At 63.1% G+C, this 230,686-nt stretch carries 197 protein-coding genes, 3 tRNA genes, 3 pseudogenes and 2 riboswitches (2 of these 205 only partly in view); of the genes and pseudogenes, 132 read left to right on the top strand and 71 right to left on the bottom strand.

Translation table 11 applies throughout. From position 1 onward, the window contains the following. Positions 1-95, bottom strand: partial view of an energy-dependent translational throttle protein EttA gene (gene ettA, locus OU02_RS01300; RefSeq protein WP_033488400.1) — the start only. 1,582 nt of this gene lie to the left of the window's left edge; only the first 95 of its 1,677 coding nucleotides appear in the window; it begins with the start codon at positions 93-95; the stop codon falls past the left edge of the window. Positions 96-444: 349 nt separating this feature from the next. On the opposite strand from ettA, the gene OU02_RS01295 reads away from it, so the two are divergent. Beyond that, a complete protein-coding gene (locus OU02_RS01295) occupies positions 445-972 on the top strand; it encodes a hypothetical protein (RefSeq protein ID WP_152593120.1) in 528 nt (175 codons plus the stop codon). Between the two features lie 65 nt (positions 973-1,037). Here OU02_RS01295 and OU02_RS01290 read toward each other — a convergent pair whose 3' ends face one another. The 4 genes from OU02_RS01290 to OU02_RS01280 all read right to left on the bottom strand — a co-directional run bounded on the left by OU02_RS01290 (position 1,038) and on the right by OU02_RS01280 (position 3,585). Further along, the gene (locus tag OU02_RS01290) at positions 1,038-2,330 is read right to left on the bottom strand and encodes an O-acetylhomoserine aminocarboxypropyltransferase/cysteine synthase family protein (protein ID WP_033488398.1); all 1,293 of its coding nucleotides are present in this window, start codon (positions 2,328-2,330) and stop codon (positions 1,038-1,040) included. A 124-nt stretch (positions 2,331-2,454) separates the two neighbouring features. After that, positions 2,455-3,090, bottom strand: coding sequence for a hypothetical protein (locus tag OU02_RS01285; RefSeq protein ID WP_033488397.1), 636 nt, complete (start codon positions 3,088-3,090; stop codon positions 2,455-2,457). Positions 3,091-3,121: 31 nt separating this feature from the next. Then, positions 3,122-3,262: a hypothetical protein gene (locus OU02_RS08810; protein WP_155270054.1), complete on the bottom strand. Its 141-nt coding sequence runs from the start codon at positions 3,260-3,262 to the stop codon at positions 3,122-3,124. Continuing rightward, the gene (locus OU02_RS01280; RefSeq protein ID WP_033488396.1) at positions 3,259-3,585 is read right to left on the bottom strand and encodes a hypothetical protein; all 327 of its coding nucleotides are present in this window, start codon (positions 3,583-3,585) and stop codon (positions 3,259-3,261) included. Before OU02_RS01280 ends, OU02_RS08810 begins: the two co-directional genes overlap by 4 nt. Before the next feature lie 478 nt (positions 3,586-4,063). Here OU02_RS01280 and OU02_RS01275 point away from each other — a divergent pair, with 478 nt between their 5' ends. The 3 genes from OU02_RS01275 (at position 4,064) to OU02_RS01265 (ending at position 8,223) form a co-directional block, all read left to right on the top strand. Continuing rightward, positions 4,064-4,588 carry an NAD(P)H-dependent oxidoreductase gene (locus tag OU02_RS01275; RefSeq protein ID WP_033488395.1) on the top strand — a complete coding sequence of 175 codons (525 nt, stop codon included), beginning with the start codon at positions 4,064-4,066 and terminating at the stop codon, positions 4,586-4,588. A 198-nt stretch (positions 4,589-4,786) separates the two neighbouring features. Then, the gene (xylA, locus tag OU02_RS01270) at positions 4,787-6,136 is read left to right on the top strand and encodes a xylose isomerase (RefSeq protein WP_033488394.1); all 1,350 of its coding nucleotides are present in this window, start codon (positions 4,787-4,789) and stop codon (positions 6,134-6,136) included. A gap of 404 nt (positions 6,137-6,540) precedes the next feature. Next, the gene (locus OU02_RS01265; protein WP_033488393.1) at positions 6,541-8,223 is read left to right on the top strand and encodes a glycoside hydrolase family 43 protein; all 1,683 of its coding nucleotides are present in this window, start codon (positions 6,541-6,543) and stop codon (positions 8,221-8,223) included. An 8-nt stretch (positions 8,224-8,231) separates the two neighbouring features. Here OU02_RS01265 and OU02_RS08805 read toward each other — a convergent pair whose 3' ends face one another. Together OU02_RS08805 and OU02_RS01260 are read right to left on the bottom strand one after the other, a co-directional pair. Continuing rightward, positions 8,232-8,384 (bottom strand): hypothetical protein, encoded by a 153-nt coding sequence (locus OU02_RS08805; protein ID WP_155270055.1) that lies wholly within the window; start codon positions 8,382-8,384, stop codon positions 8,232-8,234. Continuing rightward, on the bottom strand, positions 8,384-9,400 hold the full coding sequence (locus tag OU02_RS01260) for a LacI family DNA-binding transcriptional regulator (RefSeq protein WP_033488392.1): 1,017 nt from the start codon (positions 9,398-9,400) through the stop codon (positions 8,384-8,386). Before OU02_RS01260 ends, OU02_RS08805 begins: the two co-directional genes overlap by 1 nt. Positions 9,401-9,732: 332 nt before the next feature. Here OU02_RS01260 and OU02_RS01255 point away from each other — a divergent pair, with 332 nt between their 5' ends. The 6 genes from OU02_RS01255 (at position 9,733) to OU02_RS01230 (ending at position 18,180) form a co-directional block, all read left to right on the top strand. After that, positions 9,733-11,010: an extracellular solute-binding protein gene (locus OU02_RS01255; protein WP_033488391.1), complete on the top strand. Its 1,278-nt coding sequence runs from the start codon at positions 9,733-9,735 to the stop codon at positions 11,008-11,010. A 105-nt stretch (positions 11,011-11,115) separates the two neighbouring features. Further along, the gene (locus OU02_RS01250; protein ID WP_033488390.1) at positions 11,116-12,174 is read left to right on the top strand and encodes a carbohydrate ABC transporter permease; all 1,059 of its coding nucleotides are present in this window, start codon (positions 11,116-11,118) and stop codon (positions 12,172-12,174) included. Position 12,175: 1 nt separating this feature from the next. Next, positions 12,176-13,045, top strand: a complete 870-nt coding sequence (locus tag OU02_RS01245) for a carbohydrate ABC transporter permease (protein ID WP_033488389.1) — start codon at positions 12,176-12,178, stop codon at positions 13,043-13,045. A 78-nt stretch (positions 13,046-13,123) separates the two neighbouring features. Then, positions 13,124-14,749 (top strand): glycoside hydrolase family 43 protein, encoded by a 1,626-nt coding sequence (locus OU02_RS01240; protein WP_033488388.1) that lies wholly within the window; start codon positions 13,124-13,126, stop codon positions 14,747-14,749. A gap of 105 nt (positions 14,750-14,854) precedes the next feature. Then, on the top strand, positions 14,855-16,780 hold the full coding sequence (locus tag OU02_RS01235; protein WP_033488387.1) for a sialate O-acetylesterase: 1,926 nt from the start codon (positions 14,855-14,857) through the stop codon (positions 16,778-16,780). After that, positions 16,780-18,180 (top strand): carboxylesterase/lipase family protein, encoded by a 1,401-nt coding sequence (locus tag OU02_RS01230; protein ID WP_033488386.1) that lies wholly within the window; start codon positions 16,780-16,782, stop codon positions 18,178-18,180. Before OU02_RS01235 ends, OU02_RS01230 begins: the two co-directional genes overlap by 1 nt. Positions 18,181-18,192: 12 nt before the next feature. On the opposite strand, the gene OU02_RS01225 is transcribed toward OU02_RS01230, so the two are convergent. Continuing rightward, a complete protein-coding gene (locus tag OU02_RS01225) occupies positions 18,193-19,752 on the bottom strand; it encodes a glycoside hydrolase family 43 protein (RefSeq protein WP_033488385.1) in 1,560 nt (519 codons plus the stop codon). Between the two features lie 99 nt (positions 19,753-19,851). Continuing rightward, positions 19,852-21,381: a xylulokinase gene (locus OU02_RS01220; protein ID WP_026643481.1), complete on the bottom strand. Its 1,530-nt coding sequence runs from the start codon at positions 21,379-21,381 to the stop codon at positions 19,852-19,854. A 192-nt stretch (positions 21,382-21,573) separates the two neighbouring features. On the opposite strand from OU02_RS01220, the gene OU02_RS01215 reads away from it, so the two are divergent. From OU02_RS01215 to OU02_RS01140, 16 genes are all read left to right on the top strand, one after another. After that, positions 21,574-22,794 (top strand): ROK family protein, encoded by a 1,221-nt coding sequence (locus OU02_RS01215; RefSeq protein WP_033488384.1) that lies wholly within the window; start codon positions 21,574-21,576, stop codon positions 22,792-22,794. A gap of 163 nt (positions 22,795-22,957) precedes the next feature. After that, positions 22,958-23,617, top strand: a complete 660-nt coding sequence (locus tag OU02_RS01210) for an ECF transporter S component (RefSeq protein WP_033488383.1) — start codon at positions 22,958-22,960, stop codon at positions 23,615-23,617. Between the two features lie 194 nt (positions 23,618-23,811). Next, the gene (locus OU02_RS01205; RefSeq protein WP_033488382.1) at positions 23,812-24,720 is read left to right on the top strand and encodes a hypothetical protein; all 909 of its coding nucleotides are present in this window, start codon (positions 23,812-23,814) and stop codon (positions 24,718-24,720) included. Between the two features lie 229 nt (positions 24,721-24,949). Further along, entirely contained in the window at positions 24,950-25,162 is a 213-nt protein-coding gene (rpmE, locus tag OU02_RS01200) for a 50S ribosomal protein L31 (RefSeq protein WP_026643476.1), read from the top strand. 337 nt (positions 25,163-25,499) lie between these two features. Continuing rightward, positions 25,500-25,573: transfer RNA gene (locus OU02_RS01195), tRNA-Ile, on the top strand. 202 nt (positions 25,574-25,775) lie between these two features. Beyond that, the gene (prfA, locus tag OU02_RS01190; protein ID WP_033488550.1) at positions 25,776-26,870 is read left to right on the top strand and encodes a peptide chain release factor 1; all 1,095 of its coding nucleotides are present in this window, start codon (positions 25,776-25,778) and stop codon (positions 26,868-26,870) included. A gap of 49 nt (positions 26,871-26,919) precedes the next feature. After that, a complete protein-coding gene (gene prmC / locus OU02_RS01185) occupies positions 26,920-27,909 on the top strand; it encodes a peptide chain release factor N(5)-glutamine methyltransferase (protein ID WP_080720443.1) in 990 nt (329 codons plus the stop codon). A gap of 83 nt (positions 27,910-27,992) precedes the next feature. Next, a complete protein-coding gene (locus tag OU02_RS01180; protein ID WP_033488381.1) occupies positions 27,993-28,652 on the top strand; it encodes an L-threonylcarbamoyladenylate synthase in 660 nt (219 codons plus the stop codon). Next, entirely contained in the window at positions 28,649-29,830 is a 1,182-nt protein-coding gene (locus tag OU02_RS01175; RefSeq protein WP_033488380.1) for an MraY family glycosyltransferase, read from the top strand. Before OU02_RS01180 ends, OU02_RS01175 begins: the two co-directional genes overlap by 4 nt. A gap of 46 nt (positions 29,831-29,876) precedes the next feature. Beyond that, positions 29,877-31,418 carry an IMP dehydrogenase gene (guaB, locus tag OU02_RS01170; protein WP_033488379.1) on the top strand — a complete coding sequence of 514 codons (1,542 nt, stop codon included), beginning with the start codon at positions 29,877-29,879 and terminating at the stop codon, positions 31,416-31,418. Between the two features lie 376 nt (positions 31,419-31,794). Then, positions 31,795-32,442, top strand: coding sequence for an oligoribonuclease (orn, locus tag OU02_RS01165; RefSeq protein ID WP_033488378.1), 648 nt, complete (start codon positions 31,795-31,797; stop codon positions 32,440-32,442). An 18-nt stretch (positions 32,443-32,460) separates the two neighbouring features. After that, positions 32,461-33,303, top strand: a complete 843-nt coding sequence (locus OU02_RS01160) for a Cof-type HAD-IIB family hydrolase (RefSeq protein ID WP_033488377.1) — start codon at positions 32,461-32,463, stop codon at positions 33,301-33,303. 1 nt (position 33,304) lies between these two features. Continuing rightward, positions 33,305-34,711 (top strand): PIF1 family DEAD/DEAH box helicase, encoded by a 1,407-nt coding sequence (locus OU02_RS01155; RefSeq protein WP_033488376.1) that lies wholly within the window; start codon positions 33,305-33,307, stop codon positions 34,709-34,711. A 148-nt stretch (positions 34,712-34,859) separates the two neighbouring features. Next, a complete protein-coding gene (locus tag OU02_RS01150) occupies positions 34,860-35,285 on the top strand; it encodes a hypothetical protein (protein ID WP_033488375.1) in 426 nt (141 codons plus the stop codon). A 58-nt stretch (positions 35,286-35,343) separates the two neighbouring features. Next, the gene (locus tag OU02_RS01145) at positions 35,344-37,131 is read left to right on the top strand and encodes a proline--tRNA ligase (protein WP_033488374.1); all 1,788 of its coding nucleotides are present in this window, start codon (positions 35,344-35,346) and stop codon (positions 37,129-37,131) included. Positions 37,132-37,326: 195 nt separating this feature from the next. Next, on the top strand, positions 37,327-37,926 hold the full coding sequence (locus OU02_RS01140) for a single-stranded DNA-binding protein (RefSeq protein WP_051918168.1): 600 nt from the start codon (positions 37,327-37,329) through the stop codon (positions 37,924-37,926). Positions 37,927-37,941: 15 nt separating this feature from the next. Here the strand turns inward: OU02_RS01140 and OU02_RS01135 are convergent, their stop codons facing one another. After that, positions 37,942-40,047 (bottom strand): M13 family metallopeptidase, encoded by a 2,106-nt coding sequence (locus OU02_RS01135; protein ID WP_051918169.1) that lies wholly within the window; start codon positions 40,045-40,047, stop codon positions 37,942-37,944. 274 nt (positions 40,048-40,321) lie between these two features. Between OU02_RS01135 and OU02_RS01130 the strand changes: the two genes are divergently transcribed. The 3 genes from OU02_RS01130 (at position 40,322) to OU02_RS01120 (ending at position 43,455) form a co-directional block, all read left to right on the top strand. Then, the gene (locus OU02_RS01130) at positions 40,322-40,945 is read left to right on the top strand and encodes an HdeD family acid-resistance protein (protein WP_033488373.1); all 624 of its coding nucleotides are present in this window, start codon (positions 40,322-40,324) and stop codon (positions 40,943-40,945) included. Between the two features lie 166 nt (positions 40,946-41,111). Next, complete coding sequence (gene map / locus OU02_RS01125) at positions 41,112-41,918, top strand: type I methionyl aminopeptidase (RefSeq protein WP_033488372.1); 807 nt, start codon at positions 41,112-41,114, stop codon at positions 41,916-41,918. 238 nt (positions 41,919-42,156) lie between these two features. Next, entirely contained in the window at positions 42,157-43,455 is a 1,299-nt protein-coding gene (locus OU02_RS01120) for a citrate synthase (protein WP_033488371.1), read from the top strand. Between the two features lie 3 nt (positions 43,456-43,458). Here OU02_RS01120 and rlmH read toward each other — a convergent pair whose 3' ends face one another. Continuing rightward, positions 43,459-43,938 carry a 23S rRNA (pseudouridine(1915)-N(3))-methyltransferase RlmH gene (gene rlmH, locus OU02_RS01115; protein WP_033488370.1) on the bottom strand — a complete coding sequence of 160 codons (480 nt, stop codon included), beginning with the start codon at positions 43,936-43,938 and terminating at the stop codon, positions 43,459-43,461. Between the two features lie 109 nt (positions 43,939-44,047). After that, positions 44,048-45,037, bottom strand: coding sequence for a 2,3,4,5-tetrahydropyridine-2,6-dicarboxylate N-succinyltransferase (dapD, locus tag OU02_RS01110; protein ID WP_033488369.1), 990 nt, complete (start codon positions 45,035-45,037; stop codon positions 44,048-44,050). Between the two features lie 155 nt (positions 45,038-45,192). Here dapD and OU02_RS09110 point away from each other — a divergent pair, with 155 nt between their 5' ends. The 6 genes from OU02_RS09110 to smpB all read left to right on the top strand — a co-directional run bounded on the left by OU02_RS09110 (position 45,193) and on the right by smpB (position 50,862). Then, on the top strand, positions 45,193-45,327 hold the full coding sequence (locus OU02_RS09110; RefSeq protein WP_257467249.1) for a hypothetical protein: 135 nt from the start codon (positions 45,193-45,195) through the stop codon (positions 45,325-45,327). Between the two features lie 139 nt (positions 45,328-45,466). Next, the gene (prfB, locus tag OU02_RS01105; RefSeq protein ID WP_033488368.1) at positions 45,467-46,597 is read left to right on the top strand and encodes a peptide chain release factor 2; all 1,131 of its coding nucleotides are present in this window, start codon (positions 45,467-45,469) and stop codon (positions 46,595-46,597) included. 42 nt (positions 46,598-46,639) lie between these two features. Continuing rightward, a complete protein-coding gene (gene ftsE / locus OU02_RS01100) occupies positions 46,640-47,848 on the top strand; it encodes a cell division ATP-binding protein FtsE (protein WP_033488367.1) in 1,209 nt (402 codons plus the stop codon). Next, the gene (gene ftsX / locus OU02_RS01095) at positions 47,845-48,768 is read left to right on the top strand and encodes a permease-like cell division protein FtsX (RefSeq protein ID WP_033488366.1); all 924 of its coding nucleotides are present in this window, start codon (positions 47,845-47,847) and stop codon (positions 48,766-48,768) included. Before ftsE ends, ftsX begins: the two co-directional genes overlap by 4 nt. A 145-nt stretch (positions 48,769-48,913) precedes the next feature. After that, positions 48,914-50,335: a CHAP domain-containing protein gene (locus OU02_RS01090; protein ID WP_080720445.1), complete on the top strand. Its 1,422-nt coding sequence runs from the start codon at positions 48,914-48,916 to the stop codon at positions 50,333-50,335. Between the two features lie 32 nt (positions 50,336-50,367). After that, positions 50,368-50,862 (top strand): SsrA-binding protein SmpB, encoded by a 495-nt coding sequence (gene smpB / locus OU02_RS01085; protein WP_022858541.1) that lies wholly within the window; start codon positions 50,368-50,370, stop codon positions 50,860-50,862. A gap of 86 nt (positions 50,863-50,948) precedes the next feature. Here smpB and OU02_RS01080 read toward each other — a convergent pair whose 3' ends face one another. Beyond that, complete coding sequence (locus OU02_RS01080; RefSeq protein ID WP_033488365.1) at positions 50,949-51,509, bottom strand: GNAT family N-acetyltransferase; 561 nt, start codon at positions 51,507-51,509, stop codon at positions 50,949-50,951. Between the two features lie 228 nt (positions 51,510-51,737). Here OU02_RS01080 and OU02_RS09105 point away from each other — a divergent pair, with 228 nt between their 5' ends. The 4 genes from OU02_RS09105 (at position 51,738) to OU02_RS01065 (ending at position 54,507) form a co-directional block, all read left to right on the top strand. Further along, positions 51,738-51,860, top strand: a complete 123-nt coding sequence (locus OU02_RS09105; RefSeq protein ID WP_274518163.1) for a hypothetical protein — start codon at positions 51,738-51,740, stop codon at positions 51,858-51,860. Positions 51,861-52,054: 194 nt separating this feature from the next. Then, on the top strand, positions 52,055-52,387 hold the full coding sequence (locus tag OU02_RS01075) for a DNA alkylation repair protein (protein WP_033488364.1): 333 nt from the start codon (positions 52,055-52,057) through the stop codon (positions 52,385-52,387). A 352-nt stretch (positions 52,388-52,739) separates the two neighbouring features. Next, a complete protein-coding gene (locus OU02_RS01070; protein WP_033488363.1) occupies positions 52,740-53,927 on the top strand; it encodes a Fic family protein in 1,188 nt (395 codons plus the stop codon). 85 nt (positions 53,928-54,012) lie between these two features. Further along, positions 54,013-54,507: a hypothetical protein gene (locus OU02_RS01065; protein WP_152593119.1), complete on the top strand. Its 495-nt coding sequence runs from the start codon at positions 54,013-54,015 to the stop codon at positions 54,505-54,507. 50 nt (positions 54,508-54,557) lie between these two features. Here OU02_RS01065 and OU02_RS01060 read toward each other — a convergent pair whose 3' ends face one another. Then, a complete protein-coding gene (locus OU02_RS01060) occupies positions 54,558-55,136 on the bottom strand; it encodes a manganese efflux pump MntP (RefSeq protein WP_051918170.1) in 579 nt (192 codons plus the stop codon). 203 nt (positions 55,137-55,339) lie between these two features. On the opposite strand from OU02_RS01060, the gene OU02_RS01055 reads away from it, so the two are divergent. Continuing rightward, entirely contained in the window at positions 55,340-55,666 is a 327-nt protein-coding gene (locus OU02_RS01055; RefSeq protein WP_033488361.1) for a hypothetical protein, read from the top strand. Positions 55,667-55,669: 3 nt separating this feature from the next. Here OU02_RS01055 and OU02_RS01050 read toward each other — a convergent pair whose 3' ends face one another. Further along, entirely contained in the window at positions 55,670-56,203 is a 534-nt protein-coding gene (locus tag OU02_RS01050) for a ClbS/DfsB family four-helix bundle protein (RefSeq protein WP_033488360.1), read from the bottom strand. Between the two features lie 338 nt (positions 56,204-56,541). Beyond that, complete coding sequence (locus OU02_RS01045) at positions 56,542-56,961, bottom strand: hypothetical protein (RefSeq protein WP_238551876.1); 420 nt, start codon at positions 56,959-56,961, stop codon at positions 56,542-56,544. Positions 56,962-57,066: 105 nt separating this feature from the next. On the opposite strand from OU02_RS01045, the gene OU02_RS01040 reads away from it, so the two are divergent. The 5 genes from OU02_RS01040 to OU02_RS01020 all read left to right on the top strand — a co-directional run bounded on the left by OU02_RS01040 (position 57,067) and on the right by OU02_RS01020 (position 62,435). Next, on the top strand, positions 57,067-57,480 hold the full coding sequence (locus tag OU02_RS01040; protein WP_033488359.1) for a (deoxy)nucleoside triphosphate pyrophosphohydrolase: 414 nt from the start codon (positions 57,067-57,069) through the stop codon (positions 57,478-57,480). 87 nt (positions 57,481-57,567) lie between these two features. Further along, positions 57,568-60,648 (top strand): DUF3427 domain-containing protein, encoded by a 3,081-nt coding sequence (locus OU02_RS01035; protein ID WP_238551952.1) that lies wholly within the window; start codon positions 57,568-57,570, stop codon positions 60,646-60,648. A 27-nt stretch (positions 60,649-60,675) separates the two neighbouring features. Then, positions 60,676-61,359, top strand: coding sequence for a pentapeptide repeat-containing protein (locus OU02_RS01030; RefSeq protein ID WP_051918171.1), 684 nt, complete (start codon positions 60,676-60,678; stop codon positions 61,357-61,359). A gap of 54 nt (positions 61,360-61,413) precedes the next feature. After that, entirely contained in the window at positions 61,414-61,926 is a 513-nt protein-coding gene (locus OU02_RS01025) for a Panacea domain-containing protein (protein ID WP_033488357.1), read from the top strand. A gap of 17 nt (positions 61,927-61,943) precedes the next feature. Continuing rightward, positions 61,944-62,435, top strand: a complete 492-nt coding sequence (locus OU02_RS01020; RefSeq protein WP_033488356.1) for a Fic family protein — start codon at positions 61,944-61,946, stop codon at positions 62,433-62,435. A gap of 21 nt (positions 62,436-62,456) precedes the next feature. On the opposite strand, the gene OU02_RS01015 is transcribed toward OU02_RS01020, so the two are convergent. From OU02_RS01015 to OU02_RS08685, 3 genes are all read right to left on the bottom strand, one after another. Next, on the bottom strand, positions 62,457-62,936 hold the full coding sequence (locus OU02_RS01015; protein WP_033488355.1) for a GNAT family N-acetyltransferase: 480 nt from the start codon (positions 62,934-62,936) through the stop codon (positions 62,457-62,459). Positions 62,937-62,982: 46 nt separating this feature from the next. Then, positions 62,983-63,780 carry a DUF1295 domain-containing protein gene (locus OU02_RS01010; RefSeq protein ID WP_033488354.1) on the bottom strand — a complete coding sequence of 266 codons (798 nt, stop codon included), beginning with the start codon at positions 63,778-63,780 and terminating at the stop codon, positions 62,983-62,985. A 242-nt stretch (positions 63,781-64,022) separates the two neighbouring features. Beyond that, positions 64,023-65,006: a hypothetical protein gene (locus OU02_RS08685; RefSeq protein WP_051918172.1), complete on the bottom strand. Its 984-nt coding sequence runs from the start codon at positions 65,004-65,006 to the stop codon at positions 64,023-64,025. 494 nt (positions 65,007-65,500) lie between these two features. On the opposite strand from OU02_RS08685, the gene OU02_RS01000 reads away from it, so the two are divergent. From OU02_RS01000 to OU02_RS00985, 4 genes are all read left to right on the top strand, one after another. Further along, positions 65,501-66,439 carry an ABC transporter substrate-binding protein gene (locus OU02_RS01000; protein WP_033488353.1) on the top strand — a complete coding sequence of 313 codons (939 nt, stop codon included), beginning with the start codon at positions 65,501-65,503 and terminating at the stop codon, positions 66,437-66,439. A 216-nt stretch (positions 66,440-66,655) separates the two neighbouring features. Further along, complete coding sequence (locus OU02_RS00995; RefSeq protein WP_033488352.1) at positions 66,656-67,579, top strand: ABC transporter substrate-binding protein; 924 nt, start codon at positions 66,656-66,658, stop codon at positions 67,577-67,579. 74 nt (positions 67,580-67,653) lie between these two features. Then, on the top strand, positions 67,654-68,640 hold the full coding sequence (locus OU02_RS00990) for an amino acid ABC transporter permease (RefSeq protein WP_033488351.1): 987 nt from the start codon (positions 67,654-67,656) through the stop codon (positions 68,638-68,640). Positions 68,641-68,662: 22 nt separating this feature from the next. Beyond that, the gene (locus OU02_RS00985; RefSeq protein ID WP_051918173.1) at positions 68,663-69,469 is read left to right on the top strand and encodes an amino acid ABC transporter ATP-binding protein; all 807 of its coding nucleotides are present in this window, start codon (positions 68,663-68,665) and stop codon (positions 69,467-69,469) included. A 259-nt stretch (positions 69,470-69,728) separates the two neighbouring features. Here OU02_RS00985 and OU02_RS00980 read toward each other — a convergent pair whose 3' ends face one another. Continuing rightward, positions 69,729-70,454 carry a response regulator transcription factor gene (locus OU02_RS00980; RefSeq protein ID WP_160248838.1) on the bottom strand — a complete coding sequence of 242 codons (726 nt, stop codon included), beginning with the start codon at positions 70,452-70,454 and terminating at the stop codon, positions 69,729-69,731. Between the two features lie 164 nt (positions 70,455-70,618). Here OU02_RS00980 and glmS point away from each other — a divergent pair, with 164 nt between their 5' ends. The 4 genes from glmS to OU02_RS00960 all read left to right on the top strand — a co-directional run bounded on the left by glmS (position 70,619) and on the right by OU02_RS00960 (position 75,272). Further along, the gene (gene glmS, locus OU02_RS00975) at positions 70,619-72,511 is read left to right on the top strand and encodes a glutamine--fructose-6-phosphate transaminase (isomerizing) (RefSeq protein WP_033488540.1); all 1,893 of its coding nucleotides are present in this window, start codon (positions 70,619-70,621) and stop codon (positions 72,509-72,511) included. 88 nt (positions 72,512-72,599) lie between these two features. Then, positions 72,600-73,343 carry a pseudouridine synthase gene (locus OU02_RS00970; RefSeq protein ID WP_033488539.1) on the top strand — a complete coding sequence of 248 codons (744 nt, stop codon included), beginning with the start codon at positions 72,600-72,602 and terminating at the stop codon, positions 73,341-73,343. A 72-nt stretch (positions 73,344-73,415) separates the two neighbouring features. Beyond that, positions 73,416-73,823, top strand: coding sequence for a hypothetical protein (locus tag OU02_RS00965; protein WP_033488349.1), 408 nt, complete (start codon positions 73,416-73,418; stop codon positions 73,821-73,823). 78 nt (positions 73,824-73,901) lie between these two features. Further along, positions 73,902-75,272, top strand: a complete 1,371-nt coding sequence (locus OU02_RS00960; protein ID WP_051918175.1) for an ABC transporter substrate-binding protein — start codon at positions 73,902-73,904, stop codon at positions 75,270-75,272. Here OU02_RS00960 and OU02_RS00955 read toward each other — a convergent pair. Next, positions 75,269-76,027: a type III pantothenate kinase gene (locus tag OU02_RS00955; RefSeq protein WP_033488347.1), complete on the bottom strand. Its 759-nt coding sequence runs from the start codon at positions 76,025-76,027 to the stop codon at positions 75,269-75,271. The two genes, OU02_RS00960 and OU02_RS00955, sit on opposite strands and share 4 nt — an antisense overlap. Before the next feature lie 164 nt (positions 76,028-76,191). Here OU02_RS00955 and OU02_RS00950 point away from each other — a divergent pair, with 164 nt between their 5' ends. The 7 genes from OU02_RS00950 to OU02_RS00920 all read left to right on the top strand — a co-directional run bounded on the left by OU02_RS00950 (position 76,192) and on the right by OU02_RS00920 (position 84,009). Further along, complete coding sequence (locus OU02_RS00950; RefSeq protein ID WP_033488346.1) at positions 76,192-77,856, top strand: ABC transporter substrate-binding protein; 1,665 nt, start codon at positions 76,192-76,194, stop codon at positions 77,854-77,856. A 2-nt stretch (positions 77,857-77,858) separates the two neighbouring features. Further along, positions 77,859-78,809 carry an ABC transporter permease gene (locus tag OU02_RS00945; RefSeq protein WP_033488345.1) on the top strand — a complete coding sequence of 317 codons (951 nt, stop codon included), beginning with the start codon at positions 77,859-77,861 and terminating at the stop codon, positions 78,807-78,809. Between the two features lie 91 nt (positions 78,810-78,900). Further along, positions 78,901-79,725: an ABC transporter permease gene (locus OU02_RS00940; protein ID WP_052110232.1), complete on the top strand. Its 825-nt coding sequence runs from the start codon at positions 78,901-78,903 to the stop codon at positions 79,723-79,725. Then, positions 79,725-80,537, top strand: a complete 813-nt coding sequence (locus OU02_RS00935; protein WP_033488537.1) for an ABC transporter ATP-binding protein — start codon at positions 79,725-79,727, stop codon at positions 80,535-80,537. Before OU02_RS00940 ends, OU02_RS00935 begins: the two co-directional genes overlap by 1 nt. Further along, entirely contained in the window at positions 80,534-81,349 is an 816-nt protein-coding gene (locus OU02_RS00930; protein ID WP_080720448.1) for an ABC transporter ATP-binding protein, read from the top strand. The genes OU02_RS00935 and OU02_RS00930 overlap by 4 nt, the downstream gene beginning before the upstream one ends. A 406-nt stretch (positions 81,350-81,755) precedes the next feature. Then, positions 81,756-82,781: a pyridoxal-phosphate dependent enzyme gene (locus tag OU02_RS00925; protein WP_033488344.1), complete on the top strand. Its 1,026-nt coding sequence runs from the start codon at positions 81,756-81,758 to the stop codon at positions 82,779-82,781. 34 nt (positions 82,782-82,815) lie between these two features. Continuing rightward, positions 82,816-84,009, top strand: coding sequence for a cystathionine gamma-synthase (locus OU02_RS00920; protein WP_033488343.1), 1,194 nt, complete (start codon positions 82,816-82,818; stop codon positions 84,007-84,009). On the opposite strand, the gene OU02_RS00915 is transcribed toward OU02_RS00920, so the two are convergent. From OU02_RS00915 to OU02_RS08015, 3 genes are all read right to left on the bottom strand, one after another. Further along, the gene (locus OU02_RS00915) at positions 84,006-85,433 is read right to left on the bottom strand and encodes a glycoside hydrolase family 30 protein (protein WP_033488342.1); all 1,428 of its coding nucleotides are present in this window, start codon (positions 85,431-85,433) and stop codon (positions 84,006-84,008) included. The two genes, OU02_RS00920 and OU02_RS00915, sit on opposite strands and share 4 nt — an antisense overlap. A gap of 72 nt (positions 85,434-85,505) precedes the next feature. Then, the gene (gene recQ / locus OU02_RS00910; RefSeq protein WP_080720449.1) at positions 85,506-87,485 is read right to left on the bottom strand and encodes a DNA helicase RecQ; all 1,980 of its coding nucleotides are present in this window, start codon (positions 87,483-87,485) and stop codon (positions 85,506-85,508) included. Between the two features lie 64 nt (positions 87,486-87,549). Then, positions 87,550-88,377 (bottom strand): iron-containing alcohol dehydrogenase family protein, encoded by an 828-nt coding sequence (locus tag OU02_RS08015; protein ID WP_238551877.1) that lies wholly within the window; start codon positions 88,375-88,377, stop codon positions 87,550-87,552. A 579-nt stretch (positions 88,378-88,956) separates the two neighbouring features. Between OU02_RS08015 and OU02_RS00900 the strand changes: the two genes are divergently transcribed. The 6 genes from OU02_RS00900 (at position 88,957) to OU02_RS00875 (ending at position 96,839) form a co-directional block, all read left to right on the top strand. Continuing rightward, positions 88,957-89,451 carry an S-ribosylhomocysteine lyase gene (locus tag OU02_RS00900; RefSeq protein ID WP_033488341.1) on the top strand — a complete coding sequence of 165 codons (495 nt, stop codon included), beginning with the start codon at positions 88,957-88,959 and terminating at the stop codon, positions 89,449-89,451. A gap of 91 nt (positions 89,452-89,542) precedes the next feature. Further along, positions 89,543-90,067 carry a GNAT family N-acetyltransferase gene (locus tag OU02_RS00895; RefSeq protein WP_033488340.1) on the top strand — a complete coding sequence of 175 codons (525 nt, stop codon included), beginning with the start codon at positions 89,543-89,545 and terminating at the stop codon, positions 90,065-90,067. Positions 90,068-90,132: 65 nt separating this feature from the next. Beyond that, the gene (alr, locus tag OU02_RS00890) at positions 90,133-91,491 is read left to right on the top strand and encodes an alanine racemase (protein ID WP_033488339.1); all 1,359 of its coding nucleotides are present in this window, start codon (positions 90,133-90,135) and stop codon (positions 91,489-91,491) included. Positions 91,492-92,096: 605 nt separating this feature from the next. After that, on the top strand, positions 92,097-93,368 hold the full coding sequence (locus OU02_RS00885) for a deoxyguanosinetriphosphate triphosphohydrolase (protein WP_033488338.1): 1,272 nt from the start codon (positions 92,097-92,099) through the stop codon (positions 93,366-93,368). A 64-nt stretch (positions 93,369-93,432) separates the two neighbouring features. Then, positions 93,433-95,484: a DNA primase gene (gene dnaG / locus OU02_RS00880; protein ID WP_033488534.1), complete on the top strand. Its 2,052-nt coding sequence runs from the start codon at positions 93,433-93,435 to the stop codon at positions 95,482-95,484. A 161-nt stretch (positions 95,485-95,645) separates the two neighbouring features. Then, positions 95,646-96,839 carry an SLC13 family permease gene (locus OU02_RS00875; protein WP_033488337.1) on the top strand — a complete coding sequence of 398 codons (1,194 nt, stop codon included), beginning with the start codon at positions 95,646-95,648 and terminating at the stop codon, positions 96,837-96,839. 61 nt (positions 96,840-96,900) lie between these two features. On the opposite strand, the gene OU02_RS00870 is transcribed toward OU02_RS00875, so the two are convergent. The 4 genes from OU02_RS00870 to OU02_RS00855 all read right to left on the bottom strand — a co-directional run bounded on the left by OU02_RS00870 (position 96,901) and on the right by OU02_RS00855 (position 99,966). Beyond that, positions 96,901-96,973: transfer RNA gene (locus tag OU02_RS00870), tRNA-Arg, on the bottom strand. A 41-nt stretch (positions 96,974-97,014) separates the two neighbouring features. After that, positions 97,015-97,461, bottom strand: a complete 447-nt coding sequence (locus OU02_RS00865) for a DUF3021 family protein (RefSeq protein ID WP_033488336.1) — start codon at positions 97,459-97,461, stop codon at positions 97,015-97,017. Between the two features lie 30 nt (positions 97,462-97,491). Further along, positions 97,492-97,974, bottom strand: a complete 483-nt coding sequence (locus OU02_RS08215; RefSeq protein WP_051918176.1) for a LytTR family DNA-binding domain-containing protein — start codon at positions 97,972-97,974, stop codon at positions 97,492-97,494. A 141-nt stretch (positions 97,975-98,115) separates the two neighbouring features. After that, the gene (locus OU02_RS00855) at positions 98,116-99,966 is read right to left on the bottom strand and encodes a 1-deoxy-D-xylulose-5-phosphate synthase (protein WP_033488335.1); all 1,851 of its coding nucleotides are present in this window, start codon (positions 99,964-99,966) and stop codon (positions 98,116-98,118) included. 188 nt (positions 99,967-100,154) lie between these two features. Here OU02_RS00855 and OU02_RS00850 point away from each other — a divergent pair, with 188 nt between their 5' ends. The 4 genes and pseudogenes from OU02_RS00850 to OU02_RS08990 all read left to right on the top strand — a co-directional run. Then, a complete protein-coding gene (locus OU02_RS00850) occupies positions 100,155-101,156 on the top strand; it encodes a zinc-binding dehydrogenase (protein WP_033488334.1) in 1,002 nt (333 codons plus the stop codon). A gap of 106 nt (positions 101,157-101,262) precedes the next feature. Then, on the top strand, positions 101,263-101,760 hold the full coding sequence (purE, locus tag OU02_RS00845) for a 5-(carboxyamino)imidazole ribonucleotide mutase (protein WP_022857801.1): 498 nt from the start codon (positions 101,263-101,265) through the stop codon (positions 101,758-101,760). Further along, entirely contained in the window at positions 101,744-102,907 is a 1,164-nt protein-coding gene (gene purK, locus OU02_RS00840) for a 5-(carboxyamino)imidazole ribonucleotide synthase (protein WP_033488333.1), read from the top strand. The genes purE and purK overlap by 17 nt, the downstream gene beginning before the upstream one ends. Before the next feature lie 28 nt (positions 102,908-102,935). Continuing rightward, positions 102,936-103,328, top strand: a pseudogene (locus tag OU02_RS08990) (Fur family transcriptional regulator); the annotation flags it as partial. Between the two features lie 2 nt (positions 103,329-103,330). Here OU02_RS08990 and OU02_RS08010 read toward each other — a convergent pair. Next, entirely contained in the window at positions 103,331-105,994 is a 2,664-nt protein-coding gene (locus OU02_RS08010; RefSeq protein WP_080720450.1) for a bifunctional lysylphosphatidylglycerol flippase/synthetase MprF, read from the bottom strand. Further along, entirely contained in the window at positions 105,991-107,376 is a 1,386-nt protein-coding gene (locus tag OU02_RS00830) for an alpha/beta hydrolase (RefSeq protein ID WP_051918177.1), read from the bottom strand. Before OU02_RS00830 ends, OU02_RS08010 begins: the two co-directional genes overlap by 4 nt. Positions 107,377-107,678: 302 nt before the next feature. Between OU02_RS00830 and OU02_RS00825 the strand changes: the two genes are divergently transcribed. The 3 genes from OU02_RS00825 (at position 107,679) to uriT (ending at position 112,390) form a co-directional block, all read left to right on the top strand. Then, positions 107,679-109,748 carry an LTA synthase family protein gene (locus tag OU02_RS00825; RefSeq protein WP_033488531.1) on the top strand — a complete coding sequence of 690 codons (2,070 nt, stop codon included), beginning with the start codon at positions 107,679-107,681 and terminating at the stop codon, positions 109,746-109,748. 217 nt (positions 109,749-109,965) lie between these two features. Then, complete coding sequence (gene uriH / locus OU02_RS00820) at positions 109,966-110,907, top strand: uridine-preferring nucleoside hydrolase UriH (protein WP_033488332.1); 942 nt, start codon at positions 109,966-109,968, stop codon at positions 110,905-110,907. Between the two features lie 52 nt (positions 110,908-110,959). Then, the gene (gene uriT, locus OU02_RS00815) at positions 110,960-112,390 is read left to right on the top strand and encodes a uridine transporter UriT (protein ID WP_026643400.1); all 1,431 of its coding nucleotides are present in this window, start codon (positions 110,960-110,962) and stop codon (positions 112,388-112,390) included. Positions 112,391-112,482: 92 nt separating this feature from the next. Here the strand turns inward: uriT and purD are convergent, their stop codons facing one another. From purD to purF, 3 genes are all read right to left on the bottom strand, one after another. Beyond that, entirely contained in the window at positions 112,483-113,748 is a 1,266-nt protein-coding gene (gene purD / locus OU02_RS00810; protein WP_033488331.1) for a phosphoribosylamine--glycine ligase, read from the bottom strand. Positions 113,749-113,803: 55 nt separating this feature from the next. Next, the gene (gene purM / locus OU02_RS00805) at positions 113,804-114,838 is read right to left on the bottom strand and encodes a phosphoribosylformylglycinamidine cyclo-ligase (protein WP_033488330.1); all 1,035 of its coding nucleotides are present in this window, start codon (positions 114,836-114,838) and stop codon (positions 113,804-113,806) included. Between the two features lie 108 nt (positions 114,839-114,946). Then, complete coding sequence (gene purF, locus OU02_RS00800) at positions 114,947-116,497, bottom strand: amidophosphoribosyltransferase (RefSeq protein WP_033488329.1); 1,551 nt, start codon at positions 116,495-116,497, stop codon at positions 114,947-114,949. Positions 116,498-116,740: 243 nt separating this feature from the next. Here purF and OU02_RS00795 point away from each other — a divergent pair, with 243 nt between their 5' ends. The 5 genes and pseudogenes from OU02_RS00795 (at position 116,741) to OU02_RS00775 (ending at position 121,673) form a co-directional block, all read left to right on the top strand. Then, positions 116,741-118,282, top strand: a complete 1,542-nt coding sequence (locus OU02_RS00795) for a Y-family DNA polymerase (RefSeq protein WP_033488328.1) — start codon at positions 116,741-116,743, stop codon at positions 118,280-118,282. Further along, a pseudogene (locus tag OU02_RS09235) lies at positions 118,279-118,467 on the top strand (hypothetical protein); the annotation flags it as partial. The gene OU02_RS00795 and the pseudogene OU02_RS09235, both read left to right, overlap by 4 nt. Positions 118,468-118,839: 372 nt before the next feature. Further along, a complete protein-coding gene (locus tag OU02_RS00785; RefSeq protein WP_033488326.1) occupies positions 118,840-119,424 on the top strand; it encodes a DUF6591 domain-containing protein in 585 nt (194 codons plus the stop codon). Positions 119,425-119,515: 91 nt separating this feature from the next. Beyond that, the gene (locus OU02_RS00780) at positions 119,516-120,739 is read left to right on the top strand and encodes a GTP-binding DUF697 domain-containing protein (protein WP_193345766.1); all 1,224 of its coding nucleotides are present in this window, start codon (positions 119,516-119,518) and stop codon (positions 120,737-120,739) included. A 316-nt stretch (positions 120,740-121,055) separates the two neighbouring features. After that, the gene (locus OU02_RS00775; RefSeq protein WP_238551878.1) at positions 121,056-121,673 is read left to right on the top strand and encodes a hypothetical protein; all 618 of its coding nucleotides are present in this window, start codon (positions 121,056-121,058) and stop codon (positions 121,671-121,673) included. A gap of 144 nt (positions 121,674-121,817) precedes the next feature. Here OU02_RS00775 and OU02_RS00770 read toward each other — a convergent pair whose 3' ends face one another. Continuing rightward, positions 121,818-123,059, bottom strand: coding sequence for a hypothetical protein (locus OU02_RS00770; RefSeq protein ID WP_033488324.1), 1,242 nt, complete (start codon positions 123,057-123,059; stop codon positions 121,818-121,820). Positions 123,060-123,244: 185 nt separating this feature from the next. Further along, positions 123,245-123,943, bottom strand: a complete 699-nt coding sequence (locus OU02_RS00765; RefSeq protein WP_238551879.1) for a helix-turn-helix domain-containing protein — start codon at positions 123,941-123,943, stop codon at positions 123,245-123,247. 262 nt (positions 123,944-124,205) lie between these two features. Between OU02_RS00765 and OU02_RS08800 the strand changes: the two genes are divergently transcribed. The 4 genes from OU02_RS08800 (at position 124,206) to OU02_RS00745 (ending at position 128,019) form a co-directional block, all read left to right on the top strand. Continuing rightward, positions 124,206-124,349 carry a hypothetical protein gene (locus tag OU02_RS08800; protein ID WP_155270057.1) on the top strand — a complete coding sequence of 48 codons (144 nt, stop codon included), beginning with the start codon at positions 124,206-124,208 and terminating at the stop codon, positions 124,347-124,349. A gap of 99 nt (positions 124,350-124,448) precedes the next feature. Continuing rightward, positions 124,449-126,005, top strand: coding sequence for a DUF308 domain-containing protein (locus OU02_RS08680; protein ID WP_152593118.1), 1,557 nt, complete (start codon positions 124,449-124,451; stop codon positions 126,003-126,005). 189 nt (positions 126,006-126,194) lie between these two features. Further along, positions 126,195-126,773 (top strand): hypothetical protein, encoded by a 579-nt coding sequence (locus OU02_RS00750; RefSeq protein WP_033488321.1) that lies wholly within the window; start codon positions 126,195-126,197, stop codon positions 126,771-126,773. A gap of 37 nt (positions 126,774-126,810) precedes the next feature. Continuing rightward, positions 126,811-128,019 carry an SPFH domain-containing protein gene (locus OU02_RS00745; RefSeq protein ID WP_033488320.1) on the top strand — a complete coding sequence of 403 codons (1,209 nt, stop codon included), beginning with the start codon at positions 126,811-126,813 and terminating at the stop codon, positions 128,017-128,019. 260 nt (positions 128,020-128,279) lie between these two features. Here the strand turns inward: OU02_RS00745 and OU02_RS00740 are convergent, their stop codons facing one another. From OU02_RS00740 to purT, 3 genes are all read right to left on the bottom strand, one after another. Beyond that, a complete protein-coding gene (locus OU02_RS00740) occupies positions 128,280-132,011 on the bottom strand; it encodes a phosphoribosylformylglycinamidine synthase (RefSeq protein WP_033488319.1) in 3,732 nt (1,243 codons plus the stop codon). 69 nt (positions 132,012-132,080) lie between these two features. Beyond that, entirely contained in the window at positions 132,081-132,833 is a 753-nt protein-coding gene (gene purC, locus OU02_RS00735; protein ID WP_033488318.1) for a phosphoribosylaminoimidazolesuccinocarboxamide synthase, read from the bottom strand. Between the two features lie 102 nt (positions 132,834-132,935). After that, complete coding sequence (purT, locus tag OU02_RS00730) at positions 132,936-134,183, bottom strand: formate-dependent phosphoribosylglycinamide formyltransferase (protein WP_033488528.1); 1,248 nt, start codon at positions 134,181-134,183, stop codon at positions 132,936-132,938. A gap of 91 nt (positions 134,184-134,274) precedes the next feature. Here purT and OU02_RS00725 point away from each other — a divergent pair, with 91 nt between their 5' ends. Continuing rightward, the gene (locus OU02_RS00725) at positions 134,275-135,462 is read left to right on the top strand and encodes a glycosyltransferase (RefSeq protein ID WP_033488317.1); all 1,188 of its coding nucleotides are present in this window, start codon (positions 134,275-134,277) and stop codon (positions 135,460-135,462) included. Between the two features lie 16 nt (positions 135,463-135,478). On the opposite strand, the gene OU02_RS00720 is transcribed toward OU02_RS00725, so the two are convergent. Both OU02_RS00720 and OU02_RS00715 read right to left on the bottom strand, forming a co-directional pair. Further along, a complete protein-coding gene (locus OU02_RS00720) occupies positions 135,479-136,504 on the bottom strand; it encodes a threonine aldolase family protein (RefSeq protein WP_033488316.1) in 1,026 nt (341 codons plus the stop codon). Between the two features lie 199 nt (positions 136,505-136,703). After that, positions 136,704-136,779 (bottom strand) — tRNA-His (locus OU02_RS00715). A gap of 689 nt (positions 136,780-137,468) precedes the next feature. On the opposite strand from OU02_RS00715, the gene rpsL reads away from it, so the two are divergent. The 4 genes from rpsL (at position 137,469) to tuf (ending at position 141,847) form a co-directional block, all read left to right on the top strand. Continuing rightward, a complete protein-coding gene (rpsL, locus tag OU02_RS00710) occupies positions 137,469-137,840 on the top strand; it encodes a 30S ribosomal protein S12 (RefSeq protein ID WP_004269067.1) in 372 nt (123 codons plus the stop codon). 5 nt (positions 137,841-137,845) lie between these two features. Then, positions 137,846-138,316: a 30S ribosomal protein S7 gene (rpsG, locus tag OU02_RS00705; RefSeq protein ID WP_003813834.1), complete on the top strand. Its 471-nt coding sequence runs from the start codon at positions 137,846-137,848 to the stop codon at positions 138,314-138,316. A 33-nt stretch (positions 138,317-138,349) separates the two neighbouring features. Continuing rightward, positions 138,350-140,479: an elongation factor G gene (gene fusA, locus OU02_RS00700; RefSeq protein WP_033488315.1), complete on the top strand. Its 2,130-nt coding sequence runs from the start codon at positions 138,350-138,352 to the stop codon at positions 140,477-140,479. Between the two features lie 168 nt (positions 140,480-140,647). Next, the gene (tuf, locus tag OU02_RS00695; protein WP_022857769.1) at positions 140,648-141,847 is read left to right on the top strand and encodes an elongation factor Tu; all 1,200 of its coding nucleotides are present in this window, start codon (positions 140,648-140,650) and stop codon (positions 141,845-141,847) included. An 89-nt stretch (positions 141,848-141,936) separates the two neighbouring features. On the opposite strand, the gene OU02_RS00690 is transcribed toward tuf, so the two are convergent. The 3 genes from OU02_RS00690 to OU02_RS08980 all read right to left on the bottom strand — a co-directional run bounded on the left by OU02_RS00690 (position 141,937) and on the right by OU02_RS08980 (position 143,351). Then, positions 141,937-142,617, bottom strand: a complete 681-nt coding sequence (locus OU02_RS00690; RefSeq protein WP_033488314.1) for a Pr6Pr family membrane protein — start codon at positions 142,615-142,617, stop codon at positions 141,937-141,939. A gap of 183 nt (positions 142,618-142,800) precedes the next feature. Further along, complete coding sequence (locus tag OU02_RS08985; RefSeq protein ID WP_238551880.1) at positions 142,801-143,061, bottom strand: hypothetical protein; 261 nt, start codon at positions 143,059-143,061, stop codon at positions 142,801-142,803. Continuing rightward, on the bottom strand, positions 143,019-143,351 hold the full coding sequence (locus OU02_RS08980; RefSeq protein ID WP_051918181.1) for a hypothetical protein: 333 nt from the start codon (positions 143,349-143,351) through the stop codon (positions 143,019-143,021). Before OU02_RS08980 ends, OU02_RS08985 begins: the two co-directional genes overlap by 43 nt. Before the next feature lie 267 nt (positions 143,352-143,618). On the opposite strand from OU02_RS08980, the gene efp reads away from it, so the two are divergent. The 6 genes from efp (at position 143,619) to gmk (ending at position 150,856) form a co-directional block, all read left to right on the top strand. After that, a complete protein-coding gene (gene efp, locus OU02_RS00680) occupies positions 143,619-144,182 on the top strand; it encodes an elongation factor P (protein ID WP_022857767.1) in 564 nt (187 codons plus the stop codon). 26 nt (positions 144,183-144,208) lie between these two features. Next, complete coding sequence (nusB, locus tag OU02_RS00675) at positions 144,209-144,637, top strand: transcription antitermination factor NusB (RefSeq protein WP_022857766.1); 429 nt, start codon at positions 144,209-144,211, stop codon at positions 144,635-144,637. An 81-nt stretch (positions 144,638-144,718) separates the two neighbouring features. After that, positions 144,719-145,957 carry a glutamine-hydrolyzing carbamoyl-phosphate synthase small subunit gene (gene carA, locus OU02_RS00670; RefSeq protein WP_026643380.1) on the top strand — a complete coding sequence of 413 codons (1,239 nt, stop codon included), beginning with the start codon at positions 144,719-144,721 and terminating at the stop codon, positions 145,955-145,957. Then, entirely contained in the window at positions 145,944-149,327 is a 3,384-nt protein-coding gene (gene carB / locus OU02_RS00665; RefSeq protein WP_022857764.1) for a carbamoyl-phosphate synthase large subunit, read from the top strand. The genes carA and carB overlap by 14 nt, the downstream gene beginning before the upstream one ends. A 15-nt stretch (positions 149,328-149,342) precedes the next feature. Then, positions 149,343-150,260: an orotidine-5'-phosphate decarboxylase gene (gene pyrF / locus OU02_RS00660; RefSeq protein WP_033488313.1), complete on the top strand. Its 918-nt coding sequence runs from the start codon at positions 149,343-149,345 to the stop codon at positions 150,258-150,260. 32 nt (positions 150,261-150,292) lie between these two features. Further along, positions 150,293-150,856 carry a guanylate kinase gene (gene gmk / locus OU02_RS00655; protein WP_051918262.1) on the top strand — a complete coding sequence of 188 codons (564 nt, stop codon included), beginning with the start codon at positions 150,293-150,295 and terminating at the stop codon, positions 150,854-150,856. A gap of 12 nt (positions 150,857-150,868) precedes the next feature. Here the strand turns inward: gmk and OU02_RS00650 are convergent, their stop codons facing one another. Then, complete coding sequence (locus tag OU02_RS00650; protein ID WP_033488311.1) at positions 150,869-151,819, bottom strand: hypothetical protein; 951 nt, start codon at positions 151,817-151,819, stop codon at positions 150,869-150,871. 430 nt (positions 151,820-152,249) lie between these two features. After that, positions 152,250-154,109, bottom strand: a complete 1,860-nt coding sequence (gene ilvD, locus OU02_RS00645) for a dihydroxy-acid dehydratase (protein WP_026643376.1) — start codon at positions 154,107-154,109, stop codon at positions 152,250-152,252. Between the two features lie 180 nt (positions 154,110-154,289). On the opposite strand from ilvD, the gene rpoZ reads away from it, so the two are divergent. The 5 genes from rpoZ (at position 154,290) to fmt (ending at position 160,591) form a co-directional block, all read left to right on the top strand. Continuing rightward, the gene (gene rpoZ, locus OU02_RS00640; protein WP_022857762.1) at positions 154,290-154,574 is read left to right on the top strand and encodes a DNA-directed RNA polymerase subunit omega; all 285 of its coding nucleotides are present in this window, start codon (positions 154,290-154,292) and stop codon (positions 154,572-154,574) included. Positions 154,575-154,736: 162 nt separating this feature from the next. Then, positions 154,737-155,963, top strand: a complete 1,227-nt coding sequence (gene metK / locus OU02_RS00635; protein ID WP_033488310.1) for a methionine adenosyltransferase — start codon at positions 154,737-154,739, stop codon at positions 155,961-155,963. A gap of 57 nt (positions 155,964-156,020) precedes the next feature. Then, on the top strand, positions 156,021-157,304 hold the full coding sequence (locus tag OU02_RS00630) for a class I SAM-dependent methyltransferase (RefSeq protein ID WP_033488309.1): 1,284 nt from the start codon (positions 156,021-156,023) through the stop codon (positions 157,302-157,304). A 19-nt stretch (positions 157,305-157,323) separates the two neighbouring features. Further along, a complete protein-coding gene (locus tag OU02_RS00625; RefSeq protein ID WP_033488308.1) occupies positions 157,324-159,531 on the top strand; it encodes a primosomal protein N' in 2,208 nt (735 codons plus the stop codon). 91 nt (positions 159,532-159,622) lie between these two features. Beyond that, complete coding sequence (gene fmt, locus OU02_RS00620) at positions 159,623-160,591, top strand: methionyl-tRNA formyltransferase (protein WP_033488307.1); 969 nt, start codon at positions 159,623-159,625, stop codon at positions 160,589-160,591. Positions 160,592-160,612: 21 nt separating this feature from the next. On the opposite strand, the gene serB is transcribed toward fmt, so the two are convergent. Further along, positions 160,613-161,296, bottom strand: coding sequence for a phosphoserine phosphatase SerB (gene serB, locus OU02_RS00615; protein ID WP_033488527.1), 684 nt, complete (start codon positions 161,294-161,296; stop codon positions 160,613-160,615). Positions 161,297-161,333: 37 nt separating this feature from the next. Between serB and OU02_RS00610 the strand changes: the two genes are divergently transcribed. The 6 genes from OU02_RS00610 (at position 161,334) to OU02_RS00585 (ending at position 167,991) form a co-directional block, all read left to right on the top strand. After that, positions 161,334-162,041, top strand: a complete 708-nt coding sequence (locus OU02_RS00610; protein WP_033488306.1) for a DedA family protein — start codon at positions 161,334-161,336, stop codon at positions 162,039-162,041. A gap of 102 nt (positions 162,042-162,143) precedes the next feature. Further along, entirely contained in the window at positions 162,144-163,715 is a 1,572-nt protein-coding gene (gene arc / locus OU02_RS00605; protein ID WP_051918182.1) for a proteasome ATPase, read from the top strand. Next, the gene (gene dop / locus OU02_RS00600; protein WP_033488305.1) at positions 163,712-165,292 is read left to right on the top strand and encodes a depupylase/deamidase Dop; all 1,581 of its coding nucleotides are present in this window, start codon (positions 163,712-163,714) and stop codon (positions 165,290-165,292) included. Before arc ends, dop begins: the two co-directional genes overlap by 4 nt. Positions 165,293-165,443: 151 nt before the next feature. After that, complete coding sequence (locus OU02_RS00595; protein ID WP_051918183.1) at positions 165,444-166,316, top strand: inositol monophosphatase family protein; 873 nt, start codon at positions 165,444-165,446, stop codon at positions 166,314-166,316. A 35-nt stretch (positions 166,317-166,351) separates the two neighbouring features. Beyond that, the gene (locus OU02_RS00590; RefSeq protein ID WP_033488304.1) at positions 166,352-166,537 is read left to right on the top strand and encodes a ubiquitin-like protein Pup; all 186 of its coding nucleotides are present in this window, start codon (positions 166,352-166,354) and stop codon (positions 166,535-166,537) included. Further along, entirely contained in the window at positions 166,537-167,991 is a 1,455-nt protein-coding gene (locus OU02_RS00585) for a proteasome accessory factor PafA2 family protein (RefSeq protein WP_033488303.1), read from the top strand. Before OU02_RS00590 ends, OU02_RS00585 begins: the two co-directional genes overlap by 1 nt. Before the next feature lie 89 nt (positions 167,992-168,080). On the opposite strand, the gene OU02_RS00580 is transcribed toward OU02_RS00585, so the two are convergent. From OU02_RS00580 to OU02_RS00525, 12 genes are all read right to left on the bottom strand, one after another. Beyond that, on the bottom strand, positions 168,081-168,362 hold the full coding sequence (locus OU02_RS00580) for an HU family DNA-binding protein (protein ID WP_022857750.1): 282 nt from the start codon (positions 168,360-168,362) through the stop codon (positions 168,081-168,083). A gap of 159 nt (positions 168,363-168,521) precedes the next feature. Further along, positions 168,522-170,999: a lysylphosphatidylglycerol synthase transmembrane domain-containing protein gene (locus tag OU02_RS00575; protein WP_051918184.1), complete on the bottom strand. Its 2,478-nt coding sequence runs from the start codon at positions 170,997-170,999 to the stop codon at positions 168,522-168,524. A gap of 162 nt (positions 171,000-171,161) precedes the next feature. Next, entirely contained in the window at positions 171,162-172,604 is a 1,443-nt protein-coding gene (purB, locus tag OU02_RS00570; RefSeq protein WP_033488302.1) for an adenylosuccinate lyase, read from the bottom strand. A 70-nt stretch (positions 172,605-172,674) separates the two neighbouring features. After that, entirely contained in the window at positions 172,675-174,168 is a 1,494-nt protein-coding gene (locus OU02_RS00565; protein ID WP_033488301.1) for a PGAP1-like alpha/beta domain-containing protein, read from the bottom strand. Next, positions 174,165-174,530, bottom strand: a complete 366-nt coding sequence (locus OU02_RS08670) for a hypothetical protein (protein WP_026643361.1) — start codon at positions 174,528-174,530, stop codon at positions 174,165-174,167. The genes OU02_RS00565 and OU02_RS08670 overlap by 4 nt, the downstream gene beginning before the upstream one ends. A 170-nt stretch (positions 174,531-174,700) precedes the next feature. Further along, complete coding sequence (locus tag OU02_RS00555) at positions 174,701-175,255, bottom strand: DUF6466 family protein (RefSeq protein WP_051918185.1); 555 nt, start codon at positions 175,253-175,255, stop codon at positions 174,701-174,703. Then, the gene (locus OU02_RS00550; RefSeq protein ID WP_033488300.1) at positions 175,252-176,277 is read right to left on the bottom strand and encodes a vWA domain-containing protein; all 1,026 of its coding nucleotides are present in this window, start codon (positions 176,275-176,277) and stop codon (positions 175,252-175,254) included. The genes OU02_RS00555 and OU02_RS00550 overlap by 4 nt, the downstream gene beginning before the upstream one ends. Beyond that, positions 176,274-177,326: a VWA domain-containing protein gene (locus OU02_RS00545; protein WP_033488299.1), complete on the bottom strand. Its 1,053-nt coding sequence runs from the start codon at positions 177,324-177,326 to the stop codon at positions 176,274-176,276. Before OU02_RS00545 ends, OU02_RS00550 begins: the two co-directional genes overlap by 4 nt. A 1-nt stretch (position 177,327) precedes the next feature. After that, positions 177,328-177,852, bottom strand: a complete 525-nt coding sequence (locus tag OU02_RS00540; RefSeq protein ID WP_051918186.1) for a hypothetical protein — start codon at positions 177,850-177,852, stop codon at positions 177,328-177,330. After that, on the bottom strand, positions 177,849-178,820 hold the full coding sequence (locus OU02_RS00535; RefSeq protein WP_033488298.1) for a DUF58 domain-containing protein: 972 nt from the start codon (positions 178,818-178,820) through the stop codon (positions 177,849-177,851). The genes OU02_RS00540 and OU02_RS00535 overlap by 4 nt, the downstream gene beginning before the upstream one ends. Beyond that, on the bottom strand, positions 178,817-179,881 hold the full coding sequence (locus tag OU02_RS00530; RefSeq protein WP_033488297.1) for an AAA family ATPase: 1,065 nt from the start codon (positions 179,879-179,881) through the stop codon (positions 178,817-178,819). Before OU02_RS00530 ends, OU02_RS00535 begins: the two co-directional genes overlap by 4 nt. 83 nt (positions 179,882-179,964) lie before the next feature. Beyond that, positions 179,965-180,666 carry a uracil-DNA glycosylase gene (locus OU02_RS00525; RefSeq protein WP_033488296.1) on the bottom strand — a complete coding sequence of 234 codons (702 nt, stop codon included), beginning with the start codon at positions 180,664-180,666 and terminating at the stop codon, positions 179,965-179,967. Positions 180,667-180,806: 140 nt separating this feature from the next. Between OU02_RS00525 and OU02_RS00520 the strand changes: the two genes are divergently transcribed. The 3 genes from OU02_RS00520 (at position 180,807) to groL (ending at position 183,812) form a co-directional block, all read left to right on the top strand. Continuing rightward, positions 180,807-181,484 carry a LytR C-terminal domain-containing protein gene (locus OU02_RS00520; RefSeq protein ID WP_033488295.1) on the top strand — a complete coding sequence of 226 codons (678 nt, stop codon included), beginning with the start codon at positions 180,807-180,809 and terminating at the stop codon, positions 181,482-181,484. A gap of 262 nt (positions 181,485-181,746) precedes the next feature. Beyond that, on the top strand, positions 181,747-181,953 hold the full coding sequence (locus OU02_RS00515; RefSeq protein WP_033488294.1) for a cold-shock protein: 207 nt from the start codon (positions 181,747-181,749) through the stop codon (positions 181,951-181,953). A gap of 245 nt (positions 181,954-182,198) precedes the next feature. After that, complete coding sequence (groL, locus tag OU02_RS00510) at positions 182,199-183,812, top strand: chaperonin GroEL (protein ID WP_033488293.1); 1,614 nt, start codon at positions 182,199-182,201, stop codon at positions 183,810-183,812. Between the two features lie 108 nt (positions 183,813-183,920). Here groL and OU02_RS00505 read toward each other — a convergent pair whose 3' ends face one another. After that, positions 183,921-184,214 carry a WXG100 family type VII secretion target gene (locus tag OU02_RS00505; protein WP_026643350.1) on the bottom strand — a complete coding sequence of 98 codons (294 nt, stop codon included), beginning with the start codon at positions 184,212-184,214 and terminating at the stop codon, positions 183,921-183,923. Between the two features lie 80 nt (positions 184,215-184,294). Here OU02_RS00505 and OU02_RS00500 point away from each other — a divergent pair, with 80 nt between their 5' ends. From OU02_RS00500 to OU02_RS00480, 5 genes and pseudogenes are all read left to right on the top strand, one after another. Next, positions 184,295-185,200 (top strand): TPM domain-containing protein, encoded by a 906-nt coding sequence (locus OU02_RS00500; protein WP_152593117.1) that lies wholly within the window; start codon positions 184,295-184,297, stop codon positions 185,198-185,200. A 52-nt stretch (positions 185,201-185,252) separates the two neighbouring features. Continuing rightward, positions 185,253-185,984, top strand: coding sequence for a response regulator transcription factor (locus OU02_RS00495; protein ID WP_033488292.1), 732 nt, complete (start codon positions 185,253-185,255; stop codon positions 185,982-185,984). A 13-nt stretch (positions 185,985-185,997) separates the two neighbouring features. Next, positions 185,998-187,788: a sensor histidine kinase gene (locus OU02_RS00490; protein WP_051918188.1), complete on the top strand. Its 1,791-nt coding sequence runs from the start codon at positions 185,998-186,000 to the stop codon at positions 187,786-187,788. Positions 187,789-187,943: 155 nt separating this feature from the next. Further along, a complete protein-coding gene (locus tag OU02_RS00485) occupies positions 187,944-188,333 on the top strand; it encodes a cold-shock protein (RefSeq protein WP_033488291.1) in 390 nt (129 codons plus the stop codon). Between the two features lie 3 nt (positions 188,334-188,336). Further along, positions 188,337-189,248, top strand: a pseudogene (locus tag OU02_RS00480) (DUF3027 domain-containing protein); the annotation flags it as partial. Between the two features lie 15 nt (positions 189,249-189,263). Here OU02_RS00480 and OU02_RS00475 read toward each other — a convergent pair. Further along, positions 189,264-190,211, bottom strand: a complete 948-nt coding sequence (locus OU02_RS00475; protein WP_033488290.1) for a hypothetical protein — start codon at positions 190,209-190,211, stop codon at positions 189,264-189,266. A 112-nt stretch (positions 190,212-190,323) separates the two neighbouring features. After that, positions 190,324-191,301 (bottom strand): universal stress protein, encoded by a 978-nt coding sequence (locus OU02_RS00470; RefSeq protein WP_033488289.1) that lies wholly within the window; start codon positions 191,299-191,301, stop codon positions 190,324-190,326. A 139-nt stretch (positions 191,302-191,440) separates the two neighbouring features. Between OU02_RS00470 and OU02_RS00465 the strand changes: the two genes are divergently transcribed. Next, positions 191,441-193,987 carry an ATP-dependent Clp protease ATP-binding subunit gene (locus tag OU02_RS00465; protein WP_033488288.1) on the top strand — a complete coding sequence of 849 codons (2,547 nt, stop codon included), beginning with the start codon at positions 191,441-191,443 and terminating at the stop codon, positions 193,985-193,987. 71 nt (positions 193,988-194,058) lie between these two features. Here OU02_RS00465 and OU02_RS00460 read toward each other — a convergent pair whose 3' ends face one another. Next, entirely contained in the window at positions 194,059-195,489 is a 1,431-nt protein-coding gene (locus tag OU02_RS00460; protein WP_033488287.1) for a DUF349 domain-containing protein, read from the bottom strand. A gap of 121 nt (positions 195,490-195,610) precedes the next feature. Here OU02_RS00460 and hisS point away from each other — a divergent pair, with 121 nt between their 5' ends. The 8 genes from hisS to OU02_RS00420 all read left to right on the top strand — a co-directional run bounded on the left by hisS (position 195,611) and on the right by OU02_RS00420 (position 204,531). After that, positions 195,611-197,014 carry a histidine--tRNA ligase gene (hisS, locus tag OU02_RS00455; protein WP_033488286.1) on the top strand — a complete coding sequence of 468 codons (1,404 nt, stop codon included), beginning with the start codon at positions 195,611-195,613 and terminating at the stop codon, positions 197,012-197,014. A gap of 87 nt (positions 197,015-197,101) precedes the next feature. Further along, positions 197,102-198,898 (top strand): aspartate--tRNA ligase, encoded by a 1,797-nt coding sequence (gene aspS / locus OU02_RS00450; RefSeq protein WP_022857724.1) that lies wholly within the window; start codon positions 197,102-197,104, stop codon positions 198,896-198,898. A gap of 163 nt (positions 198,899-199,061) precedes the next feature. After that, the gene (locus OU02_RS00445) at positions 199,062-199,844 is read left to right on the top strand and encodes an alpha/beta hydrolase family protein (protein WP_033488285.1); all 783 of its coding nucleotides are present in this window, start codon (positions 199,062-199,064) and stop codon (positions 199,842-199,844) included. A gap of 99 nt (positions 199,845-199,943) precedes the next feature. Beyond that, complete coding sequence (locus OU02_RS00440) at positions 199,944-200,729, top strand: amino acid ABC transporter ATP-binding protein (RefSeq protein ID WP_033488284.1); 786 nt, start codon at positions 199,944-199,946, stop codon at positions 200,727-200,729. A 38-nt stretch (positions 200,730-200,767) separates the two neighbouring features. Beyond that, positions 200,768-201,616, top strand: coding sequence for a glutamate ABC transporter substrate-binding protein (locus OU02_RS00435; protein WP_033488283.1), 849 nt, complete (start codon positions 200,768-200,770; stop codon positions 201,614-201,616). A 4-nt stretch (positions 201,617-201,620) separates the two neighbouring features. After that, a complete protein-coding gene (locus tag OU02_RS00430; protein WP_022857720.1) occupies positions 201,621-202,298 on the top strand; it encodes an amino acid ABC transporter permease in 678 nt (225 codons plus the stop codon). Positions 202,299-202,301: 3 nt separating this feature from the next. Next, positions 202,302-203,435 carry an amino acid ABC transporter permease gene (locus tag OU02_RS00425; RefSeq protein WP_080720453.1) on the top strand — a complete coding sequence of 378 codons (1,134 nt, stop codon included), beginning with the start codon at positions 202,302-202,304 and terminating at the stop codon, positions 203,433-203,435. Positions 203,436-203,553: 118 nt separating this feature from the next. Then, the gene (locus OU02_RS00420; protein WP_033488282.1) at positions 203,554-204,531 is read left to right on the top strand and encodes a PPK2 family polyphosphate kinase; all 978 of its coding nucleotides are present in this window, start codon (positions 203,554-203,556) and stop codon (positions 204,529-204,531) included. A gap of 4 nt (positions 204,532-204,535) precedes the next feature. Here OU02_RS00420 and OU02_RS00415 read toward each other — a convergent pair whose 3' ends face one another. After that, positions 204,536-207,106: a DEAD/DEAH box helicase gene (locus OU02_RS00415; protein ID WP_033488517.1), complete on the bottom strand. Its 2,571-nt coding sequence runs from the start codon at positions 207,104-207,106 to the stop codon at positions 204,536-204,538. Between the two features lie 89 nt (positions 207,107-207,195). Here OU02_RS00415 and OU02_RS00410 point away from each other — a divergent pair, with 89 nt between their 5' ends. Together OU02_RS00410 and OU02_RS00405 are read left to right on the top strand one after the other, a co-directional pair. Next, positions 207,196-208,560, top strand: coding sequence for a replication-associated recombination protein A (locus OU02_RS00410; protein WP_033488281.1), 1,365 nt, complete (start codon positions 207,196-207,198; stop codon positions 208,558-208,560). Further along, positions 208,526-210,103 carry an MFS transporter gene (locus tag OU02_RS00405; protein ID WP_080720454.1) on the top strand — a complete coding sequence of 526 codons (1,578 nt, stop codon included), beginning with the start codon at positions 208,526-208,528 and terminating at the stop codon, positions 210,101-210,103. Before OU02_RS00410 ends, OU02_RS00405 begins: the two co-directional genes overlap by 35 nt. Before the next feature lie 80 nt (positions 210,104-210,183). Here the strand turns inward: OU02_RS00405 and OU02_RS00400 are convergent, their stop codons facing one another. Further along, entirely contained in the window at positions 210,184-212,064 is a 1,881-nt protein-coding gene (locus tag OU02_RS00400; RefSeq protein ID WP_051918191.1) for an AMP-dependent synthetase/ligase, read from the bottom strand. A gap of 353 nt (positions 212,065-212,417) precedes the next feature. Here OU02_RS00400 and OU02_RS00395 point away from each other — a divergent pair, with 353 nt between their 5' ends. The 4 genes from OU02_RS00395 to OU02_RS00380 all read left to right on the top strand — a co-directional run bounded on the left by OU02_RS00395 (position 212,418) and on the right by OU02_RS00380 (position 215,834). Then, the gene (locus tag OU02_RS00395) at positions 212,418-213,926 is read left to right on the top strand and encodes a DUF6508 domain-containing protein (RefSeq protein ID WP_238551883.1); all 1,509 of its coding nucleotides are present in this window, start codon (positions 212,418-212,420) and stop codon (positions 213,924-213,926) included. 66 nt (positions 213,927-213,992) lie between these two features. After that, positions 213,993-214,706 carry a GNAT family N-acetyltransferase gene (locus OU02_RS00390; RefSeq protein ID WP_051918192.1) on the top strand — a complete coding sequence of 238 codons (714 nt, stop codon included), beginning with the start codon at positions 213,993-213,995 and terminating at the stop codon, positions 214,704-214,706. Between the two features lie 11 nt (positions 214,707-214,717). After that, positions 214,718-215,479: a nucleoside triphosphate pyrophosphohydrolase gene (locus OU02_RS00385; protein ID WP_033488279.1), complete on the top strand. Its 762-nt coding sequence runs from the start codon at positions 214,718-214,720 to the stop codon at positions 215,477-215,479. After that, positions 215,466-215,834, top strand: coding sequence for a metallopeptidase family protein (locus OU02_RS00380; protein WP_033488513.1), 369 nt, complete (start codon positions 215,466-215,468; stop codon positions 215,832-215,834). Before OU02_RS00385 ends, OU02_RS00380 begins: the two co-directional genes overlap by 14 nt. 12 nt (positions 215,835-215,846) lie before the next feature. On the opposite strand, the gene OU02_RS00375 is transcribed toward OU02_RS00380, so the two are convergent. Continuing rightward, on the bottom strand, positions 215,847-216,206 hold the full coding sequence (locus OU02_RS00375; RefSeq protein ID WP_033488278.1) for a YccF domain-containing protein: 360 nt from the start codon (positions 216,204-216,206) through the stop codon (positions 215,847-215,849). Positions 216,207-216,315: 109 nt separating this feature from the next. Next, positions 216,316-216,424: riboswitch (TPP riboswitch) on the top strand. Here OU02_RS00375 and tenA point away from each other — a divergent pair. Then, positions 216,418-217,155, top strand: a complete 738-nt coding sequence (gene tenA, locus OU02_RS00370; protein ID WP_033488277.1) for a thiaminase II — start codon at positions 216,418-216,420, stop codon at positions 217,153-217,155. Its footprint overlaps the riboswitch before it by 7 nt. A gap of 83 nt (positions 217,156-217,238) precedes the next feature. On the opposite strand, the gene OU02_RS00365 is transcribed toward tenA, so the two are convergent. The 4 genes from OU02_RS00365 to OU02_RS00350 all read right to left on the bottom strand — a co-directional run bounded on the left by OU02_RS00365 (position 217,239) and on the right by OU02_RS00350 (position 221,664). Next, positions 217,239-217,544, bottom strand: a complete 306-nt coding sequence (locus OU02_RS00365; protein ID WP_033488276.1) for a YhbY family RNA-binding protein — start codon at positions 217,542-217,544, stop codon at positions 217,239-217,241. 90 nt (positions 217,545-217,634) lie between these two features. Continuing rightward, positions 217,635-218,465 carry an aldo/keto reductase gene (locus tag OU02_RS00360; protein ID WP_033488275.1) on the bottom strand — a complete coding sequence of 277 codons (831 nt, stop codon included), beginning with the start codon at positions 218,463-218,465 and terminating at the stop codon, positions 217,635-217,637. A 347-nt stretch (positions 218,466-218,812) separates the two neighbouring features. Next, the gene (locus tag OU02_RS00355) at positions 218,813-221,068 is read right to left on the bottom strand and encodes an energy-coupling factor transporter ATPase (protein ID WP_033488274.1); all 2,256 of its coding nucleotides are present in this window, start codon (positions 221,066-221,068) and stop codon (positions 218,813-218,815) included. Beyond that, the gene (locus OU02_RS00350; RefSeq protein WP_080720455.1) at positions 221,065-221,664 is read right to left on the bottom strand and encodes an ECF transporter S component; all 600 of its coding nucleotides are present in this window, start codon (positions 221,662-221,664) and stop codon (positions 221,065-221,067) included. Before OU02_RS00350 ends, OU02_RS00355 begins: the two co-directional genes overlap by 4 nt. Before the next feature lie 8 nt (positions 221,665-221,672). Beyond that, positions 221,673-221,822: riboswitch (FMN riboswitch) on the bottom strand. A gap of 256 nt (positions 221,823-222,078) precedes the next feature. Here OU02_RS00350 and ppgK point away from each other — a divergent pair. Further along, positions 222,079-222,849, top strand: coding sequence for a polyphosphate--glucose phosphotransferase (ppgK, locus tag OU02_RS00345; protein ID WP_033488272.1), 771 nt, complete (start codon positions 222,079-222,081; stop codon positions 222,847-222,849). Between the two features lie 86 nt (positions 222,850-222,935). Beyond that, positions 222,936-224,099 (top strand): pyridoxal phosphate-dependent aminotransferase, encoded by a 1,164-nt coding sequence (locus OU02_RS00340; RefSeq protein WP_033488271.1) that lies wholly within the window; start codon positions 222,936-222,938, stop codon positions 224,097-224,099. Here OU02_RS00340 and OU02_RS00335 read toward each other — a convergent pair. After that, positions 224,000-224,881: an ATP-binding cassette domain-containing protein gene (locus OU02_RS00335; RefSeq protein ID WP_051918193.1), complete on the bottom strand. Its 882-nt coding sequence runs from the start codon at positions 224,879-224,881 to the stop codon at positions 224,000-224,002. The genes OU02_RS00340 and OU02_RS00335 overlap by 100 nt on opposite strands. 21 nt (positions 224,882-224,902) lie before the next feature. Continuing rightward, positions 224,903-226,996 carry a hypothetical protein gene (locus OU02_RS00330; RefSeq protein ID WP_051918194.1) on the bottom strand — a complete coding sequence of 698 codons (2,094 nt, stop codon included), beginning with the start codon at positions 226,994-226,996 and terminating at the stop codon, positions 224,903-224,905. Positions 226,997-227,043: 47 nt separating this feature from the next. Between OU02_RS00330 and OU02_RS00325 the strand changes: the two genes are divergently transcribed. Further along, on the top strand, positions 227,044-230,253 hold the full coding sequence (locus OU02_RS00325) for a tetratricopeptide repeat protein (protein WP_052110224.1): 3,210 nt from the start codon (positions 227,044-227,046) through the stop codon (positions 230,251-230,253). A gap of 45 nt (positions 230,254-230,298) precedes the next feature. After that, on the top strand, positions 230,299-230,686 hold the 5' portion of the coding sequence (ligA, locus tag OU02_RS00320) for an NAD-dependent DNA ligase LigA (RefSeq protein WP_033488509.1). It continues 2,168 nt past the right edge of the window; only the first 388 of its 2,556 coding nucleotides appear in the window; the start codon lies at positions 230,299-230,301; its stop codon lies beyond the right edge, outside the window.

Below are 230,686 nucleotides of genomic sequence, written 5' to 3'. Positions count from 1 at the left end.
GCGCCCGGCAGGAAGCTCAGCGTGACGTTGTCGAGGATGACACGGTCGCCGTAGGCCTTGCGGGCGTTGATCATCTGATAGATAAACTCAGCCAAAGTTGGTTCCGTTCTCTGTTGGATTGCTTCCTACATGGAAGCGGGCATACATGCATCGCCCATTATTCCAAAAGAGGTCTACAGCGTCCACCATCGCACTCAAAGACGTATCCCGGACATAAGCGCAGTCTGACGTCGAGTCGAATCAGCGCGCCGCTGTGGCCCGATGGTGTTGTTTATGCCAATGTCTCAGCGGTAACATGGATATGCTTCAGATTCGGAATACTTACGATGATTATCGGAGCACGGAAGGTGTGGGATTGGCTCGTGTATTTCTTGCTCGGTTAGGCGCAATAGGCATGGTTGTTTGTCTTGCCTGCGGACTGCTTGCTGGGTGTGCTCCAGTGGGATGGATTCGGACAACGGCGTGGAAGGACAGCGCATTGCATCGTCCATGTCGGACCATGTGCAGTTGTTACTGGACCTGAATCAGAAGAACCTTGACGGGCAGATGGACGGTACGCCCATGAGTGAGCATCAGGTGGCCATCCTGAAACGAGCACTGGCAGCCGGGGGAAGGGTTAGCCGGGCCGACTACGAGCAGGCATGGGCGAGCTACCGTCAATGCATTGTCGACAAAGGGTATGCTGCGCCGCCGGTTATGAAGGTCGGTGAGTTCTACCAAGCACAGTGGTCAATGGCATCCGTTGAAGGGCAGGAAGCGCGGGAGGAAAAACTGCGTGAGGATGACATGGCGTGTGGCAAATCGGAGATGCTGAACGTGAACGAGGTATACCAGCGCCAGCATTCGAATCCGAACCTATATCGAAATCCATCGGAGGGGGTGGATTGCCTGCATCGCAACAATCTGGCGAACAATCATGAGGCCATGGATATCCAGGAATACAAGCCGCCTGAATGGAGGCCATTCGGATAGGGGCGGAGCTGGATGGCCCTTGCGATGGGGATTATCACAGAGGCCATCCATCTTCCGGATAGGGACTAATCGTTGGAGGGGAACACTGCGTCGAGTGCCTGCTTGACGTCCGCGATGATGTCCTCGGCGTTTTCGATGCCGCAGCTCAGGCGCACCAGGTCGATGCCGACGCCGGCCTCCTCGAGCTGCTGCTCGGTCAGCTGGCGGTGCGTCGTGCCCGCCGGGTACAGCACACAGCTGCGCGCGTCGGCCACATGCGTGGCGATCGAGATCATCTTGAGATGGTCGAGGAACGCCGAGACCTTCTCACGGCCGCCGGGCACGCCGAACGCGATCACGCCGCATGTGCCGCTGGGCATGTACTTCTCAGCGAGCGCATGGTACCGGTCGTCGGGCAGGCCCGGGAAATTGACCCACGAGATGCGCGGGTCGTCTTGCAGGAATTCGGCCACGGCGAGCGCGTTCGCGCAGTGGCGTTCCATGCGCACGCCCAGGGACTCCAAGTGCATGCCCATGATCCATGAGTTGATCGGCGCGGGGGTGGACCCGAAGTCGCGCATGAGCTGCGCGGTCGCCTTGGTGATGAACGCGGCCTTGCCGAAGTCCTTCGCGTACACCACGCCGTGGTACGAATCGTCGGGGGTCGTCAGTCCCGGGAATTTCTCGGCGTGCGCCAGCCAATCGAAATTGCCAGAGTCGACGATCGCGCCGCCGACGCATGAGCCGTGGCCGTCCATGTATTTCGTCGTCGCGTGCGTCACGATGTCCACGCCGAATTCGATCGGGCGGCAGTTGATCGGCGTGGGGAAGGTGTTGTCGACGATGAGCGGCACGCCGTGGCGGTGCGCGGCGTCGGCGAATTTCTCAAAGTCGAGCACGATGAGCGCGGGATTGGCGATCGACTCGCCGAACACGGCCTTCGTGTTGGGCTGGAACGCCGCTTCGAGTTCCTCGCTCGAACAGTCGGGGCTCACGAAGGTGCAGGTGATGCCCATCTTGCGCATCGTCACGTTGATGAGGTTGAACGTGCCGCCGTAGATGGCGCTTGAGGCGACGATGTGGTCGCCTTCGTTGCAGATGTTGAACAGCGCGAAGAAGTTGGCTGCCTGACCGGAGGAGGTGAGCATGGCAGCGGCGCCGCCTTCCATTTCGCAGATCTTGGCGGCCACGGTGTCGTTCGTGGGGTTCTGCAGGCGCGTGTAGAAATACCCCGCCTCGGAAAGGTCGAAGAGTCGGCTCATCTGCTCGCTCGACGTGTATTTGAACGTCGTCGCCTGGATGATCGGCGGTGTGCGCGATTCGCCGTTGTCCGGCTGGTAGCCGCCCTGCACGCAGATGGTGTCAACATGTTCGCTCATGAGTCGTCTGTCTCCTCAACGGTCGGCCGCCCAAGCGCGGGCGGTGTGGATGTCTGTGTGTGGTTATTACACCACACACAGACATGGCGTCGGCGCGCATGTCCGTATAGTGCCGCAGGGCGCGTCAATCCGTCGAGATGCTGCAATGGCCGTCGTGCACGAGTTGCGCGGCGGTGTCGGAGGCTTCGGTCATCTCGTACCAAGGGGCGTTCTGCACGTTGGAGTTCAACATGCCGCGGTCCGCGTCGAAGTACAGGACGGCGTAGCTGCTGGTGAGCGCCTCATAGTCCACGCGCAGCGCCGGCTGGAGGGCGCCGCATATGCGGTGGATCATCGCGTGCGCCAGCCCGTGCTTGATGGTGTTGGGGTAGTGGGTGGTGGTCACATCGTTGCCCCAGTTACTCGAATTCTGGTTGATGTAGATGAGGTTCGGCGTCGCGGTGCAGAATGCGCCCAGTGTCCTTTCCTCGGAAAGGCGCGTCATCGTGCAATGGTCGTAGATGGACCTGTAGTCGTATGTCACGTTCAGCCCCACGGAGGCGATGAGTTGTTCGCCGCTCGCGAGGTAGGTACCGTCGGCCCCCATCTGGATCGGCACCGCCTTGATTTTCTTCTCCCAGTCCGCGGTGAGTGCGGGGATGTCCGGCTGGGAGGATTTGAGGTCGAAGGCTCCGGTGTACAGGTCGAGCACATTGCCCTCGGCATCCCTGAGTGTGGAGTGGAAGCCAAGGTCCTGACCATGGAGGAACTTCTGCTCCAATTCGTTGAGCGAGGCGATTTGCGTATTGTAATTAGGTCTCGATCTCGTCCGGATCGGTCGTGGTGTGTTCCCCGGCGGCTTCCATGTCGTCTTTGGCGTTGAGGAGGTAATTGTTCCATGCGACATAGTACTCCGCGCCTTTGCGGCTCAACTCGGGCAGCAGCGCAATCACGTCGTCGGGGACTTGTTGGTGTATTTGTTGACTTTGCTTTCCAGAAGCTCCTTGTATTTCGCGTATCCTTCGGAATCGGCGAACCGGTAGGACTTCTGGTTGTTCACCGTGCCGTCGTCATTGAGGTAATTGTCCGGGTCGTACCCGCGTGCGCGCAGGTCCTCGAGCGCGCTTTGGTCGTAGCCTCCCGGGTCCAGCGTTTGCGAGTTCGCGGAGGATTGCGCAACGGACATGGCTGTACGGCCCACCTCGGACATGAGCGTCCCGACGCCGACGCAGATGAGGAGCAGCAGGAACACCGCGCTGGCGATGACGCCAATCATCACATGGCTGTTGGAGCGTCGTGCAACAGACGGAGCGCTGGAAGGGAATGGGCTGTTCACGCTGGGCGGCCCCATTGGTGTGCGGTAGGGCGGTGCGCCGCCTGGCATGGGGCGGGAGCCGCCAGCGGGAATCGGGCCCACGGCCGGCGCCTGAGCGGGTCGCGCGGACTGCCGCCGCACTGCCTGCGCTGGTGTCTGCGGTTGTGGAAACTGTTGGTACCTCTGCGGTGAGTTGGTGTCTGGCCCGCTCATCGAACCCCCTTTGCCTGTGGTAGGCCAATCAGTCGCTCGTGTGATTGGCGATTGGTGCCATATCGTAACAAAGTCGTGATGCGCCATCATGTGCTTGAGCGCGGTTTTTTACCGGTTTCAGCGATACGCGTAGCATGGCCGGACATGGCGCGGTGACGAGGCGGTAGTGTGAACAGTAGTGGTGCGGACCATCCACGTCTCGCACCAGTCTGAACAGGAGTGATTCATGAAGACATCGGTGATGGTGTTCCATCCGAACATCGCGCGCTCGCGCGTCAATGCGGCGCTCATGGAGCGTGCCCAGAACGAGCCTGAGCTCGACTTGGTGGTGCGTGACATGTACGCGCTCTACCCGGATTTCCATATCAATGTGGAGGAGGAACAGCGGGTGGCCAACGGCGCGGACCGCCTCGTATTCCAGTTCCCGTTCTACTGGTACAGCGCGCCCGCGTTGATGAAGCAGTGGGAGGACGAGGTGCTCAGTTCGGGCTGGGCGTATGGGCCGGACGCGCGCATCGCCGGCAAGCGCATGATGCTCGCGGTCAGCACGGGCGGACTGGAAGACACCTATGCGGCGGACGGCAAGCACCGCGCCACGATGGGCGAACTGCTGTTGCCGTACCGCATCATCGCGCAGTATCTGGGACTGGAGTTCGAGGAACCGTTCATCGTGCACGGTTCCTATGCGCCCGAACTCGACGACAGCGCGCTCGCCGCCGTATCACGGGAGTATGTTGCTCGTCTGCGTTGATTGATGCGTTTCCCCGGTATTGTTTTCTGCGCCCGGCGCGTCGTGGCGCAGTGAAAACCCAATGATTGCAAGGCGACACGCCATCTTCGGTTTTATAGTTAGACGATTTGACAAAGCGCCTGGACTTCGTTTACACTCTCTTTGTAAGACGAATGAACAATAGTTCGTCGCAACGCACGATCAACAAAGGAGTGATCCATGGGACTGTGGGATATCGACAAGATCGAGTACGTCGGCCGCGGCAACGGCCCGGTCGAGGGACTCGGCTTCCAGTATTATGACGCCGACAAAGTCGTCGCCGGCAAGAAGATGAAGGACTGGCTGCGCTTCGGTGTCGCATGGTGGCACACCTTCGACGCGCCGCTCACCGACCCCTTCGGTGACGGCACCGCCCAGCGCCCGTGGGACGGCAAGTACTCCGACCCGATGGACAACGCGCTCGCCAAGGTGGACTACGCGTTCGAGTTCTTCACCAAGCTCGGCGCCGAGTACTTCTGCTTCCATGACCGCGACATCGCCCCGGAAGGCGATACGCTGCGCGAGACGAACGCCAACCTCGACCGCGTGGTCGACAAGATCGAAGAGAACATGCAGTCCACCGGCGTGAAGCTGCTGTGGAACACCTCGTCGCTCTTCACCAACCCGCGCTTCGTGGCGGGCGCCTCCACCTCGCCGTTCGCCGACGTCTACGCCTATGCCGCGGCGCAGCTCAAGCACTCCCTCGAGATCGGCAAGCGCCTGGGCGCCGAGAACTACGTGTTCTGGGGCGGCCGCGAAGGCTACGAGAACCTGTGGGTCACCGACATGAAGCGTGAGCAGGAGCACATGGCGAAGTTCTTCCACATGTGCGCCGACTACGCCAAGCAGATCGGCATGGACGCCCAGTTCCTCATCGAGCCGAAGGCCAAGGAACCGACGACGCACCAGTATGACTTCGACGCGGCCACGGCATGCAACTTCCTGCGCGCCTATGACCTGATCGACGTCTTCAAGCTCAACCTCGAAGGCAACCACGCGAACCTCGCCGGCCACACCTACCAGCACGAGATCCGTGTCGCGCGTGACAACGGCGTGCTCGGTTCGCTCGACGCCAACCAGGGCGACATGCTGCTTGGCTGGGATCTCGACGAGTTCCCGACCAACCTGTACGAGACCACCTCCGTGATGTGGGAAGTGCTCGACGAAGGCCAGATCGGCCCTCACGGCGGCCTCAACTTCGATGCCAAGCCGCGCCGCACCTCGTTCAGCGCCGAAGACCTGTTCCGCGCGCACATCGCCGGCATGGACTCGTTCGCCGCCGGCCTGCTCGTGGCAGACAAGATGCATCAGGACAAGTACATCGAGGACCTCGTGGCCAACCGTTACGGCTCCTACGATTCGGGCATCGGCAAGTCGATCGACGACGGCACCGCGACCCTCGAATCGCTCAACGACTACGCCATCGACATGCCGCAGTCCGAGATCATCGCATCCACGCACCCCGATCACCTCGAGGACGTGAAGGCGACCATCAACAACTACATCATCGACGCCCTGGCCAACGCCTGACGTCACACGGTCCGGCCGTCTGCCGCATGGACGGCCGGATCGTCCATCCAACCTCTGCGGTGCGCGGCATATGCAGTGCACCGCCGTATGGCATATGCCGCCAGTATTCTTCCTTTCCTTCCTTCCAATGAATCGCCGCCTGTTCTTTCCTTTCCTCTGCAGGCGCGATGCAGGCCCAGGGCCATCGGACCACACCGTGCACCCATACGCTCCGCGCGCATCCTTCCCATCAAACACACCGCGCGCGGGGGAGCACGGCGGTTCCCGGAGGCCCATGGGCTTTTTCCATACGGGCGGCACGACGGTGTGTTCGCCCTTTTGCTTGCGCAAGACGCGAGGCACATGGTGCACTGCCGAACCGAATGTACTGATATGACCGACCACTACCGATATGGAGGACCACGATGACCGCAACGACTGCGACCATGGACATCACCAATCCCGTACTGCGGGGCATGTACCCCGACCCAAGCTGGATGTGGGACGAGCGCGGGGAGCGCGTGGCCCTGGTGAATTCCTCGTTCGAACTGGTGCCGGGACTGCCGATCCATGTCTCGGACGATATCGCGAACTGGGAGCTTGCGGGGAACGCCGTCGACGAGGCAATGGCGCAACGGCTGCTGATCCCCTTCGTGCTTGATTCCGGGGGATTGTATGCGCCGACATTGCGCATGATCCGCGGGAAGTACGTGATCGCATGCACGGTCGCCCGCATCGATCTGGATGCGGCCGCCGCAGCTGGGGTCGATCCAGAGTCGATCGAGGAGGCCCGTGCAAGCCAAGGCAACTTCATCATCGAAGCCGATGCGCTTGAGGGGCCATGGCGCGGCCCGTACTGGATCGAGGGCGCCGAGGGTATCGATCCAGACATCTTCGAGGACCTTGACGGCTCCGTGTACTGGACGCAGACAAGGCCGGCCGTACGCCCGCGCTGGGAAGGGCAGACCGAGGTATGGGCCCAGCGGATCGATCCGGAGACGTGGCGGTTGCGCGCGTCGCGCGACACGGACGGCGATTATGGTAAAACGGTCCTCTGGACGGGATACGGCGTGGAGGCGGTGTGGGCCGAAGGGCCGCACTTGTACCGCATCGGCGATTGGGTGTATCTGATGACCGCGGAAGGCGGCACAAGCTTCGACCACAGCGAGATGACCATGCGCACGTGGGCACCCGACGGGCTCGGTTCGGCGATCGAATCCCTGCAGGGCCAAGCGCACGCGGACGGGGCCGAGCCGCGCGCGCCGCGTGCTGACGAACGGTCGGTTGTGGGGCGGTATGCGCGCCTGTTCCATCCGTGCAAGAAGAACCCGTTCCTGACACACCGGCATCTGGGTTTGGAGGAGCGCGTGCAGTGCGTGGGCCACGCCGATCTGTTGCATCATCCACGGCTCGGCTGGTGGGTCGCGTGCCTGGGTTCGCGCGAGACCCCCACCGCGGACCATGGGGCGCTCAGTTTCCTGGGCAGGGAGACCTTTGTGGCGCCTGTCGACTGGCAGCGCGATCCGGCGCAATGGTCACTGGAATCCAATGGGCCCGCGCAAAGGCGGACCGATGACCCGGGCTGGCCGGTGCTCGCCGGGGGAGCGGGGCGCTTGGCACAGACATTGCGCATCGATGCAGCGGACGGGACCCTGCTCGACATGTGCATCGGGCCGTGCGAATCGCAGGCTGTCGTCGATGCGCGCGTGCCTTTTACCGTCGGCGAGGGCGAAGCCGCGGCCGTGCGCGCGGATGGTGTGGTGTACCGGCGTATGCCTGAAGACAGATGCGTCGTGCTGTGCCCACCGCGTGGTACGGTGCGCATCCGGCAGGACGGTCGCCATACACTGAGCGTGGCGACCGATGGGGTGTCGGTGCAGTGGGCGCTCGGCGAGGGGACGGAGCGCAGGGAGGGCATGGTGCCGATCTCCGAGGGGGAGCCGGGATCGGTTATGCTCGTCTTCGACAAAGGCATGGCGCGTGTGGTCGTGGCGCAGTCCGCGGAACAGGCATGGGAGGCGCCGGCCGTCGAGGTGATCGACGTGGCGCCGCTGAGCACCGAATGGTCCGGCGGCTTTGTGGGGTGCCTCGTCGGTTGTGAGGCGTAGGCGGCGACTTAAGTGGATGGCTGGGCCGCTGTTGCGGCGGCCTTGGCCGTCTCGCCGTGCACCAGCCGCTGCTGTTTGCGCAGCAGCATCGCGAAATTGCCGAGCACCGGTATGAGCAGTCCGCATACCATGCCGATGTCGGAGGCGCGCTGGGCCGCCATCAGCGCGCCTCCGACGCCAAGCGGTCCGTGCTGCCGCGCACGACGAGCGTTGTCGGGAGGATCACATGGTGTTGCGTGGGGCGCCCCTCCGCCGTGTCGATGAGCATGCGCGTCGAGACCGCCGCCATGTCGTGCAACGGCTGGCGCACCGTGGTGAGCGCCGGCCCCAGGAAGGCGGATGTCTGCACGTCGTCGAAACCGACAACCGAAAGGTCTTCGGGGATGCGCAGACGGTTCTGCCGGGCGGCCTCATAAACGCCCATCGCCTGCAGGTCGCTGCCGGCGAAGATCGCGGTGGGGCGGTTCGGATTCTCCAGCAGCGCCATCGCCTGCGCATAGCCGCCTTCGGTCGTGAAATCGCCTTCCGTCACCAGTTCGGGGTCCAGCGCGATGCCCTGCTCGGCGAGCGCCGACGTGTAGCCGCCGAGCCTTGCGCGCGAACACATCATCTCTTCGGGGCCGGTGATGATGCCGATGCGCGTGTGGCCCAGCGCGAGCAAGTGGCGTGTCGCGAGCACGCCGCCGGCCCAGTTGTCCGCCTGCACGGAGAAGTCATCGTTCGATGGTTCGCCCGAAGGGTCGAAGATGACGTAGGGGATGCCATTGGCCTGTAATTTGGCTTTTTCGCTTTCGGTGAGATTGGCGAAGATGAAAATGACGCCGAATGGCCTGCGCCGCAACATCCCGGTGATCCAGTCGTCGTCGGGGTGTTGGCGTGTGCCACTTTCCGTTGTAATGACGCTGATGTCGGGGGAGTGCCTTGTCTCATGCAGCACGCCGCGCAGCACTTCGAGAGCCCAGATTGTGTCGAGGTCCTGAAAGACCACTTCGATGTACCTTTGGCCGGCCGCTTTCTGGCCGCGGCGCTGGTAGCCCGAGGCCTTGAGTGCCTGATCGATGGCTGTGCGGGCTTCGTCGGAGATGTCGGACCTTCCGTTGAGCGCCTTGGAGACGGTTGCCAACGAGTAGCCGGTGTGCTTTGCGATGTCCGCCAATCTGACTTTGGATTCCGACATATGGGGCTCCTTTGCCGCCAATGAATGGGTGTGATACTATCTGCCATGATAACGAAAGTTTCGTGTCTTCGCAAACGAAATGAGACGCTTGTTGTGAAAATGGCGAGCAAATGTATACAGAATTGCGCGAAACGCCGAAAACACACTTTGTTTGACTAATTGACAAAGTACGTTTACGATAGTTTCTAACGAAAACAACGTAAGTTTTCGGAAGTTCTCAATGTTGTACCGGAGGCTTCGTAGAAGCTCGGATGCATTGCTCTTCTGGCAATGCGCGTCAGCGAGGACGGCTCCACGTCAATGTCAGCGTGGACAAAGATCAAGGAGGAACTATGAAACTCAAGACGCTTGCAGCGGCAACACTGGCCGTTGCGACCGTAATCGGCATGAGCGCATGTGGCGGGTCGGGGTCGTCGTCCGATGACAAGACCATCACGTTCTGGCACAATGCTTCCGCCGGTGAGGGACGCCAGTACTGGGAGAATCTGGCAAAGTCCTTCGAATCGGCCAACCCCGGAACCAAGGTGGAGATTCAGGCCATTCAGAACGAGGACTTCGCCGGCAAACTGCAGACCGCCATGCAGGATCCCGCATCCGGTCCGGATGTCTTCATGTCGCTTGGTGGCGCTAAGACCCAGGAGATGATCGACGCCGGCCAGGTCATGGACCTGACCGATAAGATCTCGGACACGGTGAAGACCGATATGAAGACGACCCTTTCCGCTGCCACGTTCGACGGCAAGGTCTACGGCGTCCCGGTCAGCGTGGAACCGGGCGGCATGTGGTATTCCAAGGATCTGTTCAAGAAGGCGGGCGTTTCCGATGTGCCGGCGACCTACGAGGACCTGCTCGCGGACGCGAAGAAGCTCAAGGACAGCGGCACCGATGCCATCGCACTCGGCGCCAAGGACGCCTGGCCCGCGGCGCATTGGTATTACTGGTTGGTCCTGCGCGAGTGCTCTTCTGAAGTCTACGACAAGAGCGTCCAGGACCACGACTTCTCGAACGAGTGCTGGGTCAACGCCGGCAAGAAGCTGCAGGAGCTCAACGACCTGAAGGTCTTCAACGACGGCTTCCTGACTACGACCGCACAGCAGGGCGCCAACTCCTCTGCGGGCCTGCTCGCCAACCATAAAGCGGCCATGGAGCTCATGGGCGCTTGGGAGCCGGGCGTGCTCAAGGACCTCACCCCCGATCAGAAGCCGATGGCTGACCTTGGATTCTTCGCGTTCCCCGAGGTCGCCGGTGGCGAAGGTGAACCCGGTGCGCTCATGGGCGGCGTGACCTACTTCTGTGTCAACCCGAAGGCTTCGCAGACCGCGATCGATTTCGTCAACTACATGGGCGAGAAGAAGAACCAAGAGGATTACGCCAAGGCGTTCTCCACCATCCCTGCCTCCGAGCCCGCGCGTGGTGTGGTGACCGATGAGTCCCTCAAGCAAGTCATCGAATATCTGGACAAGGCTCCGTCCATGCAGCTGTGGATGGATACCGCTCTGGGCACCAACATCGGCAATGCGTTGAATTCCGCTGTGGTGAACATGCTGTCGGGGCAGGGCAGTCCCGAAGACATCGTCAAGGCGATGGAGGACGCCGCCCAGAAGGGCTGATCGCGTCTGAGCAAGGTCCGGGATGGCTGGGCTGTTCCACATGGTCCAGCCATCCTTTTTCCCTGGATGACGTACAACGAAACTTAGATACATGGGATTGATGACATGACTGAAATGAATGATGCCGTGGCAGTCGGGCGACCGGTTGCCGAAACGAAGAAGCGGGGCGGAGAACGCAAACCCTCTAACGGCAAGGGGCGCAGAAATCTCGAAATTTTCATCCTTTCCGCACCCGCGATCATCCTCTTCTGCTGCTTTGTGATTCTTCCGATCATTTTGGGCGCCTACTACGGTTTCTACCAATGGAAGGGCTTTGGTACCCCGTCCGAGAACGGCAAGTTCGTCGGACTGCAGAACTACATTGTGGCATTGAAGGATCCGAACTTCCAGCAGGCGATCCTGCACACCTTTGAAATCGTCATCGGATCCCTCGTTATCCAGGGTCCGTTGGCCATCCTCTTCGCTCTCCTGCTCAACCAGAAGTTCAAGGGACGTGGTCTGATCCGTACGCTCATCTTCGTGCCGTATGTCGTTTCGGAAGTCATTGTCGGCACCGGCTGGAGCCTGCTGCTCCAGAAGAAGGGCGCGGTCAACCAGATCCTTGAATCACTCGGCATGCATGGCGTCGATTGGCTAGCCAACCCCAAGGTCGCGATCTGGACGCTGCTGCTGCTCATCAGCTGGAAATACATCGGATTTGCCGTCATCCTCATGCTTGCAGGCATGCAGTCGATTCCTGAGGAACTGTACGAAGCGGCAAAGGTGGACGGTGCAGGGTTCTGGCAGATCCAGAAGAGCATCACACTGCCGTTGCTCGCCCCGACGCTGCGCATCTGGGTCTTCCTGTCGATGATCGGTTCGCTGCAGCTGTTCGATTTGGTCTACATCATCTGGGGCCAGTACGTTTCCACGACGGCCGGCGTCTCCACGATGGCCACCTACATGGTCCGTGAGGGACGCGGTGCAGGCAACTACGGATATGGCTCCGCCGTCGCCCTCATCATTTTCGTCATCTCGCTGATTGTGGCGCTGACCTACCAGCACTTTGTGCTCAACCGTGATCTCGATGGCGCCTTGACCGATAAGAAGGCGTCCAATAAGCGCAAGAAGAGGCAGACCGCAGAGGATGAGGCCCTGGCGGTCGCCATGGAAGGAGTGAAGTGAGATGAGTGCTGCAACGGCATATTCCAAGAAAAACGGTTTCCATAAGTCGTCAAAGACCCCATGGGGCAACCCGATAGTCTATTTCTTCTCGCTTGTGCTCGTGGCGATCTGCGTTGTCCCGGTGCTCTACATCATCTTTGGCGGATTCCGCACCAACGCGCAGATCACCAGCAACCCTGCCGGTCTGCCGAATCCCTGGGTGATCAGCAACTACAAGGAAGTCATCACCAGTGACATCTTCTGGACCGAGCTGGTCAACTCACTGATTGTGGGCATCTGCACGATGATCGGCGTCGTCGTCCTCGGCATCATGGTCAGCTACGTCATCGCCCGCTACAAGTTCCGGTACTCGACACTGATGTATGCGCTGTTCTCAGCGGGCCTCATGTTCCCGATGACCGTCGGCATCACTCCGCTGTACCTGATGATCAGGAACCTAGGTCTGTCGAATTCCCTTGCGGGCATCATCCTTCCACAGATCGCATTCGGTCTGCCGCAGACCATCATCATCCTGGTCCCCTTCCTGCAATCCATCCCGATGGAATTGGAGGAGGCGTGCCTGCTGGACGGTTGCTCTCGCCTTGGCTTCTTCTGGCGCATGGTCATCCCGCTGTCGATGCCCGGCGTTGCCACGACCGGTATCCTCACCTTCGTGGGAAGCTGGAACGGCTATATGCTTCCGCTCTTCGTCCTGAGTGATGAAAGCAAGTACACGCTTCCGCTTGGTGTGCAGATGTTCAGCTCCCAGCACTCGGTGGATACGGCCAGAGTCCTCGCGTTCACCTCGCTCGCCATGCTTCCGGCCCTCATCTGCTTCACGATCTTCCAGAAGAAGATCGTGGGTGGCCTGACAGGCGCGGTCAAGGGATGATCCGACCCGCCGCCTGCAACACATGAAGCACGGCGGCCCGGGCACAACCGGGCCGCCGTTTCCCTTAAGGAGATCGTTATGAAGATCGAAAACCCGGTACTGCCCGGATTCAACGCCGATCCGTCGATGATCAGGGTCGGAGACACCTACTACATCGCGAATTCCACATTCGAATGGTGGCCTGGCGTACGTCTGCATGAGTCGAAGGACATGGTGCACTGGCGTCTGTTGCCGAGCCCGCTGAACCGTCGTTCGCAGATCGATATGCGCGGCAACCCGTCCTCCGGCGGTGTGTGGGCTCCCGACCTGTCCTATGCGGACGGCAAGTTCTGGCTCGTGTACTCCGATGTCAAAATCGTCAACGGCGCGTTCAAGGACTGCACGAACTACCTCGTGACCGCCGAGGACATCCGTGGCCCGTGGAGCGAACCGATCCGGATCAACGGCGTTGGCTTCGATGCAAGCCTGTTCCATGACGATGACGGGCGCAAGTACCTCGTCCAGCAGACTTGGGATTTCCGTGAATACAACCATCCCTTCGATGGCATCACGCTTACCGAGTTCGACGTCGAGACCATGCGCCTGCTCCCTGAGACTGAACGCACGATTTGGCGTGGCACCGATGTCAAACTCGTCGAAGGCCCGCACCTGTACAAAATCAACGGCATGTACTACCTGTTCTGCGCCGAGGGCGGCACTGTCTGGACGCATCAGGAGGTCGTCGCGCGTTCCTCGACGCTCGATGCGATGTCGTTCGAGGGGAGCCCGTACAACCCGTTCATCAGCAACTTCGACACCCCGCGCAGCTATCTGCAGAAGCAGGGGCATGGCGCACTCGTGGATACGCCATCCGGCGAATGGTACTACGCGTCGCTGTGCGCCCGGCCCTGGCACCATGAGAACGAATCGGTGACCGATCCGCGTGGATGGTGCACCCTGGGCCGTGAGACGTCCATCCAGAAAGTCGAATGGACCGATGACGGCTGGCCTGTCGTCGTCGGCGGTCATGGCGGACAACGCGTCGTCGAGGCGCCGCAAGACGCCATCGAGACCGAGGCACCGGCCGATCACAGCCAGCATGACGATTTCGAGGCGTCGCAGCTCGCCTTGGATTGGAACACGCTGCGTGTGCCCTTCGACGAATCGATGGGTTCCGTCGGAGGCGGTACGCTGACCTTGCGTGGGCAGGGATCGCTGTGCAACCTCTTCGACCTGTCCCTCGTCGCCCGCCGTTGGCAGGCGTTCGATTTCGACGCGTCTGTCGGTGTGCGCTTCGACCCCACCAACTACCGGCAGATGGCCGGCCTGACGAACTACTACAACGACCTGTGCTGGTCGTGGGCTTTCGTCACTTGGGATGAGAAGCGGCAGTGCCGTGTGATCGAAGTCGCCCAGAACGATTTCAACTCCTACACCTCGTTCCTGCGGGACCGGGCGGTGCCGGTTCCCGATGATGTGGAGACTGTATGGCTGCGCACGCGTGTGCGCACGCAGACCTATGGTTACGACTATTCGTTCGACGGTGAGCAGTGGCATGACCTCGGTGTCGAGCTGGACGCGAAGATCCTGTCGGACGACTATGTGAACCAACGGTATGGCGGGTTCTTCACCGGTGCGTTCGTCGGTCTTGCGGCAGTGGATCTGTCGGGGTATGCCGCAACGGCTGAGTTCGTGGACTTCGATTACTGCGAATTGAGTGAATGACCATGGATGCACGCTGGGCGGGCCGTCTCCGGGACGGCCCGCCCAGCGTGCATCTCCATATCTGCGGTGCAGATGACATGACCGCATGGAAGGCAAGGGACGCATATGACATTGACAATGCCAAAGCTGCTGGATGATGGATGTGTGCTGCAATCCGGCAGACCCGTGAACATCTGGGGATGGTGCACACCGGGGGAGCGCGTCTCCGTACGTATCGGCGAATGTACAGGGGAAACCATAAGCGCCGCGGATGGCGGCTGGCAGGTGCGGTTGGACGCGTTGGATTCTGGCGGCCCGTATGCCTTCGAAGTGATTGGCGATGGCACGACGGTACGGCGCTCATGCTATGCGGGTGAGGTGTTCCTGTGTTCGGGGCAATCCAATATGGAGCTTTCCATGCAATGGGTGCATCCGTACTATCCCAGCGAGTTCCAGCGGCAGGATGACCCCTTGCTGCGCCAGTTCAAGGTCGTGGACCGATACGATTTCTCCGGGCCGGTGCGTGACCATGAGGAGGCCTCATGGCTGGGGTGTGCACCCGAGACGCTGGGTCAATTCTCCGCAGTCGCGTATTTCTTTGGGCGAATGGTGCGCCAGTGGTTGCAGGTCCCCGTCGGACTGCTCAATGTATCGTTGGGCGGTTCCCCCATCGAAGCATGGATGGACGCCGCTTCACTCGATGATTGTCCTGAAGCGTTGGAGGAGCTGGATCCCTATCTGGGTGATGGCGTGGCCGAGGCGCGGAGCGAAGAGAGTCTGTCCGCGGTCGCTGGATGGATGGAGGAGCTGCAAGCGCGGCGGATTCCTGCCGACAAGCTGCATTGGCGCCATGTCGACCTGCCGGCACGTTTTGAGGATTGCGGGTTGCCGGGATTCCAGGGAATGCTCGAATTGCGGCGGACAGTGGTGCTGCCGCCCTATTGCGAGGGTGCTGAAGGCACGCTGCGGTTGGGGGCATGGGCTGACATCGATGAGACCTACATCAATGGAATCAACATAGGGGGCCGCCCCAACCAATATGAGCCCCGTGACTACCGGATTCCTGCCGGTATGCTGCGCGCGGGGGCCAACGAGATTGTTGTGCGCCTTGTCTGCAACGCGGGATCCGGCCGGGTGACCGAAGGCAAGGCGATGACCTTGCAGGTCGGCGATGAGGTCCATGATGTGAGCGGCATCTGGAGGCTTGCCGTCGTGGCGAGCATGGACAGGCCATGTCCGAGTGAGGATTTCGTGCGTTGGCGCCCCACCGGGTTGTATAACGCCATGCTCGCGCCTTGCTTCCGTTTCCCGGTACGCGCCGCGCTGTGGTACCAAGGGGAATCGAACACCGGGACCAGGGCGGCGCAATACGGCAAACTGCTCGCCACGATGATCGATTTGTGGCGGGAGCGTTGGCATGATCCGCATATGCCCTTCCTCATCGTGCAATTGCCCGGCATCAGCATCGATTGCATCGAGGACGGCGGTTGGCCGCTCGTACGCGCCGGGCAGTGGGCCGTCGGGAAGCAAGTGCCCGACGTGAAGACGGTCGTGACGCTGGATGCCGGTGAACCCAACGACTTGCATCCGCATGACAAGAAGCTCGTCGCGTCACGTCTGTTCGACGCGGCATGTGCGCTGCTCTATGGAGGCGACAATGTGCAGCCGATGGTGGAGAGGATCGAGGAACGCGATGGGATGCTGTGCGTCTCCTATGCCACTGTTGCCCGCCAAGGGGCCAATCCGGTCCCTTGCACGCCGTTGACGCTCGATGGCGGTGATCCGGGCGAATTCGAGTTCGTCTGGCGCGATGCCATGTGCGCGGTGCCTGCACCTGCGATGGTTGAGGGGGCGGAAGTGTGCATTCCGCTGCCTGAGCGGCGTCCCGACATACTGCGGTATGCATGGCGGAACAACCCGTCACGTGGTCTGCTTGTGGATGGCCGGGGCACTCCGATGCCTCCATTTGCCTATGATTTGAAGCGTGGTGCCATGATCGCGCCATCGGTGCGCGCTGGCGGAGACGTCGATGCCGGGACGGGACGTGCGTGATGCGCAGGCAAGTCACATGCGAGCAGGGAACACTGGAGGGATTGGCGGTGGGCGATCCCTCCATCACAGCTTTTCGTGGAGTGCCGTTCGCCGCTCCACCAGTGGGGCCGCTGCGTTGGCGACCACCCCAGCCGCCGGCGCCTTGGCAAGGTGTACGGTGCGCGTTCGACGATGCCCCGGCCTGCCTGCAACCCATTCCGGGAGCGTCAAACCCGTTCTATGACAAGGAATGGGGCATGGATCCCGCCATCCCGCTCGATGAGGATTGCCTGTATCTGAACATCTGGACGCCGGCATTGCGGGGGAGCGGCGCCGATGCGCGCCTCACCAGCGAACCCCTGCCGGTCATGGTGTGGATCCATGGAGGCGCCTACCAGTGCGGGTGCGCGATGGAGAAGGAGTTCGACGGCACCGCGCTCGCGCGTCAGGGCGTTGTGGTTGTGTCGGTGGCGTATCGGCTGAACGTGTTCGGATTTTTCTCACACCGCTGGCTGCAGGAGGAAGCGGAGGAAGGCGCCCCGTATGCGAATTTCGGATGGTTGGACCAACAGGCCGCCCTTCGGTGGGTGCGCCGCAACATCACCGTTTTCGGTGGCGACCCCACGCGCATATGCGTCTTCGGGCAGTCCGCGGGTGCGGCTTCGGTATTGGCGCAATGCTGCGCGCCGGGTAATGCCGGACTGTTCTCCCGGGCGATCATGCAATCAGGCGCGGGCCTTGGCTACTTCAATGCAACACTGTGCTCACTGGAATCCGCACAGTCGACGGGCGCAAGGTTGATGCGGCGTCTGGGGGTGGAGAACCTCGATGAGGCACGGGCTGTCGATGCGCAGACCCTGTTCGATGGAGCGTCTAGGCTTGAGGCGCCTGAAGGTGTGGATGATGCTGCATGGCCGATGATGGTCAATTGGGTGCCATGTGTCGATGGCGTCTTCATGCCACGGCAGGAGCGCGATTTGATACTTGACGGCCAAACCAAGAACATCGATTTGGTGGTGGGCGATACGCAAGACGAATTCATGGTGTCCGACGGACAAGGCCATCAGGTGCGGGCTGGCCGCGAAGGCAACCGCCGGCTGATCGCAGCATGGCAGCATGGTGGCGGTCGCGCACCGTATTATTACCATTTCGATGTGCCGATGCCCGGCGATGACGCGGGCTCCTTCCATTCTTCCGACCTCTGGTTCGTGTTCGGGACCTTGGGCTCATGCTGGCGACCCATGCGTGGATGCCATGTTGAGCTCTCCCAATGCATGTCACGGTATTGGACGCGTTTTGCGGCGATGGGCGATCCCAGTGGACCGGGTCTTGTACACTGGGACCGCACCGACATGCATGGCGACCGCTTCCTGCATCTGGGTTTCCCTGTGGAAATGCGCAGTGGGCATCGCGGCGCATGACTACACCTTGGGTCAAGCTCCCATATCCGAGGCATCGTGATAACGGAAGCGCATGAAGTCGGCATGTCCTCCAACATGCTGGGTCGCTTGGGTGAACAGTGCGAACCGGCATCCTGTGAAATGATCCAGTTTGAACCACAGGCGGTGGGGATGTCCGATCGGTATCCACCCGGCGTCTGTCCGCACAAGGAAGCGCGCGGTATCGCGCATGTCGGTGTAGTCGATCTCCAAACGGAACGTGACCTGCGGTGACGGCAATGGCAGGGACTCCACTTCAACCGGGATCTCGTCGTAATGGCGCTCGGCGGTGTTGTCCGGGTGCAACGCATTGCGTTCCGCCATGATCGCATGCCAAGATCCCTGTCTGCGTGTTATGGCGGCGTATGCGTAGCAGCCTTGGAATGCGCAGAGCCCGGCGATGTCGCCTTCCATGAGTCCGCTGGCGTCGATGGTCACTTCCGCGGCGCACCGTGGGCCGGTCGTGCGTTGCGTAAGCGTATTGGTCGCCCGCAGCATGGTGGCCGATACGCGGCTTGTGGTGATGCGGAATGCGCCGGGGCGCGCGGTCACCGACCATGTCTCGTCATGTGGTGTGTGGTTGAACTGCCAATAGGGGGCCAGATGGATGGTTCCCCTGCTATCGGGCGTGTAGCGGAAATCGTCATTGCCGTTGAGCGGCGCATAATGATGGTGCGGTTCGGCGGAAGGCGCGCTTTCGACGTATGCCGGAACTCGCCCGTTCACGCCCAATACGGGCATGCCGTCTGTATCGAAATGCATCGGCATGAGCACGGGTGTCCTGCCCAATGCCCCGCGGTCCTGGAACATGAACGCGTACCATTGGCCATCGGGCGTGTCCACCATGCCACCTTGCGCCACACCTTGGTCATGGTATCCCAAGTCGTCATCCAGAATGCAGCGGCCCCGGAACTCACCGTCAAGCGAATCCGCGATGAAACAATCCTCGGTTTTGCGGTGGCCACGGGCGAAATGACAGGTGAACAGGTAATACCGCCCATCATGCCGTTGCAGATGGGATCCCTCGTATCCCAGATCCTGATTCGGCAAATCCTGCACGAGCACACGGTCGAGTCCACCGGCCTTCGGTCCGGACAGATCCACCTCCATCTCGGTCAGCCGCAGTGCGGTGTTGCCGTGAACGATGAACACACGCCCATCGTCAAAGAGCAGCGAAGGATCGTGGTAGAAGCCCTGGACGATATGATGACGCCATGGACCGCGGGCGTCCTCAGCGGTGAACAGATGGGTCGTATGGGTGTCATTCGCGGAGAATAACACATGGAATCGGCCGTTGTGCCATCGCAGGGACGGCGCCCACATTCCCTGCCCATACAGGTCCTGATCGTCGTCCAGCATATAGGCGCCCGTGTGCCCAAGTGTGTGGTAGACATGGCCATACGGTTCCCAATGTGTCAGGTCGAACGACCTCAATATGTCGCATCCGGGCATGAAATGCATCGTGGTGCTCGCCATGTAATAGGTATGGCCGACCCTGATGATGTCGGGATCGGGAAAATCCGAATTGAGTATTGGATTCTGGATAACGCTCATAGAGGCCTCCGGGGGGGGTAGGAATCGACAATAGGGGATGCCGAGTGGTGGGCCCAATATGAGGATGGTGCCCACCACCCGGCTTGGACACGGCAAGAATCAGCCGCGGGCCTGCACGTAGGCCTCGTAGACCTGCGGGGTGGGGGTACCGGTCTGCACCGCGTCGATCGAAATCGGCCAGTCGGGCGCGTCATCCACGCCGCTGAGCACCCAGGCAGCCTGCCTTGCCGCGCCGATCGCCACATATTCGTCGGTCGCCGGGCACGAGACATCCATGCCCAGGATGCACGGTGCGAGCGTTCGGATCGCCATCGACTTGGCGCCGCCGCCGATGAGCAGAATCCGGTCGATTTGTGCGCCGAGCGAACGGATGAGCTCCATGCAGTCGCGCTGCGAGCACAACAGTCCCTCCACGAAGGCGCGCGCCACGTTGCGGCGCTCGGTGTTGCGCAGCGTCATGCCGCTCAATGTGGCGGTGGCGTCCGGGCGGTTCGGTGTGCGCTCGCCGTCGAAATACGGCACGAGCGTCATGCCACCGGCGCCCGGATGCGAATCGAGCGCGAGCGTGGTGAGCTCGTCGTAGTCCACGTCGAGCATCGCGCGCGCCGCGTCCAGGATGCGCGAGGCGTTGATTGTGCATGCGAGGGGCAGGAAATGCCCGGTGCAGTCGGCGAATCCGGAGACCGAGCCGCTCAAGTCGTAGACGGGCTGCTCACTGATCGCGGCCGCCACGCCCGATGTGCCGAGCGAAACAGACACGTCGCCCACGGCCATGCCCAAGCCGAGCGAGGCCATGGCGTTGTCGCCGCCGCCGGGCGCGATGATGCATCCGCCGGGCACTTGCGCGCCGGCGATGGATGGGTCCGCGTTGACCGGCGCCACTTGGTTCGGCCCAAGCACGCGGGGCAGCACGATGCGTTCGGCATGTTCGGTGGCGGCGGCGCCCGGTGTGGTGGCGTCGTCGGGCTGCAGGCCCAGCGCGAGCAGGTCGCGCCGGTAGGTGTTGGAGGCGGCGTCGAAGTACAGTGTGCCCGAGGCGTCGGAACGGTCGGTGAACAGGGCGTCGAGATGCGCGTTTTCGCCCGGCTGCACGGGGCCGAAGCCGGCGATGCGCCAGCTCAGCCAGTCGTGCGGCAGGCAGACGGCGGCGATGCGTGCCGCATTCGCCGGTTCGTGCTGCGCCACCCACTTGATTTTGGTGAGTGTGTACGAGGCGACAGGGGAGGAGCCCACGGCCTTCACCCAACGTTCGATGCCGCGCTGGTGCGGGTCCTCCGGCTCGCCGTCGGCCGCCGGCGCGGCGCCGAGCTCATCGATGAGCGCTTCGGCCTGCGGCGCCGAGCTCGTGTCGTTCCACAGCATCGCGTCGCGGATCACCCGGCCCTGTTCGTCGAGCGCCACCATGCCGTGCTGTTGGCCGCCCACGGCGATCGCGGACACATCGTCCAGGCCGCCGGCCTGTGAGGCGGCTTCCTGGAACGCGCGCCACCAGTGCTCGGGGTTGACGGTGGATCCGTCGGGGTGTTTCGCCTGTCCGAAACGCACCAGTTCGCCGGTCGCAGCGTCGGTGACGCGCACCTTGCAGGATTGGGTCGAAGTGTCGACCCCGGCCACAAGAACTCTGCTCATGAGATGACTCCTTTGTTCGTCCGTCCGCCGTGTGCGGGGCACTGCGGCGTGCGTGCGCAGCGTGCGGACAGCCTATATAGTTAGATGAATAAACTATAATGGGTAGTGTAGCATACGATGTGTTGGCGGGGCAACGCCACGCGGGTCGGAGAGTGGCTGCACTGTCGGGCCGGAGCAAACAAGGAGTGTCTTATGACGGTTCTCAAGCGTATCAATCAGGACGACCTACGCAACCACAACCTATCCGTGGTGCTCAATACGATGCTCCGTTCCACAAGCGCCTTCAGCCGTGCCGACCTTGCCAAGGAGACCGGCCTCACGAAAGCCACGATGTCGCTACTCGTCTCCATGCTCCTCTCGCACCACATCGTCAAGGAGGGCGCGCCGCTTGTCCAGTCGGTGTACGGGCGCCCCAGCACGCCGCTAAGCATCGCGGGCGGCAGTGTGTGCGGCATCGGCATCCAGATCAATACCGATGGCTATGGCTATATGGTGCTTGACCTCGATGGCAGTGTCGTGGCCGAACGCTGGATTGCGCGTGACCTGCACGACGCCGACGCCGATGCACTGTTCGACGAGCTTGACACCATGCTCATCGAACAGGAGAAGACACTGCGCGCGCAGAACTATATGATCGCCGGCGTCGGCCTTGCGTTGCCCGGTCTGGTGACCGAGGACGGCCATCTGCTCATGGCGCGCAACCTGGGGTGGGAAGACCTCGACCTGAGCCGTTTCGACCTGATCCGCCGGTTCGACGTGGTGGTGGCGAACGAATCGAACATGGCTGCCGTGGCGCAGCTGCCGGGGTATGCCACGCAGCGCACCGACGAGGGGATCGTGGGGCCGAACGGATCGTTCCTGTATGTGTCGACCGACATCGGCATCGGCGGCGCCATTGTGCGCGGGGGACGCGTGGTCACCGGCGACCGTGGCTTCGCCGGCGAGATCGGCCATCTTTCGGTGCAGATGGATGGGCCCGTCTGTCGTTGTGGCCGCCGCGGCTGCGTCGAAGCCTACGCCGGCCGCCGGTCCATGGTAGAGGCCGCCGGCGTGGCCGAAGGCAATGCCGCTGTCTCGCAGGAGGCGCTCGACGAATTCGGCAGGCGCGTGCAGGAAGGCGATCCGGTCGCCACGGCGGTGTTCGCCGACGCCGGGCATGCCATGACGTCGATGCTCACGTCGGTCATCAATCTGGCCGATCTCGACACCGTGATCATCGGTGGCAGTTGGTCGCGTGTGCCCGCGGATGTGCTGGCGCGCATGGCGGCGCGCATCCAGGAGCGCATCCTCTCGCGCGGCACGCTCAATGTGCGCCTGCTGCGCGCTTCGGGCATTTCGCGCCCGGCGCTGTTCGGCGCCGCGCAGACCGGATTGCGCAATTTCATCGACGACCCGCTGCGCTACCTCGGATGAGCGCGCACGCACTCCATCTCAATATGCAGTTCGCATAGTGGCCGTCTCGCGGTGCGGTGCTACGCTGTCTTGCGGCGTCCCCGCCCGAGCTGCGCAGGTCAAGGGACGTCGGCAGATCGCCAAAGTCATGCTGTGCGCAGTGCTGTGAGGAAGAGGGACTTCCATGGTCGACCATACCCAACAACCAACCCCTGTCCGTTCCCGCGTCCGCCTGCGCTGGACGCCCGCCGACATCGCCGTGGCCGCCGCTCTCGGCGTGGCCGCCGGCATCATCTTCTGGGGATTCAATTTCGCATACAGTTCGATTTCGCCGGTCCTGGGAGGCCTGCTGCCGGGATTCGCGAGTATCCTGCACGGCGTCTGGTATTTCTCCGGCACGCTCGCCGTGCTCATCCTGCGCAAGCCCGGATCCGCGATCTTCGTCAACCTGGTGGGCTGCGCGGCTGAGATGGTGCTCGGCAACAGCTTCTCGTTCGGGTTCATCTTCCTTTCGGCGGCGCTGCAGGGCCTGTTCTCCGAATTGCCGTTCGCCGTCACGCGCTACCGCGTGTTCAATCTGCCGATGGCCATGCTTTCAGGCCTGTGTACGGGCATCGAATACGGCGTGTACCTGATGCTGTTCCGTTACCAAGGGGTGGCATGGTTCAGCCCGCGCGGCATCATCCATATGATTAGCGAAGTGGTGGGCGGTGTGTTGATCGCCGGCGTGTTCTCGTGGTTCCTGTATATCGCCATCGCCAAGACGGGCGTGCTCGACCGCTTCGCCTCGGGGCGTGCGGTTCGTTTCGCCGACCGTCAGAAGGCCGCGCAACCGCTCGACTGAGCTGCGTTCCGTTCCATATTGTGCATGCATGACGCCCGCCCCTGAGGTGGGCGTCATGCATACGCGCGTATCACTACGCAAGATGGATTGTGCACGGAAAGTACGCCCACGGCATACACTGGAGTTGATCGTGCCCATGGCCCAGTGTCTGGGCGCGCGCCTGAGAATGAGCGGAGAAGAAGTAAGGAAGGCTCATGCTTGACGATCGCACAATCCTGTACGCATCGCCCGAACCGGGTACGCAGACCGAGCTGATCAATCCCAATGAAATCGCGGCCATGGCAAAGAAGCCGGCCCCACGCAAACCTGACCACGAGGACGACCATCCGATGTATGTGCGCATGGTCCTCGGGTCGCTCGCTGTGCTCGCGGTCTTCGCGCTGATCGTGGTCGGCATCATGGTCGCCAACCAGCGCCGCGAACAGCAGGTCGCGCTCTACCGCACGCAATGCGAACAGGCGATGAGCGGACTCGAAAACAAGCGCACCGCCTACACCCAGCTGCGTGAAGGCGACGGCGCGCAGGCAGGCACCATTTCCGACATCCAGGTGGACGACACCGCCACCATCAGTGCGCTCGACGAACAGCTCAGCGCCACGATGCCCGAGCGGATCACCTGCGATGTGGCCAGCGCCGCGCAATACCACGACCGTCTGCAGCTGATTGACGAGCACAGCGAATGGTTCGACACGCACACCGCATCGCTGCAGTCCGCGGTGGATGGCGTCACCGCGTCGAAGCAGAGCAAAGACCTGGCGGACCGCCGTGAGACATTCAGCGCGACGCTGCGCGAAGTGCAGACGACGCTCGACCTGACGCGCGGCAACGTGGCCGACAATGCGACATGGGACGATCTGTCGAAGCTGCTCGCCTCGGCGCAGCAGGCGCATGACGCGGGGGACATGGGGCGCATGGAGGCACTTGAACGCGAACTGAGCGCCGCCGTCGAACGCGTGAACGCCTCGCGCGACCAGAAAATCGCCGACGACGAACGGAAGGCCACCGAACAGCAGCGCCGCGCCGCCGAGGAGAAGACGAAGCAGGAGCAGCAACGCGCCGAACAGGACAAGCAGAGGCGGCAGAGCCAGCAGAAGAAGGACTGAGCCACTACGTCGCGATCGCTCCTCACCGGCTCGCAACAGTCCGGGAATACCACGGCCGCCGAGCTGTTGGGTAGTAATGGCGAGGCTGGCAAGCATGCCCAACAGGGCGTGTGAGGCAGTTTCGGCCTGCGATCCCCGTCCAACGGGGTCGTACAATGGCATGTATCCGGTTCACGCCTGCCATTGGGGCATGGCGACCCGGGTCCCCCGTATCTTTAGGAGACAAATTATGCAGCAGGGTATCCATCCTGATTATCACGCCGTGCAGGTCACTTGCTCGTGCGGCAACACCTTCGTCACCAAGTCGACCGCCAAGGGCGATCACATGACTGTTGACGTGTGCTCGAAGTGCCATCCGTTCTACACCGGCAAGCAGAAGATTCTCGACACCGGTGGCCGCGTGGCTCGCTTCGAGAAGCGCTACGGCAAGAAGAGCAACTGATTCTTCTGTGTGGTATGAACAACGCCAGCCTCAGGGCTGGCGTTGTTCATATCTGGTGGCATATGCCTCCATGCCGCATGCCCCATGGCCCTATGCGGTCGAGCTGCCAATTGTCGCAAAAATCTTGCAGCGCGCGGGATTTCGGTCGTTTGGCATCCGTTTGCGACCGAAATCCCGCACACGCCACGTGATTTGAGACAGTTACGGGCTGCAACTGTCCGAAAACACGGAACGCCACCGTTTTTTCGGACGGACAGGGCCGGTTGTCGGTCGTGCTGCTAGACTTATGCCGTTGGTCGCATCGGTCGCGGGACCTCCGCACGGCGCGGCACAGCGTGGGGCCTTAGCTCAGTCGGTTAGAGCATCGGACTCATAATCCGCCGGTCCAGGGTTCAAGCCCCTGAGGCCCCACTTCTTTGTTCGCCAATATCGCATCTGCATGCACCGGCACCCGCGGGGAATGGACGCAACCGTCACGCCGGTGCAAGCGGTACAGACTACCCACTTGGATAGGATGAAGCAGTTTGGTTATGAACGCACCGCGCACACGCATGACGAATGCGGGCATAAGGCCGATTCGCACGGCGCACAGAGAAAAGGCACACAAGACCATATGGCAGACGAACAATTCCCCGCCGCACTCACCGCGCTCGAGGAGTACCGCAACATCGAACAGCAGATGGCACAGCCCGAGGCCGCGTCGAACCCAGACACCATGCGCAAGCTCGGACGCCGCCACGCGCAGCTCTCCGGCATCGTGACCGCATACCAGCAGTACCGCGCGCTTGCGGACGACCTTGAGGCCGCGCGCGAGATGGCCGCGGACGACGCCGACTTCGCCGCCGAGGCCAAGCGTCTCGAAGACAAGCTGCCCGCCGCGCAGGAGCGCCTGCGCACGGCGCTCATCCCACGCGATCCGGATGACGCGCGCGACGTGATCATGGAGATCAAGGCCGGCACCGGCGGCGAAGAGGCCGCGTTGTTCGCCGGCGATTTGCTGCGCATGTACACGCGCTACGCCGAAAAGCGCGGGTGGAGCGTGACTGTGCAAAGCGAGAACGCGACCGAGCTCGGCGGTGTCAAAGACGTGCAGCTCGCCATCCGGGCCAAAGGCACGCCCGCACCGGAAGACGGCGTGTGGGCGTCGCTCAAATACGAAGGCGGCGTGCACCGCGTGCAGCGCATCCCCGTGACCGAATCGCAGGGGCGCATCCAGACGTCCGCGGCGGGCGTGCTCGTGTTCCCGGAAGCGGACGAGGACGACGACGAGATCGAGATCGATCCCAAGGACCTCAAGATCGACATCTTCATGAGCTCCGGCCCCGGCGGACAGTCCGTGAACACGACATATTCCGCCGTGCGCATGACGCACATCCCGACCGGCATCGTCGTGAGCATGCAGGATGAGAAATCGCAGATCCAGAACCGTGCGGCCGCGCTGCGCGTGCTCAAGAGCCGTCTGCTCGCGATGAAGCACGAGCAGGAGGCCGCCGAAGCCGCCGACATGCGCCATTCGCAGGTGCGCTCGCTGGACCGTTCCGAGCGCATCCGCACCTACAACTTCCCCGAGAACCGCATCGTGGACCACCGCACGAACTACAAGGCCTACAATCTCGACGCCGTGCTCGACGGCGACCTGCAGGCGGTCATCGACAGCGATGTACAGGCCGACGAACAGCAGCGCTTGGCGCAGCAGAGCGACCAGTGACACACCGCGCGCACGCCTGTGCCAACCACCTGTGAGGAGACAGACCACGATGAACGAACAGACGCGCCCCACCGAGGGTATCAGCGTATCTCCTGCGGAATCGACCGCGGTCGCCCCGCGTGTGGCGACGCTGCTCGACGCCGCCGCCGCGCGTCTCACGAAGGCGGGCGTCGACACCGCGCGCCACGACGCGAAGCTATTGCTCGCGGAGGCGACCGGAAGCACGCCGTCCGACGTGGACAAGGCCGCGCTGATGGACGACACGGTCGACCAGCTCACGTCCGCCGCGGAGGACGGCGAGCATGGCAACCGCCCCGCGCCGCTCGCCGAATTCGAATCCATGCTCGCCCGGCGCGAGGCACGCGAACCGTTGCAGCACATCGTGGGCCATGCGCCGTTCCGCTATCTTGAGCTGGAAGTGGGCCCCGGCGTATTCGTGCCGCGCCCCGAAACCGAGCTCGTGGTGCAGGAGGCAATCGACTGGATCACCGCACACGGCCTGTACTCGCCGCGCGTCGTCGACCTGTGCGCGGGAAGCGGTGCGATCGGACTGGCGATCGCCACCGAGGTCCCCGGCGCGCAGGTGTGGGCCGTCGAACTCGACACGCAGGCTGCGCAGTGGACGCGCCGCAACATGCACAAAGTCGGCGAGCGCTTCCCCGACCTCGTGGCGAACTACCATCTCGAAGTGGCCGACGCGACGTGCCCGGTCACGCTCGCCACACTCGACGGCACCGCCGACGTGGTGATCAGCAATCCGCCGTACATTCCGCTCACGAACGTGCCGCAACAGCCCGAAGTGCGCGACTTCGACCCCGACACCGCGCTCTATGGCGGCTCGGCCGACGGCATGATGATCCCCGAGCGCATCATCGTGCGCGCCGCCGCACTTGTGCGTGCAGGCGGCCTGTTCGTCATGGAGCATGACATCACGCAGGGCGACCGCACCGTCGCGTTCGCGCGCGCGAGCGGGTTCACGGAAGCACGCACGCACACGGATCTGACCGGACGGCCGCGCTACCTCGTCGCCACGCGGTAGCGTTCGGCAGCTGGCGCGTTGGCTGATTGCCGTACTAGGTTGGAATGAGACGCGCGTGCGCACGGTGTGATGAAGGAGGCAGTATGAGCCAGATACGCAAAGCAGATGAAGAGTCGTTCGCACAGGCGAAGCAGATCTTGGCGCGCGGCGGACTCGTGGTGATGCCCACCGACACCGTGTACGGCATTGTGTGCGACCCATGCAATCCAGAGGCGATCGCGCGCATCTACAAAGCGAAAGGGCGCCCGCAATACAAGGCGCTCCAAGTGATCATGGCTTCGGTGGACGATCTGGACGCGCTCGGGCTCGACCTGCCGTCGCCGCTCAACCGGCTCGCCGCGCAATTCCTGCCGGGCGCGTTCTCGCCGATCGCTGTGGCGCGCGACAGCAGCCCGTTGGCGACTGTGCGTGTGGCCCCGAACGGCGCGCGCACGCAGGGCATCCGCGTGCCGAACAGCGTCACGGCGCTCGCCATGCTGCGCGTGACCGGCCCGGTCGCCGCGTCGAGCGCGAACCGTTCGGGCGAACAGAGCGCGCATTGCGTGCAGGAGGCGGTGGAGTCGCTTGGAGATGCCATCGACTTGTACATCGACGGCGGCGCGACGGCCGGGCATGTGGCAAGCACTGTTGTGGCGGCCGACCCATATGGGCTCGACGGCATCGAGATCCTGCGCGAAGGCGTGATCCCGGCCGCGGTGATCCGCCGCGCGATCCACCTCAACGGTGGTGGTCTGGGCGCATGAGGGTCTATCTGTTCATCGCTTTGGTGGCGGCGTGCGCGACCTACCTGTTCACGCCGATCGTGCGCCATCTGGCGATTCGCTTGGGCGCGGTGGGGGAGGTGCGCAAACGCGACGTGCACACCATACCGACCCCGCGCATGGGTGGTCTGGCCATGCTGTGCGGATTCCTCACGGCCATGCTCTTCGCCTCCCGGCTTGACTTCCTGCAAGGCGTGTTCCGGCAGAACCACCAGGCGTGGATTGTGATGGCGGGCGCCATACTGATCTGCCTGCTGGGCATTGCCGATGACGTGTGGGATCTGGATTGGATGCTCAAACTCGCCGGGCAGCTGCTCATCGCGGTGTTCGTAGCATGGGGCGGCCTGCAGATCATCGCGTTGCCGATCGGCTCGCTTGTCACGGCGTCGCCGACGATTTCGATCGCCATCACGGCGCTGCTGATCGTCGTGTCGATCAACGCCGTCAATTTCGTGGACGGCCTCGACGGCCTCGCCGCCGGCATCGTGGCCATCGGCGGCATCGCGTTCGGCATCTACTCGTACATCCTCGCCCGCACCTCGCCCTCATACGCATCGATGGCCACGTTGCTCGACATTGCCATGGTGGGAATCTGCGTGGGCTTCCTGTTGCACAACTGGCACCCGGCGAAGCTGTTCATGGGCGACTCGGGGTCGATGCTGCTCGGTTATCTGATCACCTGCGCGTCAATCGTCATGACCGGCCGCCTCGACCCAGCCACGGTGAGCACGTCGATCTACCTGCCGGCGTTCATGCCGGTCTTGCTGCCGATCCTGGTGCTGTTTCTGCCGGTGCTCGACATGATGATGGCGATTGTGCGGCGCCTGCGCAAGGGGCAGTCGCCGATGCACCCGGACCGCATGCACCTGCACCACCGCATGCTGCGCATCGGGCACAGTGTGCGCGGGGCCGTGCTGATCCTGTGGGGGTGGGCGGCGCTGATTGCGTTCGGGTCGATCATGCTGCTGTTCTTCACGCCGTGGCATGTGTTCATCGTGTTCGCGGTGGCCGCGGTGATCCTTACAATCGCCACGATGGCGCCCTACCTCAACCGGTTTATGCGCGGCGCTGTCGAGGAGCTTCCCCATGACGATCAGGGGGAGCTGGGCGGCGGGGAGCGCCGGCGCAACGGGCGCGCCAAGCATATCCGTAACGCATAGCGGACAGCGGGTGGCATTCGTCGCCGCGAATTCATATAGTTGCTCTATGGCTACAAATCCTGATATGAATGCGCAATCCCCGTACGCCCCTCTCCCTCCGATTTTCGCCCAGCTTGGCCTCGCCTATGACGATGTGCTGCTGCTGCCGAACGAGACGGATGTAATCCCCTCCGAAGTGGACACCTCCACGCATCTGACCCGCAACATCACGATGAAGGTGCCGGCGATCTCGGCCGCCATGGATACCGTGACCGAAGCCGAAATGGCCATCGCCATGGCCCGCAACGGCGGCATCGGCGTGCTGCACCGCAACCTCTCGATCGACGACCAGGCGGCGCAGGTCGACGTGGTGAAGCGTTCGGAATCCGGCATGATCACCGACCCGCTCACGGTGAACCCCGACGTGACGCTCGCCGATCTGGACAAGCTGTGCGGCAAGTTCCACATCTCCGGCCTGCCGGTCGTGGACCGCGACAACAAGCTCGTCGGCATCATCACCAATCGCGACATGCGGTTCATCCCGTCCGAGGATTACGACCATCTGCGTGTGCGCGACGTGATGACGAAGGAGAACCTCATCACCGGCCCCGCCAACATCTCGAAGGCGGACGCGCATGACCTGCTCGCCAAGTTCAAGATCGAAAAGCTGCCGCTCGTCGATGCCGAAGGCCATCTGACCGGCCTGATCACGGTGAAGGATTTCGTGAAGACCGAGCAGTACCCGGATGCCACGAAGGACGAGCAGGGCCGTCTGCGCGTGGCCGCCGGCATCGGCTACCTCGGCGACGCATGGCAGCGCGCCTCGGCACTGATGGAAGCCGGCGTGGATGTGCTCGTGGTCGACACCGCCAACGGCGAAGCGAAGATCGCGCTCGACATGATCCGCCGCATCAAGAGCGACTCCGCGTTCAAGGGCGTCGACATCATCGGCGGCAACATCGCCACGCGCCAGGGCGCGCAGGCGATGATCGACGCCGGTGTGGACGCCGTCAAGGTGGGCGTGGGCCCCGGCTCGATCTGCACGACGCGCGTCGTGGCGGGCGTCGGCGTGCCGCAGCTGACCGCGGTCTACGAAGCCGCGCGCGCCTGCCGCGCCGCCGGTGTGCCGTGCATCGCGGACGGTGGCATCCACTATTCCGGCGACATCGCCAAGGCCCTCGTGGCCGGCGCGAGCTCGGTCATGCTCGGCGGCGTGCTCGCCGGCTGCGAGGAGGCGCCGGGCGAGAAAGTGCTGCTGCACGGCAAGCAGTACAAGCTCTACCGTGGCATGGGTTCGATGGGCGCCATGGCCCCGCGCGGCAAGAAGTCGTATTCGAAGGACCGCTACTTCCAGTCCGACGTGACGAGCACCGACAAGATCGTGCCGGAAGGCGTGGAAGGCGAAGTGCCATACCGCGGACCGCTCAACGCCGTGCTCTACCAGATGATCGGCGGCCTGCACCAGTCGATGTTCTACATCGGCGCGCACAACATCCCCGAGATGAGCGAAAAGGGCCGCTTCATCCGCATCACCGACGCGGGCCTGCGCGAATCCCACCCGCACGACATCGTGATGACGGCCGAGGCGCCGAACTACTCGGGCCGCTGACGGCGAGAAGAACCAATGGATAGGGGCCGCGCGCATGCTGCCATGCATGTGCGCGGCCCTTGCCATATGCCGATACCGGCATGCACATACAAAAAGAAGGGGACAATGATGACACAGAAGGAAACGCATAGGCATATGGTTGGAGGCAAGGCCATTGCGGCATTGCTGGCGGTGGGGCTCGACAGCAAGGGGTTCACTGGCATGGCGCTATGAGTATCAAGGCACCGCCCCCACGCGTATAGTGGGCAGTTGTTCTGCGGTCAGGATAGAACTTGGCGCACTACGGCAGCGTGAGGTAGTCTCGAATGTTCACAAACGCGACGCATGCGCAGCACGGAACGCACCTGCCGCACCCAACGAGGAAAAGAGGAACCACATGGTGGACGCACACGACGACGAAGTGTATTCGGCAAAGAACTCCCGGCTCATCTGGATCGACTGCGAGATGACCGGGCTCGACATCTTCCACGACGAGCTGTGCGAGATCTCCGTGGTGCCGACCGATTTCGAACTCAACGTGCTCGACGAGGGCATCGACTTCGTGATCAAGCCGTCCGACGCGGCCGTGGCACATATGAACGACTTCGTGCGCGCCATGCACACCCGTTCCGGACTCATCGACGAATGGGCCGACGGCCTTGACGTGGCCGAGGCCGAACGCCGTGTGATCGAGTACGTGAAGCAGTTCACCCCGGAAGGCGTCAAGCCGCTGCTCGCCGGCAACTCCGTGGGCTCCGACAAGAAGTTCCTCGACCGGTACATGCCCGGTCTGATGGAACACCTACACTACCGCGTGATCGATGTGAGCACGATCAAGGAGCTCGCCCGCCGCTGGTACCCGGCCGTCTACCGCAACCGCCCTGCCAAGAATGGCGGCCACCGCGCGCTCGCCGACATCATCGAATCGCTTGACGAACTGCGCTACTACCGTGCCGCGGTCATGGCACCAGAACCGGGGCCCAGTGACGCCCAGGCGCAGCAGATCGCCACGGCGGTGGAACAGTCAAGCATCCTGAACAAGTGACCGAAAGCTGGCATGGGCATGACCGATGAACTGAAGGATTGGACCTCAATCGACACACCGCAGGACATTCGCCTCGTGGTGGCGGATATGGATGGCACACTGCTCGACGGCGACAGCGAGCTGCCAGTGGGTTTCTGGCCGCTGCTGGACCGCCTTGAACAGCGTGGCATCACATTCGTGCCCGCGAGCGGCCGCCAATACCAGACGCTGCAGCAGATGTTCGCGCGCGCGGGCCGGCCGATGTCGGTCATCGCGGAAAACGGCAACGTGGTGGCGGTCGACGGCCAGGTCGTGGAGACGCACGGTGTGAACCACGAGATCACCGACGAGACAATCAGCATGGTCGAATCCACGAGCGAAAACCTGGGGCTCGTCATATGCGGGCTCAACAGCGCGTACATCCAGCGCACCGATACACCGTTCGTGACCGAGGCGAGCAAATACTACAAGGTGCTCACCGAAGTCAAGGATCTGCGCGAGGTGCTGCGGTACCCCGATGAGAAGATCCTCAAGCTCGCCATCTTCGACTTCGGCGACGCCGAAGCCATGGCGCGCAAGGAGCTCGGGTTCGTGCAGGACCCGTACGAGTATGTGGTTTCGGGCGCGCATTGGGTCGACATCATGGACAAGCATGTGGACAAGGGCGAAGGCGTCAAGGCCATCCAGCGCGCCCTTGGCGTGACCAGCGCGCAGACTGCCGCGTTCGGCGATTACCTCAACGACATCGGCATGCTCAACGAAGCGGGGTTCTCGTTCGCCATGGCCAATGCGCACGACGGCGTCAAGAAGGCGGCGCGCTACCTTGCGCCGGCGAACACCGAAGAAGGTGTGATCCGCGTCGTGGACCGGATGGTCGGCTGACATGCGGCAATCCGAAGCGCTGAGCATCATGGAGGCCGGCGCCAATGTGTTCCTCACCGGCGCGCCGGGCGCGGGCAAGACCTATACACTCAACGAGTTCATCCACCACGCCCGCGCGCATGGCGCGTCGGTCGCCGTCACTGCGTCCACCGGCATCGCAGCCACACACATCAATGGCCAGACGATCCATTCATGGAGCGGTGCGGGCGTGGCGACCGCGCTCACCGAGCAGCTCATCAAGCTCATCCGCAGCCGCCGGCGCACCAAGCTCAACGCGGCGGACGTGCTCGTCATCGACGAGGTCTCGATGATGCATGCGTGGCTGTTCGACATGGTCGACCAGATCTGCCGCATCGTGCGCCACGACAGCCGTCCGTTCGGCGGGCTGCAGGTGGTGCTTTCGGGTGATTTCTTCCAACTGCCTCCGGTCAGTGTCTCCTCCCGCAACCACGACGTGATCACACCGAGTCCGGAATACCTGGCCTCGCGTGAGCGGTATGCGCGCGCCGGCCGCAATCCGGAGGGGTTCATCACCGAATCGTTCGCGTGGAGCGAGCTTGATCCGGTGATCTGTTATCTCGACGAACAGCACCGTCAGGACGACGGCCAACTGCTGCGCGTGCTCACTGACATCCGTCAGGGCTGTGTGAGCCAGCGGGACCGCGATATGCTCGTCACGCGCCTCGGTGTGCTGCCCGAGCCGGGACGGCAGGCGGTGAGCCTGTTCCCGGTGAACAGGCAGGCGGACCAACTCAACGACCAACGCCTGCGGCAGATCGACGCCGAAGAGCACACGTTCGCGGCGCAGACGGCGGGGCCGGCGAACCTCGTGGAACGGCTCGAACGCAACATGCTCGCGCCGAAACTGCTCGTGCTCAAAGCCGGGGCGGAGGTGATGGCCGTGCGCAACGACCAGGATCACCAGTACGTCAACGGCTCGCTCGGCACTGTGCGCGGATTCGCGAACGAGAACAAGGGCGGCTGGCCGATCGTCGAGTTCGAGAACGGCAACACGGTGACGATGAAACCAAGCGATTGGCAGATGATGGACGGCGAGACCGTGCTCGCCGCGGTTTCGCAAGTGCCGCTGCGGTGTGCATGGGCGATCACGATCCACAAGTCGCAGGGCATGACGCTCGACTCCGCGGTGATGGACCTCAAGCGCACATTCGCGCCCGGTATGGGGTACGTGGCGCTGTCGCGCGTGGAGCGGCTCAACGGGCTGTACCTGACCGGGGTGAACGAGCGCATGTTCCTCGTGAGCGACGACGCAATCCGGCTTGATGGCGACCTGCGCGCCAAGTCGGCGGAAGCGGTGCGGCAATTGGCGCACGATGGCGCCGAGTCGTTCGTGCAGCGGCAGCGCGCGCATGAGGAAGACGAGTTCATGCAGGACGAGCTGTTCTAACTGGACTTCGGGCGGCGTGCGCGCGGCGCGGAATACGCTCTGCGAAGTGCCGGCACGTGTGTGAGACGGCCGTAACTACAATGGGTTGCTGTGAACCAGTACGCGGGTATGATGCCCGCGCCCGCAGCAATCAAGAAGAGGAGACGCCATGAAGCACAGGAACGCATACATCATTTCGGGGATCGGCGCGATCGTGCTGTTCGTGGCGTTCATCATGTACAACTCGGCGCCGGTGCCGGTGTGGAACTGGGTCAAGCTGTCGGATCTGCTCACCATTGTGGGCGGGCTTATGTTCATCGTGCCGTTCTACCAGCTTTCGGTGCGCGCTAAGACGCGCGAACACGCGCCGAATCCGTGGGTGTGGCAGCTGCTGCCGGTCGTGGGCATGGTCGTCATGGTGATCGGCCTGCTCATCCCCAACGACTTCGTCTCGTTCGGCGCCGTGGCATTGTGCGATGTGCTGTATTTCATCGGCTGCGTGTGCATGCTCATGATCTTCATCTACCCGCTGCACACGGTGAACGACGAGATGCTCGAGGAGGATGTGGAAAGCCGCACCGGCGACGGTAGGTGAACCGCCCGCAGATGTCTGGGAATACGCATAATTTGACAGTATGACTACTGCACTTCGAATGTCCACGTTGTTCCTGCGTACGCTGCGCGAAGACCCCGCAGACGCAGACGTCGATTCCGCAAAACTGCTCCAGCGCGCCGGCTATATCCGCAAGGCCGCGCCCGGCATCTGGACGTGGCTGCCGCTCGGCCTGTCCGTGCTCAACAAGATCGAGGAGATCATCCGCGAGGAGATCAACGGCATCGGCGCGCAGGAGGTGCATTTCCCCGCGCTGCTGCCGCGCGAGCCGTATGAGGCGACCCACCGTTGGGAGGAGTACGGCGACAACATCTTCCGTTTGAAGGACCGCCACGAGTCCGACTATCTGCTCGCCCCCACGCACGAGGAGATGTTCACGCTGCTCGTGAAGGACATGTATTCGTCGTACAAGGACCTGCCCGTCACGCTGTACCAGATCCAGACGAAGTACCGCGACGAGTTCCGTCCGCGCGCGGGGCTCATCCGCGGCCGCGAGTTCATCATGAAGGATGCCTATTCGTTCACCGTGGACGAAGAGGGCATGCGCCAGGCGTACATGGACGAGCGCGGCGCGTATGAGCGCATCTTCCAGCGCCTCGACCTGAAGTATGTGCCAGTGTTCGCCATGAGCGGCCCGATGGGCGGCTCGGCGTCCGAGGAGTTCCTCGCGCCAATGCCGATCGGTGAAGACACGTTCGCGCTCGCGCCCTCTGGCAAGGCATGGAATGTGGAGGCGCTGCACACGCCCGAAGTGGAGGAGATCGATGCGTCCGCGACGCCCGCCGCGACGAAGCGCGCCACGCCGAACGCGCGCACGATCGACGAGATGGTGGCGTTCGCGAACGCCGAATACCCGCGCGAGGACGGCCGTGACTGGGCCGCCGCGGACATCCTGAAGAACGTCGTCGTGGCGGTGAAGCACGCCGAGGACGACGAGCATGACGAGCCGTGGCGTGAACTGGTCGTTGTGGGCATTCCGGGCGACCGCACGATCGACATGAAGCGGCTCGAGGCGCAGTTCGCCCCGGCCGAACTCGAGGAGGCGACCGAAGAGGACCTCAAGGCGCACCCCGAACTCGTGCAGGGCTACATCGGACCGATGGCGTTCGGCCCGCAGAACGACGGCGACAATGCGCTGCGCTACTTCATCGACGCGCACGTGGCCCGCGGTTCGGCGTGGTTCACCGGCGCCGACGAAGTGGATGTGGATTACTACGACCTGGTGTACGGCCGTGATTTCGAGGCCGACGGCGTGGTGGAGGCCGTCGAGGTGCGCGATGGCGACATGAGCCCGGACGGCTCGGGCCCGCTCAGCTTCGAACGCGGCGTGGAGATCGGCCAGGTGTTCCAGCTCGGCCTCAAGTACTCCGAGGCACTCGGCCTCAAGGTGCTCGACCAGAACGGCAAGACGGTGCCGGTATGGATGGGCTGCTACGGCATCGGCGTGAGCCGTGTGCTCGCATGCATCGCCGAGACGCACCACGACGACCGTGGCCTGGCATGGCCGGCGAATATCGCACCCGCCCAGGTGCACATCGTGGCCACCGGCAAGGACGCACAGGCGTTCGAGGCCGCCGAAACACTCGTGGCCGAACTCGAGGGCCGCGGCATCGAGGTCATCTTCGACGACCGCAAGAAGGTCTCGCCGGGCGTCAAGTTCAAAGACGCCGAACTCATCGGCGTGCCGATCATCGCCGTCGCGGGCCGCGACACCGTCAACAACGGCACAATCGAAGTGCGTGACCGCAACGGCGAGAACAACCAGGCGGTGCCAGCGGAATCCGCCGCGCAGGTGATCGCCGACCGCCTTGAGGCCATGCTCAAGTAACCGGGTCATAGCTAGGGCAGCCAGCCAACATATTGTGGGCGGGGTGTGGATGGAGCTGACTCCATCCACACCCCGCCTTTGTCATGGGGCGTCCGACCACAGGGGATCGTTTGATTTGCCTCGGGCCTGAGCGCTGGGCGACAGTGGATGCAGGCACCATGCACGGACGCATGGTTCTGCACGAAAGGATCCATCATGGCACTGCAACAGGCTCTCGTCACCATCACCGGCAATGTGGGCAACGACCCCACGCTCTATGGCAAAGACCCCGCCAAACCGGCGTGCGTTTTCAGAATGGGGTGCACGCGCCGGTATCTCGACAAAACCGGCACATGGCAACAGCTGCCCACCACATGGATTGCCGTCAAAGCGTTCCGTTCGCTCGCGCTCAACATCATGGGCTCCATCCGCAAAGGCAATCCGGTCATCGTCTGCGGTGTGCTCGGCACCGAGGAATGGGCGGGCGAGGACGGCGAGATGCATTCGCGGCTCGTCCTCGAAGCGAGCAATGTGGGGCACGACCTCAATTACGTCACCACAATCTGCCGCAGGATGGCGAAGGAGTCCACAGGTGAGGGCAACGACGAACGCGTGCAGGCGCCCGCGGCGCAGACCACGCCGCCGACGCCCGCAGATACAGAAGCGGCCGCACCGGTCGAATTGGTCGGTGCGGCCGCCATGCCACCAAGCCAAGGTGACGGTGCCCCGGAAACCGCACCACCCGCACAATCCACGGCAGGCGGCGGGACGGACCATCCCCATGAGGAATTCACCGATGAGAAGCCGTCGTTCTAAGGCACGCAAACCGGATTACCAGATGTGCACGCGTTCCTCGGGCTTGAGCCACATGCGGTCTTCGGGCGTCACGCCGAAGGCCTTGTAGAACAGGTCCACATTGCGCGCGATGCCGTTGGTGCGGTTCTCGGCGGGGGAATGCGGGTCGATCTGCAGGTACTGTTCGGCCAGTTCGTCGCGGTTCTTGGTGCGCCAGATGGCCGCATAGCCCAGGAAGAAACGCTGCAGTCCGGTGAACCCGTCGAGCACCGGCGCCTCGTCAAGCGCGGCCTCGATACCGGCGGGCGATCCGTCAATCGGGCGTCCGGCTGCTTCGTCGAGGGCGAAGGCGTAGGCTTTGAGCGCGATGTTGACGCCGCTCAGATCGCCGATGTTCTCACCGATCGTCAGCGCGCCGTTCACATGCGGGGCCTGATCGGGATTGTCCGCATACTTCTCCTGCAGCTGCACCGGCACGAACTGGTCGTACTGCGCGATGAGCGCCTTGGTCAGTTCCTGGAACCGCTGCTTGTCTTCGGCGGTCCACCAGTCCTCGAGCTTGCCTTCGCCGTTGAACTGTGCGCCCTGATCGTCGAAACCATGGCCGATCTCGTGGCCGATCACCGAGCCGATGCCGCCGTAGTTGACGGCGTCCTCAGCCTCAGGGTTGAAGAACGGCGGCTGCAGGATCGCTGCGGGGAACACGATGATGTTGAGCGTCGGCTCGTAATACGCGTTCACTGTTTGCGGGTTCATGAGCCACTCGTCCTTGTCCACCGGCTTGCCGCACTTGGCCATCTGGTAGCCGAATTCGTACACGGCGGCGGCGCGCATGTTCTCGACGAGACCGGAGTCGGCATGCACGTCGAGCGCCGTGTAGTCGCGCCAGTGGTTCGTGTAGCCGATCTTCGCCTCGAAGTGGTCGAGCTTATCGAGCGCCTTGCGCTTCGTCTCGTCGCCGAGCCAGTCGCTGTTGAGGATTGAGACGTGGTAGGCCTCGATCAGATTGTGCACGAGCTCTTCCATGCGCGTCTTCGACGATTCGGGGAAGTGCTTGCGCACGTAGATGCGGCCCACGTCCTCACCGCAGATGCCGTTGACGAGCGAGACGCCGCGCTTCCAACGCACGCGCTGCTCCTTGGTGCCCGAAAGCGTCTTGCCGTAGAACTCGAAATTCGCGGAATCGAAGTCGCGGCTCAGCATGCTCGCGCGGCCCACGATCGTGTGCACGCGTGCCCACAGCTTGAGGTCGTCGAGCTGGGCGTCGCGCCAGAACTCGTTGAGGCCGGTGAAGAACGACGGCTCCATCACATTCACATGCGCGAGCGCGCCGAGCACGTCCACGGCGTAGGTGCGGGAGGTGGCGGACCCGTCATAGGCGCGCTGCACGGCCTGCGCCCACGCCTCGATGTCGAAGTCGGCGAGCATCGTCTTGAGTTCGGCGAAGTCGGTGGGATTGTTCGTCTTCTGCGAGTCGCGCGTCGCCACGTTGTCCCAGTGGTGCGCGGCGATGGCCGTCTCCACGTCGAGCAGGCGCTGGGCCTGCTCCTGCGCTTCGTCGTCGTGCGCACAGCCCGCGTTCCTGAGCTGGGCCGCCACCATGCGCACATAGGCGTCGCGGATCGGCGCGTAGTGGTCCTCGCGGTAGTACGCCTCGTCGGGCAGGCCGAGCCCGCCCTGGCTCATGTGCATGATGTTCACGTCGGGGTTGTTGAAGTCGCCGAAGATGTCGAACCCGAACAGGTCCGGGCCGCCGTAGGGGCTCATCGCGCCGAGCGCCTCGGTCAGCGCGGCCTTCGAATCGGCGTTGTCGATCGCGTCCAGGTCTGCGCGGATCGGTTCTACGCCTGCGGCCTCCACGGCGTCGGTGTCGAGGAACGAGGCATACAGTGTCTTCGATTTGGCGGCCTCGTCGCCGCTGGACTCGAGGATGTCACGGATTTGCTGCTCGGCATTTTCGGCGAGTCGGTCGAACGAGCCGAAGCGCGAACGGTCGTCGGGCAGGATGTACGTGTCGATCCACGGGCCGTTCACGTAGCGGAACAGGTCGTCCGCGGGCTTGATCACCGAGGAGAAAGAGGAGGGGTCGATGCCTGAAGAGAGTGGGGCATGTGCGGTGTTCGCAGTGGTTGTGCTAGTCATGGCTCCACACTATAGAGCTTTCGTGACATAGCGGCAGGTGCGCGGGTATGCGTCAGGCCTTGCGTGAGGCCATGAATCGGTGGATTTGTCAAAAGGATACGCTGACCGTAAAAAATGCGTAAAGTGCACTTCGGCGCCCAAAAATGGGCGAGACTTGAAGAAGGTTCGGTTGCCTGCAGTGCAGGCAGGCATCCATGCAAGCCTCAGCAAAGGCGTGCGCTCCGGCTCCGGCCGGCGGTGCGCGTGAGAATAGCAAAGGAAGGAAGGGAACATCATGTCCACTCCATACCAGGATCCAAACAGCAATTTCTGGGACAGCCCGTTCAAACTCGTGCAGGAGGCTCTGCCGACGGGCGCGAAGAACGCCGTGCGCACCGCCTACGCGATCATCGGCATCGCCGCCCTCGCATTGGGCATCTGCCTGCTCGTGTGGCCGGGAGCCACGCTCAAGGTGGCGTGCATCGTGCTCGGCATATACTTCCTCGTCTCCGGCATCGTGCGCATCGTGAGCTCGATCGTTGAGGTCGGCCTGCCGGGTGGCTGGCGTGTGCTTGGCATCCTCGTCGGCATCATCCTTGTGGTGGGCGGCGTCGTTGTGCTCAAGAACGTCACCATTTCCACGGCCATGCTCGCGGTCATGTTCACCCTCATCGTGGGCATCGGCTGGATCATGGAAGGTGTGATGTCGCTCGTGGAATCCTGGCAGGTCCAGGGCTCCGGCTGGGCAATCGCCTATGGCATCATCTCGATCCTCGCCGGCTTCGTGCTGCTGTGCATGCCGATCGCATCCACGGTATGGCTCATCATCTTCGGTGGCTGCGCCATGATCGTCATGGGCATCTTCGCGATCATCCGCGCGTTCACGTTCGGTCGTGTGTCGAAGAACGCCGCCAACTGATTGACGCGCAGACGCGTTCCGTATTGCAAAGGCCCGCTGGCTCAACCGCCGGCAGGCCTTTTGCAATACGCGCGTCACGCGCTCGGTTGTAAGGCGCGGGGGATAGGCTGAAAGCGGTTGTGCACATAGGCATACACAAGTCATAAGTACAAAGGTGGCACATTTCATGATTGAACTGAAGACCAACACCGAGATCGAGGAGATGAAGCCAGCGGGCCGGTTCGTGGGCGGGATCCTGCACGACCTGCAGGAGTTCACCAAGGTGGGCACCAACCTGCTGGAGATCGACGAATTCGTGCACCAGCGCATCGTGGACCGCCCGGGCGCCGAATCCTGCTATGTGGATTACGCGCCGGACTTCGGCACCGGCCCCTTCGCGCACTACATCTGCACGTCGGTGAACGACGCCGTGCTGCATGGCGTGCCGTACGACTACAACCTCAAAGACGGCGATCTGGTGAGCCTCGACCTCGCGATCAATGTGGACGGCTGGGTCGCCGACTCCGCAGTGAGCTTCGTCGTCGGCAAGGATAAGGACCCCGAGGACCTGCGCCTGATCAAGAGCACCCAGGAGGCGCTCGCTGCCGGCATCGCCGCAGCACAACCCGGCAACCGCCTCGGTGACATCTCGCATGCCATCGGCGACGTGGCGCGCGCCTATGGGTACCCGATCAACCTTGAATTCGGTGGCCACGGCGTGGGCCGCATCATGCACGGCGACCCGCACGTGCCGAACGACGGCCGCGCGCACCACGGCTACAAGCTGCGCCCGGGCCTCGTGATTGCCATCGAACCATGGTTCCTCAAGACGACCGACGAGATCTACCAGGACCCGAAGGACGGTTGGACGCTGCGCAGCGAGGACGGCTCCCGTGGCGCCCACAGCGAGCATACGATCGCGATCACCGAAAGCGGTCCGATTGTGCTCACGCAACGCGAAGGCGATCCGATCTCGGCTGAGTTCCGGGGCTGATCCCATCCAAACCATGCGGCCGGTCCGCACATCCGTGCGGACCGGCCGCATGGTCGTGGCGCCCATGTTCCCGCGATGAGAGAGGGCTGGTGCTGCACGCGCTTTTGAGACGCGGGGGCGCCTCGAAACGCGAATACCCTATAGTGGTCGGCAATGTCCGGAGCCGGACGGCGTGCGGACCATACCCGGTCCCGCCGAGGGACCGGTCTGAAGGAATCACCAACATACAGGAGGCGGCATGGGCGTAGCGCAGTTGCATGTGGAATCCAATCAGTTCGAATTGCCGGTCGTGCAGGCGAGCGCGGGGCCTGACGGCATCGTCATGTCGTCGCTGCGCAACGACAATTGGGTGTCGCTCGATCCAGGATTCCTGACGACCGCGCAGTGCGAGTCGAAGATCACCTACATCGACGGCGAGCATTCGATCCTGCGGTACCGCGGCTATCCGATCGAACAGCTGTGCGAACGTTCTGACTTCCTTGAGGTCTCGTGGCTGCTGCGCAACGGCGAACTGCCCACGGCCGCGCAGTACGAGAGGTTCGTCGACGACATCAACCACCATACGATGGTCGGTGAGGATTTCCGCACCTTCATGGGGTCGTTCCCGCGCGAAGCACAGCCGATGAGCGTCATGGCGTCCGCCATCAACGCGCTTGCCGCCTTCAACCCCGACACGACCGACATCACCGACCCGGACCAGCTTGACGCGGCGGCCACGATCATCATGGCGAAGGCGCGCACGGTCGTCAGCTACATCCTGCGTCGCCGGCGCGACGAGCCGATGCTTTACCCGGATTACGCGCGCGGCTATGTCGATGATTTCATCCGCATGTGCTTCGCCGTGCCGTACGAGCAGTTCGAATCCGACCCGCTGTACGTGCACGCGCTCGGCCGTTTGCTCATCATCCACGCCGACCATGAGCAGAACTGTTCGACCTCCGTCGTGCGCATCGCCGGCTCCGCGCACGCGAACCTGTATTCTGCCGTGGCCGCCGGTATCAACGCGCTGTCCGGGCCGCTGCACGGCGGTGCGAACGAAGCGGCCCTGCGCCAGCTCATGGCGATCCGTGATTCCGGCATGAATGTGCGCGAATTCGTCGACCGCGCGAAGCTCAACGGCGACCGCATCTCCGGGCTGGGGCACCGTGTCTACAAGTCCTATGATCCGCGCGCGGCAATCGCGAAGCATTATCTGGGCAAGATCATGGAGCAGACGGACACGCTCAAACTGCTGCCGGGGGACGAGGAGCTGTTCGATGTGGCGCTGGAGCTTGAGGACATCGCGCTGCACGACGACTATTTCATCTCGCGTCACCTGTATCCGAACGTCGACTTCTACACCGGCCTGATCTACCGCGCGATTGGTTTCGGCCCTTCGATGTTCACGCCACTGTTCGCCTTGGGGCGCATCCCCGGCTGGATCGCCCAGTACCGCGAGATGCTCGCCGACCCGATGACCAAGATTGGCCGCCCGCGCCAGGTGTACACCGGCGAGGTGCTGCGCGACTACGTGCCGATGGACGAGCGCGAGGACTGACGCCTACTTGTGATACGGCTCGTGCGCGTTGATCTTGAATCCGCGGTAGACCTGCTCGAGCAGGATCACGCGCATGAGCTGGTGGGGGAACGTCATCTTCGAAAAGCTCAGCAGCATGTCGGCGCGCGAGAGCACGCGCGGGTCGAGGCCAAGTGAGCCGCCGATCACGAATTGCACATGGCTCACGCCGTGCAGGCCCCACTGTGCGATGTGCGCCGCGAGCTGCTCGCTCGTCAGTTGCCTGCCTTCGATAGCCAACGCGACCACGGTGGCGTTGTTGCGCAGGTGCTTGAGGATGCGGTCGCCTTCTTTCGCCTTGATCTGTTCGTTCACCGCGTCCGAGGCGTGTTCCGGCGTCTTTTCGTCGGATACCTCGATGACATTGATTTTGGCGAAGCGGGTCAGCCGCTTGCTGTATTCGGCGATGGCGTCTTTGAGATACCGTTCCTTGATTTTGCCCACGCAGACGATGTCGATGTTCATAGGGGCCCCTCCCGCGGGAAAGGCACGCTGCTAAGCGAGATAGGTTTTACGAAATGGCGGAATTCCAACCTTCTCTCAAACCTATCTCGCTTAGCAGCGTGCCCTATCCTCAGTTCTTGTGCAACGCGTCGTTGAGTTCGATGCCGCTCTTGCGCGGGCGAGCCTGGATCGCGCCCGTGAGCGAGTTGCGGATGAACAGGATGTTGTTCTTGCCGCTCAGGTCGGCACCCTTGACCACGTCGAGGTCCACGCCGGCCGCGGCCTTCTCCCTGTCGAACACCTCGATCTTGGTGCCCGCGGTCACATAGAGGCCGGCTTCTACCACGCAGTTGTCGCCAAGGGAGATGCCGATGCCCGCGTTGGCGCCCAGCAGCGAATGTTCGCCGATCGAGTTGCGCAGCTTGCCGCCGCCCGAAAGGGTGCCCATGATTGAGGCGCCGCCACCGACGTCGGAGCCGTCACCGACGACCACGCCTTGCGAGACGCGGCCTTCGATCATGCAGGTGCCGAGCGTGCCAGCGTTGAAGTTCACAAAGCCGGCATGCATCACAGTGGTGCCTTCGCTCAGGTAGGCGCCCAAGCGCACGCGGTCGCCGTCGCCGATACGCACGCCGCTTGGTACCACGTAGTCGAGCATGCGCGGGAACTTGTCAATCGACAGCACGTTCACGTCGGCACGCATGCCCGGCATGCCGGATTCCGCGCCAGCCGCCATCACGTCGAGGCGGCGCTGCGTGAAGTCCTCCACGGCGAACGGGCCGTAGTTGGTCCACACCACGTTGTTGAGCTTGGCGAAGATGCCGTCGAGGTTGAGGGTGTTGGGCTTGGCCAGGCGCATGCTCATCAGGTGCAGGCGCAGGTAGGCGTCGGCGGTGCTTTCAATCGGCTCGTCCAAGCTGGATTCGGTGAACACCGGCAGGCGGCGCACACCACGCAGGTCGGGGCCTTCGTGCACAAGCGCGCCGAACCCGTGGTTCGGGCGGTCGGTTTCGGCGGGTGCCTCACCCAATTGCGCCTTCGGATACCATACATCCAGCGTGTTGCCGGCGGCGTCGATGCTCGCCAGACCCCAGCCCCACGCCTTGCGCTGTTCGGCCATAGTGTCTCCTTCATGCTCATATACGGTGCCGCGGCCACTCCGCGCACTTCCAAGGCAACGATACAACGCGGCCCGCGCAAGCGCGCCTCGCGGCCTTACCGCCGCGAGCATAGCCGGAGCGGCTCGGGTAGCGGATGCAGTATACTCTGTGTGCTGTGAGCGCCAAAAAGAACTTTCAAGACCAGCACCGTGAGGGGCGCAGCCATGATGCCACGCGCATCGTGGCCATTGTGGTTGCCGTCGCGCTGATGCTGAGCTTTGCCGCGCCGTTCGTATTCGCTGGTCTTTGACCACGCGGGCCGCTGTGACGCCCTGCGCCGGCCGCCCATCCACATCGGCACTTCCCGCAGGGGCGTGTCTCAGGCCGCAACGGCCATACACAGGAACAGCTGAACACCACGAACGAATCATTACAGAAGCGAGAACATCATGGCAGAATTCGATTACACCCAGGCGATCGCGGACGCGCGCGCGAAATATGAATCCATCGCGCTCGCGCTCGACATCGACCGCATGAAGCAGCAGGAACAGGACCTCGAGGTCGAGGCGAGCGCCCCCGGATTGTGGGACGACCCGGAGAACGCGCAGAAGATCACATCCAAGCTCTCCGCCGTGCAGTCGCAGCTCAAGCGGCTTGCGAGCGCGCAGCAGCGCATCGAGGATGTGGAGACGCTTGTGGAGCTCGGTCAGGAGGAGAACGACGCCGACACGCTGAGCGAGGCGCAGCACGAGGTCGAGGGCATTCAGAAGGACCTCGACGACATGGAGATCCAGACATTGATGGACGGCGAATACGATGAGCGTTCCGCCGTGGTGACGATCCGTTCCGGCGCCGGCGGCGTGGACGCGGCTGATTTCGCGCAGATGCTGCTGCGCATGTATCTGCGTTGGGCCGAGCGCAACGGCTACAAGGCCAAGGTGATGGACACGTCGTACGCCGAGGAGGCGGGCATCAAATCCGCCACGTTCCAAGTGGACGCGCCGTACGCGTATGGCCGTCTTTCGGTGGAGGGCGGCACGCACCGACTGGTGCGCATCTCGCCGTTCGACAACCAGGGGCGCCGCCAGACGAGCTTCGCCGCGGTGGAAGTGGTGCCGCTTGTGGAGGCGACCGACCATATCGACGTGCCGGAAAGCGAGATCCGCGTCGACACGTACTGCGCGTCCGGTCCCGGTGGCCAGGGTGTGAACACCACGTATTCCGCGGTGCGCATCACGCACATCCCCACGGGCATCGTCGTGACGATGCAGGATGAACGTTCGCAGATCCAGAACCGCGCCGCCGCGATGGCCGTGCTGCAGTCGCGCCTGCTTGTGCTGCGCCACGAGGAGGAGGCGAAGAAGAAGAAGGAGCTCGCCGGCGACATCAAGGCCAGCTGGGGCGACCAGATGCGCTCCTACGTGCTGCACCCGTACCAGATGGTCAAGGACCTGCGCACCGGCTATGAGACTTCGCAGACCCAGGCCGTGTTCGATGGCGACATTGACGAGTTCATCCAAGAGGGTATCCGTTGGCGCCACGAACAGCGCCGCGAGGCCTCCGAGGAAGCCGACGAGTAACATTGGCGTAGGAGCCTCGGACCACCCGCGAATGGAGATGTCATGGCGTTGATTTCGTTAGAGCACGTAGACAAGATCTATCCCAATTCCACACGGCCTGCGCTCAAAGACATAGACCTGCACATTGACCGCGGCGATTTCGTGTTCCTTGTGGGCGCGTCCGGCTCAGGCAAGACCTCGCTGCTGCGCTTGCTGCTGCGCGAGGAGGAGGCGACAGCGGGCGAGATTCGTGTGGCCGGCTACGATCTGCGGCGTCTGCCGAACAGGCAGGTGCCGCAATACCGGCGTTCGATCGGCATGATTTTCCAGGATTACAAGCTGCTTCCCACCAAGACGGTGTGGGAGAACGTGGCGTTCGCCCTCGAGGTGATCGGCACGCCGCGTTCCGCTATCAAATCGCTTGTGCCGAAGGTCCTCAAAACCGTGGGCCTCACCGGCAAGGAGCACAACAGGCCCCAAGAGCTTTCCGGCGGTGAACAGCAGCGCGTCACCATCGCGCGCGCTTATGTGAACCATCCGCAGATTCTGCTGGCCGACGAACCGACCGGCAACCTGGATCCGACAACCTCATTGGGCATCATGGAAGTGCTGGACGCGATCAACCGCACCGGTACCACCATTGTGATGGCCACGCACAATGAGGAGATCGTCAACTCGATGCGCAAACGCGTGGTGGAGCTGCACAATGGCGATATTGTGCGCGATCAGGCGCAGGGTGTGTATGACTCCGCCGAATACTTCCCCGATTCGCAGGTCGAGGCCAAAGCGCAGCAGGCGCGTGCCGAAGCGCACATCGCCCCGGCAGAATCCATCGCCGTGCTCAGTGCGGCCAGGGACCGCAAGGAACGGCTCGCCAACGCGCAGTCGGTTGTGGACACCGTGAACCAGCTGCTCGCGAGCGATGTGAGCGACGCCGGAATCGAGAGGCTCGCCAAGAATGTGCACACAGGCAAGACCGGACGTTACGGCGAGGCCTTCACGCCGGTCGAGGAGACCCTCACGTGGGGCAGTGGACTGACGCTTGAGGAACTGGCCCAGCAGGAAGCCAAGCAGCAGGAAGCGCAAGCCGAGACTCCGGAAGACGCTAAATCGTCCGAGGGTACAGCGTCTTCCGAGACCGCTCCAGCCGCACCTCCGGCGCCACCGATACCTCCACGGCCAAAGCATAAGGGCGCGCACGCGGCCCCACCGGCCCCGCCTACGCCGCTGAAGACCAACCACACGCCTGACCCCCAGGAGACGCAGCAATGAGATTCCGGTTCATACTCACCGAGACATGGACGAGCCTGCGGCGCAATGTGCCGATGCTGCTTTCGGTCATGCTCGTCACGTTCATCTCGTTCCTGTTCATCGGCGCCTCCCTGCTCACGCAGGCGCAGATCACCAAAGCGAAGGGCGATTGGTACGACAAAGTGGAAGTGGTGGTGTGGCTGTGCCCGGACGGCACGAGCCAATCCGCCAACTGCGCCACGGGCAAGGCCGCGACCACGCAGCAGATCAACGACCTGCAGAAAGTGATCCAGGACGAACTCGGCGATGACGTCTCCGAAACGCGCTTCCTGAGCCGCGAGGACTTCTACAAGCAATCGTTCACCAAGCAGTACCCGAACGGTGAATACCAAGGACGCACGCTCACCGCGGCCGACATGCAGGATTCGCTGTGGCTGCGGCTCAAGAACCCCGAGAAATACAAGGTCGTCTCCGAAGTGCTGTCGGGGCGTGACGGCGTGGAAGAGGTCGTGGACCAACGCCAGATCTTCGAACCGGTGTTCGCCGTGCTCAACCGCGCCACCGCAGCCACGGCCATGCTGGCTGGCGTGATGGTCATTGTGGCGATTCTGCTCACCAGCACCACCATCCGCATGTCGGCGGCCTCACGCAGTGAGGAGACCGAGATCATGCGCCTGGTGGGTGCTTCGAATTGGACGATCCGTCTGCCGTTCGTGCTGGAAGGCGTGGTGGCCGCGCTCGCCGGCTCGATTCTCTCGTGCGTGTCGCTCGGCGTGCTCGTCAAGGTGTTCATCACTGATTGGCTCGCCAAATCGGTCACGTGGATTCCGTACATCAACCAGACCACGGTCTGGATGATCACGCCGGTGCTCATTGTGGGCGCGGTGCTGCTGTCGGTGATCGCCTCGTCGATTTCACTGCGCCGTTATCTCAAGGCGTAACACATGCGGCGCGCCACCCTGTACAGCAGCTGACGCGTCGCGTATTTTGAAGATTATGTAAAAGCCTCGGCACGGCTAGCGCAAACCCGGGTGTTGCGCGATGATGGGTGTTAGGGTGTTGACTATTGCAAACGAAAGGGTATGGATGCTTCACGGTACCAAGAAAGCCTCTGTGATCACCTCTGCTCTCCTGAGCATCACATGCGCGGCGTCGCTCGCCGTGGCGCCGCTCATGCCGGTGCAGGTCGCACACGCGGACACATACAGCGACCTCATCAATGCGCAGAACTCGCAGCAGGCAAGCGCCCAGCGCGAAAGCGAACTGCGTTCCCAGCTCGCCGGTGTGAGCAGTGATCTGGCGGATACGATTGTGCAGCTTGATGATCTGACGAACAACAAGATCCCGGCCGCGCAAGAGAAGGTGTCGCAGGCCAACGCCGCAGCCGCGGCCGCCAAGAGCGAGGCGGATGACGCCGCTGAGCGTCTCAAGGCCGCACAGAAAGACAAGTCCGACCTCGAGGCGAAGATCAAGCAGACCGGCGAGGATTACGACGACGCCCATGCCGCGGTGGCGCAGATGGCGCGTGAATCGATGCACGGTTCCGACACGTCCGATGTGATGAGCGTGATGACCGGGGCGACCGATACGAAGGAATTCATCCAGTCGATGCAGTCGCGTGACGCGCTGTCGCGCAACGAGGCGAATGCCGCATCCGACGCCGCCGATGACCTGAGCACCTCGATGAACCGTGGTGAGCGTCTCAAGGCGATCGAACAGAAGATCACCAAGCTCAAAGCCGACGCCGACTCCAAGGCCGCGGCCGCCCAGAGCGCCGCCGCATCCGCACAGCAGGAGCGCGACGCGCTCAACAAGCTGCGCGCCGATGGCGAAAGCCAGCGCAGCACATTGGAAAGCCGCAAGAGCGAGCTTTCCGACGCCGCGGCGCAGGAAGCGGCACAACAGGTGATTCTGCAATCCCAGCTTGACTCGCTCAACGAGCAGTGGACAGCCGAGCAGGAAGCCGCCGCCCAGCAGGTGCAGCAGGTGACCCCACAGGGCACCACGCGCCCGGCCGGGGCGGTCACGCCCGCCCAGCCTTCGCAGCCGGCGCAGCCTGCACAGCCATCCACACCTTCGCAGCCGGCGCAGCCGTCCCAGCCTGCACAGCCTTCGCGCCCCGTCACGCCTTCCGGCGGTTCGTCGGGTGGCCAGGGCACGTCGAACGGCGACTACGGCAACGCCTACGCCGCAGGCCAGTGCACATGGTGGGCGTATGAGCGCCGCAAGCAGATGGGCATCGGCACGCCGTCGTACTTGGGTAATGGTGGTGATTGGTGGCGCAATGCGCCGGCTTACGGCCTGCGCACGGACCACACGCCGCAGGTGGGCGCCGCGCTTTCGTTCCTGCCAGGTCAGGAAGGCGCGTCCTCGCCATGGGGCCATGTGGCCGTTGTGGAGAGCGTGGGCAGCAATTCCATCACGATTTCCGAATCGAACGTGGCCGGTCTCTATACCATCACGTACCGTACACTGTATAACCCCGGGAGGTTCTGGTACGTGCACTGAGGCTCGGTGCACGATTGTGTGAGGAGTAGACAGTGGCGAAGCAGAACAAACAGGACGACAGCATCCAACTGATTGCGCAGAACAAGCGCGCACGGCACGACTATGCCATCGAAGACACGTATGAGGCGGGGCTGGTATTGACCGGAACCGAAGTCAAATCGTTGCGTGAAGGCCGTGCCTCGCTCGCCGAGTCGTTCATCGCGATCGACAAGCGCGGCGAAATCTGGCTCGAAGGCGCCAACATCCCCGAATACCTCAACGGTACGTGGAACAACCATGCACCCAAACGCAAGCGCAAGCTGCTACTGCACGCCCACCAGATCGAGAAGCTGGCACGCCAGACGCAGGCGAAAGGGTACACCATCGTGCCACTGAGCCTGTATTTCAAGGACGGCCGTGTCAAAGCGCAGATCGCGCTCGCCCGAGGCAAGAAGGAATTCGACAAGCGCCAGGCGTTGCGTGAAGAGCAGGACAAGCGCGAGGCCCAGCGCGTCATGCGCTACAAGAACATGCACGCGCGCGGCTGAACCGTCTGCCTGCCTATGGCAACGACCCCGTCATAATCGGCGGGAACGTTGCCATGTTAGGGGTAGGGAAGCGCATGCGGCGGTGCCTATTTGGCGTTGAGCTGTTCCCATTGTGCGCGTGTCATCCTGTTCTCATGTCCGGTGCGCACATCATGCAGCAGCGGCACCGGCACTTCCGGTGTAATGCTCACCGGTTCGAATCCAAGTTTCTCCTGCACGCGCGCCGACTTGGTATTGCCCTCGTAGTAGGCACACCAGACTGTGGCGAGGCCCAGATCATCGAAGGCATGCCGCAGCAGTTCATGTGCCGCTTCGGGGATGTACCCATGGCCCCAGAACGGTTCACCGATCCAGAACCCCAATTCCGCCTGCGTGGTGTCGTCTTCGGGGAACAGCGTCGAGCTACCCGCAAATTTGAGCGCGATCGCACCAATGGCCGTGTCCGGATCACCGGCGAGCGCAATGGCATAATCCTCCGGCCCGTTGAACACATTGCGGATGATGTCGAGACTCTCTTCGACGCTGGTGTGCGGCGGCCATCCCGCCGGAAGGCCGATGTGCGGGTTCTTCGCGTACTTGTACAATGCCTCGGCATCCGACTCCCGCCAGGGCCGCAACACAAGTCGTTCGGTCTGCAGTGTGGTCATGATTACCCCCTCGCATGGTGTTTTATGGACGATTTTCCCAATCGTACCGACAGGTCATACCGCCACCATGCTTTCATCCCCGCGCATCATCCTCAAGGTTGAGGGCGGCCTCGCGCAGGGTGCAGATTCATTCTCCAGCCCGATGTGACGCACCTTTCCAAGCCCGTATCTTGTAATCATCAAGCAATACGGACAGCGCACCAAGCGCACGGATGAAAGGACAGAGCAATGGGCTTCCTCAACATGATCTTCGGATTCGACCACACGACCACCGGCATTCCGTCCACATCGATGAATTCGGCGGCGACCGTCTCCATCATGACCGAACTGGCCGAGCGCCAGTCGAGGTGAACTACATTCAAACACAACCAACGACATAACAATACAGTCGCCATGCCCACCGCAATGCTCAACGATGAGCCTGTGGGCATGGTCCGGTTGATTGGCGGCAGTGGCATGTTCAAGATGATGCGCGCATAGTGTGCGTGCTAACGGGTACACTCCTCATCCGTGCCCTGCGTCGCACGGATGAGGATGTGCAACTGATGCTCGCACAGCTTGAACGCTGGATGCAAGCCGATGCCACCTACACGGTGCGATACGCCGTGATCGAGTTGATGGTCGATTTCCTTGACGCCCGCTTCGATGCGGAGCATTTACGCCTCGTCGGCGATATCCATTCCAGCGAATATTACGTGAACATGGCGCGCGCGTGGTATTTCGCTACCGCCCTTGCAAAGCAGTGGGAAAGCATCTTTCCGATGCTGCGGGAGTGCATTCTGGACCCTTGGACGCACAACAAGACCATCCAGAAGGCTTGCGAATCGTACCGGGTGACCCCGGAGCACAAGGCGCTGCTGCGCTCGTTGCGTGTGTAATGGCGGAAAAGGGCTAATTCGGAGCGGCGCTGCCATGCATCTGCGCTGGGGAGGAGCATTTTCTTGGCACCATCCCGGTATATGCCTTGAAATCCCACCAATCTACAGGCGTGGTACTTGCCCCTGCCCAAGAAATTGCTCCTCCCCAGCGCAGATACAGTCGCGTATCTGGAAAATTCATTGATGAGAAGGCGCCATGAACCCATCATGATACCGGTGAACGCCAGTATGGCTGAACATAGAGGTCATTAATGTTCAGAATCAGGTGCCATTCTGAACATAAGCACCCTTTATGTTCAGAATGGGTTGTTATATTGCTCATAATGCGTATTCGGTCTGCTAGCATGAACTCATGCATAAAGACTTGTTCACGGCGGCATCCACGGGCGTATTGCTGCCATTGGAAGGCGAAGTGAATACCCGCTATGGTGTGATTCCATATCGGACCTTTGCCTTCAAGCCAGCGCGTTTGGGAGAGTATCCTGCGATGACCCCCAGCATGGTTGGGGCTATTGGGCGCGCCACGGCATCGTTGAGCCGTATCGATGCCATCGGTGCAAACATACCCAATCCGGATTTGTTGCAACGCCCGACCATCCGACGCGAAGCGCAAAGCACGAGCGCGCTAGAAGGTACATATGAACGCCTTGAAACGGTGCTTGCAGCCGAATATGAGGTGGGAGAAAGCAAGCATGGATACAACGAATCAATGAGGGAGGTGCTCAATTATCTGGATGCGACCGACCATGGGATCCGCTCTGTGCAAGATGGAAGGCCTGTCAGCGAATCATTGACCCGTGAGTTGCAGCAATTGCTCGTGAGTGGAACAAAATCAGACGGTCCACAAGCCGGCGATATCAGAACCACGCAGGTGTTCATTGGTGCGAACACGCGCCGTATTGAGGATGCCAGATTCGTGCCAATGCCTCCGGGCCAACAGTTGGATGCCGAACTCAATGCGCTCTTCGACTGGTGGGAATCCCGCACGGATCCTGGACTCATGGTGCTTGATGCAGCGATGTTCCACTACCAATTTGAGACTTTGCATCCATTCACGGATGGCAATGGGCGGATTGGCCGCCTGCTCATCCTCCTGCAACTGATGAGGCGTGGCATGCTCAAACAGCCGCTGGTGTCGATTTCCCCTTGGCTGGAGAGCCGGCGCGCAGAATATCAGGATCTGCTATTGGGCGTTTCTTCGCATGGTGCTTGGGAGGATTGGATCGTGTTCTTCTGCCAAGCCATAGAGGAATCCGCCGACGCCGCCTACAATCAAATCGTGGAACTCGAGCGTATCCGTGACCAGTACCGTGCGCGGCTATCCGCATACGGTGCGGCAACGCGACGCTTGGCGGAGGAGCTTATTGGTGTGCCATACGTGAGTGTTCCCATTGTCGTGCGGCGACTTCAGATGAGTCGCTCATCCGCATCGAACGCGATTCGCAATCTTGTCAAAGAGCAAGTGCTCATGCCGCTGAGTGGAGGTAGTTCGCGAACCGTCATGTATGTTGCGACGGAAGTGCTCAATGCAGTGCGTTAGAAACGTTAGGAATGCGGCGGAGAGGGACGAGGGATGAACTATGAACATATACGCCCGAGTGCGCTGCCGCTGCTATGACGATGGCATGCTGAAGCCGGGGCCGGTGCCGTTTCCCGATTTGTACCTTGATGAGGAGGATGCGGTCTGCAGCCAAAGCATTGATACTGCGGAGATGGACGACGCCGTCACCCTTGAGGAGTGGAAGCGTGACTGGGAGGCATTGAGCGCCGCATATGAACAGTGGAGGCAATATGAGGCATGCGCGCATGAAGATATGGCGTATTGTTCTGCATGGTTGGGCAACACTGGCGATGTGGCAGAGTACATCGAGTTGATCGATTCACTCAATCAGTGGCATCGATATGACGGTCTTCTCACGCATGTGCCTGTTGCTGATTTCACCCAATTGGCACCGGAAACATGCCAGAGCTTGATTGGTGAGTTGAAGTCCCTGATTGCTCAAATGGAAGCGGAACGCGCTGATCGCTGTCAACAAGGGCGTTACCTGTTCTGCGAACGCCTCCTCAAACTCATGCAGGATTCGGTGAAAGTGGGCAATCCCTTGCAATTGCTGTATTAACGATAGGTGTGCTGCGAGTATTGTCGTTCAACCTACCTACACAAGAACGGTCAGAACACCTTGTAGTACTGCAGCAGTTCGTAGAGGCCGAGCAGAATCAGGATCGCGCCACCAAACGCGCCGCCCTTGGCGCCGACCTTATGCCCGAGTTTGTGCCCAATGAACATCGCGGGAACGGTGATGGACAACGACACGAGCGCCGCCGCAAGCGAAGCCCACCAGATGTCGAGCTTATGGCCAAGGGCGAGCGAGACACCCACCGCGAGCGCATCCAGGCTCATCGTCAGCGAAAGAACCGACATGGATTTGACATCCATTTTTGCCAGCGGGTCCTGCTGCTTGGCGTCGTCACCGCTCTTGCTGAATGCCTCGCGCACCATGTTGGCGCCGATGAGCATGAGCAACCCGTCGGCGATCCATTCGGTGACGGCGCTCGATCCTTTCGAGAACAGGCTCGCGCCATAGAATCCGATGATGAGCATAACACCTTGGAACACGGCGAAATAGAGGCCTGTGATCCACGGGTCCACACGCCGCATGTGTTTGACCTGCACGCCTTTGATGGTGCCCACTGCGAGTTCGTCGAGCGAGACACTGACGCCGATGAGCAGGTATTTCACGAATTCCACGGTCGCCTCCAAGCTGGTATCGCTTACACACGACAGCCTAGTGACTTCACGGTGTTGGGTGGCAATGTGCGCTCGCCGCGTATCGGCAGGTTGTGAGCAGAGCGGTTCCATGCACCAAGATGCCCCGTGAAAACAGAGTCGTTTCCCGTTAGAGTGTGAGAGGCGGAGCCGTCCATTCCGCCGAAGGGAGATGAGGAGCCCTGATGACGCAGAGCATGGAGACCCAGACGATGCTGCCTGCACAACACGAGGATGTTGAAGACAAGCGTAAGGCCTGTCCGGTCAGGGCATGGGCGGAGCAGCACAAACCGCTGCTCATCGTGTGCTTCGGTGTGTTGGGAGTGTTTCTGCTGCTGATGCTCGGCAACCGCAAGACCGTGCTGAACATCGCGAACCAGCCGTCGCAGGCAGGTGGCAACACGGCGAAAGTGATGGTCATCGACAACCATGGATTCTCGATGTTCCAGTGGATCTTCATCGGCAATGGTTCCCGCAATCACCCGACGAACAGCGGCAATACCACTTGCTGAGGTTTACATCAGGTCGTCCCACTGCTCCATCGCGCGCTTCCAACGCCGAATCTTCGCACGGAAGGTCGTGAACGGAGCCACTGCATTGATGTGGATCCATTTCCATACCGGCCATGATGACTGGGTCGAGGACGCCCATTGACGTTGTCCCGCCTCGAAGAGCTCCTGCTGTGAGAACGAGGTGACCATCCAGCAGATATGGTCGACCTGTTCGTGGAAGGTGTCGATCATCTGTTGCGGGGCGGCATCCTGCCAGGTTGCGTAGAAGCTCTCATACAGTTCACCCAACCGGTTCCACGCATATCCCTCGGCGGGTGTGGCCGCCACGCGCCCCTGCTCTTCGGCGTGTTCCCATTCAAGCATCAGATTCATCCATCCCAGTTGGTAGGCGAGCATCTGGCGCGGGGGGCGGTCGTCCACGTCGGACTGCAGTGTATCCCAGTACTGATTGGGGATGTCCTCGAATTCGCTGATGAATTTGTTGCCTTGCCTGATGATTGCGTCTATGAGCTCTGTCCCTGATTCATACGATGGCATGATGCTCCTTCCCGTATGGTGTTGCATGGCTATGAGCTTGTGCATTGGCAGGCGGCAATGGGCATTCCCCTACCGTGGTCTGTTGAAGTGGCGATCGATCATCTCGGACCCTCCTGTTCAATGCCGTTTGCGGGCACGGGTCGGTGTGCCCCTGTGGTCATTGAAGTATATGTGCCTGATTGGCGAGGTCAAACTAATCTTGCGAGTTCCCTGATGTTGTCTGGACATAGAGGGGAATAATGGACTGAAATTCTGTATAACTGAATGGCTATGCGTGGGATCGGTGTGCATGCGTTGCGCGCCGGCGATCAGAAGCCGTGGAATGACTAGGGGAGGAATCACTCCAAGATCGCCGCGAGCTGTTGCGTGAGCACTTCCGACGGTGCAAGCACATACAGGTCGCTGGAGAGCTCGTCGATGATCGCCGGCGCAAGCGCATCCGTCAGCGCCCGACCATTCCCGTCGAATCGTTGGAACAGCGCGCGATAGAGCGGTGAGTCATGCCGTATGCGCGTGACTGCGTATGCGCCGTCTTCGAGTGCCCACGCCACCTCGGTGTGTTCGTCGTCGTCCAATTCGTCTTTGTGCGGGTACAGTTGGCGTTCCATGAGTTCATACAGTACGTCAAGCAGTTCGATGTGCTCGGTGCCCGCGCCTTCATCAAGCGTGCGCGCGATGATCTGCGGGTCGATTTGCTCGATTGATCGCATGTAGTCAGTGGGTAAATGCGGTCCCTGCGCGCGTGTGAACGATGCCATGCCCCACATCGTAGGGGAGGAGCCTGGCATCTGCGGCGCAGATCGTGTCGGCGAGGATGTGCGTTGTATCCTGGATCCAGCTATTGCCTGCGAATAAGGGGAACTATGACCGGTGGACCTGAAGAAACAAAACTGATCCGTGTCGTCGGTGCTGCGATTGTCAAGGATAGCAAAGTGCTGTGCGCGCAACGGGGGACAGGAAAGACGCTGGCAGGATATTGGGAGTTTCCCGGCGGCAAGATCGAAGCAGGAGAGACTCCACAGCAGGCCCTTCGGCGCGAAATCGAAGAGGAACTGCTCTGTGAAATCAATGTTGATGTGGAAGTGTGCACAAGCGATTACCTTTACAATTTCGGACGCGTGGAGCTCACCACATTCCTATGCCATCTCATTGAAGGTTCTCCCAAGCTGACGGAACATGCACGCATGGTTTGGGTAGAGCCTGCGGATATGCCGCAATTGAACTGGGCGCCAGTGGATCACGATGCTGTCGAACACATTTCGAAAATGACGATCTGACCGATCAACAAACCATACAATCAGAGTTCATATGCGGAGGGGATTATGAATAGTTGGGCGTCTGAGGTGATTGCCGAACCGCGCGACATGCAGAAGACCGTCGATGAGAGCATCATCGACGGTGTGATGAGCGGGTTGATAAGGCAAAATGACACTGCTGAGGAACGGTTTGTGCCCAAGCTGATTTCCAATCAGCCCGGAAGCATGATGGGGGATGCCATCCGTGAGGAATTGAAGGGCAGCGAATCTTTTGACATTTCGGTAGCATTCGTCAGTGAAAACGCATTGAAATCGATGTATCAGGCATTCGTTGATCATGCGAAGAAAAGCGGGAAACGTAACCGGATCATTACCTCCACCAAAAACTATTTCAACAGTCCCAAGGCATTCAAGGAACTGATGAAACTCCAACGCGACGCCAATGTGGAGGTTCTGATTTGGGAACACGGCGACAGTGGGGAATCAGGGGGGACGATTGCTCAAGATCAACCATTTCATCCCAAAGGGTATCTCTTCACCAGACGCATGGAAGGGGGAAGAGCTTATTACAATCTGTATGTCGGCAGTTCGAACCTCACGTCCTTTGCGTTGCAGAATCAGCGTGAATGGAATCTTCGTGTGTCTTCGACCAGTGAGGCGCAGCTGATTCAGCAGGTCAAAGAGGAATTGGCGGACCAAGTCAGGCAATCGGTCCCGTTGACTGATGAATGGTTAGCGCAGTACGAGGAGGAGTTCAAGAACTACGCACCTCCGCGCACGCAAATCCTCCAGCAGGCACGTGCGGCGAAAATCGAACCAAATGCAATGCAGCGCGACGCATTAGCAAGCATTCGACAGTTGCGTGACGAGGGACAGCGTCGTGCCATCGTCATCTCCGCAACTGGTACGGGCAAAACCTACCTTTCTGCATTCGACGTACGCGAGTTCCACCCCAAACGCATGCTGTATGTAGCCAACCGTGACACGATCCTCAAGGCCGCACGCGAATCATACCAGCGGGTGCTCGGCTGTGATGAGGCCGAACTCGGCTTGCTCACTGGCAGCAGTAAACAACACGATGCCAAGTATGTGTTCGCATCGGTAGACACACTTCGCCGTCATATGGAGGAATGGTACGAGCCCGACGACTTCGATTACGTGCTTATCGATGAGGCTCATCATTCTGGTGCGAACAACTATCGTTCGGTCATTGATTATTTCTCAGAAGCCCGCTTCATGCTTGGTATGACAGCAACTCCAGAACGAACGGATAGTTTCGACATCTTTGCATTGTTCGACCACAACATCGCGTATGAAATCCGCCTGCAAAAAGCGCTTGACGAGAATATGCTGTGTCCCTTCCATTACTATGGCGTGCACGAATTCCTAGGAGAGAATGGTTCGCGTGTCGATTCAAACAAAGGCATATCGAAGAGCGACAAACAACAGATTCAATACTCTCTTGAAGAATTGACTGAACCGAGTCGCGTGCGATACATCATCCGCAAGCTCGAGCAATATGGCTCTTATGGCCAACAAGTGACTGGGCTGGTGTTCTGCTCCAGGATTGACGAGGCAGAGCAGTTGTCCCATCTGTTCAATCAGGAAACCAATCAACAGGCTGAACGCCCGTATCGAACAGTTGCCATCAGCGGCAAAACCTCACCGAAAGATGTAGAGAACGCAGTGAACCGGCTTGAAGCGGGCGAACTCGACTACATCTTCACTGTCGATAAATTCAATGAAGGTATTGATATCCCTGCAATCAACCAGATTGTGATGTTGCGCAACACCGAATCCAGCATCGTGTTCACGCAGCAGTTGGGTCGAGGTCTGCGCAAGTTCCCGCACAAGACATGTGTTACGGTCATCGATTTCATAGGCAACTATGCGAATAACTATCTCATTCCTGTTGCCTTGTATGGAAATGCAGGCGACAGCGATATCGTCCGTAAGAATTTGCAACGCGAAGCTGTGGGGTTGTCCTCAATCAGTTTCGATGAGATCTCACGCAAGCAGGTATTGAAATCATTGGATACAGCGTCGTGGTCGGATAAGAAGATGCTTCGCGAACAGTATTCCGTGATGCGCAATGAGCTTGGTCGCATTCCGATGTTGACAGATGTATACCGGCATGATCCGTCGATGGTGATGACGATGGCGCAGAAAAACAGCAGCTACTTCGACTTTGCACGCGAGGCGGAGACTGTGTTGTCCGATGAGGAGCAGGGCAGTGGGTTCGCGCATACGTTGTTGCCTGTTGACGCACAGGGCGAACAATGGCTCAAAATGGCCACTGAGATTCTTTTGGTTGCCATCCGCCCGCAGGAATTGGTGGTTCTCGATGAATTGCTCACATCATGTAATAAGGGCGTCTATTCGCCGATATCAGTGTTACGTCTGAAGGAAGCGGTTGCAACCCGATTCCCAGCCTCGTACCATACGGACGCCCAGCTTGAATCGGCGCTCAGGGTATTGGATTGGTCATTCTTCGACACGGCTGCCAAGAGGTCCTATGGGGAATGTGCGGTTATCGAGCGTAGTGCTGGAGGGATCAGCCTCGCTCCTGAGTTTGCTGCGAGGCTCGTGAACAATGACACGTTCCGCCGCTTCTTCGTGGACAATGTACGCACGGGGTTGAAACGGTTTGCAGATCTTCTCGAGGAATCCGCTAAAACTGGGCATTCGCTGCAGGATGACCGAGGATTTGTCTATGAACACCGATACAAGATGTTCGAAGTGGAACGCCTGCTTGCATGGCCCAAGCAAATCAACGGCAGCAGCGTCGGCGGCTATCTGCTCCCCAAAGAGGGCGGCAGCATGCCCGTGTTCGTCAAATACGCGAACAGCCAGTACGCCGACCGCTTCCTCAATCCTCAGGAGATGCATTGGTTCAGCAAGGACAAACGCAGTTTCAAATCACGTGAGATCGAATGGATGTCACAAGGGCAGGGAGATGTGGATTGGGGTGCGACGCATTTCATCCCATTGTTCGTCATGCGCAAGGCTGACGCTGAAAAACTCAAGATGTATTACTACGTTGGCCGCGTCGGCTCATGTGCGAACATGCGTGAGACGGCACGCGACAACAGTGGCGAAACGGTCAGGCTCGTGGAGATGGATCTGCGTCTCACGAAGCCGTTGAGCGCGGAGCTGTACCAGCACCTCACGGGTCAAATCGATGCATGAATCAGGGGCCCGCTATAGGCTGTCGGCATGAGCACACCAGCACAGCGCGCACAATCCGCAGCCGAGCCCAAAGCGCCGAACATCGTGCACTTTGTACCCGCGGAACATCTGCATGAAGCGCAACTGCAGTTGTTGGAACGGGAGGGCTCCTACGATTCCGCGCGCTTCTTCGACCAGCGGGCGGATGAGCTCGACGCGCTGCTCGCCATGTTTCTGGACTGTGTGTTCGAACAATCCCAAGCAACCGCGCTGACGCTCGACCGTGCGCACATCAGCCGCACCATGTTCGCGGAATGCGGTGTCGCGCAGCTGCATGCGGTCGGCGCGGGGTTCGCGGACTGCCTGTTCACGGGCTGTCGGTTCGGCTCGTTCGCCGCCATGGAATCGTCAATGCATTCGGTGGAGATGCGCGACTGCCACATCGGCTACCTCAATCTGCGTGATGCCACATGGCGCGACGTGCGGTTCGTTGACTGTGTGATCGACGAATTCGACGCCGTCGGCGCGCAGTTGACGCGCGTGGCGTTTCCGGACACGCGCATCGAGTCGATCAATCTGCAGCATGCCACGGTCAGTGATGTGGATCTGCGCGGCGCGCGCCTGCACCGCATAGAGAATGTGGAGTATCTGCGCGGAACCACCATGTCGCTCGACCAGATCGCCGACCTCGCCGCCGCGTTCGCCGCGAGCCTCGGCATCCGCGTGGCGTGATGGCATAGCATACAACGGTACAGTGGGAGCGCGGAACAACTGATTGGCGGAAAGATGGAATCACTACAGATCGCACGGCGCATCGTCGCGGCATACGGCGGCACGTGTTTCCTGACGAACCTCAAACTCAACCTGCTCGTGTACTGGTGCCAGGTCGAGGCACTGCGGCAGTCAGGCGAGCCACTGTTCGCCGACGAGATCAGCGTGGGGCAGTGTGGGCCGGTCGCGCCGCTCGTATGGGCGGAATACGCCACGTTCGGCTCGCGCATGATCCGTCAACGCGATGAATGGCAGGAAGCCGACCTCGATGAGCGCGCGGAAGGCGTCATCGCGCGCGTGCTCGCGTCGCTCGGTGATCTGACCGCCGGCGACCTGCTCCGCATGTCGAGCGCGCGTGGCGGCGCATGGTGGAACGCGCGCGAACAGGGCGATACGCGCATCACCGCTGAGTGCATTGTGCACTCAGCGGACATGCACGCCGCCGCCCCCACGAGCACACTCGCGCGCAGTGTGGGCGAAGTGGCGCGGGAATACCCGAACGCGCTGCGGCTGTTGGAGCGTTCATGATGAGAGGGGAGCGGCCTATGCATACGGCAGAGCCAAACGCGGAGCCCATCGAACTCGACGGCGAGCAGATGCGCATGGACGCGCTCGCCGAATCGGTGTTCGAAGTCTACTTGGGCACCATCCGCGGCACGGGGCTCGACATCACGCCGACCGCGCCGGCGGCGGTGGATGAGGCGATTCTGGGACGTGTGCAGTCGGTGCTTGGCGCGACGTTTCTCACGTTCTTCGGCATTGCGCCCGCGCAACGGTATGCGGACGTGTTCGCGCAGATCGCGGACTACGCCACACGCTTCGCGAAAGACCACATCTTCCCGGACGGCAACAAGCGGACGGCGGTCAAGATGTCGCTCGCGATCCTCAAGATGCGCGGTTGGGATGTGCGTGCGTGTGATGCGAGCGAGCCGGAGCGCAACGAGCTGTACCAGTGGGTGCAGGACATCGTCACCGGGCGCGGGAGTGCGGAGGAGCTTGCGGCGTTCCTGCGCGAGCACGCGGTGTGGGTCGGGTAGTATGCGGGTGGCCGAGAGCGGTTACAGAACCTGCTCCATGCCGTATTTGTAGACGCTCATGCCAAGGTGCTCGTAGAACCTGATGGCGGCGGGGTTCGCGGCCCACGCATTGAGTGTCACGTTGTGGTAGCCGTGCGCGCGGGCGTGGTCGAGCACGTGGTTGTACAGCGTGGTGCCCACATGCTTGCCGCGGGCGGCTTCGTCCACGCAGATGTCGTCTATGTACAGCGTGCGGATCGGCTGCAGATTGTTGCTGCCGGTGTGGTCCTCATCCACGCAGAACGCGTAGCCGAGCAACGTGCCATCGGTATCGATCGCCACGAAGATCGGGCGCGAATCATCGGCGATGATCCGCGCGAGTTCGTCGGGCGTGTACTTCGTCTTGCCTTCGATGAACAGATCGGGGCGGCCGTGTGCGTGCACATCGTTGACCTGCCGCAGCATGTCCATGATGGCGTTGATGTCGGTGGCTTGCGCGTGGCGGATGGTGAGGCCTGTCATGCTTCAAGTATCGCGTGTGGAAAGACACGCGGTGTCGAGCGTGGGCTCAGCCGATGAGCCACTTGGCGTTCGCGACGCTGTACAGCGGGATGAAGGGGATGAGGATCGGGGTGTGCTTGGTGTAGTGCTGGTACGCCGGGTCGCTGCCATACTCCTTGTTCTGGCGCAGTTCAAGGCGGCGCGCGCCGCCGAACATGATCCAGCAGATGCACAGGTACCCGCCGATGGCGGCGATCCACTGCCATGCGCCGCTGAGGATGGTGACACCGGAGACGAAGACGCCGGTCCACGTGACGATTTCACCGAGATAATTGGGGCAACGCACTAGGCGGAACAGTCCCACGTCGCAGAAACGGTGCGGATGCTGCTGCTTGAAGCGGTTCTTGGTCAGGTCGGCTGCGGATTCAAGCAAGATGCCGGCGCCCATGATCGCGGCACCCACAATGGCCACGGCGTCGGTGCCCGCATGGTTCTGCAAGCGGAATGCGATTGGGGAGGCCTCGCATGCGTAGAGCAGCGCGCAACCCACCCAGGTGAGGAGCTTGAGGGGGAGCTTCACATGCTTCCCGTTGTCAATCGCCTGCTGCATGACCTGATGGTAGGAGGAACTGCGGTATTCGCGTGCGAGCAGGTAGCCACCAAGTCGCAGACCATAGACAATAAGGAGCGCCGCCATCACAATCGACACGGCGGTCAGACCGCCGGTGATACCGAAGTAGATGAGCAACGCCGCGCCGATGCCGGCGATCGAGAAGCCGTAGCCAATCGAGATGAACCAGATGTACCGGTGGAAACCGACGGCGCTGATTGCGAGCGCCACAAGAAAGATAATCAAAAATGCCATATTCCAAGCGTATCGGAGTATGCTGGGGTTCTTGTGGTTTGCGGCGAATAGCGCTGTGGGCACATTCCCGGGCGTGTTGGCCGAGTTGGAGTGTGTGGTTGAAACATATTTCGGCTGGGAAGGAGCATTTTTCGGCCAACACCCATGTATACAGGGGCGGAAACTGGCGCCATCAAGGGGCCAATACATGGCCCCTACTCAGAAAATGCTCCTCCCCAGCCGAGATGCGTTGCTGTGGGAGCTTAGCAGGCGACTGTAAGCCCCGAGGGACGCTCCTTCCACGCTTCGCGTCGCCTATCCGGCACGCATTCGAGGGGGAGCGGGGTGCTCAAAAGATAGTTCTTGCCGGTGCGCTCGCGGATGAGCCGTCCTACCAGTTCCGCCACGTGCCGTTTATCCGCGTCGGTGATGAACCCGAGACCGATGACTTGCACGTAGGCCCAGCCAGATGCCTCTATCGCGAAGCGCCGGAGCGAGTCCTGCGCCCATTGCTCACTGTGGTGCCTGCCATCGTATTCGACAGCCACCATGGCTTCAGGGAACGCAAGGTCCAAAAAGATGAGGCGCCCGTCCGGCAACCTCACAGGAAGATTGACCACCGGTCGGGGAAGGCCATAACATTCGAGCGTGAGCCTCAATATGGTTTCCATGACGGAATCGGTGTGCTCTTCCATCAATTCCAAGGCTTTGCGGCATTGTGTAATTCCTTTGGGCGGCCGTATGCCATTGCGGTGCGCGCGGCACTCCACACGTGCGATGAGGTCGGCGAAGCCGTCCAATGTCAGTGGCTCATGAAGGGTGTTCCTGCGCATCATCGCATCGCCTAAGATGACGAGGTCCTTAAGCCCAAGAAAACGCGAGAACATGAACCATGTGAATTCGGGTGTCGTGCAGGTGATACCCTCTGCGATTTCGATGGTCTCTATTGGTATGCTGCTGACGAATACTGCGGTGGGAGCGACCCGTTTAGTGCCGGGGCGTGCGAGGGCGTGCCTATCGCGTCCTTTGTTGTTGCGGTGATCCACAACCGTCTGGAGCACATCGGCATGAAGTCTGGGCATCGAAGTGACAGAAGCTTCTGGGTCCCAATCCACGCCGAGCAGTCGGAGCGCTGTGGTCAACGTGAATATGCATGCCGTGGCACGCCGGCAATAACGCTCAAATTGCAAGCAGGTCTCCAATTGGCATTCCTGCCGCTGCTCTGGCGTCTCGAAGTGTCCGGGCATGTCCTGTTCCTCGCTATAAATCCGAATGTTGTGACGACTCTAACGGATGCAACCTCGGCTGTCAGCCATCGTGGTGATGCCTGTGGAAACGGTGGATAGCGGGCGGAAAATACTGACAGAATGTGGAGGAAGCGGTGGATGCCGCCGGTCATCAGCTGGGTTCGGTTGCGGTGTGGCTTTCAAGACGAAATCAGTCCTCAGCCAGTGAGAACAAGTAAGAGAGGCGTTCGGTGAAACCATTTTGACTGGGGAGGAGCATTTTCCGGCCATCACCCATATATGTAGGGCGAAAACTGGCTCCAGCACGAGGCCGGTATCTGGGTTCTGTCCGGAAAATGCTCCTCTCCAGCCTGAAAACACGATGAATGCACAGGGATCGTACGAAACAGGCGGTGTTTCATGTTTTCGTGCCAGTAACCTGTTCGTAGCATCGGATTTTTACGCTGCACACATGCATCACGCATGGAGCGTGGTCACGAACAGCGAGGGAAACCATGAGCAAGCAGTCCTTTCGGTCCATCGCCGCGTGTCTTCTTGGCGCGGCGCTGTGTGTGAGCGCCGCCGCATGCGGCACATCCGACGAAGCATCGTCATCCGGTAGTGAAACCAGCGCCGCATCGCCGCAGGCATACGATGTGTCCAAAATCGAGACGGACGAGGAAATCGCCGCGCTGCTGCCGGATTCGGTGAAGCAGGACGGCGTGCTCACCGTGGGTATGGACACCTCGTACGCCCCGGCCGAATTCCTGGCCGAAGACGGCAAGACGCCGGTGGGCTACGATGTTGACCTGTCGAACGCGCTCGCCAAGGTGCTGGGCCTCAAGGCCGACCAGCAGGTCTCCAAGTTCGACCTGATCATCCCCTCGGTCGGCTCCAAGTACGACGTGGGCATCTCGTCGTTCACGATCACGCCCGAACGCATGGACGCCGTCGATTTTGTGAGCTTCTACAAGGCCGGCTCCACATGGGGCACCAAGAAGGGCAACCCCACGAATGTCAACACCGCGGACCTGTGCGGCGTGCGCGTGGCGGTGCAGACCGGCACCACGCAGGAAGAGGAAGTCACACAGATGAGCGAGGACTGCACCAAGAACGGCAAGGATGCGATCGATATCCTGTCGAACGCGTTGCAGACCGACGTGACGACCAATGTGACCACCGGTAAGGCTGACGTGTTCTATGCCGATTCGCCGGTGGCGGGCTATGCGATCACGCAGACCGACGGCCAGCTTGAGGCGCTCGGCGAGGATGTTGGTGTGACGAAGCAGGGCATTGTGGTCAAGAAAGGCGACAAACAGACCGCCGAAGCGCTGCAGAAGGCCATGCAGAAGCTCATGGACAGCGGCGTCTACGAAGAGATCCTCGAGCAATGGGGCGCGCAGTCTGGCGCGGTCGACAAGTCCGAGGTCAACCCCACCGACGTCTCCCAGTGACCGGCGCGCGCTTGGCCCGCGCACACGGTAGGATATAGCTGCATGTGTGTGGCGCTCTCGCCCCGGCGAACGCGCCACACACATTGAGCAGCGGTAGTGTTCGCGTTGAGCACATTTGTATTTTATGCAGTGTATGCCATAAATATACAAACCAATCGACGGCGCCGAACCCTGCGGCACATCGACGCGCATATGAGACCGGAGGAACAAGAAAGAATGGCAGTGCAGAGTCTCAAGAAGATCATGGCGGGCATGCTGGGAGCGGCGATGCTCCTGGCGGCGGTGGCCTGCGGCACGACCGATGAGAGCACGGACGCAAAGGCGGAGGCGAAGGCCGGGTTTGACGTCTCCACGGTGAAGAAGGACGACACGATTGCCGCCATGCTGCCGAAGAGCGTCGCCGACAGTGGTGAGCTGACGGTGGGTATGGAGCTGTCGTACGCCCCGGCCGAGTTTGTGGGCGACGACGGCAAGACGCCGGAAGGCTATGACGTGGACCTGGCGAAGGCGCTGGGCAAGGTGTTCGGCCTGGACACGAAGATCATCTCGTCCACATTCGACACGATTGTGCCGTCGGTGGGCACCAAATACGATCTGGGCATCACGGCGATGACGATTACGCAGGAGCGCATGGACGCCGTCGATTTTGTGAGCTACTACAAGGCTGGCTCGAGCTGGGCGGTCAAGAAGGGCAACCCGGAGCACATCGACGTCAACGATCTGTGCGGCAAGAAGATCGCCGTGCAGGTGGGTACCACCCAGGAAGAGGAAGCCAACGAGATCAAGCAGCAATGCGCGGTCGACGGCAAGGCGGCTGTGGAAGTGATGCCGAGCAAGCTGCAGACCGACGCCGCTACCGCGGTGGCCACCGGCAAGGCCGATGTGTTCTACGCCGATTCGCCTGTGGTCGGCTACGCGATCTCGCAGACGGGCGACGCGCTTGAGGATCTGGGCAGCGCCGAAGGCGTGGTCAAGCAGGGCATCGCCATCAAGAAGGGAGACACCGAGCTGGCCAAGGCCGTGCAGGCCGCCATGCAGCACCTGATGGATGACGGCACCTACATGAAGATCCTAGAGGCCTGGGGTGTGGAATCTGGCGCCATCAAGACTGCCGAGATCAACCCGAAAGACCTGGACTGAACGTAACCATGTGCGCGCGGTGGACTCCACCAGCGCGCACATGCATTGTTGTGGAGAAGAAAGCGAGGAGACCGATGCCTCATCATGTTGAACGCGACGGTGAAGGACTGCCGATCCCGAACCGCATCGAAGCCAAGCCAGTCAAACGCACCGGCCAGATCGTGGCGGCGGTCATCGTGGCGCTGCTGGCGGCGATGCTCATCCATGGGCTGGTCACCAATCCGCGGTTCGAATGGAACGTGGTGTGGAAGTACCTGTTCAACGAGCGCGTGCTCGAAGGCGTGGGATACACGCTCATCCTCACGTTCCTTTCCATGATCATCGCCATCATCCTGGCGGTCATCCTGGCGATCATGCGCAAATCCGCCAACCCGGTGCTGCGCGGAGTGAGCTGGTTCTACATCTGGTTCTTCCGCGGCACACCTGTGTACACGCAGCTCGTGTTCTGGGGCCTGTTCTCGGTGCTGATTCCACGCCTTTCGCTGGGCATCCCCTTCACCTCGGTGGAGTTCTGGAGCGTGGATTCGCAGACCGTGGTGACCGCGTTCAACGCCGCCGTGATCGGCCTGGCGCTCAACGAAGCCGCTTACCTCGCCGAAATCGTGCGCGCCGGCCTTGAAGCGGTCGACCCGGGCCAGGAAGAGGCCGCCAAGGCGCTCGGCATGAAGCGTTCGATGATCATGCGCCGCGTGATCTTGCCCCAGGCCATGCGCATCATCATCCCGCCCACCGGCAACGAGACGATCGGCATGCTCAAGACCACGTCGCTTGTGCTCGCCGTGCCGTTCACGCTGGAACTGCAGTACGCCACGAACGCGATCGCGAACCGCATCTACAAGCCGATCCCGTTGCTCATTGTGGCCAGCGTCTGGTACCTGCTCATCACCTCGATCTTCATGGTGATCCAGTCAATGCTCGAAAAGCACTTCGGCAAGGGCTTCGAAGCGCGGCCGGTGGGCACCAAGGGCAAGCAGGCGCCGCTGCCGGGCAAGACCGAAGGCGAACCGCAAGACGACGTGAACAAGACGAACGAGGCGGCGTTCCTCGGCTACAACGCCTAACGGACAGGAAGGGCATACACTCATGACCTCACAGACAACGCACGCCGCAACCGCCGGGGCGCAGGCCCCGAAGCCTGTTGTGGAGGCGAAAGACGTGCACAAGGCCTTCGGCGACCTGCATGTGCTCAAGGGCATCAACCTCGAAGTGGAACCGGGCACCGTCACCGTGATCCTGGGGCCGTCGGGCTCGGGCAAATCCACATTCCTGCGCCTGATCAACCAGTTGGAGACGCTCACCGGCGGCGAGATCGATGTGAACGGCGAGATGATCGGCTACAAGCGCCTTCCTGACGGCACGCTGCAGAGGCTCAACGAGAAGGAGATCGCGCAGCAGCGCTCCAAGCTCGGCATGGTGTTCCAGAAATTCAACCTCTTCCCGCACATGACCGTGCTCGAAAACGTGATGGAAGCGCCGGTGCACGTCAAGCACATGCCCAAGGCCGAGGCGCGCGAACTCGCCATCGCCGAACTCAAGCGCGTAGGGCTCGGCGACCGCATGGACTATTACCCGGGCCAGCTTTCGGGTGGCCAGCAGCAGCGCGTCGCCATTGCGCGCGCGCTTGCGATGAAACCCGGGATCATGCTGTTCGACGAGCCGACGAGCGCGCTCGACCCCGAACTCGTGGGTGAGGTGCTCAATGTGATGCGTTCGCTCGCCGACGAGGGCATGACGATGATCGTGGTGACGCACGAGATCGGATTCGCACGCGAGGTCGCCGACCAGATCGTGTTCATGGACGGCGGCGTTGTGGTGGAGCAGGGCGGCCCAGAGATCATCGACCACCCGCGCGAGGTGCGGTTCCGTGACTTCCTGCAGCATGTGCTGTAGTGGAGATCTAGTGTGAGGGCGGTGTTTGGCCGGTTGCCGAGATGATTGGCAGCCGGACGGCTTCGTTGATGCGACGACTCCGGCATGCGCCCATTTGGGCGTCCCCTCCTCAGTGCGCTCCGTAGGCGCATGCCGGGTCGGCGCAAGACCTTCTCTCCCGCCGGTTCAGCATTGTAGAGGTTCTTTTCGCGAAAGCCCAGCGCGTGTAGTCCTCAGGACTACACGCGCACACTATATGGTCACGCTATGCGCTGTGTTGCTATAGATTGGTGATGCGCAGCCACTCGGCGACCGCCTCGCGCCGGTTGCCGACGCCCAACTTGCGCGTTGCGCGGCTCACATAGGTCTTGACGGTGGAGGGGCTGACGTCCATGAGCATGGCGATGTCTGGGGTGAGCATGCCTTGCGACAGATAATCCATGACGGTCCGTTCGTTCTCAGAGAGGGTGAGCAGCGCTGGTTTGCTGCCGGCCTGCAGACGGGCGTACGCCTGGCTTGGGGAGTCGAAGAAGACGCCCTCGCGCAATGGCAGCCGGCCGCCGTCGAGCAGCGTATTGATGGATTCAAGGAGGCATCCAAGGTCTTCTTTGGCGACCACGCCCTGCATGCCGGCGGCCACCGCATCGGTGGCGTAGAGATGCGGGTCATACGATGTGGCGCCAAGGATCGGGGTGCGATTGTCTTCGAACCGGATCATGGAACACATTTCCATGCCGGACATGCCATGCATGGCGATGTCGGTCAAGATGAGGTCGGCGGCCGGGTCGGTGCTGCATAGACTGCGGTGGTAGGCGTCGATGCCGCCTTGCCCGCTTTGCGCGGTCCAGTCGACGATGAGGTGCGGCTGCTTGGCAAGGAATGACGAGAGCAGTCCGAGTATAAGACGGTCGTTGTCCACGATGGCGACGCGGAATGTCTCCTGCCTGCCGGATTGTGGTGTGGGTTGGCCCATGGCTGGTGTTCCGATGTTGGTGGTCGTGCTCACGGGAACCATCATATAGCAATGTACTGTATGAGGCGCGGCCGCTTATGCGTGGTGTGTGCGTTCGGTTAGGGCGAAACCGCCAGCGGCCCGGCAAAAGCGTGGAAACGGTGGAGGTACACCGGGATTCCGTGCATTACACGCCACTGTCGGTTATGCTGGTGTGCATGTGTGGAATTGTAGGTTATGCAGGTGATGTGAATTGTCCTTCGATGCGCGCCCTCGAGGTGTGCTTGCAAGGCTTGGAACGGTTGGAGTACCGTGGGTATGATTCGGCCGGTGTGGCGTTGACCGCGCCGGGTATGGACCGTGTGGCGGTGCGCAAGAAGGCCGGCCGCCTGTCGAATCTGGTGGAGGACATCGAGGTGCGCCCGCTGCCGGACGCCACGGTGGCGATCGGGCATACGCGTTGGGCCACGAACGGTGTGCCCAACGATGTGAACGCGCACCCGCATGCGAGCCGTGACGGCAAGGTGGCGATCATCCACAACGGCATCATCGAGAACGCCTCGCAGCTGCGTCTGGACCTGCAGGCGGAGGGGTACCGTTTCGTTTCGGGCACCGACACCGAGGTGGCGGCCAAGCTGTTGGGCAAGATTGTGGACGCGGTGATCGCGGAGACGGGCGAACCCGACCTGTTTGAGGCGATGCGCCGCTTGGGGCGCATGCTCGAGGGCGCGTTCACGATTCTGGCGGTGGATTGCCGCCAGCCGGGCGTCGTGGTCGGCGCGCGCCATGATTCGCCGCTCGTTGTGGGTCTGGGCGAGGGGGAGAATTTCCTGGGTTCGGATGTGGCCGCGTTCGTGGCGTACACGAAGACGGCGATGGAGATCGGTCAGGATCAGGCCGTGATGATCGACGCGCATGGCGTGGCTGTGACCGATTTCGACGGCAACGCGGTGCCCGAGCCGGTGGTGTACGAGATCGATTGGGATGCGTCGGCCGCCGAGAAGGGCGGTTGGGATTCGTTCATGGACAAGGAAATCCACGAGGAGCCGGCAGCGGTGCAGCGCACGCTGATCGGGCGTCTGGACGACGAGGGCCGGCTCAACCTCGACGAAGTGCATATCGACGAGCATGATTTCAAGGCGGTCGACAAGATCATCGTGATCGGCTGCGGCACCGCGAGCTATGCGGGCATGGTGGCCAAATACGCGATCGAGCACTGGGTGCGCATCCCGGTGGAGGTCGAGTTGGCGCACGAGTTCCGCTACCGCGACCCGATCCTCACGCCACGCACGCTTGTGGTGGCGATCTCGCAGTCGGGCGAGACGATGGACACGCTCATGGCGTTGCGCCACGCGCGCGAACAGGGATCCAAGGTGCTCGCGATCTGCAACACGCAGGGCGCGTCGATCCCGCGCGAATCCGACGCGGTGCTGTACACGCACGCCGGCCCCGAGGTGGCCGTGGCCTCCACGAAAGCGTTCGTGGCGCAGATCACCGCCGCCTACGTGCTCGGCCTCTATCTGGCCCAGCTCAAGGGCACCGTGTTCCGTGACGAGATCGCGCAGACACTCGATTCGCTCAAGGACATGCCGCGCAAGATCCAGTGGGTGCTCGACACGCAGCCGTCCAAGGTGGCCACCGCGGCCCGCCAGCTGCGCGACGCGAACTCGTTCCTGTTCCTGGGCCGCCACGTGGGCTACCCGGTCGCGCTCGAAGGCGCGTTGAAACTCAAGGAGATCGCCTACACGTTCACCGAGGGCTTCGCCGCCGGCGAGCTCAAGCACGGGCCGATCGCGCTCGTGGACGAAGGCGAGCCGGTTGTGTTCATCGTGCCGCCGGAACGCGGGCGCAACATCCTGCACGCCAAGGTGATCTCCGGCATCGAAGAGGTCAAGGCCCGCGGCGCATACATCATCGCCGTGGCCGAGGAAGGCGACAAGGACGTGGAACGCTACGCCGACGTGATCTTCTGGCGCCCCGAATGCCCCACACTGATGAGCCCGCTCGTGGACGTGGTACCCCTGCAGCTGCTCGCCATGGACATGGCCAAGCAGAAAGGCTACGACGTGGACAAACCACGCAACCTCGCCAAATCCGTCACGGTGGAGTAGTGGTGGAGTAGTGGCAGGGCAACCGCCCGAGCACCGCGACCATGGCCCGGGGCATGCCGAACCGCATACCCCGGGCCATCACCGTTGGGTGCTCAACGAACCCGACATCCCCTTCGACCTGCCGGTGCTGTACGAGGACGAGGCGATCATCGTCGTGGACAAACCGCATTTCCTCGCCACGATGCCGCGCGGCATGTGGTACCGCCAGACCGCGCTCATGCGGCTACGCGAACGCTATGCCGACCCGCGCATCGTGCCGGCGCACCGCCTCGACAGACCGACCGCCGGCGTGCTCGTGTTTGTGCGCGACCCGGCTGCGCGCGGGGCGTACCAGCTCGTGTTCCAGAACCGCCATGCGCGCAAGACCTACGAGTGCCTCGCGCCGGTGCGCCCGCCGCAACATCCGCCGACCGGCACCGTCACGCGGCTCGCCGCACCGCGTCCGTTCCCATTGGAACGCCGCTCGCACATCGTCAAAACGCGCGGTGTGCTGCGCGCGCAGGAGATTGCCGGAGTGGTCAATGCGGTCACCAGCATTGAGCGTGCGGAGCTCAACCGCGCCGCCTCTGCGCGCGCGGGCGAACCAATCGCGCGCTACGTGCTGCATCCGAAGACCGGCAAAACGCACCAATTGCGTGTGCACATGAACTCTCTCGGCCTGCCGATCCTCGGCGACGACTTCTACCCGCGCATCGAACAGCGCGCCTACGACGATTTCTCGCAGCCGCTCGAACTCGTGGCGCGCGTGCTCGAATTCCGCGACCCGCTCACCGGCGAGGCGCGCCGCTTCGTTTCGCGCGTGTCACTCGGCGCGGCGATTTCACGCATGTAGCGCAACCCGCGCCGGCCCGCACTTAGGCTGCTAGAACTGGAGGAAGCAGATGTATTCGGTAAGGAGCGGATCATGGGTTACATCATTGCACTGTGCATAGTGGTGCTTGCTGCGTTCGTGTGCACGGCGGTCATGTTGGGCAGGGACGGCGGGGAGCGTGAGGCCCGTGCGTTCACCGAGCTCGAACCCGAGCAGCAGCGGGTGCTGTACAACACGCCGATCGAGTATGAAGACGAATCGCATCAGTCGTGGCGCCAGAAGGGCATTGTGCGCAATGTGACCCCGCGCGACGACGACACGGCCGATGTGGAAGTGATGTGGTACAACGCGAAGCCCGACGAGACGACGCGCAAGAAGGAAACGAACATTGAGCACATCGCCGCCAAGAAGAAGGATGTACAGGCCAAAGGCGTGCATAAGGGCGGCGTCGTCACCATCCGCGTGCAGCCCGGCCAGGGCGTCACGGTCGTCGCCGCGTAACACGCCCCGCCCGCTATGCTGGAGTGCGTACAGGTCAACACACGGTGAGGAGTCGATGTGCACGCATGGGCGGAGCGGATGGTGGCGGCGGTATGTGCGGCGGGCGTGATGGTCGCCGTGGCGGGCTGCGGTGAGCCCGACGACCGCACGCAGATCAGCGTGTGGTCGTGGGAGCCCAGCATGGCCGCGTTGATCGCCGATTTCGAGGCGCGCAACCCGGACATCCATGTGACGCAGATCGGCACGGCCGACTACAGCAAACTCAACTCGGCGATTCAAGACGGCTATGGCACGCCGGACGTGGTGCAGCTGGAGTATTTCGCCTTGCCGCAGTATGCGGTCAGCGGCCAGTTGCGCGACCTGACGAGTCGCACCACGAATTACGGCTCGTTCTATACGCCCGGCTCATGGTCGTCGGTGCAGCTCGACAGGCGTGTGTACGGTGTGCCGATGGATTCGGGCCCCATGGCCTTCTTCTACAACCAGGACGTGTTCGAGCAGGCGGGCGTGGATGCCGCGAAGATCCGCACATGGGACGACTATTACCGTGCGGCGAAGAAGCTCAAGGAGAACGGCGTCTACATCGCAGCCGACGACGGCGACGCGAGTTTCTACAACGCGATGATCTGGCTCGCCGGTGGCAGGCCCTACAACACCTCGCACGACGGCAAAGAGGTCTCGATCACGCTCGACACCGACACCGGCACGCAGGAGTTCACGCGGTTCTGGCAGCAGATGATCGACGAAGACCTTGTGAACACGCGGCTGGACACGTGGTCGGACGACTGGAAGCAGGCGCTCGGATCGGGCACCGTGGCGTCACTGTTCGCCGGCGCATGGATGCCGTCGCTGCTGCTGGCCGACGTGCCCGGCACCGCCGGCCTGTGGCGCGTGGCGCAGATGCCCACGGCGCATGGCAACCTGACGAACGCCGAAAACGGCGGGTCGGCGCTCGGCGTGCTCAGTTCGAGCCGGCGCCCGGAGGCCTCATGGCGGTTCATCGAATATGTGTGCCACGAGACGGCGGGCATCATGACGCGCGTGGACGGCGGAGCGTTCCCTGCTGACAACGCCACGCTCAACAGCGCCAACTTCCTGAACAAGACCACGGTGCGCGACGCGCGAGGCATCGAGGTGCCGTATTTCGGCGGGCAGAAATTCAACACGGTGCTTGCTCAGGCCGCGAGCCACGTCAGCACCGGTTACCAGTACCTGCCGTTCGAGGTGTATGCGCGCAGCGATTTCCGTGCCACCGTCGGTGCCGCATACACGTGGGTGAACGACGAGCACACGTATTATGACGCGGTGCGGCGCGAACGCGAGGGGCTCATCCAACGCAAGGACATGCCGCAAACTCCCGGCCCGCAGGTCACATTGCACGAGGGGATCGAACGCTGGCAGAGCGACCTCAAGGAGTACGGCGCCAACCAGGGCTTCACCATGCGCTAGATGTTCTTGCGGTAGATCCAGAGCATGCCCTTGAAGATGAGGTCGGGGTCGACCACGTCGATCAACGGCGTGTCGAGTATGCGCGCAAGACCGCCGGTGGCCACAACCTGGAAGTCCTCGGGGATCTCGCGGTGGAATTGCGTGATGATGCGTTCGATGCCGCCGAGGAAGTCGTAATACAGCCCGGCTTGGATCGCGTTCTTCGTGTCTTTCGCCAGAATCGACGTGGGGCGCCGGATCTCCACTTCGGGTAGCTGCGCCGTCATCGAGGTGAGCGCCTCCGCCGCGGTGCGGATGCCGGTCGTGATCAGGCCGCAGGTGATGGTGGCATGCTCGTCCACGTAGTTGTAGGTGGTGGCCGTGCCCATGTCGATCACGAGCGTGCGGCCGCCGTACGTGGCGTACGCGCCAGCGCAGTCGGCGAGGCAGTCGGCGCCGAGCGAGCGCGGGTCGTCGATGTGGATGTTCATGCCGGTGCGGATGCCCGGGCCGACCACCATCGGTGTGATGCCAAGGAACTTGACGATCGCCGCGGTGAACGAATGCATCACCTTCGGCACGACCGACGTGATGATGACGTCGTGCACATCGCGCGGCGCAAAGCCTTTGAGCTGCAGGAACTGCAGCATCATGATGCCGAACTCGTCGGAGGTGTGGTTCGATTTGGTGGTGATGCGGTAGGTGGCGGCCACCTGCTCGTCTTCGATGAACCCGAGCACGATGTTCGTGTTTCCAATGTCTACGGCGATCAGCATGGCGTCTCCTTCGTGCCGGGCGTGGCGTGCGCGGCGAAATATGCACGCCCCTCTACAATAGCGGGAGGTGGCCGACCCCGGCTGGGGCGGTCAACCATACGCAACAAGCAGAAGTCAAGAAGCGCGGGCGGCAAGCCCGCATGCAACCAACCATTGAGGATTCCATGACAGCAACGAATGGAGCCAATGGCGCGCACGGCGAGTCCGGCGCGACCGAAGGGCACACCAACCAGCAAGACACCGCATTCAGCACCGACGCCTCGCTCCAGGCGCACGCCAAACGGCCGGGCGGCGGGCCACGACGTTCCGTATGGGCCATTGTGGCCGTGATCGTGATCGCCGTGGCGCTCATCGTGGGGCTGTGGCACCCGTGGACCCGCAAGGCGGACCAGACGCAGTCCAGCGGCGCCGCGGACACCGTGGCGATCGGGCTCAAACTCGCCCCCACCAACCTCGACATTCGCAACACGGCCGGCTCCGCGCTCGACCAGGTGCTCATCGGCAACGTGTACGAAGGCCTTGTGGCCCGCAGCAGCGAGAACAAGGTGGGGCCGGCGCTCGCGAAAAGCTGGGATGTGAGCGCTGACGGCCTGAAGTACACGTTCCATCTCAACACAGGACTCACGTTCTCGAACGGCGATCCGTTGACCGCCGAAGACGTGGTGTGGTCGATCAACGAGCTCGAAAGCAAACAATACCACGACGCCGACGCACTGAAGAACTTCAAGTCGGTGAGTGCGCCGAACAGCGACACCGTGGTGATCGAACTGACCAAGCCCTACGCCAACCTGCTGTGGGCGCTGACGGGCCGTGCCGGACTCGTGTTCGACAAGGACGCGAAGTATGTGGCGAAGACGCAGGCGGTGGGCTCGGGGCCGTACGTGGTGGAACAGTTCACCCCGAACAGCTCGATCACCCTGAAGGCCAACCCGAAGTACTGGGGCGCCCAGCCCAAGACTCCCACGGTCGTGGTGAAGTACTTCGCCGACGACAACGCCGCCGTGAACGCGCTCAAATCCAACGAGGTGCAGGTGCTCGCCCCAATCACCGCATCGCTCGCCAAGCCGTTCGAAGACGACCCGGCGCACTACACGGTGGAAGCCGGCGACGGCACCGACAAATACGTGCTGGGCATGAACAACGCCGCAGGCAAGCCCACAGGTGACAAGCGCGTGCGTGAGGCGATCCGCTACGCGATCGACCATGACCAGCTCATCGCCGCGCGCGGCGGCACTGACAAGGCGCTCGGTGGCCCGATCCCATCGCTCGACCCAGGCTATGAGGATCTCACGGGCCTGTACCCGCACAACGTGGAGAAGGCGAAGGCGCTGCTCACAGAGGCCGGCTACACCAAGGAGCATCCGCTCAAGCTCACGCTCACCTACGCCAACACCTACGGCACCGACATCGGCGACCAGTTGCGCAGCCAACTCAAGGCCGTGAACATCGACCTCAAGGTGAACGTCGTCGAGTTCTCCACATGGCTGCAGGACGTGTACACCGACAAGGACTACGACCTTTCGCTCGTCGACCACAACGAAAGCCACGACTTCACGCAATGGTCGAACGCGGACTACTACTACAACTACAACAACCCCAAGGTGGCGGAACTCACCGATGATGCGCTTGGCTCCACCGACGACGCCAAGCGCGACGAGCTGCTCGCGCAGGCCGCGCGCATCGTCTCGCAGGACGCCGCCGCCGACTGGCTGTTCAACTACCGCGTGACCACGGCGATGGACAAAGGTGTGAGCGGGTTCCCCGTGAACATGAACCAGACGCTGATGCCGCTGGCCGAACTCAGCTATACACCGGCTGCCACCAAGTGACCATGAACTACCTTGCACGCCGGCTGCTGCTGTTTGTTGTGGCGCTCTTCGCCATCTCTGTGGTGATCTTCCTGGCGTTGCGCGTGCTGCCCGGCGACATCGCTACCATCATGGCCGGCCTCAACTCGCCGCCCGAACGCGTGGAGGCGCTGCGCGCGCAGATGGGCCTCGACCGCCCGCTGATCGTGCAGTACGGCGCGTGGATCGCCGGCTTGGTGCGTGGCGACTTCGGCACCGCCATGCTCACCGGACAACCCGTGGCCGCCCTCGTCGGCGCCCGTGCCGCCATCACCTTTCCGCTCATCATTCTGGGCCTTATCATCGCGCTTGCGATCGGCATACCCACTGGGTGTGCCGCCGTGCTCGCGCGTTCCCCGCGCGCCCGCGCCGTCTACCAGGGTGTGGCCATTGTGGGTGGCGCCGTGCCGGCCCTGTGGGGTGGCCTGATCCTCATCCTGCTGTTCGCGCGAGGATCGGGGTTGATCCCCATCCTGCCCGCGTCGGGCTTCCCGCAGGCGGGCTGGGCCGACCCCGGCCGTGCGCTCGCCTCGCTCGTGCTGCCTGCGTTGACCGTGGGCGTGATCGTGGGTGCATCGATGATGCGCTACACGCGTTCCGCCCTGCAGTCCGTGGCGTCCACCGGCACAATCGAGATGGCCATGGCATGCGGCATGACGCGCCAGCAGGCGTTGACGCGCGTGGGCTTGCGGCTCGCCATGCCGCAGCTCGTCTCGGTGATCGGCCTGACCTTCGCCGAGATGATCACCGGCGTGATGGTGATCGAGAACCTGTTTGCGTTGCCCGGCATCGGCAGCGGTCTCGTCGACGACTTGGGACACCGCGACCTCATCGCCGTGCAGAGCGAACTGTTCATGCTCGCCGCGTTCTTCCTCGTCATCGGCCTGCTCGTCGACATCGCGCACCGCGCACTCGACCCGCGGTTGGGAGATTGATATGCCAGATTCACCCGTATCCACCCCACGCGTGCGCACCGACGCACGCGGCGTGCACGGCTGGCGCCGTGTGTGCATTGTGCTCAGTACGATGTGGAGCCACGGCACCGGCCGGTTCGCGCTCATCGTGCTCGGCCTTTGGGCACTCATTTCGGTGGTCTCGCTGTTCTGGACCCCGCAGTCACTGTGGAAGACCGACGGCTATCACGTCTGGTCCGCGCCCTCGCGCGCCCATTGGCTCGGCACCGACGGCACCGGCGCCGACCTGTTCAGCTGGCTCATGGCCGGCTCGCGCACCAATCTGCTCATCGTGCTGCTCACCGTGGCTTTCGCTGCGGCGTTCGGCCTGCTGCTCGTCGCGATGATGGTCTCGCGCCATTCCGCGCTCGCACATGGCTCGGTCGTGGCGATCGACGCGCTGATCTCGATCCCCACCGTGCTGATCGCGCTCATGCTCGCCGTGCCGATGGGCGCGTCCGTGGCGGTCATCGTGCTCGCGTGCGGCTTCGGCTACGGCCTCAACCTGGCGCGTGTGGCACGCCCTCAGGCATTACTCGCCGCGCACAGCATGTACGTGGAGTCGGCGCTCGCCAACGGCGCCTCCGCCCCCCGCGTGTTCTTCACGCACATCGTGCCGAATATCATGCCCGTGCTCATCGTGCAGTGCTCGCTCTCGGCAGGCACGGCCGTGCTCGCCGAAGCCGGCCTGACATATCTGGGCGTCGGCGTGCCGTCCGGCGTGCCGAGCTGGGGGCATTCGCTGAGCACATCGGTGCGGTTCATCAACATCTACCCGCTCACCGTGCTGTGGCCGGGCCTGCTCGTCACCATTGTGGTGGTGGCGCTCAACCTGTTCGGAGACGCGCTGCGCGACGCCTCCGACCCACTCATCAATCCACGATTGCGAGGTGCATGATGGGCGTTTCGATCAACCGCCTCACAATTCGCATCGGCGGCGCGCCAATTGTCTCCGATGTGCATATCGACGTGCGCGACGGCCAGCGTGTCGGCCTGATCGGCTCGTCGGGCTCAGGCAAATCGATGATCGCGCGCGCGATGATGGGCCTGTTGCCCGTTGAAGCCACGGTCAGCGGATCAATCGATGTGAACGGCGAGCAGATCGTCGGCATGCAGGACCGCGACCTGGCGGCCCTGCGCGGCGCGGCGATCGGCATGGTGTTCCAGAATCCCGGCGCCTCGCTCAACCCGCTGCTCACGGTGGGCAGGCAGATCGCGCTGCCACTCGAACTGCACTACGACCTGACCGCCGAAGACCGCCAGGCGCGCGTGCTGGCGATGATGCGCAAAGTGGGGCTCGACGAGTCCCTGATCGGGCGGCACCCGCATGAGCTGTCCGGCGGGCAGCAGCAGCGCGTCGGCATCGCCACCGCGCTGATCACGTCGCCGCGCCTGATCATCGCCGACGAGCCGACGACGGCGCTCGACTCGATGACGCAACGGCAGATCGTGGAACTGCTCGTCTCGCTCGTGGACGAGGCCGGCGCGGCGATGCTGTTCATCACACACGACTTTTCGGTGCTCGCGCACGCCACGCAGTACTGCTACGTGCTGGACCACGGCACGATTGTGGAGCAGGGGCGCACGCGGCGTGTGCTCACCGAGCCGAGCACACCGCAGGGCGCGCGCCTCGTGATGGCCGCGCGCGAACTGACGCTGCACGGAGCGGAAGGCGAAGGCGGCGGCACACGAGGGGAGCGGGCGCAATGACAGATGCAGCGACAGGCGCACTGACGCAGGCGGAACAGACGGACATGCTGCTCCAGGGCGAGCGTGTATGCAAGGTTTTCGGCCCGGCGCGCGCACGGCACCAAGTGCTGTTCGACGTCGACATCAGCGTGCCGGCGGGGCAGTGCGTGGCGATCATCGGCGCCTCGGGATCGGGCAAATCGACGCTCACGCGCATTCTGCTGGGCTTGGAGACGCCGGACGGCGGCGATGTGCGCTACCGAGGCGCGTCGATCGAGGGTCGCGCCGGCGCGCCGCAACTGCGCGTGTTGCGCGACGAATCAGGCATCGTCTACCAGAACCCCTTCGAATCACTCGACCCGCGGTGGACGGCGTTCCGTTCGGTCGCCGAACCGCTGCGTTTGCGCGACCGGCATATCGACGACGAGACGTGCGAGCGCCGGGTGCGTGAGGCGCTCACGCTCGTGTCGCTCGAGCCGGATGAGATCATGCGGCGTTACCCGATGGACCTCTCGGGAGGGCAGGCGCAGCGTGTGGCGATCGCGCGCGCGATCGTGACCGGGCCGAGCGTGCTGCTCGCCGACGAGGCGATGAGCGCGATCGATGTGGCCGCGCGCGTGCAGATCCTCGACGCGTTCGCGGCGATCCGCGCGCGCAACCCGCGCATGGCCATGCTGTTCGTTTCGCACGATCTGGGTGTGGTGCAGCACATCGCCGACCGCGTGCTCGTGCTGCACGATGGGCGTGTGGTGGAGCGCGGCACGGTGCGGCAGATTCTGGAAACACCGCGGGAGGATTATACGAAAGCGCTCATCGAAGCGGCCACACTGTGACGGCCGCTATGGCCGGCTCGCGATAACCGAATGTCCATTATGTGGGCATGACGCCGTGGTTGTCGGGGTGGCGTGGATACGGTATGGCACATGATGTATCTCTCATGTTGTTGTTGTCGCTAACCACACGCCCCACAGCGCGCGGTCTTCGACGCATAACTTGAGATGGTACCGGTCTGATTCTTCAGGGCCCCGACGCCGCCCACACCCATGAACACATGTGTGGCTGCAGCTCTGCCCGATTTTTTCAACCACACCGGATTGCCGGAACCTACGGTGGCATACCCGTGGGCAACGCCACATCTCCATCTCTCGCCATGGTTTGAACGCGCGATTCACGCGGGGCCGTCTTATGCACAACCCCCGTACGAATCAACCGACCACCAACTACGCAAGGAACAGACCCATGGCAATCCACAACTCGCTTTCCGAACTCATCGGCAACACCCCGCTCATCAAGCTCAACCATGTGACCGAAGGCGTCAAAGCCACCATCGCCGTCAAGGTGGAGTACTTCAATCCCGGCGGATCGTCCAAGGACCGCATCGCCGCACGCATCATCGACGCCGCCGAACGCGAAGGCAAACTCAAGACCGGCGGTGTGATCGTAGAGCCGACGTCCGGCAACACCGGCGTGGGGCTCGCCATGGTGGCCCAGCAGCGCGGCTACCGTACGGTCTTCGTGGTGCCCGACAAGGTGAACGAGACCAAGCGCGCCGTACTGCGCGCCTACGGAGCGGAGGTCGTGGTGACCCCCACCGACGTGGAACCCGATGACCCGCGCTCGTACTACCGAGTGTCCGACCGCTTGGCCGAGACGATCCCCGGCGCCTTCAAGCCCAATCAATACAGCAACCCGAACGGCCCGCTGAGCCACTACGAGACGACCGGCCCGGAGATCTGGGAAGCGACCGCGGGCCAGATCACGCATTTCGTGGCCGGCATCGGCACCGGCGGCACCATCTCGGGCACCGGCCGCTACCTCAAGGAAGCGTCCAACGGCGCCGTGACGGTCGTGGGTGCCGACCCCGAAGGCTCGATCTACTCCGACCCGACCAACGTGCACGGCTACAGCATCGAAGGCGTGGGCGAGGACTTCTACCCGGCCGCCTACGACCAGACGATCGCCGATGCAATCGAACAGGTGACCGACGCCGAAGCCTACCTGATGACGCGCCGGCTCGCCGGCGAAGAGGGCCTGCTCGTCGGCGGCTCGAGCGGCATGGCGGTGGCCGCCGCCGTGGCCTACGCGAAGAAGCACGACCTCGACGCATCGCAGACGGTCGTGGTGCTGCTGCCGGATTCCGGCCGCAGCTACCTTGAGAAGATCTTCAACGACGACTGGATGATCGACAACGGCTTCGCCGACGTGGTGGCCGCCACAAGCCGCCCCTCGATCCTCGACGCGGCGCTCGCCGAAGTCATGGCCTGAACACCCACCCAACCACACATACGGAGACATACCAATGAGCACAAACACACACGAGATCCTGCACGATACCACCACCTTGGGCGTGGCCACACGCGCCATCCACGCCGGCCAGACACCCGACCCCGCCACCGGCGCGGTCGTCACCCCGATCTTCATGACATCCACATTCAAACAGGACGGCGTGGGCGAGCTGCGCCACGGCTACGATTACAGCCGGTCGGGCAATCCCACCCGCACCGCGTTCGATGAGCAGCTCGCGGCCGTCGAAGGCGGCGCCTACGCGATGAGCTTCGCCTCCGGGCTTGCGGCGATCGACGTGCTCCTGCGTGCCACCCTGCGCCCCGGAGACAATGTGCTCATCGGCAACGACGTGTACGGCGGCACCTACCGTCTGCTCGCCAAAGTGTTCGTGCCATGGGGCATCGGGCTCGACGTGGTGGACATCACCGACCCGGCCCAGGTGAGCGCCGCGCTCGCCGCCAAGGATTACGCGTACCTGTGGGTGGAAACGCCGTCGAACCCGCTGCTCAACATCACCGACATCGCCGCCACATCTGCGCTCGCGCACCAGTACGGCACGAAAGTGGTGGTGGACAACACCTTCGCCTCGCCGATCCTGCAGCATCCGCTTGCCGACGGCGCCGACGCCGTGGTCTATTCGACGACGAAGTACATCGGCGGGCACTCCGATGTGGTCGGTGGCGCTGTGGTGGTCAACGACGAAGCCATGCGCGACCAGATCGCGTTTGTACAGAACTCCGCGGGCGCGGTGCCGTCGCCATTCGACGCATGGCTCGACATGCGCGGGTTGAAGACTCTCGAACTGCGTGTGCTGCGCCACAGCGAGAACGCGATGACGATCGCCCACTGGCTCGAAGACCACAGCGGTGTGGAACGCGTCTGGTACCCGGGCCTCGCATCACACCCGGGCCATGAGATCGCCGCACGTCAGATGCATGGCGGCTTCGGCGGCATGATCTCGGTGCAGTTGAGCGGGGGAGCCGAGGCCGCGCGCCGGTTCGCCGCCGCCACGCAGATCTTCACGCTTGCGGAATCGCTGGGCGGCGTCGAGTCGCTGATCGAAGTGCCCGCGGCCATGACGCACATGTCGGTCGCCGGCACCACGCTCGAAGTGCCGGCCAACCTGGTGCGGCTCTCGGTCGGCATCGAAGATGTGGACGACCTCATCGGCGACCTTGAGCAAGCCTTCGCCGCAGTGGCCGGTTAGTCGAACACCACCGTCGTCAACGAGCGCGCCGGCAGCACGAGCGTCTGCGAATCCCGTCCGCGCACGTCGACGCGCAGTGTGGCCGGGTCTGTGCGCTCATTGCATAGCACTGCGGCAATCGCGCCGTCCGGCGTGGCGAACGCAGCGGCATGGAGCCGTGGTGCCGTGCGCAACCGACTGGTGATGCAGTGCGAGCCGATCGGCACGAATGCCGAGAAATGCCCGAGCGCGTAATAGTCGGCGTTGCGCGTGGTCTCGCCGGTGCGCCGGTCCACGGTCAGCAGGCCGCGGTTGCTCGAATGCGTGTGGTCGTTGCGCAGGTAGTAGTAATCGGGGCCTCCGCGCGTGTCAAGCGCGATGTTCCACAGCACGGCGGACTGCGCCCAGTTGTTCATCATCGAGATGACGCGCGCACCCATCGTGATCAGTGCGTCGTCCCAGTTGCGCGGCCCCCAGTCGCCACCGGAGGCTTCGGTGACCCAGATGCCTTTTGTGGGCCAGCGGCGGTGGATGTCGCTCATCGTGCGCGCGGCACCGCCGTAGTAATGCCATGCCGAGCCGGCCGTGGCGGCGAACGCGCGCGGGTGCATATACAGTTCGCGCACAAAACGCCCGTCGGGGTAGTGGTCGGTCGAATAGTTGTGGTCCCAGCACATGATGCGCACGTCGCCGAGCCCATGCGCGCGCAGGCGCGGCGCCAGGAACCGCGCGATGAACCGTGCCTGCTGGGCCGGGCTCATCGCCATCGACGGCCAGCGGGACTGCGGGTAGTCGGGTTCGTTCGTGGGTGTGACGCCGAAGATATGCAGGCCGTGGCGACGGTAGACTTCGATGAACCGTGCCAGATATTCGGCGTACACGGGGTAGGCGGCGGGGCGCAGCCAGCCGGTCAGGCGCGTCAGGGGGCGTTTGCCGAGTGCACTGAAGTTCGTCTTCATCCACCATGGTGCACTCCACGGGCTGACGATGATGTTGAGGTCGGGGGAGCACGCGGCTGTCCCCATGGATTGCGCGCGCACCGCCTGCGCGGCTTTGACCATCGGCAGGATCGTATATTCCTCGGGCGTGAAGTCGAGGGTGCGCAGATGCCGGTCGGGGCGCCGGCGCATGAAGCGGTACGGGCGCGTCACATGGTCGGAGGGGCCGACCGGTTGGCGCAGCATCGAGATGCCAATGCCCTCGGTCACGCTGAACAGGTCGCGCAACACGCGGTGTGGGTGGCGCATGGCGTTGTGCCACAGGTAGCTCGTGGCCTGTGTGATCGAGGCGCCGAACCCGTCGATGTGCTGGCGGGGGAGCGCCGGGTCGAGGGCCAGTGTGGCGGCGGTCGTCTGTGTGCCGGGGGCAGCCCGAAGGTCCACGGGGCGCAGGGCGGCCTCAAGTCCCGTGTCGTGGGCGTTCGCATACGTGGTAAACATGCGCATGGGGCCACTGTAGCGCGGGCGGAACACCCGCGTGCGGATTGCGCCGAGCGCCCAGTGGCGTGGGAGGTGAGGTCAGTTGGAGAACTCGTTGATCGCCGCAAGGAAGCGCGCGCCGTAGCGTTCGAGCTTGTTGGCGCCCACGCCGTTGACCTCCAGGAACTCCTCGTTGGTGCGCGGGCGGCGCTGCGCCATGTCGCGCAGCGCTTTGTCGGAAAACACGATGTACGGCGGTTTGCCGATGTCGCGCGCGATCTCCAGGCGCAGTGCACGCAGGCGCTCGAACAGCGCCTCGCCGTCGCTGCTGGGCGTGAACGAGCCGACCGGGCTTCCGGCGCCGCTTGTGCCGTATGTCGCGTGCTGGTCGCGTTGGGCGGTGCGCGCGGATTTGCGCTCCGTTTTCTTGATCTCGTAATGGAACGTGGGGCGAGCGGTCTCGGCGGCGCGCGGGCCGAACTGCACAAGCGGCAGCCGGCCTTCGCCGATGTACAGGAACCCATCCGCCACCATCTGGTTGAGCACGTCGCGGATCTGTGCTTCCGGCGTGCCTTCCAGCGTGGCGTAGGTGGGCAGCGTATCGAAGCCGCGTGCCAGCACGTCCTGCGCTTTCGAGCCGCGCAGCACCGCCACGATTTTGCCCATGCCGAAATGCTGGTCCAGGTCGTGCACGCACATGCTGATTGCGCGCGCGACCGGCGTCACGTCCACGGTGGCGAAGGTGCTTGCGCAGTTCACGCAGCCGCCGGCGCACTGGGCCGTGTCTGTGGTGTCGTGTTCGCCGAAATAGCGCGTCATGTAGCGGTGCAGGCATTCGGTGGTGCGGCAGTAGCCGATCATGCCGTCGAGCAGCTGCCGTTTGGACCGGCGTACCAGGTCCTGTTCGGCCGCGGTGAGGCGTTCGTTGGGGCCGCCCATGTCGAGCAGCCGGCGCCGTGTGACGATGTCCGACTCGTTCCACAGCAGCGTGCAACGGCTTGGCTCGCCGTCGCGGCCCGCACGGCCGGCCTCCTGATAGTACGATTCGATGCTTTCGGGCATGTTGTGGTGGATCACAAAACGCACATTCGACTTGTCGATGCCCATGCCGAACGCGTTCGTGGCCACCACAACAGGTGTGCGGTCGGTCACGAAATCACGCTGCGCCTGTTCGCGCATGGGCGAGGGCATGCCGCCGTGGTAGGCCACCGCCACGTCGCCCGGCGCACTGCCCGCGCCGCGCGCCGCGCGTAATTGCGGCACGAGCGTGTTGAGCGTCTGTGCGAGTGCCTCGGTCTCTTTGCGTGTGGCGCAGTACACGATGCCCGATTCGTCCGCATGCTCGGCCACGTAATCCGCGATCCAGTTCGCTTTCTCGCGCGTGTTGAGTTTGAGCATGTCGAAATACAGGTTCGTGCGGTCGAAGCCCGTGACGAGCACGAGCGGGTTGCGCAAGCCCAGCAATTGCACGATGTCGCGGCGCACGCGTTCGGTCGCGGTGGCGGTGAACGCCGCCACGGTGGGGCGGTCGGGCAGCGCGGCGATGAATTCGCCGATGCCCAGATACGACGAGCGGAAGTCCTGGCCCCATTGCGAAACACAGTGCGCTTCGTCCACCGCGATCAACGCGATGTCAGCGCGCGCCGCGAAATTGCGGAAGCGTGGCGTCTCCAAACGTTCGGGGGCCACGTAGAGCAGCTTCACCTTGCCGGCATAGGCGGCGTCGAGCACGTGCTCCTGTTCGTCCACGGTCTGCGTGGTGTTGATGAATGCGGCGGGGATGCCAATCTCGTTCGCGCCGTCCACTTGGTCACGCATCAGCGAGATGAGTGGGGAGATGACGATCGTGATGCCGTGGAGCAGCAGCGCGGGAATCTGGTAGCACACGGATTTGCCCGAGCCCGTGGGCATGACACCCAGCACATCGCGGTTGGAGGCGATCGCCTCGATGAGTTCGGACTGACCGGGGCGGAACGATGCATAGCCGAAGTGCTCGCGCAGTGCCGCCAGCGCCGCCTGCGACCCGTAGTGGGCGGCGCTGGGCTGGCTGGTGTGTGCGTGCGCTTCGAATCCTGTCATAGGCGCCCAGTGTACCAACGCCGCCCCATTGGTGGTAGGGGCGGCGTTGGGGCGTGTCCGGGCGTCAGGCGGCCTCGGCCGGGAACTCCTCCACCACACGCATGGCATCGACGAGCATCTGCGGCGTGGCGTTCGGCACGGCGGACAGGAATGTGGAATCCGGCTGCGTCGTGTATTCGGCCACCGTCCACAGGTTCTCGTCGGTGAACTCGATGTTCATCTGCTTCCAGGAGTGGGGCAGGCCAACGCTGTCGTAATAGGCGAGCAGCTGGCGTGCTTCGGCTTCCTTGCCCTCGGCCACGAGCTGCACGAGCACGCCGTACGCCACCTTGTCGCCGTGCATCGTGGCGGCGGAACCCGGCACCTGCGTCAGGCCGTTGTGCAGGGCGTGGGCGCCCGACACGCGGGCGCGCTCGCAGCCAAGGCCGCCGATGGTGCCGGCCAGTCCGATGATCGTGTCGATGAGCAGACGCACCTGCTCGTTGTCGTAGTCGCCGGCGCGCAAGGCCTTGAGGGCGTCTTCGCTGTGCTCGAGCAGGATGTCGTGGATCAGGCGCGCGGACTGGTAGGCGAGCTGGTCGAAGGCGCTCAGGTCGTTGGCGCGTTCGAGCACCGGCGCGCATTCGTACCACTTGGCGATTGTGTCGCCGATGCCGCCCACCATCTTCTCGGCGGGCGCGCGCGAGATGAGCGCGGAATCGACAATCATCGCCACACTGTTGCGGCCGTGCAGCGGCGAGCCCACATAGCGGTGCTCGTCGTCGTAGTTCACCGAGAACGGCGTGTATGCGGCGCACGCGCAGGCGAGCGTCGGCACCATGACCAAATCCACGTTGAGCAGTTCGGCCACGTTCTTGGCGGTGTCGGCGAGCTTGCCCGCGCCGATCGCCACGATCGCATCGGCGTCGAGCGCGCGCCTGCTCGGCGAGTTCGCGCGCGTTGCGCTCCGTCGCCGAACGGTCGTAGCGCAACGCCGGGGCGAAGAACCCGTCCGCGCCGGTGTAGTCGAGGAACGCCTGGGCGGACAGTTCGCCGGTCACGATGACCGGGTGCGCGTAATCCTCGAGGTAGCGTTCGATGTTCTTGGCGGATCCAGGTTCGCTGATGTAGCGGTTGGGGCCGGGGTGGACGTCGGTGACGCGGTTGAACGTTGCCATACCGTGAAGCTCCTTTGATAAGACATGCAGGCGACTGGTATGGGCCAGCCGCCTGCTGATCGCCTCAAAGGAGCATGCGCGCGACCGGCCACATTGTCGGCCAGTGTACTATTGCTTCACTGTTGGCGAACACTCTGTCTCACTGGGCAGTCATACGAGCGTCTCGAGCGTGCGCATCGCCTCGATGATCCGCCCAGGCGTGGCGCCGAATCTGACGACCAAGCCGACGCCGTGCGGCACTGGGTGGCGCGCGGACGGCGGAGTAGAGTGGGAATCCGGTGCAACGCGCGCCGCCCAGCAGCAAAGGATGAGCCATGACGGAAGAACAGACCAGCAAGCCGCGCCCGGAAAGCTTCGAACTCGACCACACCAAGGTCAAGGCCCCGTATGTGCGGTTCATCGACACGCAGACCGGCCCCAACGGCGATGTGATTTCGAACTACGACCTGCGCCTTGTGCAGCCGAACGAGAACGCGATCCCCACGGCGGGCCTGCACACGATTGAGCACACGATCGCCGTGCTGCTGCGCGAGCGCATCCCCGGCTACATCGACTGCTCGCCGTTCGGGTGCCGCACTGGTTTCCATCTGATCACATGGGGGGAGCATTCGCCCGAGGACGTGGCGAAGGCGCTCAAGGAATCGTTGGAGTTCATCGCGTTCGAGGCCGAGTGGGGCGACGTGCCGGCCACCACGGTAGAAAGCTGCGGCAACTACCGCGACCATAGCCTGTTCACCGCGAAGGAATGGGCCAAAGACATCCTGGACAAGGGCATTAGCTCCGATGCCTTCGAGCGCAAGGTCGTCTGAGCTGATGCCATGGGCGATGTACGCATATATGCGTATATATGTATAACTACGCATATATGCAACCGTCCGCCGCAATCGTCGAGGAGTACAGATGTCGAATGCCCCATCGCGCCGCTTCCGCCACGCCACCATGCAGGACTACCCGCAGATGGAGCGCATCTACGCGCACGCCCGTGAGCTCATGGCGCGCAACGGCAACCCGACGCAATGGGGCAACACCTTCCCACGCCCCGAAGTGGTGCGCGACGACATCGCCAACCACCGTACGATCCTGCTCGTGGACGATGCGGGCGGCCACGAGCGCATCCTCGCGCAATTCGCCGTCTGCCCCGGACTCGACCCGACCTATGGGTCGATCGAAGGCGCATGGCTCGACGACGACGCGTACGTGACGATCCACCGCATCGCCTCGTCCGGTCTGGTGCGCCACGCCGCGCGCGACTGCATCGAATGGGCGCTCAAGCACTACGGCAATGTGCGTGTGGACACCCATCCCAACAACAAGGCTATGCAGCACGTGCTCGAATCCAGCGGTTTCGCGCGTTGCGGGCTGATCCAGCTCATCGACCGCGACGAAGACACCACACGCATCGCCTACCAGCGCCACGAATGGTGAACCACGGCGCAAAGTCCGCGGCGCGCGTATCCCATTCGTCACACGGCTGAGGCACAATACCACCTATGAGCGCGCATACTGTTGAAAAATGGCCGTTTTCCAACCCCCAAGGCGAAGCGAACTACCACGCCGCCCTCCGCGCATACCCCGCACAGGCGATTGTGGACCTAGCCGCGATCCGAGACAACATGCGGCATCTGGTGAGCGTGGCCGGCGCATCCGGCGGGCGGACCGAGGTCATGGGCGTGGTCAAGGCGGATGCCTACGGCCATGGGCTTGTGCCGGTCGCGCTCGCCGCGCTCGCCGGCGGCGCCACCTGGCTCGGCACGGCACAGGCGCGCGAGGCGCTGCTGTTGCGCGCCGCCGGCATCGGGCCGGACCGTGCGCGCATCCTCACATGGGTCAACAATCCGCTGTGCGCACCATACGACGAACTGATCGCCAACGGCATCGACCTGTCCGTGGCCACCCTGACCGCCGTCGAGCACATCGCCGCCGCAGCCCGCGCCACCGGCCGGACCGCCCGCGTGCACATCAAAGTGGACACCGGCTTCGGGCGCAACGGCTTCACGCTCGAGCAATTGCCCCGCGCAATCGCCGCACTGCGCCCGCTCATCGACGAGGGTGTGTTCGATGTGGTGGGGCAGTGGAGCCACCTTGCCGTGGCCGACGCGCCACAGGACGCCGGGTTCGTGCACGAAACCGACATGCAGATCGAACGGTTCGAACAATTCACGAGCGAGCTGCGCGCCGCTGGCATCAATCCGCGTGTGCGCCATCTGGCGAACACAGCGGCCACGCTCACCCGCCCGCAGATCCATTACGACCTGGTGCGCCCCGGAGTCGCGCTGTACGGGTATGAAGCGGACCCGGCGATGGGCGCCCCGGGCGACTACGGGCTGACTCCGGCCATGACATTGCAGGCGCAGCTGAGCTCCGTCAAAGACGTGCCCGCCGGTAGCGGACTGTCGTACGGACGTGTCTATCTGACCGACGAACGCACGTCGGTCGCGATCGTGCCGGTCGGGTACGCCGACGGCATCCACCGCTCCGCCTCCGGATTCGACGAGGCGGGCGCGCGCCACGAATACAAACCCGGCGGCCCCTTGCGCGTCGAGACGGTGCACGGTCCCAAACTCATGCGCGTGAGCGGACGTGTGTGCATGGACCAGTTCATCATCGACCTGCACGGCTCCGCGCAGGAGCTCGGCGTGCACATCGGCGACACCGTACGCCTGTTCGGCCCAGGCGCCGGCGAAACGGCCGCCGAACCGACCGCCGACGATTGGGCGCGCGCGGCCGACACGATCAGCTATGAGATCTTCACCTGCCTGCGCAACCGCGTGCCGCGCCTGTATCTGCACGCGCACGATGTGCTGGCACCGGACGACGTGGCACGCCTCGATCCCCGGTCATTGCTGTAGAGGCACCCGTGCGCGCTAGGCTGTGCGTCAAGGAGTGATTTGCGGCATCGCTCTACCGGCACAAGGCATGCGCATGGGTGGAATGTCTTGAGTATGGCGCTGGTTTGCCGTTGACGTCATAGCCGGAGGACAGCCGTCTGTAATCGTCCGGAATCCTTTGGCGGCAGTGGTTTTCGCGACTCCTGTGGCATGCCAACTGTCCGGAATCACCTGTTTTGTGCGATTTCGCCGTTTACGTCACCGTTTTCGCCGTTATCGTCATCAATCCGGCAAAAAAGTGACGATAACGTCGAAAACAGTGGCACAAACGGAGAAAACGGTGACATAAACGGCGAAAACAGCTCGGCCGGCTGGACAACCTACGCGGTATATCGCCTTGGCCTTCGCCAACATCGACGATCGCACCCGCCGAAACCCATCCACAGGAGCCAGCCCAAGGGTATCCTTACCAGCCACCTTGAGGAGATCCGCATACACGCGTACTTCGGCAACAACTACCGGGCGGACCGTACGGCGCGTAAACTGAATTCCGGTTCGCTACGGCATCCGGCTGCGGACCCCGCCGTTAACCCGTTCTTCCACCATCCGTTGAAGAGGTGATACTCATGACAGGGCACGACACACGCCGTGACTACAGCGCGCATGATGAGGAACGGTGGGCGCCCGAGGACCCCAAATCCGGCGACCGCACCGCGTTCGAACGTGACCGCGCGCGGCTGATCCACTCGTCGGCATTGCGCCGCCTCGGCGCGAAAAGCCAGATCCTCATGGCAGGCACCGACGACTTCGCGCGCACACGCCTGACCCACACACTCGAAGTGGCGCAAATCGGCCGGCAGATCGCGCAGATGTTCGGCTGCGACCCCGACGTGGTGGACTGCGCATGCCTAGCACACGACTTGGGGCACCCGCCGTTCGGGCACAATGGTGAGCACGCGCTCGCGCGGATCGCCGAGCCGATCGGCGGATTCGAAGGCAACGCGCAGACGCTGCGCATCCTGACGCGCCTGGAACCGAAGGTGTTCTTCCACGACGGCCGTTCCGCAGGCGTCAATCTGACGCGCGCGTGTCTTGACGCCTCCGTCAAATATCCATGGGACTACGCGCACGCCGACGACCACCCGAAAGGGGAGCGCAGCCGCAAATTCGGTGTGTATCCGAGCGACGAACCCGCGTTCCGTTGGCTGCGGCAGGGCGCGTCCGGCACGGCGACGCCGATGGAATGCCAGATCATGGACCTGAGCGACGACATCGCCTACAGTGTGCACGACGTGGAGGATGCGATCGCGACCGGCGCATGCGACCCGGCGCAACTGCGTGACGCGCGCGTGCTTGACGCGGTCGTGGAGCAGGTCCTGACATGGTATGGGCGGCAATGGGACCCGGACGAGCTGCTCGCCGCCTTTGGTCGCCTGCAACGCCGCCACACGTTCCCCGAACGTTTCGACGGCTCGCGGCATGCGTTGGCACAGCTCAAGAACGTGACGAGCACGCTGATCGGCACCTTCGCGCACAGCGTGGAAGCCGCCACACGCGATACCTACGGCACGGGGCCGTTGGTGCGCTACCGCGCGAACGTGATGGTGCCGCCGCACACGCGCTACGAGATCCTGGCGCTCAAAGGCATCGCCGTGCACTTTTTGATGGAACCGCGCGAACATTCGCCGTTGCATGGTGAAGAGCAGCGGATCATCACTGATCTGGTCGACGTGCTGATGGCGGATGCGCCCCAGCCGTCGCTCGCGCTCGAACCGGTGTTCTGGGAGGATTGGGCGAATGCCGAAAGCGACGGCGAACGGCTGCGTGTGGCGGTCGACCAAGTGGCGAGCTTGACTGACGGATCGGCCATGACCCTGCACGAACTGCTGTGCTCATAGCGTGCAGGGGCGGCTGCCTCCGTGGGCGTTGTGCCATGTGGGGCCGCCTGATATGCTGTGCACCATGGCGGGCATGATTCACAAAGAAGACATTGAGAAAGTACGCAATGCGGCCGATCTGTACGAGATCGTCTCCGCCACTGTGGCGTTGAAACCATCCGGCATCGGGTCGTATGTGGGCCTGTGCCCGTTCCACGACGAGAAGACCCCCAGCTTCAGTGTGCGCCCCGCGATGGGCGTATGGCACTGTTTCGGCTGCGGCCGCAGCGGCGACGTATTCAAATACGTCGAAGAGCAGGAGAATATCGATTTCCGTGAGGCGGTGGAACTGCTCGCCGACCGCTACCACATCGAACTGCATTACGACAAGACCGGCAATACGCCCGAAACCAAAGGCTCCAAGCGCACGCGCCTACTTGAGGCGAACGAGGAGGCCCAGCGCTTCTTTGTGGAGCAACTGGTGACCGACGAGGCCCTGCCCGCCCGCAAACTGCTCGCCGGCCGTGATTTTTCGCAGGTCGACTGCGCGCGGTTCGGCTGCGGTTACGCGCCGCGCGGATGGGACAATCTGGTGCGCCACTTGGCCGACAAGGGGTTCACACAGCAGGAGATGCTCGACGCCGGCTTGGCCCGCCAAGGCCAGCGTGGCGTCTATGACTATTTCCGTGGGCGCGTGACGTGGCCGATCCGCGACTCCACCGGCCGCACTTTGGGGTTCGGCGCGCGCAAGCTGTATGACGACGACCAGATCAACGCGAAATACATCAATACGCCAGATACGCAGCTCTACCACAAGAACCAAGTGCTCTACGGCATCGACCTGGCCAAGAAGCAGATCGTGGACAAACGCCAGGTGGTGATCGTGGAAGGTTACACCGACGTGATGGCCATGCACTTGGCGGGCGTCGACACCGCGATCGCCACATGCGGCACCGCATTCGGCGACGAGCACGCCAAGATCGTGCGCCGCCTGATCGCCGACGATTCGCTCGGCGCAGTGCAGTTGCGTGGCCCGCTCAACGTGGAGGGCCAGCAGTTGAGCTCGCGCATCGTCTTCACCTTCGACGGGGACGCGGCCGGTCAGAAGGCCGCACTGCACGCCTTCGGCCTTGACTCATCGTTCCTTACGCAGACCTTCGTGGCCGTGGCGCCAGACAATCTGGACCCGTGCGACCTGCGCATCGAGCGCGGCGACGACGCGCTGCGCCAACTCATCACCAACGCGAAACCATTGTTCGACTTTGTGATCGACACGGCGATCGACCGTTTCGCCACCACCTACACCACTGGTCAGATGGGCGCGGTCAAGGCGGTCGCGCCGCTCATCGCGCAGATCCGCGACGAATCATTGTGGGACCTCTACGCGCGCAAAGTGGCCCGGCGTATCGGCGTGGAACTCGACGTGCTGCGCAACGAGGTGCGCGCGGCACGCCGGCAGCTGCGTGTGCGCAGCGACGACGCGTATGCGCCGAAACGCCGCTACGAGCAGCCCGAACGTGAGCAGCGGGCGCCCGCACCCGAACAGGCGCACCGCATGGAGGCCGCGAACGCGCAACGGCAGTCGTTCTACCGCATCCAGGACCCCGTGTTCATCTGCGAGCAACAGTTCATGGCCACGTTGATCCAGATTCCACGCGCAATCAACCCCGAGCTGTTCCGTGCGCTGACGGTGCACTGCTTCCAGACCCCAGTGTTCCAGACCTTGTTCCAGGCGATTGAAGTGGCGGGCGGCCTGCCGGTCGAATCGATCTCGCAGGGGCTGTGGCTGCACAACCTCACCAAAGCCGGCGGCCCCATGCTCTCGTCCGCAATCACCGAACTCGCGGTGATGCCGCTGCCGCTGCTGATGCCGGCCACCGCGGCGCACAACGACGAGCACGGCGCGCCGGCCGCGCAGCCGTTGCGCGAGGCAAGCGCGGAAGAGCGGCAGTATGCGAACCAGCTGCTCGCCAAACTGCTCGACGTGGGGTACATGCGGCGCATCGACGCCACCAAACACCGCATGGCGCGCACAGCGGACACGCAGGAGCAGATCAGGCTGCTTTCGGTGATCACCGAGACCGAAAAGGAACGCAAGGACCTGCAATCACGGATCTTCGGCGGCAACATCGGCTAGGATGCGCATTGGGCGAACGGTCGGAAACCAACGGCAATGATTCCAAGAGCTCAGGTGGTGCAATGGGCGTGCGCGGTCGGCCCGGTGACCACGCCGAACCGTTGCAACGGCGGCTTTTCGTGTAGGATGGTACCGTTTTACACATTCTTCCTGGAGGCTGAATGCGGCAACGGGTGCTGACCTTCCTGCGGAGCGAGACCATTCTGATCGTCGCGACGCTTCTGGCAATAATATCCTGTTTCATCGTGCCGCCCGACGGGCAGTATGGCGGCTATGTGCACGTCAGCACGATCTCGCAGCTCGTGTGCCTCATGCTTGTGGTGGTCGGGTTCCAGCGCATCGGCGTGTTCCGCATCATCGGGTCGAGTCTGCTCCACCGCGTGCACACGGCGCGCGGTGTGGTGCTCACGTTCATCGCGCTCACGTTCATCTCGGCCATGTTCATCACGAACGACGTGGCGTTGCTCACCTTCGTGCCGTTCGCGCTCGCCGTGCTGGTGATGGCGCATATGGAAGACAAGGCGATCATCGTGTGCGCGCTGATGACGGTCGCTGCCAACACCGGCAGCATGCTCACGCCGGTCGGCAACGCGCACAACCTGTATTTCAAGGCGCTCACCGGCATGTCCACTGGGCACTTCCTGCGCATCATGGCGCCGTATTCCATTCTCGCGGCCGTACTGCTCGTCGTCGTCACCTGCGTGGTGTTCCGCGGCCGGCGCATCGCCGAATTCGATGGCATGGACAGCAAAGGGTTCGAACGCGGTGTGCTCGCCCCGGACCCGACGCGCCACCAGCCCGACGAGATCAAGGTGACCGGATACGGCGCCGGCTATGGCGGCTGGCGGGCGATCGTGTACACGGGCGTATTCGTGGTGTGCGTGCTTGCGGTGAGTGACATGGTGCCGCTGTGGGTCATGTGCGCGGTCACGTTCGTGGCGATGGTCGTCTGCGACCGCGGGTCGTTCCGCCACGCCGATTGGGCGCTGCCGCTCACCTTCATCATGTTCTTCGTCTTCATCGGCAACATGAAGCGTGTGCCGGAGTTTGCGGGTATCGCGCAGGCGTTCGTGGGCCAGCATCCGCTCGAAGTCTCCATCATCTCAAGCCAGATCATCAGCAACGTGCCGGCGAGCCTGTTGCTCTCCGGTTTCTGCGACCAGTGGGTGCCGCTGATCATCGGCACCAACATCGGCGGCATGGGCACGCTGATCGCCTCGATGGCCTCGCTGATCACCTACAAGAACTACACGCGCCAATACCCGCGGAACAAGGGGCGCTACCTTGGCGTGTACACGGCGATCAGCGTGATGTTCCTGCTGTTGATGTACGGCTTGGCCGTCATCATCGAATAGGCACCTGATGCAGGCGCGCGGCCCGCACCGGATGTAGGTGCAGGCCGCGCGTAGCCACGGGTGCCCCCAGCCGGACTCGAACCGGCAACCTGCGGATTAGAAGGCCGACGCTCTATCCATTGAGCTATGGAGGCAACGTACAGTTACGCTACTAGGCTCGTTGGACGCGCCCGGTTCAGCGGCCGCCGCGACCTGCCTGCCGGCGTTTGAGCTGCGCGTTCATCTTGCGCACATTGCCGCGGAACACGAACCCACAGATCGCGCTGATGACGGCGGTGCAGGCGAGCATGGCCACGATGGACCAGACCACGGCGGAAGCGCCGTATTGCCGTGGAATCCAACCCATCCACCATGCCGCCGCCGTGTACATCAGCGTGCCGGGCACCAGTGCGATCAGCGCCTTGGCCCATGTGGCGAGCCGGTCGTTGGTCCAGACCACCGCAGGCGCACCGTAGCCGATGCCGCACAACAGCACGACGCCGAACTGCTTGACGAGCATCGCGCCCGTCTCGCCGCCCATCGCCAGACCGGCCACAGCGGAGAACGCCATGGCGAGGAACGCCGCGATGCCGATGCCTGTGGCCGTGTAGACGGCCATCGTCTTGCCAATGGTGTGATTCATGATGACTCCTTAGATGCAGGTGCGCACCCGTCATGCGCGCCCCATGCCGATCGCCTGTTTGAACGCGCCCAGAAAACGCCGCGAGATCCATTCCACCGACCCGTCGACCATCTGCACGCTGAGCGCACCGCCGAACCCCGGTTCGATGCGGTCGATCGCGTCGATGTTCACGATCGCGGATTTGCTGATGCGCACGAACCCCTCGCCGAGCGTGGATTCCAATTCGTAGAGCCGGTTGTTCGACCGCAGTTCGCCTTTGGCTGTGATGAGCTGCACGTGGCCGCCGTCCATGTGCGCGATGTACACGTCGGCCACCGGCACCACGACGATGCTGCGGCCGCGCGTGCCGACAACGGCGTGGTGCGGGCCCGGCTGCAGTTCCACGACGGTCGAATCGCGGCCGATGCCGGCGAGCGCGTCGACCGCCTGCTGCAGTTCCTCGGTGAGCGCGCGGGCGCTGATGCGCGCATGGTCGGCCTCAATCGTGGGCCTGATCGACAGTTCGACTCGCACGGTTCCTCCTCTCTTGCGGGCTATGCCCCGGCAAGAGCCAATCTACCGCCGTGGCGCGTTGCGACCCGCGCGCGTGCCGGCAAGCGGTCGGTTTGGCGCGGTAAGCGGTAGGGGAGTGCGCTTGAAGTGCGGATATGCGGTTCAGCGCAGCACGCTGCGGATGCGCGCGGTGACCGCTTCGCACGTCAGCCCATACCGGCTGTTGAGTGTGGCGAGCGGCGTGCGGTCGGTGAACGCCTTGTCCGCGCCGAAATTGAGCGTGCGCATGCCCGATCCGGGCATCATGTTCGCGTAGAACGCGGTGATTTTCTCACCCCAGCCGCCTTCCAGCTGCGCGTCTTCGAGCGTCACCACAAGCGTGTGGTCGCTCGCAAGCGCGCGCAGGGTGCTTTCGTCGAGTGTGGAGAACTGCAGTGGGTCGATCAGTGTGGCGTGGACCGGGGCGGTGGTGTCGCTCGCAAGCGCGCGCACCACTTCACGTGCGAGCGGGTAGGCGTTGCCCAGACCAAGGACCGCCACCGTGTCGCCTGCTTCGGCGACATGGTAGCCGCACCACGGGTTGTTCGCGTCGGTGGCCTGTGGTTCGACCGTGGCGTTGGGGTCAAGGGTGCCGGCGCGCTCGCCGCCCAGGATCTGGTTGCCGGGCACACGGATCAGCACCGGGCGGCTGTTGCGCTCGCTCGTGGACCAGGCGAGCATGTCGAGGAACATCTGCCGTGAGGTGGGCGCCAGGCACATCAGGCCGGGGATGTTGCCGAAGAACGGCACGTCGAATGCGCCGGAATGGGTGTTGTCGGCGTCGCTCAGGCCGGCGCCGAACGAGAGGAGCGTCACCGGGGTGCCGTTGAGCGCCACCTCTTGCTGCACCTGGTCGAATGTGCGCTGGAAGAACGTGGCGGATGTGGCCACCACGGGCCGGCCGCCGGCTTTGGCGATGCCGGAGGCGAACGCGACCGCGTGCTCTTCGGTGATGCCGGTGTCTACATAATGCGGACCCGCCTGTGCGCGGAACGCGTGGGTGATGCCGTTCGATCCCGGCGTGGCCGGCGAGATGACGACGAGCCCGGGTTCGTGCTCGAAGCGCGCGGCGAGTGCATCCATGGCGAGCGCACCGTAGTATTTGCGCGCGCCCAACGGGCTGCCATCCTGCGCGAAGGGGTTCTGCCAATGGTTCTCTTCGCACTGGCCTGCGTGCAAGCCGTGGCGTGCGTCCTCGGCGTCGAGCCCCAGGCCCTTGGTGGTGTGCACATGCAGCACGACCGGGTGGTCGATGTCTTTGATCTCGCGCAGTGCCTCGATCATGGTGTGCACGTCGTTGCCATGCTCCACATAGCGGTAGTCGAGGCCAAACACGGTGAACAGGTTGCGGTCGCTGCGGCCGTGGGACGCGCGCATCTCGGCGAGCGTCGCATACATGCCACCATGGTTCTCTGCGATCGACATCTCGTTGTCATTGACGATGATGATGAGGTTGCCGCCCTGCTCGGCGGCGTTGTTGAGCCCCTCGAACGCGATGGCCGAGCTGAGCGCGCCGTCGCCGATCACGGCGATCACGTTGCGTGTCTGCGGCACGGCGCCGGTGGCGGCCACCATGTCGCGTTCCTTGGCAAGGCCGCATGCCAGCGAGATGGATGTGCCGGTGTGGCCGAGCACGAAATGGTCGTGTTCGGATTCGGCCGGGTTGGTGAAGCCGGTGACCGAGCCGAACAGTTCGGCGTTGAGGAACGCTTCGGCGCGGCCAGTGAGCATCTTGTGCACGTAGCTTTGGTGCGAGACATCGAACACGATCTTGTCGAGCGGGGAGTCGAACACCACATGCAGCGCCACGCTTGTCTCCACCAGACCGAGATTGGAACCGATATGGCCGCCCGCTCGCTTGCCGAACTCCACAAGCGTTTCGCGGATCTGTGCGCAACACTCGTCAAGCTGGCGATCGTCAAGCCGTTGCACGTCCGCGGGGGAATGCAGGGTAGCCAAAATGTCGCAGGTCATCGCCTTATCCACGTCCTTCCCGGTTCCCGCGTGGGGCCCTTTGCGTGTCCATATTATAGTGGGGTAAGCGATTATGCTCACAACGGTGTCAGACAAGGGCACCCGCGTAAGCGAGATATGTACCGAAAAGCCTGTGTTCGGCACCCTATCTCGCTTACGCGGGTGCCCATACAAGATAGGGGACCATTATGCAAGCCGTGTATGCCGCATCCGTCAATGCCTCCGACCCGCTCGCCGCGCTCGAAATAGGCGATGTGCCGCCAATCGAGCTGCCTGCCGGCTGGGCGCGTATCGCCGTGCGCGCCACCACGGTGAACCACCATGACATATGGTCGCTCAAGGGCGTGGGGTTATCCGCCGCACAGACACCGATGATCCTCGGCACCGACGTGTGCGGTGTGCTGCCTGAGGATCCGGTGGGGGACACCGGGCTGCATGCCGGCAGCGAGGTTGTGGCATACACCGTCGTCGGGTCCGACGGCGCCGGCGTGCTGCCGGGCGAACGACGCAGCATCCTGTCGGAACGCTACCCGGGCACGATGGCCACCACCACGCAGGTGCCCGCGGCGAACCTGTTCGCCAAGCCGGCCAATCTGAGCGCCGAAGAGGCGGCCGTGCTCGGCACCAGTTGGCTCACGGCCTACTCGATGCTGTTCTCGCGCGAACACGGCGCGCAGGTGCAGCCCGGCGACAGCGTGCTGATCCAAGGCGCCGGCGGCGGCGTCTCCACCGCGGCGACGATGCTGGCGCACGCCGCCGGCCTCGAGGTGTTCGTCACCTCGCGCAGCGACGCCAAACGCAGCCGCGCGGCCGCACTCGGCGCGCACGCCACGTTCGAACCCGGCGCACGTCTACCGCACAAAGTGGACGCCGTGCTCGATTCGGTCGGTTCGGCCACATGGAGCCATTCGATCAAATCGGTGCGCCCCGGCGGCACCGTCGTCACATGCGGCGCCACAAGCGGCGACCAGCCGGGCGCGGAGCTCACGCGCGTGTTCTTCCAGGACATCCGCATCCAAGGCAACACGATGGGCTCGCGCGGGGATTTCGCACGCCTGCTGCGCTTCGTGGAACACGCCGACCTGCATCCGCCGATCGACGCCGTATACGCCGCGGCCGACGCACGTGCCGCCTTCGGACGCGTGATCGCCGGCGACGTGTTCGGCAAGGTGGCGCTCACCTTCGCCTGACGGCAGCGCCAATATCTGAGATGGGCCGCCATGCGTGCCCGTCTGCGCCCGCCGCGTGGCGTACAGTAGTGGCGTACACACCACACCTTCTCGCGTAAGGAAGCAAATGACAGCCAGTACTCCGCAAGTGGCCGTGATCATGGGATCGGCCAGCGATTGGGACACGATGAAGCACGCATGCGCCATGCTCGACCAGTTCACGGTGCCGTACATGAAGCAGGTCATCTCGGCGCACCGCACCCCGGAGCTCATGGGCGAATTCGCGCACAACGCGCGCGCCAACGGCATCAAGGTCATCATCGCCGGCGCCGGCGGGGCCGCGCACCTGCCCGGCATGGTCGCCGCGCAGACCACGCTGCCCGTCATCGGCGTGCCGGTGCAGTCCCACGCGCTGTCGGGCTGGGATTCGCTGCTATCGATTGTGCAGATGCCCGGCGGCATCCCCGTGGCCACCACGGCGATCGGCAAATCCGGCGCCACGAACGCGGGACTGCTCGCCATCAGCATGCTGAGCATGACCGACGAGCGCCTCGCGAACGAACTGCAGGAGTACCGCGACGACCTCAAGCAGAAGGTGGATGAATCCAATGCCAAGCTTGTCTGACGAAACCAACGGCGCGCTCGCCGCCCTCGAGCCGGGCATGACAATCGGCATCGTGGGCGGTGGCCAGCTCGGCCGCATGATGGCGCTGAGCGCCAAATACATGGGGTTCCGCGTGGGCGTGCTCGACCCGACCGACGATTGCCCCACCGCGCAGGTGGCGGACTTCCAGATCGTGGCAGACTACGACGACACCGCGGCAATCCGCGCGCTCGCCGACCACAGCGACGTGTTGACGTATGAATTCGAGAATGTCGACGCCGACGCGCTCGATGCGGTGCGCGACCGTGTGGCGATCCCACAGGGCACCGACCTGTTGCGCGTGACGCAGAACCGCATCGCCGAAAAGACGTTCATCAACGACCATGGCATCGGCACCGCGCCATGGCGCGCCGTGCAGTCGCGCGGTGAGCTCGACGCGGCGCTCGCCGAGATCGGCTACCCGGCCGTGCTCAAGACGAGCGAAGGCGGCTATGACGGCCACGGGCAGATTGTGCTGCACAGCGAGGATGATCTTGCACAGGTGTGGGCCGCCGACGAATTCCCGCAGGCGATTCTCGAGGGGTTCGTCGATTTCGCGTACGAGGCGTCGATCCTGGTGTCGGGCGACGGCGAACATTACGTCACGTTCCCGGTGGTGCGCAACATTCACCGCAACAACATCCTGCACATGACGCTCGCGCCGGCCGAGGTCGGCACGGCGCTCGAGGAATCCGCACGCGCGCTCGCCATCGAGCTGGCGCGCGGGTTCAGGCTCGCCGGCACGCTCGCGATCGAGCTGTTCGTGACAAACGACGGCGGCGTGCTGGTGAACGAGCTGGCGCCGCGCCCGCACAATTCGGGGCACTACACGATCGAGGCGTGCTCGTCCGACCAGTTCGACACGCATATCCGCGGCATCGCCGGCTGGCCGCTTGAGCAGCCGCGCCTGCTGAGCCCGGCCGTCATGGTCAATGTGCTCGGGCAGCATGTGGCGCCCACGCGCGCCGCACGCGCCAACCACCCCGAGTGGCATATGCACGATTACGGCAAGGCGCAGGTCAAACACAACCGTAAGATGGGGCACATCACCGTGCTGACCGACGACCCCGCACGCACGGCGGCCGACCTTGAGGCCACCGGCTGCTGGAGCGGTGAAAGCGGTCAGTAGCGTCGCCGACACAACGGAAAGGAGCACCGTGGCCGCACAGAGTGGGCGCAACACACGCCAGAAAGACGTCATCCGTGAGGCGTTGGGGGCGTGCGACGTGTTCATTTCGGCGCAAGCGCTCCACCAACGGCTTGTGGACGGTGGCGAGCATATCTCACTCGCCACCGTCTACCGCCGTCTCAACGCGATGGCCGACAGCGGTCAGGCGGACACCGTACGCATGAACGGCCAGCAGATGTTCCGCCTATGCGGCGATGAACGCCACCACCACCATCTGGTCTGCGTCGCGTGCGGCAGAACCGTGCAAATCGACCCCCCGAGCGAGACGTGGCTGCGGTCGATCGCCGAGGATCACGGGTTCACGGTCGAATCGCACACACTCGAAGTGTTCGGGCTGTGCGCGCAGTGCCGCGCCGCCCGCGCTCAGTCGGACGGCGCGGACGCAGTCGACGACGCGGATGCCGGCGCAGCGGTCGATGCGGAGGCATCGTCCTTCGGCTTGAACGACGAAAGCATGCCGAGCGCCTCGCGGAACGTGAGCGATGGCAGGTAGGCGCGGATGATCGCGATCGCCAGGTTCGGCAGCAACGCCGAATCGCGGTAGCAGATGTACACCGGCCGTTGGATCGGCTGGAACTTGAGCTTGAACCGGTACAGCGACTTGAACCCGTACGCCGGCTCCAGCAGGTCGGCCACAAGTGCGAGCGAATGCTGCAGCACCGTGGTGCCGTCGATGTTCGACGTGTCGTCGCTCGTGGCGTCCGACGAATGCTGCAGGCCGCTGAGCGGCGCCGCTGATAGGCTGACAAACCGCACCTGCTCGTCGGGGTGCGCTTCGCCCCAATCGTGCATGCGCTGGGCCATACGCGCGATGAGGAACTCCATGATGCCGTTGTAGCTGCCATGGTTGTAGCGCATGAAGTCGAGCGTCCAACCGATCACATGGCCGCCGCGCCACGTGGGCAGCCAACTCGTGACGGCCTGCACCACACCGTCGCCGTCGATCGCGTAGAGGATCTTGACACGGGGGTCCTTCAATTCCTCCACGCCGCCGAGCGTGAACTTCATCTCAGGCAGCGCCTTGCCCTGCGACCACTGTTCGGAAATGCCCTCAATCTGCGACTGCACGTCAGTCGGCGCCTCGTCGAACGTGGTCATCACATCGACGATGCCTTCGCGCTTCGCCTTGTTGATGGCGGTGCGCACATCCTGCCACTTCTTGCCGGTCGTCTTCCACGCCTGCGGGTCGATAAGCATCTCTTCGCCCACCATGATCGAATGCCAGCCCTGCTCCTGCAGGTAGTCCTTCTGCTCTTCATGCACCGCGTAGAACACCGGCGCCCACGTATGGTCACTGCAGAAGCGCGAGAAATCGTCCAGATCGCTGAACCATTCTTCCGGGTCGCCGAACGGGCCGGTCGTGGTGAGCGCGATGTGGTTGAGCACACGGTAGGCCACCGCTGAACGGCCGGTGGGGGAAAGCCAGTATTCGTTGCCTTCCCACGTGGCCATGAAACTCATCGATTCGCCGCCATGCTCCACAAGCGTCTCGGCCTGTTCGTGCGCCGCGTGGTCGTAGTCGATCGACGAGCGCAGCCATGCGAGCGAGACCACGAGCAATACGAGCCAGAACACCATGCCCACCCCCTGGTAGATCACCGAGGCGAGCGCCGTGGCCGGCGCGAAGGTCAGTGAGGTGGCCGCAAGATAGCCCGCCGGCAGCAGACGCGCCGGCAGGTCCTCGAACAGCATACGCGCGTCAGGGTGCGGCACGAAGTCCTGCGCGTGCGTGAAGCCGAACACCAGATAGACGGTCAGGCACACAAGCAGCGTCACAATGAGCACCGTGACGCTCAAGCTCAACGTGCGGCGGTGGGTGCGCACCGAGAAATTGCGCAACGCCACGCCGAGGGCAATCGCGTAGATCAGCGGCACGAGCACATTGACCGCGCATGTGAGCAGCGTGCCCGGCGGCAGCGCAGCCGACGCATTGCCATCGACCGGTGCGAAGAAACTGCGGATCGGCACGATTAGGTAATAGACCACGGCGGTGAGCGCGGTCAGCGCATAGAAGACAATGCTCGCCACCGCGGCGGCGCGCCTGCCCAACATGACGCCCCAGGCGAGCGTGAGCATGACGAGGACGCACAGCACCGACCGCACCACGTCGCCGGGGAACAGGCCCGCGGTGAACGAGTTCTGCTGGAAGCAGCCGAGCGAGGCCCCGCCGTTGAGGCATGCCGCGAGGCGGCTGGAATGCGTCGACCCCGGGCCCATGATCCACGCGAGCGAGGTGAGCGGGCCGGCATGGATGCGCGAAGTGGCGGTGACGACCGGCCCGAGTGCGAGCACAAAGCCGATCGCACCCAAGATGCGCCGTTTTTCGCGCGACGAACTGTACTGCCAATGCCACTGTTCGGATTCATGCGGGCGCCCGGCGATCGCCGTGCCGATCAGCTGGCCGGCCACGGCGGCGATGAGCGTGCAGTAGTCGCCGGGATTGCCTCCGTACAGGATCACCACGAGCACGGCGGTGTAGCCGATGAGGCGCACGCGGTGGCGCCACAGCGCGTAAGAGAACGCAGTGGAGGCCATCAGCGCGCCTGCCACCAGTGTCACCGGGCTCAACGAGAACACGATCTGCGAGGTCAGCGCGCGGTCGCCGAACAGGGTGCTGATGCCCGCGCACAACAGCAGGCCGCCGCCGATGCCAATGACCGCGCTGCCCAACGAGACGAGCGTTGTGCGCATGGCGCCCATGCGCGGCTCGGCCACACACAGTACGCATAGGATGAGCACCGCCTCGACGATGAGCTGGAGCACCCCGCGCGTCAACACGAGCGAGGGGAGCAGGCGCGCCAGGTCGAACGCCCCCAGCGTGGTGCTCAGCTCGGCATAGGGCAGGCTCTTGTGCTGTACCGCGTAGAACAGCCACCAGCACAGGTTGATGGCCCCGAACCCGGCGGTGACCCAGAGCGCGAACCGCTGCTCATGCACCCATTGGCGCAGGTCGGCGAGCAGCTGCGCGCCGACGCCGCTGCCGGTACGGCGTTGTGGCCGTGCCTTGGATGATTGGTTGGCATTCACTGGAGTACCTCAACTTTCTGTGCGTGGTCGTGTGCATAGTCTTCGAATGCAGCGGGCGTGGCGTCTAGGCCCATGCGGTCGCACAGCCAGGGGAGCGCCACCGCGAACGTGGCGTTGACGGCGCGCCAATCATGCCCGCTGCCGGCGGCCTTGACCATGTGCACGGTCCAGCCCGCCTCGCGCGCCGCCTCGCCGATCGTGACCACATTGGCCAACGACGTGTGATCACGCGCACCCGCGCCGAGGATCATGACCTGGCGTGACGGCGCGTGCGCCTTGATCGCGTTCACTGGCACCTGCCTGTCGTATGCGGCTTCGTCACCGCCGAAGTAGTCGCTGATCATCGATTGCCTGCTGCCGGCGGTGGGGGCGAGTTCGCCGTCCACCGCGAGCACGTTGCCGTAGACCGTAGGGAAGTTCGGCGCCAGCTGTGTGGAGCAGGTGGCGCCTTGCGAGAATCCGCCGATCACCCAGTCGGCCGCATCGACGCTTGCCGGCAGGGTGGCTCGGATCCAATCGGGCACATCCTGGGTCAGATAGGTCTGCGCCTTGCCTACTTTGATGGTGTCGGCGCACAGGCTGTTGGTCATCATGCCGGTGTTCTGGTCCGGTGAGACCACAATCGGTGCCAACCCGTTGTGCTCACGCGCATATCGCGTCAGTATGGCGACCGCATTGCTCGCGCTAAAGAACCGTGTGGGGCTGCCCGGTTGACCCGAAAGCATGACGAGCACGGGCAGCACAGGCGGATGGGCCGCGAGCGCCGCTGGCGGCAGCCAGACGACGGCGTGGCGCGCCCGGAACCCCGAGCGCGTGGCGGGAATCGTGGCGCTGAACAGCTTGCCTTCCGTCTCCGGGCGCACAGACCCGGAGCGCACTTGGGCGTTCCATTGCGCCACGCTGACCGTGGCGCGTGAGACATGCGCCGAATCGAGCGGCGGATACGGGGAGTAATCCACAAGACTGCCCACGGTCTGGAATTCACCGTAGATCGCGTTGATACGCAATCCCGCACCGAGCACAGTGAATGGCACCATGGCAATCGCGAGCACGCGCTTCCACCCGCGCGTCATCACCGCGGCGGCGATGAACGCGCCGGCCAGAAAGAACCCGCCGGCTGCGGCCCCGATCACCTCCCAGCCGAGCTCCACACCGAACAGCACAATGCCGTCGGAGATGAACCACGTGATGGCGCCGCCCGCACACGCGCAGACGAGCGCGGCCACCGCCTGCTTGACCACGTTGCGGCGCTTGCCGGCGGCGATCTGCGCGGCGGCGAGCGCCACAAGCCCCACACCGAGCATCGCCCACACGGCATAGGGGAGCCACCCGTGGGTGATACGGGTCTGGTACACCGCGTCCCAGCCTGTGGCCTGCACCATATTCGCTCCTGCCTTCTTCCCTGTATGCACTTCGATAGTCGCACGAACGGCGTCACCGCGACGCTGGGTACCGCGCAGCGCGAACATGGCCGCGACGATGGCCCAGCGCCGGTATTTCCATGAGCTAAGCCGATTGTCAGCTTGGTGGAGGAAAATGGGGCGGCGACACACAACATACACATGACTAACGGCACCCGCATACCATTGCCGTTCACGGATTTGGAGCGACCCACATCGTGCACAACGAACCCCATGCGTTGAATGATCCATCACAAGACACCACACCGGCATCCAGCCCGTCCATGCCAGCGGCGGCGGCCACCACGGACGTGGAGGAACTGCGCATCACCACCGTCGACCCCACGAAGACCCCGAAGCCCAGACACCGCGCTTGGCCCAGCTGGCTGTACGCGGTCGTGTTCATCGTCGTCGACTTCCTCGCGCTCGCGATCCTGCAGTATGGCGTCACGCAGTCGTCGACGCGCGTGCAGCTGTCCAGCTCGCTCGACAGCCTCGGCACGATGATCGGCAAAATGGGCCAGGGCAACTTCGTGCTTCTGCTCAACATGCTCGCCATCGGACTCGTGTATCTGATTCTGCTCATGGTGAGCAACCGGTTCTGGGTGGCCTCACCGATACTGCTGTGCCTCGCCGCGGTCATCGCCGCCATTGAGAAGCTCAAGATCAGCGCGCGCTACGAGGTGATCCTGCCCTCCGACCTGAACTTCCTCAAAGGCAACACCGGCGACGTGATGAGCTTCCTGCCGCCCGAGGCGCCCGCGGTCATCGGCATGGCGGTGGGCGTGTGCGTGCTGGCGGTTGCCCTGTCGATCGTCTGCGCGCACTTCGACGGAAGGCATGGCTCGATGATCCGTGGCGGCAACAAGCCGCTTGGCGCGGGCCTGCGCGTGCTGTTCACCGTGCTGCCCGCGCTCGCGATCGCCCTGTATGTGGGCAGTGTGGGCACCGTGGACTCGTGGGGCTACCGGGTGTCACGCGGCATGGGCGACAAGCCGTCGATGTGGGATTCGGTCTACGACGCGCAGCGCAACGGCCCGGTCGTCTCGTTCCTGCGCCAGATCGACCCCAAGGTTATGGACGAGCCCACCACCTACAGCGAGGCCACGATGCGGCAGATCGCGGAACGTTACCGCAAGAGCGCGGCGGACATCAACAAGACGCGTGAGCGTTCGCTCACCGACAGCACGGTGGTGTATGTGCTGTCCGAATCGTTCTCCGACCCCACACGCGTGCCCGGCGTGCAGCTCAACGCCGACCCCATGCCCGCCATCCGGCAGGTGAAGGGTGAGACCACGTCCGGCCTCATGCTCAGCTCCGGGTACGGCGGCGGCACCGCGAACATGGAATACATGGGGCTCACCGGCTTGAGCATGGCCAACTTCGACTCCTCGCTCACGAGCCCGTACCAGCAGCTGCTGCCCGGGGCGTGCTGGGCGCCGAGCGTGAACCAGCTGTGGGGCGCGCCCGAATACTCGATCGGCCTGCACCCGTACGAGCCGAGCATGTACTCGCGCGAGGCGAACTACAAGAAGCTCGGCTTCTCGCACTTCTACGCGCTCAAGGGCGACGACATCATCGCGCATCAGGACAAGATCGACAATTCGCCGTACGTCTCCGACGAGGCGACCTACCAAAGCACGGTCGAGGAGATCAAGAAGACCGACGACAACCAGTTCCTGCAGGTGATCACCATGCAGAACCACATGCCATACAACGACTGGTACAAGAACAACGAGTTCACGGTGAGCGACTCCGCCGACGCCGAGCACCCGCTCACCGACAAGGAGAAGGAATCGATCCGCACCTACGCCAAGGGCATGGAGCTGACCGACGAAGCCACCAAGCAGTTCCTCGAAGAGCTCGATGCGATCGACAAGCCGATCACCGTCGTGTTCTACGGCGACCATCTGCCCGGCGTCTACAAGACCGCCGGGGCCGATGAGAAGAACTCGATCGCACTGCACCTGACCGACTACTTCATCTGGTCGAACCAGGCGAGCGAAGTGCAGGGCACCAAGCTCGACGACAGCGCCTACACCTCACCTAACTTCTTCATCGCGCAGGCCGCCGAACAGATGGACGCGAAAGTGAGCCCCTATCTGGCGTTCCTGACCGACATGCACGGGCATATCGCCGCCATGGAGCCACCGGTCGTCAACACCATCCAAGGTTGGGACCGCATCCCCGAAGGGCAGGCGATCTACCTGAACCAACAGGGCGAGCCGATGAGCGTGGCCGACATGGATGCGGCCACGAAACAGCTGCTCGAGGATTACAAGCTGATCCAATACGACATCACGGCCGGCAACAACTACCTCAAAGACATGGAGTTCATGGAACTGCCGAAGTAAGGCCAGCAATCGCCTTTTCGCGGCGCACCATGGCCGGGTAGCAGCCGCCGGCCAGAGTCCTCTGACATTTTACCGAGAGTAAAATGTCAGAGGATTTTTGCGTGATGTGGCTATTCTACACATTGATAAAACGTTTTACTAGCATTTTTGATGACATGGTGAGGAAATCTTGCAGCTCTCCACCGTGGCACTGAGATTGGATTCAAAGGAGAATACCATGGGAAAGAAGATCATCCTCGACTGCGACCCCGGGCACGACGACGCCGTGGCCATCCTGCTCGCCTTGGGCAACCCCACGATCGATCTGCTGGGTGTGACCACCGTCGGCGGCAACCAAAGCCTCGACAAGGTGACGTACAACGCCCGCGCCGTCCTCGAAAAAGCGCACGCCACCGATGTACCGGTGCACATGGGTTGCGGCCGCCCGCTCATCCGCGAGCCCGAAGCCGCGGCGACGATCCATGGGCAGAGCGGCCTCGACGGCGTGGAACTGCCCGTGCCGAGCCGACCGCTCGACGAAGGGCACGCGGTCAACTGGATCATCGATACGATCATGTCCAATCCGCCGCAGACCATCACACTCGTGCCGACCGGACCGTTAACGAACATCGCGCTTGCGGCCCGCCTTGAGCCGCGCATCGTCGACCGTGTCAAGGAGGTCGTTCTGATGGGAGGCGGCTACCATGTGGGCAATTGGAGTGCCGTCGCCGAATTCAACGTGAAGGTCGACCCCGAAGCGGCGCATATCGTATTCAACGAATCCTGGCCGCTCACCATGGTGGGCCTCGACCTGACACATCAGGCGCTGTGCACGCACGCTGTCCAACGCCGCATGGAGGACATCGGCACCGATCTGGCCACGTTCGTCAGTGGGCTCATGGACTTCTTCCGCGCGTCCTACCGCGAGAACCAGGACTTCGTCGACCCTCCGGTGCACGACCCGTGCACAGTCGCGTACCTCATCGACCCCACTGTGATCACGACGCGGCGTTGCCCAGTGGATGTGGAAATCCACGGCGACCTGACGCTGGGCATGACCGTCGCCGACTTCCGCGGCGCCGAACCCAGCCCGGAGGAATGCCATACCCAAGTGGCGGTCCATCTGGATGTCGAGAAGTTCTGGAACCTCGTCATCGACGCCATCAAGGCGCTTGGCTGAACGTAGCGCATAAGAAGGAATCAACGGAGATTCAAGGAAAGAGGAACCCACCATGTCCAGCACATCGATGAAGCCGGCCGTGCCCGCGAAGCACGGCGGCGACGGCACATCCATCGTCGCACTGATGGTCGCGCTCATGGCAGCCATCTTCGCGTTTCAACTCAATGCGTCCATGCTGTCCCCGGCCCTCACCACGATGGCCAATCAGCTGCGCAGCGACGATGCCCAGATCGGTCTGACGCAGACCGTGTTCTTCACCGCATGCGCGGTGTTCTCGCTGTTCCTGCCACGTTTGGGTGATCTCGCCGGGCGCAAGAAGGTGCTCATCGGCATGCTTGCGCTCACCGGCATCGGCTGCTGCATCTCGGCGCTCGCCGTCAACGTGCCGATGCTCATGGTGGGGCGTGTGATCCAAGGTGTCGCCGGCCCGGTCGTGCCGATGACGCTGCTCATGCTGCACGAGCGCGTCACCGATGACGCACGCTATGCGCGGCTCATGGCCATCCTGACCGCCGTCAACGGCGGCATCGGCGGCGTCGACGCACTGCTCGGTGGCTGGCTCGCCGGCCACTTCGGCTTCCGCTCGATCTTCTGGGTGATGGCGGGTGTCGCACTCCTCGCGATCATCCTCGTGTGGATCTTCGCCAACGAAAGCCACGCGGAAGAGACCCCGAAGATGGATTGGCTCGGCGTGGTGCTGCTGTCCGCGGCCTTCCTGTCGATCTACCTCGCCATCGATCAGATCCAGAAGCTTGCCGGCGCCAACTGGTGGCTTGTGGCGGTCGAACTCATCGCCGGCGCCGCGCTGTTCATCGGCTTCTGGCAGGTCGAGAACCACAAGAAGAACCCGATGGTCGCCACCAAGTACCTCAAGCAGCGCCGCACATGGGGCCTGCTGCTCACCACGCTGCTGACGATGACCGGCGTCTTCGCAATCATGAACGGCATCGTCCCCGCGCTTGCACAGGACACACAGTTCGGCGCCGGCATCTCCACGGACACCGTGTCGTTGTTCACCCTGACCCCGTATGCGCTTGTCGGCCTGGCCTTCGGCCCCGTCGCCGGTGTGCTCGCGTCCAAGCGCGGATACCGCTTCGTGCTGCGCGCTGGCCTTGTCGTCTCCGCAATCGCGATGGTCTTCGGCATCTTCGTCTGCCACGGCCCGGCGATCTGGAACCTCATCGTCCTGTCAGTCGTGCTCGGCGTGTCGTATGCGGGCACCGCGAACATCATGCTCAACGGACTCGGCATCGTGCTTTCGCCAGAGGACAATCCGGGCTACCTGCCGGGCCTGAACGCGGGCGCGTTCAACCTGGGCTCCGGATTGAGCTATGCGATCCTGTACGGCCTGCAGAAGGCGTTCACATCCTCCGGCGGCGCCACCTCCGGATACATGGCGTCGATGGTCGGCGGCATCATCCTGCTCGCCCTCGCGCTTGCCTGCTCGTTCCTGATCCCCAAGCCGCAGCAGGAACAACGCTGATCTGATCGGCGCGGCACCCGGCTTTTCAGAATAAGGAGGCCGGCACCCTAATCAGGTGCCGGCCTCCTTAATATATATATGCGCTGGTGTGGTCAGGCCTTGAGCGCCTTGGCTCCGATGTCGTGGCGGTAGAACATGCCTTCGGTGTTCACCGCGTCGAGGATCCCATACACCTTGCGCTGTGCGGCGGCCAGATCCGGGGCGCTCGCCTCGACGAGCAGCACGCGGCCCGAGTTGGCCACAAGCCCGTCCTCGCCGCGGGCCACGCCGGCATAGTACACATGGGAATCGGCGTCGGTCGCGATCTGCGGGATGTGCGCGCCCTTGACAATCTCCCCGGGGTAGCCGTCGGAGGCGAGTACGACGCCCAACGTGGCGTTGTCTTCGTCCCACGTGAACTCGGGGGTCTCGCCGTTGAGGATCGCCGTGATACCTGCGCCAAGGTCACTCGTGAGCTTCGGCAGCACGACCTCGGTCTCCGGGTCGCCGAAGCGCGCGTTGAACTCGATGACCTTCGGGCCGTCCTGTGTGGCGATGAGGCCCGCATAGAGGATGCCGGTGAACGGGGTACCCTCGGCGGCCATCGCCTCGACGGTCGGCTTCACGATCGTCTCGATGGCCTGCTGCACCACGTCGTCACCGATCTGCGGCACGGGACTGTAGGCGCCCATGCCGCCGGTGTTCGGGCCCTTGTCGTCGTCGTATGCGCGCTTGTGGTCCTGGCTGATAGGCATGGGCCAGAACTCGGTGCCGTTCACAAAGCTCATCAGCGAGAACTCCTGACCGTCGAGGAAGTCCTCGATGACCACCTTCGCGCCGGCCGAGCCGAAGCGGTGGCCGACGAAGATGTCGTTGAGCGCGGCGATCGCGGTGTCCTCATCCATCGCCACGGTCACGCCCTTGCCCGCGGCCAGGCCATCGGCCTTGATCACGATCGGCGCGCCATGTTCCTGCACATACAGCATCGCCGACGCGAGGTCGTCGAACGTGCGGTAGGCGGCAGTCGGAATGCCGTGGCGTTCCATGAGCTGCTTGGCGAAGTCCTTGGAGCCTTCGATCTGCGCTGCGGCCTTGCTGGGCCCGAACGCCTTGATCCCGGCCTCCTTGAACGCGTCCACAATGCCTTCGATGAGCGGCACTTCCGGGCCCACGAACACCCAGTCGTAGTCGTTGTTGCGCACAAAGTCGATGAGCGCGGCCTGGTTGGAAGGGTTGAGCTGCAGTGTGCGAATGCCTTCATCGAGCTCCATGCCCGGATTGCCTGGGGCCACGGTCACCTCGTCGACGCTCGCGCCACGCAGCAGCGTGTGCGCGATGGCGTGTTCACGTGCGCCCGAACCGATTACCAAAACCTTCATAATGCTTCTTTCCTCAGGAATTGTTGGAATCAATCAACAGTCGGTCAATGCCGCGTCAGGCGAGCTCCACATCGTCGCTGCCGCGCGCGACCACGGATCCGATGCGGTAGCCCTGTTCGCCGGCGTTCGCGAGCAGGTTCATCACCTCGTCCTCGCGGTCGGCAGGCACAGCCACGACCATGCCGATGCCCATGTTGAAGATGTTGAACATCTCCATATGGTCCACGTCGCCCGCGCGTTCGATCACGTCGAAGATCGGCGGCACCGGCCACGAGCCGAGCTCAATGCGCGCGGCGAGGCCCTCGGGCAGCATGCGCGGCACGTTCTCGATGAATCCACCGCCCGTGATGTGCGCCACGCCGTGCACCAGATCAGCTTCGAACAGTGGCATGAGCGCCTTCACGTAGATCTTCGTGGGCGTGAGCAGCACGTCGCCGAGCGTACGGTCGCCGAGCTCGGGCAGGCGCGTCTCCACGGTGTAACCGGCCTGCTCGAACAGCGCCTTGCGCACGAGCGAGAAGCCGTTGGAGTGCACGCCGGTGGACGGCAGGCCGATCAGCGCGTCACCTTCGGCGATGGCGGAGCCGTCCACGATCTTCGAGCGCTCCACGCAGCCCACGGTGAACCCGGCCAGATCGTACTCATCCTCGTCGTACATGCCGGGCATCTCCGCGGTCTCGCCGCCGATGAGCGCGGCGTCCGCCTGCACGCAGCCGTCGGCCACGCCGGAGACGACCTGTTCGAGCACGGCCGGGTCGTTCTTGCCGCAGGCGATGTAATCGAGGAAGAACAGCGGCTGCGCTCCCTGCGCCACCACGTCGTTGACGCACATCGCCACGCAGTCCACGCCGATCGTGTCATGTTTGCCCATGAGCTTGGCGATCACGAGCTTGGTGCCGACGCCGTCGGTGCCGGAGATGAGCACGGGCTCCTTGTAGTTGAGCGAGGCGAGGTCGAAGAGTCCTCCGAACCCTCCGATGCCCGACACGACGCCGAGGCGGTCGGTGCGCGCGACATGCGACTTGATGCGCTTGACGACCTCGTATCCCGCTTCGACGCTGACGCCAGCGTTTTCATATGCTTGTGGCATGTTCGACCTTTCTTGAACTTGGTATGCCGTTGGGATGGCTTGCGGACCGGTGGGGCGCGCGAACAAGGCACGGGACCGGCTGCGCGCGCGGCCAGCCGGTCCCGTGGATCATTCGTTCGCGATGCAGTAGTCGGTCGGATCGACCGAAGCGTGCCGACCGTTCACTTTGTGCGTGTATTCGGTGCCCTCGTACATCGTCTTCTGGTGGTCGTAACCCGGCAGGCGCACCAGGTCGTCGGGGGAGAGAGAATCGAGGAAGTCCTGCTCGTAATCGTCGAGCGCGGTGGGGTAGTCGCCGTTGAAGTACGCGACGCACAGGCCGCCGTACGGGGCGTCGGCGTGCAGGCCGATCGACTCGATCAGGCCGTCCACGGAGAGGAACGCGAGCGAATCCGCGCCGATGAACTCGCGGATCTCCTCGACCGATTTCTTCGCGGCGATGAGCTCCTGCGTCGTCGAGATGTCGATGCCGTAGAAGCACGGGTATTTCAGCGGCGGTGAGCTGATGCGCATGTGCACTTCGGCCGCGCCCGCCTCTTTGAGGATCTGCACGATGCGCCGTGACGTGGTGCCGCGCACAATCGAATCGTCGATGACGATGATGCGCTTGCCCTTGACGACCGATTTGACGGCGGAGAGCTTCATGCGCACGCCCTGTTCGCGCAGCGCCTGCGTGGGCTGGATGAATGTGCGCGCCACGTACTGGTTCTTGATCAGGCCCATCTCATTGGGCAGTCCGGATTCCTCCGCATAGCCCGAGGCCGCGGAAAGCGAGGAGTTCGGCACGCCGATCACCATGTCGGCGTCCACCGGGGCCTCCTGGGCCAGGCGCGCGCCCATGCGCTTGCGCGCCGAATGCACGTTCACGCCGTAGATGTCCGAGTCGGGGCGTGCGAAGTAGATGAACTCCATCGAGCAGATCGAGAGCTGCGTGTTGCTCGTGTAGGTGATGATGCGGTAGCCCTCGTCGTTGATCACGATCATCTCGCCCGGTTGGATGTCGCGGATGCGTTCTGCACCCACAACGTCGAGCGCGCAGGTCTCGGAGGCGAGCACATAGGCGCCGTTCGACATGCGGCCCAGGGAGAGCGGGCGGAAGCCGTTGGGGTCGAGCGCGCCGATCATCTCGTTCTCTGTCATGATCAGGTACGCGAATCCACCGTGCACGGTGTTGAGGGCTTCCTGCAGCTTGTCGATGACCGTGCTGCGCACCGAGCGGCGAATCAGGTGCATGAGCACCTCGGTGTCGGAATTCGAATGGAAGATGGCGCCTTCGTCCTCGAGCGCACGGCGCAGCGAGAAGCAGTTCGTCAGATTGCCGTTGTGGCACAGCGCCATGTCGCCATCATGGAAACGGAAGATGAACGGCTGGATGTTGTCGATGCCGCCGGAGCCGGCGGTCGCGTAGCGGACATGGCCGATCGCATGTTCGCCCTTGAGTTTTTCGATGTCTTTTTCGTTCTGAAACACCTGTGTGAGCAGGCCGAGCCCACGATGCCCGGAAAGATGGCCGTGGTCGTTGGCCACGATGCCGGCGCCCTCCTGCCCGCGGTGCTGCAGCGCATGCAGACCGAAATAGGTGAGTCGAGCCGCATCCGGATGACCCCAGACGCCAAAAATACCGCATTCTTCGTGGATCTCTTCGAGTTCAGCTGACAAGCTGGAGCTCCTTCCGGAAAAGTATGGAGAAAGGGATTCGCTACGAGATAAACCCTAGCAAGCGCGCGCTACATTGCCAACCGGAGCAATGCGCAAAATGGCGGAGTTCCAACAAAAAACCAGAGGCGGTGAGTTCGTATCGTGGACGTGCGGTGGTGTGGGGCATCGGGATGGCTCGTGTGACTGGCCGGCCCGACGCGCCGGTGATTCGACATTTTCGAACAGGTGTTCGAAAATGCTGCCATGACAGACCGCACGTACCTAGCCATAGACCTCAAATCGTTCTATGCCTCGGCCGAGTGTGTGGCGAGGGGGCTCGATCCGCTGGACACGAACCTGGTGGTGGCTGATGCAAGCCGGACGAGCAAGACCATCTGTCTTGCGGTCTCTCCATCGCTCAAGGCCGTCGGCATCGGTGGGCGTCCGCGTCTGTTCGAGGTCGAGCAGCGTGTGGCGCAGGTCAACGAGGCGCGGCGGTTGCGCGCACTTGGGCACCGCTTTTCAGGGTCCTCCGTGCATGCCGCGGAGTTGGCGGCCTCGCCCGGTTTGGCGCTTGCGTACGTCACCGCCAAACCGCGCATGGCGTACTACCTTGATGTGAGTGCGCGCATCTATGGCATCTATCTGCGGTTCGCCGCGCAAGAGGACATCCATGTGTATTCGATCGATGAGGTGTTCATCGACGCCACGCGGTACTTGCGGTTCGCGGGAGGCAGCGCCCATGAGCTTGCGCGGCGCATCGTGGCCGGCATCTATGCGGAAACCGGCATCACGGCCACCGCAGGCATAGGCACCAACCTCTATCTGGCCAAAGTCGCTATGGACATCGTGGCGAAGCACACCGCTGCCGGGGCTGACGGAGCGCGCATCGCGCAGCTCGACGAGGCGGCGTACCGGCGGCTGTTGTGGGCTCACCGGCCTCTCACCGATTTCTGGCGTGTGGGTCCGGGCACCGCGCGTCAATTGGAGCGCCACGGACTGTTGACGATGGGCGATGTGGCACGGTGCTCGGTGGGTGGTGCCGATTCTTATTACAATGAAGACCTGCTATACCGGCTGTTTGGTGTGAACGCCGAGCTGCTCATCGATCACGCATGGGGATGGGAACCAAGCACGATTGCCGACGTCAAGCAATACCGGCCGGAGCATTCCAGCATGGGGTCGGGGCAGGTGCTCCATGAGCCGTACGACTGGGAGCATGCACGTATCGTGGCCTGCGAGATGGCGGATCAACTGGCGTTGGGCATGGTCAAGCGTGGCATCCTGACCAGTCAGGTGACTTTGTCGGTGGGGTACGACGTGACGAGTCTGGATCAGCCGGGCGCGGCGGGGTACACCGGGCCGGTCTCGCGAGATCGATACGGCCGCCGGCGCCCCAAAAGCGCGCATGGATCATTGAATCTGGGGCGGCGCACGGCCGCGTCCTCGGTGTTGCGCGAGGCGATTGGCTCGCTGTACGACCGCATCGTCGACAGCTCGCTGCTCGTGCGGCGGCTCAATGTGGAGGCATCGCAGGTGCATGCCGTGCATGATCCGGGGGATGTGAGTGGGGCTAGTGCCGCCGAGACCGAGCAGCCCGACCTGTTCTCGTTCCTTGTGCAGGATGAAGGGGGCCGCAGTGATGAGAGTCGCACACGGCAGGAGGAGCGTGAGATGAAGATGCAAGAGACGTTGCTGCATGTCAAAGAGCGGTTCGGTGGCAACGCGGTGATCAAGGGCCTCAACCTCGAAGAAGGCGCCACGGGCGTGGAACGCAACCGGCAGATAGGGGGCCATGCGGCATGAACATCGAAAACACCCACCGGTACGACGACATCATCGACATGCCGCATCATCAATCCAAACGGCACCGGCCCATGGCCATGGAGCAGCGCGCCGCGCAATTCATGCCGTTCGCGGCGTTGGCCGGGTATGAGGACCTGCTTCGGGAGACGGCCAAGGTGCGCCAGCGGCATATCGAACTGGGCGAAGACGCGCAGGAGGCGCTCAATGCGCGACTCGCGGCGGTATTGGCGCATTTGGGTGAGCGCCCGCGCGTGGATATGACCTTTTTCCGTATGGATGACGAGGGCGCCGGCGGGGAATACCAGTGCATTGAAGGCGGTGTGGTGGTGAAATACCATGCCGAAACCAATGCGCTCGAGATGGCGGACGGCAGAGTAGTTCCCGTGGTTGACATCGTGCGCATTGAGCTGAGTGAAGTATAACGAGCAACGCAAGACGTGAATTTCGTGTGTATTTTGGTGGATTTTCTGCGTTGTACGCTGGTGGTGGGCGTTGTTCGTTGCTACCATGGAATTACGTGATCGTACTAGTTTTGCAAACGATGTCAGGGAGTTGAGATGCAGCGAGCGCAATCCAAGAAAACGGCGTGGATCATCGGCATCATTGGTGTTGTCGTGGCCGTCGTGGCGGCATGTGTGGCGGTGTTCGTGTTCCATCTGCCGCAGCGTGGCGCTGAGCCGCAGGCTTCGGCCGAGACGGTGGCGGCGGAGGCGTCGCCGTCTCCCTCGGAATCCACCACGGTCACGCCGTCCACGACCGATCCGATGGAGGTCATCCGCAATTACGAGGACTTCATGATGAAGTACGCCGATTTCGCGGAGATGCTCAACAGCCAGGACGGCATGCCGGCATCGAAGGCCAAGGAGTATACCGATTGGCTCGCGGGCTTCGACGACATGATGGCGCAGTTCGACGCCGTGAGCAATTCGAAGCTCACCCCCGAACAGGAGAAGTACTTCGACGAGGTCATCGACAAAGTCGACAAGCGCATGAAGGAAGCCACGGGCTCTGAGCTCGCCGGCATTCCGCGCAGCGCCGAGGAGGCGAAGAAGCAGGCCGAGGAGCGGCAGAAGGAAGCCGATCGCACAGCCGGCCGAACCAGTTCGGACGAAGACAGCTCGGACTCTTCACAAGACAAGTGACCTGTGGGGCACTGCCCCTCCACCGAATGCTGCGCCCTTGACGTGAAAACGCCAAGGGCGCAGCCGTATGCGATGTGCCTATGATAACCGCATGACATACGACAACGGCCATGTAATCGACGTGCAGCCCGCCCCTGCACCCCAGCAGCCGGTCCATAAAGGCAACGTGCTCGTGCTGGGGAATTCCGGCGTGGGCAAATCGACGCTCATCAACGCCGTGATCGGCGATGACATCGCCAAGACCAGTTTCGGCACGCGTGGCACAACCGAGGAGCTTGCCATCTACGCAAGTCCATCGGTGCCGTTCCGTGTCATCGACTCCATCGGATTCGAACCTTCGCCGATCAAGAGTCTGCGCGCAATCCACGCCGTACGCAAATGGTCGCGGTCGAGTGCGCAAGAGGGCAATGAGAACAGCCGCATCAACGTGATTTGGTTCTGTGTGGATGGCACGGCGGCGAAGCTGTTCCCAGAGACGATCCGCAACTTCTCCAACTCGATCGCGATGTGGAAGTCTGTGCCGATCATCGCCGTCATCACCAAGTCGTATTCGCAGGCAGATCGCGCGCGCAACATCGAGATGGTGCGGCAGGCGTTCCACGGGCAGCGTGTGGAACGCAACCTGCGCGCGATCGTGCCGGTCGTCGCGCAGACATTCGTGATCAACGAGACGGCGTTCGCGCCGCCGGAAGGCATCACCGACCTGATCGACGCGACGATGCGCGCGATGCCCGAAGGCATGCAGGGCGGCGCGCACGACCTGATGCAGTTCAAACTCACCCGCAAGCGCGTGCTTGCGCAAGGCCTGATTGGGGCGAGCGTGGCGGCCGGTGCGACCGTGGGCGCAGTGCCGATTCCGATTGCTGATTCGCTCGTGCTCTCGCCGCTCGAGCTCGCCGAGCTCAACGGATTGGCGCGCCTGTATGAGATTGACCGCGATGAGGATTCCAAGCAATTCCTCGATTCGATTGTGCAGGTGGGCACTGCGGGCGTGGTGGCTCATTCGGCGATCAGTGCGATCAAGGCGATTCCAGGCATCAATATCGCCGCCAGTGTGCTCAATGCGATTGTGGCGGCGAGCATCATCGCGGCGCTCGGCGAGGGCGCGGTGATCGCGTTCGAACAGGTGTATACCGGCCAGCGGAGCGTGCGCGACATCGGCTGGGTGCAGCATCTGATGGAAGAGCAGTTCGGAGAAGGATTCCTCGGAAAAGTCAGCGGCATCGCGCAAGCGTCCCAAGCCGGTGGCGGCAAAGACATGCGGCAGATGATCATCGAACTGGTCAAGGCCGCGTTCCTCAACCGCAAGCATTGAATGGATCGCTAATGAAACTTCGATTCTGCACAGTGCGCTTATAGGTTCGGTGCTGGGTGAGGACACCATTGGATGTGCTTGCGTGCATTGTCTCGCCAATCTCCCTGTGGGGCATGAGGCCGAGCGAAGTATGATACCATCGCAATCAATGGCGATGGAGCATGCAGAGAGGGGCCTTCATCGTGTTCAGGTAGAAGAAAGGATGAAGCGGTCGAATGGACCTTGCCGCGGATGGATACGGCACAGCAGATGTGGGTATCCATGATATGCGGTGGGCGGTGCCGCATCATTCCATATTGGATGGAGGTCCATGCATATGGGTGTGATCAAGAAGATCACGACGTGTATTGGCGCTGTTGTAGTAGGTGCAGCCATTGTCGCCGTCTTGTATGGGGCGGTTCCGGGCATTCCGGCAGTCCTCTCAAGCAGTTCTAAATCCACTGACACGCAGGTGATTCATGCGATGGAACAGACTAAAGAGGTGTCTTTGCTTCGTCTCGGCATCACTGGAATAAAATCAAAAGAAAACAAAAGCCATTTCTTCAATATGGAGATTCCTGGTACCGAGCGCGCGCAGTTCATCCAATATTCGTTTGATGCCAAACTCGGATTCGACGGCAAAGACGTTGTTATTGAGCCAGCCAGTGATAATACATACGACATCACGATTCCCGAATTCAAGTTCATCGGGTATGACCACCCTGAATACCGTACGGTGGTCGATCAGAATGGTGCATTGAGTTTTGGCACCCCGCAGATCGATACGGCCAATATGATCAACGAGATTCTGTCCGACAAGGCGAGGAGCGAGTATGTCGAGAAGAACCGCGACATACTCGAGGATCAAGCGGAATCATTCTATACATCCATCGTACGGAGCGTCAGTCCGGATGCGAAGCTCAACTTCATATTCAAACAGGCTGAGGAGGACTGAATACGGTGATGGAACGTGCATATCGCGGCCTTTCGTGAGATCCATTGACGGTGTGATGGATTCCACGAAAGGCCGTATTCATGTGCTTATGTGAGCTGGGCTGCGCCTGCGCCAGCGTCGGAAAGGAGACAAGACGAGCGTCTGTCACCACAATTTCGGGAAATTCCCAAATACTTTTTTGATCTGATCTCCAGCCTCGTTGGCGACATTCCCAATCTGCTTGGTGCCCTCGCCAAAAATCCCCTCGGCGTAGTGCATGAGTTGCCCCGTGCCGTCCGCAATGGCCTGTCCGACCTCACCCATTGCCTGATCCCACTGTTTTTCGTTGAAGCGCGGAACCGCATATTCCTTTCCTAGCGCCTTGTCGAATCGAGCGAGGGCGCTCGCGATCGCATTGCCTTCACGCACCACAACAGGCGCATCCATTGGCAGGAGAATAACGCGCATGGTATCATCTTTGCCTTGCACGACGTTTTTGATGGCTTGCTGCAAGTTGGCAGTGGTATCGGTTAGTGATCGATAGCGTGCGCGACGGTTTTCTGTGATGACGAACCGATGCTTGCTCAAGAGATCTGGTTCGATGCCCATATCGATAAACCGCTGCACCTTAAGCATGTCTATTCGATCCCGCATGCGAAGACAATCTGCGGCGACGGCAAGCCATTCCCCGATGCGTGGACGAACGGTTGTCAATACGTCTTTGGCGGATCGGGTATCCGCTGCAGAATTAATCTTCTCTGTGATGTCTTTGAGCTGAAGCAGTGAATACTGCTGCACTTCATTCACCGTTTGGGCACTGTTGCTCAACTGGTCCCAAGTTGCGTCTGAAAGGCTGCCTATGTGTTGCAATTCTTTTTCGGCCTCCGTGGCCAAACCTGCAACGCTGAGGAATTTTGCCAGTTCGGCGTTCTTTTGCTGTCGCAATACCTGATCGACTTTAGCATCAATCTGCTTGAGGTAGTCAGTCATCTCTTTCATGGCCTGCTCTAGGGCAAGCGTCAGCATGAGCATCTCGATATTCGCTACCTTGTCGGGTGTGAATACTTCTACCATTGTCTCAAACTGTACGTTACCCTTGATGCCACCTTTGGCCGCTTGGCCTATTACTCCCATGAAATTGCCAGTTGATTTATTGCGCAGCAAGCCGTATTTCTGAGCTTTTTCCGCAGATTCCTTGGTGAATTTCACCCAGCGTCCTGAACGTTTTTGCATTTTCCCGAACAACTTCACAGCACGATGTGCATTTTTCAATATCGCGGCTTTGCCGATATCGATAGTGTGATTCTCTTCAATCTGAAGTTCGGCTAAAGCCTGTCGAATATCTGCGGAATCGCCAAGAAGCATGAATCCGTCATCATCGCCGTAAACTTCGATCTCATGCGCCATGGCACGGTCCTCTCTCTTTCTGAATCGGCCTGTTTCCCGTTGCCGAGAATTCGATAAGCCATCTGATGTATCGACATGGTATCGCAAGCCAAGGCTGGAATGACGCATGTTTCCGTGAATGTTCGTAGGAGATTGTGTGTGAGCGGGGCTCGGCCTCATACTGATGTGATAATGCTCATGTCCGGTCAGGAATCATGTTCGATGATGAGTTGTTCGAACTGCTGTTCGTTTGGAATTGGGTAAGCACTTCTTAGAAGCGCGGAGAATGACTCGCTCGCCATGCCATAGAACGCGCCGAGAATGAGTTGAAATGTCAGGTCGTCGGGAAGTTCGCTGTCTGAAGCGAGCGAGGCCATAAGCGAACTGAACCGTTCGGGATTGGTTTGCCAGATTGCGGACATTTCATGCAAGGTGAGCAGTTTTGCTGCCATGGTTCCAAATTCGGGGGAAGAGAAAAGTTCGTTAAGTGTGTCCGCGCGGTAGCTGCGCATAGTGGGGTTTTTACCGTCATCTGTGGTGCTGCCTGTGCCTTTGCGAATCCATTTGCGCAGTGCGCTGATCGCAGATCCATCAAGACTCAGGTAATCGCATGCGTGCTGCAGGTTAAAACTCCGCTCATCGGTCTCGCCGGTCAGATACCCCACATCCACACCGAAGAAATCCGCGAGAATGGACATCGTTTCGTACTTGGGGAAGCCGATGACGCCGCTCGTGGTGCGATTGCCGGTGTTGAGCCAGCGGCTGACGTCTTTTTGGTGGTATTTCGTGAGGTACTGGCGGTTGAGCGCGCTGACCAATCCCAGCTGGGTGAGCCCCCGTTCGTCCATACATGCCCGCAGGCGGGTTCTCCACGCCTGTGCACTCGCCTCGTTTATAGTATCCATGGTATAAAACATAGCACATTTATTTCAGATTTATATCATGTTATGTCATTGACACTATAAATCAAAGATTCGAGAATGGTTCTAGCGTGAAACGCTCGTCATTACAACTGTTTCGCACTGGATCGCGTAGGGGAAGGAGTGCTGATTCGCGAATAAAACATGCCCCTTAATGACGAGTTCCTGTGAGCGGTGCCATCCGCTCGCTGTGTAGCCGAAGGTCGGTTGCGTACAAGGGAATGTCTCGTCAGAGAGGAGTGCAGTCATGTTTACGCAATTGGCAGGCATGATACTGCGCGGTGTACGAGCGTTCGAGGATGCGGTGCAAGAACCGGAGCAACAAGGCGAGGTGCACTGCGTCGACGACCACGAAGGAAGACCTGACGGTTCTTCCACACAGGCCGACTGACGACAGGCATTACAGGGTGATGCGGCGATGTGTTGCTGCATCACCCTGTAATGCTTTGTCGGTTATATGTGAAGAAAGTATGAAGAAGGGAACGGTCAAATGTCCACTCCAGATCCCACTCCAATGCCGGAGCGACCCACAACAAAAACGCCATTCGACACAGCTGAGCAACCAGTCGCAATGGCTACTGGCGCCGCATCTACGCCGGACACTGCAACACAGTCTTTGCCGCAGATTCCCGCGCAGCAATTTCCTCAGTCGGTGGAAGACGTCTATCAAGCTGTAAAGAACGCGCTCATGCATAGTCAGTCGTTTGGGCTGATCATGGCCGATGACGTTGCTAAGACCGCATCTGTTGCTTCGCGTAACGACGGTGTTTTGTATATGGTACATGTTGTTCCGGGAGTGCAGACAGGCTCTGTTGTTCAGTTCGTTCCGCAAGGACAGCCAACAGCGAGCCTTCAGATGGAATCCATGGTCTTCTTTGGTGAACTGAACCGGGAGCTCATGATGCAGCAGATGAACGCAACCCAGCCGCAGCTGACTCAACAGACGTGGAATGCCCAATCTGCAAGCGGTGGTACACCTACACCAAAGAAGCCCGCATCATGGGTGCTCTATCTGGCCATCGGCGCATTGGCTGTATCTGTGATTGCGCTGATTCTGCTTATTGTGCTCACTCCCAAGACCGGGGCATGGCTGGTATGGGTGCTCGGCATCGTCTCACTAGCCTTTTCAGGATTCTCGCTGTATGCCTCGCTCATGCTTGACAAGAATCTTGCGAACCGCATCCTTTCCGGTGTAGCTGTAGGTATATCAGTGCTTGCCATCATCTTCGGCTGTGTGAATATGCCGAAGGCCATGACAACGACTGCGGCAAAAACGCCTTCGTCATCTTCCTCCTCCTCACCATCTTCAAGCAGCAAACCATCCTCCTCAAGTTCTGAAGAGCCGTCGGAGAGTCCCTCTCCATCGTCTTCGGAATCCACAGCCAATGACACCACGCAATCCACGGATAATATCAAGGCGCCTGGCGCTGCAGGTGAGGCTTTGACTGCAATCGGCATGGATGTTGATTCGGCGATTTCAGACATCAATAATGAGCTCAATGCCACATTCGAGAAAGTTGGAGATACATATGCTTCGTACAACCAGAACAAGCAGGCAATCGCTGACTGGTATGCATATGTAGACAGCCGTACTGCTGATCTGTATCAGCGCATCGGCGAGAATAGCGGTAAATTCTATACCTACATCGCTCAGAACATGCAGAATGCTTCTTCCAACGAGATCGATGCAGTGATGGAAGAATATCAGGACTATGTGTATGAAGATCAATTCAAAAATCTGGAGGACTCCATCTATGAGGATGCCTTTGAGGAAATGAATGACAAGTATTACGAGGGTGTGCTTGAACGCTCTGACGACGCCAAGAAAGCTGAAGATGAGGATTACAGCGCTTGGTATGACGTGCATAGTGAATGCTACGAGAACTGGTATGACGCGCGTTCTGACTTCTATGAGAATTGGTTTGATATGCGATCTGATACCTATAGCGCGTGGCTAGATATTAACAGCGAATTCTTCAGCAAGGATTTCGATATTCAGAAGTATGTGGATAGGTACATGAAGAAAGCTTCGGCATTCAAGTCCTGATAGGACATCTAATGATCGGTCAAGTCAGCGATTGTGTCCGAATGTGTAATCGCTGACTTGATCCTTCGTCTTCTTTGCAGAATTCGCACCGAGTGTCCCACGGATTTCAGAAGAGGTGACAGCATGTGGTGAAGGTCCGCTAGGTGATGAAGGCAACAATGTGCAACGAGGCGCATGGAGAGGAGTAGCATGAACGAAATTAAGCTCGAATATGGGGAAACCATCATTGGTGACTATGGCTTATTTTGGGATGATAAAATAAAGAGCATCTCCGAGTCCGGTCATGTCTATATCACAACGAAACGTCTTGTGTTGTCTTATGCGAAGCTTCATGTGTTCCGTGCCGATGAGGAATACTCGTATTCATATCCACTTTCCTCGATAGATCACATTGAAGTGACGCAGCTGCCGAAGAACAGTCGAGATAATACGTGGTATAAATGCAAAGCATACTTGTCGAATGGGGTCATTCACTTCAGTGACCCTCGATATGAAGATTTTGCACCGTTTGTCAACATGCTCAATGCGGAAATCACAGGAGACCCCAACCCTTTGGTCGGTTCCAAGCAGACATTGGTCTCAGACGTTGCAAATGCATTGAGTAGTGTCACCAATCAGTTCACAACAGCATTCAGCAAGAAAATAGTCCCACAGCAAGTCGTGGCTGAAAAAGTGAGTATATCATGCCCGGGCTGCGGCGCCACACTCACTGGATGGCATGGGAAGACAGTCATCTGTGAGTATTGCACTGCTTCGCGTCAGCTGTAACTATCGCACCGTAAGGCATGGAGGGAAGTAGGCAGCCATGGCATTGATCAAAGCATTCGCGGGCGCATTGGGCGGCACCTTCGCCGATCAGTGGCTCGACATCATCACGGTCGGCCAATTCGATGAGCATGTAGCACTCATGCCGGGTGTCTATCAGGAAACGAATCAAGGACGTGGGTCGAACACCAAGCATTCCGATGCCGTCATCTCCAACGGGTCGCGCATCTATGTCCCTGAGAACACGGCCGCGTTCATCTTCGACCAGTCGGGCATCGAAAGCATCATCACCGAGTCCGGCGGGTACGAATACCGCACCGGCGGCACCGAAAGTGTGTTCGCGGGCGACGGCATCGGCAAATCCATCTTCGGGCAGATCGGCGAACGCTTCAAGTACGGCGGCGAACCAGTGGCGAACAAGCGCGTCGCCTTCGTGAACCTCCGCGAGATCCGCGGCCTCAAGTTCGGCACGCCGGCCCCGCTCATGTACCACGACAAGTTCTACGACACCGATCTCGACATTCGCGCACGAGGCATGATGTCGTTGCGCATTACGAACCCGACCGCGTTCATCCGGCAATTCGTACCGCCGAACGTGGACTACATCAGTTTCGACGACCCCAAAACGAAGTCGCAGCTGCTCAGTGAATTCATGCAGTCGTTCTCGGTCGCGCTCAACTCGCTGAGCAACGAATACCGTATCTCCGCGTTGCCGAGCCAAGCGAACGCAATCGCGCTCGCGATCAGCGAGGACCCCACAAACGCGGGTACATGGGAGTCACGATTCGGCATCCATCTGGCGGGCATCGGCATCGAAAGCATCGAGTTCACGCCGGAATCGCGCGAACTCGTCAAGCAGTACTCGTCGAACCGCATGAATGTGACGGCGTACGAGAACATCTCGCAGCAGGCGTCGAACATCGCCGCCCAGCAGAAAATCGCCCAAGGCGTGCAAGACAACGGATTCGGCGACATGGGCGGCATGATGCTCGGGGTCGGCTTCGCTCAGGGGGTCAACCCGATGACCGGGGCGATGCCGGGCCAGCAGATGAATCCGGCGAATGCGATGGCCGCTGCAGCGGATGCACAGCCGGTAGTCGCCCAAGCCGCGTCGCAACCTGCGCCGGCTCCCGCGATGTCCGTAGCGGAACAGATGGAGACACTGAAGAGCCTCAAGGAGCTGCTTGACGCCGGAATCCTCACCCAGGAGGAATTTGACCTCAAGAAGAAGCAGGTTCTGGGTCTGTAATACGCCTCAACATCAGCTGTCGTAACCGTGTAGCAAGCAGTCTTGGGGCGGTCGCTACACATCCAGCCCCCTATCTTTGATTGTGGGGTGGGCACCTGGCCAGACAAACCCCTACATTCGTGTAATTCCAACAAACGAAGTGAAAGATAGGGTAGTAACACGCCGTTGTGCGCAATGGTACCCACCTCACAATCAAAGATGCGGCCGGCTCCATCACGAGCCGGCCGCATCAGTTGTAGTTTCCGCAGGCTATACCGCCATTACGCGAAGTATTCCACACCCGCCTCGAAGATCGGTTGGTAGGTGTTGCCCGGCACATTCACATACAGGCCGTTGCCCGAGCGCTCGGAATGGCCCATCTTGCCGAACACATGCCCGTCGGGGCTCGTGATGCCTTCAACCGCCATCATCGAACCGTTCGGGTTTACCGCAAGGTTCATATTCGGCACACCGTCTTCGCTCACATACTGCGTGGCGATCTGGCCGTTGGTGGCAAGCTGCGTGAGCAGGTCGGGGCTCGCCACGAACCGGCCCTCGCCGTGCGAGATCGCCACGGTGTGCACGTCACCCACCTGGGTCTTGGCAAGCCAGGGGGAGAGGTTCGACGCGATGCGCGTGCGCACAAGGCGGCTCTGGTGGCGGCCGATCTCGTTGAACGTGAGCGTGGGGCACTCGTCGGTCATCGGCACGATGTCGCCGTACGGCACAAGACCCAGCTTGATGAGGGCCTGGAAGCCATTGCAGATGCCGAGCATGAGGCCATCGCGGTTCTTGAGCAGATCGCGCACGGCTTCGGTGACCGCGGGCGCGCGGAAGAACGCGGTGATGAACTTCGCCGAACCATCCGGTTCGTCGCCGCCCGAGAAACCGCCGGGGATCATGACGATCTGGCTGCGACCAATCTGCTCGACGAGCGCCTGCGTCGATTCGGTGACGGACTGCGGGGTGAGGTTGTTGACGATGAGCGTCGTGACCTCCGCGCCAGCACGCTCGAACGCGGCGGCGGTGTCGTATTCGCAGTTGTTGCCCGGGAACACCGGGATCACCACGCGCGGCTTGGCGATCTTCGGTCCGGTGTACGGTGCGCGCCGGCCGGCGTCGAAGACCACGGTCTCCACGAGTTCGTCGGTCTGGTGTTCGGTGTGGCGGTAGGGGAACACGTCTTCAAGCGCGCTTTCCCATGTCTCCTGCAGCGGCGCGAGGGCGAAATCCTCGCCAGCGGCATGGAAGGTGTAGTCCTCGGTCGTTTCGCCGATTTCGCTGATCTCCACGAGGTTCGACGTGGCGGGGATCTTCGCGTCATCGGCGAGTTCGACGATGAACGAACCGTATGCCGGGGCGAACAGGTCGTCGACGCTGATCGCGTCGACCAAACGCACACCGATGTGGTTACCGAGCGTCATGCGGAACAGCGCTTCGGCGGTGCCGCCATAGCCCGGGGTGGAGATAGCCACCGCGTCATGGAAGTCCACGAGCTGTTCGACCGTGGAGAAGGCCTCGAGCAGGCCGTCCTTGTCCGGTGTCAGGCCATCGGCATGGTACACGGGGGCGATGCGGACCACACGGTGGCCCGGCGCCTTGAACTCGGGGGAGGTGGCGCGGCGCATGTCGCCGACCGCCACGGCGAACGAAATCAGCGTGGGCGGCACATCCAGGTCCTCGAACGAGCCGGACATGGAATCCTTGCCGCCGATCGCGCCCGCACCCAGGTCGACCTGGGCCATGAGCGCGCCCAGCACGGCGGCGACCGGCTTGCCCCAACGGTCGGGTTCGTCGCGCAGCTTCTCGAAGTATTCCTGGAAGCTCAGGTACGCCTTTTCATGCTCGAAGCCGGCGGCCACGAGCTTGGCGAGCGATTCCACGACAGAAAGGTATGCGCCGGTGAATTGGTTGCGCTCCATGATGTACGGGTTGAAGCCCCATGCCATGGCTGATGCCGTTGTCGTCTCGCCGAACACTGGGAGCTTCGCCACCATGGCCATTGGCGCGGTGAGCTGTTCACGGCCACCGAACGGCATCAGTACGGTACCGGCGCCGATTGTGGAATCGAAGCGTTCGGCAAGACCCTTGTTGGAAGCCACGTTGATGTCGTTGAGCATCGCATCCAACCGCTCGGCGAGTGTGCCTTCGTTGAACGGCGTCGCATAGGTGCCCTGTTGCGCAACATGGGCGTCCTGGTGCTTGTCGGCGCCGTTCGATGAGAGGAACTCACGGGAGAGGTTGACGATCTCGTCGCCATTCCAACGCATCACCATGCGCGGGTCCTCGGTCACGGTGGCGATCACCACAGCCTCGAGGTTCTCTTCCTGGGCGTAGCGCAGGAACTCGTCCACGTCCTCGGCGGCCACATCGACGGCCATGCGTTCCTGGGATTCGGAAATTGCCAGTTCGGTGCCGTCGAGGCCCTCGTATTTCTTCGGCACCTTGTTCAGGTCCACGTCCAGGCCGTCGGCGATCTCGCCCACGGCCACGGAGACGCCGCCCGCACCGAAGTCGTTGCACCGCTTGATCAGGCGCGTGGCGTCGCCCCGGCGGAACAGGCGCTGCAGCTTGCGCTCCACGGGCGCGTTGCCTTTCTGCACCTCGGCGCCGTCAAGCTCGAGCGATTCGACATTGTGCGCCTTCGACGAACCGGTGGCGCCACCGATGCCGTCGCGGCCCGTGCGGCCGCCCAGCAGGATGATCTTGTCGCCCGGGGCCGGGGTCTCACGGCGCACATGGTCGGCGGGAGTGGCCGCGACGACCGCGCCGACCTCCATGCGCTTGGCCACATAGCCGGGATGGTAGATCTCGTTGACTTGGCCGGTGGCCAGACCGATCTGGTTGCCGTACGACGAATAGCCGTGGGCCGCCGTGGTGACGAGTTTGCGCTGGGGGAGCTTGCCCTCAAGCGTCTCATCGACCGGCGTGTGCGGGTCAGCAGCGCCTGTGACGCGCATTGCCTGATACACGTAGGCGCGGCCCGAGAGCGGGTCGCGGATGCAGCCGCCGATGCAGGTGGCCGCGCCACCGAACGGTTCGATCTCGGTGGGGTGGTTGTGCGTCTCGTTCTTGAAGAGGAACAGCCAATCCTCGTCTTCGCCGTTCACATCGACCTTCACCTTGACGGTGCACGCGTTGATCTCTTCGGACTCGTCGAGGCCGGTCATCACGCCATTGGCCTTGAGCCACTTGGCGCCGATCGTGCCCATGTCCATCAGGGTGACCGGGCGGTCGGAGCGGCCCAGTTCGTCGCGCATCGCCAGATAGCGCTCGAATGCGGCCTGTACCACGGCGTCGTCGATCGTCACCGAGTCGAGTTGTGTGCCGAACGTGGTGTGGCGGCAGTGGTCGGACCAATAGGTGTCGATCACACGGATCTCGGTGATGGTCGGGTCGCGGCCATCCTCCTCGAAATACCGGCGGCAGAATTCGAGGTCGGCCACATCCATCGCCAGACCGCGGTCCGCGATGAACCGCTCCATCTGCTCGGTCTCCATCGCGCGGAACCCGTCGATCACCTCGACCTTGCCCGGGGTGGGCACCTGCGCGGTGAGCGTGTCTTTCGTCTCGAGGCCCGCCTCGCGTGCTTCGACCGGATTGATCACGTAATGTTTCACCGCGTCCACGTCGGGTGTGTTCAACTCGCCATCGAGCGCGTAGACGGTCGCGGTGCGCACGGTGGGGCGTTCGCCTTGGCTGATGAGCTGGATGCACTCGCTCGCCGAATCGGCGCGCTGGTCGAACTGGCCGGGCAGGTACTCCACGGCGAACACGGCGTTCTCGCCGAAATCCGGCAGGTCAAAACTCACGTTGTCTGACTGCGGTTCGCTGAACACCGTGGGCACGACCTGCTCGAAGAGCTGTTCGTCAATGCCCTCGACGTCATACCGGTTGACGAGTCGGACGCCCTTGAGGGTGCGGATGCCAAGGATGGTGCGCAGCTCGTTCGTCAGCTGCTGGGCCTCGACATCGAATCCGGGTTTCTTCTCTACATAGACGCGGAAAACCACGATTGTTCCTTCGCTTCTTGTGTGGTGGCTCGAGTGGTGGAGGGGCGGAGTTGGGGCGTTACGCCAAGGTCACTCGGCGCGCGCGACGCCCTCGGCGTCGGCGAGCGCCTCAAGACGGTTGAGGATCTCTTCGTAGGCGGGGATGATGTTGCCTAGGTCACGGCGGAAGAGGTCCTTGTCGAGATGCTCGATCTGTCCGGAGCCGTCGCGCAGGTCCCATAGGCGGCAGGTGTCCGGCGTGATTTCGTCGGCGAGCAGGATCGTACCGTCTGAAGTCTTGCCTTCTTCGATCTTGAAGTCCACGAGCTGCACATCGATCTTGGTGAAGATGTCGCGCAGCGCGTCGTTCACCGCACGCGCCTGCCGGGAAATCTCATCGAGTTCTTCCTTGCTGGCCAGGCCGAGCGCCACAATGCCGTCATCGTTGATGAACGGATCGCCCAGATCGTCGGATTTGTAGCAGAATTCGAGGATCGGCTGCTTGAGTTCGGTGCCTTCCTCAACGCCGTAGCGCTTGGCGAACGAACCAGCGGCGGTGTTGCGCATGATGATCTCGAGCGGGTACATGTCCATGGCGCGCACGAGCTGTTCGGTGTCGGAGATACGGCGCACGAAATGCGAATCGACGCCGCGCGCCGCCAGCAGGTCGAACAGGACCGAGGTGATGCGGTTGTTCAGGCTTCCCTTGCCTTCGATCTGTGCTTTTTTGGCACCGTTGCCGGCGGTCGCCTGATTCATGTATTCGACCCACAGCACGTCGGGGTCGTCGGTTGCGTACAGTTTTTTGGCCTTGCCCTCGTAGAGCTTGTCCAGTTTCTGCATAGTGTTGCTTCACCCTTCTGGTTACCCAAGATTGGAGCGCTGATGAACTGACGCAATCAGGGTACCAATGATTCGTAACATCTCTTCGGCGTTTCTCACATTTCACACAATCTCGGTGTGCAGCGCCTGCGTGACCTGCGTGGCGGCCACGCGCGCCTCCTGCACGTCCTGGCCGAGCGCGAGCGCCACGCCCATGCGGCGGTGCCCCGCGACACGCGGTTTGGCGAAGATGCGCACGTCGGTGCCCGGTTGCGCGAGCGCGGCGTCGAGATCCGAGAACTCGACTTCGCCTTCGCCGCTGACCACGATTGCGTGGCTCGCCGCCGCGGTGTGCGCGGGCATGGCGAGCGCCACATGGCCTTCGGCGACCGGCACGCCGAGGATTGCGCGCGCGTGCAGGTCGAATTCGCTGAGCCGCTGGCTGATCATCGTGACCATGCCGGTGTCGTGCGGACGCGGCGAGACCTCGTTGAACAGCACGCTGCCGTCGGTCAGCACGAACAGTTCGACGCCGAACACGCCCCACGCGGTATCGGTCTTCGCGCGCTGCACGAGGCCGCGCACCGCGTCGCGCGCGATGCGGACGGCCTCCTGCAGCACGTCGGCCGGCACGTCCGCCGGCTGCCAGGATTCGCGGTAGTCGCCGTCCTGCTGGCGCTGTCCGATCGGTGTGCACACCACGATGCCCGCGCTCGAGCTGACGGTGAGCATCGTGAGCTCATAGTCGAGGTCGACGAGTTGCTCGACGATCACACGCGAGACATCGCCGTCGTGGTGCGCGCGGCGCCCCTGCTGTGCCTCCTGCCAGGCGGCGTCGATGCCGTCGGCGGACCGTACGACCGACTGTCCGTGCCCTGAAGAGCTCATGACCGGCTTGACGACGCACGGGAACCCGACCGCTTGGGCGCCGACGCGCAGTTCCTCGAGCGAACCGGCGAAACGGTGGGGCGAAGTGGGTAGGCCGAGCTCCTCGCTCGCCAGACGGCGCAGCGCCTCGCGGTCCATGCAGATCGAGGCGATCGTGGCGCTTGGCACCACATGGATGCCGGCGCGCTCGGCGTCGAAGAGCACTTGCGTGGCGATCGCTTCAATCTCGGGGATGATGATGTCGGGCTGGACCCCCGCGATGAGTTCGGTCAGGGCCTGCGCGTCGCTCATGTCGAGCACATGCGCCTCATGCGCCACTTGCTGCGCCGGCGCGCCTTCGTAGGAGTCGGCGGCGATGACACGCACGCCGAGCCGGGTGAGCGCGATGGCGACCTCTTTGCCGAGTTCGCCGGAGCCGAGGAGCAGTGCGCGGGTGGGATGTTTGCCGTACGGTGTGCCCAAAGCACGATCTTGATTTGCCATGCCTCCCATATTGCCACCGGCGGCGCCCAGCGCACGCGCGCCGTCCACATGCGCCGCGCTTTGACATGCGCCATGGTTAGACTGAACTTCCATGTGTGCAGCAAAGAACGGCGAAAGCCCGCAGCAGACCACCGAACGGCCATTGACGATCGCCATGGTGGTGGACACCTTCGGCAACCGTGGCAACGGGACGTCGAATTCGGCGTTGCAGTGGGCTCAGGAGTTGGAACGGCAAGGGCACCATGTGCGCCTCGTGGGCATCAATGCCCCCGAATACCCGGCCAAGGTCAACCGGGTACCGCTCGTCAGCTGGGTGGCGGCGAAACAGCAGATGCAGTTCGCGCAGCCGAGCGCCACGTTGTTCGACCGTGCATTCGACGGCGTGGACATCGTGCACATCTACACGCCATTCAAATTCGGGCGGCACGCGCTCGCCGCGGCGCGGGCCAAGGGCCTGCCCGTCACGGCCGGCTACCATGTGCAGCCGGAGAACGTGACGTATTCCGCGGGGCCGCTCAAATATGTGCCTGGCGCTGATTCGTTCATCTATTGGTTGTTCAAGCACTGGCTGTACCGCAACGTCGACGCGATCCATGTGCCGACGGAATTGGGGGCCCGGTTGTTGCGCGAGCACCATTACACGGCACCGATCCATGTGATTTCAAACGGCTACCAGGCGCGGTTCACTCCCAAGCGGCAGCGCCCGGACGACGAAGCGGCGGGCGTGCCGTTCAAGATTGTGGCGTCCGGCCGCCTGTCGAACGAAAAGAACCATGTGGAGCTCATCGAGGCGATCGCACGCAGCGCGCACACCGAAGACATCCATCTGACAATCGCCGGCACCGGGCCGATCAAACGCAAACTCGAACGGCTCGCCCGCAAGAAACTCGCGCGCCCCGCGTCCATCGGCTTCCACCGCAACAGCGACATGCCCGCATTGCTGCAGTCGTGCAACCTGCTGTGCCATCCGTCGATTGCCGACCTCGAATCGGTCAGTGTGATCGAAGGCATGGCGTGCGGGCTCGTGCCGGTCATCGCGAAGTCGCCGCAGAGCGCGGCGAGCCAGTTCGCGCTCTGCCCGGAATCGCTGTATGAGGTCGGGCATTCCGAACAGCTCGCCGCGCACATCGACTGGTGGATCGAACACCCGCGCGAACTCAACGAGTGGGGGCAGACCTATGCCGACCACACGAAGGAGCACTACTCCGTCGAATCGTCGGTCCACCAGTTCGTGCAGATGGAACGCGAGGCGATCGCGGCGCACGGCGCCACACGCTGAACCGCGTACACAGCGCCTACAGCAGCGCGATGAGCGCCGCCACCTGATCGTCGGTCGTGGCCCAGCTTGTGCAGATGCGCAGCATCACATGGCTGGCGTCCACGGCCTCCATGAACCCCAGCTTCACCTGCTGCTGCAGCTCCTGGGCACGGTTGCGGGTCACCGTGATGAAGATCTGGTTCGTCTGCGACACAAACGCGATGTCGTACCCCTTGTCAAGCAGCGCCTGACGGATCTTGTCCGCCTGCGCGTTCGCGTGCTTCGACAACTGGAAATACAGGTCGTCGGTGAACAGCGTGTCGAACTGCAGGCCGAGCAGCCAGCCCTTGGCGAGCAGAGCGCCATGCAGTTTGACGAGCGCGGTGAAGTTCTCGGGCGTGTTGCCGCGCGTGAACACGACAGCCTCACCGAACATGGCGCCGACCTTCGTGCCGCCGATCGTGAAGACGTCGGCGATGCGCGCAAGGTCGTCGAGATTCGCGTCGTTCGCGTCGCATGTGAGCGCATAGCCCAGGCGTGCGCCGTCGATGAACAGCGGCATGTCGTGGTCATGCGCCACCTGCGCGATCGCGGCGAGCTCGGCGCGTGTATACACTGTGCCGTATTCGGTCGGCTGCGAGACATACACGCAGCCGGGGCGCACCATATGCGCATGGTTCGTGTCCGCGTTGAAGCGCTCGCAATAGTCGTCGAGCTGCGGCGCGCTGATCTTGCCGTCCTGCTGCGGCAGTGCGAGCACTTTGTGCCCGGTCGCCTCGATTGCGCCGGCCTCATGCGTGTTGATGTGCGCGCTGTCCGCGCAGACGACGCCTGCATATTGCGCGGTGATCGAGTCGATGACCACTTGGTTCGTCTGCGTGCCGCCGGTGAGGAACCAGATGTCGCTTTCCGGGTTGTCGCACAGTGCGCGGATCCTGCCGGCGGCGGCCTTGCAGTAGTCGTCGGTGCCGTAGCCGGGGTGCGTCTCGTTTTGGACCTGCTGCATGCGCGCGATGATCTGCGGGCAGGCGGCGGCGGAATAATCGTTTTCAAAAGACAGCATGGCGGGCTCCTTAGTGCTCGTAGGCGGGCAGCGTGTACTGCTGAGTAGTCTACCTGCTGGGCCTTGGAAGGGCGTGGATTGCGGCGCACGGTGAACGTGGGGCGCGGGGCGATGCCTTCCGGGGGCGGACGCGTGCGCCCCCTGCCGGCGTGACGTAATAAGAAACCCCGGTTTCCATCGAAGGAAAGGCCGGGGTTGATGGGGTGGCTAACGCGGCTCGAACGCGCGACCTTCTGAACCACAATCAGATGCTCTACCAACTGAGCTATAGCCACCATTGCAGCGGTTCCGTTGGGAACCGGACAACAGGTGAACACTATACACGAATGCCGGGCCAATGTGTGCACACGGCGTGTCGGGCGGTGGCGGGGTCGTGTCGCGCGCGATTTTGGACTATACTCGTAAGTGCAAGGACACAAGGGTTACAACACCGAGACGGCGCAGGGCGGCGCCGGACGATTACAACATTGCGCAACGTAACAGCAGATAGCATGGGCTGCCGGAGCGTTCGGCGTATGGCATGATCGCGCGCAAGGGATGCGCGCCGTGGGTGATGGCACACACAATGGATGCGATGGATGCGGCAGACGCCACCGCGGCGATTGATGGGAGATGGAATGCAACCGCGGTGGTGTCGAGGCAATGGCACGAACAATGGGTATAGAGAAGTGAGGCGACCCCCGGAGGTGCCTAGACACTCCGGGGGTTGCCTTTTTTCTGTGCCTGTGGTATCTTGGCTCCTTGTGTGTGCCAGCCGTGCACCTTATGTGACAGGAGCGCGGGCTGGGATATCCCCGAGTTCGTTTGGATCACGCGCAGCAATGCGGCGGTGAGAGAACGGAGGGTCATCGGGCCGGTGAACAGTGGCTGTCTTTTCCGATTCGCAACGGATCAGGGGGAGTGGGGCTGCAGTGAGGCGGCTTCACGAGTGAAGAACAGATACCACTGAATCGGAGAATTCAAGTTGCCTACTATTGAACAGCTTGTCCGTAAGGGACGTAAGGCAAAGCCGAAGAAGTCCAAGACTTTGGCTCTCAAGGGAAGCCCGCTGCGCCGCGGCGTGTGCACCCGTGTGTACACCACCACGCCGAAGAAGCCGAACTCGGCTCTGCGTAAGGTTGCCCGTGTGCGTCTGAGCTCCGGCATCGAAGTCACCGCTTACATTCCGGGTGAGGGCCACAACCTGCAGGAGCACTCCATCGTGCTCGTGCGCGGCGGCCGTGTCAAGGATCTGCCGGGTGTGCGTTACCACATCGTGCGCGGTGCACTCGATACCCAGGGCGTCAAGGATCGTAAGCAGGGCCGTTCCCTGTACGGAGCAAAGAAGGCGAAGTAAGAGATATGTCACGTAAAGGACCCGCCAAGAAACATCAGCTGCTGCCGGACCCGATCTACGGCTCGACCGTAGTCGCGCAGCTCATCAACAAGATTCTTCTCGACGGCAAGAAGTCGATCGCCGAAGACATCGTCTACTCGGCACTTGACATGGTCAAGGAGAAGACCGACCAGGAGCCGGTCGCCGTGCTCAAGCGCGCGCTCGACAATATCCGCCCGTCCCTCGAGGTGCGCTCCCGCCGCGTCGGCGGCGCCACCTACCAGGTGCCGGTCGAAGTCAAGCCCGCCCGCGCGAACACGCTGTCGCTGCGCTGGCTGACCGATTTCTCCCGTGCTCGTCGTGAGAAGACGATGGCCGAGCGTCTCGCCAACGAGATCCTCGACGCCTCCAACGGTCTCGGCGCTTCCGTGAAACGCCGCGAAGACACCCACAAGATGGCAGAGGCCAACAAGGCCTTCGCTCATTACCGCTGGTAATCACACCAGACCAGAAAGGGCCAGGGAACACTTATGGCACAGGACGTGCTTAGCAACCTGAATCAGGTTCGCAACATCGGCATCATGGCGCACATCGATGCCGGCAAGACCACCACCACCGAGCGTATTCTGTACTACACCGGTAAGAACTACAAGATCGGCGAGACGCACGATGGCGCTTCGACGATGGACTTCATGGCGCAGGAGCAGGAGCGTGGCATCACGATCCAGTCCGCTGCGACCACCTGCTTCTGGAACCGTCAGACCCACGACACGGGCGAGCAGTTCCAGATCAACATCATCGACACCCCGGGCCACGTCGACTTCACCGCCGAGGTGGAGCGTTCGCTGCGCGTGCTCGATGGCGCCGTGGCCGTCTTCGACGGCAAGGAAGGCGTTGAGCCGCAGTCCGAGACCGTATGGCGTCAGGCCGACAAGTACGGCGTTCCGCGCATCTGCTTCATCAACAAGATGGACAAGCTGGGCGCTGACTTCTACTACTCGGTCGACACCATCAAGGAGAAGCTGGGTGCCACCCCGCTCGTCGTGCAGCTGCCGATCGGCGCTGAGAACGACTTCGCCGGCGTTGTGGACCTGATCCGCATGAAGGCCTACGTCTGGAACGACGTCAAGGACGACATGGGCGCCCACTACGACACCGTGGACATCCCGGACGACCTCAAGGACCGCGCCGAGCAGTACCGTTCCGAGCTGCTCGACCAGGTCGCCGAATCCGATGAGGAGCTGCTCGAGAAGTTCCTCGAGAGCGGCGAGCTTTCGGAAGAGGAGATCCGCAAGGGCATCCGCACGCTGACCATCAGCCGTCAGGCCTATCCGGTCCTGTGCGGTTCGGCGTTCAAGGACAAGGGTGTGCAGCCGATGCTGGACGCCGTCGTCGACTACCTGCCGAGCCCTGAGGACGTTCCTTCGATCGTTGGCTTCGATCCGTCCGACGAATCCGTCGAGATCGACCGCAAGCCCACCTTCGACGATCCGTTCTCGGCCCTCGTCTTCAAGATCTCGACCCACCCATTCTACGGCAAGCTCGTGTTCGTGCGTGTCTACTCTGGCGTTGTGAAGCCGGGCGACAACGTGCTCGATTCCACGAAGGGCAAGAAGGAACGCATCGGCAAGATCTTCCAGATGCACGCCGACAAGGAGAACCCGGTGGATTCCGCCGAGGCCGGCAACATCTACACCTTCGTGGGCCTCAAGAACGTCACGACCGGCGACACCCTGTGCGATGAGAAGCACCCGATCTCGCTCGAGTCGATGACCTTCCCCGACCCGGTCATCGAAGTGGCCGTGGAGCCGAAGACCAAGGCCGACCAGGAGAAGATGAGCATCGCCCTCGCGAAGCTCTCCGACGAGGATCCGACCTTCCAGGTCAAGACCGACGAGGAATCCGGCCAGACGCTGATCTCGGGCATGGGCGAGCTCCAGCTCGACATCATCGTCGACCGTATGCGCCGTGAATTCAAGGTCGAGTGCAACGTCGGCAAGCCGCAGGTCGCCTACCGTGAGACGATCCGCAAGGCCGTCATGAACCAGGAATACACGCACAAGAAGCAGACCGGTGGTTCCGGCCAGTTCGCAAAGGTGCTCATGAACTTCGAGCCGCTCGACACCGAGAACGGCGAGGTCTACGAGTTCGCGAACGAGGTCACCGGCGGCCACATCACGAAGGAATTCATCCCTTCGATCGATGCCGGCGTGCAGGAGGCCATGGAATCCGGCATCCTCGCAGGCTTCCCGGTCGTGGGCGTCAAGGCAACGGTCGTCGACGGCCAGGTGCACGACGTCGATTCCTCGGAAATGGCCTTCAAGATCGCAGGCTCCATGTGCTTCAAGGAGGCCGCGCCGAAGGCGAAGCCGGTCATCCTCGAGCCGATCATGGCCGTCGAAGTCCGTACTCCGGAAGAGTACATGGGCGACGTCATGGGTGATCTCAACGCACGCCGTGGCCAGATCCAGTCGATGAACGACGCCACCGGCGTCAAGGTCATCGACGCGAAGGTGCCGCTGAGCGAGATGTTCGGCTACATCGGTGACCTGCGTTCCAAGACGCAGGGCCGCGCGATGTTCACCATGCAGATGGATTCGTACGCGGAGGTCCCGAAGGCCGTCGCGGACGAGATCATCAAGGCCCAGCGCGGCGAGTGACACGCGCCGCCACCGGACTTGAACCTGTCTCCAGTCAGCGCTAGTATTTTGTAGCGCTGACTGGGTTCGGGCTCGATAAGTGGCGACAACCCAGAAACCCAGTAAAATGTAGCAAGTGCCTTGAATGCTCAAGGCTTACTACGAGAAACGTCCAGGAGGACAACACACATGGCAAAGGAAAAGTACGAGCGTACTAAGCCGCACGTTAACATTGGTACCATTGGTCACGTCGATCACGGCAAGACGACCCTGACCGCAGCTATCTCCAAGGTGCTGCACGATGAGTTCCCGGATCTCAACCCGGAGTATGACTTCAACCAGATCGACGCCGCTCCGGAAGAGCAGCAGCGTGGTATCACCATCAACATCGCCCACATCGAGTACCAGACCGAGAAGCGTCACTACGCTCACGTCGACTGCCCGGGCCACGCCGACTTCGTGAAGAACATGATCACCGGCGCTGCTCAGATGGACGGCGCCATCCTGGTTGTGGCCGCGACCGACGGCCCGATGGCCCAGACCCGCGAGCACGTGCTGCTCGCCCGTCAGGTGGGCGTCCCGAAGATCCTCGTCGCCCTGAACAAGTGCGACATGGTCGACGATGAAGAGCTCATCGAGCTCGTCGAAGAAGAGGTCCGCGACCTCCTCGACGAGAACGGCTTCGACCGTGACTGCCCGGTCGTGCACACCTCCGCCTACGGCGCGCTGCACGACGACGCTCCGGACCACGAGAAGTGGGTCGAGACCGTCAAGGAACTCATGAACGATGTCGACGACTACATCCCGACCCCGGTTCACGACCTCGACAAGCCGTTCCTGATGCCGATCGAGGACGTCTTCACGATCTCCGGCCGTGGCACCGTCGTCACCGGTCGTGTCGAGCGTGGCAAGCTGCCGATCAACACCAACGTTGAGATCGTCGGCATCCGCCCGACCCAGACCACCACCGTCACCTCCATCGAGACCTTCCACAAGCAGATGGATGAGTGCGAGGCTGGCGACAACACCGGTCTGCTGCTCCGTGGCCTCGGCCGCACCGACGTGGAGCGTGGCCAGGTTGTGGCTGCTCCGGGCTCCGTGACCCCGCACACCAAGTTCGAGGGCGAAGTCTACGTTCTGACCAAGGACGAGGGTGGCCGCCACTCGCCGTTCTTCTCGAACTACCGTCCGCAGTTCTACTTCCGCACCACCGACGTCACCGGCGTCATCACGCTGCCGGAAGGCGTCGAGATGGTCCAGCCTGGCGATCACGCGACCTTCACGGTCGAGCTGATCCAGCCGATCGCTATGGAAGAGGGCCTCACCTTCGCAGTGCGTGAAGGTGGCCACACCGTCGGCTCGGGCCGTGTCACCAAGATCCTCGCCTGATCTCATCAGACGCGATCTGACACGCTGAACTAGCGTAGAGGGGGCTTCCCTGACGGGAAGCCCCCTCTTGGTATATGCGGGGAAGAGGATCAGACGGTCGCGGTGGATTCAATGCCGCCGTTGCGCTTGGGCGACCCGAGCGCGCGGTCGATGCCCATCAGCACATAGCCGAGCACGATGAACGCGACAAGCAGGATGACCACCCAGCGTACAACGCCCGCCACACCCTGCTCGTCAAGGTTGATGAAGAAGTAAGGATAGAGCTTGGGCACGTTGAGGTCGAATCCCACCATCCATGCACGGATGTAGACGAACGCCAGATACATGAGAGGGAAGATCGTCGAATACAGCGGATATGTCCACTTGACACGGCCGTGTTCGTAGAACAGAATCCAGTCGAAGACGAACAGCAGCGGCAGTACCACATGGAACGAGATGCTTGTGATCGTGAAGTTCTGGGCCGGATCGCGGTCAGGCGCCCCGGCGAGCAGGATGTTGAACACGAAGAATGTCAGCAGGATCGCTGTGACGCTGATGAATTTGACCGCTGGGCTGAGCGTGACGAATCCGTCGGCCTTGCGTTGCGCGGTCTGAATCAGCTCAAGCAGCATGACCGCGATGCACAGGTAGTTGGAAAGATTCGTGAAATACACGTAGAAGACATCGTCGAACGAATGCTCGTAGAAACCGAGGCTGCCGACGATGCCGACGAGGCCGATCGCCACATAGAACGATTGGAATATGAGTTGGGCTGTTCTGCTGCGTACCATAATCACCTTTCGTGGGCAGACGATAAGGCCCGTTGCCGCCGCTGGGCTGCAACGGGCCGCAAGCGCCAGTCTACGGCAATGGCATGTGGCGCGCGCCATGTGCATGCCGAAGAAATCAATGGCCCGGACTTGTGGAACGCCACAAATCCGGGCCATCGCCAAGTGCCGCGTAGCGAGTGCCCGTCACTGCATCGGCATCGCCACAATGCCTTCGGCATGCTTGTCGACGGTTATGATCGACTCCACATTGCCGTTGCGGTCCAGCGTCACCACAACCGGGTCCATGGCCTTGATCGCAGCATCGGAGAACTCGGTATGCCCTGACGGCGAGGATTTGAGCAGCATCATCGGCAGGTCACCGCGCAGGGTCTGCACCGCGTCGGACATGCCCTCGTTGATCATCAGCACCTGCCCGTTCTCCTGACCGGCGTAATCCATGAGCATGCGCACAATGTCGCCGCGGCGCATCGTGGGGAACGCGACGGCGGTGATGTTATCCTCGCGGATGGTGTGGTGGATCGCGTCGACACCTTTGCCGTCGGCATCGATGACCGTCGCGGACGGTGCACGGTCGGCAGCACATGGTGCTCGTCGATCACGCCGAGCTTGCGCTCGTCCGCCAAGGCGTCGACGAGCGACTGGAACGCGGTGACCTTGCTGTCGAGCGGCGCGTGGCCCACGACGATGATGGAACGGCCGTCGAGCAGCGCGTCGGTGATCATTGGATTGTTCATGGTTTCCTCCTATGCAATCCATGCGGTCTGGGCGGTCGGACGTGAAGCGCGCCGACTGCAAACACTTTCCGATATACCGCAAAACATAGGGGGGGGTGGAGGAGCGGGGCGCAAATGATGTCAAGAGCGAACAGGCTTGCATGGCGGCAATCGCGCACGATATGACGGTGTGGTTGCAGCTGTAGGGGGCTTCTGGCATAATGTCGTAGGCTCTATATGGCTTTCAACACAATAGCTTTCCAACGAGCGAACGAATAGGTGAGTATTTTGGCACAGACTACCAACGACATCAAGAACGGATCCATCCTCAATCTGGACGGCCAGCTGTGGCAGGTCATCAAGTTCCAGCACGTCAAGCCGGGCAAGGGCCCCGCCTTTGTACGCACGACGATCAAGAACGTGCTGTCCGGCAAGATTGTGGACAAGACCTTCAATGCCGGCATGAAGATGGACTTCGAGACCGTCGATAACCGCACGCTGCAGTACTCCTATGACGACGGCGACAACTTCGTCTTCATGGACATGACGACCTACGACCAGATCATGATCCCGAAGAGCCTCGTGGGCGACAAGGCGAAGTACCTGCTCGAAGGCACCGATTGCATCGTCTCCTTCCACGACGGCACCCCGCTCTCCGTCGAACTGCCGGCATCCGTCGTGCTGACCGTGACCCACACCGAGCCCGGCCTGCAGGGCAACCGCTCCAACGCCGGCACCAAGCCCGCGACCGTGGAGACCGGCGCCGAGATCCAGGTGCCGCTGTTCATCGGCGAAGGCGAGAAGGTCAAGGTCAACACCGAAGACGGTTCCTACCTGGGCCGCGAGAACTGACGCGCAGATAAAGGACCCACTGTTCCATGGCACGTTCCACCGCTCGCAAACGGGCTCTGAACACACTGTATGAAGCTGACGAGAAGGGGCAGAGCATCCTGTCCCTTCTCGATGAGCGCATCGCCGAACCCGGCGCACAGACACCTCTCCCCGAATACGCCATCGAAATCGTGCGTGGGGTGGCGGACAACCGGCGAGACATCGACGGCCTGCTCAATGAGCATTCCACAGGTTGGAAAGTCAAACGCATGCACGTGGTCGACCGTAATATTCTACGTATTGCGGTATGGGAGATCGTCTACAACGACGATGTGCCCGACAAGGTGGCCATCGATGAGGCGCTGAATCTCGCCAAGCAATTGTGCGACGACGACGCACCCGCCTTCATCCATGGTTTGCTCAGCGCCATCTGCGCAAGCAAGCCGCATGGGGCACCTACCGATCAGACCAACTGAATTCAAGCGCGTTAGGCCGGGTCGCGAGTCTCAACCGGCCGCTATCCACGGTACAACTACCTTGATGAATTGGGGGTTTGGGTGAACCAGCTCGACTCGGCAACCGACAACTACACCGCACAGGATGCTGTGCTCGTCCTCGAAGATGGGCAGGTCTACATCGGTGAACCATACGGCGCCGTTGGGGCCACCCGTGGAGAGATCGTGTTCTCCACGGCCATGACCGGCTATCAGGAGACGCTTACCGATCCGAGCTACGACCGCCAGATCGTGGTGCAGACCTTCCCGCACATCGGCGACACCGGTGTGAACCCCAGCGACCCGGAGTCCTCGCGCATTTGGGTCGCTGGATATGTGGTGCGCGACCCCAGCGTCAATGTGAGCAACTGGCGCGCCACAGGCAGCCTCGATGACGCGCTCGTCAACAACGGCATCGTGGGCATCAGCCACATCGATACCCGCAAGCTTGTGCGCCATCTGCGCACGGCCGGCGTGATGCGCGCGGGCATCTTCTCGGGCGACGCCCTGCTCGACGGCCAAGGTGAGCCGCGCAGCATCGACGCGCTGCTCGACGACGTGCGCCAGACCCCTCAGATGAAGGGCATGAGCCTCTACGACGAGGTGAGCACCAAGGAACGCTACGTGGTCGAGCCCGCCGGCGCGTTCGAAGGCAAGGAACCGGTGGCCACGGTGGCCGCGGTCGATCTGGGCATCAAGGCGATGACCCCGCAGCGCCTCGCCGAGCGCGGCTGCCGCGTGGTCGTGCTGCCGTCGACGACCACGTTCGAGGAAATCGAGCAGCTCAATCCCGACGGCGTCTTCTTCTCGAACGGCCCGGGAGACCCGGAACAGGCCGATGACATGGTCGCCATGCTGCGTGAGGTGCTTTCCGCCGGCTACCCGTTCTTCGGCATCTGCTTTGGCAACCAGCTGCTCGGCCGGGCCCTTGGCTTCGGCACCTACAAGCTCAAGTTCGGCCACCGCGGCATCAACCAGCCGGTCAAGGACGTGACGACCGGCAAGGTGGAGGTCACCGCCCACAACCACGGCTTCGCCGTGGACGCCCCGCTCGGCCAGACCGTGGACGCCCCCTATCAGGATGGCGCATTCGGCAAGGTGTTCGTAAGCCATGTCGACCTCAACGACGACGTTGTGGAAGGCCTGCAGTGCGTCGACATTCCCGCGTTCTCGGTGCAGTACCATCCCGAGGCCGCGGCCGGCCCGCACGATGCCGCATATCTGTTCGACCGCTTCGTCGCGATGATGAACGACGCCAATGCAAAGAATGCCAAGGAGGAATCCACGAATGCCCAAGCGTAACGACATCAAGTCGGTCATGGTCATCGGCTCGGGCCCGATCGTCATCGGTCAGGCCGCCGAGTTCGATTACTCGGGAACCCAGGCGTGCCGCGTGCTGCGCGAAGAAGGCATCCGTGTCATCCTCGTGAATTCCAACCCGGCCACAATCATGACCGACCCGGAGATGGCGGATGCCACCTACATCGAGCCGATCGCCACGCCGATCCTCGAACGCATCATCGCCAAGGAACGCCCAGACGCACTGCTGCCCACGCTCGGCGGCCAGACCGCGCTCAACGCCGCGGTGGCCCTCGGTGAGGCGGGCGTGCTGAAGAAGTACAACGTGGAGCTCATCGGCGCCTCGCTCGAAGCCATCGACCGCGGTGAGGACCGTGAGTCGTTCAAGGAGGTCGTCGAGGCGGCCGGCGCCGAATCCGCACGCTCTGACATCGCACACACGCTCGAGGAGGTGGACGCAATCGCCGAACGCTTCGGCTTCCCGCTTGTGGTGCGCCCCAGCTTCACGATGGGCGGCCTCGGTTCGGGCATTGCGCACAACACCGAGGAACTGCACCGCATCGCCGGCGCCGGCATCCATTATTCCCCGACCGACGAGGTGCTGATCGAAGAGGGCATCGAGGGCTGGAAGGAATACGAGCTGGAACTCATGCGCGACCGCAACGACAACGTGGTGGTCGTGTGCCCGATCGAAAACGTCGACCCGGTCGGCGTGCACACCGGTGACTCGATTACCGTTGCACCGGTCTTCACACTGACCGACCGTGAATACCAGAAGCTGCGCGACATCGGCATCGCGATCATCCGCGGCGTGGGTGTCGACACCGGCGGCTGCAACATCCAGTTCGCGATCCACCCCGCCACGGGCCGCATCATCGTCATCGAGATGAACCCGCGCGTCTCGCGCTCGTCCGCGCTGGCGTCGAAGGCCACGGGCTTCCCGATTGCGAAGATCGCGACGAAGCTCGCGCTCGGCTATACGCTCGACGAGATCCAGAACGACATCACCAAGTCCACCCCGGCGAGCTTCGAACCGACGATCGACTACGTGGTCACGAAGGTGCCGCGTTTCGCGTTCGAGAAGTTCCCGGGCGCCGACCCGACACTGACAACCTCGATGAAGTCGGTGGGCGAGGCGATGGCCCTCGCCGGCAATTTCCAGGAATCGCTCGGCAAGGCCATGCGTTCCATCGACAAGCGCGACATGGGCTTCTCGTGGAGCGGCGAGAAGCCTGGCGAGCAGGAGGTCGCCGAGCTGCTCGAGGCGATGAAGGTGCCGACCGAGCACCGTTACCTGCAGCTCATGCGTGCCATCTGGGGCGGTGCGACCGAGGAGCAGATCTTCGCCGCCACCAAGATCGACCCGTGGTTCGTCAAGCAGTTCATGCTCATCAACGACACCGCGATGCAGGTGCGCGACGCCGAAACGCTGTCGCCGCGTCTGCTCAAGAAGGCGAAGCTCGCCGGTCTGTCCGACCTGCAGATCGCGCGCCTGCGCGGACTGGGCGACGCCGGTGAGAACACCGTGCGCGAACTGCGCTGGAACTATGGGCTGCACCCGGTCTACAAGACGGTCGACACATGCGCCGCGGAATTCGACGCGGTCACGCCGTACTACTACTCGTGCTACGCCGACGAGACCGAGCTGCGCAAGCGCGACCGCGCGGCCGTGATTATCCTCGGCTCCGGCCCGAACCGCATCGGGCAGGGCATCGAGTTCGACTACACGTGTGTGCACGCCGTGCAGGAACTCGGCAAGGACTACGACACGATCATGGTCAACTGCAACCCCGAGACCGTCTCGACCGACTACGACATGTCGGACCGCCTCTACTTCGAGCCGCTCACGTTCGAAGACGTGATCGAGATCTACGAAGCCGAGAAGAAGATGGGTCCGATCAAGGGTGTGATCGTGCAGCTCGGCGGCCAGACGCCGCTTTCGCTCGCCGCGCGACTCAAGGCCGCCGGCGTGCCGATTCTGGGCACGACCCCCGAATCGATCGACCTGGCCGAAAACCGCGAGCTGTTCGGCGAAGTGCTGCGCGCGGAGAAGCTCAACGCGCCGCGCTTTGGCACGGCGCTCAGCCTCGAGGAGGCACTCGACGCCGCGCACTCCATCGGCTACCCGGTGCTCGTGCGCCCGAGCTACGTGCTCGGCGGCCGCGGCATGGAAATCGTCTACGACGACGCGCAGCTCGAAAAGTATGTGAACCGCGCGCTCAACGAAGCCAAGGCCGACACGGTGGTGTCCGGGCGCCTGCCTTCGCCGCTGCTCATCGACAAGTTCCTGCAGGACGCGATCGAGATTGACGTCGACGCGCTGTTCGACGGTGACGAGCTGTACATCGGCGGCATCATGGAACACATCGAAGAGGCCGGTGTGCACTCCGGCGACGCCGCGTGCACGCTGCCGCCGAGCACGCTGAGCGACGACCAGATCCGCCGCCTGCGTGAAGCCACCTACGCAATCGCCAAGGGGTGCGGTGTGTGCGGTCTGATCAACGTGCAGTACGCGTTCATGGCCAACACGCTCTATGTGATCGAAGCGAACCCGCGCGCCTCACGCACGGTGCCGTTCGCGTCGAAGGCCACCGGCGTGGCCCTCGCGAAGGCCGCCGCGCGCATCATGGCAGGCGAGACGATCCAGCAGCAGCGCGACAACGGCCTGCTGCTGCCGCACGGCGACGGTGGCGATGTTCGTCTGGGCCAGCAGGTGGCCATCAAGGAATCCGTACTGCCGTTCAAGCGCTTCCGCACGCCCGTGGGCAAGACCGTCGACATCTTGCTCGGGCCCGAGATGCGCTCGACCGGCGAGGTCATGGGCTTCGACCGCGACTTCCCGCACGCTTTCGCGAAGAGCCAGCTTTCCGCATACGAAGGCGGCCTGCCCACAAGCGGCAACGTGTTCATCTCGGTGAACGACACCGACAAGCGCCAGCTGCCGCTGTTTGCGGTGCGCCTTGTGGAGCTCGGCTTCCAGATCTGGGCCACCGAAGGCACGGCGTCGGTGTTGCGCCGCTACGGCATCGAATCGAAGATCGTTGACAAGATCACGGCGCGCGTGGATTCCGACCCGGACGCCCCGGTCCAGATTGACAAGGCCGAAGGCAGCGTGGGCAAGAACGTGGTGGAGCTCATCGAGGAAGGCGCGATCGACCTGATCCTCAACACGCCGAACTCGCGTGGCTCGCGTTCCGACGGATACTCGATCCGCGCCGCGGCCATCGCCGCCGATGTGCCCCAGTTCACCACGATGACCGAGTTCTCTGCGGTACTATTGGCTATCGAAGCAGTCAAGGCCAATGACTATCAGGTCATGAGCATTCAGGAACATGCCCGTGAACTGTTCGCATTGGAGAGCAAGCAGGCATAGCAAGGCGGTGAAGAGATGAGTTCCGGGCTCACTCCAGAGGAGCAATTTGCGTTGCGGTCCGATTTCGGTCTGCGGCTGAGCAACTCGATGAAGCAGAACGGCCCACTGTGCGTGGGCATCGATCCGCATCGCAAGGTGCTCTCCGAGTGGGGCTATCAGGTGAACGCGGAGGGCGCGGAGCTGTACGCCATGCGCATGCTGCAGGCGGCCAGCGGTCGCGCCGCCGCCGTCAAATTCCAGTCGTCGATGTTCGAGCGCTACGGGGCCAAGGGGTACGCGGCCCTTGAGCGTGTGCTCTATGCCGCACGGCAGATGGACATCATCACCATCGTCGACTGTCTGCACGGCGGCCTGTCCACCACGATCTCCGCAATCGCCGACGCCTATTTCAAGCAGGATGCACCGATGCTCGCGGATGCGATCACCCTGCTGCCGTATTATGGCGCGCGTTCGCTCAGCGGCGTGATCAACGACGCGCTCGACCACGGCCGTGGCGTGTTCATCGCATCGCTCACCTCGAACCCGGAAGGCGCGAGCCTGCAGACGGCGATCCGCCAGACCGGCGAATACAAAGGCAAGACCGTGGCCTACGGCATCGCCAACACCGCGCAAAAATACAACCAAGACGTCAAAGGCCTCGGTTCGGTGGGCCTGATCATCGGCGCCACCATCGGCCAATGGCTGCAGGAAAGCGGTGTGGCGCCCGCCAGCTTTACCGGGCCGATCCTGTCGCCGGGCTACGGCTGGCAGGGCGCCGAAGCGGACGATCTGCGCACGGTGTTCCGCGGTACACACGGCAACGTGCTCGTGACCGTGTCGCGCGCGATCTCGGAACACGGACCGGGAATCCAAGACCTCATCCAAGCCACCGAAAGCATCTCGCTTGACATTCGGCGCGCATTGATGGAAACGCTCGAAGGAGACGAATCGTGACGAATCAGCAGGTACGCACAGGCGGCCGTCTCATGGTGTTGACCGGCCCCACCGCGGTCGGCAAAGGCACTGTTGAGGCGGCGTTGCGCAATCAGCATCCCGAGGTGTGGGTCTCGGTCTCCGCCACGACGCGCGCGCCCCGGCCCGGCGAAGTGGATGGCGTGACCTACTGGTTCATGAGCGAAGACGAGTTCGAAGCCAAAGAGCGCGCTGGCGAGTTCCTCGAGACCGCGCTCGTGCACGGCATGGCGCATTACGGCACGCCTCTTGTGCCGGTGGAGGAGCATCTGGCGGAGAATGTGCCCACCGTGCTCGAAATCGACCTGCAGGGCGCGCGCCGTGTCAAGGAACGCGCGCGCGAACTTGGCCTCGACGTGGTCTACGTGTTCTTGGCGCCGCCGAGCTTTGACGAACTGAAGAAGCGGCTGTTCGGCCGTGGCACCGAGACGCCCGAACAACAGGCGAAGCGCTTGGAGACCGCGAAGGTGGAGCTCGCTGCCGAACCGGAGTTCGACGTGACGATTGTGAACAACACCGTCGAACAGGCTGCCGAAGACCTGTGGAACGTCATCGCAGTGGAATACGGTCTCGACTGAGTGGGTCCCCCGCTAGCGGTGCGCAGCATAGGGGACGCCTGCCTCCTCCAATTTCCGTTGGAGCGGAACCCGATGCAGCACATCGTTATAGGAGAAATGCACGATGCGTGAGACCCCGGCGCGGAGCAGCGCATCGTTGCGTCGACGTTCGCGTTGCACCCGCTGTTCCATGGTCCTACCGCCACCCATTGTCTCATCGAAATATTTCGCCATCCCATCGAACTCACCGACAATGAGAGTGCCGTTGGGCAATCGCCAGAGATAATCGACGCGGTACCATGTGGCGTTCTGGGCGTCGTAGAATTGCACCTGTAGTTCAGGAACGGCGAATCCCAATGAGATCATCACAGCCCTGGCCCAGGATTCACCGCCGTTCTCGCTGCGGCCATCGGTATAGTGCAGCAGTCTCAGCACCGGTTCGGTAGGGCGGCGCAGCGATTGGCATATCCGCAGTATTTCCGGTAACGGTGCGCCATTGTCGACCGCCGCGTCATACATGGGCAGCGCCTCTTCGAACGGCAATGTCAAACCGCAATCCACCACAGTGCGCACGACATTCGTTGTGGGAAGCCCACGCACCTGTGTACAGGTATGCGAATCGGTGCGCAAATGGTGCAGACGTCCGGTTGTCCATGTGCGTGATGTGGCGGCGCAGGTGATTGAGCCGTCTTGCAGGCGCAGCGAAAGAGGCAGGCGCAGTATGGTTGCTGCGGTGACGCCCGCGAACACCATGGAAGGATGCGACTCATGCAGCGTCCGGCACAAGTGCATCGTGCGCTGGTCGGGATTCAGCGATGCCCAATATTCGGCTGTGGTAAAGCAGTTGGGGAACACACACAAGAGATCGCCGTGCCGCGCGCGGTTGTTGAATGCCGCTCGCTCGTTACGCGTCGACCCGTAGGCGCAGCGCTGGTTGTGCCGGGCATCGTCGAGCAGCCGCTCGATGTGCGCATTTCGTCTCATCGCATTCTCCTCGGGATCGAATCCGCTGCTGCATAGGCATTTTGTCCATGCATGTCGCATATACCGTAAATGACGATGGGACTGGGGGCCAATTGGACGACTGTATGTGGTCGGACGGTCGGATTATCCACATGCATGACGACGCGTGACAGTGGAGCGAGGGCGTGAGCAAGCCTGTTTCGGCACCGTAGGATGATTCATTGGGTGCCCTGAGGCCATTGTTGACGAAGTGACGGTTGAAGAATTCGTTTATTGGATATTCTGAGCGTAGTCCGATGAAAGGTACGATGAACTGCGCTTCATTCAAAAAATCTGAGCGAACGCGCTCGGTATGTGCAATGAAAGCTCAGACACAAGGGCGGTGTGGGGGTTGTGTTCGAGGAGAGTCCTGAACACAACCCCCACACCGCCCTTGTGGGAGATACCGCGGTCAGGCGAGGCCGGAGAGCTTGTTGATGAGCTCTGGGTCACGCGTGGCGCCCTTGTCCGCCGAGCGGGCGAACGCGGCGAAGGCCTTGAGCGCCTGGCTCACCTGACGGTCACGGTGCGCCACATAGCCGTCACCGGCCTCGAGCTTGGCGCGGCGTTCGGCGAGTTCCTCGTCGCTCAGCTCCACATTGATCGTGCGGTTCGGAATGTCGATCACAATCATGTCGCCGTTTTCGACGAGGGCAATCGGACCGCCGCTCGCCGCCTCCGGCGCCACATGGCCGATCGACAGGCCGGAGGAACCGCCGGAATAGCGGCCGTCGGTGATGAGCGCGACCTCTTTGCCGATGCCCTTGCCCTTGACGAACGAGGTGGGGTAGAGCATCTCCTGCATGCCCGGGCCGCCCTTGGGGCCCTCATAGCGGATGATCAGCGCCTGGCCGGGCTTGAGCGTGTCGTTGAGGATCACTTCGATCGCCTGTTCCTGTGATTCGACGACGAGCGCCGGCCCACGGAACGTCCAGATCTCCTTCGGCACGCCTGCGGTCTTCACCACGCAGCCGTCCGGCGCGAGGTTGCCGCGCAGCACGGCGAGGCCGCCTTCGGTCACCGCCGGGTGGTCGATGTCGTGGATCGCGCCGTTGACGCGGTCGGTGTCGAGCGACTCGAACGTCGTCTCATGCGTCCACGGTTCGGGCGAGACGATGTGGCCGGGGGCGGCCTTGAAGAAGTCGCGCGCCTCCTCGGTGCAGGTGTCGCGCATGATGTCCCAGTCCGCGAGCTTGGCTTCGAGCGAGGGGTAGTCCACCGAATGCACGTCGCGGTGCAGCTTGCCCGCGCGGTCGAGCTCGCCGAGGATGCCGGTGATGCCACCGGCGCGGTGCACGTCGGAAATCTCCCATTCGCCCGACGGCGACGCCTTGCAGATGCACGGCACAGTGTGGCTGATGCGCTCGATGTCGTCGAGCGTGAAGTCGACGTCGGCGCTCTGCGCCATCGCGAGGATGTGCAGCACCGTGTTCGTGGAGCCGCCCATCGCCACGTCCATCGTCATCGCGTTCTCGAACGCGTGCTTGGTGGCGATCGAACGCGGCAGCACCGACTCGTCGTCGTGCTGGTAGTAGCGGTTCGCGATGTCGACCACGGTCTGCGCGGCACGCTCGAACAGCTGCTTGCGGTAGCCGTGCGAGGCGAGCACGGTGCCGTTGCCGGGCAGTGCGAGGCCGATCGCCTCGTTGAGGCAGTTCATCGAATTGGCGGTGAACATGCCGGCGCACGAACCGCACGTGGGGCACACGGTGCGTTCGTAGGCGAGCAGGTCCTCGTCGGTCATGTTGTCGTCGGCCGAGGCGTACATCACGTCGATCAGGTCGGTGTTCTCCTTGACGGTGCCGTCGGGCAGCACCGTTGTGCCGGCCTCCATCGGACCGCCGGAGACGAACACGGTGGGGATGTTGAGGCGCAGCGCGGCCATGAGCATGCCCGGCGTGATCTTGTCGCAGTTCGAGATGCAGATGAGCGCGTCGGCGCAGTGCGCGTTGACCTGGTATTCCACGGTGTCGGCGATGATCTCGCGGCTCGGCAGCGAATACAGCATGCCGGTGTGGCCCATGGCGATGCCGTCGTCGACGGCCATCGTGTTGAATTCGCGCGGGATGCCGCCCGCCTGTTTGACCGCTTCGGAGACGAGGCGGCCCACCTTGTTCAGATGCACGTGCCCGGGCACGAATTCGTCGAACGAGTTGGCGATGGCAACGATCGGCTTGCCGAAGTCCTTGCCGTCCACACCGGCCGCACGGTAGAGCGCACGCGCACCGGCGAAGATTCTTCCATTCATGATTTTTGCAGATCGCATTTCCATAAGGCACCATTCAACCCGAATCCCACTGAAAAGTCAGTACCTTGGGTCACATGGTGGGCAATATTTGACAAATCTTGACAATTGCGTGCGCGCTGTTGGTCATGGTGGCGCAAATCAATGGCTTGCGGTAGAGTGGACTCTTTGAGACAAGCATTTGCGAGTGATTTGGAGATCTCTACTATGGCATTCGGCACCGAGCCTACACCAACCGGACTTGCAGATCCACCGATTGACGATCTTATGGAGCACGCCGATTCGAAGTACGCGCTGGCGATCTTCGCGGCGAAGCGCGCACGTCAGATCAACTCCTACTTCACGCAGCTCAACGAAGGCCTGCTGCAGAACGTGGGCCCGCTCGTGGAGTACGAGAGCCAGGAAAAGCCGCTGTCCATCGCGTTCCGCGAGATCAATGAGGGCCTGCTCGAAGAGACCCTCGGCGAAGACGACCTGAGCGAAGGCAACTGACCGGACGCATCCATCGGCAATGCCCCGGCACGCGAGGCGCCTGCCTGCGCGCGCCGGGGCATTGCCGCACTTATGCGCACTTGGGTGCGTGGGCCATGGCCATTTTGCGCGCCTGCACACAATGCACACATGTGACTGATTGAGTACCAAGGGGAGACACACATGGCAGAGCTCAAATTGATTTCCGCGGAATCGGTGACCGAAGGCCACCCGGACAAGGTCTGCGACCAGATTTCCGACGCGATCCTCGACGACATGCTGCGGCAGGACCCGCATGCGCATGTGGCGGTGGAGACTTCGGCCACAACCGGCCAGTTCTTTGTCTTCGGCGAAGTGACGAGCGAAGGCTACAGCGACATCCAGCACATCGTGCGTTCCGTGGTGCGTGACATTGGCTATACGAGCTCCGAAGTCGGCCTTGACGCCGACTCATGCGGCGTGCTTGTGGCAATCACCGAGCAGAGCCCGGAGATCAACCAGGGCGTGTCGCGCCTTTCGCGTGACGAGGAGACCGCGGCCTCGCGCGAAGAGCGGTATGAGGCGCAGGGCGCCGGCGATCAGGGCGTGATGTTCGGCTATGCCAGTGACGAGACCGATGTGCTCATGCCCCTGCCGATCCATTTGGCGCACAAACTCGCCCAGCGGCTGACCAAAGTGCGCAAGAGCGGCGAGGTGCCTTCGCTGCGCCCAGACGGCAAGACGCAGGTGACGATCGAATACGACGAGCATGATGTGCCCCGGCGTGTGGACACCGTGCTCGTGTCGACCCAGCATGACCCCGCCGTGCGTCAGGACTGGCTGCGCGAACAGCTCAATGAGCATGTCATCATGCCTGTGCTCGACGAGGTGCTGGGCGACCGCGTGCGCCACGACGACTACCGTGTGCTCGTGAACCCGACCGGATCGTTCATCATGGGAGGTCCGGCCGCCGACGCCGGCTTGACCGGCCGCAAGATCATCGTCGACACCTACGGTGGCGCCGCGCACCATGGCGGCGGCGCGTTCTCCGGCAAGGACCCGAGCAAGGTGGACCGTTCGGCCGCCTACGCCGCGCGGTGGGTGGCCAAGAACATCGTGGCCGCCGGCCTTGCACACAAAGTTGAAGTGCAGGTTGCGTACGCAATCGGCGTAGCCGAACCGGTGAGCATTAATGTGGAGACGTATGGCACCGAGATGGACGGTGTGACGCGCGACCAGATCCAGTGTGCGGTGCGCCGGGTGTTCGACCTGCGCCCTGCGGCGATTGTGGACGAACTCGACCTGCTGCGCCCGATCTACGCCAAGACGGCTGCCTACGGCCATTTCGGCCGTGAGGAAGACGGCTTCACTTGGGAGCGCACCAACAAAGTCGCACAGCTCAAGGCCGCGATTGCCGAAGACCAGGCCTGAGCTTGACCGGCCGGCCATGACTCATGGCCGGCCGGACCGCAATGGAAAGGGGCAGATATGGTGGCTATGAGTGTGGGGCAGATGGTGGAGCTGTTTGTGAAGCCGGGAGCCCCGATATATGTCAAGGCCTTTGACGGCTCCACCTATGGCAGCGAAGACGCGCCGGTGACCTTGGTCATCAGGAATTCGCGGGCGATCTATTATCTCATCAACGCGCCGGGCGAACTCGGTCTGGCCCGCGCCTACTTGCAGGGGGACATCGATTCGCCGCAACTCGACCCGGGCGATCCATACGCGTTGTTCGGCAAGCTCGTGGACGTCAAGCCGTATCTGCGCACGCCGAACCCGGCGCAATTGGCGAAGGCGCTCGCATCGGTCGCCTCGCATGGCATCCGCAGGCCCGAACCGCCGGCGATCGAAGGCCCGGGGCGCATGCGCCGCATGAGCGAAGGCCTGCTGCCGCATACGCGCAAAGGCGACGCGGCCACGGTCAGCTACCATTACGACCAGTCGAACGATTTCTACGCGCTGTTCCTTGGGCCTTCCATGACCTACACATGCGCCGTGTTCGATTCGCCCGACACCTCGCTCGAAGCCGCGCAGAAAGCGAAGCTCGACCTGGTGCTAGACAAGCTCGCGCTCAAACCGGGCGACCGTCTGCTTGACATCGGGTGCGGTTGGGGGTCGATGGCCATCGAGGCCGCGAAGCGTGGCATCCATACGCTCGGCGTCACGCTGTCCGAAGAGCAGGCGGAGTGGGCCCAGCGTTGGATCCGCCAAGAGGGCCTGCAGGACCTCGCCGAAGTGCGTCTCATGGATTACCGTGATGTGCCGGAAGGCGATTTCGACGGCATCTGCTCGCTCGGCATGATGGAGCATGTGGGCTACAAGCATTACCCGGCCTATTTCCAGGAGATCTACAACAAGCTCAAGCCCGGCGCCATGCTGCTCAACCACCAGATCACGCGGTGCAATTCGCATCAGGGCAAGAAGGCGGGCGAGTTCATCGACCGCTACATCTTCCCCGACGGCGAGCTGTCGAGCCCGGCCGAAATCGAGATGACGATCCAGGACACCGGCTTCGAGGTCATCAACCAAGAGAACCTGCGGCAGCATTATGCGCTCACACTGCACCGGTGGAACGAGAACCTTTCGGCCCACTGGAGCCAGGCCACCGCGATGGTCGGCGAGCCGAAGGCACGCCTGTGGGGCCTGTACATGGCCGGCTGCGCATACAACTTCGAGCACAACAACATCCAGATCCACCAGTTCCTGTGCGTGAAGCCGGACAGGACCGGGACCGACGTGTACCCGCTGCGCCCGTGGTGGCCGCGCCACTGAGCGTGTACGCTCATACAGCATGACGACCGATGCACAACAACCCGCGTTCGAAGGGCTCGAACCCCGGCGCCGCCGGCGCCGCCAGGCGGAACGCACGGCCGCGCCGCACCTGCCCGTCGCCCATGTGGTGCTCGACATCCAAGCGGCGCATCTGGGCCAGCCCTTCGACTACCTGATCGACGAGAAGCAGTCCGAGGCCGCGCAGCCCGGTTGTCTGGTGCGCGTGCGCTTCGGCGGCCAGCGCGTGTCGGGCGTCATCTGGTCGCGCAGCGAGACGAGCGAGACCGATGCATCCGCGCTGCGGTTCATCGAACGCGTGCTCTCGCCGCACCCCATCGTGTCCGCGTCCATGCGTGGCGACATCACGGCGATCGCGGACGCCTACGGCGGCACACGCGCGAACATCGTGCGCGTGGCGGTGCCCACGCGCGTCGCCGCCGTGGACCGCGAATCATTCGCACCGGCGGACGGCACCGAGCTGCGCGAACGCTGTGCGCAGTCCGCCGCCCGCGCCTACAAGGCGTTCGCGCGCGGATACGAGCAGGCGCGGCTTGTCGACGAGGCGCTCGCCGCGGACGGATTCGCCTCGTTCGTCATCGACGGGCTGCCGGGGGAGGGCCGGTGGCGTGAGGACTTCGCATGGATGGCGCTGCGCGCGCTCGCCTCGGGCAAATCCGCGGTGTTCGTCATGCCGACGATGCGCGAGGTGTGGGCGCTCATGCACACGTTGAACGCCGTGGGATTGCGCGCGTGGGCGCCCGACGAATCCGGCGGCTCGAGCGGCGACGTGGCCGTGTTGAGCGCATCGCTCAGCCCAGCGGAACGCTACCGCGCGTACCGGGCCGTGCTGGCCGGTCAGGTGCGGTGCGTGGTCGGCCTGCGCGCGGCGATGTATGCGCCGGTCGACGGCCCCGCGTTGTTCGCGGTGCTCGACGACGCCGCGTACCAGTACGCCGATGGATTGGCGCCGTATGCGAACGCGCGCGGCGTGTGCCGTCTGCGCGCGGGGTTGCATGACGGCGTGTTCGTGGCCTACGCGCAGGCGCGCAGTGTGCTCAGCCAATGGGAGTGCGAGCGCGCGGAGTCGGTGGGGTTGGGAGTGTGCGGCCCGAGCGCCGCGGTCCACGGCTACCGTGATGCGCTTGCGGCGAGTGCGCCGCCGGTCCGTTGGCTCAACCGCGACGAATTGATGCGTCTTGCGGATGCGAGCGTCGGCGCGCGCGTGCCGCATACCGCAGTGCGCGTGTTGTCGAAGGCGCTTGAACAGGGACCGGTTTTGCTGTCGATTCCGGGCGATGGAGTGAGCGAGTCGTTGAGTTGCGCGCAGTGTCTGGCGCTTGCGCGGTGCATGCGCTGCACGGGCCCGCTCGAGCGTGTGGGCGTGGGCCAGACGCCGCGGTGCCGGTGGTGTGGGGCTGCAGCGGTGCATTGGCACTGTGCGCGGTGCGGTGGTGAGCGGTTGCGCGTGATCCGCGTGGGCGCCGCTGGTACCGCGCGCGAATTGCGTGGATTGTTCCGCGAGATGCCGATGGTGCTGTCGAGCCCGCATCAGGCCGAAGGCGTGATCGAGCAGGTCGCGGATGCGCCGGTCATCGTGATCGCGACGCCCGGCGCGGAGCCGCGCGTGCGCCCGGGCGGCGCGTCCGGCGGCCGTTACCGGGCCGTGGCGATTCTGGACGCGTGGACGAGCCTGTACTCGCAGCGCATGGATGCGCGCGTCGATGTATTGCGCACGTGGATGCACACAATGTCGTATTGCAATGCGCGCGTAGATGGCGGGGTCGGACTGTTGCTCGGCGAGACCGATCCGCTCATCGCGCAGGCGCTGATGACGTGGGATCCGCGCGTGCTGGCCGGACGGGAGTTGCGCGAACGTGAGGAGACCGCGTTGCCGCCGGCGTTGAGCGCAGCGTGTGTGTGGGGGCGCAACGACGCCGTGACGTGGATGTTGCGCGAAATCGGCGTGCGCGGCGGCGATTGGGCGACGCTGCAATGGCAGGGCCAGCGGATCGACAGCGTGTTGGGGCCGGTGCCGATTCCACAGGCGCGCACGGTCGATGCGCGTGAGATCGAGGAGATGGGCGACCGGGTGAAGGCCGTGGTGCGCGTACCGCACTCTCGGCGCGCCGAACTGGCGAAACGGGTGCGTGTGGCGCTTGCCCGGCATGTCGCGTCACGCGCTGGCGGCGAATTGCGTTGCCGGTTGGACCCCAAAGATTTGCTGTGACCTGAACGGGCTGGCACGGCAGGACGGTGGACTACGATGGTAGACCGTCGGCCGTGGCAACGGCCAGGAAACCGAACGAGGAGGAACTGGTATGGTACGAGTGCTGTTTGCGGGAACGCCTGAGGCGGCGGTGCCTTCGTTGCGCAAGCTGGCGCATGACACGGAGCATTTCGAAGTGGTGGCGGTGTTGACCCGCCCCGACGCCCCTGCAGGGCGTGGACGCAAGCTCATGCCGAGCCCGGTCAAGCAGGCCGCGCTGGAACTGGGGCTGCCGGTCATGGAATGCGACCCGAGCGAGGAGACGTTCCTCGCGGCGCTCAAGGCCACCGGCGCCGAAGCCGGCGCGGTCGTGGCATATGGACGTCTGCTCAAGGAACCGGTGCTCGACGCATTGCCGTTGGGGTGGTACAACTTGCATTTCTCGCTGCTGCCGCAATGGCGCGGCGCGGCGCCGGTGCAGCGTGCGATCTGGGCCGGGGAATCGTTGACGGGCGCTTCGGTGTTCCGCATCACCAAGGGCATGGACGAAGGCCCGGTGCTCGCGCAGTCCACCGTGGAGATCGGTGCGCACGAGAACGCCGGCGAACTGCTCGAGCGTCTGGCGCAAGATGGCGCGAACCTGCTGGCGGCCTCGCTGCAGGGCATGGCAGAAGGGCAGATCCAGCCGGTCGAACAGCCACAGGGCGCCTACGAAGTGGCGGCGAAGATCACGCACGACGATGCGCGCATGCATTTCAATGTGCCGGCCTTCGCGCTCGACCGCCAGGTCCGCGCATGCACGCCGAACCCCGGCGCATGGTGCCAGCTGCACGAGGCGGCCGACGCGCTGGAACCGATCCAACTGCACGTGTCGAAGGCTGTTGTGGCAGGCGCCGACGACGAGTCGGCGCCGCATGGGCTCAAGCCCGGCGAACTCAAGGTGACCAAGCACCATGTGTGGGTCGGCACCGCCACTGATGCGCTCGAGCTGCTTGTGGTCAAGGCGCAGGGCAAGAAGCAGATGGGCGCCGCCGAATGGGCGCGTGGCGCGCATCTGATCGAGGGCGCGTTCTGCGACTGAGGCGGGCCTTTCCGCGTTCGGTCAGTGCGCGAGGAAATCAAGCACGCGCGTCAGGTCGCGGGTGTCGATTGTGTGCGGTGCGGCCGCCCGCACCTTCGGCTTGGCGCAGAACGCGATACCGAGGCCGGCGGCGCCGATCATCGGCAGATCATTGGCACCGTCGCCCACCGCAACGGTCTGGCGCATGTCAATCGCGTTGCGCTGTGCCCAATCGTGCAGCGCCTGCAGTTTGACGTCTTTCGTGACGATCGGTCCGGTGACGGTGCCGTCGAGCGTGCCGGTCGCGTCATCCAGGCCGAGCCGGTTGGCGATCCAATAATCCAGGCCCGCTTCGCGGGCGAGCCGGTCCACGATCTCGTGGAAGCCGCCCGAGACGACGCCCACCTTCCAACCGTGCGCATGCAGGCGTTCGATGAGCGTCAGCGCGCCATTGGTGAAATGCAGGCGTGCATACACGTCATCGAGCCTCGAAGCGGGAAGTCCTTTCAGGAAGGCCACGCGCGCATGGAGCGCCTCGGCGAAATCGAGTTCGCCGTTCATTGCGCGTGCAGTCACGTCGGCGATGCGCTCACCAACGCCGGCCGCGTCGCCGAGCTCGTCGATGACTTCCTCATCGATGAGCGTGGAATCCACATCCATCACGAGCAGTCCGGGTGTGCAAAGTGTGGGCATATCGTCAAGGACTTGCAAAGGTTGTACGCTCATGCGTTCGATTGTCGAAAAACGTTGGGACAATCGAACCATGAACTTTTCCATTATCCTTGCACAGACACCCGTTGACCAACAGCTCGTGTGCGCGACCGGTTCGGACGGCCTGATCGGCTCGATGACCGCATGGCTCGTCTCACTGATGGAAAGCGTCGGCGGCGTGGGGGTGGCGCTCGCCATCGCCCTCGAATCGATATTCCCGCCGATCCCCAGCGAAATCATCCTGCCACTGGCCGGGTTCACGGCGGCGCGTGGAAGCATGGGACTCATCGCCGCGATCATCTGGGCCACGATGGGCTCGCTGCTCGGCGCATGGACCCTTTACGGCATCGCGCGCTGGTTCGGCCTGCACCGCATCCATGCGGCGGCCGACCGCATCCCCGGGGTGCAGCGCGCCGACGTGGACAAGGCGAATCGCTGGTTCACCAAATACGGTACATGGTCGGTGCTGCTGGGGCGTGTAATCCCGGTGGTCCGTTCGCTCATCTCGATTCCCGCCGGATTCAACCGCATGAACTTCATGCAGTTCTCGCTGTGGACCTTTGTGGGCTCGGCGATCTGGAACACAATCCTTGTGACCGCCGGCTACATGCTCGGCGACCAATGGTGTTCGATCCTTGGTGTGCTCAACGTCTTCGAAGACGTGATCATCGCGGTCTTCGTGGCGGTGCTCGCGTTCTTCGGCGTGCGTTGGATTCGCAATCTGATACGCGAGCGGCGAAGCCAAGGCGACCATGCGTAGTATGGGCCTACGCGTACAGCGTTGAAGTCATGGCCGGATGGGGCCGCCCCAGTACACTGGAGGCGGGAACCATCCGGCTTTTTCCATGGAAATCGGGGTGCAATGGACGAACAGGAGAATCTGGCGCAATTGAACGACCGCCTGCAGGCGAAGAACCATGCGTTGGCGCAGGCGTTGACGCGCGCCGGCGAAGAGTTCGCCAAAGCCAAGGCGCAGCTCGAACAGTTCGCCCAGCCGCCGCTCACCTTCGCAGCGATGCTGCGGCTGGACCGTTGTTCGACCGATTCGCATGGCGTGCAGCACGCATGTGCCGAAGTGCTCCACGGCAGCCGCCGCGTGGTGCTGCCGGTGGCCCCCACCGTCAACGCCGCACGGCTCGCGCCCGGCATGACGCTGCTCGTCAACGAGAACATGGTCATCGTCGGCACGGCGGCGGCCGACCGCTGCGGCGTGGTGCGCCAAGTTGACGAACTGCTCGACGACGGCCGCCTCATCGTCTCTGACGCTTCGGGCGCCCGCACGGTCGTTGAGCGCGCGCAGGACCTGCGACACGCGCGCATCAGCGGCGCCGACCGCGTGATGCTTGACACGTCAGCGCGATTCGCGGTGCAGGTGCTGCCACGCGAACACACCGACAGCCTCGTGCTTGAAGAGACGCCTGACGTCACCTTCCACGACATCGGCGGGCTCGACGAGCAGATCGCCACGATCAAAGACGCGGTGGAACTGCCGTTCACGCACCGCGACCTGTTCGCGCGTTTCGCGTTGAAACCGCCGAAAGGCGTGCTGTTGTACGGTCCGCCCGGCAACGGCAAGACATTGATCGCGAAGGCCGTGGCGCACTCGCTGGCTCAGGGCGCCGGCGGCAGTGGTGTGTTCCTTTCGGTCAAAGGCCCGGAACTGCTCAACAAATACGTGGGTGAATCCGAACGGCTGATCCGCCTCATCTTCGACCGCGCGCGCGAGCGGGCGCGCGATGGACGCCCGGTGATCGTGTTCATCGACGAGATGGACGCGTTGCTGCGCACCCGCGGTTCCGGTGTCTCCTCGGACGTGGAGACGACGATCGTGCCGCAGTTCCTTGCGGAACTCGACGGCGTGGAGCAGCTTGACAACGTGATTGTGATCGGCGCCTCGAACCGCATCGACATGATCGACCCGGCGGTGCTGCGCCCCGGCCGGCTCGACGTGAAGATCAAGGTCGACCGCCCTGGCCCCGAACAGGCACGCCGGATCGTGGCCCAGTACATCACCAATGCGCTGCCGCTCGCGCCATCCACAAGCGCCGCGCAGCTCGTCGATGCGCTCGTCGACGATGTCGTCTCGCCGCGCCGCGCGATCGCCCGTGTGCGCGACGAGCATGGCGACTGGAGCATGCTGCTGCTCGCCGATGTGATGTCGGGCGCGATGCTCAAGAACATCGTCGACCGCGCCAAGACGAAGGCCGTCAAGGAGTCGGTGCGCCAAGGGCACGATGTGCCGATCGATGCGGCGCTCGTGCGCGAAGCGGTCGACGAGGAATGCGATTCGGCGCGCGCCACACTCGCTGAGGTCAATCTCGAGCAGTGGGTGCGCACCAACGGTTTCGACGCGCGGCGCATCACCGACCTGCGCGCATTGCCCGCGCATGCGGCGGATGCGGCAGAAGGCACCTACGGAATGGAGCAGGCATGAGTGTACGGCGCATCATGGGCACGGAGACCGAGTACGCGGTGAGCGGCGCACCGGGTGGCAATCCGGTGCAGTGGTCATTCGACGTTGTGGCTGGGGCGTCCACCCCGCGCACGCGGCACATCCGCTGGGACTACCGGCAGGAGGATCCGGTCAACGACATGCGCGGCATGCGCCTCGACCGGGCGAGCGCGCGCCCTGACATGCTCACGGATGAACCTCAGCCTCATGTGACGAATGTGATCGCTCCGAACGGCGGGCGCATCTATGTCGACCACGCGCACCCCGAATATTCGGCGCCCGAAACGGACGACCCGTTCACGGCAGTCGTCTACGACACGGCGGGCGATGTGTTGATGGAGCAAGCCGCGCGGCAGGCGGGCGGCCTGCAGCTGCACCGCAACAACGTGGACGGCAAGGGCGCGAGCTGGGGCACGCACGAAAACTACATGCTGAGTCGGTCAGTGCCGTTCGGGCAGATGGCCGCGCTGATGACCGCGCATCTGGTGACGCGGCAGATCTACACCGGTTCGGGGCGCGTGGGCATCGGCGAGCGCAGTGAGACGGCCGGCTACCAGTTGAGCCAACGCGCCGATTATGTGCATATGAAGGTGGCGTTGCAGACCACATTCGACAGGCCCATCATCAACACGCGCGACGAACCGCACGCCGATGCGGGCCGGTTCCGGCGTCTGCATGTGATCGTCGGCGACGCGAACCGCATGGATGTGCCGCGCGTGCTCAAACTCGGCACGACGAGCATGCTGCTGTGGGTGTGCGAGCACGCCGAGGAGGCGGGCATTGACTTGATGGGCGAACTGGAGGCGCTGACGTTCGTGGACCCGGTGGAGGCGATGCACCGCGTCTCGCACGACCTGACCTTGGCGCAGCCGCTGCCGATGGCGGGCGGCGGCGCGATGACCGCGTGGCAGGTGCAGGTGGCGCTGCAGACGCTCGCCTATGAGACGGCCGCGGCCGTGTACGGCACCGATACACGTGGCGAGCCGGTGTGGCCCGACCGCTCCACACGGTCGGTGATGGCCATGTGGAAGCAGGCGCTGCTCGATGTGGCGCGGATCAGGCATGCCGATGGAAGCGAACGTTTGCAGCTTGAGGCTGAGGGTTCGCGCATCGAATGGCTGTGCAAATGGCAGATCATCGAACGCCTGCGCCTGCGGCTGCATCCCGGCGAATCGTTCGACGAAAGCCTGCGTGACGCGCGACTCGCCTCGGTGGACCTGCGTTGGGCGAGTCTGGACCCGCAGGCATCGATCTTCGACAGGCTGCGCGGGCGCACCGAGCGCACATGCACCGACGACGAAGTGCGCACCGCGTGCGGCGAGCCGCCGGAGGACACGCGCGCATGGCTGCGTGGCACCATGGTGGAACGGTATCCAGAGCAGATCAGGGCAGTGTCGTGGACGCACATCACCACGACCGACGACGCCGACGGGCGGCAATGGACGCTCGACATGCGCGATCCGCGCGCCTATACCCGTGATGACTGCACCGAGGCCGTGGCGCAGACATCGAACGCGTGGAGTCTCATACAGACACTGTGTCAACAGGGTGGAGCATGATTGCAAACGTTATCTCAGTAACAGGCGCCGATGCTCGGATCCCTGTAGAAACCGGTATAGTGGTACCCGATGTGGCGGTCGCCATGGTGGCCGCAATGCACCGACGCGTGTATGCGCATACCAGAACCAGAACAGGAAACGGGAGGCTGCGATGACGCAAGGATTACGCGATCTTGCAATGCATGCCGCTGCCATTGCGCAGGACGCCGGCGAGCATGCCCTCAACGACCAAGTGATGCCCAAGGACCTTTCCGCGTTGTATTCGGTGACACGCGACTATTCGCGTGGGCTGACCGTCGACACCCAATTGGCGCAGTTCATATACAACCGACTCACCTACATCGACGCCTTCCAAGGCAGATGGAGCGACCGGCCGGAGCACGGCGCGTCCGGTGACCGCTACTGGTGCATCGGCGGTATCGACGGCGTGATCAACTACACGCGCAACATGGCCGAATGGGCGATCACGATATCGCTTTTCGAATTCAATGAGCACGATGTGGCGCAACCGATCCTGGGCATTGTGCATGCGCCCGCCCTGAACCTCACCTACATCGCGGCGCGCGGCGAGGGCGCCATCCGCATCCGGCGCACGCCGTTGGGCGACAAGCGCGAGAAGATCATGCCCTCGACCACGCCGCACCTCGAAGGATCGGTCGTCAGTTTCGGCATGTCGTTCAAATCCAACGAATCCAAATACGCGCTTGACGTGGTGGCCGACATCGCGGGCAAGCCAGCCGACATCAAACGCATCGGCCCGGTCTCGCTCGACCTGTGCAAGGTGGCCGACGGCACCTATGACGCCTACTTCGAGCCGTTCTTGCACCAATGGGATGTCCCCGCGGTATCCGCGGGCGCCGTGGTGCTGTGGGAGGCCCAGGGGCAGTTGAGCACGTGGTCTGGCGATCTGGTGCATTGGCGCAGCGAAAACGATGTGGTCGCATCGAACGGCCTGATCATCGACGACCTGCGTCCATATCTGATGCGTGAATTGGAACAGGAAACCAGCGGGACGAACGCGTGAGCGTCGGCACGCGACCATCACGAAAGCGAACAGCAATGCCTCAGGAACACACCAGCGCACAGGAATCCCCCCAGCAGCAGGAGCACGATGAAACCACCCAGCGGGTGGCCCCGGACACCAACATGGACAGTCTGGACGCGGTGCTCGACGACATCGAATCGGTGCTGGAAAGCAACGCCGAAGCGTATGTGAACGGGTTCGTGCAGAAAGGCGGCGAGTGATGCCCCAGCTGCATGACAGCCGCAGCCGCCACTCCACGCCAACGCAGCCATCGGCCACAGCCGGTGGCTGCGACCGTATTTTCGGGCTCGAAACCGAATATGGGTTGAGCGTGAGCGGCACCAGCCGCCCTTTGGACATCAGCCAGGTGGCCATGACGATGTTCCAGCCGGTCGTGCAACGCGAACGCTCCACCAACACGTACCTCGACAACGGATCGCGCCTCTACCTCGACGTCGGTTCGCACCCCGAGTACGCCACCGCGGAGGCACGCACGCCGTTCGATGCGATGCTCGCCGACGCCGCCGGCGAATCGCTCATGCGCACGATGGCGCTCGAGACGCAGGCCCGTCTACGCGCGCAGGCGGGGGAGCAGGCCACGATCCACCTGTTCAAGAACAATGCCGACAGCGCCGGCCACTCCTACGGCTGCCACGAAAACTATCTGGTGCGCCGGTATGTCGATCTGCGCGCGATCCAGACCCAGCTGCTGCCATTCCTGATCACACGGCAGATCTATACCGGCGCCGGCAGATTCGATGGCGACCACTGGACGTACACGCAGCGCGCCCGGTTCGTGGACGAGACAGTGTCTTCGGCCACGACGCGCTCGCGCCCGATGATCAACACGCGCGACGAACCGCATGCCGACCCCGAATCGTTCCGCCGCCTGCACGTGATCATCGGCGACTCGAACCGGTCGCAATGGGCGACGATGGTCAAATGCGCCACAACGCATATGGTGCTCAGCGCCATGGAACACGCAGCGCGCACCGGCGCGCCCAGCGGTTTGGAACGCCTCGAGATGAGCGATCCCGTGCAGGCGAATCTCGCAGTCAACGAACATGGGCCGGACGCCATGATCGATTTGGCGGATGGCACACGCATGAGCGCGCTTGCGATGCAACGCCTCGCATGGCGCGTCATCGAACGGTTCGCGCACGGCCATGCACACGAACTCGACGCGTCACTGCGGGGTGACCCGCTGTGGACGCCGCACAGTGTGCTCGATGCATGGCGGTGGGTGCTCGACAGGTTGGAGGCGCACGACATCAACGCGCTCGCGCAGGTCGTGGATTGGGCATGCAAACGCCGGTTCTTTGCGCGCCTGCAGGAACGTGGGCCGGTCGACCCGATCCGTATCGCACAGCTCGACCTGGATTACCACGACGTGGCCAACGGCACGCTGTACGAGGCGATGGTGCGCCATGGGCTCATGCGCGTGTATGCGGACCCACAACAGGTGGCGCACGCGGTGCATACGCCGCCCGAGCGCACGCGCGCGGTGCTGCGTGGTCGCTTCGTGCGGCGCGCGCAGCAGGCCGGCGTGCGTCATGTGTGCGATTGGACGCAGGTGCAGGTGCTGGAACCGGAGAAACGCACTGTGCAGCTGCTCGACCCCTTCGACAGCAAAGGCACGCCCGAATACCACGATCTGATGGCGTCGCTTGCGTAACGCGGCGCCATCATGGCACAAAAAAGACCCTGACCGCCGTCGGTCAGGGTCTGTACGCAAGATGCGTGGGTTCGCCTAAGCGAACATCGTCACTCGGTGACGGCCTTCTTGAGCAGGGAGCCAGCGGAGATACGCACGCCGTAGGTGGCCGGGATCTCGATGGTCTCGCCGGTGCGCGGGTTGCGGCCGGTGCGGGCGGCGCGCTTGACGCGCTCAGCGGAGAACAGACCGGTCAGTTTCAGGCCTTCGCCGGACTTCATGGCCTCGACGAACACATCCTGGAATGCGTTGACGGCGGCCTCAGCCTGAGCCTTGGTCAGGTGGGACTTCTGAGCGATCTTGGTGACGAGATCAGACTTGTTGTATGCCATGTGAGCATCCTTCTTGGTTCAGGGGCCGCCCTATTGCTCCGGGCAGCCACAGGTTCAGTTATGAATCTTAGCGCATAAATGTGGAAAAACCCGCGGTTTCCTAGGGTTTTGAGAAGTTTTTTCGCGGTTGGCCTCTTTTTGTGGGCTGATTGGAGCAAATCAGATCAGATTATGCCGGTCGAGCCACTTCATGGCAAGCGCGCCAACGGGTATGCGCAGCCAGTAGAACGCGATGCGGTAGACGAGTGTGGCCGAGATCGCGATCGTGGACGGTACGCCGACTGCGGTGAACGCCACCGAAAGCGCCGCCTCCACGGCACCGAGGCCACCGGGGGTCGGCACCGCCGAACCGAGCGTGTTGGCCAGCAGGAAGATGAAGGTCGTCTCGATTGGGTTGGTGTGGTAGCCGAACGCGAGCAGCGCCGCCCAGAAGCCGAAGCCCGTGGCCAAATTGAGCAGCAGGCCGCCGGCGGCGCAGATGACCACCTCCTTGGGCTGCGTGAGCGTCTCGAGCAGGCTGCGGGCATACGCCTTGGCGATCGGCAGGTATTTGTCGGTCACTTTCTTGCGTACCGGCGGAATCGCCATGGCCACCGAGACGATCAACGCCACACCGGCCACCACGAAGATGAGCATGTTCGTGGGGATCATGCCGGAAAGCGTGCTACGCCCGTTGACGATGCCGATCACGAGGAGCAGCACGACGGTCACCGCCGCCTGGACCGCCCACACGGCACTCATGATGGCTGTCGCCACGGTGCTGCGGTAGCCGCTTTTGCGCAGGAACTGGAGGTTGACGAACGCGGGGCCGATGCCGGCGGGCATCGACACGGCCGTGAATCCGGCGGCCATTTGCGAACACAGCAGGCCGAGGGGATTGCGGCGGTCCGCGTTCATGAAGCCGCCGAGCGAGACGGCGGACCCCACCCAGGCCAAGAAGCTGAATACCATGACCAGTAGCATCATCCAGATGTTCGCGTCGCGTGCCGCCTTGATCATCTCGTTCGGTTTCATCTGCGTGAGCACCACGCCGACGGCGATCACGAGCAGGGTGATCGCGAAGAACGAGCGCGCGTTGAAGCGCGAGAGCGTGACCTGCTCGAGCGATTCCGAGACCTCTTCCGGTGCGAGCGCGCTCATCGTCTTGCGCAGCTGTTCGAGCAGCGTCTTGTTCCACCCGGGCAGCGCGCGCGTGGCGGCTGGGACCGCGGCCTTCTGCACGAACGGGATGAGGTTGATGAGCGTGTCATCACCCCACGCTTCGCGCGCCGCGGCCACGGTGCGTTCGACGCCGAACACCGTGACGAACAGCGAGAGCATCTCCACCTTGTCGAGCGCCACGTTCGTCAATCCGCTCGCGTAGTCGCCGTTCTGCCAACCGCACAGGAACAGTGTCCCGTCGTCGAGGCGCGCCAAGGCGTCCTGCGTGATGTTGCGGTGGGTGAAACCACGGTGGTGCGCGGTGTTGATGTAGCGCATCAGATGGCGCATGTCGGCGTCGGTCATCGCCTGCATGTCACACGGCGTGGCCTTCGGCGACTCGTGCAGCACAAGGACCGAGGATTCGCCGGAGTCGGCGACACCATAAGGGCGCAGGGCGGCGAGCCCCAGATCATGCACGCCCAGCATCATCGCGTAATGGTGGTGGTTCGCGCTGATCGCGGAACGGTCGTGGCGCACCGCCACGCCACTCAGGCGGATGAGCTGCCAGATCTGGTTGAGGTATCCGGCGAAATGGCGCTGGTTGTCGAGCACCGAGACCACGTATGGCGTGCCGTCTTCGTCCCGCATCTCGTAGATGCGGGAATTCTCCACCATGTCGTCTTCGAGCGTGGCGTACAGCACATGGTCGGCGGTGCCTTCGAGATGGCGGCGGCGCAGTTCGCGCGGGTGCAGCCCGATCGACTGCAGCGCATGCACGACCTGCACACCCCAGATGCCGGTGCTTTGCGTGCCGATTGCGAAACGCGCGCACAGACCGACCACACGGCCGATGCAGATCGAAACGATGACGCCGGTCACGGAGTTCCACGAGCTGATGATGAGGAGCACAGCGCCGATGATCAGGATGTTCCAGCCCCATTTGATTGAAGAACGCGTGCGGCGCGGGCCGGCCGTGGTGAGGAACGCGGCCATGGCCGCATAGAAATCAGGGAGGAGCCATGGTCCCGATTCGGTGCCGGCGGATTGCACCGAACCGATGAGCAGGGGGCTGCCGTATTGGCTGATCAACGCCGAAGCGGCCCATACCGCGGCGAAGCCAAGGAGGAGGGAACCTACGGAACAGGCCGATTGCAGCCATTCGCGGTTCACAATGAGCTGAATGAGCACCATGCCGACCACGATGAGCACAATGAGTTGCTGCAGCAACGACGCGGGAAGGTCGAGCAGCCATTCCACGGCCTTCGCCGCCGTGTGCGCATCCGATTCCACTCCGGTGGTGATGCCGCGCAGATACAGGGCGAACACGAGCACGAGCACACCGGCGAGCAACGCGAACACGGCATGGAGCAGGTCGGCGGTCACATGCGTGCGCTTCGGGGCGTTGTCTGCGATCAGGACATCGGATGCCGTGCCGGGCGCCCCGCCGCGGGCTGTTGGCTGTGTGGCATCCGGATTCGCCACGGGTCTACTCATCTGGTTCCTTTGGTATACGGCCAATCGGTGGCTGGCGGTGGTCGCCGGCCGTGCCTCTTCATTCTATGTGACGAACCGCCAACGCAGAACGCGGGCCGGCCCCGTCCATCCCACACGTCGGTGAGGTGGAGTAGGGCCGGCCCGCGTCAGGTCCGGTGTGCGTCAGCGGTCGAAGTCCACAAGTTGCGCCGCCACACCCACATAGGTGGCGGGGGTCAGCGCCTTGAGGCGCGCCGCGGTTTCCCCGTCGAAGTCGAGGGAGTCGATGAACCGCTCCACGTCCTCCTGGGTGATCTGGTGGCCGCGCATGAGCTCCTTGACCTTTTCGTATGGGCGTTCCATGCCCGGACGGCCGGCGAGTTCACTCGCGCGCATCGCGGTCTGGATGGGCTCGCCAAGCACTTCCCAGTTCTCGTCGAGTTCACGCTCCATGACCTGCGTGTTCGGGTGGATCGACTTGAGGCCGCCGAGCAGATTGTTCAGGGCGAGCACCGAGTAGCCGAGCGCCGAACCGATGTTGCGCTGCGTCGTGGAATCGGTCAAATCACGCTGCCAACGGGATTCGACGAGCGTGGCCGCAAGCGTGTCGAGCAGCGAGCAGGAGATCTCGAGGTTCGCTTCGGCGTTCTCGAAACGGATCGGGTTGACCTTGTGCGGCATCGTCGACGAACCGGTGGCGCCCTTGACCGGCACCTGCGCGAACACGCCGCGTGAGATGTACATCCACGTGTCCACGCACAGATTGTGCATGATGCGGTTCGCGTGGCTGATCGTGCCGTAGAGCTCGGCCTGCCAGTCATGCGATTCGATCTGCGTCGTCAGCGGATTCCACGTGAGGCCCATGCGGTCCTCGACGAAGACGCGCGAGACCTCGACCCAATCCACGCCGTCGACGGCGGCCAGATGCGCGCCGAACGTGCCGGTGGCGCCGTTGATCTTGCCCAAGTACTGCTGGGTGCGTACATGCGCGATCTGGCGGCGCAGGCGGTACACGTACACGGCGAGCTCCTTGCCGAGCGTGGTGGGGGTGGCCGGCTGGCCGTGCGTCAGCGACAGCAGCGGCATGTCGCGGTATTCGTCGGCGCGGGCGGCGAGCAGGTCCACGATCGCGTCGATGCCGGGCAGCCACACGTGCTCGATGGCGTTCTTGACGCAGCGTGCCGTCGACAGGTTGTTGATGTCTTCGCTCGTGCATGCGAAGTGCACAAGGGTCTTCAGCTCGGTCAGCTGCGTGGGGCCCCCGAGCACGTCGGCGGCGGCGTCGAGCTGGTCGTCGATGTAGTATTCCACGGCCTTCACGTCGTGGTGCGTCACCGCTTCATGCGCCGCGTGGCGTGCGATGCCTTCGGCGCCGAACTCCTCGGGGATGGAGCGCAGGAACGCCTGCTCCTGCTCGGTGAGCGGCTTGACGCCCGGCACGATCGGCTGCCAGTCATTGCCGGCGTAGCCGTTGGCGAGCATGATCATCCATTCGACTTCGACGCGCATGCGCTCGCGGTTGAGCGCGGGCTCGCTCAGGTATTCGACGAGCGGGGCGGTCTGGCTGCGGTATCGGCCATCGAGCGGGGTGAGGGCGATGGCGGGGGAGATATCGGTTAGATTCATAGCTCCTCACCCTACTAAACACCGTAAACGCCGCGCGTGCGCCGTCTCACAGTCGGAAACGGCGCGCGCCTCAATCCTCGCCCGGCGTGTGGTGCGCCATGCGGCCCTGCCAATAGGTGGTGCCCACGTAGTCGCCCGCTATCGTCCCGCGGAAGTGGTCGTTGTGCTGTTGGACGGCCGGTGACCCCAGATCCAGCGCATGCCCCAAGGCGGCCTCGTGGTATTTCAGGTCATGGGTCAGCCGGTACGGCCCGTCGCTGTCGTCGATGGCCCTGCCGGTGCACAGGCCGTCACTGTCGCCGTCGGTCACGGTGCCGCGGATCGTGACCCAGTGGTCGTTCGCCGGATTGGAGGCGCCGTCGAGCGCCGCCACCAGTTCGTCATCCATCTCCACGCTCGTGACCCAGGTGTTTGAGCTGATTGGATGGTTGGCGATTGGGGAACCGGCCGTGACCACATGCTCGATGCGGTAGGTGTCGGCGTAATCCGAGGCGAGCGCGGCGGCCACGATGCCGCCTTGTGAATGTCCGATCAACGCCACGGAATCCTCGGGCTGCACCCCCGCCTGGTGCATGGCCTGCACCACAAGGCGCGCGCTGTCGGCATCGCGCCGCTGGGCGGCGCTGGCGCTCATCAGTTCGGCGTTCTGGATCCAACCGAACGGCGAATCCTTCTGGCCGTCGGTGCCGGGGATCGTCACGAGCCACGCCTGCGAACCGTCTTGCCTGCGGTATTGCGAGATGGCGATCGTGCCGTAGGCGAGCCCGTCGTCGCCGGCGCCGTTGGCCTGTCCGAGTCTGCGCAGGTCGTGCAGCGCATCCTGGATGCCGCTTGCCCCGCCCACGGCCATGTCGGCGCTGTCCACTTGCCGCATGCGCAACGACGTGCCTTGCACCATGCCGCCCACATGGCTCAGGAACGGTGAGGCCACGGCCGCCGTGTCGTTGATCGACTGCCCCGGAAGGTCGGTGAGGGACGCCAGGCGTCCACCCGACCCGCTGCATGCGGCGCCGATGCCGGAGACGACGCCCTCATGCGCCCACGCGGTGGCTTTGGACGCATAGGCCCAATTGAACGATTCCTCGGTGGCCCAGCCATAGATGCCTCCGGCCACCGCAAGCGTGCCGACAGCGATGCCGGTGGCCACGGGGTGGTGCACCGCGAACGCGCGCACCGCCCGGTTGACGATGCGTGTGTTGCGCATTTCCGCTTCGGCGTAGAGGCTGTGGGCGCGCGCCACCAGATCGGCGAGCTGCGTGCATTCGTCGGCGAGGACACGGCACCGCCGCGCCATCACATCGCTCGCGTCGCGCGCCGCGTCGATGCGCGCACGCTGATCGGTGTGCACGGGCACGGACGGTTCGGCGGTCTGCGCGGCGGCGGGGCACCAGACGAGGCGTTCTCGTTGTGCCGCAAGCGTGCAGGCGGCCTGCGTCCAGCGGCTTGCCGACGACGCCATCGCTGCGCTTTGCGCGTTGAGGGCGCTGTGCAGGCGCTGGTATTCCGCCTGATCGGCCACGGTGACGGCGCCGCCGTATATCGAGGAGCGAACCTGACGGGTCATGGCAACCCTGCTTTCAGCATGGCGCCCGTCGTGGCGCAGCAATCCAGATGGCCCGCGATTGTGGTGTCGAACTGCCGCATGCGCGCATGGAACATGTCGGCGGCCTTGCCGCTCCATGTGAGCCGCCGGCTCGATGCACTCACGCGGGCAAGGTCGTCCAGTGCGCCCGTCGTGGCGGTGGCCGCCGTGTGCATGGTTTGCGCGCATTCGGCCACGATGCCGGTGCAGATGCAGGATTGACGGGCGAAGGGGGCCTGTGGCTGCAGGCCGCCACCGAGAGGGAATGATGTGAATGTGCATAGGGGGCGTGTGGCGTGGGGATGGGCGCCGTACGCCCGCCAGGGAACCGTTGTGTGAATCATGCGTCCATTGAACGCGTGCCGTCGCCGTGGCGCCAGTCGGACGGGCCGATGTGGTCGGACGGCCGAGGCATCCCCGTCATGTGGATGGGCGCCTGTGTGGATGCATCATGCGTGCATCCACACAGGCGCCCATCCGGCAGTCGCCGGTCCACATGCCGCGTGCGGCGGGCTCACCACGGTTTGGCGTCGCCACCGCTCGTGTCGGTGCCGCTGTGGCGCTCGCCGTCGTGTTGCACGGCCTGGTCCTGGGATTCCTGCGTCTGCTCGTTGTTGCGCAGCATCTGCTCGATCTGTTCGCGTTGCTCGTCGGTCAGCGCAGGCTCGCCGCCTTGGCTGTTCGTGGTCGAATCGCCGGTCGTGGCCTGTGGCGTGCTTTGGGTTGTGGCGTCCACCTGCTGCTGCAGGCGTTCGGTCAATGCGCCGCTCACCTGGCTGTTGTGTGCGATCGCGGTGCGGACCGACGGCAGCAGCAGCATGGAGGCCTGCTGCGCTTCGGCCAGCTGCGCGTCGGTCTGCTGTTGTTGGGCGAGCAGCTGTTTGATGTCTCTATCCGCGGCTGCGGCGTCGCGCAGCGTGGCCGTCAGCGTCGCGGTCGCCTGGTTGTACAGGCCGACCGCCCGCAGGTTCCATCCGGCGAGCCCGGCGCAGGCCACCAGCGCCACCGCGCATACGCCGAGCACGATGCGCACAGCGCGCGTGCGCCGTGGTTGTGGTTGCGAAGTCATTGCAGCAGCCTCCTCGATTGCATGTGCCAGGCCGCGAACTCCCATGCCGCCACGGCGAGCAGCGCGATGGCGAACGGCCATGTGATGGGCGAGACGCGCGTGCGTTGCTTTTCCGTGGTGCTTTGTCGCCACGAGTTCGCTTCGCCGGTGATCCGCTGCTGGACCACAGTGCCGCCGGACGCGGTGAGCAATGCGGTGCCGCTGAGTTCGTCGGCGAGCGAGGCGATCTGTGCTTCATCCATGATCGACACGCCCGGCTGGCCGGTCGACGGATCGGTGACCCAGACGCCTTCCTCACTTGTGCCATCCGCATGCACCTGCGGCACCCGGCCGCCGGACGCGGACCCCACGCCAATCACACAGGCGTCGTTGAGGTAGCGGCGCAATGACGAGAACGTGCGGCGTGCCTTCGGTGTGGTCTGCTCGCCGTCGGTGATCAGGTACAGCACGATCGTATCGTCGGGGTGGGCATCACGCACGGATTTGAGCGTCAGCAGCAGTGTGTCGATCGCCGCGTCCGGAGACGAGCCCGCGGACGCGTCTGTGGGCTCCACGCGCAACGAATCCGCCCAGTTGTCGATCGCGCGCGCGTCCGGCGTCAACGGCACGTCCTGCGTGCCCGAGGCGCCGAACGAGACCGCGGCGAAGCTCGAATGCGCGTAGGCGGCCGTGATGTCGCCGATCGCCGCCTTCGCCGCGTCCAAGCGGCTGATGCGCGTGCGGTCGCCGTACGTGGCGTCTGCCACCCCCATCGACCCGGTCACGTCGGCCGCGATCACGACGTCGGTCGTGTTCACTGCACGGCTTGTGGTCGTCGTCGCGATGCTCGGCGTGAGCGCGAGCACCGCGACAAGCACGCACATGGCACAGCGGCGGACACATGCGGCCACGGTTTCGTCGGTGCCTTGCGCGCGCCGGCGCACATGGAACACCACGACGAGCACCGCACACACGAGCATCGCCGCAGCCAGTGCCGAACCAGCGGGCCAGCCCAGGGCGGGTGCCAAGGTCAATCCGCTCATCGCCTCAACCTCCAAGCAACAATCAGCCAGCCGGCGAGCAGCACGGCGATGGCAAGCGTCCACCAACCCGGCGCGTCCGTCCAATCGGCTTGGCTCGCCTCATCGACCGCGCTGATCTGCCGCCGGTCGATCGCGCGCACCAGATCCGCCACGGAGTCGCCGTCGGACTGCAGCAGGAACGTGCCGTGATGCTGTTCGATGAGGGTGCGCATCTGTTCGGTGGCCTCATCATGGTCGCTCTGTGAGGGGCCTGAAAACAGGCCGTCCACGGTGATGCCGGCCTTGCCCGTCAGGTCGAGCGCCTGCGCGAGCGTATAGGTCTGCGTGCCTGAAACCACGTTGTCGGTGGCCAGCACAATCGACGCGTCGCGCGACTGGTCGGCCTGCGTGCCGCCGTAGGTGAACCCCGGCAGCATGGCGGCGCAGCTGACAAGTCCATCGCCGATGAGCGACGTGGCATTCTTGCGGTTCTGCGTGCCGGCGAGCCAGTCGGAGACCTGCTGGTACTGCTGGGCGCTCATCTTGTCGATGTCGTCCTGCGTCTCCACGCCACGCAACAGATCGTCGGCGTGCTCAAGCTGCCGTGCGGCCATCGCGTAATCGTCGGTCAGCGGGAACACGGTGCGCGACGTCGAATTGAAGATGCTCAGACCGATGCGCTCGCCCTTGAAATGCGAGATCAGCGTGCGGTAGGTCGCGATCACCTGCTGGTCGTACGGCAGGGTGGACCCCGAGACATCAAGGCACAGCACGATGTCGCGCGATCCGCTGCGCTCGTCTTCGGCGGCCACGCGCGCCGGGCGGCCCGCAAGCGCCGCCATCGTGACCAGCGCCAGTACGGCGAGCACCGCGGCCGCGCGGTTCCACCGGCGCCATAGACGCAGCATGCGCGCGCCTTCGTCGGTCTTGAGGTCGTCGTCGATGTCGAAAACGGTGGCTTCGGGCGGTGCGCCGTGGCGGTGCGCGTCGATCATGCGTACCATGAGTCCGATGAGCACGCAGGCCGCCAACGCGATCAGAATGACCCATGGCCATTGCCAATGCAGCATGTCAGCGCCACCTTTCCATGAAATCCCCGACCCAGCCGGCCGCGGTGTGCACGCTGGCGTCGCGCGCTTCGGCATTCGTCGCGGCGTCGGCGAACTCAGGTGGGTACAGTGCGGCAATCGTCAGGCGCAACGCGTCCCAGTTCGCCGCCGTGCCGCCCGAAGGGCGCCGTTCGAGTTCGCGCAGTGTGCTCGTCGAAAGCGCGCATCCGCTGTGCGCGGCGGCGAACTCGCGTGCCAGCGCGGCAAGGCGCGCATAGGCCTCGTCGGCCGGGAATTCGCCGGCGTCGTATTGGCGCACCACATCGTCCACGCGTGCGAGCCACTGTTGCGTGGATCCGGCCTGCGCGTGTGCTCCTGCCGAAGTGGCGGGTGCACGGCGGGTGCGGCGCCTGCCATACAACGCCATCGCCACAACGCACGCGACCGCCGCTACGGCTGCCACGGCGAACACCGTCCACAACATTGGCACATCGCCGAGCGCGGCGGACGGGTGCAGGTCGGAGACATCAAGCGCCATCGTGTTCACGCGCGCTCCTTTCCTTGGCGCGCCGGTGTGCGCAACGCGGCAGGGGCGCCCGGTGTGCCGAAACGACTCAGTGAGACCAAGCGCACGAAACCCGCGAACATGCGTGCGCTCGACGACGCGTGCATGAGCCGCGCGCCGCACCGGGCCAGTTCCTGCGTGAGATTCGTGACTTCGAACGCGCGGTGGCGTTCGGTCGCCTGGGCGAGCGACGCATTGCGCAGGAACGCCGGCACACGCCTGCCGCTCGTGCCGTCCACGACGTGCGCGTGTGGCGCATCGTCGAGCGGTTGCGTGGCGAAGGGATTGACGGTGCCCACGTCGATCACGACGAGGGGGTGCGTGCGTGCGATGCGCCGGATGAGCGGCAGGTGGTCGCGGGTGAGCGCCTGCTCGCAGCTCGCGATGACCACGAGCGCGTCACGGTCGTGCAGCTGCACGGCGTAGTCGAGAAGCGCGTCGAGATTGCGCGCCTGGTCCCATGCGCGGTCGAGCGCGCCATCGAGCGTGCGCTCGAACTGCGCGAGGCCACCGTGGAACGGCACGCGGGCGATGCGCGCGGCGTCGCCGAGCACAAGCGAGACGTCGTCGCTGCGGCGCAGGCTGAGCGCGGCGAACATGCACAGCGCATTGGCCGCGACCGCGTAGGCCGTCTCGCCTGAGGGGCAGCTCGCCGTCATCTCGCGGCCGGCGTCCATGAGCAGATACGCGCGGCCCGAGGCGAGGCGTTCGCGTTGCACGACCATGGCACGGCCCGAACGCGCGCTGATCTTCCAGTCGATCGCGCGCGCCTCGTCACCGGGCCCATACGGCCGGATATCGAGCAGGTCGTCGTTGCCGCCGCGCCGGTTCGACCGGTGCTCGCCTTCCAGCACACCCAACGCCTTGGCCACGGTGGGCAGCGACATGGAGGTGCCGAGCGCTTCGATCTTGCGCCGGACGGGGTCTGCCGTGTGCGCGCGGTCGATCATGGGACGGGGACCGCCTTGACGATCGAATCGATCACCTGGTCGCAAGTGACGCCGTCAGCGAGCGCCTCGAACGTGAGCAGGATGCGGTGGCGCAGCACTTCGTGCGCATATTGTTTGATGTCTTCGGGCACCACGTAATTGCGGCCGGCCATGAGCGCGGCGGCCTGGCCGATGCGCACAAGCGCGATTGACGCGCGCGGCGAGGCTCCGAGGCGCACGAGCGACGGCAGCCCCTGCACGGGCTTGCCGCCGGCGCCGCGCGAGGTTTCGGACAGGTCCACCGCGTATTTCATGATTGCGTCGGACACATGCACTTGGCGCGCGGCGCGGCACAGGAAGTCCACGTCTTGGATGCCGATGACGTCGTGGGTCAGCGCCGTGGGGTCGATCGTGTCGGAACCGCGGCGGGTGAGCAGCGCGAGCATGGCGACTTCCTGCTTGGCAGTGGGGTAGGTCATGACGGCTTTCATCATGAAACGGTCCATCTGCGCTTCGGGCAGGTTGAACGTGCCCTCTTCCTCGATGGGATTCTGGGTGGCGATCACCATGAACGGTTTCGGCAGCGGGATGCGCTGGCCGCCGATCGTGGTGGCGCCTTCGGCCATGGCCTCGAGCATCGCCGACTGGGTCTTGGCGTTGGATCGGTTGATCTCGTCAAGCAGCACGAAGTTGGCGTGGATTGGGCCGATCTGTGTGGTGAAGCGTTGCGTGGAGAAGTCGAAGACCTGCGTGCCCACAAGGTCGGAGGGCATGAGGTCCGGTGTGCATTGCACGCGTTTGAACGATCCGGAGACGGCGGTGGCCAGGGTCTGTGCCGCGGTCGTCTTGGCGAGGCCCGGCACGGATTCGATGAGGATGTGGCCGCCGGCCACCATCGTGGTGATCAGGGATTCGCGCAGGTTCTCCTGACCCACGAGTGTCTGGGAGAAGCGGTTGCGAATCCGGCCCACGAGCTGCTGGGCGCGGGCCGTGTCATCGGCGCCCAACGCGGTGGCGGGGGTGGTTGCCGTGGGCGGCGGGGCCATGGGCTGCGGGGCTGGTGGCTGATGGAATAAGGCCATGGAATGCGCTCCATCGGTAGGTCGAATGTTGTGTCGTGTCGTCATTGTAGCGGCAATGGTTGAGCGTCGGGCTGCAGTGGGGCTTACAAGCTCCAGTCGATCGGGGTGACTCCCATGCGTTCGAGGGCCTCGTTGGCGCGCGAGAACGGACGGGAGCCGAAGAACCCGCGCGAGGCGGAAAGCGGGCTGGGATGCGGTGAGGCGATGATGGTGGCATTCGTCAGCAATGGGGCGAGGGATTGAGCTTTACGCCCCCAGAGAATGGCCACGAGCGGCAGTGGCCTGCCTTGTGCGTCCTTGCGGTCGTTCAGTGCGCGGATCGCCGCGTCGGTGATTTGCTCCCACCCCTTGTGCTCATGGCTGTTGGGACGCCCGGCTTCCACGGTCAGGCACCTGTTGAGCAGCATCACCCCCTGCTTCGTCCATGGTGTCAGGTCGCCGCTCGTCGGCGGTGGCACATGCAGGTCGCTTTGCAGCTCCTTGTAGATATTGACGAGGCTTTTGGGCAGCGGTCTGACGCCCGGTGCCACCGAGAAGCTCAACCCGACCGGATGCCCCGGCGTGGGGTAGGGGTCTTGCCCGACGATCAGCACCTTGACGGAATCGAACGGAATCGTGAAGGCGCGTAGGATGTTGCCGCTCGCCGGCAGGATGCGCTTGCCCTGCGCCTGCTGTTGGCGGATGAAATCACCCATGGCGTGGATCTGCGGCTCGACGCCGGCCAGTGCATGCGCCCAGCCCGGGTCGATCAGCTCACTGAGGGGTTTGGTATGTGCAGTGCTCATGGGTTCCACTGTAGCGGCCGGTCTGCGGATCGCCCGCCGTTTCATGCCGGTTGATATAGTGGTGGAGCAGCCCATCGTCTGTTCGGTTAGGAATGGTTGTGGGGCGCATACTGGTTGCATGTATAGCGGAAGGATTTTCCATGGCTCGTAAGGACACCGAACAGTACCGGTCCTATGAGAAGGACGCCTTTGACAATCCCCCCGAGGGCCCCGTTGGCGTGCACCGCGGCAACCGGCCGATGATTGTGCGCCTCACGCCGTTCGTCATCGTGCTCGTGGCCGCCGTGGCCGCGGGCGTGCTGTTCTGGAGCATCTTCTCGGGTGAGGCGGCGAACATGTTCAACCGCCGCTCCGAACAGACGCAGACGACGGCGCAGACCTCGCAGGTCGCATCGTCTTCGTCGGCGGACGAGAGCGCGTCGGGCACGGCTTCGCACTCTTCGCAAAGCGCTTCGGCGAGCGAGTCGACGTCGGCCGAGGACACGCCGAGCCAGACGCCTTCCGAAAGTGAATCCGCGCAGAGCACGCCGGAGGAATCGCAACAGGTCAACACGAATGCGCAGATCACGGTGATCAACGGCACCGGCGTGTCCGGCCTCGCGAACGACCGCGCAGGCGTGCTGCAGAACCGGGGATTCACCAATGTGAGCGCGGCCAACCCGGACGCGACGACCGTGCTGCCCGCACAGACCGTGGTGTACTACCAGAACGAGGCCGACCTGGCGACCGCGCAGCAGGTGGCCAACGCCTTGGGCATCACGACTGTGGAGCAATCCGCCTCGATCGGCACGCCGATCCAGGTTGTGCTGATGCAGTGAGCGCACCGCCGCATATATGTCACCGCCCGGTTCGTCACCGGGCGGTTTTTGTATATTCCAGACGGAAATGCCCATTGTGTGTGGGGGGGGGTAATCAGGCAAAAACATCTCATATGGCAGATTTCGAGCGTTTCGCGGGTGCGGTCGCGGTAGAATGTCCTGCGGCCGCCCACTGTGGACGCCTGTGATTGGGGAAGTTTTGAGATCATGGTGATCCGGGGGGGGGACGCCATGATGTGCAATACGTAGAAGGAAAAAGCAGATGGCACAAGGAACAGTCAAGTTCTTCAGCGCCGGCAGGGGGTATGGCTTCATCAACCCTGCGCAGGGCGGTGAGGATGTCTTCGTCCATTATTCAGTGATTCAGGCCGATGGATTCAGGACGTTGAAGGAAGGTGACCGTGTGGAGTACAGCGTCGTCGAGACACCCAAGGGGTATCAGGCAAAAGACGTTGTTGTAATGAACTGACGGTGGGGATGTGCGTCGACGCGCCCGAAAACAATGCCCGGAGACTGGTTTGGGGTCGTCCGGGCATTGATGTCTCTTGCCGAGAGCGCAAATTCCAGCATGTCGAGTTGGCACTCGAGCATCGAGAGTGCTACTCTCCCGTAGTAGCACTCGGACCGTGGGAGTGATACCCGAAAGCTGACGGTCGGATAGCACGCCGCGTCCCGAGTGGTGTCGTACAACATCAATCCCGTAGTGGAGGAACAATGGCAAAGATCATTGAATATGATGAGGAAGCACGCCAGGGCATGCTGGCCGGTCTCGACAAGCTCGCCGATACCGTCAAGGTGACGCTGGGACCGAAGGGCCGCAACGTGGTGCTCGACAAGACCTATGGTGCGCCGACCATCACCAACGATGGTGTGTCGATCGCCAAGGAAATCGATTTGGAAGACCCGTTCGAGCGCATCGGCGCCGAGCTCGTCAAGGAAGTCGCTAAGAAGACCGACGACGTGGCCGGCGATGGCACCACCACCGCGACCGTGCTGGCCCAGTCCCTCGTGCACGAAGGCCTCAAGAACGTTGTGGCCGGTTCGAACCCGATCGCGCTGCGCCGTGGCATCGAGAAGGCCTCTGACGCAATCGTCAAGGAACTTGTGGCCTCCGCCAAGCCGGTGGAAACCAAGGAGCAGATCGCAGCCACCGCGACGATCTCCGCCGCCGATCCCGAGGTCGGCGAGAAGATCGCCGAGGCGCTCGACAAGGTTGGCCAGGATGGCGTGGTGACCGTCGAAGACAACAACCGCTTCGGCCTCGACCTTGAGTTCACCGAGGGCATGCGCTTCGACAAGGGCTACATCTCCCCGTACTTCGTAACCAACGTCGACGACCAGACCGCCGTGCTCGACGACCCGTACATCCTGCTCACAAGCGGCAAGGTATCGTCGCAGCAGGACGTGGTCCACATCGCCGAACTCGTGATGAAGACCGGCAAGCCGCTGCTGATCATCGCCGAGGACGTGGACGGCGAAGCACTGCCGACGCTGATCCTCAACAACATCCGTGGCACGTTCAAGTCCTGCGCCGTCAAGGCCCCGGGCTTCGGCGACCGCCGCAAGGCGATGCTGCAGGACATGGCGATCCTGACCGGCGGCCAGGTGGTCTCCGAGGAGATCGGCCTCAAGCTCGACTCGATCGACCTGTCGGTGTTCGGCACCGCCAAGAAGGTCATCGTCTCCAAGGACGAGACGACGATCGTCTCCGGTGGCGGCTCGAAGGAAGACGTCGAGGCGCGCGTGGCCCAGATCCGTGCGGAGATCGAGAACACCGACTCCGATTACGACCGCGAGAAGCTGCAGGAGCGCCTTGCCAAGCTCGCCGGCGGCGTGGCCGTCATCAAGGTGGGTGCCGCGACCGAGGTCGAGGCCAAGGAACGCAAGCACCGCATCGAAGACGCCGTGCGCAACGCCAAGGCCGCCATCGAAGAGGGCCTCGTGCCCGGCGGTGGCGTGGCACTCGTGCAGGCCGCTGCCAAGGCGGAGAAGGACGTCAACCTCGAGGGCGACGAGGCCACTGGTGCCGCAATCGTCTTCGGCGGCATCGAAGCCCCGCTCAAGCAGATCGCCGACAACGCCGGCCTCTCCGGCGACGTGGTGCTCGACAAGGTGCTCTCGCTGCCTGAGGGCGAAGGCTTCAACGCAGCCACCGACACCTACGAGGACCTCATGGCCGCCGGCGTGACCGACCCGGTGAAGGTGACCCGTTCCGCGCTGCAGAACGCCGCGTCCATCGCCGGCCTGTTCCTGACGACCGAAGCCGTCGTGGCCAACAAGCCGGAACCGGCTCCGGCCGCACCGGCCGCGCCTGACATGGGCTACTGATAGAACTGTGTCATAGCGGCGCCAACGGCATTGCCGTCGCGCTGCGGTGAATCAGCAGCCGAGGGCCCCATCCGCATACCGCGGGTGGGGCCCTCGACGTATATGGGCTCACCCGGCGCTGAACAGGCGTGCCGCTTGGGATTCCGCGTCGGCGTAGACGCTCGAGGCTTGGGTGAGGGCCTGCTGGATGGATTCAAGGGATTGCTCCATCTGCTGCTGCGCAGCCCGCCATTGCGCGGCGAGCGCGTTGAACTGCGTGGCGGCGCCTCCACGCCACGCGTCCTGCAACGCGTTGAGGTTGCCGTACATCTGGTCAACCGATTGGCGGATCGCCGTGATTGACGTGCACACCGCAGCGCTCGACGCCTGGATGCGTTCCGAATCCACTTGGTACTGTGGCATGATGGTTCCTCCTTGGATGGCGTATTCAGTTGTCTGCTAATACCTGCCGGCCGGGGATGATGACCGGTACTGTGGAATCTATGACATCTCAATGTGCAAGCAAAGCCGGTTCCGCCCCTGTGGTCGGACGCCCGGGTTGTCCACAATCCTCCCGACCCGTTGCCCAGGGCGAAGCCGCCCGCGACAACGCCCGCGCCAGCCGTTGCGCGCGGGCCGTTGGCATGCTCATGCTCATCATCGCCATGGTGTTGGCCGGCGTCACCGCCACCCCATCCCGTGCCGACGAGGCCGCGCCGTCGCAGACCTCCACATCCACGGCGCCGAGCGGCGAAGACGTGTCGGCCAACATCGTCGACACCCAGAACCTGCTGGGAGACAACCTCGGCGCGGTCACCGACGCCATCAAAGAGACCTACGAACGCACCGGCGTGACGGTGCGTCTGATCTACGTCAATTCGTTCAATACCGACAAACAGCCTGATGCATGGGCGGCACAGACCCTCAAGTCGCTCGACCCGCCGCCGAACACCGTGCTGTTGGCTGTCGCGTCGAACGACGGCAATCTGGCGGTTGTGGTCTCACCGGATTCCGCCGAATGGCTGCGTAACCGCAAGACGGTGGACAAGCTTTCCGAAGCGGCTTCGGCGCCGCTTACGGATGGGGCGGACGTCAATGGACCGAATTGGGCGAAGTCGGCGATCGACATGATGAAGGTCATCCAGACGACGAAAAGCACGGCCACCTCATCGACCGCAGCCTCGGTCGGCACCATCGTCATGATTGGCGCCGTGGCCGTGTTGCTGGTCGGTGCCGTGGTATTGATCGTGGTGCGCCGCCGCCGTGAGACCGAACATGACGCCGAACGCGTCGTCGAGGACGAGAAGGCACAGGACGAGGGTGCCCGCGAGGCCGCCGTGTCGGACGCCCCGGCCTCCGATGCCGATCGGGCCGACCAGAACGTTCCTGCCGCCACAGACGAGCGTTAGATTTCAGCTGGCGTTCAGGAAACGTCCAGAGTCCATCGTCATCATATGCAGTATGAGCAAAGGAACCGAAACATCCATCGTCGTCGTCGACGACGAACCGTCCATCCGTGAACTGCTTGTGGCCTCGCTCCATTTCGCCGGCTACGAAGTGGAGACCGCCGCGTCCGGGTCCGAGGCGATTGAAGTCATCGAGAAGACCCAGCCCGATCTGATCATCCTCGACGTCATGCTGCCGGACATCGACGGATTCACCGTCACGCGCCGCATCCGCCAGGAAGGCATTGACGCCCCGGTGCTCTTCCTGACGGCGCGCGACGACACCCAAGACAAGGTCATGGGACTGACCGTCGGCGGCGACGATTATGTGACCAAACCGTTCAGCCTTGAGGAAGTGGTGGCGCGCATCCGCGCGATCCTGCGACGCACGCGCGAACAGGAGCAGGACGACCCGATCATCCGCGTGGGCGATCTGGAGATCAACGAGGATTCGCACGACGTGACGCGCGCCGGCAAGGCGATTGACCTGAGCCCTACCGAGTACAAGTTGCTGCGCTACCTCATGGACAACAAGGGCCGCGTGCTGTCGAAGGCGCAGATCCTCGACCACGTGTGGCAATACGACTGGGGCGGCGACGCCGCCATCGTCGAATCGTACATCTCGTACCTGCGCAAGAAGGTCGACGACCTCGAGGTGGAGGACGAGGACGGCACGATGCACAAGGTGCAGCCGCTGATCGAGACGAAACGTGGCATCGGCTACATGATCAGGGTGCCGAAGCACTGAAAGCCGACACCAGATGAAGTCTCCAGTCGACCCGAAACCAACGAAGCGGGCCGATGCCGACGGCACGCCAAAGACAACACCCCGTAAGGGTGCCGCACCGCGTGCCAAGGACGGCGGGGCGCCATACGGCGCGCGCTTCAGCGGCATCCAGAAAATCCCGTTGGGCGCCAAGCTCGTCATCTCGATCATCGTGCTGCTCAGCGTGGGCACGGTCAGCATCTCGCTGTCGATACGCCAACTCGTCAACAGCTACATGCTGCAACGTACCGACAGCCAGTTGCTGCAGCAAGCTGAACTCGTGTTCAAGAACACGACGCTGCTCAACGACACCAAATCCACCGCCGACAGCAATTCGTTCGTCAGTTACTACGTGCAGGCCTACGACAGACAGACGGGCAGCACGTACAAGCTGCTGCAGCCGATGTACCGCGACGGTGTCATCTCGCGGCCTCTGCTGCCGCGCGGCGGAGGCCTTGACGGCCATGAGATCGCCGTGCCGTACACGACCCCGGCGGTGGTGGATCTCGAGAACGTGAAAGGCCAGCCGGACCATGAGACGATGGTCATGGCGCAGGCGCCGTGGCGCGTTGTGGCGTTGCGCTGGGTCAGCGATTCCGCGAACGGCACGATCGAACCACGCGGCGTGATCTACATCGGCCTGTCGCTGGGCAACCAGGTCGACATGATCGACAATCTGACCCGGTTCTGCGTCATCGTCGGTGTCGCCGTCGTACTGCTCGGCGGGGTGATCAGCGCCATCACCGTGCAGCGCACACTGAGCCCACTCAAACGCATCGAGAAGACGGCGGCGAAGATTGCGGCGGGAGACCTGTCACAACGCGTGCCGGACGCGCCGGAAGGCACCGAGGTGGGCACGCTCGCGAAATCACTCAACACGATGCTCGCGCAGATTGAACGCAGTTTCCGCCAACAGCAGGCCACGACCGAGAAAATGAAGCGGTTCGTGTCCGATGCGAGCCACGAGCTGCGCACACCGCTCGCCGCAATCCATGGATACGCTGAGCTCTACCGCATGCAACGCAATGAGCCAGGACAGATCGAGCGCGCCGACGATTCCATCGCGCACATCGAGGCGTCGAGCGCGCGCATGACGCTGCTCGTCGAAGATCTGCTGTCGCTTGCACGCCTCGACGAAGGCCATGGCATCTCGATAACCGACCACATTGATTTGGGTTCGGTCATCCGCGAATCGGTGGACGACCTGCATGCGCTCGACCCGGAACGCGACATCACGACCGGCGTGCTTGGCCTCGACGTCAGCGAACCAGACCATCTGCAGCTGAGTATGACGCCCGGGGAACTGCCGAGCGTCATGATAGTGGCCGATGGCACACGACTGCACCAGATGGTCACGAACATCGTCGGCAACATCCACCGCTACACACCCGCGGATTCGCCGGTCGAACTCTCACTCGGTGTGCTCGGAATCGACATGGCGCTCGACGAACTGACGTCGCTCGCCTCGGAGGAGGAATCGCTGCAGGCCATTGTGGGCGCGGCCGCGCGCTTCACCGTGACGCAGCACGGCATGATGGTCTCTGTGGCGCGCTTCACCGACCACGGACCGGGCGTGCCGCCGGACGGTCTGGCGCGGATCTTCGAACGGTTCTACACCGCCGACCCATCCCGCGCGCGTCAGAAAGGCGGCACGGGACTCGGCATGGCGATCGCGCAGTCGGTGATCAACGCGCACCGCGGGTTCATCTGCGCCACGGAAAGCCCCGGTGGCGGCCTCACCTTCACCATCGTCATGCCCTTGGCCCCCGATGAAGCGGAGTCCTGAACGGGCGCGCGGACCGGCCGCGGCGGGCATTATGCTCACCGCGGCCGGTTTGTGCTGTATGCGGGGCCTGCGGTAAGATAAGACGTTGGATTTATGCGCGGGCCCCGAGTCCGCGCACTGGTATGAAGGATTTGTTGACTGGGTGAGAGGTGACCATGCCGAGTGGACGTGTGCGTTGGTTCGATGCGAAGAAGGGTTTTGGATTCATCGAGAGCGATGACGGCCATGATGTGTTTTTGCCCCAGACCGCCCTGCCGAAGGACATGCGTGATGTGCGCAAGGGCGCGAAGGTGGAGTATTCGGTGATCGACGGCAGCAAGGGACCGGTGGCCATGGACGTGGCGTTCGTCAAGTCCGCGCCGTCGCTCGTCAAGGCCACACGGCCGAAGCCGGACGACATGGCGGCCATTGTGGAGGACTTAATCAAACTGCTCGACTCCGCGGGCAATCAGCTGCGCCGCCACCGGTACCCTTCGGCTTCGGACAGCAAGAAACTCGCCACGCTGCTGCGCGCCGTGGCGGACAATTTCGATGTACAGGAATGATTGATGACAGACAATGCTTTGGATCCGGTGGCGCTCGCCCGCGCCGTGGCGATCGACGCCGCCGAGAACCCGGACGCCGTTGGCGACTATGTGACGCAACAGGCCCTGGAAGGCGGGGTCACTGATTTCCGCTTTGCCGCGCTGATGGTGGGCTATGAGGGCTGGCAGTGGTCGGTCACATTGTTCCATGACGAGGAACTGGACCATTGGACCGTCGACGAGTCCACGCTGATCCCCTCGGACCAAGCGCTGCTCCCGCCGCCATGGGTGCCATGGAAGGACCGGCTTGAGCCGTCCGACCTGACCGTCACCGACTCCATCGGCACTGAACCCGACGACCCTCGTCTCGAGCCGGGCATCACCGAAGAAGGCATCGTGCAGGTCGAGGCCACCGTGGCCGAAGACGGCGCCGCAACCAGCGCTGAGGATGTACATGACACGGTCGAGGAATTCGATTTGTCCCGGCGGCAGGTCATGTCCGAACTCGGACGCTCGCAGACGGCACAACGGTGGTATGACGGCCCGCACGGGCCAAAGTCGCTGTCCACGAAGACCGCGGATGGCAACTTGTGCTCGACGTGCGGGTTCCTCATTCCGCTGCGCGGCGATCTGGGCACGATGTTCGGCGTCTGCGCGAACCGTTGGAGCCCGGATGACGGGCGTGTCGTCTCGCTCGACCACGGGTGTGGCGAACACTCGCAGATCGATCCGCCGGAGCCGAGCAATCTATGGATTCAGACCAAACCGGCGTACGACGACATGCACATTGACGTTGTGGCGCAGCGCACGCGTGAGGAACGCGGGGAAGTCGAGCTGCTCGAAGAGGCCAATGAAACCGGTGATTCCGGCGAGGCCAGTGCGCGGGTTGACACCGCTTCCACCGATTCCGCAGAATCCACGAACGACACCGGATCCGCGGAGTAAGCCGTCTTACCGCTTGTTGCCGTCTGGATTGGCCGACGGCGAGGCTGTGGCCGTTGCGCTGGGCGACGGACTCGCCGATGTACTCGGTGAGGCACTCCCGGAAGGTTTCGCTGTTGGCCGTGCAGTGGATGACGCCGAATCCTTCGGCGTGCTGGAAGGTGACGCGGAAGGCTGTGCACTTGCTGTCGCGGACGCACTCGGCGTGGCCGTGGGGGTCCGCTCCGGTTCCGTCTCGCCGGACGGTGTGGGCGGTTCGCCGCTCGTCGTGTCTTGTGCGGCGCCGGCATCCTCGTTGTCTGTCACGCCCGACGTGATGCGCACCAATTCCTTGGTGATCGTCGTATAGACGTCGGTGAGCTGCTTCGCCGTCTCGGCGTGGTCGTTGAGCCGCGCATTGTCCATCGTGATTGTGCATGACGGCACGGCGGGTTCCTTTTCGGCGTCGTCGATCAGCACGGTCATGCGGCGCAGCGCGTCGGCGTCAATCGTCTTGCTTGCGTCGTCACGGTATTGCTTTGCGTCGTCAATCGCGGTCTGCGTGAGCCTGTGCGCATCCTGCGCCCGCGCGGTGGCTTTGCGGCACGCGCTCATCGCCTGCGCGCGCGGGGTGCCCCAGATGGTGCCGTTCGCATACAGCGCGGCGACCACCGCACATGCCACGAACACCACGAGCACGGTGACCTGCCACCACGGGCGGCGGTGTCTTGCCGCACCCGTGTGGGAGCGCGCGCCGGACCCTGGCGCATGCGTGCCCTGCGTGGCAGGCCGTGTGCGCGTAGTGTCCTTGGGGGTGAACGAGGGTGGATCGCCACCCTGCTCGGATGCCTGTTCCATACGGGTCTGGCTGGTGTTCCTCGCTGTGCCCACGTGCTGGGTCGCGTCGTCCTGACTGGCCACGGTGGTGGTCCCGGTGTCTGTGTCGTCGCTGTTGCTGTGCTGTTCGTCTGCTGTCATAAGTCCTTATGTTCCTGCTCCCACGCATATCATATGCGGCCTGTCTGTGAACAGGTGCCTGAACTGAGCCGACGGTGAACCGCCGTCTGCCCGGTTCAGGAGGAGCGTTCGGTCAGTGCACGATCGACAGGTTGCATTCCGCGGAATTGAGCAGCTGCTTGGAGACCGATCCGAGGAAGTGCGCGTCCAAACCGCTCAGGCCACGTGAGCCGACCACGATGTGGCGCGCATAGCGCGACGCGCTGACGAGGCCTTTGCCGGCGCTGATGTGGAACGCGTTCGGTGTCACCGAAAGACCGGCTGGCATAGGGGAGTCGTCCACCATCCTCTTCACTATCGATTCGGCATAGCGCTGGGCCACCTCCATTGGCGCCACGCTCGACTCATAGCCGGGGACGGTGCCCAGGTCGCGCAGCTGCCAGCAGAACATCACATGCAGCGGCGCGCTGTTGAGCTCGGCGAGACGCGCAGCGAACCCCAGCGCGCGCTGTGACGTGGGCGAGCCGTCCACGCCCACCACAATCGGGCGTACGACGCGCGGCGTCGGCGCGACAGGCGTCACGAAGTGCACTTGGTCGTCTCCGGGGCTCAGCGCATTCGCAATCTGATCCTGTACGTCGATGTCCGCGTCGCTCGCGGTGCGAATCACCGTGACCGGCACCGTCGACTCCTCGGCGAGCGAAGCGGAAAGCGAGCCGGCGAACCAGCGCGCCACACGTCCCATCGAACGGCGCCCCACCACGATCTGCTGCGCGTTGGCGCCGATCTCGAGCAGGGCGGAAGCACCCGAGGCCCGGAATGACGTGAGCTTGATGTGCTCGTTGTCGATGTCGATGTCTTGCGTGGCCGTGTCGACCCACGTGCGCAGTTTGTCCGCCAGTTTCTGGCGTAGCTCAGCCACCTCCTGCTCGGTCTGCGGTTCGGGGCCCATGTCCCACGAATACGACCAGCCGTACACGGCGTTCACCGACTGCCCCGAGAGCACGGCCTGATTGAGCGCCCAGCGCAGTGCGGCGAACGATTCGACCGTTCCGTCGACGCCTACGACAAGGTCACCTTGGGCATTGAGCGCATTGTTCTGCTCGCTCATGGCATACTCCTAACTTTCCATGCGATGCTTCTCGTTCAAGCATAACGTAATGGTTCTTGAGAAAAATAGTCGCAGCGGAAATAAACGTCACTGTAAATCTGTAGAGTGATGTGGAATTACCAATCATGGAAGGACTAGCATGTTCGAACGGTTTACCGACCGTGCGCGGCGCGTGATCGTGCTGGCGCAGGAAGAGGCTCGTGCCCTCCAGCACAATTACATCGGCACGGAGCATCTGTTGCTTGGCCTGATTCGTGAGGGAGAAGGCGTAGCGGCCAAGGCTTTGGAAGCCAAGGGTGTGACCCTCGAAGACACCCGCAAGCAGGTCGAGGAAATGATCGGCAAAGGAAACGCCGCTCCGAATGGGCACATCCCATTTACTCCGCACGCCAAGCAGGTGCTGGAGCTTTCGCTGCGTGAGGCGCTGCAGCTGGGGCACAGCTACATCGGCACCGAACACATTCTGCTCGGCCTGATCCGCGAAGGCGAAGGCGTGGGCACACAGGTCCTCATCAAGATGGATGTGGATTTGGGCGAATTGCGCAGCACCACGATCGACATGATCCGTGGCAACGCTGGCGGCACCGACGACAAGGGTGATCTGGCGAACGCCGGCGGCGTGCAGGACAAGCACGCGCAGAGCGGATCGGCCATCCTTGACCAGTTCGGCCGCAACCTGACCGCCGAAGCGGCGGAAGGAAAGCTTGACCCCGTCATCGGGCGCAGCACCGAGATCGAACGCGTCATGGTAGTACTGTCGCGGCGCACCAAGAACAACCCGGTGCTGATCGGCGAGCCCGGCGTGGGCAAGACCGCCGTCGTCGAAGGCTTGGCCCAGAAGATCGTGGCCGGCGACGTGCCCGAGACACTACGTGGCAAGCAGGTGTACTCGCTTGACCTGGGTTCGATGGTGGCGGGGTCGCGCTACCGCGGCGACTTCGAGGAACGCCTCAAGAAGGTGCTCAAGGAGATCAAGACGCGTGGCGACATCGTGCTCTTCATCGACGAGATCCACACCATCGTCGGCGCGGGCTCCGCGGACGGCGCACTGGGCGCGTCCGATATGCTCAAGCCGATGCTCGCGCGTGGCGAGCTGCAGACAATCGGCGCCACGACGACCGACGAATACCGCAAATACATCGAAAAGGATGCGGCGCTGGAACGCCGTTTCCAGCCGATCCAGGTCGCGGAGCCGTCGATCGCGGAGACGATCGAGATCCTCAAGGGACTACGCGCCCGCTATGAGAACCACCATCATGTGACGATCACCGATGGCGCGCTCCAGTCCGCCGCCGAACTGTCGTCGCGCTACATTCAGGACCGCAACCTACCCGACAAGGCGATCGACCTGATCGACGAGGCCGGTGCGCGCCTGCGCATCAAGCGTCTGACCGCGCCGCCGGAGCTCAAGGAGCTCGACGCCCGCGTGGAGCGCATCGCCAAGGAGAAAGACCAGGCGATCAAGGACCAGGAATTCGAGAAGGCCGCCGAACTGCGCGACACCCAGGAGAAACTCGAGGCCGAGCGCAAAGAAAAGGAACAGGCGTGGCGCGAAGGCGAATCCGACGTGCGCATGGTGGTGGATGAAGACGTCATCGCCCAGGTTATCTCGCAGAGCACCGGCATTCCGGTGTTCAAGCTGACCCAGGCGGAGTCGAAGAAGCTGCTGGGCATGGAGGCGGAGCTGCACAAGCGCATCATCGGCCAAGATGAGGCCGTGTCCGCGCTGTCGCGCTCGATCCGCCGCACGCGTGTGGGGCTCAAGGACCCCAAGCGCCCGGCCGGCTCGTTCATCTTCGCCGGCCCGACCGGTGTGGGCAAGACCGAGCTCGCCAAGACGCTTGCGCAGTTCCTGTTCGACGACGAGGACGCGCTGATCCGCGTCGACATGTCGGAGTTCTCCGAGAAGTACGCGGCTTCGCGCCTGTTCGGAGCGCCCCCGGGATACGTGGGCTACGAAGAGGGCGGCGAACTCACCGAGAAGGTGCGCCGCAAGCCGTTCTCCGTCGTGCTGTTCGACGAAATCGAAAAGGCGCACCCCGACATCTTCAACACGCTGCTCCAGGTGCTTGACGATGGCCACTTGACCGATGGTCAGGGACGCAAAGTCGATTTCAAGAACACGATCATCATCCTGACCACCAACCTCGGCACCCGTGACATCGCCAAGGCCGCCAACACCGGCTTCAATCTGGGCAACAACACGGAGACGAGCTACCAGCGCATGAAGGATCAGGTCTCGAACGAGCTCAAGCAGCAGTTCCGCCCTGAGTTCCTCAACCGCTTGGACGACATCATTGTGTTCCGCCAGCTCACCGAGCCGCAGGTGCGCCAGATCGTGGACCTGGACGTGCAGCAGCTCAACGACCGCCTGTTCGAGCGCCACATGGAGCTCGACCTGACCGACAAGGCGAAGGACCTGCTCGCACAGAAGGGCTTCGACCCGCTGCTCGGCGCGCGTCCTCTGCGCCGCGTGATCCAGCGCGACATCGAAGACGCCGTGTCGGAGAAGATCCTGATGGGCGAGCTCAACGACAACGAGCGTGTGATCGTGGACGCGGACGGCGAGGGCATCCTCGGCGAGTTCACGTTCCGCAGTGAGCCGTTCGAGCTTCCCGCAGCAGGCGAGAACGACCCGAGCAAGGACGTCGTGGAGGAAAACGCCGAACCGCAGCCTGTGCAGTAACGGGCTTGATATGCAGTGAGGCCCCGGCAACAGCAGTTGCCGGGGCCTCACTGCATATCAAGCCCGAAGACTCACATGATGGCGTTGAGCCACTGCTCCTTCGTCGCCTTCTCGGCTTCGAGGCTGGCCTTCTTCTTCGGATCCGTCTCCTTGGCGATGCGTTCGTCGAGCTCGTCAAGCTGTGCCTTGAGCTGGCCTTCGAAGCTGGACTTGCGGGCGTCGGCCTCAGGGTCGGCCTGCTTCCACGCGGCGTCTTCGACGGCCTTGATCTGCTTGTCCACGTCGTCGAGTCGGCTTTCGATGCGACGCATGTCTTCGCGCGGCACATAGCCGATCTGGTCCCACTCCTCCTGGATCTCGGCGAGCTGCTGGCGGGCCTTCTTGGCCTGCGCGGCGTCCTTGACCGGCACAAGCGCCTCGGCCTTGACGAGCAGCGCCTCCTTCTTGGCCAGGTTCTCCTTTTCGGCGGTGTTCATTTGGTCACGGTCGGCCTGGCGTGCGTTGAAGAACGTATCGGCGGCTTCGCGGAACTGTGCCCACAGCATGTCATCCTCGCTGCGGCCTGCGCGGCCCGCCTGCTTCCAGCGGTCCATCAGCTCATTGAAGCGGCGCGAGGTCTGCGCCCATGCCGTCGACTCCTTGAGCTCGTTGGCTTCGGCGATGATTTCTTCCTTGACCTTCTTGGCCTGGTTGCGTTCGTTGTCACGCGCCTGGGCCCACTTGCGGCGTGCCTGGTTGAATGTGGTGCGCGCCGCGGAGAAACGCTTCCACAGCGCATCGGCGTCGGCCTTGTCGATGCGGATAGTGGTGCGCTGGTGGTTCTGCCACTGTTCGAACAGCGAACGGAACTTGTCGGCGGTCGAACGCCAGTTCGTGTTGTCGCCCAGATTGGCGGCGAGCTGCTCGGCCTTCTCCACGATCTTCGTGCGCTCGGCCACGGCCTTGGCCATCGCTTCCGTGCGGGCCTGCGCGATGCTTTCCTTCTTGGCCTGGGCTTCGGTCTTGAGTTCGTCGAGCTGGGTGTGCAGCGCGGCGATGTCGCCCACCACATCCGGGTTCTCGGTTTCCGCGGTGAGCGTCTTCAGCGTCTCATCGATCTCGCGCGGCTTGATCGAGTTCGACTTCAGGCGCGTGGCGAACAGGTTCAGCTTCGCCTTGAGGTCGAGGTAACGGCGAGCATACAGTGCGAGCGCCTCGTCGTGCGGGGCGTCCGGGTACTGGCCCACTTCACGTTCGGTGTCGCCTTCCTTGACATACACCACGCCGTTGTCGTCCACACGGCCGAAGCTTTCGGCCTTGGCGATGTCCGCTTGGGCGAATCCGCTCGACTTCGCGACCGGCGTATGTGCTGCGGCCTTGGCCAATGCAGCCGGTGAAGGAGCATGTGCATGGACCGCTGCAGGCGTTGGCGCGGCCTGGGCAGCCGGCTGCGCGGCAGGCTGGTCCGGCTGCTGGGTCGTGGTATCGGTGGTCTGGGATTCGGTCACATTGTTGTCGGCCATAGTCAGCTCCTTAAGGCTTGGTGGTGCGGCGGGCTGCCGGCGCGGGCCGGCGCTCTCCCTAGACCAGTGTAGGCAATCCCGTCGATAGTTTTTTCCGCGACACCGCTTATTATGGTGTCACGTGGCAAAAGGTGCATCAATTTCAGGTTTTCCAGAGTGGCTCCCCGCGGAACGCGTGGTGGAGCAGCGTGTCATCGACACGCTCCGTTCGGTCTTCGAACTCAATGGGTTTGTGGGCATAGAGACCCGCGCCATCGAGCCCGGCTCGAGCTTGCTGAAGAAAGGCGAGACAAGCAAGGAGATCTATCTGCTGTCGCGGTTGCAGGAGGTGGGGCATGAGTCCGAGACGCCGGTCGAGCGTAGGCTCGGCCTGCATTTCGACCTGACAGTGCCGCTGAGCCGCTATGTGGTGGAGCATTCCGGCGAACTGCCGTTCCCGTTCAAGCGCTGGCAGATCCAGAAGGTGTGGCGTGGCGAACGGCCGCAGGAAGGCCGTTTCCGTGAATTCGTGCAGGCCGACATCGACGTGGTGGGCGAAGGCACGCTGCCTGAGCACTACGAGGTCGAACTGCCGCTCGTCATGGTGGGCGCGCTCGAGGAACTGCGCCAGTACGGGCTTCCCAAGGCCACTGTGCACGCCAACAACCGCAAGCTTTCCGAAGGCTTCTACCGTGGCCTGGGCCTGACCGACATCGAAGGCGTGCTGCGCGAGATCGACAAGTTCGACAAGGTGGGTGCCGACGAGGTCGTGCGTCTGCTCGTCACCACGTGCGGCGCGAGCGAGGATCAGGCGCGTGCGTGCCTCGAGCTCGCCGGCATCACGGCGGCCGACGGCGGCGAACTCATCGACCGGTTCAACGGCCTGTGCGAGATCCACCACATCGACATGGGCGGCGAGGACTACGCGATGGCCAAGGAAGGCCTCGACACCTTGACGATGATCGTCGACGAGGCGGCGCATATCCGCCCCGGCTCGGTCATTGCCGACCTCAAGATCGCGCGCGGCCTCGATTACTACACGGGTTCCGTGTATGAGACGTTCCTTGACGGCGCGGATTCGCTCGGCTCGATCTGCTCGGGCGGCCGCTACGACAACCTCGCGTCTCAGGGCAACCGCACATACCCGGGCGTGGGCCTGTCCATCGGCCTGTCGCGCCTCGTGTCGTACATGCTGCACAGCGCAGGCGCCACCGCGAGCCGCGTTTCGCCGGCCTGCGTGCTCGTGGCCGTGTGGAACGAAGAGAACCGTGGGGATTCGAACGCGATCGCCCGTGCGCTGCGTGCGCGTGGCATCGCCGCCGACGTGGCGCCGACCGCAGCCAAACTGGGCAAGCAGATCAAGTATGCCGACAAGCTCGGCATCCCGTATGTGTGGTTCCCGAACGAGGACCCCACGAACGACGGCCCGGACGAGGTCAAGAACATCGTCACGGGCGAGCAGGTGGGCGCCGACGCGCAGTCGTGGGAGCCCGATACTGTGTATGCCCAGCAAACGGTGGCCGTGGCCGGTTCGGCGCGATCCTGACAGCAGGGCGCCGGTGACTGGTTCGCCGCGTTCCCAACCAATACGACCAATCCAATACGGAATAACAGAATCAGGAATAGAGGAAGTATGAGCCAGACGGCTTATCGCACACACCATGCCACCGACGTGACGGAAGCCCTTGTCGGCGAGCATGTCACCCTCGCCGGATGGGTGGACCGTCGCCGTGACCACGGTGGCGTGGCGTTCATCGACCTGCGAGACAACACCGGTTTGGTGCAGGTGGTCATCAATGATGAGGAGATGGCTCGCCCGCTGCGCAGCGAGTATGTGATCCAGGTGGAGGGCACGGTCCGTCTGCGCCCGGAAGGCAACGAGAACACGCATCTGGCCACCGGCAAGGTCGAGGTCGTGGCGGAGCGCATCGAAGTGCTCGCCAAGTCCGATGCACTGCCGTTCCAGGTGTCCACGGCCCTCGAGAACGAGTCCGAGACGAAGCTGCCGGGCGAGGATGTGCGCCTCAAGTACCGTTACCTCGACCTGCGCCGCCCGGCGATGAGCCGCAACATCACGCTGCGTTCCGACATGATGCGCGCCGCGCGCACCGAACTCGACAAGCTCGGGTTCACCGAGGTCGAAACCCCCACGATGATCAAGTCCACGCCGGAAGGCGCGCGTGACTTCGTGGTGCCTGCACGTCTCGTTCCGGGTTCGTGGTATGCCCTGCCGCAGTCGCCGCAGCTGCTCAAGCAGCTGCTCATGGTGGCCGGCGTGGAACGCTACTACCAGTTCGCGCGCTGCTACCGTGACGAGGACTTTCGCGCTGACCGCCAGCCTGAGTTCACGCAGCTCGACATGGAGATGGCGTTCGTGGACCAGGAAGACGTGATGGCCATGGCCGAGCAGGTCATCGCCGCGATCTGGAAGGCCGACGGCTACGAGGTCTCGCTGCCAATCCAGCGCATCACCTGGCAGGACGCCATGGACAAGTACGGTTCCGACAAGCCCGACCTGCGGTTCGGCAACGAGCTTGTGGAACTCACCGACTACTTCAAGGACACACCGTTCCGCGTGTTCCAGGCGCCGTACGTGGGCGCGGTGCTGTTCAAGGGCGGCGCCGACACGCCTCGCCGCCAGTTCGACGCATGGCAGGATTGGGCCAAGCAGCGCGGCGCCAAGGGCCTTGCGTATGTGGTCTTCGCCGAGGGCGGGGAGCTCAAGGGCCCTGTGGCCAAGAACCTTTCGGAAGCGGAGCGCGCCGGCCTCATGGAGGCTGTGGGCGCCGAGGAAGGCGACGCCGTGTTCTTCGCGGCGGGCGCCCGTGAATCGTCGCAGCTGCTGCTCGGCGCCGTGCGCGTCGAGCTCGCCGAGCGCGCCGGCCTGCTCAAGCCGGACGACTTCGCGTTCACGTGGGTCGTGGACTTCCCACTGTTCAAGCGCACCGACGACCCGGATGACGACGACGTGGCCGTCGGCCACTCCAAGTGGACGTCGATGCACCACCCATTCACGATGCCGTCGAAGGATTGGATCGACACGTTCGACGAGGATCCCGAGCATGCGATGAGCGATTCCTACGACATCGTGTGCAACGGCAACGAGATGGGCGGCGGCTCGGTGCGTATCCACCGCGACGACATCCAGGACCGTGTGCTCAAGGTGCTCGGCATCACGCCTGAAGAGGCCAATGACAAGTTCGGCTTCCTGCTCGAGGCGTTCAAGTACGGTGCGCCGCCGCACGCGGGCATCGCGCTGGGCTGGGACCGCACGGTGGCGCTGCTCGCCGGCGCCGATTCGATCCGCGACGTGATCGCCTTTCCGAAGGCCGGTGGCGGCCGCGACCCGCTCACCGGGGCGCCGGCGCCGATCAGCGACGAACAGCGCGCCGAGACCGGCGTGGATTACGATCCGGACGACGAGGACTGATCGCCGCTGACTGAACATTGTGGGAGGGCCCCATCACGCATCTGCGTGATGGGGCCCTCCCACAATGTTCAGGGCCGCTGTGAGCTGAGAGCTTGAATCCGTGCGTGGCCCCGAGGGGCGTCGTTACGATGGGACTGGTTTTGCAGGCAGTCGAGGAGGCAGTATGGCACAGGTCGTCAGCGAAGATTTCACCGTGGCGCGTGATGGACTCACGTTGCAAGGTCATGTGGAGTATCCGCAGGGCTCCACGCACGACCGCGTGGTGATCTGCATGCACGGGTTCCTGCGCGACATGGGTGTCAAACCAGGCGACCTCTATCAGGACATCAGCGATGCCCTCACCGCGCATGGCATGACATGCGTGCGGTTCGACTTCAACGGCCGCGGCCGCAGCGAAGGCGCGTTCGAGGACTCCGACGTATTCAACCAGATCGAAGACGCCATCGCGGTCCTGAACCATGTGCGTGACGCCTACGACCCGCTGGAGATATCGCTGCTCGGCCATTCGCAGGGCGGTGTGGTGGCCGGCATGACCGCCGGCATGTTCGCCGACGTCATCCACACGCTCGTCATGCTCGCGCCGGCTGCGTCGCTCAAGGACGACGCGCTGCGCGGCGAACTGCTCGGCACACCGTTCGACGTGAACCGTGTGCCACGGCGGATCACACTCGCCGGCGGACAGACGGTCGCCGGCAAAACCGTGCGCATTGCCCAAATGCTGCCGATTTATGAGACAACCGCGATGTTCCACGGCCCGGCGCTCGTGATCCAAGGCAAGGACGATGCAGTGATCGGTCCGCATATCGCAGCCAACTACAGCGCGGCGATGCCGAACTGCGAGGCGAGCCTGTACACCGACCTGGGCCACGCCTTCACCGGTAAGGACCGTGCGACGGCACTCGCCGAGGCCACGCAGTTCCTCGTGAATGAGGAAGAGGCGGTCTGAGCGCATGGCCATGGGGGAGACGAGCGGAAAAATTAGTGCTTAGCGAACAAAGCCTATTCGTGCGTTGTCTGTTACATGCTCGCCATACACTATGCCTTTATGACAATACTCAATGAAACACAACAGAACGCTGCCCGGGAAGACGACGGCAACTACCTCGTCGAACTCGAGCATGTGGAAAAGCACTACGGCAACCTGCATGTGCTGCGCGACATCAACCTCAAGGTCAAGAAGGGCGAGGTCCTCGTGATCGTCGGCCCCTCGGGCTCCGGCAAATCCACCATGTGCCGCACCATCAACCGTCTCGAGACGATTGATTCGGGCGTCATCCGCATCGACGGCCAGCCGTTGCCGCAGGAAGGCAAGGGACTTGCGCAGTTGCGCGCCGAAGTGGGTATGGTCTTCCAGTCCTTCAACCTCTTCGCCAACAAGACGATTCTCGAGAACGTGACGCTTGCGCCGATCAAGGTGCGCCATATGGACAAGACCCAGGCCGAACGTGAGGCGATGGATCTGCTGGCCCGTGTGGGCGTCGACTCCCAGGCCAGCAAGATGCCTTCGCAGCTTTCGGGTGGTCAGCAGCAGCGCGTCGCGATCGCGCGTGCGCTCGCCATGCACCCCAAGGTCATGCTGTTCGACGAGCCCACTTCGGCACTCGACCCCGAAATGGTCAATGAGGTGCTCGACGTGATGGTGGAGCTCGCGCACGAGGGCATGACGATGCTGTGCGTGACGCACGAGATGGGCTTCGCGCGCAAGGCCGCCGACAAGATCATTTTCATGGCCGACGGCCAGATTCTGGAGCGCGGCACACCGGACGAGTTCTTCGAACATCCGCAGACGGCACGAGCCCAGGAGTTCCTGTCGAAGATTCTCACGCACTGACCGCGGAGCCGGTCGGACTGAAGGAAGATGGAAGACACATGGTAAGAACAACAACATTGCGCCGCGTATGCCGCGGGGTGGTTGCGGCGTTGTGCGCAACGGCCTGTGTGGCGTCCGTGGCCGCCTGCGGCTCGGCGTCGGGCAGCAGTGACCACACGATCAAGGTGGGCATCAAATTCGACCAGCCGGGACTTGGATTCAAGAAATCCGGCACCTATGAGGGCTTCGATGTGGATGTGGCGCGCTACATCGCGAACCAGCTCGGCTACACCGACGCCGAAATCGAGTTCAAGGAGGCGCCGAGCAAGCAGCGTGAGGCCATGCTGCAGAACGGTGACGTCGACATGATCCTCGCATCGTACTCGATCACCGACGAACGCAAGAAGGCCGTGGACTTCGCGGGCCCGTATTTCGTGGCCGGCCAGGACCTGCTCATCCGGTCCAACGAAAAGGGCATCACCGGTCCGCAGGACCTCAACGGCAAGCGCCTGTGCTCGGTGACCGGCTCGACCTCGGCCAAAGTGGTCAAGGAGAAGTTCGCCAAGGAAGTGCAGCTCATGGAGCAGCCGGGCTACGCCGAATGCGCCACCGCATTGCTTTCGGGCATCGTGGACGCCGTGACGACCGATGACATCATCCTCGCCGGTCTGGCCGCGGCCTCGCGCGGCAAGCTCAAGGTGGTCGGCAAGCCGTTCACGCAGGAATACTACGGCGTCGGCATCAAGAAGGACGCCGACAGCAAGGAATTCGCCACGAAGATCAACGACGCGATCGAAGAGATGATCAAGACGGGCGAATGGGAACGCGCGATCGAGACGAACACGAAGGGCACCGGATACAGGCCGGACCCGAAGTACAACCCGCCGACACCGGACGAAGGGGAGTGATCACATGGACGGATTTCTGTCACTGTTCCAGTCGTACAATGTGCCGGCTGCGTTCCTTGTCAATCTCGAACTGACATTCTGGTCGGCAATCTTCTCGGCCATTCTGGGCATCATCCTCGTGGTGATGCGCATCTCGCCGATCTCATCGATGCGCCGCGTGGCCGCCGGCTACGTGGAGCTGTTCAAGAACATGCCATTGACGATCATCATGGTGTTCATGGTGCTTGGCGTGTTCGCCCAGCTCAAGATCAGTTTCTCGGACAATTTCGACACGAACTTCTTCTGGCTCGCCGTGGTGGGCCTGAGCCTGTACACGGCGGCATTCGTGTGCGAATCGCTGCGTTCCGGCATCAACACCGTGCCGCTCGGTCAGGCTGAAGCGGCCCGCGCGATGGGCCTCAACTTCATGCAGTCCGCCACGCTGATCATCATGCCGCAGGCATTGCGCGGCTCGGTCGCACCGTTGGGCAACACGCTCATCGCGTTGCTCAAGAACTCGACCGTTGCCGCGGCGGCGTCGGTGGCCACCGAAACGTCGTCACTCATGAGCGAGATGATCGAGTTCCGCCCCGACGTGATCGTGCAGATCTTCCTCATCTTCGCGTTCGGCTATGTGATCCTGATCATTCCGATCGGCGTGCTGACCACATACCTGTCCAACAAACTCGCGGTACGGAGGTGACCCATGGCTGCATCCAATGAAAGCGCGCTGCTCTTCGACCAGCCCGGCCCGCGCATGCGCAAACGCATCCGCGTCATCAACTGGACCGCCGCGATTGTGTTCCTCGCGGTGCTTGTGCTCATTCTGGTCCGTTTGTACAATCCGCCGGAGGGTGAAAACCAGCTCAGTTGGGAACTGTGGAAGCCGGCGCTTGACGGCGAGGCCTGGAGCGATTTCTATCTTCCCGGTCTGTGGGCCACACTGCGCGCCACGTTCCTCGCGGTCATCGGCGCCGTCGTGTTCGGTCTGCTGTTCGGCATCGGCCGACTCATCCCCAACGTGGTCGTGCGCAATATCTGCGCGATTGTCATCGAGTTCTGCCGCGCCGTGCCAGTGCTGATCATGATGATCTTCTTCTGGCGTGCGTTCGCGTTCCTCGACCTGCCGAGCCCGGCGTATTGGTCCGTTGTGATCTCGCTTGTGCTCTACAACGGTTCCGTGGTCGCCGAGCTCGTGCGTTCGGGTGTGGGCAATCTGCCCAACGGCCAGCACGAGGCCGCCGTGGCTCTTGGGCTGACGCGCACGCAGTCGCTCATGAGCGTGGAGGTCCCGCAGGCGATCTACGCCATGTTGCCGGCCGCGGTGACACAGCTCGTCGTGGTGCTCAAGGACACGGCGCTCGGCTCGATCATCATGTACACCGACCTGCTGCAGGAATCGCGCCGACTCGGCTCGATGTACTTCGACATCCTGCAGACGCTCGTGGTGGCCGCGGTGATCTACTTCATCGTCTGCTGGCTGCTCTCGCGTCTGGCCGAATGGCTCCCATCGCACATGCAGAAGCGCACGCTCGCCCCAACGGAGGCGGAGCCGGTCGCGCCGATCGCGATCATGGACCCGTCGAACGCCAACCAGATCGCCGTGGCTCGCGAGGAACGCCCGCTCGGCGGCGCGCAGCGCACCTACCACGTGCATCACCGTGGATCGAACGCCTCGATCCACAATTGGCGCCGCACCCGCTACACGCAGGGATTCGACGAGACCCAGCCGGAAAGCCAGATCCAAGTGCGTCACAAGGGATCAGGGAACAACGGCCAGAATTCCGGACACGTCCGCTTCCCATACCCGCGTAAGGGGAAGAAGGGCAAGCGCAAGTAGTCCAAACATCCGCAGGGCATTGCCATCGGTTGAGGCCGTCACCCAGATCACGGGTGACGGCCTCAACCATTGTTGCTCCCGGCTGCGCATGGGCGCCAGACAGGACTACACTGGTGCCATGGCGAAAGACAAGCGAAGCAAGGCAATCCGAAGGACGATCCGCAAAGCCGAGGACCGTACGAGTGAGGCGAACCGCAGCACGCAGATCGCCCAACGGCTCGCGTTGGCGGCCAAGTCAAGTGAGATGCTCAGCTCGGTATGGACACTGCCCCCTGCGCAGCTGCTGCGGTTCCACACCGGCATGCAGCTGACGGAACTCGACGCAGCCGCCACGCCCGGATTCGAGGGGGACCAGGATGATGGCGAACGGTTCAACGTGCTCAGCGCCGGTGAGATAGCACGCTACCAACGGTTGATGTACGCCAACGGCGTGCGTGGCGACCACCGGCGGCTGCTCATCATCCTGCAAGGCATGGACGCTTCGGGCAAAGGCGGCATCGTGCGCCATGTGTTCAGTCAGGTCGACCCGATGGGCATCCACTACCACGGATTCGGCGCGCCCAATGCGGAGGAGCAGAAGCACCATTACCTCTGGCGCATCCGCCGGGAACTGCCGGCGCACGGGTGGATCTCGATCTTCGACAGGTCGCAGTACGAGGACATCGTGATGCCCCACGTGTATGGCACCTTCCCCGAAGAGGTGTGGCAGGCCAGATACGCCGAGGTCAACGAGTTCGAACGCAATCTGGTGTCGGGCGGCTGTTCGGTGATCAAGATATTCCTCGTCTCCAGCAAGGAGGCGCAGCGACGGCATTTCATCGACCGTCTGGACGATCCACGCAAATATTGGAAATTCGATGCGAGCGACCTTGACGCGCGCGACCGGTGGGACGATTACATGCAGGCGTGGCAAGACGTGTTCGAGCGCACGAGCACGCCATACGCGCCATGGTTCCTTGTACCGGCCGACAAACGCTGGTATTCGCGCATCGTCGTCTCCGAACTGCTGCGCACGACGATGAAGAACATGAACATGACATGGCCCCCGCTTGACGTGGACCGCGTGGAGACGCTGCGACGCCTGAGCGCGGACTGACGTATCAGCCCGCGTCAAGCATGTTGCGCACCGCATAGTCCACAAAGACCACTTCGCCACGTTCCTGTGAGGCGTCGAGGTCGATGACGCCGGTGATGGCCCAGTTGTGGTCCCCATCGGAATCGTCGAGCACCTGACGGATGGCCCATGTGTGCTCGTCCTTCTCGTGCCGGTCGTCGATGGTCACGAACGCGCCTCCGCGCGCCTTCATGTCGGTATTGACATACTCATGGTCGTCGTAGAACGCATCCAACACGTCCTCCCATTCGTGCACGCCATAATGCCATTCCTTGTCGAGTTCGCCAAGCTCGTCGGGCCTGTCGAGGTCGATGAGCTGCACGCGGCGGAACAGCGCATTGCGCACGAGCACCGTGAAGCCGCGGCGGTCCTCGATCACAGCCTCCGCGCCGGCCGGAGCCGCGAGCGTCGCCGCCTCGGCGCTCGCCTCGAGCGCCCCGGCGTTCTCCCATTCGTCGACGAGGCTCGAATCGATCGAGCGCACGACCACGCGCAGCCACGCGATGATGTCGTCAAGCCGGTCATCGCGTTTCTCCGGGGGCACCGTGCGTGCGAGCACACGGTAGGCGTCGGAAAGGTACCGCAGCAATGTGCCCTCCGAGCGCGCGATGTTGTAGCGGGCGATGTAACTCGTGAAATCCGAAGCGGTTTCCACCATGTCGCGCACCACGGATTTGGGGCTCAGCCAATAATCATTGGCCCACGGCACATCGTGGCGGTATTCGTCGAACGCGGCGTCGAGCATGTCGGCCAATGGCTTGGGGTAGGTGATCTCCTGCAGGCGTTCCATGCGCTCGTCGTAATCCATGCCGTCGGCCTTCATCTCGGCCATCGCGGTGTCCCGGGCCTGCCGTTCCTGCGCGCGGAGCACCTGTTTGGGGTCTTCGAGCGTGCTCTCCACCATTGAGATAACGTCGAGCGCATACGTGTCGCTTTCCGGGTCGAGCAGTTCCAAGGCCGCGAGCAGGAAGGGGCTCAACGGCTGGTCGAGTGCGAAATCACTCGGCAGGTCCACCGTTGTCATGTAGTCCTTGGAACCGTCCGGGTTCTCCACGACCTCGATCACATCGGTGTCGAACAATGTCTGGAAGATCTCGTCGGCGCGGGTGTGCAGTTTGTCCTTCTGTTCCTCGGTCTGTTGGGAATCATCGATGAGACGGTCCACGCGTGCCCGCGCGTCACCGCCTTGGGCCACTTCATTGAGCACCATCGAATGCGTCACCTTCATATGCGGCACCAGGGTCTCGGGAGCGGCGTCGATGAGCTTGTCGAACGTTGACTCGTTCCATGTCACAAATCCTTCGGGCGCCTTCTTGCGTTTGATCTTGCGCAGCTTCTTCGGATCATCGCCCGCTTTGGCCACCGCCTTCGCGTTCTCGATCTCGTATTCGGGGGCCTCGGCGATCACGAGTCCTTCGGTGTCGAAACCCATGCGTCCGGCTCTGCCTGCGATCTGGTGGAATTCGCGGGCGCGCAGCTTGCGCATGCGCGTGCCGTCGAACTTGGTCAGTTGGGTGAGCACCACGGAATGGATCGGCACATTGATGCCCACGCCAAGGGTGTCGGTGCCGCAGATCACCGGCAACAGGCCCTGCTGCGCGAGTTGTTCGACGAGGCGGCGGTAGCGTGGCAGCATGCCGGCGTGATGGATGCCCACCCCATTGCGCAGCAGGCGCTGCAGGATCTTGCCGAATGCGGTGGTGAAGCGGGTGCCGGCGATCACATCGGCGATCGCCTTGCGCTGCTCCTTGCTGGACACGCCAGCGCTCGCGAGCGACTGTGCGGTGTCAAGCGCGGCGTCCTGCGAGAAATGCACCACATAGATCGGTGTCTCGCCGTTGGTGAACGCGTGTTCCACCGTGCGCTCGAGCGGCTGGAGCGTGTATTCGTAGGTCAGCGGTACCGGACGCGGCGCATCGGCGATGATATCCACATCGGCATCTGTCATTTGCTCGAGTTTGCGCGCGATGGCGTCCACGTTGCCGAGCGTGGCGCTCATGAGCAGGAATTGGGTCTGGGGCAGGGTGAGCAGCGGCACCTGCCATGCCCAACCGCGCTCGGGGTCGCCGTAGAAGTGGAATTCGTCCATCGCCACACACCCGATGTCCGCGTGCGAGCCCTCGCGCAGGGCTTGGTTCGCCAGGATCTCCGCGGTGCAGCAGATGATCGGCGCGTCCGGGTTGATGTGCGAGTCCCCGGTGATCATCCCGACGTTGTCGCGGCCGAACACCTCGACGAGGTCGAAGAACTTCTCGGAGACGAGGGCTTTGATCGGCGCGGTGTAATAGGAGCGCCTCGATGTGCACAGCGCGGCGAAATGCATGCCGAGGGCCACGAGCGATTTGCCCGAACCGGTGGGGGTGTTGAGCACCACATGGTCGCCGGCGAGCAGGTCCATGATCGCCTCTTCCTGATGCGGCCAGGGATTGATGCCTTTCGTGTCGCGCACCCACGCGAAAAAGCGCTCATAGATCTCGTCGCCGTCCAGCGTTTCGTCGCTGCCCCAGGCCGGGGCCAAGCGCCCCAGCGAACCATACATCATCTCATCATCTGCCATGGTCTCCAGTGTAACCAGAGGCGTGCGCGCATACACCCACCGCATGTCGAACATTTGTTCGATTGTCTGCCGGGCGGTACACTGGGCCCATGACCGAAGATTTGTTTTCCACGACAGAGGCCGGCGACGAGGTGGTGCGTCCACTGGCCGTGCGCATGCGTCCCGACACACTCGACGAGGTGATCGGGCAGTCCCGCGTGCTGCGTCCTGGTTCCCCGTTGCGCCGGTTGGCGGATCCGGCGTCCACCGGCTCGCTCACCGCACCCAGTTCGGTCATCCTCTTCGGGCCTCCCGGTGTGGGCAAGACGACACTCGCGTACATTGTGGCCCACCAATCTGGGCGCGCCTTCGAGGAGCTGTCCGCCGTCACATCGGGTGTCAAGGATGTGCGCGAGGTGCTTGCGCGCGCCCACGAACGCCTCATCGCACAGGGCCGCGAGACGGTGCTGTTCATCGACGAAGTGCACCGGTTCTCGAAATCGCAGCAGGACGCATTGCTGCCGAGCGTGGAGAACCGTGATGTCACCTTCATCGCCGCCACTACGGAGAACCCGAGCTTCTCGGTGATCAAACCGTTGCTGAGCCGATCGGTCGTCGTCAAGCTCGAATCGCTCACCGACACCGAATTGCGCAAGGTCATCACCCGTGCCGTGCGCGACGCCCGCGGGCTCAACGGCACCGTGCGGCTTGACGGGGATGCGCTCGACGACATCGTGCGCATGGCCGGCGGCGACGCGCGCAAGTCGTTGACGATCCTCGAAGCGGCCGCCGGTGCACTCGGCGACGGTGACGAGCGTGTGATCACCGCCCAGACCGTCGCCCAGGTCATGGACGTGGCCACCGTTCGGTACGACAAAGACGGCGACGACCACTACGATGTGATTTCGGCCTTCATCAAATCGATGCGTGGGTCCGATGTGGATGCCACGCTCCACTATCTCGCCCGCATGCTGAGGGCAGGTGAGGATCCCCGGTTCATCGCCCGGCGCATCATGATTGCAGCATCCGAGGAAGTCGGCATGGCGGCGCCGCAGGTGCTGCAGGTCACGGTCGCGGCGGCTCAGGCGGTGGCGATGATCGGCATGCCCGAAGCGCGCATCATCCTTTCGGAAGCGGCGATCGCCGTGGCCACCGCGCCCAAATCGAACGCGAGCTACATGGCGATCAACGAGGCGCTCGCGGATGTCGACGCCGGCAGGATCGGCCAAGTGCCATTGCATCTGCGCAACGCGCCCACGGCGTTGATGAAGAGTTGGGGCAACCACGAAGGGTACCAGTACGCCCATGACTCACCGGGCGCGGTGGCCGCCCAGCAATACATGCCCGACGAATTGGTTGGGCGGGAATACTACCATCCCAATGGGCGCGGATACGAACGTGAGGTGGGGCAGCGGCTGGAAGGCATCCGCAGCATCCTGCATGGAACGGACGTGCCTGCTGAACACGAACCGTAACAGCCGTACCATAGTCGGTGAAGAAAGGAGCTCATGCGTGAACGGGCAACAGCCTCAAGGAACACAGGTGCATCAGGGGAGGGAAGCGGTGGCCTCCGGCCCGGAGCGAATCCCCAAACACCTCATCGGCTCTATCGTGTCAGTGGGGTCGCTCGCCTTCATCGGCATCCTCACCGAAACGGTCATGACAGTGCTGTTCCCTGAGCTCATGACCGAATTCCATGTGGATACAGCTACCGTGCAGTGGATCACCACCATTTACCTGCTTGTTGTGGGTGTGACGATGCCGATTTCGTCGTACCTCAACCGCCGGTTCACCATGAAGTCCACATTCATCGCGGCGGTCATCTTCGCCGTGCTCGGATCCTGTCTCATGATCGTAGGGCACTCGTTCCCCGTGATCCTGTGCGCCCGCGTGGTCCAAGGCATGGGTTCCGGCATCGCCACGCCGTTGATGATCAACATCATCCTCGAACAATCCCCACGGTCGAAGGTCGGGCGGCTGATGGGCGTCGGATCGCTCGTTATCACCGTGGCCCCAGCGATCGGGCCGACCGTTGGCGGAGCGGTGGCGAGCGTGCTGCCGTGGCGCAGCATCTTCGTGATTGTCATTCCGATTGTGCTCTTGGTGTCGCTGCCCATCGGTCTCCTCTGCATCCGCCAGACACGCCCCACGCAGCCCACCGAGCTCAACCCACTCCAATTCGTTGCCATTGTGATCGGGCTTTCGGGACTCATCCTTGCGCTCAACCAGACGGGCGTCGCCGTCAGTACCGCGGTCGCGGGCGGTGCATGGGATCCGGCGGCCGCAATCGCTGCGGTGAGTCTTGTGGCCGGCGTGGGCGCGCTCGTCTTCTTCGCATGGTCGTCACGCCGGTCCTTCTCACCGCTCATCCGCTTGGGTTGGCTGCGTGACCCGGTTGTGCTGTTGCACTTATTGCCGTACACGATGCTGCCGATGGTGGGCATCGGATTCGGCTACGTGATCACGAACCTCGCCCAGCTTTCGCTGCATACCAATGCGCTTGTGGCCGGCATGCTCGTCTTGCCCGGCGCCCTCATTGGCGCGTTCTTCGCGCCGGTGGGCGGTATGCTGTACGACAAACATGGCCCCACGCGACCGATCCTCATCGCGTTCGCGTGTTGCATCGCGGCGATTGCCCTCATGCTCGCCTTCTCGATGCATCTGACACCGGTGCTGCTCGCGCTGTTCTACTTCGTGTTCGGCGTGGGGTATGCACTCGGTTTCTCGAATATCATGACGGACGCGATCAACGGCATCCACCGCGAATTCACCCCGGACGGCAACGCCGTGTTCAACACGGCGCTCCAGTTCGGTGGCGCCGCGGGCACCACGCTGTTCTCGACCGTGTTCGCCATCGCGCAGGCCGGTGCGGGCGCCGAGCACACCCCTGCGTTCGCCCATGCGACCGCCGTCGGCGGCACATGGACCTTCGCGGTCATGCTCGCCATCGTCTGCGCGGCCTGGATCTGCCTCTTCGCGGCGTTCCGCATGTCGGCACGCCGAGCGGCGAGCGCCTGACCCATTCCTCATATGGTTTGGGGCCCACACCATTGTGGATGGTGTGGGCCCCAAACCATATGAGGGTCGTTACCCGCGCATCACTTCTTGCGCGGCACGTAGATCACGGTGTCGATGAGCTTGCGGTAGTGGTCCACGATCTGCGCGCGGCGAGACTTGAGGCTCGCCGTGAGCATGCCGTTCTCCTGTGTGAACTCGTCGGGCAGGATCTCGAACTTGCGGATCGACTCTGCGCGCGAGACGCCTTCGTTCGCCTTGTTGACGATGCGTTCGACCTCGGCGTGCACGATCGGGTTCTTCGACAGCTCCTCGAGCGAATTGGCGGTGGCCGCGCCCTGCGAGGCGAGCCATGCGTTGGCGTCGGCGAGGTCGAGCGTGACGAGCGCCGCGATGAACGGCTTGCGGTCGCCGATCACGAGGCATTGCGCCACGACGGGAGACGTCATGACGGTCGTCTCGAGCTGGCCGGGGGAGACGTTCTTGCCGCCGGCGGTGATGATGAGGTCCTTTTTGCGGCCGGTGAGGGTGATGAAGCCCTCGTCGTCCACGTCACCCAAGTCGCCGGTGTGCAGCCAGCCGTCCACGATCTGCTGGTTGGTGACTTCCGGTTGGTTGTGGTAGCCCGTGCACACGCAGTCGCCCTTGAAGCACAGTTCGCCGTCTTCCGCGATGCCGACCGTCGTGCCGCACAGCGGCTGGCCGATCGTGCCGATGTGGTTGTTCTCCGGCAGGCTCACGCACACCGGGCCACTCGTTTCGGTCATGCCATAGCCCTCGAGCAGCGGCATGCCGATGCCGTTGTAGAAATGCGCGAGGTCGGGGTCCATCGGCGCGCCGCCGGTGATGGCGAAGTCGGCGTTCGGGCCGAACACGGTGCGGATCTTGCTGTACACGACCTTGTCGTAGAACGCGTGGCGCATCTTCACCGACAGCGGCATCTTCTCGCCGGACTGCTCGTACTTCGACCATTCCTGCGCCGCGGCCACGCCACGCAGGAACATCTTGCCGGCGAAGCCGCTGCCCGCGCGTTGCGACGCCGCGTTGTACACTTTTTCGAACACGCGCGGCACGGCGAGCAGCAGGGTGGGCCCGAACTCCTCGAAGTCCTTGATGATTGTCTTCATGTCGCTCGACAGGCCGAGTGTGAGGGTGCCGGCGAACGCCACGGTGGCCATGAAGCGCGCGAAGACGTGGCTCAACGGCAGGAACAGCAGCAGGCGGCGGTCCGGAATGTCGATCGCGCGCGGCATGTACTGCAACGCGTGCATGCATTCGGCGGCCATGTTGCGGTGGCTGATCTCGACGCCTTTTGGCGTGCCGGTCGAACCGGACGTGTAGATGATCGTGGCGAGCGTGTCGCCATGCGCGGCGTTCTTGCGCCTGGTGAACTCTTCATCGCTCACATGCGCGCCAAACGCGATGATCGCGTCCACCGCGTCGGAGTCGATGACGAACGACGCGCGCACGGATGGCGATTCATTCGACACCGATTCCACCTTGTCGCGCTGTGTGTCGTCTTCCGCGAACACGAGCACCACTTCGGCATCATTGAACACGGTGCGCATCTGTGCGGCGGAATTCGTCTCATACACGGGAATCGTCACACAGCCGATCGCCATGATCGCCATGTCGAGGGCCACCCATTCCCACCGGGTGTGGGCGATGATCGCAATGGACTCGCCAGGACGGGCGCCCCAGCCAATCAGGCCCTTGGCGATCGCGATGACTTTGTCGCGGAACTCCACCGCCGTGAACGACTGCCAGACACCGTCGGCGTCCTTGTACCCGACCATCGAACCGTCGGGGTTGCGCTCGGCGCGGCCTTGAACGAAGTCGAACAGGTTGATGTCCGGATTGATCGGCTTGTGCAGTGGGGTCTCATACTGCTTGACGATGCCGGCGTTGCACGTGCCGTCTTCGGTGCGTGCCGGCGTGCCCTGTGTGGAACGGTCTTCACTCATACCTATAGGAACTACACGATTGACGCTACAACACGCCGGTTCATGTCGCGCACCGGGTATGGAAGGCATACCGCTGTTCGTTCCGGTTACGCCTACGTAGGCGTATTGAGTGTTTTGCTCAGGACGAACAAAGGCGTATACTGAAATTAGTTACTTGAGTATTCGTGTGACTGGATATATGTAAGATTCGCTCGCAGTGAACACAGGGAACTGCGGCTGTGCAGAATTCGGGTTTGGCAGGGATAATGGAATCTTCGCCATGGCCGAACAGTCTGACAAGGAGGCGCCCGGTGGTCAGAAGGCAATGCGTATGCGGTGGCCCACTCAAAGGGCTGCATCACACTGGTCCCGAGATGTTCGGTTTCATTCCATCGTCGTCATTGGCGCATTATAACTACGACTGCGGCTTTGAAGTGGGGGTCACGCTGCCGGGGGGGCGCGTGCTTGAGCAATGCCCGAACTGCGGCGCGATGGTGCTGTGCGAATATCCGACCCTTGACGGTTCGCTGCGCGGGGACGATCCGCTCATCACCTACGGCCCCGGCACCGTATACGAGCAGTGCGACATCGACGCCGTGCCGGTGACCTACCGGTCGTTCCGCGCGCTGATGTCGTCCGGTGTGACTGGCGGCATCATGTATTCGGGGGCGTTCCGCACCAACCTCGCCGAGCTGTTCGGCACGACCGAAGACAGGCTGCCCAGCTGGAAGGTCGTCAAGGACGCGGTGCGCGACCCGATGCACAGCACCTTGGACGAATGGTGGTACGCGTCAATCGGCCGCAATTTCATTGTGCTGTATGAAAATTCGAAGGTGCTGTTGCCGGTGAGCGCATGGCACCGCATCCCCGGTACGGAGATCAAGAACGCGCACATCGTGCGCATCAACGAATTGAACACCGATTCCCTGCGAGTCCATGCGCTCGACACCGTCGAAATGACGATATCCGAGCAGGCGCTCGACATTCCCGACGAACGCCGGCGCGCGCTCGCGCTCGGCAACGCCGCGCGCGCACGCATGCTCGACAGTGCGATCCATGTGGGCCGTGAATTGCGCGACCTGTCGCAATGGGCGTCGCCCGAGTCTCTCGAACGCGGGGCCGCCCTGATCCGCGACGGTCATGTGGACAGCCTGATCGAAACAGCGTTCGGCATCCAGCATATCGAAGTGCACGACGGCGAGCGTACCGAGCAGGTTGATATCCTGATGCGCCACGATATGCTCGCCAAAACCGTGTGCACGTGCGCCGACGCCCAGGCCAAACGCATCTGCCCGCATATCGTGGCCGCCGTGCTTGAAATGGCGCGGTACCACAGTTTCCGCATCCTCATTCCGCAGGACCGCCTGCCTGAGCGCACGCACCGTTCGGCCGATGTGGTCACGGTGGAGGATCAGGGTGACAGCTACAACCATTACGTGGACGTGGTGGCGATGGTGCGCGAAGAGTGCAAGGCGCAAGCGGACTACCGCTGGTTGTCGTCGTTCATCGAGCCGTTCACGATGGGCGGCGAACCGCTCTACCATGTGGAGTTCATGGACTCCACCGTGATGGGCCTGCCGAGTGTGGGCTATTGCGTCTACAGCAAGACGGTGCTCGGGTTCGTCGACATCGTCATCAACCGAGGCGACGAGGATTATCTAGACACCATGCGCGACTATGGACTTGACAAAGACGTACGTCTTGACATCCTCAACGTCGATTCGATGGATGCGCGCCTGTTGTGCGCGCTGATCACGATGGCGGTGTACCGGGAGCGCCGCAATGAGGGGTTCCTCGCGGAATGCTTGGAGAACGGCCAGCTTGTGCGCATGCTCAGGCGTCTGCGTGCGTTGGACGAGGAAGCATCGCCAAGCGGCGAATGAATGGTCGGGCACGCCAATCGGTGAAAAGTGCGCGACGGGCAAAACAGGCCGCGTACCATGGGGTGTATGAGCGAAACAATCACCTATAGGACGCTGCGCCGCGAAGATTACCCGGCGCTCACTGCACTGCTATGCGGCACATGGCATGCCAAGCCCGGCACCGACCATGATCTCGCGATGAAACTCGCCGAAGCCGATCTGGAATACAGTCTGGCCAGGACGACCACCGCGCAGGTGGCGGTGCAAGGCGGGGCCGTGGTCGGTGTGGTGCTGGGCCGCATCGACGCCGCGGAGACGCGCAAAGGCGTGAACAGGCACCACCGTGCGAGCATGAAGATCCTCGCCTCGCTGCTGTTCAACGCGCAGGGACGCGCCGCGCTGCAGCAACTCAAGAAGAACGAGGAAGCGAACCGGAGCATGCTCGCCGAAGCGAAGAAGGAAGGGCACGCGTATGACGCCGAAGTCGTGCTGCTGCTCGTCGACCCCTCGGTGCGCGGCCAAGGCGTGGGCAAGCATCTGTTCGATTGGCTGCTCGGCCAGTTCAAGGCCAATGGTGTGACCCGCTACTTCCTGTACACCGACACCGGCTGCGACTACCGCTTCTACGACCGTGCAGGCCTGACTCGCCGCAAGGTGCTCGATATGGAGCCCCACACCGTGCAGGAAGACGCCGATGTGCAGCAGGAGTCCTCCGACCTCGACGAGCACCTGCATGCGTTCCTGTACGACAACGAGGTGGCGCCGGCGAACGAAGGCGTCAACCCGCTCGGCCGCGACTGAACCGGGGCGGCATGACACAACCTGAGACCACCAGCGCGGGCGGCGCATACGAGCCGCCCGCGGGGTTTGCGCACTGCTCGAAACTGCGTCCCGTGTTCGAGGCTCCGACATCCTTGGACCGCGTACGCGCGCTTGTGGCGATCCTGCAGGGGCCTGACGGCTGTCCATGGGACGGCGCCCAGACCAACCGATCACTCCTCAAGCCGCTGCTCGAGGAGACCTACGAATACATCGACGCCGTGGAATGCGCAGACCGCGACAACATGCGCGAAGAACTCGGCGATATGCTGCTCCAATCGGTGTTTCAGGCACAGATCTGCGCGCAGGACCCACATGATCCCTTCGACATCGACGAGGTATGCGACCGTCTTGCCACCAAGCTCATCACACGACACCCGCTCGTGTTCCCGCCGGACGGGGCCACCAGCGACGAATTGGACGCCGAAGACACACTCGCCGTGTGGGAGCGGATGAAACAGCGCGAAAAAGGGCGCCGGTCCGTGCTCGACGGCATCGCGCACGCGCAGGGCGCCCTGCCGCGCACGGCGAAAGTGGTCTCACGGGTGCGCAAATCCGCGCGCCATGAGCAACTCGAACAGGCGTTTGACACACCAAGCGCGCTCGCGGACGACTATGCCGACCAGATTGTGTGCATCGTACGGCAGGCGCAGGCCGCCGGCGTGGACATCGAAGCCGATCTGCGCAACCGACTGCGTGAAATCGAACAGGACATCACACGATTGGAGCAAACCGGCGATGATGAGGATCAGTGAACGCGAATTCGAACAGGCGGTGACGGAGGCGCTCGCCTCAGTGCCGCAGCGGTTCAAGGACGTGCTGCACAACATCGCGATCACTGTGGACGATGAACCGACCCCCGAGCAGCTGCGCACGATGACGCACGGGCATGGCGAACTGCTCGGCCTGTACCAAGGCATTCCGATCACCCAGCGCGGCACGGGGTACGCCGGCGTGATGCCCGACGTCATCACGATCTTCCGCGGCCCGCACGAACGCGTATGCTCCACGCACCGTGAGCTCGTGGTGCAGATCCAGAAGACCGTGCTGCATGAGATCGGCCATTATTTCGGCTTCGACGACGCCTACCTGCACTCCCACGGATACTGACGGGGCCGCACGTCATACGATCTGCGTGCCAAAGGGGAACAACGCCAACTTGGCCATCTTGAAGGATTGGATGCCGAACGGGATGCCGATGATCGTGATGCAGTTGGCCAAGCCGGCCACCACATAACCGATGGCGAACCACAGCCCGACGAAGATGACCCAGATGAAGTTGAGGACCGCCGAACCGGCTCCACCGCCATACACGACCTGTGTGCCGAAGGGGGTCAGCGTCAGCTTCGCCATCTTGAACGCCTGCTTGCCCACCGGGATGCCGATGATCGTGATGCACAGGATGACGCCGACCACGGCCCAGCCGAACGCGATCGCAAGGCCGCCGAGCACAAGCCACAGAATATTGCCAATGAGTCTCATGCCCATTCAGTGTAGCGGCCGTGCGTGCGGTTGTCACGCATGGTCCGCGGGTGGGAATCGGCCTTGGCGGGGTGCCATGCCATACTGGCATGTGGCGCCACACGGCACCAATGTAACGCAGGGGGACCCGTGCACACGGGTTGAGAGGGCCATCAGGCGGCCCGACCCTTTGAACCTGTTGGCTAACACCATCGTAGGGAGACGAACAATCATGGGATTCGAGCCACATGAACCGATCACGCTGACCAATCTGCCACCGTTCGCGCGGCGCATGCGCGACGCCGCCGATCTGGTGTGGGAGGAAGGCTACCGGCAGCCGTTCATCCGCGAACTGGGCGCGGGCACGTTGCCACGCGACACGTTCGCGTTCTACCTGATCCAGGACGAGCTGTACCTCAACGACTATGCGAAAGTGCATGCGCTCGCCGTCACCAAAACCGACGACAACGAAGTGATGGCGTTCATGGCGCAGGTGCAGCATGCGATCTTCCATGTGGAAAAGACGCTGCACAACGAATACCTCGCTTCGTTCGGCATCACACCGCAGGATGTGCGCGATGCGCGCCAATCCGCGTTCGCCCGCGCCTACACTGCGAACATGCTCGCCACCGCCTATGGCGGGGACCTGATCGACATCCTCGTGGCCGTGTTGCCGTGCGCGTGGGTGTACGCCGACTACGGGCAGCGCCTTGCCCGCGAGTTCGCCGATACCTTGGACACCAACCCGTACCGCGAATGGATCGGCACCTATTGCACCGATGCATTCTGGCAGTCCTCCGTGTGGCTCATCGAGCACATCGAAGACATCGCCGCCACGCTCGACGAATCGCGCAAGCGCGGGCTCATGGCGAGTTTCGTGCGCGGTGTGGAGAACGAATACATGTTCTGGGCCAGTGCCTACGACCATCAGATGAGCTGGCGACCCGAATGGGACGAATCGGCGTATTGAGCCACATCGTCCCGGCATGATTGAGGGCTCATCGCCATGATGGGCCCTCAATCCGTATGATGGGAAAATGCCGCTGTGCCGGTCTACTCGCGCACGAGGCGGATATGCTCCACGTCGTCACGCTTGGAGCGGCGGTAGAGCACGCAGCGGTTGCCGATCACCTGCACGACCTCGGCGCCGAGGCGTTCAGCGAGCATGTCGGCCGCTTCATGGGAGTCGAGCCCGGAGCCGTCCTGCACCTGCACCTTGATCAGTTCGCGCTTCTCGATCGTCTCGTCGGCCTGGTTGACTGCGGTATCGCTCAGGTCGTTCTTGCCGATGTACACGAGCGGTTTGATCTGGTTCGCCGCGGCGCGCAGCTGCTTGATCTGCTTCTTCGTCAATGCCATGTGTTCGTTCCTTTGAATTCTGCATATGCACATGCGTGTTGCCGCTCCATCGTAACGGAACGGCACGATGGAGCGGCAACACGGCAATGGTCAGAAGTCGAAGTTGTTCGGGTCGGCGCCGTTGCGCTTGCCGGTGTCGAGCGAGCTGATGATCCGCATCTCCGATTCGTCGAGCTCGAAATCGAACACGTGGATGTTCTGCATGATGCGGGTGCTGTGCACCGACTTCGGCAGCGGGATGACACCACGCTGCAGGTCCCAACGCAGCACGACCTGTGCGGACGACTTGCCGTATTTCTCGCCGATGTCGAGCAGCCGCTGGTCGGTGAGCAGGGTGCCGCCGGTGCCGCCGAGGGGGCTCCACGCTTCGACGGCGATGTCTTTGCCGTGGCAGAAGTCGATGAGGTCCTGGTTGGGGAATGTGGGGGAGGACTCGACTTGGTCCACCGCGGGCAGCACATCGGTCTGTTCGAGCAGCTCGGCCAGATGGTTCCGCTCGAAGTTGCTCACGCCGATCGCACGCATGCGGCCCTGTGCATAGAGCTCCTGCATGGCGGCCCATGCCTCTTGCCAGCCTTCGGCCGGCCAGTGGATCAGATACAGGTCCACATAGTCTAGGCCGAGCCGGTCCAGGCTCTCCTGGAACGCGTCCTTGGTGCGGTGCTTGCGAATGTCGTCGTTCCACAGTTTCGTGGTGACGAACAGGTCGGCACGGTCCACACCGCTTTCGGCGATGGCGCGGCCCACCGAAGCCTCGTTGCCGTATACGCTCGCCGTGTCGATATGGCGGTACCCGTCCTCGATGGCGGTGCGCACGGCGTCCACGGTCTGCGGACCATCCTCGACTTGGAACACGCCGAAGCCGATCTGTGGGATCATCACGTCGTTGTTGAGCGCGATGCAATGGTTCTCTTGTGCCATGATTCCTCGATTCCTGCAGGGAAGACGGCTCGGGCCGTCCTGCACTCCATCGTAATCGAGTGGCGCCGGGCCCCGTGGGCGTCGTGCTCTGCGAGAACAGGCTCGGCATGGCGGTGACAAAAGAAATGTGCACCCGGCAGTTGGCCGGATGCACATTCAGTCACGACTCGGCGGTTTGCGCCCTGCCATGGTCGCGTCCTTGTGGGACCCATGCGAGGGCCTGTGTCAAACCGTTGACGTTGAATCCGTCTTCTCTCAGCAGACCGCCCGGTGATTGTGTCATCGCGCGATCCGATGGTCGCTATATATCAATATGTCGTATTGTGCCGGCGTGGCGCCACTTCGGCTCATATTGTGAACACAGTGCTGAGCGCGAGCGCGCATAGCACAACAGCCACCCCGATGAGGAACCACCAGTCGCGCGCATGCATACGCAATGCATGCCAATGGGAACGCGGCTCACCTTCCTGATAGCAGCGGGCGTCGAGCGCGAGCGCGAGATTGTCCGCGTGGCGGATCACCCCTGCGAAGATCGGTACGATGACCGCGCACATGGCCCGCACACGTTGCATGGGGGAGCCGGTCTCGATCGAGCCGCCGCGCGCCGCCTGCGCATCGCGGATCGACATCGTTTCGTCGGCGATCGTCGGCAGGAACCGTAGGGCGAGCGACATGACGAGCGCGATCTCCTGCACATGCAGGACCTTGCGGAACACCGACATCATCGATTCGAACGCATCGGTGAGGGCGGTGGGAGTAGTGGTGAGCATGATGACCGCGCCAAGCACAATCACGAGCATGAACCGGATGGTGTAGAGCGCGGCGACAGTGAGTCCGCCCGTCGTCAGCGCCCAGCCGCCGATATGCAGCAATGGTGTGCCGCTGTGCACCACGAGCATGTTGAACAGGCCCATGACCAGCAGCACGACCACGAACATGCGCGTTGAGCGCCACAGCGCACGCACGTCGAGCCTGCTCGCGGCCACAATCACCGCAGTCGCCGTGCATCCCACAGCCAGCTGTGTCCACGACGTCATTGTGAACGCGGAGAACATCAGCGCGAGGAATCCAATGATCTTCGCGCGCGGGTCGAGACGGGAGACGACCGAATAGCACGCGTCCGACGGCGCGATGCGCGGTTCGGATGCCTCGGGCCCCGGTGTACGCCCGCCGAACACGAGCATCGTGTCGGCGAGTTGTTGCGCGGCGCGCATGTCGTGCGTGATGAGCAGGATCGTGACGCCTTGGCTGTGCAATGTGCGCATGATGGCGTGCACGCGTGCCACGCCCGCCTCGTCGAGCGACGCCGTCGGCTCGTCCATGACGAGCACGCGCGGGCGGCAGGCGAGCACGCCGGCGATTGCGGCAAGCCGCTGCTGTCCTCCGCTGAGCGAGAACGGGTCCCTGTCGGCGAGGTCGGCTATGCCGACGAGGTCGAGCGCCTCCTGCACGCGTTCGCGCACAGCGGCGTCGTCGAGCCCCTGGTTGCGTGGGCCATAGGCCACGTCGTCGCGCACGGTGGCGGCGAACAGCTGCCGTTCGGGGCGCTGCATGACCAGACCGAGCGAACGGCGCAATGCTTTGCGCTGGCGCCGTTTGGCATGGCGCCAGCGCAGCCCGTCGATGCATAGGGTGCCCTCATCGGGGGCGATGAGCGCGCACAGCAGGCGCGCGAAGGTCGTTTTCCCTGATCCGTTGGGCCCCACGAGCGCCACGGTGGAGCCGCGTTCGATGCCCACGGTCAGGTCATCGATCACTGGCGCGCCATGGGCATAGGCGAACGAGACGTGGTCGAACACGACCGTCGGGTCATGCGCGGTCCTGCCCACGTGTGGCAGGTCAGGCAGCGCGGTGCCGGGACTGTGTGGCGGATCGGTTGTGCCACGTGCATGTGCATACCGTGCGGTCACATCGCGCACCTTGCCATGCTCGACGGCGAGGACGCGGTCGGCGTGCATCACCTCGTCGGGGTGGTGCGTGACCATCACGATCGCAGTGCCGCGCTGGTGCACGCGTTCGATGACCGTGAGCACGTCATCGAACGCCTGCGGGTCGAGCATCGCCGTCGGCTCGTCGAGCACGAGCACACGGCTGTCCATGGCGAGCATGCCGGCGATCGCGACGCGCTGCTGCTGGCCGCCGCTCATGGCGGTGGGGTCGGCGTCGCGCAAGGCATCCATGCCAACCGCGCTGAGCGCGCTGTGCACACGGTCGCCGATCAGCGCAGGGGCCACGCCGAGATTCTCCGGACCGAACGCCACGTCTGCGGACACGGTCGTGGTCACGATCTGGTCCCCGGGGTTCTGGAAGACGACGCCGATCGAGCGCCTCGCCTCGCGGTATGCGTCGGCGTCGGCGCCGTGCGCGTCGTCGAACACGGTGTGGCCCATCAGCTTCACCGTGCCGTGGTCGGGGGCGGCGAGTCCGGCGATCAGGCGTGCGAGCGTGGACTTGCCGGCGCCATTGGGGCCTACGAGCGCAATGCGCTCACCGGGCCCGACACGCAGGTCCACGCCGTCGAGCACCCATGTGGAGCCGCCGTCGTAGCTGAACCTCACGCCGTCGAGTTCGATCGGCGCGTCTGTGCTTGCACCGTGCGTCATCGGTTGAGCAGATTCGAAATCGGCTTGTAGATGAGGAAGGTGATGACGCCGTGCAATGTGAACTTGATCAGGTTGAACGGCAGCAGGATCGGCACGATCATCTTGGCCACCGCGGCCATCGACATGTGCGCGTAAAGCGGTGTGATGAACAGATTGCCGATGATCGCGGCCACGATGGCGCACAGCGCGCCCACCACGATGCCCGCAAGGGCGCCTTTGCGCGAGGTATGGCGCCGGTAGACCAAAGCGGCCGGCACTGAAAGTGCCAACGCGACGCCGATTGCCATGATCGATCCCCACGGATTGGTGAAGATATGCGGGAGGAATCCGAGCACACTCACGATCACGGCCGCGGAGGGGCCGTATGCGAAGCCGGCCACCAGGCAGATGATGCCCGACGGATCGTATTTGAGCCATGGGGCTGCAGGCATGAGTGGAAACTCGAGGAAACTGACAGCCATCGCGAGCGCCACGAACAGCGCATACATGGCGATGCGCTTGGTGGACCAGCGGCCTTGTCCGCCGGCACCGGTCGTGTGCGCGTCGTCTGGGCGGCGGCTGCGTGGGGTGGATGAGGGTATGTTGGACTGTCCCATTGTGGGTTCTCCTGTTTCTTCCATCCGGACTATGACCGTTGGCTCTGGAATCCGACCAGATCCACCGCAGCATGCGGGTTGCGGGCTCCGCCATGGTCCGCCCTTGGGGCGTATGGCGCTACCGCCAGTAAGGAATTGCACCTTCCCTGAAACTTGGCAGCACCATCTATACGCCACCCATACGATAAACGGACGTTTCGAAGGCGCCCGTCTGTAGAAAACGACATCAAGCCGGGGGATGATGAAGCGTGTTACACGGCGGTATGAGTGGGAACAATCGTTTCCAAAGAAATGCGTCCATTATGTGAACACTCGTACTAAAGTGCAATATTTGCCCATTGAACTAATATATGATGTGAATGACGGCTTGAAGACGTGCCGTTGTGATGCGCACATACAATAGGAGAGGTTGCGATGATTGAGACCGCACAGGCATTCGGCGTAGACATCGGGGGATCCGGCATCAAGGCCGCCCCGGTCAATCTGGAGAAGGGCGAGTTCGCACAGCCGCGCCTGAAGATTCTCACCCCGGAGCATTCCACCCCCAAGGCGGTGGGTGACATCGTGCGCCAGCAGCTTGAGCACTTCGAAGTGCCTGAGGACGTGCCGGTCGGCATCGCGTTCCCCGCACCGATCCACCCGGGCAAGAAACTCGACTTCATGGCCAACCTCGACCAGTCGTGGATTGGTGTGGATGTGACCGAGGTCTTCTCGGAGGCGTGCGGACGCCCGGTGACCGTGGTGAACGACGCCGACGCCGCAGGCCTCGCCGAACAGCAGTTCGGCGCTGCCAAGGGACAGGAAGGCCTTGTCATCGCCACCACGCTCGGCACCGGCATCGGCACCGCCCTCATCTACGATGGCGTGCTGATCCCGAACACCGAGCTTGGCCACATCCAGCTGCCGAAGGGCAAGGGCGACGCCGAGAAGTACGCCGCCTCGTCGGTGCGTGAGAAGCTCGACATGGGGTACAAGAAGTGGGCCAAGCGCCTGACCAAATACTACAGCCTCATGGAGCTCTACTTCAGCCCGGAGCTCTTCGTGGTCGGCGGCGGTGTGAGCCGTGTATCCGAAAAGTTCCTGCCGTACATCGACATCAAGACCCCGATGGTGGCGGCCACTCTGCACAACGAGGCGGGCATCATCGGCGCCGCCTATTACGCGAGCGTGCAGCAGCACGACTGACCGCAGTACATCCAAGAAGGCGGAGGGGCGTTCACGCGCATTGGCGCGCGGCGCCCCTCCTCCATGCTTGGCGTACAATCACACCCATGCGTTTTTCCCACCGAGTCGACATCAGCGAACCCAATCCGATCGCCATCGCGGAGCATGCGATGCGCGCGCGTGGCGCCACGCCCATCGCGCTCAATGATTCGAACCCCACCCACCATGGGCTGGCGCCCGACCTGTTGCCCGAGCCGTACGCGGCGGACCCGCGCGGACAGCGGTATGCGCGCGAGGCGCTCGCCGCGTATCTGGGCGGTGGTGCGCGCGCGGACGACCTCTATCTGCTGAGCTCGACGTCGCAGGCCTATGCATGGCTCATGAAACTGCTGTGCGACACGGGCGACGCCGTACTCGCACCGAAGCCGGGCTATCCGCTCATCGAATCGATCGCGCGCCTCGAATGTGTGGAGCCGCGCTTCTACCAGCTGCGGTTCGACGGATCGTGGACGATCGATACCGCGCAGATCGAACAGTTGTTGTGTGACGACACCGGGCACCGCATCCGCGCGCTCATTGTGATCAATCCGAACAATCCCACCGGATCGTATGTCAAACCAAACGAACGCGAGCAGCTCGTCGCCTTGTGCCATGCGTACGATGTGGCGATCATCGCCGACGAGGTCTTCTTCGACTACGCCCTCGAGCCGTTCGATGGCAACCGCAGGTTCGCCGGTGAAGACAGTGTGCTGACCTTCGCTCTCGACGGCTTCTCCAAGACCTTGGCCGCCCCGCACGCAAAAGTCGGGTGGATCCGCGTGTCCGGCCCCAAGGACGATGTGCGACAGGCCACGCGACGGCTCGATGTGATTGCCGACGACTTCCTGCCGATGAGCGAACTCGTGGCCCGTGCCGTGCCGCCGATGCTCGCTGCGGCGCCCAGCCAATTACAGCGGGTGCGTGCACGCACGCAGGGCAATCTGCGCCGCCTGCATGAGCTCGTGGACGCCGACACGCTTGGTGTGGTCGATGTGCTGCGCGCCGAAGGCGGCTGGAACGTGCTGCTGCGGTTCCCCAGCGTGATCGACGAGAATGAACTCGTGCTGTCGCTCATCGAGCACGCAGGCGCGAGTGGACAGCCGGGGTATTTCTTCGACATGCCGTCGAACGGCTACCTCGCGCTCTCGCTGCTCGCCGAACCGGAGCGGTTCGCGTCGAATGTGCGGCTTGTGCTCGGCGCGGTGGCACGTGCGCTCGACGTGAGCGACTGATATTTGCTGCGGATGAGCTGCGTGTAGAACGAGGCGGAACGTTGCGGTTCGCCGTCGAACACGAGATGCGTCTCGTCCATGACAATCGTACGGGTGATGCCATACGGTTCGTGCGTGGTCAACCCCACGTCGTGCGTCGAGAAGATGACCGGTGTGCCGCAGCTGAGCAGTCGGCGCGCCACATGCGCAGAACTGATCTCATCCAAGCCCCGCGTGGGCTCGTCGGCCACAAGGAGTGCGGGGGATGTGGCGCTCGCCACAGCCATCGCGAGCAGGTGCAGGCGTTCGCCATCCAGTTCCTCGTACGGCACATGCCTGACCTCAAGCAGGTCGAAGCGTTCGAGCAGTGCGCCCACGCGTGCGATGCGCTCATCGAGCGACACGCCATGGCGTTTGAGGTATTCGAGCAGCGCGGCCTCCACACTCGAGGCACGCCGGAAATGCGATTCGACATGCGCAAGGTCCACAAGCCCCACGGCCGCCTCGATCCTGCGGCGGCCCGCACGGTGCGTGGGTTCGCGGTCCGTGCCGTCCAGATCGAAGGTGATCGATCCGCCTGTGGGAATGGCTGCGGCTCCCAACAGCCTGACGAGGGTGCTTTTGCCGGCGCCGTTGAGTCCGATGATGGCCACATTGCCTTCACCGGGGGCGAATGTGCAGCTCGTGGGTGCCAGTCCCACGGTGCCGTCCGCGTAATGGTATGACGCATCGGTGAGCGTGATGCCCACATGGCTGGGCGTGTGGGCCGTATCGCGATGCAGCAGGGTCGAAAGGAAGTTCATAAGTGCCCATTGTAGGCATGCCTACGGCAGCAGCGTGAACCACGAGCGCACCGCATGGTAGAGCCCCGGCTCGTTGACCACAAGCATGTCGTCGCGCCCCACCACAAAGCACGAGAGCGCCCACACCACCACGGCATAGGCCATCACGAGCGCCACGATCGCGCGCGCCCACCGCCTGCCCTGCATGGCTTGTGCCGCCACCGGCAGCGCGCACAGCATGAACAGCCACCCAAAATCGGCCATGTAGCGCCATCCGAATCCACCCACAATGGAATCGAACACCAGCAGCACAACAGCCAAGGCGAGCATCGTGACCAACGTGGGCCACAATGCTCCCAGACGCCGCCGCAGGAACGGCACCGCGAACGCAAGCGCGGCGAGCGGCATGAGCACGCACAGGCCGCCGATGGAAGGTTCGGTGAACGACCATGCGGGCAACGGGGTGGAGGATATCTCGAGGAAGGGGAACGTGCCGGTCGGGCGCAACGGCAGGAACAGGTAGTACAGGATGGTGCCCGGTACATTGCGCCATGGCGTGCTGAAGCTCGTCATGTCGGCCACGGTGATCTGGTAGGCGTTGCCGAAATCGAACAGCGAGCCGAACCGCAACTGGTTGTATGCCAGGACCGGGGCCACCACCACGGCGGCCGGCACGAGCATCCACGTGCACCAAGCCACCAAGCCGCGCCAGTCACGGGCACGGAACCATACGTACAGATGATGCCAGAACAACGGCAACGCCAGCACCGCGGTGAGCGCGAATGTGGGCCGGCACCCCAGCGTGGCGGCGATGCATGCGGCGCCCGCGGCTACGTGCGGCCACGAGAGCGTGCCGTCGCCGCGTTCGGCGCCCAGCCACAACCACAACCCCCATGCCACCAGCAACAGCGAGGCCGCGAAGGGAATCGAATAGAAATTGGTGCGGAACCACAGGTACGGTGCGGTTGCGCCGATCAGATACGCCACACAGGCAAGCACCACAGTGGCGAGCGGCACGGCGCCGACGATGCGCTTGAGCACGCGAATCACCAACAGGCACGAGCACACCGCCATGCCGAACATGAGCAGCAGTTCGGCGCAGCGTGCGGGCAGCATCATGCCGCCGGGCGCGAACCACGACGAGACCACACGGAACGGCGCGAACAGCAGCAGCGACGGCAGCACACCGAAATACGAATACCAGTGACCGTCGCGGAACGCGTAATCCCAGTAGACCGGCGAGACGCCCTTGTCGAACAAACGGTCGCGTTGGGCCACGTCGTAAGGATTGGCGGTCTGCGCCAACTCCTGCGGCACCGGCAGGTCGAGCCACAGCCGGCCATGCAACAGCGCATCGGCGACATGCCCATACTGGTCAAAGTCGTAGGTGTAGCCGCCGTCGGTATGGAACCGCAACGGCGCGGCAAACCGGATGCCCCACACCACATGCCAGACCGTATAGAAGGCCAAGGGGGCGAGCGCAAGCGCGAAGAGCCACCGCTGCCGCTTGCTTGCCGTGTCCAGCCGGGTGCGCCACAGCCATGAGCCGGGCAGGAACGCTATCACCACAAGCGCCACGGCGACCATCGTGCCCACGCGCGCCCAATCGAATTCGAACGGCACACGCACGTTGGCGCGCACGTTCTCAATCGGTACGAGCGCACCCCGGGTCTCTTCGACCCAGATTGTGGTCGTGCCCGTCGCGTTATCGCGGATGTACAGCGACCGCGGGGCGTACGGGCTCACCGATTGCGCGGCCCCACTCACGCCATGCGCCTCGAGGCGCATGTGTACGGTCGTGACGACGTCATCGGACCACGGCCCGGCGAGCGCCGCGTCGATCCCCCGCATAGGCGTCGGATCCACGCGCCAATACTCCGACGAGCCGTCCGATTGCGTACGCAGCCACGCCGTGGTCGGGTCGGTCACCTTGAGCATCCCCTCGGCTGTGCGCTGCAGTCCAGGGCCGAGCTCGTTATGCGCGGAGACAGAATCGCCGCTCGCGCCGATCGACAGCACGTAGGGCAGGTTGAACCACGCGCATTCCACGAACACGACGAGGCATACGGCGATGAGTACGCGGCGCGTCAGGCGGAGCAGCCGCGCGCGGCGGGGCAGCGGTGAGGTCACGTGCATTATTCTATCGGCACCATCGGCATGGAGCACGTTGTACATTAGAGAGCATGGTTCACACGTCTGATCGCTCCCCGCACACCCCACACGCGCACCCCCGCGGCGTCACCCCGTCGGCGCTGCTCACGGCGGCGCGGCAGTGGCTTGCGCACGGTTGGGCCGGGTCGGGCGTGGGGGAGCCGGTTGTGCTCGCCCCGTGGACGCGCCACCACGCGTTCACCGGATTCTCGGACGTGCCCGGGCCGATCCGCCCCGGCTGGGTGCAGCTGCCCGGCGTGCGCGTCTTCGCCATCGGATTCTTCCTGTCATCACGCCGGTTCATGCAGATCGCGCTCGCCGACGACCGCGGGCGCGTCTATGCGACCGATGAGCCGAACCCGGACCTGCACGGGCGCGAACCGGAGTTCTTCCTGTTCAAGGAAGGCGAATGGACGATTCCCGACGGCCCGCGCGTGGGGCATACCGCCGCAACGGGCGGGCGCACGATCCGTGTGGCCCACGGCGGCGTGGTGTGCGCCGAAGCGAACGGGGTCAACCGGTGGCTCGCCTCGTGGATCGAGGCAGGCCGCCGCTACACGCTCGAACAATTGCGCGTGCCCCTGCCCGACGAACTGCGTGTGGGGCTCGAATACCGCGACGCGGTGACAGTCGCGTTCTTCGCGGCCTATCTACTGCCCAAGATGCGCGGACTGCTGCTCGGCTTCGGGTCGGGCAACATCTTCCGCAGGCTCGAACAGCAGGCGCCGTTGAGCGCGATCCGCGACAGCGCGCGCGACGCCGCCGAAGCGCGCGCCCACGGCCTGCGCACATCCGGGCTTGAGGACCACGCCGTCATGCTCATGCGCGAAATAGGCGCATTGGGCGACCTGCCCGCCTTGCAACCGGACCACGGCGCCGAGCCGATGCACCTGATCACCTCCGAGCTCTCCGGCAACTACTTCCTGACATGGGACACATCGCTGCCATTCGATGCGGCCCTCACCTCGATGCGCATCGAAGGCAACCTCAACCGCTTCGCCCAAGTCAGCTCGTGGCTCGAAACCAACGCGAGCCACGGCATCGAACCCACCGAAGACACCGTCTCGCAAGCCCAGGCCGCCCTCATCGACCAGGCCCTGTTGACCAATCCGGCGCTCAGCGCGTTCCCGCGCACCGAACCGATCGACGTGCTGCACGGGCCGGCGTTCGGCGAAGTCAACCGTCTCGTCGCCATCGCCGCGGACACGGCACAGCGCATTGCACGGGCCAACCCGGCGCCGCAGGCGGACCAGCCGCACGGCGAATGGGTGTTGCGTCAGACGCTTGCCTCACTGCTGCGCCGCCTGCGCCTGCCCTACCGGTTCGACACCGACTTCCGCGACGACCTCGAAGCCGGCAGGCTGGCCATCGCCTTCACCGCGGCCGGTCCCGCGCTCATGCCGGCGAGCGAATACATCGCGGCCACCCACGACTGGATCAACCTCGATGACGCCGCACGGGCGCAGCTCAGCGCACGCTACAACCTGCGCGTGGGATTGATGATGGCGGCGCTCGCGTTCGGCGCGAGCCCGCGCATCCGTGAAGTGAGCGTCATCATCGATTCGATCGGGCTCGAAGAGGCGATCAAGGAGCAGGACAGCGCGATCAAGGCGATGATGAGCGACGCGTTGAGCACCTTTGAACAATGGCATGACCGCCCGCTCGACTTCGCCGGCGGCAAGGCGAGCCCCAAAGACGGCGACCAGCACGGCAACCCGATGGCGATCGGCACGGCGAATGGGCCCGAACCGCAAGGTGCGCCGGCCGACGACGAATTCGAACAGCTGATGCGCGGCGGCGGCATTGACGAAGTGACGTTCGCGTTCGACGAGCGCGACGGGCAGGAAGACGGGCGGGGCAATGGCGAGGGGCGGAACGACCATGCCTCCGGTGCGGCGATCGACGAGCAGTTCGAACGGCTGCGCACCGGCCCGACCCTCACCACCCTGGCCACCGTGACGTTCACGCGCGAGGCGTTCTTGCGCCGGCTGCGCGAAGACGGGCTCGAACACCCGGACGAGACTTTCGCCATGTTCCAAGCGTCCATGACGATCGACACCGAACACGGACTGGCGGCAACGCCCACCGACCTGACAATCCATGACGCACGGTTCGAACCGCGCAACGCCCAGATGGCACCCGAATCGCAGGACCGTGCGCTCACCCCGGCCGAAACACGCGCCATGGGCACCGCCGACACCTTCGGACTGGCGATCCAACGCGACGACCTGCTCGCATACGCGGTCGCGCATTTCCATGAACTGGCCGCCGATGACGCGATGCCGTCGGTGGACAAGGCCCAACAGGCGATGCGGCTCATCGACCGCATAGGCGACCCGGAGCTTGCCGCTGCGGCGCCCGAGATCACCGCAGCACTGATCGATGGGCGTGACACCCCCGACCCGGTGTTCGAAGCCTCCGCCCGGCTCGACGACGCGCGCGGCAAGGCGCGCGACATGCTGTTCTCCGGACAGGTGGACCAGGCCATCGACCATATCGAATCCGTGGTGGCTGAGCTCGACGAACGATTTGCCGCAGGCGACGGCGTGCCGCGCTACTTCAACTCGTATGCCGACCGGGTGATCTACAACCACTTGTTCGCGATCCGTGACGAACGCACGGTGCTCATTCCCGACAACCTCTTCTACGCGCATATGGAGCTCGCCGACGCCTTGGCGCAGCTCAAGGGGGCCAAGGCGGCACTGCCACACTTGAACCGGCTCGTGTCCTATGCGCCGTCATACGCGCTCTCACACCTCAAGCTCGCCGTGCAACTCGCCCGCGAGGAGGATTGGGATTCGGTGCGCGCCGTGTGCCTCAACGCGTTGCGCGTCTCGATCGACCGCGCGGATGCGGGCTACGCGTACTACCGCCTTGCCCAGGCCGCGTGGATGCGCGACGAGTTCGCCGTGGCTGTGGCCGCATACATGATGAGCGACGCGGTCGCCCCCAATCAGGTGGCTTCGCTCGGCGAGGAGCTCAGCGAAGTGCGCGGACGCGCCACATCGCAGAACATCCCCATCCCCACTGCCATGGCACAGGCGCAGCGCACGCTCGCCGAACACGACATTCCCGTATGGCCGGGCACCGAGGTCGCGCCGATCATGCTGCGCGCGGCGCGAGTGGGGGTGGACCAAGGCATGTTCGTACCCGCGCGCACGCTCGCGGTGGCGGCGGCGCGCATGGGCGAACAGGGCATTGACGCGGTGCAGCTGCAGTTTCTGCGCTCGCTCAATGCATAAATGGCAGTGGCCGGATCACGGACCACACAGACGAAAGGTGAAGACATGAGCGAGCGCGACCATGCCGTTGACGCACGCGCGGGCATCGGTTCCGACGCGTGGATCGACGCGTTGCGGTATACCGACAACGACGCGATGGACCTTGACGACCTCGACGTGCAGCGGCTGACCGCCGAACAGGCGGCGCGCCTGTGGGCGCGGCTCGCCGCATGGGTCGAAACCGACCAGATGGCCTATTACGTGGACGACGCGCCGGTGTCGTCCGATGCGGCGTACGACGCGCGCCTACGTTGCCTGCAACGGTTGGAATCCGCGTTCCCGCAGCTCGACACCCCACAGTCGCCGACGCACCGTGTGGGCGGCACGTTCTCGAACGAATTCGCATCGGTGCGGCACCCGTCGCGCATGATGAGCCTCGACGACGTGTTCTCAT

The organism is Bifidobacterium pseudolongum subsp. pseudolongum DSM 20099 (genome assembly GCF_000771225.1).
Taxonomy (GTDB): Bacteria; Actinomycetota; Actinomycetes; order Actinomycetales; family Bifidobacteriaceae; genus Bifidobacterium; species Bifidobacterium pseudolongum.
The sequence above is the reverse complement of the archived record's forward strand: the minus strand, read 5'-3'. Positions and strand labels throughout refer to the sequence as shown.

What these genes read in the sequence shown, in the direction of transcription:
- OU02_RS01175 (WP_033488380.1), top strand. Translation starts at nt 28,649, where the DNA reads ATGAGGGTCTATCTGTTCATCGCTTTGGTGGCGGCGTGCGCGACCTAC.
- OU02_RS00365 (WP_033488276.1), bottom strand. Translation starts at nt 217,544, where the DNA reads ATGGCATTGACGAAGAAGCAGATCAAGCAGCTGCGCGCCGCGGCGAAC.
- purD (WP_033488331.1), bottom strand. Translation starts at nt 113,748, where the DNA reads ATGAAGGTTTTGGTAATCGGTTCGGGCGCACGTGAACACGCCATCGCG.
- OU02_RS00915 (WP_033488342.1), bottom strand. Translation starts at nt 85,433, where the DNA reads ATGCGCATGTTTACCACGTATGCGAACGCCCACGACACGGGACTTGAG.
- OU02_RS01145 (WP_033488374.1), top strand. Translation starts at nt 35,344, where the DNA reads ATGTCCACGTTGTTCCTGCGTACGCTGCGCGAAGACCCCGCAGACGCA.
- OU02_RS01220 (WP_026643481.1), bottom strand. Translation starts at nt 21,381, where the DNA reads ATGAGCAGAGTTCTTGTGGCCGGGGTCGACACTTCGACCCAATCCTGC.
- OU02_RS00865 (WP_033488336.1), bottom strand. Translation starts at nt 97,461, where the DNA reads ATGAATCACACCATTGGCAAGACGATGGCCGTCTACACGGCCACAGGC.
- OU02_RS00945 (WP_033488345.1), top strand. Translation starts at nt 77,859, where the DNA reads ATGAACTACCTTGCACGCCGGCTGCTGCTGTTTGTTGTGGCGCTCTTC.
- OU02_RS00460 (WP_033488287.1), bottom strand. Translation starts at nt 195,489, where the DNA reads ATGGCCGACAACAATGTGACCGAATCCCAGACCACCGATACCACGACC.
- OU02_RS01140 (WP_051918168.1), top strand. Translation starts at nt 37,327, where the DNA reads ATGGCACTGCAACAGGCTCTCGTCACCATCACCGGCAATGTGGGCAAC.
- OU02_RS00410 (WP_033488281.1), top strand. Translation starts at nt 207,196, where the DNA reads ATGACCGAAGATTTGTTTTCCACGACAGAGGCCGGCGACGAGGTGGTG.
- groL (WP_033488293.1), top strand. Translation starts at nt 182,199, where the DNA reads ATGGCAAAGATCATTGAATATGATGAGGAAGCACGCCAGGGCATGCTG.
- fmt (WP_033488307.1), top strand. Translation starts at nt 159,623, where the DNA reads ATGGTACGAGTGCTGTTTGCGGGAACGCCTGAGGCGGCGGTGCCTTCG.
- OU02_RS01250 (WP_033488390.1), top strand. Translation starts at nt 11,116, where the DNA reads ATGACTGAAATGAATGATGCCGTGGCAGTCGGGCGACCGGTTGCCGAA.
- OU02_RS09105 (WP_274518163.1), top strand. Translation starts at nt 51,738, where the DNA reads ATGGGCTTCCTCAACATGATCTTCGGATTCGACCACACGACCACCGGC.
- OU02_RS01090 (WP_080720445.1), top strand. Translation starts at nt 48,914, where the DNA reads ATGCTTCACGGTACCAAGAAAGCCTCTGTGATCACCTCTGCTCTCCTG.
- purT (WP_033488528.1), bottom strand. Translation starts at nt 134,183, where the DNA reads ATGGCAAATCAAGATCGTGCTTTGGGCACACCGTACGGCAAACATCCC.
- dnaG (WP_033488534.1), top strand. Translation starts at nt 93,433, where the DNA reads ATGGCGGGCATGATTCACAAAGAAGACATTGAGAAAGTACGCAATGCG.
- OU02_RS00515 (WP_033488294.1), top strand. Translation starts at nt 181,747, where the DNA reads ATGGCACAAGGAACAGTCAAGTTCTTCAGCGCCGGCAGGGGGTATGGC.
- OU02_RS00920 (WP_033488343.1), top strand. Translation starts at nt 82,816, where the DNA reads ATGAGCACAAACACACACGAGATCCTGCACGATACCACCACCTTGGGC.
- metK (WP_033488310.1), top strand. Translation starts at nt 154,737, where the DNA reads ATGGCAGAGCTCAAATTGATTTCCGCGGAATCGGTGACCGAAGGCCAC.
- ppgK (WP_033488272.1), top strand. Translation starts at nt 222,079, where the DNA reads ATGATTGAGACCGCACAGGCATTCGGCGTAGACATCGGGGGATCCGGC.
- OU02_RS00775 (WP_238551878.1), top strand. Translation starts at nt 121,056, where the DNA reads ATGGGTGTGATCAAGAAGATCACGACGTGTATTGGCGCTGTTGTAGTA.
- carB (WP_022857764.1), top strand. Translation starts at nt 145,944, where the DNA reads ATGCCCAAGCGTAACGACATCAAGTCGGTCATGGTCATCGGCTCGGGC.
- OU02_RS00375 (WP_033488278.1), bottom strand. Translation starts at nt 216,206, where the DNA reads ATGAGACTCATTGGCAATATTCTGTGGCTTGTGCTCGGCGGCCTTGCG.
- OU02_RS00530 (WP_033488297.1), bottom strand. Translation starts at nt 179,881, where the DNA reads ATGGCCTTATTCCATCAGCCACCAGCCCCGCAGCCCATGGCCCCGCCG.
- OU02_RS01205 (WP_033488382.1), top strand. Translation starts at nt 23,812, where the DNA reads ATGCTTGACGATCGCACAATCCTGTACGCATCGCCCGAACCGGGTACG.
- OU02_RS01120 (WP_033488371.1), top strand. Translation starts at nt 42,157, where the DNA reads ATGGGCGTAGCGCAGTTGCATGTGGAATCCAATCAGTTCGAATTGCCG.
- OU02_RS00940 (WP_052110232.1), top strand. Translation starts at nt 78,901, where the DNA reads ATGTGGAGCCACGGCACCGGCCGGTTCGCGCTCATCGTGCTCGGCCTT.
- OU02_RS00795 (WP_033488328.1), top strand. Translation starts at nt 116,741, where the DNA reads ATGACAGACCGCACGTACCTAGCCATAGACCTCAAATCGTTCTATGCC.
- OU02_RS01065 (WP_152593119.1), top strand. Translation starts at nt 54,013, where the DNA reads ATGCTGAAGCCGGGGCCGGTGCCGTTTCCCGATTTGTACCTTGATGAG.
- uriH (WP_033488332.1), top strand. Translation starts at nt 109,966, where the DNA reads ATGGGAAAGAAGATCATCCTCGACTGCGACCCCGGGCACGACGACGCC.
- OU02_RS01070 (WP_033488363.1), top strand. Translation starts at nt 52,740, where the DNA reads ATGCATAAAGACTTGTTCACGGCGGCATCCACGGGCGTATTGCTGCCA.
- OU02_RS01040 (WP_033488359.1), top strand. Translation starts at nt 57,067, where the DNA reads ATGACCGGTGGACCTGAAGAAACAAAACTGATCCGTGTCGTCGGTGCT.
- OU02_RS00385 (WP_033488279.1), top strand. Translation starts at nt 214,718, where the DNA reads ATGACACAACCTGAGACCACCAGCGCGGGCGGCGCATACGAGCCGCCC.
- OU02_RS01160 (WP_033488377.1), top strand. Translation starts at nt 32,461, where the DNA reads ATGACCGATGAACTGAAGGATTGGACCTCAATCGACACACCGCAGGAC.
- aspS (WP_022857724.1), top strand. Translation starts at nt 197,102, where the DNA reads ATGAGCCAGACGGCTTATCGCACACACCATGCCACCGACGTGACGGAA.
- purC (WP_033488318.1), bottom strand. Translation starts at nt 132,833, where the DNA reads ATGCAGAAACTGGACAAGCTCTACGAGGGCAAGGCCAAAAAACTGTAC.
- OU02_RS00535 (WP_033488298.1), bottom strand. Translation starts at nt 178,820, where the DNA reads ATGATCGACCGCGCGCACACGGCAGACCCCGTCCGGCGCAAGATCGAA.
- fusA (WP_033488315.1), top strand. Translation starts at nt 138,350, where the DNA reads ATGGCACAGGACGTGCTTAGCAACCTGAATCAGGTTCGCAACATCGGC.
- OU02_RS01035 (WP_238551952.1), top strand. Translation starts at nt 57,568, where the DNA reads ATGCAGAAGACCGTCGATGAGAGCATCATCGACGGTGTGATGAGCGGG.
- OU02_RS00785 (WP_033488326.1), top strand. Translation starts at nt 118,840, where the DNA reads ATGCAGCGAGCGCAATCCAAGAAAACGGCGTGGATCATCGGCATCATT.
- OU02_RS01265 (WP_033488393.1), top strand. Translation starts at nt 6,541, where the DNA reads ATGACCGCAACGACTGCGACCATGGACATCACCAATCCCGTACTGCGG.
- OU02_RS01080 (WP_033488365.1), bottom strand. Translation starts at nt 51,509, where the DNA reads ATGACCACACTGCAGACCGAACGACTTGTGTTGCGGCCCTGGCGGGAG.
- OU02_RS00335 (WP_051918193.1), bottom strand. Translation starts at nt 224,881, where the DNA reads ATGAACTTCCTTTCGACCCTGCTGCATCGCGATACGGCCCACACGCCC.
- OU02_RS00495 (WP_033488292.1), top strand. Translation starts at nt 185,253, where the DNA reads ATGAGCAAAGGAACCGAAACATCCATCGTCGTCGTCGACGACGAACCG.
- prfB (WP_033488368.1), top strand. Translation starts at nt 45,467, where the DNA reads ATGGCAGAATTCGATTACACCCAGGCGATCGCGGACGCGCGCGCGAAA.
- OU02_RS00610 (WP_033488306.1), top strand. Translation starts at nt 161,334, where the DNA reads ATGAACTTTTCCATTATCCTTGCACAGACACCCGTTGACCAACAGCTC.
- OU02_RS00580 (WP_022857750.1), bottom strand. Translation starts at nt 168,362, where the DNA reads ATGGCATACAACAAGTCTGATCTCGTCACCAAGATCGCTCAGAAGTCC.
- OU02_RS00430 (WP_022857720.1), top strand. Translation starts at nt 201,621, where the DNA reads ATGGACGGATTTCTGTCACTGTTCCAGTCGTACAATGTGCCGGCTGCG.
- OU02_RS00470 (WP_033488289.1), bottom strand. Translation starts at nt 191,301, where the DNA reads ATGAGCGAGCAGAACAATGCGCTCAATGCCCAAGGTGACCTTGTCGTA.
- OU02_RS00485 (WP_033488291.1), top strand. Translation starts at nt 187,944, where the DNA reads ATGCCGAGTGGACGTGTGCGTTGGTTCGATGCGAAGAAGGGTTTTGGA.
- rpoZ (WP_022857762.1), top strand. Translation starts at nt 154,290, where the DNA reads ATGGCATTCGGCACCGAGCCTACACCAACCGGACTTGCAGATCCACCG.
- OU02_RS00690 (WP_033488314.1), bottom strand. Translation starts at nt 142,617, where the DNA reads ATGGTACGCAGCAGAACAGCCCAACTCATATTCCAATCGTTCTATGTG.
- OU02_RS00625 (WP_033488308.1), top strand. Translation starts at nt 157,324, where the DNA reads ATGACGACCGATGCACAACAACCCGCGTTCGAAGGGCTCGAACCCCGG.
- OU02_RS00885 (WP_033488338.1), top strand. Translation starts at nt 92,097, where the DNA reads ATGACAGGGCACGACACACGCCGTGACTACAGCGCGCATGATGAGGAA.
- OU02_RS00720 (WP_033488316.1), bottom strand. Translation starts at nt 136,504, where the DNA reads ATGCTGTCTTTTGAAAACGATTATTCCGCCGCCGCCTGCCCGCAGATC.
- OU02_RS00725 (WP_033488317.1), top strand. Translation starts at nt 134,275, where the DNA reads ATGTGTGCAGCAAAGAACGGCGAAAGCCCGCAGCAGACCACCGAACGG.
- OU02_RS01230 (WP_033488386.1), top strand. Translation starts at nt 16,780, where the DNA reads ATGCGCAGGCAAGTCACATGCGAGCAGGGAACACTGGAGGGATTGGCG.
- OU02_RS00830 (WP_051918177.1), bottom strand. Translation starts at nt 107,376, where the DNA reads ATGGTGCAGGCCACAGGCTGGGACGCGGTGTACCAGACCCGTATCACC.
- OU02_RS00745 (WP_033488320.1), top strand. Translation starts at nt 126,811, where the DNA reads ATGGCATTGATCAAAGCATTCGCGGGCGCATTGGGCGGCACCTTCGCC.
- purM (WP_033488330.1), bottom strand. Translation starts at nt 114,838, where the DNA reads ATGCCACAAGCATATGAAAACGCTGGCGTCAGCGTCGAAGCGGGATAC.
- OU02_RS00415 (WP_033488517.1), bottom strand. Translation starts at nt 207,106, where the DNA reads ATGGCAGATGATGAGATGATGTATGGTTCGCTGGGGCGCTTGGCCCCG.
- rpsG (WP_003813834.1), top strand. Translation starts at nt 137,846, where the DNA reads ATGTCACGTAAAGGACCCGCCAAGAAACATCAGCTGCTGCCGGACCCG.
- OU02_RS01030 (WP_051918171.1), top strand. Translation starts at nt 60,676, where the DNA reads ATGAGCACACCAGCACAGCGCGCACAATCCGCAGCCGAGCCCAAAGCG.
- OU02_RS08980 (WP_051918181.1), bottom strand. Translation starts at nt 143,351, where the DNA reads ATGAACAATCCAATGATCACCGACGCGCTGCTCGACGGCCGTTCCATC.
- OU02_RS01210 (WP_033488383.1), top strand. Translation starts at nt 22,958, where the DNA reads ATGGTCGACCATACCCAACAACCAACCCCTGTCCGTTCCCGCGTCCGC.
- OU02_RS08800 (WP_155270057.1), top strand. Translation starts at nt 124,206, where the DNA reads ATGTTTACGCAATTGGCAGGCATGATACTGCGCGGTGTACGAGCGTTC.
- OU02_RS01130 (WP_033488373.1), top strand. Translation starts at nt 40,322, where the DNA reads ATGTCCACTCCATACCAGGATCCAAACAGCAATTTCTGGGACAGCCCG.
- rpmE (WP_026643476.1), top strand. Translation starts at nt 24,950, where the DNA reads ATGCAGCAGGGTATCCATCCTGATTATCACGCCGTGCAGGTCACTTGC.
- OU02_RS00770 (WP_033488324.1), bottom strand. Translation starts at nt 123,059, where the DNA reads ATGGCGCATGAGATCGAAGTTTACGGCGATGATGACGGATTCATGCTT.
- tenA (WP_033488277.1), top strand. Translation starts at nt 216,418, where the DNA reads ATGGGATTCGAGCCACATGAACCGATCACGCTGACCAATCTGCCACCG.
- nusB (WP_022857766.1), top strand. Translation starts at nt 144,209, where the DNA reads ATGGCACGTTCCACCGCTCGCAAACGGGCTCTGAACACACTGTATGAA.
- prmC (WP_080720443.1), top strand. Translation starts at nt 26,920, where the DNA reads ATGAACGAACAGACGCGCCCCACCGAGGGTATCAGCGTATCTCCTGCG.
- OU02_RS00855 (WP_033488335.1), bottom strand. Translation starts at nt 99,966, where the DNA reads ATGACCTGCGACATTTTGGCTACCCTGCATTCCCCCGCGGACGTGCAA.
- OU02_RS01055 (WP_033488361.1), top strand. Translation starts at nt 55,340, where the DNA reads ATGACGCAGAGCATGGAGACCCAGACGATGCTGCCTGCACAACACGAG.
- OU02_RS00875 (WP_033488337.1), top strand. Translation starts at nt 95,646, where the DNA reads ATGCGGCAACGGGTGCTGACCTTCCTGCGGAGCGAGACCATTCTGATC.
- OU02_RS01260 (WP_033488392.1), bottom strand. Translation starts at nt 9,400, where the DNA reads ATGTCGGAATCCAAAGTCAGATTGGCGGACATCGCAAAGCACACCGGC.
- recQ (WP_080720449.1), bottom strand. Translation starts at nt 87,485, where the DNA reads ATGACAGGATTCGAAGCGCACGCACACACCAGCCAGCCCAGCGCCGCC.
- ftsX (WP_033488366.1), top strand. Translation starts at nt 47,845, where the DNA reads ATGAGATTCCGGTTCATACTCACCGAGACATGGACGAGCCTGCGGCGC.
- OU02_RS00435 (WP_033488283.1), top strand. Translation starts at nt 200,768, where the DNA reads ATGGTAAGAACAACAACATTGCGCCGCGTATGCCGCGGGGTGGTTGCG.
- OU02_RS00955 (WP_033488347.1), bottom strand. Translation starts at nt 76,027, where the DNA reads ATGCTGATCGCCGTAGACATTGGAAACACGAACATCGTGCTCGGGTTC.
- OU02_RS01245 (WP_033488389.1), top strand. Translation starts at nt 12,176, where the DNA reads ATGAGTGCTGCAACGGCATATTCCAAGAAAAACGGTTTCCATAAGTCG.
- OU02_RS00395 (WP_238551883.1), top strand. Translation starts at nt 212,418, where the DNA reads ATGTTCGGTTTCATTCCATCGTCGTCATTGGCGCATTATAACTACGAC.
- OU02_RS01240 (WP_033488388.1), top strand. Translation starts at nt 13,124, where the DNA reads ATGAAGATCGAAAACCCGGTACTGCCCGGATTCAACGCCGATCCGTCG.
- OU02_RS08680 (WP_152593118.1), top strand. Translation starts at nt 124,449, where the DNA reads ATGTCCACTCCAGATCCCACTCCAATGCCGGAGCGACCCACAACAAAA.
- gmk (WP_051918262.1), top strand. Translation starts at nt 150,293, where the DNA reads ATGGTGTTGACCGGCCCCACCGCGGTCGGCAAAGGCACTGTTGAGGCG.
- OU02_RS00925 (WP_033488344.1), top strand. Translation starts at nt 81,756, where the DNA reads ATGGCAATCCACAACTCGCTTTCCGAACTCATCGGCAACACCCCGCTC.
- OU02_RS00985 (WP_051918173.1), top strand. Translation starts at nt 68,663, where the DNA reads ATGACCTCACAGACAACGCACGCCGCAACCGCCGGGGCGCAGGCCCCG.
- OU02_RS01075 (WP_033488364.1), top strand. Translation starts at nt 52,055, where the DNA reads ATGCTCGCACAGCTTGAACGCTGGATGCAAGCCGATGCCACCTACACG.
- dop (WP_033488305.1), top strand. Translation starts at nt 163,712, where the DNA reads ATGAGTGTACGGCGCATCATGGGCACGGAGACCGAGTACGCGGTGAGC.
- orn (WP_033488378.1), top strand. Translation starts at nt 31,795, where the DNA reads ATGGTGGACGCACACGACGACGAAGTGTATTCGGCAAAGAACTCCCGG.
- OU02_RS00405 (WP_080720454.1), top strand. Translation starts at nt 208,526, where the DNA reads ATGGAACGGACGTGCCTGCTGAACACGAACCGTAACAGCCGTACCATA.
- OU02_RS00390 (WP_051918192.1), top strand. Translation starts at nt 213,993, where the DNA reads ATGAGCGAAACAATCACCTATAGGACGCTGCGCCGCGAAGATTACCCG.
- OU02_RS00475 (WP_033488290.1), bottom strand. Translation starts at nt 190,211, where the DNA reads ATGACAGCAGACGAACAGCACAGCAACAGCGACGACACAGACACCGGG.
- OU02_RS00445 (WP_033488285.1), top strand. Translation starts at nt 199,062, where the DNA reads ATGGCACAGGTCGTCAGCGAAGATTTCACCGTGGCGCGTGATGGACTC.
- OU02_RS01255 (WP_033488391.1), top strand. Translation starts at nt 9,733, where the DNA reads ATGAAACTCAAGACGCTTGCAGCGGCAACACTGGCCGTTGCGACCGTA.
- OU02_RS00490 (WP_051918188.1), top strand. Translation starts at nt 185,998, where the DNA reads ATGAAGTCTCCAGTCGACCCGAAACCAACGAAGCGGGCCGATGCCGAC.
- OU02_RS00950 (WP_033488346.1), top strand. Translation starts at nt 76,192, where the DNA reads ATGACAGCAACGAATGGAGCCAATGGCGCGCACGGCGAGTCCGGCGCG.
- OU02_RS00420 (WP_033488282.1), top strand. Translation starts at nt 203,554, where the DNA reads ATGGCGAAAGACAAGCGAAGCAAGGCAATCCGAAGGACGATCCGCAAA.
- OU02_RS00765 (WP_238551879.1), bottom strand. Translation starts at nt 123,943, where the DNA reads ATGGATACTATAAACGAGGCGAGTGCACAGGCGTGGAGAACCCGCCTG.
- OU02_RS01290 (WP_033488398.1), bottom strand. Translation starts at nt 2,330, where the DNA reads ATGAGCGAACATGTTGACACCATCTGCGTGCAGGGCGGCTACCAGCCG.
- OU02_RS00850 (WP_033488334.1), top strand. Translation starts at nt 100,155, where the DNA reads ATGCAAGCCGTGTATGCCGCATCCGTCAATGCCTCCGACCCGCTCGCC.
- OU02_RS00355 (WP_033488274.1), bottom strand. Translation starts at nt 221,068, where the DNA reads ATGACGCACGGTGCAAGCACAGACGCGCCGATCGAACTCGACGGCGTG.
- OU02_RS01275 (WP_033488395.1), top strand. Translation starts at nt 4,064, where the DNA reads ATGAAGACATCGGTGATGGTGTTCCATCCGAACATCGCGCGCTCGCGC.
- OU02_RS01235 (WP_033488387.1), top strand. Translation starts at nt 14,855, where the DNA reads ATGACATTGACAATGCCAAAGCTGCTGGATGATGGATGTGTGCTGCAA.
- alr (WP_033488339.1), top strand. Translation starts at nt 90,133, where the DNA reads ATGAGCGCGCATACTGTTGAAAAATGGCCGTTTTCCAACCCCCAAGGC.
- OU02_RS00780 (WP_193345766.1), top strand. Translation starts at nt 119,516, where the DNA reads ATGACATACGACAACGGCCATGTAATCGACGTGCAGCCCGCCCCTGCA.
- OU02_RS08670 (WP_026643361.1), bottom strand. Translation starts at nt 174,530, where the DNA reads ATGATTCACACAACGGTTCCCTGGCGGGCGTACGGCGCCCATCCCCAC.
- OU02_RS01010 (WP_033488354.1), bottom strand. Translation starts at nt 63,780, where the DNA reads ATGGCATTTTTGATTATCTTTCTTGTGGCGCTCGCAATCAGCGCCGTC.
- uriT (WP_026643400.1), top strand. Translation starts at nt 110,960, where the DNA reads ATGTCCAGCACATCGATGAAGCCGGCCGTGCCCGCGAAGCACGGCGGC.
- glmS (WP_033488540.1), top strand. Translation starts at nt 70,619, where the DNA reads ATGTGTGGAATTGTAGGTTATGCAGGTGATGTGAATTGTCCTTCGATG.
- OU02_RS00650 (WP_033488311.1), bottom strand. Translation starts at nt 151,819, where the DNA reads ATGAGACGAAATGCGCACATCGAGCGGCTGCTCGACGATGCCCGGCAC.
- OU02_RS00350 (WP_080720455.1), bottom strand. Translation starts at nt 221,664, where the DNA reads ATGGGACAGTCCAACATACCCTCATCCACCCCACGCAGCCGCCGCCCA.
- OU02_RS00825 (WP_033488531.1), top strand. Translation starts at nt 107,679, where the DNA reads ATGCCAGCGGCGGCGGCCACCACGGACGTGGAGGAACTGCGCATCACC.
- prfA (WP_033488550.1), top strand. Translation starts at nt 25,776, where the DNA reads ATGGCAGACGAACAATTCCCCGCCGCACTCACCGCGCTCGAGGAGTAC.
- pyrF (WP_033488313.1), top strand. Translation starts at nt 149,343, where the DNA reads ATGAGTTCCGGGCTCACTCCAGAGGAGCAATTTGCGTTGCGGTCCGAT.
- OU02_RS00990 (WP_033488351.1), top strand. Translation starts at nt 67,654, where the DNA reads ATGCCTCATCATGTTGAACGCGACGGTGAAGGACTGCCGATCCCGAAC.
- OU02_RS01295 (WP_152593120.1), top strand. Translation starts at nt 445, where the DNA reads ATGGATTCGGACAACGGCGTGGAAGGACAGCGCATTGCATCGTCCATG.
- purB (WP_033488302.1), bottom strand. Translation starts at nt 172,604, where the DNA reads ATGAATCTAACCGATATCTCCCCCGCCATCGCCCTCACCCCGCTCGAT.
- OU02_RS00585 (WP_033488303.1), top strand. Translation starts at nt 166,537, where the DNA reads ATGCCCCAGCTGCATGACAGCCGCAGCCGCCACTCCACGCCAACGCAG.
- map (WP_033488372.1), top strand. Translation starts at nt 41,112, where the DNA reads ATGATTGAACTGAAGACCAACACCGAGATCGAGGAGATGAAGCCAGCG.
- OU02_RS00550 (WP_033488300.1), bottom strand. Translation starts at nt 176,277, where the DNA reads ATGAGCGGATTGACCTTGGCACCCGCCCTGGGCTGGCCCGCTGGTTCG.
- guaB (WP_033488379.1), top strand. Translation starts at nt 29,877, where the DNA reads ATGGCTACAAATCCTGATATGAATGCGCAATCCCCGTACGCCCCTCTC.
- ilvD (WP_026643376.1), bottom strand. Translation starts at nt 154,109, where the DNA reads ATGGAAATGCGATCTGCAAAAATCATGAATGGAAGAATCTTCGCCGGT.
- arc (WP_051918182.1), top strand. Translation starts at nt 162,144, where the DNA reads ATGGACGAACAGGAGAATCTGGCGCAATTGAACGACCGCCTGCAGGCG.
- OU02_RS00900 (WP_033488341.1), top strand. Translation starts at nt 88,957, where the DNA reads ATGACGGAAGAACAGACCAGCAAGCCGCGCCCGGAAAGCTTCGAACTC.
- OU02_RS00960 (WP_051918175.1), top strand. Translation starts at nt 73,902, where the DNA reads ATGGTGGCGGCGGTATGTGCGGCGGGCGTGATGGTCGCCGTGGCGGGC.
- OU02_RS01280 (WP_033488396.1), bottom strand. Translation starts at nt 3,585, where the DNA reads ATGATTGGCGTCATCGCCAGCGCGGTGTTCCTGCTGCTCCTCATCTGC.
- OU02_RS00545 (WP_033488299.1), bottom strand. Translation starts at nt 177,326, where the DNA reads ATGCTGCATTGGCAATGGCCATGGGTCATTCTGATCGCGTTGGCGGCC.
- dapD (WP_033488369.1), bottom strand. Translation starts at nt 45,037, where the DNA reads ATGGCCGAACAGCGCAAGGCGTGGGGCTGGGGTCTGGCGAGCATCGAC.
- rlmH (WP_033488370.1), bottom strand. Translation starts at nt 43,938, where the DNA reads ATGAACATCGACATCGTCTGCGTGGGCAAAATCAAGGAACGGTATCTC.
- OU02_RS00750 (WP_033488321.1), top strand. Translation starts at nt 126,195, where the DNA reads ATGAACGAAATTAAGCTCGAATATGGGGAAACCATCATTGGTGACTAT.
- OU02_RS08985 (WP_238551880.1), bottom strand. Translation starts at nt 143,061, where the DNA reads ATGCTCATGGATTACGCCGGTCAGGAGAACGGGCAGGTGCTGATGATC.
- OU02_RS00340 (WP_033488271.1), top strand. Translation starts at nt 222,936, where the DNA reads ATGCGTTTTTCCCACCGAGTCGACATCAGCGAACCCAATCCGATCGCC.
- OU02_RS00465 (WP_033488288.1), top strand. Translation starts at nt 191,441, where the DNA reads ATGTTCGAACGGTTTACCGACCGTGCGCGGCGCGTGATCGTGCTGGCG.
- OU02_RS00935 (WP_033488537.1), top strand. Translation starts at nt 79,725, where the DNA reads ATGGGCGTTTCGATCAACCGCCTCACAATTCGCATCGGCGGCGCGCCA.
- ftsE (WP_033488367.1), top strand. Translation starts at nt 46,640, where the DNA reads ATGGCGTTGATTTCGTTAGAGCACGTAGACAAGATCTATCCCAATTCC.
- purK (WP_033488333.1), top strand. Translation starts at nt 101,744, where the DNA reads ATGCCAAGCTTGTCTGACGAAACCAACGGCGCGCTCGCCGCCCTCGAG.
- OU02_RS00595 (WP_051918183.1), top strand. Translation starts at nt 165,444, where the DNA reads ATGACGCAAGGATTACGCGATCTTGCAATGCATGCCGCTGCCATTGCG.
- OU02_RS00360 (WP_033488275.1), bottom strand. Translation starts at nt 218,465, where the DNA reads ATGGCACAAGAGAACCATTGCATCGCGCTCAACAACGACGTGATGATC.
- OU02_RS00500 (WP_152593117.1), top strand. Translation starts at nt 184,295, where the DNA reads ATGACATCTCAATGTGCAAGCAAAGCCGGTTCCGCCCCTGTGGTCGGA.
- OU02_RS01025 (WP_033488357.1), top strand. Translation starts at nt 61,414, where the DNA reads ATGGAATCACTACAGATCGCACGGCGCATCGTCGCGGCATACGGCGGC.
- OU02_RS00565 (WP_033488301.1), bottom strand. Translation starts at nt 174,168, where the DNA reads ATGACCCGTCAGGTTCGCTCCTCGATATACGGCGGCGCCGTCACCGTG.
- OU02_RS01215 (WP_033488384.1), top strand. Translation starts at nt 21,574, where the DNA reads ATGACGGTTCTCAAGCGTATCAATCAGGACGACCTACGCAACCACAAC.
- OU02_RS00325 (WP_052110224.1), top strand. Translation starts at nt 227,044, where the DNA reads ATGGTTCACACGTCTGATCGCTCCCCGCACACCCCACACGCGCACCCC.
- OU02_RS01225 (WP_033488385.1), bottom strand. Translation starts at nt 19,752, where the DNA reads ATGAGCGTTATCCAGAATCCAATACTCAATTCGGATTTTCCCGATCCC.
- OU02_RS08805 (WP_155270055.1), bottom strand. Translation starts at nt 8,384, where the DNA reads ATGGCGGCCCAGCGCGCCTCCGACATCGGCATGGTATGCGGACTGCTC.
- OU02_RS00330 (WP_051918194.1), bottom strand. Translation starts at nt 226,996, where the DNA reads ATGCACGTGACCTCACCGCTGCCCCGCCGCGCGCGGCTGCTCCGCCTG.
- OU02_RS00505 (WP_026643350.1), bottom strand. Translation starts at nt 184,214, where the DNA reads ATGCCACAGTACCAAGTGGATTCGGAACGCATCCAGGCGTCGAGCGCT.
- OU02_RS00425 (WP_080720453.1), top strand. Translation starts at nt 202,302, where the DNA reads ATGGCTGCATCCAATGAAAGCGCGCTGCTCTTCGACCAGCCCGGCCCG.
- OU02_RS00440 (WP_033488284.1), top strand. Translation starts at nt 199,944, where the DNA reads ATGACAATACTCAATGAAACACAACAGAACGCTGCCCGGGAAGACGAC.
- OU02_RS00590 (WP_033488304.1), top strand. Translation starts at nt 166,352, where the DNA reads ATGCCTCAGGAACACACCAGCGCACAGGAATCCCCCCAGCAGCAGGAG.
- OU02_RS01045 (WP_238551876.1), bottom strand. Translation starts at nt 56,961, where the DNA reads ATGGCATCGTTCACACGCGCGCAGGGACCGCATTTACCCACTGACTAC.
- purE (WP_022857801.1), top strand. Translation starts at nt 101,263, where the DNA reads ATGACAGCCAGTACTCCGCAAGTGGCCGTGATCATGGGATCGGCCAGC.
- OU02_RS00895 (WP_033488340.1), top strand. Translation starts at nt 89,543, where the DNA reads ATGTCGAATGCCCCATCGCGCCGCTTCCGCCACGCCACCATGCAGGAC.
- OU02_RS01180 (WP_033488381.1), top strand. Translation starts at nt 27,993, where the DNA reads ATGAGCCAGATACGCAAAGCAGATGAAGAGTCGTTCGCACAGGCGAAG.
- serB (WP_033488527.1), bottom strand. Translation starts at nt 161,296, where the DNA reads ATGAGCGTACAACCTTTGCAAGTCCTTGACGATATGCCCACACTTTGC.
- OU02_RS01135 (WP_051918169.1), bottom strand. Translation starts at nt 40,047, where the DNA reads ATGACTAGCACAACCACTGCGAACACCGCACATGCCCCACTCTCTTCA.
- OU02_RS08685 (WP_051918172.1), bottom strand. Translation starts at nt 65,006, where the DNA reads ATGCCCGGACACTTCGAGACGCCAGAGCAGCGGCAGGAATGCCAATTG.
- OU02_RS00575 (WP_051918184.1), bottom strand. Translation starts at nt 170,999, where the DNA reads ATGAGTAGACCCGTGGCGAATCCGGATGCCACACAGCCAACAGCCCGC.
- OU02_RS00630 (WP_033488309.1), top strand. Translation starts at nt 156,021, where the DNA reads ATGGTGGCTATGAGTGTGGGGCAGATGGTGGAGCTGTTTGTGAAGCCG.
- OU02_RS01020 (WP_033488356.1), top strand. Translation starts at nt 61,944, where the DNA reads ATGCATACGGCAGAGCCAAACGCGGAGCCCATCGAACTCGACGGCGAG.
- OU02_RS00380 (WP_033488513.1), top strand. Translation starts at nt 215,466, where the DNA reads ATGAGGATCAGTGAACGCGAATTCGAACAGGCGGTGACGGAGGCGCTC.
- OU02_RS01050 (WP_033488360.1), bottom strand. Translation starts at nt 56,203, where the DNA reads ATGCCATCGTATGAATCAGGGACAGAGCTCATAGACGCAATCATCAGG.
- xylA (WP_033488394.1), top strand. Translation starts at nt 4,787, where the DNA reads ATGGGACTGTGGGATATCGACAAGATCGAGTACGTCGGCCGCGGCAAC.
- OU02_RS01015 (WP_033488355.1), bottom strand. Translation starts at nt 62,936, where the DNA reads ATGACAGGCCTCACCATCCGCCACGCGCAAGCCACCGACATCAACGCC.
- OU02_RS00525 (WP_033488296.1), bottom strand. Translation starts at nt 180,666, where the DNA reads ATGAGCACTGCACATACCAAACCCCTCAGTGAGCTGATCGACCCGGGC.
- OU02_RS00930 (WP_080720448.1), top strand. Translation starts at nt 80,534, where the DNA reads ATGACAGATGCAGCGACAGGCGCACTGACGCAGGCGGAACAGACGGAC.
- OU02_RS00520 (WP_033488295.1), top strand. Translation starts at nt 180,807, where the DNA reads ATGGCTCGTAAGGACACCGAACAGTACCGGTCCTATGAGAAGGACGCC.
- OU02_RS00400 (WP_051918191.1), bottom strand. Translation starts at nt 212,064, where the DNA reads ATGAGTGAAGACCGTTCCACACAGGGCACGCCGGCACGCACCGAAGAC.
- OU02_RS00965 (WP_033488349.1), top strand. Translation starts at nt 73,416, where the DNA reads ATGGGTTACATCATTGCACTGTGCATAGTGGTGCTTGCTGCGTTCGTG.
- OU02_RS01000 (WP_033488353.1), top strand. Translation starts at nt 65,501, where the DNA reads ATGAGCAAGCAGTCCTTTCGGTCCATCGCCGCGTGTCTTCTTGGCGCG.
- OU02_RS01155 (WP_033488376.1), top strand. Translation starts at nt 33,305, where the DNA reads ATGCGGCAATCCGAAGCGCTGAGCATCATGGAGGCCGGCGCCAATGTG.
- OU02_RS00555 (WP_051918185.1), bottom strand. Translation starts at nt 175,255, where the DNA reads ATGACTTCGCAACCACAACCACGGCGCACGCGCGCTGTGCGCATCGTG.
- OU02_RS01150 (WP_033488375.1), top strand. Translation starts at nt 34,860, where the DNA reads ATGAAGCACAGGAACGCATACATCATTTCGGGGATCGGCGCGATCGTG.
- OU02_RS00995 (WP_033488352.1), top strand. Translation starts at nt 66,656, where the DNA reads ATGGCAGTGCAGAGTCTCAAGAAGATCATGGCGGGCATGCTGGGAGCG.
- tuf (WP_022857769.1), top strand. Translation starts at nt 140,648, where the DNA reads ATGGCAAAGGAAAAGTACGAGCGTACTAAGCCGCACGTTAACATTGGT.